Genomic DNA, 230,686 nt, shown 5'->3' with positions numbered 1-230,686 from the left:
AACAAGCCTTATTTCAGAAAAAAATAATGGCATACAAAAAAACCTCTGTATGAATACAGAGGTTTAAATTAGCTGTCATTTATGCTCTTTTAATTAAAAATGGCCAGCAAGATGTATCATCCTAATCCAACAATTATAAAAGTAACAAAGATGCCACGAACACATGATGTATACGTGTTCATATTCTTAAGTCTATAATAACAATTAATGCGATAAAAACCTTGATGTAGCTATAAATGTGCACTCTCTTCAAATAGCATTTCTTACATTTATAGATAAATTAATTGATGGTTCCCATTATATTTTATCGGAGCATTTACTAATTGCTGCATAAAACCAAACCCATATTTATTTAAAAAGTAAAATATATTCCATACCCTTTCTTGAGGTAAATGATTTGGTCGTAAACAGTTCTCTATCCTTTGAAACTTTTTCAATGTTACTTCATGTTTAGTCTCGATAGAACGATTAATTAAAGTTGAAACAAATTCAAACTGAGATTGTATTAATTGAGCATTTTTAACAAGGACAGAATGTAAGTTAGCATCTACTTCTGTTGCTTTTCGCCTAATTTGTTGATGAATTTGTTCAACCTCTTCTTTCGCATTGTTAATGATACTTTCAAAGTCATACTTCAGCTCGGTTTTCACCCAATCATCACGATAAGAAAGCAAATTACCTTGTAAAACATCATCTATTGGTATATTTAACTTCTCTAAATCAGATGTAATTGTTCGGTCAACAATCGTAATATTAGCTCTCGGTATAATTGGTGGCATTTTAAAATCGAACAATGAAAAGGCATTTTTAAGCTCACCCCAATAGGCAAGTTCTCCTGGTCCAGCAATAAATGCTAATGTTGGGAATAAGTATTCTTGCATGAGGGGTCTTGTAACTACATTGTTGCTCAGCAAATGGGGTGATGATTCTGCTATTTGAATAAGTTCATCAAATGATATCTTCACTTCATTATTCTTACCTTTAAAGTATCCTTCAGCCCCATCCCTTTCCAAAAGCACTCGATTTTCATTATATTGATAAAACAAATTTGAAGAATTGATATTCACATCTAGCACTTTGTTATATCCAACTTCTTCTAACACATGTTGTTGCATAGACACCGCTTCTGCTAGTTGTGAATTGTTATAGATAAGATGATGGAAAAATTCAGATTCTATTTCACGTAGATCAGGGGAAGCTGAGTTAACAACGATAAGCCCTTCATCAGCAAATAATGTTATTAAGATTTGAGCAAAAAAGTCAACAACAGTTTCTGTATCATGTAAGCTCTGTTTAAGCATAGATAGAATTTCATGTGTATAATTTGATTCACCGTACGATTGAATGATTTCTTGTATCCATTGCTCACAAAGGTGTTTGTCTATATGTATATCTGATACCATTTGCTTATTAGTATTATGGCGATTGTACGATTTTTTCTTCATGCCGCTTTCTGTCTCTACATATTGATGATTAATTTCATCAAAGTCATGATCTTCACCAGCTATCCAAAACACAGGTAAGACTGGGACATTTAGTTCCTTCTCTTGCTGCTTTGCTGTTTGGATTATTGTCAATATTTTGTGAATAGTATACAAAGGGCCTGTTAATAATCCTGCTTGTTGACCACCGATTACAACAAGGCTATTTTGATCTAGAAGCTTTTCAATATGCTGTTTAGATTTGTCATTATGTTGAAATTTAGAGTGATAACGTAGTAGATGCTTTACGAGCCTCTCACGCTGAAACCGTCTTGATGCAAGCTCATCTTTTCTTTGTTCATACACTGTTGCATCATGAATATTGTAATGAAAAAACTGATGACACTCTTTGGAATTCCCCATGTAATCAGTTGCAAATTTATTTAATGAAGGGAGAAAAAGATCATTAACCTCCATGAATTTAACTTCCTTTCTAGCTGCTTTTATATCTACTCCCCGTAGTATAGCATTGATTTTTAAAAAATGGAAAGAACTTGCTCGTAAACTATTAAGTGTTAACAAATGCCAATACACGATCAATTAAGCCGTAAACAAACAAAATGATGTAGGCAGAAAAGAAAAACAAAAAACTAAACCGCCACGATCCTTTTAATACTTTGCGCATATCGATATCTTGTTTAATTTTCCACTGTAAAATAACAACAACCATCGCAATTAACACGATTATAAGTAGGATAAGCCAAAACATAGATTGTCCCCAAATAACCTCTGTCAAATAATATACTGACAAGATAAATAAGGCTGTTGAAATGTCGATAGCCATTAACAGAGAATTCCTTTTACGACGGGTGATCTTACATAAGATGAAATACACAAGAAACAAACCAATTATTGGAATAGTGACAACTGTTGCAAAAACACCTGCTACTAACTGTGACATGACGAATCACCTCTCTGCAATTCTTTACCTTTTATAGAATCATACAAAAATGTACTAACTGGTACACTTTTCCCCATCTTATCAGCCTCTGCTATGATATATCCTAATATTGCATCGATTTCTGTCTGTCGCCCACTCTCAATATCTCTTAGCATAGATGAGCGATTATTCTGAGTTTGTATACAAATATGTTCTAGACGTTCCCACATATTAGTTGTATTAACATTCATAACTGATGTCACTTCTATAAATAGATTCTTCATTCTCGAAAGAAAAAAACGATTGGAAAGTAAGTCTCCATTTTCCACACAATATAAGGCGGTTAATGGGTTGATTACAGCATTAACAATTAACTTTTCAGAAAGCACCTTATACCAATCTTCAGCAACTAAAACCCCAAAGTCGGAGTGTTGACCTTTTTGAAACGACTGTATTACGCCTTCTCCATTTCTAAATGAACAAATTTTCGTTATTCCAACACCAGTATGATTTACTGTATAGTCATTAATTTTTAACGCGCCATGCTCAACGACCCCAACAAGTATTACTTCATTGTTTAGTTTCTCAAATAGTGAAATATGCTTCATACCATTTTGCAAAAATAACAGTGCATTAACATTTCGAAATTGATTCGTCGTATTCAGAACACGGTCTAAGTGATACTCTTTAACCGTAACAATAATCAAATCCTCGTGATCTAACCCATCGTCTAATACTTTTGCAGTAACCTTATACGTGGATTGAACACCGCTCTTGATCAATTGAATACCTTTGGAATTTATTTGCCTAGCTTGATCTTTGCGTCGAGTATAAATCGTAACTTGATGATATATTGAAAGGTAACACGCATATAATAGTCCAATTGAACCAGCACCAATAACCCCTATTTGCATATAAACCTCCTTTTATATCAGGTTCTATGTATTATGAAACTATTTTAACAAAAATAGCGGAAGCAGTGTTACATAATCTCGTAAAAACTGCCTAATGTTGTTACTTTAACTAACAGCAAGTGCCAAAGTTCCTCATAATTTGGACCTAAGCAAAATTAGTACAGGCGTATTTTAACAACATTGATTCTGTAAATAAATAAACAGAGGATAACACTATAATGATCGTCATCCTCTGTTTGTTTATTTACTTTAGTACTTATATAACATTTTTGACCTCACTTTATAGCATCGTTTAAACTGGATAAACAGGATGCTTACGTTGGACATCTGCTATCTCTTTAGTTTCATAAATTGTAAACCTATCAATTAACTCTTTTCGTAAATCATTTGGTGATACAATTGTATCTATAATCATTTCAGATCCTAATTTATATATATCTATATGCTGTTTATACTCCTCTTGCTTTTGCTGAATATATGCTATTCTTTCTTTTGGGTCTTCTATGTTACTTATTTTGTTAGAATAAACTGCATTTACTGCCGCTTCAGGACCCATTACAGCTATTTGCGCAGTTGGAAGTGCTATACAGCAATCAGGCTCAAAAGCTGGTCCCGCCATTGCATATAGCCCGGCCCCATAAGCTTTTCGAACAATAACAGAGATTTTTGGCACAGTAGCTGAACTCATTGCAGCTATAAACTTAGCACCGTGTCTAATTATTCCAGCCTGTTCAACCTTTGTTCCTATCATAAAACCTGGTACATCAGCTAAGAATAATAAAGGAATATGAAAAGCATCACACAGCTGAATAAATTTAGCCCCTTTATCTGCGGAATCAACGAATAAAACTCCGCCTTTCACTTTCGGTTGATTGGCTATAATTCCAACACAGCGACCATCTATTCTAGCTAAACCAGTAATAAGTTCGGCAGCAAATAATTTCTTAATCTCAAAAAAACTATCTTTATCTACAAGTGCGTTAATACAATCATACATATCAAAAGGAGCATTTTGATGCACAGGGATGATATCAGCCAAACTCTTACTATGACTCGACTCTCGTGCCTCAATATGGCTTGGTTTAGACTGGGAATTAGCAGGGAAATACGTTAAATACGTTTGAGCTAAGCGAATTGCCTCTTCTTCATTTCCAGCAAGTACATCACCACATCCACTTATTGTACAATGCATGCGAGCTCCACCCATTTCTTCAAGCGTTACTTTTTCACCGATGACCTTCTCAGCCATTCGAGGGGAGCCTAAATACATTGATGCATTCTTATCGACCATTATTACAATATCACAAAAAGCTGGTATATATGCTCCTCCAGCAGCGGACGGCCCGAACAAAATACAAATTTGAGGAATGACCCCAGATAGGCGTACTTGATTATGAAATATACGACCTGCTCCACGGCGATTTGGAAACATCTCTAACTGATCAGTAATGCGTGCACCAGCCGAATCGACTAAATATAACAACGGCACCTTTTGTTTCTCTGCTGACTCTTGGATGCGAATAATTTTTTCGACTGTTCTTGCTCCCCATGAACCAGCCTTCACAGTCGAATCATTAGCCATCACACATACTGTTTGCCCATTGATTGTTCCAGTAGCTGTAACTACTCCGTCAGCGGGTAAATCCCCAGCTTGATCGTTTGCGAACATTCCATCTTCTATATATACCCCTCGATCAAAGAGCAGTTTCAATCTATCTCTAACAAATAATTTGTTCTGCTCTTTTTGTTTTTGATGATACTTTTCTGCTCCTCCACGTTCAATATTTTCTAGTTTTTCTGATAAAACTTTATCTAAATCGCTTACTTGAACCATTGTTTAAATTCTCCTTCCCTTTATCCTAATACGATGAGAACATCTCCTTCATTTACGAAATCTCCTATCTCCACTTTTATTTCATTTACAGCCCCTTCTATTGAACTCTCAATTGGTATTTCCATTTTCATTGATTCTAGAATAATAACCTGTTGGCCTTTAGTAATCTGTTCTTCCTTCTCAACTAATAAATTTAGTACAGTACCTGCCATCGATGCATATATTTCTTTCATACCATATATCCTCCCAATTCAGGTGTTTTTTTCTATTAAGCGGTCATTTCACAAACTTTTACTATTGATATAAGTTAAAACAACTAGATGAAGTTCTATGAGAGAACATCAGCGTGAATACTGCCTTGATAAAAAAGAGGTAGTATAACACCCTTCTCGAAACATCTCATTTTGAATAACCTTTTCAAGTAAAGGTAAGTTGTTTTTTATCCCTTCAACTTTCATTTCTTCAAGCAATTTTTCAGCCTTATGTAATACATCATTTCGATCAAGACCATGTATGACTAGCTTTGCGATCATCGGATCATAAAATGGGGTGACTTGGCAACCTTCATCATACCCTTTATCTATTCTGACACCCTCTGTTGATGGATAAGTTAATACATTAAGAGTACCTGGCGAGGGCAAATATGTAACTGGATCTTCTGCATATAATCGAAATTCTAGCGCGTGCCCGTTACTATTTATCTCATGCTGTAATAATGGCATATTTTCCCCACATGACAACCTTATTTGCCATTCAACTAGATCAATCCCTGTAACCATTTCAGTGATCGGATGTTCAACTTGTAACCTCGTATTCATTTCTAAAAAATAGAAATTCTCATCGTTATCTACTACAAATTCAACTGTTCCTACATTGGTATACCCTACATGTGCAGCGACTTTTAATGCACAATCAATCATTGCTCTTCTCGATTCCTCTGATAGGAACGGTGAAGGTGTTTCCTCAATCACCTTTTGATTTCTACGTTGAATTGAACAATCTCTCTCAAACAAATGAACAATATTCCCAGCTGTATCAGCACATATTTGAATTTCAATATGCCTCGCATCGGCAACATATTTCTCAATAAATATTTCATCATTCCCAAAATATGCTTTAGCACGGTTTTTAATTGACACAACCACCTTCTTTAATTCTTGCTCGTCATTACAACGTTGCATCCCAACTCCGCCACCGCCACTACTTGCTTTTATCATTACCGGGTATCCAATTTTATCAGCTATAACGCATGCCTCTTCAACTGAACTAACAGACTCATGACTCCCTGGCACAATAGGTACTCCAGCCTTTTGCATTTCCTTTCGTGCTTGGATTTTTTCTCCCATTAAAGCAATAACGTCATGTTGTGGGCCAATAAAAGTTATACCATTATCATTAACTAACTTTGCAAACATTGCATTTTCGGATAAAAAACCATACCCTGGGTGAATACCATCTACATTTTCCTCTAAAGCTAATTTTACGATAGCATCCATAGCCATATATGATTTTTGAACAGGAGATTCCCCGATACGGATCGCTTTAGTAGCTTCATTTACGTATGGTAAATTCTTATCAGCATCAGAATAAATCGCTATTGTCTCAATCCCCATATTGTTACATGTTCGAATTACCCTAGAGGCAATCTCCCCTCTGTTCGCAATTAGTATTTTCTTCATTTGCACACTCCTGTTCTATATCTTATTTGTATATATTTCTACAAAATTTTTAATATTCCTTCTATTTATGAAAACGCTTTCTAATTATTTTCTACAGAATTTTGTGTCACTTTGTTATATAATAAAAATATAAGGTTATGTGGGAGGAAGATTATGATGGAAACTTATAAAATAGAACGATTACTCGTAAACTATAAAACAATAGAAGAATTTAAAAAATTTAAAGAATACGGGCTACAAGAATTATCTATGCTTGATGATCTTCAAACAAATATCATCGAAAACAATAGTGATTCTCCATTTTATGGAATATACTACGGTGGTAAGTTAGTCGCTCGAATGAGTTTATATAAAGTTGATGCAAAATATGATAAATACTTTGACCCACCACAAACATACCTAGAGCTATGGAAACTTGAGGTATTACCTGCATTTCAAAGGAAAAATTTTGGAACCGCTTTAGTCAATTTCGCGAAGAGTTTTAACCTACCTATCAAAACTAACCCCCGTGTAAAATCAGCAGAGTTTTGGACTAAAATGGGGTTTTCTGCTGCTACTTATGATGTAGAAAGAGACTTTGGTGAAAATCCGTTATTATGGCATCCTAATGGTGTTAAAGAACAGACTCGATAATATATACCATTTCAACACATTCAATACATGGACATAAAAAAGAAACAGTTTCTTTTAAACTAACTGTTTCTTTTTTTTATTTTTTGTAAATTACATAGGTGCTATTGATTATTTTTCAACCCTCTCTAAATTTCCATTTCTGTCCATTTGGAATTTTACTTTACTTTGCTTTTCCTCTTCTTGCAGCACAACCATCTTCCTTGCACGTTCCATAATTTCTATTAACGCTTTGTAATCATCTTCAACTTGTCGTAGATTGGTTAACAGCGATTGATTCTCCTCATCGACCTTATCCATTTTGTTTTCTAAATGCGCCACACGTTTTTTTAATTGTTTATTTTCTATAACTAATTCATCGTATTCATTTTGAGATGAGTCGATAATTTGCAAATAAGTTATTACTTTTTTCAATGATAAATCATCAACTAAAGGTTCAGATGACTGAAAATCATTTTCTTTATGTTCAACTGTGGTAAGTGTTGATTCTTGCCCATTTTTTAATTGCTTTCTTTGTTTCTTAGCAAGCTCAATACCAGACTTATATTGTTTACGAACATACGAATTCCACCTGAAACCACAGGCGGCTGCAGTTCGTGATAACCGTCTGCCGACTTCCTCAAAAGCTGCCAATTGCGTTCCACCTTCACGAATATTCCTCAACACAACCTCAGCTAACAGTAAATCCTCATCGTTTGTCCATGCATCCTGCCGAGTCGTTGACATTACCCTACCTCCCAGTAGCTTTTTTTTAATACATATGCTGCTACTAGAAAAGATAGACTATATATAAACTATCACAATACAAATAATTCATGTTTTATCCATATATAACACATAAATCATTAAAAAATATCTTAATTGTTATTCAAAAAAGCCTCGACTGCATGGTGATGCTCATCTCTTGCCCATAAAGATGCACATTGTTCAATTTCTGCAAACATTCTTTCTTTTAAATGATGGGCTTTCCATTTATTAATTAATACCTGTTTATATGAGGATAGTACATGTACATCTGCTTCAAGTATTGGTTTCAGAAATTCTTTACACTGTTTCACTAAGTCTTGGTTATCTAACACTTCATTAACAAAACCAATTTCATAAGCCTTCTCTGCAGAAATCATTTTTGCTGTCATTAGCAATTGAAGTGCCTTATCATATGGAATTTTTTCATTTAATAAGGTTGCTCCACCCCAACCTGTTGTTATCGCTAATTTACTTTGTATAAATCCTAGTTTACTGCCTTGCTTAACTAAACGAAAATCACATGCTGTTGCTAGTTCACAACCACCTCCTATTGCAAATCCATTTAATAGTGCCACAGTTGGCTTAGGAAGTGTCTGTAGCGAGTATAGTATTTCACCCATTTTTGAAAGCATTTCATATGCCTCTCTTTTTGTTTTTAATTGATGAAATACACTTAAATCACCTCCGGAACAAAATGCTTTGTCACCAGCTCCAGTAATGACGATTGCTTTAATATCAACCGTCTCTCTCACATCGTTTATAAGCGTTTCCAATTTATTCATAACATCATAATCGATCGCATTTCTTTTAGCCAAACGGTTAATTGTAGCCCATACTACACCATTATCGTCTTTATTAATAATCAATTTCTCCACTCTTGTACCTTCCCCCCACTTATATAATGATATAGAAAAAAACACAAAGAATTTACTCTTTGTGTTTTTTAACGTCAGTAATCAACATCATTTAGTTGCTAACTACTTCTTTTCCTTTATAAGTACCACATTCTTTACAAACGCGGTGAGCAAGCTTCATTTCACCACAATTTGGGCATTTTACCATACCAGGGGCTTGTAATTTGAAATGCGTACGACGCTTTCTTTTTTTAGTTTTAGATGTTCTTCTAAAAGGTACAGCCATTATTCCCACCTCCTTAAAGAGAATTAAAATCATATGAAGGCCGGATAATGCCGGTTCTTCGTTTTGTTAATTTTCTTTATTTTTGTCAAAATATTTTGCTAATCCAGCTAAACGTGGATCTATCTGATTTTTCACATCTTCCTCAGTAATAACAGACCAATCTTTTCCAGATTGTAATACTTTAGCTTCATGTACACTTTCTGAATATATCTGCATTGGAATTTCTAGAAGAATATTTTCCTTTATGATCGGAAGAATGTCAACGACATCTCCTTCAACATTATGAACCTCATCTTCATTATCAAAATCAGATTGTTTAAATAAAAAGGTTTCCGTCGTTTTAATAGTAAACGGAAATTGTACATCAACCAATGTTCTCGAGCAAGGTAAAACCATTGAACCAGTAATTGTTAAGTGAAAAATAGCTTTAGCATGACTTACATCTGCTACACCTGTAACTTTAACAGGTGAAATATTACGAATTGACTTCTCAATATGTTTAATGTCACTTACATCTACAGTTTCGTCAATTATTATATCCTTGTTCTGTAATTGGTATAGTTGATGAATTGTCCATTTCAATTATATCACCTCAAGGCAACAAAGGTAATTATAGCTTTGTAAAACACATTTGTCAATATTTTTTCTTTACATCTACATTCTTAAATAGGAAGTTCCTTTAACACTATTATTCATCTAAAGCAGCTTCCTTACCCTTCTATTTTCATTAATTTAATTGAGTAAATAAATACTGTGAATTTGAGAGATGGAACTTCATTTTCATATACATTATAATAAAAGAAATCATTGTATACATTTTTCCAATATTAAACTAGAACTGAGGTGTGTAAGTGAAGGCTGCAGGTGTTATCGTTGAGTACAATCCATTTCATAATGGACATTACGTTCATTTACAAGAAACAAAAAAACAAACAGGCACGCATTGTGTTATAGCAGTTATGAGTGGAAATTTTCTGCAACGCGGTGAACCCGCACTAGTATCTAAATGGTCGAGGACTAAGATGGCCTTAGAAGCTGGTGTAGATATCGTTGTCGAATTACCTTACGCCTATGCATCACAAAATGCTGAAATGTTTGCAAATGGAGCGATTTCAATTTTATCTGCTTTATTATGTGAGGAAGTTTGTTTTGGAAGTGAGCATGGAGAAATAAAAGATTTTCAACATGCTGCCCAATTTTTGAAACAAGCTGCACCAACATATAATGAAAAGGTGAAGAATGCAATAGATAAAGGATATAGTTATCCGAAAGCATCATCAATTGCTTTTAATGAAGTAAAAACTACGAATGTGAAGCTTGATTTATCTAAGCCAAATAACATTCTAGGCTATCACTATGTGAAAGCAATTCATGATCAGCACAGTAGCCTAACTCCATTAACAATCACCCGAACAGGGGCTCAATATCATGATGAGGAATTTACATCTCCTTCTATCGCTAGTGCAACCAGTATCCGTCAAACTTTATTCTCAAAGAGCGGTAATATAAATGACATAGATAACTACATCCCTGTATCTACAAAGAACCACTTAATTAATTATTATAATCAGTACAATCGATTTCATAGCTGGGAAGCTTATTTTCCATTATTAAAATATAAGCTATTAACTTCTAGTCTAGCAGAGCTGGAATCAATATATGAATGTGAGGAAGGGTTAGAATATCGACTTATGAAGTACATAAAAGAATCGACTTCATTTATAACTTTTATGGGAAAAATTAAGACAAAGCGTTATACTTGGACTCGACTTCAGCGACTATGTCTACATATTTTAACGAATACTAAAAAGGACGACTTACTACAATTATCTACCCTATCTCCATATATACGTTTATTAGGTATGAATACGAGAGGGCAACAGTATTTGAATGAAGTTAAGAAAAAAATACAACTACCTATCATTTCGAAAGCAGCTTCCTTTGAAGACCCATTATTCATGTTAGATATTACTGCTGCACATGTATATGCTAGTATTTTACCAGAACCTTTATGTTCAACAGCAATTAAACAAGAGTACTCAACTCCACCGATTAGGTTTGATGAAGATGCTAGGAAGTTTAAATAACTCTCTTTACATATACTTTGGTGCTTTTATTACTAAATTAGCACCGTTAGAGAAGATTAGCTAGGGTTTTCAGCGTTATGAAAATGAAATAAAGGCTGCCACGAACTATAATGAATACATGGTAAATCTAATTGTACGTAAAACAGCTATACAAATAAAGAAGGCAACCTCTATATTTAATGTAAGAGATCTGCCTTCAGTTGCAATTAATAGTCAGCATAAGTATGTAATACTACTCTGGCTGTATAGATTGTAAATACAATAAAGCATCTTCAAATGTATCTACAGGTACAATTTCCATTGAAGTTCCAATATCTTGAGCTGTTTTTACAGCTTCATTATAGTTTGAGTCACTAGCTCCGTTCTGATTTGGCGCGAAAAAGATTTCAGCCCCTGCCTTATCCGCCGCTACAATTTTTTGAGAGATCCCTCCTATAGGTCCGACAGTACCATCATTAAAAATTTGACCAGTACCAGCGATGTCATAGCCCTTTGTAAGGTCTTCTTCAACTAATTGATTATAGATTTCTAATGTGAACATTAATCCTGCAGATGGACCACCTATTTTCTCAGAATTAATTTCCACGCTTGGGTTTACGTTAAGTTCCACATCTTCTATAAGTTGTACACCTAAACCTACTTGCTCTTTATTTTCCAATGTAATCAGCTCAATATCTTGAACAACCGTCTCACCATCCCTCTCAACAACAACCTCAATTACATCGCCCTCTTGTTTTGTTGATAGATAATGAGTAAGGTCTTCATAACTTTTCACATCTTTATCGTCTACTCGTATAATACGATCAGCTGTTTTTAAAAAATCTTTAGCTGGTACATTATCTAGCACCGTAAAGACAAATAATCCATTATATTTATACTCTATACTTTTATCTGCTTGATTATATGCAACTGTTATAGCACTGTTTTTTGAGTTCTCCATATTATGTAATTGAATGTATGAATATTCCTCATCGCTTCTATCTTGGAGAATATCTTGCTCAGGGTAAATCATTTGGTATTCACTCAATTTCGCCCAAATATATGAGACAACATTTGCTTTTCCCATTCTAACTGTTGTTAGCATTAATGACCCTTCTTCTTCATATCCACCATCAACTTGAACAATAGGAGCAAGCTCTTGTGCTGTTCCAGGTTTCGTAATGTAAAATGGTAGCTGTACAAAAGTAATTAGCATAGCAAGTATAATACCAATAAATAACGATCGAATATAACTTTTAGTCTTCACCTTGCTGTGACTCCTTCCACGTAGAAATAACCGTAATAATATTTTCGAGCTGTTTTCTCGTTTCCTCCTCGCCTATCTCAATAATCTCCTTTATATTGGAAAATGCTTTTGAACTAATATGTTCCACATGTGGTCGAATCATTATATCAGAAGCAATTTCCCTATGGCTAACTAGCTCTTCTTGCATGATGTCTATACTTTGCATAATCACGTCAAAAATGGATGAGATACTTTCATTTTTTTTAACATGTGATACATCAACTCCAATCACGATATCAGCACCCATTTCTTTCACGACTGATACAGGTATGCGGTCAACAACGCCTCCATCGACTAGCACTCGATTGTTTATTTTTTCTGGCACAAAAATTCCTGGAATTGCAATACTCGCACGGACAGCATCAGCAACTGGTCCCGTTCTAAAAACTACCTTTTCTCCCTTTATTAAATCGGTTGCTACAATAGCTACCGGAATATCTAAGTCTTCAATCATTTTCCCATGGGTAAATATACGAATGAGCTCTTTAACTCTATTCCCTGCCAAAAAACCCATCCTTGGAACAGTAAAATCCAAGTAATATTTTCTTTTAAATGCATAAGCCACTTTATATAGACGATTAATGTCTAGCCCAGCTCCATAAAAGGCTGCAACAACGGCACCCATGCTACTTCCAGCAATCAGGTCTATTCCAATATTCTCCTCTGTCAATACTTTAATAACCCCTAAGTGGGCAAAGCCTCTTGCACTTCCAGAACCAAGAGCTAGACCAATGATAGGATCTCGCATGAGAAATACCTCCAAAAAAATGATCTATATTCAATCTTATGGTCTAAAGAAAGGTGCTATACACGTATATTGAAATATAAGTTTGTACAACTTTTTACCATGATTTATTCGTTCTTTCATTCTAACACCTACTACATCCATTGTATAGAAAGAAGATAAAACGGGAGGCAATACTCTTGAATATAACAAAAGTAAATTCATTAATATTAGCAACAACTGCCTTATTGCTAGCTATAGCCCTTATTTCTTTTCCACAAGCATCATTTGAAGCTTCACAAAGAGGGTTACAGATTTGGTGGGGAGTCGTGTTCCCGTCGTTACTTCCCTTTTTTATTATATCTGAGTTGCTCATAGGGTTTGGAGTTGTTCGATTTATCGGTTTTTTATTGGAGCCTCTTATGAGACCATTATTCAAAGTACCCGGTGTAGGCGGATTTGTATGGGCAATGGGAATGGCATCTGGTTATCCTGCAGGTGCTAAATTTACAGCAAGATTACGCCAAGAAAATCAGTTAACTGCAATAGAAGCGGAGCGCCTAGTATCATTTACTAACTCTTCTAATCCATTGTTTATTTTTGGTGCGGTAGCTATTGGTTTTTTTCAAAATGCCAGTTTAGGTATCATCCTAGCCATATCACATTATTTAGGTAATATTTGTGTAGGATTAATAATGAGATTTCACGGCAAAGAAAATGTCATTAGCAAGCCTTCTAATAACAGAAAGAAAAGAATTATACATGAGGCACTACGTTCTGCACATGAATCTAGGCTGCAAGATAATAGGCCACTAGGAAAATTACTCGGGGATGCGATCACATCCTCAGTACATACATTATTAATGATCGGTGGTTTCATTATTTTATTTTCTGTTTTAAACAAATTGCTATCTATCGTCCATATAACAGCTGTGGTAGCTTATCTTTTGGAATATGTGTTAGCGGTTTTTGATCTTCCCGAAGAATTAGGAATACCTTTATTTTCCGGTTTATTTGAAATAACATTAGGAAGTCAATTAACTAGTGAAACACCTAATATTAGCTTGATTTACCAAGCAGTGATTACAAGCTTTATTCTTGCTTTCAGTGGCTTATCAGTTCAGGCCCAAGTTGCAAGTATTCTAGCTGAGACCGATATACGCTTTAGGCCCTTTTTTGTCGCTCGTATCTTTCACGGATTTTTTGCTGCGCTTTTTGCATATATACTTTGGAAGCCTCTATACATTAATACGATAGTAAAACCCGAGCACGGACCAAACGTCATACCTTCTTTTTCATTAAATACTAATTTCAGTATGTTTTATGATTTTTTATATATCATGTGGACTTACGGACCAATTATTACCTTGACAACACTTTGTTGCTATGTGTTACTTTATATAAAAAAAATAAGGCTCTTTTCGTAAGGCTTTGTTGCAAACATTGTTTAAATAAGCACAAGTAATTTCTTTTAATCAAGAAAGGCGCATGAATGCTAATCTTATTTTTTAGTACGGAGAACAACAATAATTAAAACGACCATCAAAGTGATGGTCGTTTGTTATGTAAGCGCAAACATTATCAAGTTATTCAATAAAAGGTATCTGTTCGCTCAGTAGGCTATATATATGTAATCAGTTAAATTTCTGACGTAACACTTTTTCTACTACATCAGGAACTAGCTCTGATACATCACCATTGTACTTGGCTACTTCCTTTACAATACTCGAACTTAAAAAGGAATATTGATTATTAGTCATCATAAAAAAAGTTTCAATATTTTCTTCTAACACTCTATTCATAGAAGTTATTTGCATTTCATACTCAAAGTCTGAAACAGCTCGTAAACCACGTAAAATCGCTTGTGCATTCTTACTTCTTGCATAGTCAACTAATAGTCCTTGAAATGAATCAACATAAACATTATCAAAATCTTTCGTAACCTCTTCTATCAGTTCCAACCTTTCTTCTACAGTAAATAATGGTTGTTTGGATGAGTTGTTTAAAACAACAACATAGATTTTGTCAAAAACCTTTCTACCCCGTTTTATAATATCTAAATGCCCATAAGTAATGGGATCAAAACTTCCAGGACAAACAGCAATATTCGCCATATTCTTCACCTCCATATTTCTAGCAATACTGATAAATCGTTATGGCAGTGATTCCGTATACCTCATGTTTTATTTGTGAAACACCACCGATTGTATTAGGTAGCTTAACATCTGTTGAATGTTCAACGACAATATGCCCACCTTCATATAATAAACGATTATTTTCTATCAATTCAATAATATTCTTGATCTTCTGATGCTTATATGGGGGGTCTAAAAAGATTTTGGAAAATCGTAAATTTCGTTTAGTAATCGCTTTTAGCGCACGTTCTGCATCATTTCGATATATTTCTACATGATCAGTAAATTTGCAATATTCAACATTTGTTTTAATCGTTTGTATAGCCTTCGCATCCCGATCAACAAATATGCAATGTTCCATCCCCCTACTTAAAGCCTCAAGCCCTAAGCCACCACTACCTCCAAACAAATCTAGAGCATAGCCACCATCAAAATATGGACCAATCATATTAAATATAGCTTCTTTTACCTTATCTGTTGTTGGACGTGTAGATTTACCCGGCACTGCCTTTAAAGGCATACCTTTACAGCTTCCTGAAACTACTCTCATTAACATCACCATTCTTACAAAATTGTAAATAAATTAAGCCTTATTTATTATAGATGATAAAAAAATATTTTGAAAGTGTATACAGTCACTTCAAATGGTCATAATTAGTAGTAACAACATCAAATTATTGATGTTGTTGCCAACCGCGGAGAAGACTTACGTTTCCCCATAAGTTCTTCCTCCGGTTTCTCCTCTCCCTTTGCCTTCTTATCTATGGGTGATATTTCGAAAATTATCCCTATGATATAGAAGGACCCTGTAGGTATCTGCAGGGTTTTTTTAATTTATAGACTTTATTCGTAAACTATGTTGCTGTAGTTCCTAAGCTAGAAAATAAAAATGTCGTTTTACTCAACATTCATCGTTCAATAGAAGAACAGATGCCACGAAATTAAGTTGTTTACGTGTATATATTTCTACATGAAAACAGCCAATTATTGACCATTATGCTCACTTGCTTTGTTATTAATATGTAAGATCAATTGTTTGTTCATCCTTTTCAACCAATACTGCGAATAAATCAGTTAGCCACGTTTCATAAATGTAAACAGAATGATCAATCTGTTCCATTGGTTTAGATAATAATCCCCATTCTTCTTCATTATATATAAAATAGTTTTTATTTAAGTAAAATCTCCAAATATCTTGCCCTTTTTCAATATAAATGGTTTCTTGATCTAAAAAAAATGAAACCTTATACCCAGCTTGACGTAATACATCCTCTAATGGGAACAAGAGCTGACCATTTCTGAAAATAACTGGTCGATTAACAATTTCTTTACTATTAATGAAGAAGTTTCGTTCATCAACAAAATAGAGGGAAGAAGTCTGATTCCTTTGATTAGTGTTTGCTGAAAAGAATGTTGTTTTACCTAAATCAATAGCTGATAACGACCTATCTAATAGTTCGGATGAAAGCTTCTTATTTTCATAAGTAAATATTATTTCAATAAATTCATCAAGAGCTTGTCCAGATAGCTGAGTGAACATTTCTTCAGAAAGTCTATTAGAAAATTCATCACCAACACTTCTGTTAAGAAGAATTGATTTCAGGACTTGCAAAATCCATTCATCATTTTCATCATAAGAAAAAGACTCAAATAAAACCTTATCTATATAACCTTCTTCAATAAAATTACCATCATCTTTATCATGAATGATTAAAGACGGTGTAATAACCAAATCCTCACCTGGAATATTTACTATCGTTAATGGAGATGAAGATGGCACACGTGCTAGCGATGGGGCATTTATTTTTTCAACTTGATTCCCTTCATTAACATAATATGTAATTTCTTCAACCTCTTCACTATCCAATTGTTTGTTTGTCCAAAAAATTGGTGGTGAATCCATATAGGAATATTCCCATGCATAAAAGTCAATATTCTCTTTAGAAATATATTTCTGCAGCGAGGCACCTGTCACCCAAGTCCCTCGAGGTGAATGATCTTCAATAATTTCTAAACGAGTATTTTTCAATTGTTGAGAGTGAAGGTTTATTGACCAATTTTCCATCAAGAAAGAATGTAGGGAACTATCAATTGATATTTGATATGTGAAAATGATATGTTGCTCATTACCATTCATTAAGGTAATATCATTGTCATTATAAATAATCTCGCATTGCTTTCCATTTTCTGTTTCACAAAAAATTTGCTCTTGCTCAATAACTGATGGAATCGATAATTCATACGTTGGTTGTACTAAACCATTATACGATTGTGTTACAACCAATGCGTTATCTTTCCGCACAAGCTGAATTGATTCATTTAACTGTGTATTATTATCCACCATTACTTTTTGTTCTGTATTTCCAGTATAAGAAAACCATTGCAATATGATGAGTGCCAAACTTAAAGTTATTAAAAGAAAAAGAATTGCATACAATGAACGTCTCATAACTATCTCCTAACTCATAAAAACAACTAGAATATGATTAGTTTATCATAATCACACTCTTTGTTAATAATAAAATATAGATAACCCCTTCCATGTTGGGAGGGGCTATAGTCCTAATTTATAGTCATATTCTTTAGCTTCATCAGGTTTAGAATTTTCAAATTCTATCTTCAAAAATGGCTTATGAGATACCTCGACCTTTTTCACAAATGAAAGACCATTTAATTTATTGCACATATGGTCTACTTCAGACATATCACAATACAGGACTACATACTTTAAACGTTTTGATACATAATGTACATTCCCATACTTTCTTAATAATTTAGCTTGTTTTAATGAAAAAAGCCATACTATAATCCCTTGTCTTTTGGAAAACATTACAATACTCCCCCGCTTGATTATTGATCTAGTGACAACCGCAGCTCCCACCTACACCACAACCACCTCCACAGCTAGAAGCAGCATCAAAGAATGGATTACCTGTAGGAACTTTAATTGAATCAGAGACGGTCTTTCCAATGATAATGCTTATTTCATCCAATAACACTTGAATGGAGTTTTCAGCTTTTTTAAACTCAGAAATGATTTCGTTTAAATCTACCTCACGTTTTATCTCTCTTACTTCTCGAGAGATCTTTTTGAAATCAGGATGATATTTTCCAAAACGCTGAACATCTTCGTACTGTTCCTTTATATTAACAAATTTATCTATTAACGATTGAGCATTCTCGTTCTTCTTCAATTTATTTAAACAATCATTATAGTTTTCAAAAACTTCTGAATCAAGAATCATCTTCGATAATTCTTCAGCTCCATCAATAATTTCGACTGTTTCTAAAGTTGCAAGCATGATCACACCTCCATTCATTATCATAACATATTCTCATAACACATGTATCTTTCCTTTTATTTTTTACGAGGCTGTTTTTAAATTAATTACATTTTCACGTACTAAGAAATAAACACATATATAACTATAGCTTCGTGGCAACCTATCTGTTATTAACCGAAGACAATGCAAGGAAGTTTAATTTCTCTGTGATCATTTTATATAATTAGCAATAAGGTTTTCGAATAGAGCCTTACTAATCTCTCTTTTCGCGTCAAATGTTCCTTTTCGTAAATGAACTAAACACGAATATAGCGAACGTTTGGTGCATCTTTTCTTCTCTATTGACAATATCATACATATCACTTGCTCTTATTTAAGTGAAAAAAAGCTAATAGTTTACGACATGAGCCTTACTAAATTGTTCTTTTAGTATCAAATGTTGCTTTTCGTACTTGAGGCCAAACACGAATTTAACTATCGTTCGGGGCAGCTTTTCTTCTCTATAGACAACAACATTCATATCATACATATCATTTGTTCTTATTTAAGTGAAAAAAAAGCTAATAGTTTACGAAATGAGCCTTACTCATCGTTCTGTTCGCTTCAAATGTTGTTTTTCGTAAATGAGCTAATCACGAAAATAACCAACTTTCGGGGCAGCTTTTCTTCTCTCCCAAGATTATAAAAAAATCATAAAATACATATTAATTACGAAAAGGTTTAAAAAACAACATAGTTTAACAAATAAAATTTTTTACAAGCTGTATAATTATTTTATCGTAACTTGAAATTCCTTTGTTTGTTGGTAGCTAGTAGAATCATTATGAACAAGATCTATTTTTATATTGTGTGTTCCTTTAGGTAAACCTTTAATAACAAATGCTGCTGTAGAAATTGTTTCCACTTTTTTATTATTGACAAAGACTTCAATATGTCCTTCACCATTTTTATTTGCCTTTTTTTCCTTTTGGAAAACAAAATTAGGTACATAACACTCAACGTACACATCTTGTCCTTTCACAAGGTGTGTGATAGATATCTTAGGCATTATTTGTTGTGTAGTGGCCTGAATCGCTACCTTATCTAAGCTGTTATCACGTACACTTATTACTGTAACATTCGTTTCTGGAGTAGGCTTTTCATTTCCACATGCTTGAATAATCGACATGGCTAACAATAAATATATTATTGTGAACATTTTCATGTTGTAATCACTCCTTTACAACATTATTGTTAGCTATGATTAGAGAAATTCATTCATTTTTTTGCAAAAAAAAAAACTAAGACGGAGATTAGCTACTTTGATCTGTTTGAAAAAAATTAGCTAACATAGAAAACATTTGAAAAGAGTTAGAAAATGAATCAAGTCTATGTTGAAAAGTCTTTCCATAATATGATCTAGCTTCATTTTCAAAAACTTTAATCGATTCTGGATTCCTCGAAAGTTTGCGGTACCAAATCGGTTGAGCTCGTATAAAATGCTGTAGCTCTTTGTTCGATTGTATATATTCATAAATTGTTGGTCTCATAACTTTTTCCAACTCACTTTTTTAATCTTTTCGAAACGAGAAAGGAGTAAGGTCATTCGTTACCTGCTGTTGCTTTAGCTCTGGCTGAAATTGTTGTAACACACTTTGAAGGGTAGTAATCGCCTCTCCAAATGTATTTAAATGTTGCTCAACTTGATTTAAGTCCATATTCTTTATGGAAGATAAAAAAGTTCCTAAAATCTCAGGTTTAGCTTCATTATTGTCTTCACTACTGTCATTACTATTGCTTCCTTTAAATTCATCCCACATTTCATCATCATCACCAAATAAATACCAGTCTTCAAAAAATTCCTGCCATGTCTTCTCACCACGGCGTACTTCACTGATGAGTTTAGGGTGTTGTTTAACAAATTCTTTAAACTTCTTAACATCAGGGTGGGCTCGTTTTTCCATCTTATTCACCTCATATACACTAGTACCTAATATAATGTATCAGTTTACCTATTCTGTTGTTCGCCCATTTTCCCTTAATCGTAAGTCTTTCTCTATTCCCACGATTCAATAAAATTTTGTGTATAATATTTTTTGTACACTCCAACTCCTAAATTTGTAAAATTCTCATTTAATAACGTCTCTCTGTGACTTTTGCTATTCAGCCAGCCAACCATAACGGCTATCCCATCAATATACTTTGCAGCTATATTTTCTCCAGCAGAAAAGTAATAAACATTTCCTTCTTTTAAACGTTCTGGTAATCCCCCACTTAATGGAGAAGTGTGAGAAAAATAATTTTCATCATACATTTCTTTACTATGTTTATGTGCAACGATGGCCGCTTCTTCATTCCACTGTACGGCAGGTAAATTATGCTGATTTCTAATTATATTTGTAAGGTCCAATATTTGTTTTGCGACGCCTTGTTCAACTAATGCTAATTCCTCTATCGATAGCTCCTCAGAAGATAATAGATCTCCCCTATATACTAGTTCATATGGTCTTTGTTTTATTAACGTATTTGCATCCATGTATCTAATACTCGATAATTTATTTGAATATCTATCAAAATATAATTGGATATAAACATCGTTTACTTTAACTAATGGACGAATTTCTAAGTCCTGTTCTGATAGTTCAAATCGATAATTATTGTTATTAGCTGTGAATGATATTAATTGCTCCAAAGAGAATGTATTTATGATCTCATCGATAGGTTGTCCAATGATAAATGGTTCTGTGTTTAATTCCTCTCCAATTGCATATATCGTTGTCACTATATTGTTTTCAACGCCAATTTGAATATATTGTGATGGATCTTGATTATAAATCCACCAATCGTAATCATAAATGGACTTATCAACTCTTATTGGTTTCCCAAATTCTCTTTCAATAACTTCACTAGGTTTCCCTATAAACGAATCTAATCCGTTTAACGTAATTTCACGTTTTTCCACTTCAACACTACTATTCAATTGTTGATTAACTTGAATGATTTCTTCTTGATTGCTGATTTCATTTGAAGGTGAATCATTCATAAAAGTTATGATTCCAATAATTAGATAACTAGTAAATATTGCAAACCCTATTTTTCTTTTCATAGATCTACCTCCTTTCAGTTTCTATAATTCTAGTAAAGTATATTGTATTTTTTTCTAGATAGACCAATAAATTTTTATAGGACGATGTAATCAAATGAGAGTTTTCTACACTATGTTGTATTATTTCAAAATTAGATCAGTTCTGTAGTTTTTTTACGATTGTTACAGTCTATAGCTAAGAAACATATGAACATGAACAAGCTATCATCGTATTTACCTCTTAGTATGCAAAGACTGTTTTATGAAAACTCTTTTCACAAACTTATTGCTTTATTTCTCTTTCATTTGAGTAACTGAATGTACAATATATTAATGTTATTTTTAGAGAAGAAAAGATGCCAAGAACGTTAATTATAATTACGTTTAACATTTTTTACCGAAAAAATATTTAATGTGAAAATAACAGAGAATAAAATTCATTCTATTAACCAGGCTATTCCCGTAACCTTTTTGCTATTTTTACAAAAAATGGACAGTATGATGGACTTTTTAAGAACAACGCTAAATGTGTATATGCTGATATCTTAAAACGAAAACGAACAATCAATGTGAAAACAGCCATTAACAAAGACACTGATTAACAGTGCCTTTGTTAGTGGTGTAGTTCATCCGTTTCCGAAATCTCAGTTAGCGCATGTCCCGCACTTTCATCAGACATGTTATTAATAGCTAAATCTCCTAAAGATACAATACCTACCATATTACCATGCTCTACAACAGGTAAACGCCTAATTTGGTGTTCCGCCATGAGATTCGCTGCCTCTTCTACAGTAGTCTTAGGGTTACATGTGATCAATTGTTCAGTCATTACATTAATGACTGAATTTGAACCAGAGCGCTTCTCTGCATATCCTCTAATGACTAGATCTCTATCTGTAATCATACCAATTAGTTCATCTTTATTCACTACAGGAATGGCTCCTACATCATATTCCTTCATCTTAACTGCAGCTTCATATACATTATCTAATGGCGTACAGCATTCGACTGACGTTGACATCACATCGCCTACATAATTCATTGTTGGTTCACTCCTTCTATATGGATATTACAAAATTGTTAATAACACTGAACGTTCAAATGATTAGTTATTTTTGTACTAAAATTTGTGTCCAATAATGTCCGTGACTGCCACCAATCGTATAACCAACTCCTATATGTGTCATATCATGGTTGAGCACATTAGCTCTATGTCCTGCATTATTCATCCAAAATTTCACAACTTCTTCAGCTGAGCTATGCCCTACAGCAATATTTTCTGCCCCTGTATGAAAATGAACACCAAAAGCTCTCAACATATTAAATGTCGAACCATATGTTGGGGATATATGAGAAAAGTAATTATTATCTCGCATGTCTGCCGACTTAGTTCTAGCGATACTACTGAGAGTTGGATCTACTTTTAATGGCTGTAAACCGTTTATCGAGCGCTCAGCGTTAGTTAATTGAATTATTTTATCCTCTAAATTGGTCTTAACATCGTTTGTTGGTATATACACAACTTGCCCAGGAAATATCATGTTTGGATTCGGAAATTGTGGGTTTTCTTTAATTAATAATGACAGTTTTACTTTATATAATACTGCAATTTCCCATAATGAATCACCTGGTTGTACTTTGTACATCATAGTTCTTCCATCAGCAGCTCTAGGCATAGATGTAACGAGCAAGATCATACAGGAAATCACAGAAATTCATACTTTCTTCACTTTCATTCCTCCTTTCTAGAATAGTTTTACCAATACAGTAAAAAAATCTCTTGTATCTAAATTTTTTTATGTACTTTGTTTAATTTGTCATTTTGATAATAAATTTATTCTACTAATAAAAAAGTAAAAATCATCATATATCAAAAGGTTCATTTTCCATTAATTGTTATTTTTAGCACAAAGCAATAAACAACGCAGCAAACTAGAGTACGTTGTATATTTTCTTCATTAAAACGATGGTTGTTGAGTCTTTACATGTTACTCTCCTAATTTAGGAACAATAGCTACAACGTATATGATAGTGCTTTTTTTATAACAAAAATCAAAACACGTTAAATAGGTAATGTAATAACTTCGCATTGCAACTTGCTCAATTTCGTACTATTATTAACAAGAGTAAACTTATCTTTTTCAAAGATAATGGAGGGAAATACATAATGAAACTTGAAGCAGTTGGAATTCAAGAAAAATCAGTGGAGTTAGCACGGTTAAATGATGTTATGAAGGAAAATGGACTTGTTTTAGCAGGTCAATGGGATTATGAACGAGTTACATATGACCGTAAATTTGAGTTTAAAAATGAAGTTTATTATTTAAGAGTGCAAGGCTATGCAGTAGAGGGTGACGTCGGTAGTCGTCATGCAATGATAAAGCTGTTAACACCAGTACTAGGAAAGCATTATTATCCTCATGGTGTTGAATATGGTGAAGGTGAAAAATTTCCAAAATCCTTAATTGAACAGTGTGAAAACTTATTGAATAATGTGAAGAAGAAAATTGATTCGCTTTAATAAAACCGCTGTCAAAAGGATTTAGCAAGTTAAAAACGCATGAAAAATTCATGCGTTTTTAACTTGAATTTCATCAACCATCACGTTAATAGCAGTTGGTCTAATTCCAGTCAATGCTCCTATCTCCGTAACCACTAATGCTTGTAACTTTTTACATACTTGAGCTATATTTACACCATATTTCACACATACATGAATATCAATGATAATGTCATTTTTTTCATTTTTGATTAAAATTCCTTTTTGTCTTTGACCATTGTTTAAAAAAAGATATAGTTGTTCTTTTACATCATAAACAGTACCATCGATTTCTTCAATATCATTGATACAAATTGAGGTAATCACTGCAAACACATTTTCTGTAATGCTAAGGGAGCCTTTTGACAAAAATTGAGTGATCATATGTTATTACTCCTTTCAAATTCCCTTTTCTTTTAGTATATGTATACAAAATATGTTGTTGAAGTAATACTTTTCATAATATAATTTTATATATAAACAAAGTCTGACTTCATTTTGATTATCTATATCTCACTTAGAAATAAACACCTATTTAATTGGTTTTGTGAGCCTTGTTAACGATGGCAGTCGTTAAGATCCTCATCCAGCTTTTCAACTTTATTTATATGTGCAGCAGTGCTTCGAAGAGGCACATAAAGAAATGAAAAGATGACAATAAGAAAGGAGTTAAGTCTTGTTAAATAAACAGGTTAGACGTAATTTAGTGATTGCCTTGATTCTTATCACAGTATTTATTATCGGATACTTAATATTGCCAGTATCCATTCCATTAATAATAGCGCTTGTCACTGCACTATTATTAGAACCTATTATTAAGTTATTACAAAATAAAACAAACATTTCACGTAATTTATCTGTATTTTTTGTTTTTACTTTATTTTTAGTCTTTATTGGAGTTAGTGGATACTTTGTAACGACAAAGGTAGTAACTGAAGTGATAAAAATCGTCGAAAATGCTCCAACTTATATAAATGAGATTAGTCGTGCTTGGGAAAAGTTTGAAAAGAATTTATACAACACTGCACAGGATTTACCGCAGGAGTTTGTAGACGTAGTAACTATTGAAGTTGAATCATTTTTTTCTAACCTTAAGGAAGATGTAACTTCATCATTAACGATTGATAATGTTAAAAATATTTTTACCAATATTCCGAACTTTTTAGTTAGTCTTATCGTATACTTAATTGCACTTTTTCTTTTTCTATTAGACCTCCCACGTTTACGGGGTAGAGTAAACGCGCATTTAACCGAGAAAACAGCTGATAAAGTTAATTTTATGTCATCTCGGCTATCCTATGTTATTTTTGGTTTTTTTAAAGCTCAGTTTCTTGTAAGCATTATTATATTTTTAGTATCACTTGTAGGTTTATTATTTATTACTCCAAATATTGCATTAGTGATGGCGCTAATTATTTGGGCGATTGATTTCATTCCAATTATTGGGTCAATCGTTATTTTAGGACCGTGGGCGCTATTCCATTTGTTTGCTGGCGATGTTGTATTAGGAACTAAATTAGCTATTTTAGCAATTGCTCTTCTTATTATACGTCGTACTGTTGAGCCTAAGGTAATGGGTAGCCATATTGGATTATCACCACTATCAACACTCATTGCAATGTATTTAGGCTTAAAGCTACTAGGGATTTTAGGGTTCATTTTAGGACCGCTACTCTTAATAGCTTTTAATTCAGCACGCGAAGCAGGCATAATTAAGCTAAATTTTAAACTATAGGATGTATACTAAATTTAACGACATAAAAAAATGGAGCATCGTCATATAGACGGATACTCCATTTTTTTATGATCATCGTTACCTAATTTGCTTGTATTTCTCAATCTTCCAACTAGGATTTAGGGGGTGTCTCCCCTGCTTTAAACCATTATCTATAACACTTCTAGCCAGTACAAACTAAATAACAATCATGACAACAAGATACTTTAAAACTTTTTAGCTGTAAGCCATTCTAATAACCTAGAATTGCTCTTATGACTGATGTAGTATCTCCACCTGGATAAAGCACGTATAAAAGGACATATACAGCTACACCTGTAATAGCAGTAAAAAACCATATTATACTTGTAACTGGTCCGATCTTCTTATGTTTTGCGATTCGATTATTAAATCCTAGGTATAATGTAATTAAACCAAAAACCCCGCCAGTAGTAGCAAGAATAATATGGAATATTAAAAACAATGTATAATATATTTTTATATCCTCTGGCCCGCCAAAACTCGTGTTACCTATAAATATTGTTCTAGATACGTAAATGATGAAGAAAGTTAAAGCAAATATAGCAGCCCATATCATAACTTTTTTATGTGCTTCAATCTTTCGCTGTTTTATGAGATACCAACCAATCGCAACAAAAATCGCACTTAGAACAATAAAGCTTGTACTAATCGTAGGTAGAATTTTTATCGTTTGTTCCATATGTCTCCCTCTCTGTATCAATTTTTATGTAAATACATAACTATTTTAGTAAAAATGTTTTACATAATCAATGGATATACTAGTCGCATATTAAAAAATAACGGGTCTAATCTACATACAGAATGAATGGTGTAGAATAAGACCCACTTAGTATTCCCCTATTTTATCGTTTGAGGTGTCATATATTTTTCAAGCTCTTTTTCCTCTTGCTCACGGTCTTTTTTAGCCCACTGGAAGAATATATGAGCTAAAATCGCTCCGTAGACAATTTCTTGGATAATTTTCATTAATACCCCACCTAGCTGTTGGTCTTCTAGCAATGGTAAAGTATTAAACAACTCAGGTCCAGTTAGCTGTATAGAATTTAGCATATCAGCGGGAACACATAATTTTAATGCATTTACCCAAGCGGTTGGATCACTATAAGTTATATATAAAGGTTCCTGGGCAAATATGATAAGTGCACAGGCAGGTGTTAACAATATCCCATCAGCAAAAATGTAACCGATCTTTTTAATTCCAGATAAGGATTGACTTTCTTCAAGTGTATTTATTAATGGCCACCACATCAACATTGCAGCAATAAATATCCCAATTGTAACAGCGGCATGTAACAAGCTATTTGTTTTCACTATATCAAAAATAACTGGTATATGGTAAAAGGAAAAAGCACCGTTAAACAAAATAAGTGCAATAAGCGGTTTCGAGAATAACGAAAAGACCGGCTTGACATATCGAACATTTAATAACCATCTGTAAAACCAATTCGGGAATGCCAAAATTAGTAATGGTGGAATAATTAAATATAATGTCGCCATTTGAACCATATGAACACTTAACATTAGATGTCCTAGTAGATCAACTGGTGATCCTTTTATAACATACAATAAAACCATTGCTGTTACAAAATAGCTTATTTGCTTTTTGGAAGCTGGGCTATCTGCTGATAACTTCTTTCGCAACGGACCCATTAATAAAAAATAACATGTAACTAATATACAAATCCAAATGAAGAAGTAGGGGCTCCACAATGCTCGAAATCCAAATACCGATAAATCCATATATTCTTCACCTCTTATTGTTCGCAAGTTTTTCTAGATTTTAATGCAATAAGAAAATCGGCAAAATGCCGATTTTCTTATTTACCACCAAACAATTGTCATGAAAGCTAAAACAGTAATTAATCCAACTAATAACCCAGAGTATAAAAATAAAGCAGGTGCTTCATGACCTTTATGATTCATGTGCATAAAATAATACAATTGAAAAATAACTTGTATTACTGCTAGTAATATAATGAACGGAACTGTAAACCAACGTGAAAACTCATAGCCAACAGCTATAAAAGCAGCAATCGTTAAAAATATCATTAAAACAAATGATATGACATGATGCTTCATCTCTTCAGCACTTTTTTTCCTCCGATAAGCTATATCGACTCTCGGGTTACTGGAATTTGAATGATTTGTCGTCATAAATTTATCCCACCACTCCCATTAAGTATACTACAGTAAAAATAAACACCCATACTACATCAATAAAGTGCCAATAAAGGCTCGCAACATAAAATTTAGGTGCATTATACAAGTCTAAACCACGTTTGCTATTACGAATCATTAACGTTAATATCCATACTAAACCAAAAGCAACGTGAGCTCCATGCGTCCCAACTAGAAAATAGAAAGCAGAACCAAATGCACTACTTGTAAACGTATGACCTTCATGCACATATTCCATAAACTCATAAATTTCTAAGCCAAGGAAAGCTGCACCAAGGAACAATGTAATACCTAGCCATAGTTGCATCTTTTTGAAATCGAAATTCTTCATGTGATACATTGCGTACACACTCGTTAAACTACTTGTCAGTAACAGCATAGTAGCGACAAAAGCTATTGGTAATTGGAATAATTCTTCTGACGAAGGTCCACCATTCGTACTATTTTTTAAAGCTAAATAAGTAGCGAACAATGTAGAGAATGTAACTGTTTCAGCACCTAAGAAAAACCAAAATCCTAAAAATTTATTCTTTCCTTCGAGGGTAGCTTTTTCCGGTGAAGCAGGAAATGTTTCGGCTGTTAATTTTTCTTCAACATGCATTATGCCTTTACCCCCTTATTATCATCTTCAACTAATTCTTCTTTATGAATGTGGAATCCATGATCGTCAATTACAGAGCGTAGGAACATCGCGCCAAACGTAATTAAACCACCTAAAATTCCAACGAATAATCCCCAACTATAATCATTTATAAATAAGATTCCGATACCAGAAATAAATAAACCTAGTGACATAACGAATGGTAAAATAGATGAATTAGGCATATGAATATCACCTAATGGCTCAGCAGGTGTCATTTCTTTTTTACCTTCCATCTTTTCAATCCAAAATGCATCTAATCCACGTACTAATGGCGTTTGTTTAAAGTTATAGAATGGTGGAGGTGAAGCTATTGCCCACTCTAAAGTTCGCCCAGTACCCCAAGGGTCATTGCCAACTTTTTCATTTTTAATACTAGTAATAATGACATTCACTAATAAAATGACAGTTGCTACGGCCATGAAGATAGCACCTATACTACTGATTAGATTCCCGGTTTCAAATCCTTTGCCTTCTGCAAATGTGTATACTCGTCGAGGCATACCCATTAAACCTAAGAAATGTTGAATAAAGAAAGTCAAGTGGAAACCAATTAAGAATAGCCAAAAAGTTATTTTTCCAAGTGTCTCATTTAGCATAGTACCAAACATTTTTGGCCACCAATAATGTGCCCCTCCAAATAATGCAAGAACTACACCACCGACAATTACGTAATGGAAATGTGCAACGACGAAATAACTATCATGATATTGATAATCGGCCGCAGCACCAGCAAGCATAATACCAGTTACTCCACCCATTACAAATGATGGTATAAATGCTACTGCATAAAGCATCGGAGTAGTGAAGCGAATACTTCCTCCCCACATTGTAAATAACCAGTTAAAGATTTTAATACCTGTTGGTACCGCAATTGCCATCGTAGCTACAGAGAATATTGCATTGGCAATTGGTCCTAAACCAACTGTAAACATATGGTGAGCCCAAACCATGAAGCCTAAAAAGCCAATTAATACTGTTGCAAAAACCATTGATGAATAACCAAATAGTCTTTTCTTCGAAAATGTTGCAAAAATCTCTGAAAAAATACCGAATGCCGGCAGTACGAGAATATACACTTCTGGGTGTCCAAAAATCCAGAATAAATGCTCCCAAATAATTGTATTACCACCCATAGCTGGATCGAAGAAATTTGCACCGAACAAACGATCAAATATCATTAAGAAAAATCCAACTGTTAATGGTGGAAACGCAAACAAAATAAGTGCTGAAGTGACAAATGTTGACCATGTAAACAACGGCATACGCATATATGTCATTCCAGGAGCACGCATAGTAATAATCGTTACAAGAAAGTTAATACCACCAATTAACGTACCAAATCCAGAAATTTGTAATCCGATGGTATAAAAGTCAATTCCATGTGTGGAGGATTCTAATGCTAGTGAAGCATATGAAGTCCAACCCGCATCTGGTGCGCCACCTAAAAACCAACTAAGGTTTAAAAAGATTCCACCAAAGAAAAACAACCAAAATCCTAGTGCATTTAAAAATGGAAATGCTACGTCACGAGCACCAATTTGGATTGGCATTACTGCGTTCATCATCGCAAAAACGAGCGGCATCGCAGCTAAGAATATCATAGTAGTTCCGTGCATCGTCAATATTTGGTTGTATAGTTCACCAACAAAAAATCCTTGATCCGGGGCCCATAACTGTATGCGGATAAATAGTGCTTCTAGTCCGCCGACAACAAAGAAAAATCCTCCGGCAATTAAGTATAGGATCGCTATCTTTTTATGGTCAACCGTCGTTAAATAATCCCATACTGTAGCACCAAACCCCTTTTTTTGAGTTAACGTACTCACAAATGTTACCTCCCTTTAATATATAAAGATCAATCCCCTAGTATTTACTCTACTTTCAGTCCCATTAAATATTCGACTAAAGCATCCATATCATTAGGTTGTAAATCCCCATATGTACCAGACATTTTATTTCCTGGTTTGAATTGTTCTGGATCCTCTAACCAAGCTCTTAAATTTTCTTCATTATGATCTATGACACCTGCAATTGTTTCACGTTCACCGAACGTAGCCAAGTTAGGTGCGATACGAGCTCCAAAAGGTCTTGTGTCTTCTGGTGAAACTGCATGACATGCAAGACAGCTGTTATTAAATATTTCCTCACCTTGGACTGCTAAATCAGTTGAAGCCACAGGGGTAGTAGCATTTTGCATTTTGCTAATCCAACTATCGAAATCATCCCTCGATAACGGCTTCACTTTGAAGTCCATTTTCGCATGTGACGGTCCGCATAATTCAGCACATTCACCCCAGAAAACGCCGCCAGCTTCTTCTGTTTTGGCAGAATCAAACTCTAAGAAAAATTGGTTTGTGTTATCCGTGTTTGTATCCATTTTCCCACCAACAGCAGGTACCCAAAATGAATGTTTAACATCTGAAGCGATTAAATTAAAATATACTCGCTCATCTGTTGGAACGATTAAATCTTGACTTGTGATAATGCCGTAATCTGGATACTCAAATTCCCACCAATATAAATTAGCAGTTACATTAACTACTACAGCATTTTCATCGCGTGTTTCCTCTAGCATTGGAGTCACGTCAGCTAGTTCAAATGTCGCTTTAACAACTGGAACAGCTAAAATTAACAATAAAATAATCGGGATAACAGTCCAGATCACTTCTAGTTTATGACTTCCTTCTACTTGCTTAGGAATTTTGTTTTCTTCCCCTTTACGTTCCTTGAAACGCAATAAGACAAAAATGAAAATAACTGTGACAACAACAATAACAAGGACCATTATTACTGCTGACAAAATCATTAGGTCATATTGCATTTCTGCTACTTCTCCCGCTGGCTGTAGTGTGGATAAAAATGGTTTTCCACAGCCTGATAAAAATAACGCTATGACTGATATTACAGAAATCAAGCGCCAATTATGTAGCCACTTTTTCATAGCTTCTTCATACCCCTCTTTCATTTAATGTTTCTAAAATATAATAAAATAAATTCCTTCTAACAGCTATATGTTATTAGAGAAAGAACTTCTACAATTAAGAAGACAACTATACATTGACTTTAACAATTATATAATTGTCACGACAACCATTGCTACAAACAGAATGGTCAAATAGTTAAGTGAGTATACAAACATTAAGCGTGCCCATTTCACATCGTCTTTCATCTTAAAACCAGCTAACCCTAAAGCCAACCATCCTACATTGAGAACAGTAGCTAAAATTAAAAACGGGATTCCCAGTGCAAATAAATAAAATGGTAATGGTAGGAGACATGCAACCCAAACAACCATTTGTCGCTTGGTGATCGCAAATCCATGAACAACAGGGAGCATTGGAATTCCTGCAGCTCTATACTCTTCCACACGTTTCATTGCAAGCGCCAGAAAATGTGGCGGCTGCCATACAAACATGATGATAAATAAAATCCAAGCAACACTATGTAAATTAGCATCTATTGCAGCCCAGCCAATTAATGGCGGTACTGCTCCGGATATACTTCCAATTACTGTATTTAAAGTGTAAAGTCTTTTTGACCACATCGTATATAAAATAACGTATGAGATAATACCGATCAACCCAATAACAGCAGCAGTTATAGTTGTAAACGCTAATATCCCTGTGCCAATTACTGTCAACAATAGACCTAAAGCTAACACTTGTGATGGTTGAACTTTGCCTGTCACAGTAGGTCTTTGTTTTGTTCTATCCATTAAGTGATCTATATCTCGGTCAATAAAATTATTTAGACTACAAGAACCTGCAATAATTAATGCTGAGCCTATTAAAGTTAATAGAACAACATCTATATTTTCGAAAAAACCTACACCTGAAAAATACATGGCGAGCCATAATCCGGTAAATGTCGTAATTAAATTAGAATTAACAATCCCTATTTTAATTAGAGCAAGAAAGTCCTTCCAAACGCTTGTCTCGTGTAAATGATGTTGAGTGCTTTGCTCCAACATATTTGTTTCGTCTAGCGTCCTCGTATTAGACATTCAAATTCCCCCCTTCAGTTAATTTCTAATAGTATTACTTTTCACTTCAGTATAATAATATGATGCTCAATTCTAGTAAAAACAAAGCATTTAAACTGTTATGTAGTATTACTTAGAACAGATTTAACTAAGTAGTGTGACTTTATTAACTATTAAAGCACAATTTTGAGTTAGCCAAATAGTATCACTGTATATTAAATCACATTTCGAGATGGTTTTGTGAATTTTTTTTGAATAAATTTTGTTTTTTTTTTGTCTATAATAAATCAAGTAAAAAAAATTAGTAAAACGTTCACAAATTTGTGTTATTTTATCCATATTATTTACATAAAAGGTATTATAAACACTATGTGTGTAGGGTTTAACAAACTTTAAATGTTGCTATTCCATTGACAATTACCTTTTCTCTGAAACAATAAGATCAAACAATCTTTTTATGAAAGAATATGAGCAAAAACTTTTTTAATATATGAATTAACTATTTTCATTATTATATATCCCACATGTCAGAAATATTACTATGCATTTTTCCTTTGCTATTTATACATAATTTCGCTATCATAAAGTTTGGTTATTTGCTTAAGTGACCGTTATTTCATTTCTTACATATGAAGGTGATGTAGTGAACAAAAGATTAAAATTATTTGCGGTCTTAACGACCATCGGTATGCTCTTTATATTAATAGGGGGTGCCCTTGTAACAAAAACAGATTCGGGGATGGGGTGTGGAAAATCATGGCCTTTATGTGAGGGCGAACTAATCCCTAGTAATATTTCACCTGAAAAAGTCATCGAACTAAGTCATCGTGTCGTCTCAGGCACAGTAGGAATAATGGTTCTTATCCTCTCTATTTGGTCATGGAGATCGATTGGGCATATAAGAGAAACGAAGCCTTTAGCTATTATTTCATTTGTATTCTTATTAATGCAAGCTTTAATTGGTGCAGCTGCTGTCATGTGGGGACAATCATCATTTGTACTAGCCTTACATTTCGGTATATCATTAATTTCTTTTGCTTCGGTTCTATTATTAACATTGCTCATCTTTGAGGTTGATAAAAAATTTGATGCTGAAAAAATAGTCATCGCATCTAAAATGAAATGGCATATATATGCAGTAACGATTTATAGTTATTTAGTAGTATATTCTGGTGCATTAGTAAGACATAAAAGCGCAAGCCTAGTCTGTAAAGATTGGCCGATGTGTAATAATAATAATGCCTGGGGGTTGCCTACTACGAGCCATGAATGGATACAAATGGGTCACAGGTTTGCAGCAGGAATAATCTTCATTTGGATTATCTTTATTACAATGAGGGCATTAAAACACCATAAACACCAAAGAGTTATTACATGGGGATGGGTTATCGCGTGCACACTCGTAATATTACAAGTTATCACTGGTGCCATCATCATATTTAGTAAATTAAATCTGATAGTTGCATTATTACATGCATTATTTATCTCATGTTTATTCGGTGTATTAAGTTATTTAGTTTTATTAGCATCCAGAAGTACCAGGAATGAAAAGCTGCAAGATTAAATATTACTTAGAGTTTCAAAAAGGTCTGACTACACACCTACATTTCTGTATATAAGACAAGGAGAAGTCTTATATACAGAACGATAGCGTAAAGTCAGACCTTTTTTTATGTTAATATTACATAACTATTGTGATAGTTCAATTAATAAATCTTCTGTTTGAATTGCTTCACCCGATGAAACATGTATAGCCGTTACTGTACCAGCAAACGGCGCTTGTACAGTTGTTTCCATCTTCATAGCTTCAGTAATCAATAAATGGTCTCCTTTATTGACTTTCTCCCCTTTTTCAACTAACACTTTTAAAACAGTACCAGGCATAGAGGCTCCGAGGTGATTCGGATTGTTTTTATCCATTTTTGATTTAGTAACCACCGTAGATTTTACATTTTCATCTTTGATAATTACCTCACGTGGTTGACCATTTAACTCGAAATAAACGACACGAGTTCCGTCAGCTTGTGGCTGTCCGATGGAAACTAATTTGACAATTAAAGTTTTACCTTGTTCTATCTCTACTTCAATTTCTTCTCCAAGTCGCATACCATATAAAAATGTCGGAGTATCTAGTTTTGAGACATTGCCAAACTGTTCGCCTGTTTTAATGTAATCCATAAACACTTTTGGATATAATGCATATGCGATGGCATCAAAATCAGTTACTTGCCTATTTAATGTATGAAACAGCTGTTCTTTTATCGCAAAAAAATCAACTGACTCAATATGTTCACCCGGTCTATCAGTTATTGGTTCACGTCCTTTTAGAATTAAGCGTTGTAATTCTTTCGGAAATCCACCATAAGGCTGACCTAATGACCCAGAAAACAACTCAACTACAGAATCAGGGAAATCTAACGTTTCTCCTCGTTCATAAACATCCTCTTCAGATAAGTTATTTTGCACCATATACAGCGCCATATCACCAACAACTTTAGATGATGGGGTAACTTTAACAATATCACCAAACATATCATTTACTCTTCGATACATACGTTTGACTTCTTCCCATCTTTCTCCAAGTCCCACAGCTTTAGCTTGTTGTTGTAAATTACTATATTGACCACCTGGCATTTCATGAATATATACTTCTGAATGTGGGGCTTTCATTCCGCTTTCAAAATCTTGGTAATAACTTCGGACACCTTCCCAATATTGAGATAACTGCTCTAAACCATTGATGTCTGCTGTTGGCATTCTGTCAGACCCTTCTAATGCATAACATAGCGTACTTGCACTAGGTTGACTCGTTAACCCTGCCATTGAGCCCATAGCTACATCTACAATGTCAACCCCTGCATCTATTGCTTTTGAATACATCAAAATTCCATTACCACTCGTATCATGCGTATGTAAATGGATAGGAATATCAATTGTTTCTTTCAGGGATGAAATTAGTTCATAGGCTGCCTGAGGTTTTAACAAACCTGCCATATCTTTAATGCCTAATATATGTGCACCTGATTGCTCTAACTCTTTAGCAAGGTTTTTGTAATATGTTAAATCATACTTCGTACGAGTTGGATCAGTAATATCACCTGTATAGCAAATTGCTGCTTCAGCGATCTTCCCATTTTGACGAACTGAGTCTATCGCAAGCCTCATTCCTTCTACCCAGTTTAGACTATCAAATATTCTAAAAACATCAATTCCTGCATGAGATGATTTCTCTACGAATTCACGAATTACATTATCTGGATAATTTTTATAACCAACTGCATTTGATGCTCGGAGTAGCATCTGAAATAATACATTCGGTACTTTTTCTCTTAATGTTAATAAACGTTCCCACGGATCTTCTTTCAAGAACCGATACGCAACATCGAATGTCGCTCCTCCCCACATCTCCATTGAAAATAAATCAGGAATTAAGCGAGCTGTTGGTTCGGCAATTTGCTTTAAATCATTTGTACGGAATCTTGTTGCTAATAAAGATTGATGAGCATCACGGAAAGTGGTATCTGTGAGCAACACTTGCTTTTGCTCTTGAATCCAATGAACAAGTCCGTCAGCACCAAAATCATTAAGAATTTGCTTTGTACCTGATGGCATTTGTTCTGAGCTCTTTAATTTAGGAATTAGAGGTTTATCAAATACTGGCTTCTTTCTTTTTTCTACTCCTGGGAAACCATTGACAGTCACCGTTCCGATATATGAAAGCATTTTAGTTCCTCTATCTTTTCGCTTCGGAAATACAAATAATTCTGGTGACGTATCTATAAATGAAGTGTCATATTCACCTGTCAGGAATTTTTGGTGTTTAACTACGTTTTCCAAAAACGGTATATTTGTTTTAATACCACGTATTCGAAATTCTCTTAAATTTCGAACCATTTTTGCAGCAGCTTGTTCAAAAGTTAAAGCCCACGTTGATAGCTTGACTAAGAGTGAATCGTAATGGGGCGTAATAACCGCTCCTTGAAATCCATTACCCGCATCTAAGCGTACTCCAAAGCCTCCGCCAGATCGATATGCCATAATCTTACCTGTGTCTGGCATGAAGTTATTCAATGGATCTTCCGTCGTAACACGAGATTGAATTGCAAAGCCATGAGTAATAATTTGCTCTTGACTAGGAATCCCTACTTTATCACTATGAAGCCCTTGTCCCTCAGCTATAAGAATTTGAGATTGTACAATATCAATACCTGTAATCATCTCAGTTATTGTATGCTCCACCTGCACTCTAGGATTGACTTCAATAAAATAGAACTCTCCTCCCGATACTAGAAATTCAACTGTACCAGCATTTATATAATCAACATTCTTCATTAGTTTTACAGCGGCCTGACAAATATCATCTCTTAGCTTTTCTGACAAACTAATACTAGGTGCAATTTCTACAACCTTTTGATGACGACGCTGTACAGAACAATCTCGTTCGAACAAATGAACAATATTACCCTCATGATCCCCTAGTATTTGTACTTCAATATGCTTTGGAAGTTCTATCAATTTTTCTACGTATACTTCATCATTACCAAAGGCAGCCTTCGCTTCAGATTTCGCACGGTCGTAAGATTCTTTGACTCCTGCTTCACTGCGAACAATTCTCATCCCACGTCCACCACCACCTAAGGAAGCCTTAATGATAATTGGATAACCATGGGTTTTACCAAATAACTCCACATCTTCAACACTATTAACTGGACCATCACTACCTGGGATAACAGGAATATCAGCTAAAACAGCTTGATCTCTTGCTTTTACCTTGTCTCCAAACATATCTAAGTGCTTCGATTGAGGCCCGACAAATATAATCCCTTCTTCCTCACATCGCCTAGCAAAATTAATGTTCTCAGACAAAAATCCATATCCAGGGTGAATTGCGTCAATATTGTTAGTTTTTGCAATTTCAATAATGTTTTCGATATCCAGATATGCGTCAATTGGTTTTTTTCCTTCACCTACAAGATAAGCTTCATCTGCTTTATATCGATGAAAAGATCCAGTATCTTCCTTTGAATAAATCGCTACAGTACGAATGTTTAGTTCTGTACAAGCTCTAAATACTCGGATCGCAATTTCTCCACGATTTGCTACTAGTAGTTTCTTGATGCGACGATTTGTTTTCATTGTTTTCCCCCTTGACTGTGTAAGTATAATAAGTTATGAAAAAATAGTGCAACAGTGTTAGCACATATTGTGACATACGATGGATTTAATATGAAATTGGTTTTCGGAAAGTTTGTTGGTGCTTAATTGGTTGCTCATTCATTTCTTGTGGTTTATCCAATTGACGATTAACAAACATCGATATATTAACTAGAATTCCCATTGAAATCATTAATAATAAAAATGATGACCCACCGTAACTAATAAAAGGTAGTGGAACACCTGTAATCGGGATTAAGCCGGTTACCCCGCCTAAGTTAATGAAGGTTTGAATACCTATCATTGACGAAATGCCAATAGCAAGTAAACTGCCAAATGGATCGTTGCTTTTTCGAGCAATAAGAAACCCCTTTAGGATAATAAACAATAATAAAAATAACACAAAGGTAACTCCAAACAATCCTAACTCTTCTGCGATAATAGCCATAATAAAGTCTGTATGAGATTCCGGTAAATAACCAAACTTCTGAATACTTTCTCCAAGTCCTAAACCGTTTAAACCTCCTAACCCTATAGCTATGTACGAATTAACTAGCTGGTAACCACCACCAACTATATCCTCATTTGCAAACGGATCTAAATAACCATAAAGTCGCCCCAGCCTTTTTTCTGTAAAAATCTGATTCGAGAAAATAACGAATATAGGTGTAATTAAAATTAAGCCAGCAAGAGCTAACATACCTAGTTTAATTAAATTTTTTATCCCCATACCAGATGACATAATTATTGTGGTCGCAATCATTGCAATGATAGTAGCTGTCCCAATATCAGGCTGTAGAACAACCAAAATACAAATAAATCCCACAAAAATTATTGGTGGCAAAACTGCCCTATCAAATTGATTTATGTATGATTGCTTTTTTGAATATGCAGCAGCTAGATATATAATGACAGCCATCTTAGCAAACTCTGATGGTTGTAATCGAATAATACCTAACTTTAACCAACTTTGGGCATTACCAGCTGTGTGACCTAAAAAGAATACAAATATTAACAAGGCAATAATACCTAACACAATGCCTTGAAGAATCTTTTTTGATGCATACGCTTTATACGGAAAGATCATGGTCGATAGAAATGCTATAAAACCAATTATTAGCCATTTTTTTTGTTGCTGAAAAAAAAAGTCACTTTGCCCACCTGTATATTCATCATACCTTGTTACCGATATAACAGTACTGGAACTATATATCATCAATAATCCAAAGACACTCAATAGCAATACAGCAACTACAATTGAATAATCATATGATTTGAACATTTTTTTTATCATATATCCTCTTCCTAACTACATATTAATACAAAAACTTTTATAAATATTATTCTCCATTAAACTACGAAAAACCTTTGACGTTTTGTTAAAAACTGAATATTCTAAGATATGTAATGTTTATAAAAAAACTCAAACCATCTTCATAGTTTGAGTTAATGCATATTATTTTTTCGTCGATGCTTCATGTAGGGAAGAAAGCTCCTTCTCTAATTGATCCAGTAACTCTTTACCCTGTTGTTCTTCTATAAGCCTTAACCTTACTGCAAAATCTATTTCTCTAGATAAGCCAAACATTTGCGTATCTAGTACTTCTTCATATAATGGACACTGCGGCATCGTTAAGTTATCCATTTGAACTTTTATTAACTTCAGTATTTTTGCAGCATCAGCTTTTAAGAGACTGTATGCTTTTTCACGTTCATTTGTTGCAATTTCAGCCGTCAAAATTAATCCCTCCGTTCACGAGCGACTACCCCAATCCTATCTATAAATATTACCGTGAAAAAAGGAAAAAAGCAAGAAAAAAGCGATTTTTCAATACTAAAATATACTTAACTTGAATGTTGTGGAAAGTATTTCAAGCATCTTTAGTCCAGCAATGCTATTACCTTTATCATCTAAAGATGGTCCATAGATACCAATTCCAAATTTATTAGGTAACACTGCAAGAATCCCTCCAGAAACGCCACTCTTTGCAGGTAAGCCGATTTTAATTGCAAACTCTCCAGATGCATTATACATTCCACATGTAACCATAAAAGTTTTACATATTCTCGCTATTTGTGCAGGAATGATTCTCTCTCCTGTGTAAGGATTGGTACCATCAAACGCAAAAACTAATGCTATTTTCGCTAATTCAATACAATTAATATTTATTGCACATTGTTTCGTGTATACATCCAATAGCCGTTCTATATCTCCATTTATAATCCCATGTTCTTTCATATAGTAACCTAAAGACCGATTTAGATATGCTGTATGAAACTCTGAATCCGCAACCTCAGACGAATATGAGATATGATCACCACCTGTAAGTTTACGGACAAATGATGTAAAATTATTAATTTGTTCACTTGCTGTGTTACCGCTTATCATGTTTGTTACGGCTAAAGCACCTGCATTAATCATTGGGTTTAAAGGCTTGGAAGGAACTGTTGTTTCTAGCTTAGCAATTGAATGAAAGGGGTCACCAGTTGGCTCCATCCCCACTTTAGAAAAAACATATTTTTCTCCATGCTCCATTAAAGCTAATGCTAAACTAATTACCTTTGATATACTTTGCAAAGTAAACCTTTTATTCACATCTCCAGCAGAATTGCACGTACCATCAGGATAATATAGAGCTATAGCTAAATCTTCTTTATTAGCTTTAGCTAATGCGGGTATGTATGCTGCCACATTACCATACTGTATACATTCTCTAGCTGCATTAACAGTTCGCTCTAATTCACTAGCGGATTTACAAGCCATAATATCTCTCCTTAGTTTCTCACTGTTAGTGTATATTTATCTTGTCCAGGTCTGAAAGTTTCATGATGTACTGATGACAATTATTTAAAAACACGCTATACTTTTGCTAATGAAATAAGTAGAAAGGTTGATTCTAGTGACATCAATTGTAATGATCGAAGGCAATGTAGCATTTAAAATCACACTTGATCCCGCAGTTTGGATATTTGATGACAGACGAATTAATTTAAAATCATTCTTTTCTTCAAATAAAGAGGCAGATAAGTCTGATGGTAATGTAACTAATGTCTCAAAGCAATGGGAACGTGAAATCAGCGAAGGGGCGATTTCACCACCTACATTACGAACGGAAAAAAAATTTGAGAAGGAAAAAGCTTTAACTGGTTCATTCGGTATTTTACTTAAACATTTTTTAGAAAATGCACAGCCGCTACAAAATGCTACAGCATTAGATATAGTTACTCACACAGAAACCATTACAATCTCACTCTCACAAGCTGCAGATACTATTTTAGCTTTTTCCAACAACGGAGAGCCTTTAAAAGATAATGGGCCAATACATATATATTTTGCTGATGGGTCTAACAAGGAAAGGCCGATCACACATATAAGAAAGTTCATTGTTAAATAAGACTGTTTCCTACATTTAATGAGAAGCGCAAGGTCTTACATTGAGTCCGTAGCATTTTTCCTGTTGTGCAACGATGACAATCATATATATCTTCAACAAGGTAGCATGTAAAAATGCACCTAACACAAAAGAAAAAGTGGTTAAATGATCGCTAAAAACAACTGGAGCACCACCTTAATAAGATGGTGCTCCTTCATAATATATCAGCTGCTAATTGCGCTATTTTGGAACGTTCTCCTTTTATGAGTTTCACATGCCCTGCAATTCTTTCATTTTTAAACTTTTCTACGACATAAGTTAAGCCATTATTGTATTCATCCAAATAAGGATGATCTATTTGCTCAGGATCACCCATGAGCACTATCTTACTTCCTTCTCCTACTCTTGTTAAAATTGTTTTAATTTCATGCTTCGTTAAATTTTGAGCTTCATCAATAATGATGAACTGTTCTGGTATACTTCTTCCACGTATATAAGTTAGTGCTTCCACTTCAATTGATCCTAGCCCAGCAAGGATCGCATCTAATTCACCTGGTTTCTTTGTATTAAATAAGTATTCCAAATTATCAAAGATGGGTTGCATCCACGGTCGCAGTTTTTCTTGCTTTTCCCCAGGTAGAAAACCAATATCTTTACCAACAGGTACAATGGGCCTTGCAACTAATAATTTTTTATATATACATAAATCCTCTGTTTGTAAAAGTCCCGCTGCTAACGTAAGTAACGTCTTACCTGTCCCCGCTTTACCAATTAATGTAACGAGTGATATATCTTCTCTTAGCAATAACTCTAAAGCCATCATCTGCTGGACGTTACGAGGCTTAATCCCCCATACATGTTCTTGTAAAAAGACCAATTTACTAATTTTTTGCTCTTTCTCATTGATCATCCCAACTGCAGATGCTGAACCACCAGATGAGTCCTTCATAATAATAAATTGGTTTGGGTATAATTGGTTACTACTATTTTCAGCTAATGTTAGATCGCCTTTATTATAAAACTGTTGAAAATCCTCGGTACTTGCAAATAAATCAGTAAAACCTGAGTAAATATGACCAATATCAACTACTCTATCACTTAAAAAGTCTTCCGCATTTAATCCCAACACATCCGCTTTTACTCTAACTAAAGCATCTTTGCTAACTAGGATGACTGACCTGCCATTTTCTTTGTTTTGTTCCTCGATTGATAAATTTTTGGCAACTGCCAATATACGATTATCATTTGTTTTTTCTACGAAAATATCTTGTAGTTGCTGAAAAGAACGGTGATTCAATTCAATTCTAAGAACACCACCATTCTCTAATGAAATCTTTTCATGAAGTTTTCCACTTAACCGAAAGCTATCCACTAACTTAGATACTTGTCTTGCATTTCTCCCAACTTCATCCATATAGCGTTTTTTTGAATCAACTTCTTCTAAAACAACAGCTGGGATGACAACTTCATTATTTCCAAATGTAAAAATTGAATGTGGGTCTTGAAGTAAAACATTTGTATCTAACACGTAGATCTTATCCAACCCTCCGCCTCCCTGTATGGATATAATTCAGTTCTATCAGATACATCAGAACCTCTTATCGTCTGTGTTCAAAGAGTACCTTCAATATCGTGTTAAACTATTAGACGGCTTGATAAAATATATGTCTGGACGTATAAAGATAGAAGGTTAAATAAACAATAAAATCAAATTGTTTATCACAAAGAATATAAGCTATTCAAATTCAAAACTAAGGAGTGATAACGATGACAAGAAAATTACTCATAACTATTGTTATCGCATTATTCACATTAATAGGCTGTACCATGAATCAACAAACAAATGATCATAAGAATTCACCTGAAATGATAAATGTTAAAAATACAACAAACGAAACGAAGGAAATAAAAAACGGGCAGGAAGCGGCTAAACATTTAGTGGATTTAGCTAGTAGCATACCTAATGTTAATGATGCAACAGCTATTGTATTAGGTGACTTTGCTGTCGTAGGAATCGATGTCAATTCACAATTGGATAGGTCCAAGGTTAGTACGATTAAGTATTCAGTCGCTGAAAGCTTAAAAAAAGACCCTTACGGTGCAAATGCCATCGTGATAGCGGATCCAGATACGAATGTTAGGTTAAAACAAATGGCAACAGATATAAGGAATGGTCACCCTATTAAAGGAATTATGGATGAACTATCTGCAATCGTTAATAGAGTCATGCCTGAAGTTCCCAACGACCTTATCGAAACAAATAGAAAAATAGATCCAACAAAAAAACCAAATAGAGAACTTAACGACAAAGACAAACAGGAGCTAGAAAAGGAACAAATAGAGGAGTCTGAAGAACAACAAGGCTAAACAAATTAAGCAAAAAAGCAGGGGGCGGCCGAGTGTTCCCTCCCCTGTCTACTTCGCTTCCGTACATTGCATTCTAAGTTAAGTCCAACTCAGAACGGTATATATAATTAGTCCTACTTTTTCAAAGCATCCATTACTTGTTTATCTAGTTTAGCAGCTGCTTTTTCATCATAGGTTTTTTCATACTTAGGTTCCTTAATAATTTTTGAACCATAGAACATAACATCCCGAACTTCAGAAATTTGTATTTCTACTCGTGCAAGCTTTAGTGGTATACCTTCTATTTTATTTTCCTTAACAGAAGCATGCCCTGTAATAGCATACGTTGATTCATTGGCAATAACATTCATAACAACGAGTGAATTTTGGCTCATATTTTCCAACATTCTTGACCTATTATCTACCGCAAAATAAATGCGTTGTTCATCTGGAGCAAAAACCCATGAAATAGCGCTTACAATAGGGCCTCCATTTTCATGATCTACTGTCGCAATAGTCACGAAACGTTCCTTCTGTAATGCCAAAAACAAAGGTTCAATTAGCTTTGGTTCAACTTGATTTGCCATAAAACACCTCCAAAGTTATATATACAATAATCTTACCTTTTTTTGTGGTAAGATAAAACTATAATAAATTATTATTATTTAATGAGGTGCTTTAATGAAAGTAAAATGTGTACTTTGTGACCAGATAAATACAATTGATGATGATTCGATGCAGGCAAAGCGCCTGAGAAACAGACCCATTCATACATATATGTGTGACCCATGTTATGTACGCATAGAAGAAAAAACAAACATGAGGCTTGCTACTGGAAATTTTCACCTATACCGTGACAAAAAAACAGAGGACGAGTGGTAGACAAAAAAGCTTGAAAAAGTAGAACTGAATAGGGAGTCAATTCAATAAAGAGTGAAACGACCTAAAACTGATCATCCTTTGCTATACAAAAGGAGCAGCATTCAGCTCTAAATAAAGCAAAGGTGACTCATAAGTAATGAGCCACCTTTGCTTTATTCATTAGGATAATTAATATACTTCTCAGGTTCTAGTTCAATTTGATCTAACATGACGTGAATTAACTCTATAGGAAATCGATTTTTGAAATCACTTCCATTTTGTGAGTAACTTATATAGTACATGATTTCATCTTTAGTAACAGAAATATTTGACAGTCCATGTTCATCCACTAATATATTTGTAAAAAGTGCGTATGTATCTTGAGCAGCAGAATCATTTTTTCTCGAATCTGCAACTACTTTTATACTTAACCAATTATACAAGGCATCTTGTAATGATTTCATGATTGCACATCCTAGGAATTAGTATTTGCTTTGTGCTTTTTTGCTTGATTTAATCTAATTTTATATATAATTAAAATAACCGCTGCAAAAAACAATCCTTCTGCCATTGGTAAAAATGCCCCGAAAAAAGTTAACACTGTACAACCTAATGCTAAAAAAGCATAAATCACAATATTTTTTAACAAAGGAAGTTTTTTAGCAAAGCCCAGCTTATATACAACAATACTTAATGCAAAAATCGTTATGTATAATAGCCACATGCCCAATTCTGGATTGTCGTCTACTTGATATAATGAGGCAAAAAATGACAGCCTTGAAGAAACATCAATTTCCATTTCAAATCCCTCCTTACATTAAGAAAGCAATATCGCCACCCTCCCCATCAAGAATAGAATCACTTAGTTTAAACATACGTTTTCTCTTTAGACTAAGGAGGCAATTACTTTGTGGGTCAAGGAATTAAGCCAAACTATAAAATTGCATAACATAAGCCAAGTGACTGATACAATTTATAATGCAATTATACCAGCCACAAGACCAATTTCATACTATATTGAAAAACGAATAACATGTTAAATATTTAGCTGTTCATTTCAGCATATTTCTTTTTCTTCGCTATTTTCTCTCGCTCATTTTTATTTAAAAGCTTCTTACGCAAACGAATAGATTCAGGTGTGATTTCACAATACTCATCATCATTTAAATACTCTAAAGATTGTTCAAGTGACATGATACGTGGTTTTTTCATCGTTGTTGTTTGATCCTTTGTTGCTGAACGTACGTTAGTCATCTGTTTTTGTTTACATATATTTACAACAAGGTCATTCTCACGGTTATGCTCACCAACAATCATACCTTCATATACTTCTGTACCTGGCTCTACGAAGATTGTGCCGCGATCTTCTACCCCCATTATACCGTATGATGATGCTTTGCCTTTTTCCATTGAAACGAGAACACCTTGGCGTCTTCCACCGACTTGTCCTTGCTGCATTGGTTGATAGCTATCAAATGAATGGTTAAGAATCCCAAATCCTCTAGTAAGAGAAAGAAACTCAGTAGTATAACCTATTAAACCTCTAGCTGGTACCATGAAAACTAACCTTACTTGACCATTCCCATTATTAATCATATCGAGCATTTCACCTTTACGAGCGCCAATTGACTCGATAATCGATCCGGTATGTTCATCTGGGACATCAATTTGTACACGCTCTACTGGTTCACATCTTACACCGTCGATTTCCCTTACGATAACTTCTGGTTTCGACACTTGTATTTCATATCCCTCTCGACGCATATTTTCAATTAAAATTGATAAGTGTAGCTCACCTCTACCAGAAATAATCCATGCATCTGGTGATTCAGTATTTTCTACACGGAGACTTACATCTGTTTGCAACTCAGCAAGCAATCGTTCTTCTATTTTCCTAGCTGTTACAAACTTACCTTCTCTTCCTGCAAAAGGGCTATTGTTCACAAGAAATGTCATCTGTAATGTCGGCTCATCAATTCGTAACACCGGTAACGCCTCTTCATGATCAAACGGACAAACTGTTTCACCTACATTGATGTCCTCCATTCCAGACACTGCAACAAGGTCTCCAGCTTTTGCTTCATTAATCTCAATGCGCTTCAACCCCGAAAAACCGAACATCTTTGTCACACGAAACTGCTTCACAGATCCATCAAGTTTCATAAGAGATACTTGTTGACCAACTTGCATAGTACCTCTAAATACTCTACCGATACCTATACGTCCTACATAGTCATTATAGTCTAATAATGCCACTTGAAATTGAAGTGGTTCATCACTATTATCAATTGGGGCAGGAATGTATTTAAGAATTCCTTCGAATAATGCCTTCATATCTTCATCTTGTTTTTCAGGGTTTGTACTTGCAGTACCATTAATCGCTGAAGCATATACCACTGGAAAATCAAGCTGTTCTTCATTTGCTCCAAGCTCAATGAATAAATCAATCACTTCGTCAACAACCTCTTCTGGTCGTGCGAAATCTCTATCTATTTTATTAACAACAACAATTGGTGTTAAATTCTGCTCAAGTGCTTTTTTCAAAACGAATCGAGTCTGTGGCATACACCCTTCGTAAGCATCTACAACGAGTAACACACCGTCAACCATTTTCATAATACGTTCAACTTCTCCACCAAAATCAGCGTGACCTGGTGTATCTAATATATTTATTCGACAATCATTATAATTAATCGCAGTATTTTTAGCTAAAATAGTTATACCACGCTCGCGCTCCAAATCATTTGAATCCATGGCACGGTCTTCAACTTGTTCATTTACTCGGAAAGTACCTGCTTGTTGTAATAATTTATCAACGAGCGTCGTTTTTCCATGATCAACATGGGCAATAATCGCTATATTTCGTATATCTTGACGAATAGTCAACGTCTTCAACTCCTAAATTTGATGTTCATATTTTACCTTGACAAAAAACCAACTAGGCTATTATATCACATTCATAGTAGAAAAGATGGATATTTTTCTGTACACTAAAGGTGTAAGTATTATTTAAGCTCAATTTGAGACTTTTAATTGGGGGTTTTTTAACGAATATGAAAAAACTCAACCTCACTATGTTATTATTCGCTATTCTCGCAACTATTTGCATCATGTCTGTCGGAATATTTATTGCTGAACAAAATATCATTGGTATTATTACAGCAAGTATTAGTTTTGTTATAGCAATGGGGTTTGGATTCGTGACAAAGAAGAAAATGCGTGAGCAAGGAAGGTTATAACGGAAGACTTATGCTCCTACTATCGGTTTTGACAAGCTTTAAACAAACCGAAATTAGAGTCCATTCCACCCAAACGACTAGTAACGGAACGGGTGGAATGGAGTTGAGGCTATATGATTGAATATGTGAACGTTCAATTAACAACTAATTATTTGCAATCGTATTAATAAGACCATTGGACAGGCCTCATTCACGTAATGTAGATTTAACCCTCATTCAGTTTATACTTTTGCAAAATTCTGTTATGTAAGTTGATACTACTTGCAAATATACTATTCTCTTCTAGAAATGAAATTTCTTCTCCTTTTACTGTTGTTACAACTCCACCTACCTCACTTAATATTACAACACCTGCAGCGAAGTCCCAAGGTGACAACCTCATTGTAATGTATCCATCTAACCTTCCAGCAGCAACATACGCCATTTCTAGCGCAGCAGAGCCATAAGAACGCGTCCCTCTTGCGTCTTTTACGATCGGAGATAGAATAGCATGATCAATGCGCCAATTTTCTGTTACCCAAGTAGCATTGATTCCAATGATTGCTTCATGGATTGGCGTGTCTTTCAACGGTGATAACAAGATGTTATTTATATATGCACCATGACCTTTTCTTGCATGAAAAAGCTCATCACTAACAACATCATAAATAAGACCGATCATACCTACGCCATTTTCATAAATGCCTATTGAGATGCAAAAATTTCTTTGCTGATGCACGAAATTAATCGTCCCGTCAATAGGATCAATAATCCAAACAGTACCATTCAATGTTTTAACTTCATTACCAAATCCTTCTTCACCTAACACATAATGAGTAGCGTATTTACTGTTAATTTTTTTAATAAAAAATTGCTCTATTTCTCGATCAATATCAGTCACTAAATCATTAGGATTTGATTTTGTATGTATACCTACTTGTTTCGTAAACGAATTGCGTATAACAATACCAGCTTCTTTGATCCACTTCTTCGCGGTTTGATCTATCTCGTCCCAATTGTTACTCATTAAGAGCTGCCTCCCTATTTCATTAGTATAACTTTTACAATTCAGCATACAGAAAACACAAGCTTCATTCAAGCTTTACTTAAACTGTACAAGAAAAACACCAACAGTTATACTAATTGGTGTTTTTCTATGGCTGTTTTTTACTTGATTGTAGCTACTCCAGCTAAGAATGAACTCGGCTAAAGCGAGTAAACTAAGCCCCCATTATTCTTTAAACAAGGAAAGCCGTTTAACATTCTACTTATTTGGTCAAAAGATAACAACTGAATTTAACAACAGAGCCTTTATTTAAACCATCCTAATGACAATAATTCTTCTCGTATTTGTTCTAATCGCTTTAAACACTCATTTTTTTTAGGTACATTTTTTTCCACAATGGCTTCATAAAGTGTCGACAACTCATAATCTAATTCCAACCGTAAAACCGCTAATCGCTCTTCACTATCACTACGCTTCAAAGATTTCATTACTTGTTTCAAGTAAATGCACCCCCTCGGTTTATACTGTTAGTACCCACTTCAGAATGACTATATTTGAATTTGTTGTTATATCTTTATGTTGAGCTAGATGTCTATGGAACAAAAATGTGTGTAGACCCATTATGTTAGATAGAATTTGTATACAAGATTTATGGTAAAATAAGATTTGTTATAAATTCTCGAATGAAGATATTTTTTAAGGAGTGTAATTATGAATTTTCAAGGCTTTTCAGCAGATGATTTTGATACTTTTATGATTCCTGAATTAGATGATCGAATGACAGCGATAAAGCAATTAATTAGACCAAAATTTGAATTTATTGGCACCCATTTTGTCCCTTCTCTTACAACGCTAACTGGGAATGAGATGTTTTTTCATGTGGCCAAACATGCTCGTCGAACTAAAAACCCACCTAATGATACTTGGGTAGCTTTTTCAAGTAATGCAAGAGGATATAAAATGCTACCACACTTCCAGGTTGGCCTGTGGGGGAGTCATTTATTTATCATATTTGCAGTTATCTATGAGTACCCATACAAGGAGAACTTAGGAATAATACTTGAAGAACAATATCGTGAGCTTAAAAAGCAAATTCCTAACAACTTTGTCTGGTCAACAGATCATACAAAACCTACTGCCATAGCTCAAGCAAATTTAACTGATGAGCAAATACTACATATGTTTAACAGGCTACAAACGATCAAAAAGGCAGAAATATTATGCGGAGTTCATATTGACAAAGATGATGTGATAAATATGAATGACAAACAGTTACTTAACATCATTGATACCACTTTTAAAACGCTTATGCCGTTGTATGAATTAGCAACGTCATCATCCACCGTTCTTTCAAAATAATGAAGATATAATAAGAGTTTGAAGTGTGCTTGTGAACTTTTAGCTTCGGCTTTTTGCCAAACACAACTGTAGATGCTTGGCCCCATAGCAAAATATTTATAGGGCCAGGCAATATTTACAGAAAAGGTGATAATTTTTTATAACTTTCCTAGTTGTTCCAATAAACAAAAATATTAACAACAAGAGAGAGCCTTACATTTTAATAATGGCATCATTTGTAATAGCTTCTTTCGCCTTTTTAACGGTATGGTATGAGGAGTACCCACTGATTTCTTCAAATTCTTTACATAATTTTTTTTCTTCAGCTTTACTCGGTACAACTTTTTTAAATACTCGATACGCTTCCATAAGCGTTTCTTTTGCAATGCCTTTTTCATAGGCATGTTCGATTGTCTCGAAAAACCTTACTACATCAACAATTTCATTCGTGTTCCAATCATAAGATATTGGATATTGATAATCCAATGGTATTCCCCCTTAATGTTAATCAAGTTAGCCTATATTAGTTTCCCCATGTTTTTCGAATTTGTTCTGCTTCATTAATAATACGATCAAAAAGTTCACTTACTGTGGGAGAATCGTTTATTAGACCCATCACTTGACCAGCCCATGCAAAACCTTCTTCGGTGTTCCCTTCATATATATAACGTTTATTTGCGGACCCACTAATGAAATCCTTTAATTGATTATAGTCACCATTTGCCCGCTCAAGCTCAACAATTTTTTTTGTCCAATTGTTTGAAATAGCTCGTGCTGGCGCCCCTATGGATCGTTTTATCACTGTTGTCCCATCCTCTGTTCCTTCTATGAGAGCCTGCTTATATACTTGATTAGCATGAATACATTCTTGCGTAGCAATAAATCTTGTACCCATCTCTATTCCTTCTGCACCTAAACTAAGTGCAGCCATTAATCCCCGACCATCTCCTATTCCACCCGAGGCAATAACTGGTATAGACACAGCGTTAACTACTTGTGGAATTAAAACGATCGTTCCTGTATCATTTTTCCCTAAATGCCCTCCACCCTCTTGTCCAACTACCATAACGGCATCTGCACCTAATTGCTCCGCTTTAATTGCCTGCCTTCGAGCTGCTACAAGAACAAGTTTTTTGACATCTACACCTTTTAGTTGTTCAAATATTGGTGTTGGATTTGCACCAGTCATTGAAATAACAGGTACTTTTTCGTTTATTGCCACATCAAGCATATGTGAATAACTTCTTCCGTGTTGACCAATGGCAAAATTAACTCCGAATGGTTTATCTGTTCGTTCTCTAACCTTATCTATCTCTTTCTTTAACTCTTCAGGAGTTTGTAATGACATCGCTGTAATCTGTCCTAACCCACCAGCATTACTTACAGCAGCTGCTAAGTCAGCATAAGCTAAATAAGCTAACCCCCCTTGAATAATGGGATATTTAATTCCTAATAGTTTTGTTATCTTTGTATCCCAATTCAAATGAACACCTCCTATAAATCCCTGTACCATAATTATTTCGCTTTTTATAAGGCAAAATCCTTTAACATAGCATAACTACGCAATAATATTATATTAGAAAAGTGAATTCATTAAAAACAAAGTTAGGGCTCTTTTCGTACACTTTGTTGTTTTGTTATCAAATTAGCATCATAAAAAGTGGCTTTACATTGCTAGTCATCGTTATACAGAAGAAAAGATGCCACGAACGTTAGTAATTTTCGTGTTGAATTGCTATTACGAAAAGCAACATTTGATGCGAAAACAGCCTTGAGTAGGGCTCTTTTCGTGCACTTTGTTATATTGTTATCAAATTAGCATCATAAAAAGTGGCTTTACATTGCTAGTCACCGTTACACAGCAGAAAAGATGCCACGAACGTTAGTAATTTCGTGTTGAATTGCTATTACGAAAAGCAACATTTGATACGAAAAAGCCTTAAGTAGGGCTCTTTTCGTACACTTTGTTATATTGTTATCAAATTAGCATCATAAAAAGTGGCTTTACATTGCTAGTCACCGTTACACAGCAGAAAAGATGCCACGAACGTTAGTAATTTTCATGTTGAGTTGCTATTACGAAAAGCAACATTTGATACGAAAGCAGCCTATTTAATAACAAACAAGCCTAAGCACTTTTTATGCTTTGTGTCCTATCAAGAAAAATAACACTGTATGTTTACTATACCATTACTAAAACAGGGCTATTAACATTAAATTTTTTGTTCAGATGGTTAACAAGTACCTTTAAATTTCTAATGACTGATAGTACTATGCAACCCTTTCATAAAGTGATATAATTCTTGTGTTTTATGTAAAAACTAATAACTTATCATTAAAAGCTCTTTTCGTAAACTTGTTGCTAATCTTTCTATAAAACAGAACAACTCAATTCATAATAGTCTATAAGAGTGCCACGACCTGTAGTTGTACATGTTTATATATATTAGTACGAACAACAACATTCCATGCGAAAATAGCTTATTAAAAGAGGTGCCATATAAAGTTGTCCCAAAATAAAACACCATTATTTACTGGTTTAGTAGATCATTCTAAAAAAAATCCTCATCAATTTCATATTCCTGGACACAAAAAAGGAAAAGGTATTGAACCAGAGTTTCGCTCATTTATAGGTGATAATGCGTTTTCCATTGACTTAATTAATATTGAACCACTTGACGATTTGCATCAGCCAAGTGGAATGATTAAGCAGGCTCAACAATTGGCTGCTGAAGCTTTTCACGCAGATTACACATTTTTTTCTGTTCAAGGTACAAGTGGAGCAATTATGGCTATGATAATGTCGGTATGTGGACCAGGAGACAAAATCATCGTGCCACGTAATGTTCATAAATCAGTTATGTCAGCAATTGTGTTTTCAGGAGCTATACCGATATTTATACACCCTGAAATTGATAAGAATTTGGGTATCTCTCACGGTATAACCGTAGATGCTGTGTCAAAAGCATTGGAACAGCACCCAGATGCTAAAGGTGTCTTTGTAATTAATCCCACATATTTTGGAGTGGCTGCAGATTTACAAGGTATCGTTGAAGTGGCTCATGAACACAAAGTGCCAGTATTAGTTGATGAAGCTCATGGAGTTCATATTCATTTTCATGAAAAGTTACCCTTATCCGCAATGCAAGCTGGAGCAGATATGGCAGCAACGAGTGTTCATAAGCTTGGGGGATCAATGACTCAAAGTTCTATACTGAATATAAAATCCGGACTCGTTTCGGTGAACCGTGTTCAAGCTATTTTAAGCATGCTTACAACTACGTCAACATCTTATTTATTGCTAGCTTCTTTGGATGTCGCTAGGAAACAGTTGGCTACTGAAGGACATGGATTAATAGAAAAGTCCATCGCACTTGCAGAAAAAACCAGAGCGTCCATTAATAAGATACAGCATTTATATTGTGTCGGAAATGAAATTGTCGGTACAAAAGCGACATTTGACTATGACCCTACCAAATTGATAATTTCTGTAAAAAATTTAGGGATTACTGGACATGACGTTGAAGTTTGGCTAAGAAAACATTACAATATCGAGGTTGAATTATCTGACCTATACAATATTTTATGTATTATCACTCCTGGGGATACTGAAGATGATACAGAAATATTGTTGCGAGCATTACGCCATTTAGCAGATGAATTTTACCATCAAGCAAAATCAACAATGCCAACTACGGTGTTGTTACCCGATATACCATTATTAGCGCTATCCCCTCGAGATGCTTTTTATGCAGAAACTGAAATTGTTCCTTTTGAGGAGTCTGCTGGAAGAATTAGCGCTGAATTTATTATGGTGTATCCTCCAGGAATTCCAATTTTCATTCCTGGGGAAATAATAACAAACGATAACCTTAAGTACGTAATAAAAAACCTAGAGGCAGGCTTACCTGTTCAAGGGCCTGAAGATAATCATCTACATTCACTAAGAGTCATAAAAGAGCATAAAGCTATACGCTAAACTGAGGCAAGAAATACTAGCAAATGCACTATACAAACAAGCATATACAAAATAATGGGTTCGGTTGATAGGGAGAAAAATACTAAAACGAATCCATATTACAACCTAACTATCAATTTTTTTAAAGTAAATTAACCATATGAAATAGCAAATAAAAACGCTTAGTAAACACTGAGCGTTTTTTAATGTATTATTTTTCCATTCTGATTGAACTAAAACTCACGTTAGCACAACAAACATTTGTTACTTTATTGTTATAGTACCTTGTGGCAAAGCATCTTCCTGTATCCACTTTTCAATCATTTGATTAAAGAATTTAGGATTCCACAAGGATATTCCGTGACCGACGTTAGGTATAATGATCCCTTTACAATTTGTATTATTTGAAACTATATCTGCTGCTGATTTTTTCATTATTGTTTTTTCCTTTTCACCGACAGAAACTAATATTTTTCCCGTTGCTTTATAAAAATTATTAGGAATTTCAAATGACATATTTTCTTCTAGTATTCTAATAAGTGTATCTAATTTCATTTCAGAACTTTCCTTGTAATATGTTTCAAAGTATTCTTTACCAACGTACAATGTTTTCGCTTGAAGTTTTGAAAAAGATTTATTTTTAACTAATGGAAAAGTTAATTTTATAGACGGTCTAATCATTTTTCTAACAAATGAATTAGGTCTTACTAATGCGCTATTTATGACCGCATAATTTATCAAATTCGGATTCATGCTCAACATTTGTATAGTTACTTGTGCACCTAATGAGAAACCAATAACAATTACTTTTTTTCCGTTTGCTAATTTTTCTATTAAGTCATTTATTTTTTCCGCACTTAATTGAATTGAAAAGCTTTCTGTATAATTACTTTCCCCTTGTTCTGGTAAATCTATTGTAATGCAATGATAATGACTGAAGTATTGAATTTGTTTTTCCCACATCCAACTGCTTACTCCACCACCGTGCAAAAATACCATTAATGAAGCATTCATATCCCCATACTCTTGATAATGTAAATCCAGAAAATCCACCTCTCTTTATGCTAGTTTCTCCTACTGTTTTTTGTGATTAAAAAAACAAGCTGCCCATAGTATAAGCAAATCATTTCACAATTTATAAATTTATATTAACATAAAAATTCTAGTTCCTTTCAAAAAGTAAGTTCGCTTAGCATTAAGCGAACTACCTTAGAAAATGATATCACTTTAATAGAAGTTTATATTTAGTAATCTAACTTATGTAGAGATCGTATCATAATTCTGCATACCTATTATATAACAATAAAAAGGAGACACCAATTCATATGTGAATTATGTCCCCAATAACGCTGTTTTTTTAATGTTTTCTATCCAAAAACCGAACATGCTTGTTTTTTATTTCTCTTTGTGATCTTCGCAACAACACTCAGTACTTTTTCCATACAGTATCGTAACTTTTTCATCCTCATAATGGTCAATTGTACTGTTACACGACTGACATACGATTGTTCCCATTCATCAAACCCCTTTCGTTTTATGACCACTCAAACGACCTCGACAACTGCACAAAATTGAATTTTTGAAAGCGTTATCTTTTATTTAACTTAATAATAATATGTCACATATATTTAGTCAAGCACAATTAGTATGTCACATAAAAATAATTATAACTTTTAATATCTGTTATATAATATGGACCCTTATCGTAAATTAGGGGCTATTTTGACTAATATTGGACTAAGATAAGGGTTTATATAAGAGATTTTAATAAAGTAGAAAAGATGCAAAGAACGCTACATGCTTACGATCTTACATGATAGAACGTAAAGCAACTATCAATGCGAAAACAGCCATAACATTAAGAAAAAAAGATGACATTAAAGTCATCTTTTAAATGAGCACTATTCATATTGGGATTGGAATGGAGATACAGGTAAGTTTACTTTGAAGAATTCAGCGAGGTCTGCTGCTTCATCTTTAGAGTCTAGGCGGAAGACATGGTGTAAATGATCATGATCCTCAACATCTTTAGGATCTAGAAGGGTTGAACGCCCAGTTTGCATACATACGACTAACGGTTTTCCAAAAAACATACTTGTATAAATGATGCCAAAATCATATCTCGTTTCTGTTGTTGTAAAACCCACAAAACGTACCTTAACCGTCTCTTGCTCATCGTATAATTTTTCAAATAGGTTCATAAACAACCTCCTTCAGTAAAATAATATTCAGAATATTATTATAAATCAATTCTAAACCTTTGACAAGTTCATGGATTAATTGTTCAAGAAGTTGTCAACATCTCAATGAGAATGCTAGAATGTAATCGAACGTGCATATTCAGAATTGGGAGTGAAGAGAATGGCAAACAACGCATACATAAAACTAGTGCCAAAATCTAAGAAACATGATATTACATTAGATGATGTAGAAGACCTGTTTGAATATTATAAAGTGATCACTAACAAAACAGGTAAGCAGCTTGACTGGAAATATGATGATTCAGCGTTTCCTTACAGGATAACAAAGATTAATGATGGCAACAATGATTTATTCCACTTACAGTCTGAACATAAACAATATAAATCAATCATTGTTGGTATAGGTAACGAAAGCATTGAAGACATGGATTCTAAAGAGGTACGCCAACAACAATATATACAAGTAAGTTTGTTAAAGCAATCCACACATGGAGACAAGGGGAAAGCTAATGAATTTTGTAAATTTTTAGCTAAAAAGGTTTCTGGTGAATTGCACCTATTTAACGGCAGAACGATCTATTATTATTAATATATCTACAATGCTCATTTACATCTAAATGTAAATGAATTTATTAGGTAAGCTAGATTTATAGGTAATCAGGTGGATCCACCCACCTAATTACCTATAGAGTTAAGTTTATCAAAATACGAGCTTAGCCACAACCGAAAGAACATTATGTCAATAATGATTAATTAAGATGACTTAACAGTCAACTTAATCTGCATGTGGATTGATTTTGATTAACGCTGGATCAACCATGTCATAACCGTTCTTTTGTAGCTGAATAACAATTTCCTTTAACGCATCGTTTGTCCATTCACGATCATGCATCAATAAATTCGCACCGTTACGAAGGAGTGGCGTATTTACCATAATATCTAAAATTGACTCTTCAGTCATGTACTTTTTGTCAAAGTCGTATCCATATGACCAGTTCATTAACACCATATTTTCTTCAGCAACTAGTTGTTTTGAGTATTCAGTATTTACCCCGTATGGAGCTCGAAAAAATTGTGGCCTCTTTCCAGTTATTTCTTCTATTGCATCATTTAATTTTATAATTTCTTCATATTGTTCAACTTCAGATAATTCACTTAAATTATTATGAGACCATGTATGATTGCCTATCGGAAAGCCGAGATCATATATTTGCTTCAATACCTCTTGTTCTTCTTCACTATCAATAAAATGTCCATTCACAAAAAAGATCGCTTTTACATTCAAGGACTGTAAAGTATGAGCCATCTGCAAACTGAATTTATTTGGGGCATCATCAATTGTTAATAATAATACATTTTCATTAGCGTCACCAATTGGTTCAACTCCCCAATGATTCGGGTTTATTATATATTGGGGCTCTAATTCTACTATCTCCAATTCCTCAGTGTTATTAAATTGCTCTTCCACACTAGATTTCGTTGTTGTGTTTATGTTTGTTGAATTACTACCTTCTACTTCCGTCATCTCCTCGATGTTTACTTCTTCATTGTCGATTGCGACAGTTTCCTTAGTAACATCACCTTGGCTACAGCCAGTTATGTAAGCAGCTAGGATCGATAAAATTGCAATTGTGATGATTTTCATTCGTATAATCCTCCATTTATTAAAAATACTCATTAATTATAATATAGTTATATTTTTTTTTCTAAAAAAATAAAAATGATTACCTTATTTCTTACCATTGATATTATAATATTAATGATAACATCCAGTGAGGTCTTTCAAGTAAACTTGAAAAGTATCTCATCGATTTATCCCAACTGTAATGATGACATAAAAAAGGCTCTTTTGGTAAAATATTTTGCTTTTTTTCACATATAGTTGTGTAACTGATATGAATGAAATGATGTTTATAGCCTTTAGAGAAAAAAGTGACCCCAAACGTTAGTCATAAACGTATTTAGCCCTTATTACAAAAATAACAAATTATGTAAAAAATACATAGCTATTTCTACTACATAAATACAACAAGAAAGGTTTTATTAGAAGTAGCAAACATGCTATGAAACTAGTTATATTCGCGTATAAACTTAGTGGTGACAACAGCAAAAATTTAACAAAACAAGGTAAACTATGAGACGGAGTCTGAAGAAATGAAAAGATTTGTAAATAAATTTAAAATATTTGGGGGACGTGTCTTTAAGACGGGACTCGCTGTTTTTATTACCGCTTATATATGCGAGTTACTTAGCCTTCCAGCAATTTTCGCCGTTATAACAGCTATTGTTACAATTGAGCCAACAGCTGCAGAATCCATTAAAAAAGGTGTTGTTCGCTTCCCAGCTTCAGCTATTGGAGCAGCATTTTCATTAACTTTTACGGCTTTTATTGGTGAAGATCCTCTTTCCTATGCCCTTGCAGCAACAAGTACGATTTTATTATGCCATCGATTAAAACTGGATGATGGCATCTTAGTAGCAACCTTAACAGCTGTTGCAATGATCCCAGTGACAGGTGATAATTTTATACTTGCTTTTTTTACAAGACTACTAACAACATCCATTGGATTGTTCGTATCTACGTTAGTAAACTTGATCATATTACCGCCAAAATTCTCTCCTATTATACATAAATCAATTGATAAGCTGTTTATAGAGACAGCTCAAACAATTGAAGTAATTGGTCATGATATTTTGGGCCTTACAAACACCAAAAAGACACAAACTGTTCAACAATTTCAAGCTATAACTAAAAGCTACGAAAAAACTTTACAACTATGTCACTATCAACGTGCTGAGTGGAAGTTCCATAGGCATACTACGAAAGAAATGAGAGATTTTCAAATTGAACATAAAAAATTAACATTGCTGCAACAAATACTATTTCACATCGGAAATTTACAACATTTGTCAAATTATAGTATTATAACTAATATAGATAAAGAAAAACTTCACCAAGCATTTATATCTATAAATACTATATTGAAGGATCCTAAGCACTGTATTTCTGATGATCATTACGACTTAATTAAAGATCTTGATGAAAATTTCAGAAAATGTAAAGAACAAATAGGGGAAACACACACAAAATACTATCATCATTTTCCAAAAGAAACAGTGTTGTTGTTTGAACTATTGTCTATACATGATGTGTTAGAAGAAGTTGAGCACCTGACTAGAAATCAATCAAAGCGAGATAAAGAATATACGTCAATAAATAGCAACAAAAGCCCAGAATAGCTCACGACATAAAAAATATAGAGGGAGGCTAATGATCGTAATTATTACACCTCTCTTTTTAGACTGCATTGCTTTTTGTGCGATTATATATGCAAAATAAATTAATATTGCTAGTAATATTGACTTTGACACGCGACCATCATGCTGAGACAACCATTCTATAATACTGTATGCACTCCATATTATAAATTGGACCATAAAAACAGTTAAAGTCTTCATATATTATTCCCCTTCTCTTAACCTCTTTTTAATACTTATGCAAGACAAGCAACATCTATTTTTCATTTTTGTAACAAATAGATGACATAGTCTATTCCCAGACTCTCACATGCTAAAATAGTACTACATGTTATAAGTATTTCGATTCAAATCACAAAAGAGACATTCACTCATTTTGACTGAAAGAAGTGAACAAATAATGAAGCGTCTTTCTACATTTTTTTTACTGTCATTCATTTTCATTGCATCTTGCCAACAGAATGACACTTCTAGCATCCCAAAAAATAAAGATGATCTACAGTTGATGTTTTTCTCAGATGAAAACAATGTGCAAAATGAAATAAATTACTACGATGCTTTACTCGAATTGAAAAAAGAATTTCCACATGAAATTTCAAATATGGTCATTATTTCATCACAAACAGAAGAACTTAATATAAATATTAATATTAACCAATATCCAGCACTAGTGATGATGTACGATAACGAAATTATTGCACAAGTAGAAGGTCATATAAGTAAGGATGAGATTATGAATCCGATAAAAGAGGCTTTAGAAGGCAATAAAGAATAAAAAAAGACTGTCATTATATATTCATGACAGCCTTTTTTTATTACATATATTTACGTTACCTAGGTTATACAGTGACATCTTTTTTAGTTATATCACTAACATGTTTATCAGTAACGTAAGCATTCTTAAATTTATTTCAAAATGTGAATTGGACTTCCGATGGCAACCTCTGCAGCTTCCATCGTAATTTCTCCTAATGTTGGATGTGCATGGATTGTCATAGCAATATCTTCAGCAGTCATTCCTGCTTCAATTGCTAAACCAAGCTCGGCAATCATATCAGATGCATTTGGACCAGCAATTTGAGCACCAATCACTAAGCCATCTTCTTTTCTCGTAATGAGCTTTAGGAAACCTTCAGCTGCATTAAGCGCCTGCGCTCTTCCGTTTGCACCAAAAGGAAATTTAGCAGCTACAATATCTAGCCCATTCTCTTTCGCCTCTTTTTCTGAGTAACCAACTGATGCTAGCTCAGGGTCTGAAAATACAACTGCTGGAATTCCATGATAGTCTATTTCAGACGGATGGTTTGAAATGACCTCAGCAGCTATTTTCCCTTCATAGGAAGCCTTATGTGCAAGCGGTGGTCCTTCGACGATATCACCGATGGCGAAGATATTGTCGACAGATGTACGACATTGCTTATCAATTTTAATTACACCACGGTCAGTTATTTCAACACCAACTTGTTCAAGACCTAACTCCTCGGTATTTGGACGGCGACCTACTGTTACTAACACGTAATCAGCATCAATGGTTTTTGTTTCACCTTTTGCTTCAAAAGTAACGGTAACCCCATCTTCACGTTCTTCTACACCTTGTGCTAAAGCATTTGTAAAGATTTCAACGCCTTTTTTCTTAAGTTTACGCTTTACAATGCTGCTCATTTGCTTTTCAAAGCCAGATAAAATCTCATCCGCACCTTCTAATATTGTTACATCCGTACCAAAGTTAGCATAAGCTGTACCAAGCTCTGTACCGATGTATCCTCCACCGATAACGACTAATGACTTTGGAATTTCTTCCAATGCTAAAGCTCCAGTAGAATCAATAACACGTTTACTATATTTAAAAGTCGGTAATTCAATTGGACGTGAACCCGTAGCAATGATTGCATGTTTAAACTTATACGTTTGTGCAGAATTTTCATCCATCACACGGACTGTATTTGCATCAACAAAATAAGCTTCTCCACTAACGATGTCGACTTTGTTACTTTTTAATAAAGTCCCTACTCCACCGATTTGTTTTTTAACTATTCCAGCTTTCCAAGCCTGTACTTTTGAGAAGTCAACAGTAACATTCTCAGCTTTAATTCCCATATCTTCAGAATGTAATGCAGTTTCATAACGATGCCCTGCACTTATTAAAGCTTTAGATGGAATACAACCAACGTTTAAACATACTCCACCTAGATTAGATTTCTCAACAATCGTTACTTTTTGCCCTAGTTGTGCTGCTCTAATTGCTGCTACATAACCACCAGGGCCAGCTCCTACGACAAGAGTGTCTGTTTCAATTGGAAAATCTCCTACTACCATCGATTACCCCTCCATTAATAATAATTCAGGATCGTTTAATAAACGTTTGATATGATTTAAAGCATATTGAGCAGTAGCTCCATCTATCATCCGATGATCAAAGCTTAATGATAATGCTAAGACAGGTGCTACTACAATTTCGCCATCTTGAACAACTGGTTTTTCTTGAATACGGCCAATGCCCAGAATGGCAACCTCAGGGTGATTAATAACTGGTGTGAACCATTGACCACCTGCAGACCCGATATTCGTTATCGTACATGAAGCATCTTTCATTTCTTGAGGTGCAAGTTTACCATCACGAGCTTTTGTTGCCAACTCATTAATTTCATTAGAAATTGTAAACACAGATTTACTATCAGCATTTTTAACTACTGGGACAAGTAAGCCCTTTTCTGTGTCAGCTGCAATACCGATATTGTAATAATGCTTATGAATAATTTCATCAGTTGCATCATCCATAGATGTGTTTAGAGCAGGATACTCACGTAAAGCTGATGTTAAAGCTTTTACGACATAAGGTAAAAATGTTAGTTTAATACCTTTATCAGCTGCAACACTCTTGAACTTTTTACGATGTGCTACAAGCTTAGTTACATCAATTTCATCCATTAATGTTACATGAGGTGCAGTATGTTTAGAATTCACCATCGCTTTTGCAATTGCTTTACGGATTCCGCTAATTTTTTCTCTTGTTTCAGGGTATTCACCAGCTGGGATTGGTTGCTTAACAGGCTTTTCTTCCTTAACAGGTGTTTGTACAGCTGAGATTTCTTCAACGATCTCTACTGTTTCCGTTTCTTGTACAGCTCCACCAGCTACAAACGTATCGATATCTTGTTTAAGTACACGCCCGTTATTTCCAGTACCAGCTACTTGACGAATGTCTATGCCTTTTTCTCGTGCATATTTACGAACTGACGGCATTGCAATTACGCGACGATTTTCATCTACTTCAGGGATATCCGCTTGAACTGCTGCAGTTACCTCTTCCACACTCTCTACTTGCTCAGGTTCTTTTTCTTCCTCTTCTTGACCTTTAAATGTTAAGCCTTCATATCCTGGTGCATCAAATTTAATGAGAGTGTCACCTACAACAGCAACCGTTCCTTCTTCAACAAGAACTTCTAACACTTTTCCTTTAACAGGTGAAGGAATTTCAACTACAGCTTTATCGTTTTGTACTTCACACAGTACGTCATCTTCATTGACTTCATCGCCTGTATTTACAAACCATTTAACAATTTCACCTTCGTGAATACCTTCTCCGATATCAGGCAGTTTAAATTCAAATGCCATGTTGTCGACCTCCTAGTCCTTTTGCATAAAGTCATTATCTTGGGAACTTTAAATTAAAAGTTCATTACTTTTTTCGCAGTTTCAATAACGTCCTTAAAGTTAGGTAACCAAATAGGTTCAGCTGCAGAGAACGAATATACTGTATCTGGAGCTGCTACACGTAATACTGGTGCTTCTAGGCTTAATATAGCACGATCATTAATTTCCGCTACTACATTCGCTGCTATACCAGCTTGTTTTTGTGCTTCTTGTACAACAATTGCACGCCCAGTTTTTTCAACAGATGAAATAATTGTAGGAATATCTAATGGACTTACTGTACGTAAATCAATTACTTCTGCTGAAATTCCTTCTTTCTCAAGTTCTGTTGCAGCTTTTAAAGATTCATGAACCATTGCACCATATGTGATAATCGATAGGTCGCTGCCTTCACGCTTTACATCCGCTTTACCGATTTCAATTGTGTATTCTTCTTCAGGTACTTCTTCTCTAAATGAACGATATAATTTCATATGCTCTAAAAAGATAACTGGATCATTATCACGGATAGCTGAAATCAATAAACCTTTCGCGTCATATGGAGTTGAAGGGATGACTACCTTTAATCCTGGTTGCTGAGCCATTAATCCTTCTAAGCTGTCTGCATGTAACTCAGGTGTATGCACTCCTCCACCAAATGGTGAGCGTATTGTAATTGGCGAATGATAACGTCCTCCAGAACGATATCTCATTCTAGCCATTTGTCCAGATATCGCATCCATAACCTCATATACAAAACCGAAGAATTGTATTTCAGGAACAGGTCTGAAACCTTGTAAACCTAGACCTACTGCAAGGCCACCAATACCCGATTCAGCTAAAGGTGTATCAAATACACGATCTTCACCAAATTCTGCTTGTAATCCTTCAGTAGCACGGAAAACCCCACCGTTTAATCCTACGTCTTCTCCAAATAGCAATACATTAGGGTCATTACGCAACTCTGTACGTAACGCATCGGTGATTGCTTGAATCAATGTCATTTGGGCCATCGCTTATTTCGACTCCTTCTCTTGATAAATTTCCAATTGCTCTTGTAAGTTGTATGGTAATTCCTCGAACATATTATTAATAAAATCTGATACTTGTTGTTTAGGTGCTTCGTCAGCTTTTTTAATTGCTTCTTTTATATCTTCTTTTGCTTTTTCAATTACATTATTTTCTTGTTCTTCAGACCATAAGCCTTTGCTTTCTAGGAACTTACGGAAGCGTACAAGTGGATCTTTCTTTTCCCACTCATCATCAAGTTCTGTAGAACGATAACGAGTTGGATCGTCTCCAGCCATTGTGTGAGGGCCATAGCGATATGTTAAGGTTTCGATCAACGTTGGTCCTTCACCGTTTACCGCACGCTCACGAGCTTCATTTACTGCAGCATAAACAGCTAAAGGGTCCATCCCATCAACTTGAATACCAGGTATTCCAGCCGCGACACCCTTCTGAGCAACAGTACCTGCTGCAGATTGTTTTTCCACTGGCGTAGAAATTGCAAATCGATTATTTTGAACAATGAAAATAGCTGGTGCTTTGTATGCTCCTGCAAAATTCATACCTTCATAAAAATCTCCTTGGCTCGCACCACCGTCACCTGTATAAGTAACTGCTACTGCTTTTTCACCACGTTTTTTCATCCCAAGCGCTACACCAGCACATTGAGTAATTTGTGCACCGATAATAATTTGCGGTGAAATCACATTTACTCCTTCAGGCATTTGATTTCCATGAAAATGTCCTCTTGAAAATAAAAATGCTTGATATAATGGTAAACCATGCCATACAATTTGTGGCACATCACGATATCCAGGTAAAATAAAATCTTCTTTTTCTAAAGCAAACTGACTAGCCAACTGGGAAGCTTCTTGACCTGCAGTCGGAGCATAAAATCCTAGACGACCTTGACGATTTAAACTAATACAACGTTGATCTAAGATACGTGTATAAACCATTCTTGTCATTAACTCTTTTAGTTGGTCATCTGATAGCTTAGGCATAGCGTCTTCATTTACAACTTCGCCTTCTTCATTCAAAATTTGAAGTGTTTGAAAATGCTCTTCTACTTTTGAAAGTTGTTCTTTAGTGTCAGTTTGGGTTGTTTTTCCCATCTGCTTCACCTCTTCCTTTCTTCTCCAATTAGTTATTTTCAGGGTAATTACACAATAAGTGATAACTTGGAACCCTTTGGCTTACTTATTAGATTATCCAATTTTGACTTTAACAAGCCATATTAAGGGTAGATAATAAGATAAGTTTCTTATGGTTATATGGATAATAGAATCTGTATCATTCATATCAAAGTAATTGATTAATACAATTTTTATTACATAAAAATATTACACCATCAAAACAGGAGTCGTCAATCTCTATGCTCATAGTTTTTTCAAGTTAATTGTATTGTTAACCGTATTTATATTTCTCTTCAAAAAAACAGTCTGTTATATTACAAATCCCCCATCTGTTATAATATATTTCATTTTCCCTATGGGCTGTTTTTGGATTGATTGTTGTTTTTTGTACTTAAGTTAAAAACATATATATAGCTAGCGGTTGTGGCATCTTTTCTTTTCAATAAGCTTTTGTGTTGATTGTTGCTTTTCATACTTAGAAATAAGCACGTTTACAACTAGCTTTCGTGGGATCTTTTCTACTTTAAAGCCTATGAACCTTCGTACAACGCATTATCTTGTTATTCTTCGCAAAAAAAGTAGCAATTTTCACAAAAAAATCTTCCCATAATAAAAAAGCGAGGTATAATATCCTCACTTTTTGTAGTTAAATTTATTCTTTTATTCACTCACATTAGAGTCATCTGAATGTTCAATCTCAAATCCTGCATTGTTATAGAAAGACAATTTTGATTCATTAAACTCGTTAGTCAATTGATTAAATTTTTCATTTGTATCCATGACGTTAGTATAGCTTTCATTTATTTTCGTGATATGAGATTCCAATTGTTCTAATGGTAAATCCTCAATTTGAAGCATTTCATATAGTTCTTTATCTAATGACAGTGATTGAACATACCGTTGGTGAAGATCTTCATATACAGTATAACGTTCGTTCATTAACTCAAATAAAGCTGTTGCTGATTTTTTTAAGTCTTCATCCTTCATGCTATCAGTAATTGACAGAATTGTTTCGAAATGCTTCTTCCCTGCTTCTATGCTCTCATATTCATTCTTCAGATGTTCTTCTCTCTTCGCAACAACATTAAGAGCTTCGTTAGAAAGGGTTACGATCTGATCAAAATCATCCATACTTAATGAAATAATTTGATCAAATAATTCTTTATCCTTTAGCTCTAACTCCGTCAAAGGTTCTTGTTGTTCTTCAAAATCAGTTTCAAGCGAAACGACCTCTTCCAGAGTATTGTAAATTTTTTCTTCAGGACTAGTACCACTACAAGCGGCTGTTCCAAGCAGTAACGCCACTAGCATACTGAGTACCCCTAATATTTTCTGTTGTTTATACACAATAATCCCCCTCACAACCTAACACTTTCTACTATAATGATATCTATGATATTTGACAATATGTACAAGAAAAATAATGATCGATTAGTACAATACATATTTATGAGCTTGTCTACTTGAAAATGACTGAATAATTTACATATATAGAGCTTTCTTAAAAGTTTTTTATAAACAAAGAAAATAAACATGAGCACATCTGTTCAAAGTAGTCTATTAACATGAATAGATACCTCGAATACGTGCATATTTGTTACTAGGCATATTTATAGTTCAAAATAATAATTGATTTTGTTAACAATTTCATAGGTATTTGATAGACTATAATAAAATAGGGCTCTTTTCTTAAACATTGTTGCTAATATTATAATTAAGGCTATTAGATGAAAATTATCCGAAACCTAAAATGCTAAAAGTCGAAAAGTTGCCTCGAGCACTAATTGTTTATATCTTAGTACAGAAAGCAACAATCTATGCGAAACCAGCCTAAAATAACTAGAAGATTTAAATAGGAGTGAAAATTCTTGATTAAAATGGAAGACATTATTAGAGAAGGCCATCCTGCACTTCGGAAAGTCGCTGAAGAAGTAGCAATGCCTCCATCAAAGGAAGATATAAATATTTTACAAAGCATGATTGAATATGTCCAGATGAGTCAAGATGAAGAATTGGCAGAAAAATATGACTTACGACCTGGTATAGGTTTAGCTGCACCTCAAATAAATGTATCTAAAAAAATGATTGCAATTCATGTTCATGACGCCAATGACACATTATTTAGCTACGCATTATTCAATCCAAAGATTGTTAGTCATTCTGTAGAAAAAACGTATTTAACAACAGGTGAGGGCTGCCTTTCAGTTGACCGAGAAGTTCCTGGGTACGTTCCACGATATGCTCGAATCACAGTAAAAGGAACCACATTAGAAGGTGAAAATATTTCTATACGCCTGAAAGGACTTCCATCCATCGTCTTCCAGCACGAAATAGACCATTTAAACGGCATCATGTTTTATGACCATATCAATGAAAAAGAGCCGTTTACATTGTTAGAAGAAGCCACACCTCTTGATAGATAACTAAAAGGATCAGACCCTAATTAAATTGGATCTGATCCTTTGCTATTCTCACCTACTTGTTTCATTTGTATTACTTGTGATCGTTTTCGTTTTAAAGTGCTTCGGAATATCTTACTGTTCTAATATAATCCTTTATCTTTGTTCATCATAACCATACCAGACCTCCCCCACTCTTGAATTACAAATATCACTTCATTTCTAAACATCTGGGACTTTTCAATTTTAATAGTAGAAGAAATTTAGTTATGTATAACTATTATATAATCCACCTATTTTTTAAAAAAAATATTATTGTTTGACTCAGCGATCGTTTATATCACTGCTGAAAAAAATCTTTACCGTGTATAGAGCAAAATTTTTGTTCCATTTTTACCCATGAGAACTTTAATCTTGAACACATATACTAGTAATAAAGATTGTAAATACCCTTTAACAATTACTAAAGTTCGTTTACAATAAATATATAAGGAGTTGACATAGCTATGCTAAAAAAACTCAGAAAAAAATTGTTGAAACAGTGGCGGGATCTTGTTGGAAAAAAATCTATTGCATAATAATATAAATGCATTTATGCCCTTCTACTGAAGGGCTCATTATTTAATTAGCACCATGGACCATTTTATTGTAAAATAAGTGAATGTAACTACTATAAATATATACTTTCATATACTTCAGCAAAAAAATGAAATATATGTTATTTTATTTATAATAAAACAAGTGAATTGTAATTTCGGAGGTTAAGGAGAGAGATAGGAATGATTTTTAAAGTTTATTTTCAGGAAGATGTACTTGAAGTACCAGTGAGAGAAAAGACGCAAACTGTGTACATAAACGCTGATTCAGAACAGGATGTAAGAGAAAAATTAAAAGATCGAAATCTAAATATTGAGTTTGTTCAGCTAGTAAGTGGTGAATATTTAGAATTCGAACAAAGAAATGAAGATTTTAAAGTATTGGAGAATTGATAACTAATGAAATTTGTAAAAAATGATCAAGTAGCGGTTTTCGCTCTAGGCGGATTAGGTGAAATCGGAAAGAACACGTATGGTGTTCAATATCAAGATGAAATAATCTTAATTGATGCTGGAATTAAATTTCCTGAAGATGAACTTTTAGGTATCGACTACGTAATACCAGATTATAGCTATTTAGTCAAAAATGCTAATAAAATAAAAGGTTTATTTATAACACATGGACACGAAGATCACATAGGAGGAATTCCGTATTTATTACGTGAGCTTAATATTCCTATATACGGTGGTAAATTAGCATTAGGCCTTATTAGAAATAAATTAGAAGAGCATGGACTATTACGAAGAACAACTTTTCATGAAATTAAAGAAGACGATATTATAAAATTTAGAAAAACAGCAATTACATTTTTCAGGACTACTCATAGTATCCCTGATTCTTATGGTATTGTTGTAAAAACTCCTGCAGGACAAATTGTACATACCGGTGACTTCAAATTCGACTTTACTCCTGTTGGAGAGCCAGCAAACTTAACAAAGATGGCAGAAATAGGGAAAGAGGGAGTGTTATGCTTACTTTCGGATAGCACAAACAGTGAAAATCCTGATTTCACTATGTCTGAAAGGCGTGTAGGTGATAGCATTCACGATATTTTTAGGAAAGTTGATGGTCGAATTATCTTTGCAACTTTTGCATCAAATATTCATCGATTGCAGCAAGTTACTGAAGCAGCGGTTGCTAATAATCGTAAAATCGCTGTATTTGGGAGAAGTATGGAAGGTGCTATCGAAATAGGCCAAGAGCTTGGATACATTCAATGTCCGAAAGATACATTTATAGATACGGCTCAACTCAACAGACTGCCAGCTAATCAAACTACAATTCTATGTACAGGTAGTCAAGGGGAACCAATGGCAGCTTTATCCAGGATTGCAAATGGCACACATAGACAAATTCAAATTATCCCTGGTGATACAGTTGTATTTTCATCTTCACCTATTCCTGGAAATACAATTAGCGTTAGCCGTACAATAGATAGGCTCTCAAGAGCAGGCGCTGAAGTTATTCATGGTCAATTAAATGACATTCATACTTCTGGGCATGGTGGACAAGAAGAACAAAAACTAATGCTACGATTAATTAAGCCTAAGTACTTTATGCCGATTCATGGTGAATATCGCATGCAAAAAATGCACACCAAGCTTGCTATTGATTGTGGTGTAGAGGAAGAAGATTGTTTTATTATGGACAATGGAGAAGTGCTTGCTTTAAGCAAAAAGGAAGCATCTGTTGCAGGAAAAATCCCTTCAGGATCAGTTTATATTGACGGTAATGGTATAGGGGATATTGGTAATATCGTTTTGCGCGATCGTCGTATCTTGTCAGAAGAAGGGCTGGTTATTGTTGTAGTTAGCATTAACATGAAAGACTTTAAAATTGCAGCTGGACCTGACATTATATCTAGAGGTTTCGTTTATATGAGAGAATCTGGAGACTTAATAAATGATGCTCAGAATTTAATAACAAAGCATTTAAATAAAGTCATGGAACGTCGCACAAGTCAATGGTCTGAAATTAAAAATGAAATTACAGATACTTTATCACCATTTTTATATGAAAAGACAAAACGCCGTCCAATGATTTTACCAATCATCATGGAAGTATAACTTAAGCAAAAAGGGCTTTCCGCTTGTTAAATGTATTTTCTATAAATAGAAAATACATAACAGCGAGGTAAGCCCTTTTTCTTTCTTATATCACATGTTTTTCAAATCTATTGATATCTGTATCTGCCCCGATAACAATTAAAATATCCCCTTCATGTATGTTTTCTGTTGCTTGAGGTGAAACAATGATCTCCTTACCTCGTTTAATTGCAACAATGTTTATTCCATATTGAGCCCGAATGTCTAAATCAATTAATGAATTACCATCAATTTTTTCACTTGCAACAATTTCGACAATGCTATGCTCATCTGATAATTCTAAGTAGTCTAATACGTTATTTGAAATAATATTATGCGCTATTCTTCTTCCCATATCTCGTTCGGGATGGACAATTTGATCAGCACCTATTTTAGAAAGTACTTTCTCATGATAATCATTCTGTGCTTTGACTGTTATATTTTCAACTCCGAGCTCCTTTAAAATGAGTGTAGTTAAAATGCTAGCTTGAATGTTATCACCAATTGCGATAATAACATGATCAAAATTTCTAATCCCTAAATTTTTTAATATTGACTCATCTGTAGAGTCTCCTATTACTGCATGGGAAGCGATATTAGCATACTCATTTACTTTATCTTCATCAATATCAAAAGCTAATACTTCCATACCTTGTTCACTTAAAGATTTACAAATACTTCCTCCGAATCTTCCTAGTCCAATTACTGCAAATTCTTTTTTCACGTTAACTCCTCCAATATAGTGAAGAAAATGGTTCAAATTGATTTTACCATAAAATATAGGCTGTTTTCGCATTGATTGATGCTTTTCGTTCTTAGATATAAGTGCACTTATATAGCTAACGTTCTAGGCTTCTTTATTTCTCTATAGACCATAACAATCATAATAAACATATTTGCTACTCAAATAAAAGTGAAAAACAACAAAGTTTACGAAATGAGCCAAAACAAAAAAAAGATAAGCAATCAAGCTTATCTCAGCATGTATTACTTATCTAACCATTTTCACTTAGTTAACTAACGTACTTATCTCATTAAGGCATAGTAAGCATTAACTAAACCTTGTCCATAGAATTCATCATGCCCATTTTTACCTAAATCTTCAGCTGATTTTTGTAAATGCAGTTTTACCTTTTTCGGTGTAATATCATCGTTTGTGGCATAAATAAGTGCCGCTACTGCCGATACTTTTGGAGCAGCCATGGATGTACCTACTTGCCAAGAGTATGAAGGGCCGATATAACTATAGTCAACAATTACACCATCGGCATCGTATTCATAAGATACATCCGGTACTGAACTAAGATTAAACTCGCCCTCAAATAAACGATTAGCGATATATTCGTCAAAAATTCCTGCATTTAAATATTCCATATACAATTCATAATTTCCACCAGGTGCTGCAACGTCAACAAACCCATTTCCGTAATTAGAGTAAAGAGCTAATTCATCAAAAGGACCTGTTGCTGATACCGACACTACGTTTGGAATACTCGCTGGAGCATAAAAGCTAGCACCTATAAATTCATACCCATCTGGACCATATTTTATATTTGCGAGTTCTGTAACTTCTTTATGATTTGATGCATTTATACCATCATTTCCTGCAGAGGTCACAACTAAAGCTCCTTTTTTCTCTGCATATTTCATCGCCCTAGAATATGCTACAAATTCAGCAACATCATCACCTAGTTTTGTTCTCTCACCAGTTTCAGGATCAGTGAAGTACACTTGCCCTTTAGCCATGATCCCCCCTAAGCTCATGTTAATTACATCAACACCATCATTGGCAGCGGCAATAATTGCTTCTACAATCCAAGCGTCATGAGCTCCGCCTTCAGCTGCGAATACACGATATGAACGGAAGCCTACATTCGGAGCAACACCTAAAATTTCGCCGTTTCCAGCGATTGTTCCAGCAACGTGCGTACCATGTCCGTTACGGTCTTGAATATCGTATAAATCACCCGTTTCGGACTTATCTACACCAGTGAATCCTCCAGCAGGTACAAAGTTTTTAGAACCTGGCAACAAGTTCTCTATAACATCAGGATGATTGACATCTATCCCAGAGTCTATAATACCTACGACAACATCATGATTTCCAGTGTTAATATCATAGCTAGCACCATCGTTTGTCACCCTTTTTATGTCCCATTGTAAATCATATAAGGAAGCATTATTTACATCAATTGATGTATCTTCTATATCGATTGAATGTAAATCAGGTGCATTTACGACTAACGAAGGGTTTGCAGCTGAGATGTCAGCGTGTTTTATTGCTTCCTTAGCAAAATCTGTAGGAGCTTTGACCTGAAGGACACCAATCTCCGGTATGGATTTAACTATTGTACCACCTAGCTCCTCAACGATTGAAGAGACATCATCTGGTAGTTGTTCTTTCTTAAAAACAATCGTATAAGAGATGCTTTCTTCTGATTTCGTTGAAGCAGACGTAGGTAGCGTCACACCTACTATTAGTAATGCTGTAAATAACAAACTTATAAATTTTTTCATCTTTTTTCCTCCCTTATATTTTGTACAATTATAAATATTCTATAATTTTAGATAAAATCCTTGCTACTTATCGACTATATCCTTATATTAATAATATAGGTAAAAAGCACTATATTAATCTTCTCATATAAGCTATGTAAGAATTGACTATAAATATTGTCAATAACGCTCAGGGCTTCTTTTCTTCTTTAGAGACTATAAAATCATATAATACATTTCATTTACTAAAATCTTGATAGTAATAAATACAAAGTAAGAAAAGAACCTTACTAATGCTTGTTTCCGCATTATTTCTTGCTTTTCGTAATACCAACTACACACGAATCTCAATAACGCTCAGGGCTTCTTTTCTTCTTAAGAGACTATAAGATCATATAATACATTTCATTTACTAAAATCTTGATAATAATAAATACTAAGCCTCAAAAAGAACCTTACTAATCCTTGTTTTCGGATCAATTGTTGCTTTTTGTAATATGAAGTAAACTCGAAAAATTTCAAACTTTCGGGGTTATTTTTCTTCTGTAAAACGATGACTAATATATAAAACCATTTTTCATGGATATAGTTTGAAACAATAACACAAAGCAAGAAAAGAACCTTACTAATGCTTGTTTCCGCATTATTTCTTGCTTTTCGTAATACCAACAACACACGAATCTTAATAACGCTCGGGGTATCTTTTCTTCTTTAGAGACTATAAAATCATATAATACATTTCATTTACTAAAATCTTGATAGTAATAAATACAAAGTAAGAAAAGAATCTTACAAAAAAACAAACCACCTTTTCGGTGGTTTGTTACTATCCTACTTCAAGCATTTTAAATTGTGCTTCAACCAACTTATAGTACTCTCCATGATGTTCCATCAACTGTTCATGTGTTCCATCTTCAATAATTTTACCTTGTTCAAGGACAAAAATATGATCAGCATCTCTAATCGTGGATAATCTATGGGCTATAATGATTGCAGTTCGACCATATAATAGTTCTTTTAGAGCCTGTTGGATTTTCACTTCTGTTTCTGTATCTATACTTGCTGTTGCTTCGTCAAGTATTAATATTTTTGGGTCAGCAAGCAATGCTCTTGCAAAAGATAATAGTTGTCTCTCTCCGACAGATAAGACATTGCCTCTTTCCTCTACTTCTGTCTCGTAGCCGTTAGCTAGTTTTTCAATAAAATCATGTGCACCAACGGCTTTTGCTGCTTCAATAATCTCATCTTCAGTTGCATCAGGTCTTCCAAAACGAATATTATCCATAATTGAACCTGAAAATATAAATGTATCTTGTAGAACTACACTAATTTGTGATCTAACACTGTCCAATAACAGATCTTTTATGTTATAACCATCTATTATTACTTCTCCACTTGTAGCATCATAGTTTCTACCTATTAAATTTGCAATCGTAGTTTTACCTGACCCAGTATGCCCAACTAGGGCAACAGTTTGACCTTGTTTAATTGATAATGAAACTTTGTCAAGTGCTGTTCTCTTGTCGTCATATGAAAAAGTCACATCACGAAAATCAATATCACCTTTCATATTTGGCAGTGGATTTGCATCTATTTTGTTTGAAACGAGTGGCTTCTCATCTAAAAATTCAAAAATCCTTTCACTAGATGCCATACCCATTAATAATTGATTGTAAACTTGGCCTAATCTTGAAATAGGTTCCCAAAACATACCTAAGTAAAAGGCGAACATAACAAACTCCCCGACGCTCAAGCTTTGACCTGTAATTAAAATTGATCCATACCAAATTAAGATCGCTGTACCAATCGCATTAGACATTTCAACAAATGGTCTAAAAAGAGCGTTCTTTTTTGTTGCATCTTTCCATGAAAGATAGGACTCAGTGTTTATACCATCAAAAAAAGTAATATTTTCAGGCTCTTGTGTATATGCCTGCGTCACACGAATCCCTTGAATACTTTCATTTAAGTGTGAATTCATTTTCGACTGCTTCATCCGCACATTTTGCCATGAACGTCGTATATTTTTACGTAAGCTTGTCGATATGATAAACATAATTGGTAAAATGACCATGATGGCAATCGTTAATGATGGACTATTTGAGAATAAAATAACAACAATACCTACTAAAATAATTAAGTCCATTAATAAATTAATGACACCATTTGTAAACAATTCCTGTAATGAATTAATATCGTTCATGATCCTAACTAATATTGAACCCGCTGATCGTTGATCAAAAAACTTGTGTGACAACCTTTGAACATGGGTAAATAGATGTTTACGTAGATCATAAATAATATTTTGACCAAGTAAATTCATCCAGCGAATACGCAACATATTTGCTACATACGAGACCGTATATAAAACAGCGATAATGATAACCAGTTTAATCAATAAGTCTGTATCCTTATATTTCACTGCTTGGTCTAGCGTGTAGATTCCTATTAAGATCGGAATAATGAGACGTACAGCTGTAGTTATAATAACTGTCAGGATCGCTAACGGTAAATATGATTTAACATATGGTTTCATGTAACTAAGCAATCGAACCATTTGATTCCAATTGAATGGTTTATCGATAGCTTGATCTGTGGAATAGTGAAATCTCTCTTTTACTAACTCATTCAGTTTTTCTTTTTTCATGTTCACCCCACCTTATCCGATCTGAGTAGCAAGAATACGTTTTTGATCTTTATATTGAATATCGTATATCCTTTTATACATCCCATTGTTCTTCAATAGCTCATTATGAAGTCCTCGTTCTACAATTCTACCTTCTTCTAATACTAATATTTCATCTGCATGTTTTAATGAAGAAATACGATGAGCGATAATAATCGTAGTTCTGTCCTTCATTACTTCCTGAAGTGCATGCTGAATTTTAAATTCAGTTTCCATATCAACAGCACTTGTCGCATCATCTAAAATGAGAATACTAGGATTAATACAAATTGCTCGAGCAATGGCAATACGCTGCTTTTGACCACCAGACAAGCCCATACCTCTTTCACCTAACAACGTATCATATCCATCAGGCAGATCCATTATAAACTCATGTGCATTCGCACGTTTCGCAGCATCAATGATTTCATCCATGGTCGCCCCAGGCTTTCCATAGGCAATATTCGCTTTTATTGTAGATGAGAATAAAAATGATTCTTGTAATACAACACCAATGTTTTTTCTCAAAGTATGGAGAGCGTAATCTTTTACATCCCTACCATCGATTTTAACAAAACCAGCTGCAGGGTCGTAAAATCTTGTTAATAATTGCGTAACACTCGTCTTTCCTGAACCAGTTGACCCAATGAGACCAATAACTCTCCCCTTTTCTGCATGAAAAGAAATATTCTTTATTGCAGCTGTATCCTCATCACTATATTCTAATGTAACTTGCTCAAACTCTATATTACCTTCAAGCTTTGCTGTAGTAATAGGTGTTTCAGCATTTTTAATTTCTTCTTCTGCCTCAAGAACTTCCAACAGTCTTTCACCAGAGGCTTTTGACTGTGAAAACAAATTGATTACAAACCCTAAGTTTGCTATCGGCCAAATAATGTACCAAACAAGGCTGAAAAAAGCTACTAATTCTCCAGGGTTTAGCTCTCCATTAATAACCAAGTTCCCACCATATGCTAATAACGCTACTACACATAGATTACCTATAAACTCCATTAACGGGAAAAATTTAGCCCATACATTGGCTGTATGCAAATATTTATCCTTATAATCATCATTCGTTGTATTAAATTTTGATATTTCAAATCCTTCTCTAGACAAGGATTTCACTGTATTAATTCCACTAATATTTTCTTGAACTTTAGTATTTAAGCGGCCAAATGATTTACGGATTCCCCTAAAGGCTGGATGAACTTGCTTATCAAACTTATAAACAACAATTGCTAAAAACGGTAAAGCAGCAATCGTTATCATTGCTAGTTCAATAGAATAATAAAACATAACAGATAAGCTTACTGTAATTAAAAGTATGAGACGAATAAATTCTGAAATACCGAATGATAAGAAAAATCTAAAACCTTCAACATCTGCAGTTAATCTTGACATTAAATCTCCTGTTTTGGCGTTGTCGTAATAACGAAAAGGCAAATATTGCAGTTTTTCATACAGTGTATTTCGAAGATGATACACAGATTTTATGCCAAACATATCACCTAAGTACTGTTGAAAAAAAGTTGCAATACCTTTTATAATCATAATTCCAACAAAGCCTAAAGCCAAATACGGAACAGCTGAGTGTTTACCACCAATAAAAACTTCATCAATTGTATATTGTAAAATGATTGGATACACTACAATAATTCCCGTTACAAACAATGAAAAAAATAATGACCATAAGAACAGATGTTTGTATGGCCAGTAAAAGCTTTTAAGTTTACGAAAAGTTTCCATCTTATGACCTCCTAACTAACTATTGGTTTTTTTAGACGTATAAATAAATATACCGTGTTTCATCATATTTTTCTACTATTTTCTATTTTTAAAATTCTATTCCCAATAATGACAATAAAACCAATTAATAAAACTGGAAGCTATTCAAAACAAAAAGCCCAAAATATACTTCACTTTGGGCTTCTTACATGGTTATTATTATTCAGCTTTTTCCGACTCTTCTAAAACACGATTTACACGCTTTGTCAACATTTTCATACCACTTCCACCTGCTTGAAAATGTCTCAATTTTCCTTCTTTATCAAACACATAATATGCTGGAACATATTGATTTTCAAATGCATCCGTTAACTTATGATCGTTATCTACGAAAAGGGGCTGCGATATATCATGTTCTTGAGCAACTTCTTTTACCTTCTCAATATCTAAATCCTTTTCTGATCGTGGCATATGGACTGCTACAACATTCAATTTATCTTTGTATTCGTCACGGAATTCATTTATTTGAGGCATCGCTTCTTTACATAACCCACAACTAACTGACCAATAATGAATTAACGTTGGCTTATCACCTACAAGTTGCTCTTTTGTTACTTCACCATTTAGCCAAGTTGTTGCTCCAGTTAACTCTGGCATTTGTTCTCTTAATTTCATTAAATTCACTCCTATAAGAGCATGTTCAAAAAGGAAGATAAAAGGCGTAGTGCTGAGATAAGTGTTTTGATTTCTCCGAGTAACTTGTAGTCTCACATACTACAAATTAATATTTACGAGTACCAAGTCCAGGAAGTACTATTCAAAATGTCACTTACCGTGAAATATTACATCCTTCATCCAGACTTTTTGAACAGCCTATATTAATATAATTACAACGATGATGCTAAGGAAGGGTCTAACATATTCGTTAGACCCTTTCTTCTATATGTTGCAGTTGTAAGCACATGTCTATTTGCATTTAAAGTGTTGTTTATACTTAGTGAATTAAAGTGTCTTTTGACCTGGTTTCCAGTTAGCTGGACAAAGACCTCCAGTTTGAAGAGCTTGTAGTACACGAAGTACCTCTTCAACCTCACGTCCAATATTATTATGGTGTACTACTTGGTACATTAATTCCCCTTCAGGGCTAATAATAAATAATCCACGAAGAGCAATTCCTTCTTCTTCAATTAAAACACCATAATCTCTTGATACAGCGTGATTTAAATCTGCAGCTAATGGATAGTTTAATTGTCCTAAGCCGTTGCTGTCTCTTGGTGTGTTAATCCAAGCCTTATGTGAATGAATTGAATCAGTTGAAACACCAATTACTTCAGCATCTAGATCTTCAAGTTCCTCATAACGATCTGAAATAGCAGTAATTTCAGTTGGACATACGAAAGTAAAATCCATTGGGTAGAAGAAAAGCACAGTCCATTTATCATTTTTCATGTTTTCCTCTAAACTTACTTTACCAAATTCTCCATTTGTTAAAACCGCGTCCATTTCAAAACGTGGTGCTTGTTTACCTACTAGACGTTCTGCCATATGTATTACCTCCAATATTATTGTAATTGAGAATTAATATGTTGAATTCTCACTAATGAATATCTTAACAAAAAAAATTATAATATACAATGTGTTTTTAGTCAATATTAAATTATAATTAATTTAAATAGATAGTTATTATATTTTTTTGGTGCATCATTTATTTTCTACACATAATAGTTTATCAAACAAACTAACGGATGAAAAATATTACGCCCTGATAATAGTACTATCATGACAAATGAGTTGTTTTTTCTAACATAAATGGTCTTTATTCCATACAAAGAAAACTAGGAATAGTTTGATTTCCTAGTCCTCTTTTTATTTCTTTAATCACCTTAGCCTAATTTATCTTCCACCTTCTGACACACTTCATTTGCAGATAACCCACTCGCTTCGATAACCGGGCCAGCTGTTGCTACATTATTCATTCCCATAAAGTTGGAGTCTTGCCCAGTTACAACACAACAATCACATCCTTGAGCGTCACTTTCCTGTTGTAACTGAACTACTTGATGTCCCTTCTCTTCAAGTGCCTGTTGTACTTGGGTTAACGATTGCTCAACTCCTACTTTTGCCATCAAAAACCACCTCCTCACATTTAATTTGGCTAACATCCAATAAAATATTCATTATAAAAGGGTCTAACCCCCTACCACTTAACTCGGTAATATAGTGGGGGTCAAACCCTGCTTGTAGTTAATATATTGTGTGATTAAGTTTATGGCTACTGGTATGGCTTGTTCGTTTGGCATGAGCTTTGCGTGATGTAAGCCATAGGGAGAGTCGACTCCTAACCAAAACATGAAGCCAGGAATATCCTTAATTAAATAACCAAAATCTTCACCTGTCATAGCCTCGGTGCATTCAATCATCTTTACGTCTGTCTGGTCGTTAACAAATTGCATGAACTCACGAGTTTTATCGCTATGGTTATTCACTTGGTAATAGTTCGATCCAAAGTCGATTTCTACTTCACATTGATACCCTATTTCAATCCCATTCAAGATAGATGTTATTCGACCTTTTACATCGTTCATTGCTTCTTCAGACAAAGTTCTAATCGTTCCTTCTAACCTTGCATTTTCTGCAATAATATTTTGTACTGTTCCTCCGGTAATTTTGCCAATGGTAACAACCGCACTATCAAGTGGATTGACATTTCTCGAAACGATAGATTGTAATTGAGAAACAAGTGCACAAGCTGCTACAACCATGTCATTTGTAAGATGCGGATAAGCAGCATGGCCACCTTTCCCCTTCAAATTAATAAATAATTCTGACGTATTAGCAAAAAGCAACCCTTCTTTTGTTGCAATCGTTCCAACAGGATATTCTGGCGCTATATGTAGAGCAAATATTTCATCTGGCTTCCACGCTTTCATTATCTCACTATTAAGCATTTCTAACGCTCCTCCAGGGCCTTCTTCAGCAGGCTGAAATAAAAAAAGAACGTCATCACGTATAGGGTGATTTACAATGTGAGTTAGCACGCCTAACGCAATACTCATGTGAAAATCATGTCCACACGCATGCATAATGCCTTTATGTTTACTTGAAAATTCATACCCAGTTTCTTCAGTAATTGGAAGCCCATCAATGTCAGCCCGATAACCTATGGTTTGTTGCGGATTAGTTCCTGCAACTTTAACGAATAAACCAGTTTTCCATTTCTTCATAACAAAGCGTTCAGCATTTAGAGTAGATAAGTAGTTAATTAAGTATTGTTGGGTTTTATTTTCTTTATAACCCAATTCAGGAATTTGATGTAAATCTCTTCGGATTTTTATAAAACGGTCCATTTCATTCAAATTTATACCTCCTTAAAACATAAGCGTGGACTTATTTGTCCACGCTTAGCATTATTTTTATAATTGTTTCTTTTCGTACTTAGATTAAGCACGTATACAGCGGCGTCTTTTCTACTTTTAACATTGTTGAGTTCTTACAAAACTCTTCATGCTGTCCATTCTTTGAGAATACGGCAAAAAAGATACGAAAAAGGCCTTTCTGTTATCACATTTACAGTTTTCTTAACTCTTGCATAATTTCAGTTTTTGATTTTGTTTTGTCGTCAATCTCTTTTATTACACGAGCTGGGGTGCCTGCTACTACCGTATTTGGACGCACATCATCAATAACAATAGCTCCAGCGGCTACTACTGCTCCTTGTCCAACAGTAACTCCTTCAAGAACGACCGCATTTGCTCCGATGACAACACCATCTTCAATTACAACCGGTTTTGCTGAAGGTGGTTCAATCACACCAGCAAGTACTGCACCTGCTCCGATATGACAGTTTTTCCCTACTGTTGCTCGTCCTCCTAGAACAGCATTCATATCGATCATCGTTCCCTCACCTATAACTGCACCAATATTAATAGAAGCTCCCATCATAATTACAGCATTGTCTCCTATTTCCACTTGGTCTCTAATAATCGCACCTGGTTCAACTCGTGCTTTTATATTTTTAAGGTTCAGCATTGGAATAGCAGAGTTTCTACGGTCATTTTCAATTACATAATCAGAGATCTTTTCTTTATTACTCTCTAGAGCAGATTGAATGTCTTCCCATTCTCCAAAAACTACTCCTGTATCTCCAGTTATAAATGTTTGAGAATTAGCACCAAACTCAAGACCTTCCAACTCACCTTTTATGTATACTTTTACAGGGGTTGATTTTTTACTATTTGAAATAAAAGATATGATCTCGTTAGCATCCATCATTTTCATAGCTTATACCTCCACAACTTTACTTGTTTAATTAGTTATTCTGTTATACTTTAACAGACAAAAGAATATGTGACAACTGTTTTAGAACTCTACAAAGTTACTGTTTTGAGTTCTTTATTATATCAATAAATGCTTGTACTTGTTTTAGCTGAAATGCAGATTCATAACCAAGTAACCATGTATCTCTAGTAATTGGACGGTCATTTTCATCTAATAATGGAATTCGATACATGTTAGAATCCCCATCTAGAGTAACAGATGGCAGGATGGCATAGCCAATTCCATGTAAAACCATTTGTTTACAAGTTTCAATTTGATCTACAACGATTGTCCTTTTAGGAGTTGTCTGAAATTGACGATGCCACCAATTTTGTATTTCTTGATAATAAGTAGAGTCACTTTTAAATTGGATAAAAGGCCTTTCAGTTTCTAAAACTTGTTCAATTTTATTAATTTCTGTATCAACTAAATATAAAGTATCCGACAGTAGATGCTTTTTTACACCCTTCCACTCTGGATTACCTCGGATAATACCAATATGCACTGAATCCTCATACAAGCTTTTTAAAATATCACTACTCCACCCTGTTATTAACGATATTTTTGCATGTGGATAAGTATTGACAAACTGTTTTAACACACTCGGTAACCAGTGCTGTCCGATAATCGTTGCAACTGCTATTTTTAAAGTTCCGTGTATTTCTTGGTCTAACTTGTTGATCTCTTCTCGAACCTTTTCTTCATTTCTCACTACTTCCATTGCATAGTTTACAATTTTTTCACCAGCCGGTGTTAATGTTAATCCTTTTTGGGAACGAAGAAAGATTTGAGTATCCCATGTTTTTTCTATAGAATGAAGCCTTTGTGACAGCGCAGGTTGAGATACAAATAACTTTTCTGAAGCTTTACGCATATTTAATTCTTGAGCTAACACAACTAATAATTGAAACTCTGAAAATTGCATGTTCATACCTCTAACTCAGTTTTTCTTATCGCTTCAATAGATGAAATATCAGCGAACAATGCTATTTATTTAATTTGTGAACGTGGCGATTTAATTGTTTTAAAATAGCTCTTCGGGTAAATATTCCTTCCAACGTCTCATCATCATTTTGTACGCACACAAACGGATGATTAACGACCAAATTTAAACCTTTTGTTAAGGAATCACTTACATATAATCTTGGAATATCACTATTCATGACGTCTTCAACTTTCATATTTTCAAGTTGCTCAAATTCAATTCTTTCTAAGCCTAAAATAGCATCAAATATCATCGTAGAACTTATTAAGCCATGTAAACGATACATTGGGTCCAATACAGGTACTGCTGTATATCCAGACTTTGTTAATACTAACAAGGCATGCTCTAAACTATTCCCTATTTGTACATGGGCCACTTTATCAGCTGGAATAAGTAAATCCTTAATGTTTGTTTCTAAGAATTCACTACTGTGTAAGCTTATCATTGCTGATCTTCCCCTTTAACTATTCATTTTCCTTTTTATTGTATCACACTATTAGCAATAATACTTTATGTAAGGGCTGTTGCTTAACTACTTTGTATAGCGGTTTGCATAACAAAAAGCAGCGTAAGAATCTGGTTTAATTTTTGCTTCTATTCCCATTGCAGTAATTCTCCCTGTCATTTCATGTATCAATTCCTTTGTCATCCCTTTTTTACCGATATCTAAATGAACTTCTAATCGAAAATCAGCCCCTTTATCAATATAAGGTAAAATAACCTCCGATAACTCTGTTACATACTTTGTCGTAAAATCATAAGCAATTTCTTGGCTTAAACTAGTTTCTAAAGATATTTTTTCCCGCAAACTTCGAACCGGGCGAGATAAATTGTAGTTTTTCAAACATCCCCAAGCACCTTTACCCACCCTATGTAAGTGAATAGCGGTAATAAAACGAGTAATTTCTTTATGAATATGTGAATCTGTGCCTATCGATAAAACATAAAGCGAATGGGGGTCACTTTTCATGAATTCAGTGATTCTACAGATAACTGTTTCAAATGACATATTCGTTTCCGATATATTATAAAACATGAGCTTATCATTCATTTGTTATCCCACCCCTGGCATTATTTACTATAATATACGTAGTCTTGGATGAAATAGTTCTATAAATTAATGCTTATAAATAGAATGGTTTATTTCGTAAAACTCTTTTCGTAGCATTGCTGCAATTTCTCTTGAAAACTACCAGTAAAATAAAGTTTTAATCGATTGTTACGTATATTTAAGTAAATGATGTCTAGGAATATTTCTATTGTCTATAAAGTAGAAAAGATGACTCGAACGTTTGCTGTATTCGTGTTTAGACTCTTATTACGAAAAGCAACAATGAATGCGACTAGAGCCAAAAAAAGAACCCTCTTTAAAAGAGGGCTCATCCTTTACTTGTTTCAATATTGCGTGCAACAAAATTACATTTAGGGCATGTATAAATAACATTTTGATTTGATTGGGCTGTTAAAACAGAAGCTATCGTTGATGTTGATTTACATTGTGGGCAAACGACAAAAATATCTGGAAACAATCAACCACCTCCCTGAATATATATTACCGATAATTTTTTACAATTACTGAATTAAGTCAAATATCTCTATTGCAATCATGTCAATATTATCAAATTGGTATCGCTTAGACTGTTCTCCTTTTTCATAAACCTCCAGCTCAAAAGCATTATTATTTTGAAAGAATTTAACACTGCATTTTTTTTCTCCTTCCACTTCAAAAAATCGCTGGGATAAATCTCCCTGCAACGTATTTTCGCGCAAACTATTGAGACGATTTATGATTGCTTGTAATTGTGACATCATATCGCTCTCCTTTACTACATGGGTTATTATATATGTTTTACTATCAATGAAATTTTCATCACTATTTTTCATGATTTATCTTTCTGAATTTTCTGTTCATTACTTTACTTATATAAATAAAGCACATACAATAAAAGGTATTAAATACTCTTTTTGCAAAGGGGAGATATATAATTGAGTATGCCTGTTCAAATTTTTGATGACATTTTTTTAACTGACGATTTTGATTTAGGAATGCAGGAAAGGACTGGAACTTTTGTAATTAAAACCGATAAGCCAACGATAATAGAAACTTGTGCTAGTCCATCGATACCATACATATTGAAGGGTTTGGCTGATATAGGCGTTGAACCTGAAGAGATTGTTTATATAATCGTTACCCATATACATCTTGATCATGCAGGAGGAGCTGGATTATTATTATCACATTGTCCAAATGCTAAAGTTATCGTACACCCTAAAGGCGCAAGACATTTAGTTGATCCATCCAAATTAATAGCGGGCGCTAAAGCAGTCTACGGTATGAATTTCAATACATTATTTGACCCAATTGTTCCCATCGAAGAAAACAAAATTGTAATTATGAAAGATAAAGAACAACTTCAAATTGGCAAAGATCGAATGTTAACTTTTTACGATACACCTGGCCATGCAAATCATCATTTCAGCATTTATGACCCAATCAGTAAGGGAATATTTACAGGTGATACTCTAGGCATTTATTACAAACAATTAAGTGAGCTAAATATCTTGCTGTTCTTACCTTCAACATCTCCAAATCAATTTGACCCAAAAAAAATGTTACATTCTGCAAAAGTGATTAAGCAACTAGATATAAAAGCCATTTATTTTGGACATTATGGCATGACAACAAATGTGGAGGAAGTATTCAATCAACTTCATTATTGGATACCGAAATTTATTGATGCAGGAACTAAAGGTATTAACAAAAATAATGAACATAAAGTTCAAGCAGTAACTGAGGAACTATTTTCAATGATTTCTGCTTATCTTCACGAGCAAGGAGTTCCCGAAAGCCATCCGATTTACAATATTATACCTATGGATATGTCAGTCTGTGCAATGGGAATTGTAGATTATTTAGGTAAGAATGATTTGATTGAAGATATGTCCCATGAAGGATGAGCTACATGTGTACATATGTTACAATAGAGGTCGACAAAGCTGTTTACATACTTTAGACTATTTCTAAACAATTAGAATAGTTTTATCATCATTGCTATAGTATAAGAAACCAAGATCCCTATATCTTAACCTGAGCACAGCTTATAACAATACGTCAGGAGGCCTTTGATTTGTTATGAGAAGCATCACTGTATATAGCCAACCAGACTGCCCACCTTGTGAGGTTGTTAAAAAATTTTTGGCACACCACAAGATAACATATCAAGAGATCGATATTACAAAAAATAAACGTGAAAGAGAACGTTTAATTAATGAATATAAAGCCTATTCTACACCAACAATTATTATTGATGATGAAATTGTAAAAGGTTTTGATCTCACAAAATTAGCTAATATACTTAATATAGAAGAATAGTCGTGAGTCTGTTGTAACGTGGGTTATACAAAACAAACAAGGTGGAGAGTCTACTCCACCTTGTTTGTTCTTTCAATTTCGCTAATTCGATACGGTTTACTCTCGCTACTTTCAATCTCCGCAATTTTCCATTCACCTTCTACCTTGCTAAGTGTAACAATTTCATAATGGTCAGGACTTGTAAATAAGATGTTATTTTCTTCTAAAAAATATTCATAAATATATATTTGCTGCAATTGTATGTCGTATATTACTACTGTTTGATCTGTATACGAAAAGAATGGAATGTAATAACGTGCAATATCGGTTCCAAGAGTTATGTAACCATCTTCTTCTTGAACAACTTTCTCACTAATAAACTTATTCATAAATTCATCATTAAAATACGGTGAGAGTAACTCAGTGATTTCTTCATGTGTACGATAATCTTCACTTAAGGAGACTTGTGTGTTAAAGGCATCTTGGAGATGATTAATTATGTTTTCCTTAGAGGGGAGTGTATATAATTGCGTATCTTCAACAGAACAGTACAACAAGGCGATAGACAGCAACAGTTGGGTGAAGTAATTGACCAAATAATTCTCCTTTCTTAACTAGATTTTATAGTTAATATCATTGTATCAACAAATATGACTTGATTTAGCATAAATCGTTCGTAAATATCCATAATATTTTGACATTTTTCTCTGCACTAATGTTGTTTTTTTCTACATAAACTATAGTGGTGCACACAAAAACACCCTATTCTTGAAAACCTTATTAAGAATAGGGGTTAATAGAAGACTTAGCTTGGTTACCAATTTGTGTTTACAACTAAATAATTCAAATTGGCTTGGCTGACCAATTTGTGTTTACAATTAAATAACTCAAATTGGATTGGCTGACCAATTTGTGTTTACAACTAAATAACTCAAATTGGCTTGGCTACCAATTTGAGTTAACAGCTAAATAAATCATATAGGCAACAACCAATCCAAGTGCTATTAAATATGCAATAAAAATAGGATTTCTCATAACTGGGTGATCTTGGACCTTTTCATTTAATTCCGGGTCATACTCATCTTGTTGCAATTTTAATGCCCTTCCTAACCTGTAGGTATAGATTAGACCGATCGTTAATATAAGGATCGAAATAATCATCAGTATAAATGTTAAATTATTCACTGAATCACCACCTTCACACATCCTTTTTTTACTTTCTCACAAATAAGTTATCTATATTCAGACGTATTTTTTATGGTGATATTTACTAAATAAAACTAGGGATATACCAAAGAAATTATTCGGTATATCCCTTATATTCACATCTATTTTGTTATTTTTTTCTTAAAATGGAATTTGATTTAAATACTGGCCACCATCCATTGTCACACATTCACCATTAATATATGCAGCATCTTCTGATAATAAATAGTATGCCAAGCTAGCTATCTCTTCAGGTGTTCCTAATCGACCTAATGGAACACTTTGGAGTGTACGCTTTGCTGCTTCTTCAGAAATAAACAATTTCTCAGCTCCACCTGTTCTTTCTATCGGACCAGGTGCGATAGCATTCACTCTAATCCCGTATTTTCTTCCCCATTCAACTGCTAAAGTTCTTGTCATTGTCAAAACTCCAGCTTTTGCACATGCAGAATGAATAACTCCAGGACCTGCATCCCAGGCATATGTGGCTACCATATTTAGGATACTTCCTTTTATCCCTTTATCTATAAAATACTTTCCAACCTCTGAACTACAATAGAATGTACCGTTTAACACAATATCAATGACTGCATTCCAACCATTTACAGATAAATTTTCTGCTGGAACTAGAAAATTACCTGCCGCATTATTTACTAGTGAATCAATTCTACCGAATTTTTCATCAGTTTCTTTTACCATTCGTGAAACATCTTCAATATTCCTGACATCCATCTGTACTGTCAACACTTGTCCGTCAAAGGTTTCTATTTCTTTTTTAACTTCATTAAGTTTTTCCACATTTCGCCCTGTAATGACAACATTCGCACCTTCTTGAGCAAATTTCATTGCCATGTATTTACCCATTCCACTAGAACCGCCAGTTACTATAACTACCTTATCTTTCATCATGTGAACCCCCTTTTAAAATGAATGAATGTCCATTCATTTTAATCATACCATGTCTTTTCTAAATTTTCTAATCTTTTAATTAAGTTTTTAGAAAATAATGTATGTTACTATTCTATCTTTTTATTCTCCCTGCTAACAAGTATAATAAACATAAGATTTATATAGATTTTATTTGTATTTATAGGTAGGTTGAGAAATAAAATGACACAGAAGCAAACGAGAAGAACATTTTTAAAACGCTCATTTTCTATCACTGTTGGTAGTTTGTTAGCAACCTCATTAGGTTATTATTATGCAAGGTATATTGAGCCGAAACAACTGTCTATAGTCCATCAAAATATATCCCATCAACTCATTCCAAACAATTTTGAAGGTCTAAAAATTGTTCAATTTAGTGATTTACATATTGGATATAACTATAATTTGAAGCAACTTCAAAGTGCAGTGAATAAAATTAACGAAGAAAAACCAGATATAGTATTATTTACAGGTGACTTAATTGATAGTCCTATGACGTTTAAAGATGCTGATAAAATACCAGCAATTTTAAAAAGTATTAAAGCTCCACTAGGTAAATTTTCTATATACGGCAATCACGACCATGGTGGATATGGATCAAATCTTTATCTTGAAATTATGAACAAAGCAGAGTTTACATTGCTAGTAAATGAATCAACTATTATTAGTTTACCTGATGGTAGTCAAATATGTTTAGTAGGAGTTGATGATTTATTACTAGGACATCCTGACTACGATAAAGCTTTGAAAAATGTTCCACAAGAGCTCTTCACGATATTATTAGCACATGAACCAGATGCTGCTCAAGTGACATCAAAATACCCAATTCATCTTCAACTATCTGGCCATAGCCATGGAGGGCAAGTACAGCTACCTTTTTTTGGTCCACTAATTACCCCTCCACTAGCAACAACATATGTTGAGGGTTTTTATGAAGTAGAAGAAAGCAATTTGAGTGTCTATGTAAATCGCGGTATTGGGACAACACGACTCCCATTCCGTTTTTTATCAAAGCCCGAAATAACTGTTTTCCATCTTAATGCTTAATAATAGACTAGAGCCTGTTGTTAGCATTGTATTCTAATATGAGTACTAATGTTTTACCGTTATAGATAAAACTCCTATCCTGACGTGTTCTCACTAATTGATAGGAGTGATAACATTCTAAAACCAGTTGACCCCTAAAGAATATAAACCAATACTCCCTATAAACGTTAGTAGTATATATAATAAGCTACTTACATACTTTTTCTCTAAGATTAATTCTACTGCCTCCACGCTGAAAGTTGAATACGTAGTAAGTGCTCCAAAAAAACCTATTGTTATGAAAGATTGAGCATAAGGATATAAGCCCGTTATAAAATGAACACTGATACCTAGACCGAAAGAGCCAATCCAATTAACAATGATCATTGCAACGGGGAACCCTAAATGTTTCTTTTTTTTTGAAATGAGTAAACCAATACTATATCGGCTCATTGCTCCTATCGCTCCACCAAGCATGATTGACAAAATAGTCAACACTACTTCACCTTCCTATCACTTATCTTTTTACTCCTCGTCCAATTACTATCCCGATAAAAGATAATATTAAGCCTAGCAATAACGTTAAACTTATATAAACAAACATTACACTTGAATATTGCTGAGTATTTAAAATATATATATCTGCTGCGAAAGCAGACATTGTTGTAAAACCTCCACAAAAACCTGTTCCAAGACATAGTTTGATATTGCTTTTCATTTCATATCTTGCCGTTAGTCCTGATAACAAGCCTAATAAGAAGGAGCCTACCATATTTGCAATAAAAGTGGCAATTGGAAAAAAGTCATTTCCAAGACCAACTTGCAATAAATAACGTACACTTGCACCCAATGCCCCTCCAATTCCGACAGACAATATTTGTGTTAAATAGACGAACATCTAATCACTCCTATATTATAAAAACTTGTAGATAGATAAAATATAGGCTTAATCCTCCTCCACAGCTTGTAAGTAATCAAGCTCAACTTCCGCTTTTTTCCCATATGATGAAAAGAATGAACGATAGGAGGCGGATGAAATATGTATCCACATCATTTTCAACGTTATCAAAGATTCCCATTTCTCCCCTTTTTAGCTGGACTTGCGATAAGCCCTTATGTTTTTAGACCACCATATTATCCTCCTTATTACGGCGGCTATCCCTATGGCGGAGGATATTATTATGGGGGAGGTTACGGAAACCCTTACAGTTTTGGTTATAATTATCCTTATTCGTATAGAAAGCACCCTTTAAATTAGGATGTTTTCGCATTAAATGTTGCTTTTCGTTAAAGACTATAAAAATCACATCGTACACATCAGTTAATCATAATCATAAAACTAAAAGAGATTAATTAAGTTTACGAAAAGAGCCTTTAATTAACACTCTCAAACAATTGCTGCCTATTTACCAATATCCAAGAGGACTTAAGTGTCCTCTGGACTTGTTCAGCCACACTTCCCAATCGATAAGCAGAAAGATAAATTCCTATAAATAGTGTACAATGTGAGTAATTTATTTTACCATTAAGCATAAACAACTTTCTCGATATATCTTTTTTTTTGCAAATTCATACACAAAATGTATAATGGTATATATATACAAGCTAATTAATTTTAAATGCTCTTTTCGTAAACTAGAAGACAAATATGTCGTTTTACGAAACAGTCTTCGTTTTTAAAGAAGAAATGACGACAAATTCTAGCCGTATTGAATATTCAACAATCTATGCTAAAACAGCTATTTTTAAAAGATAAATGAAAGGTGATGACCATGAATAACTCAAATGAAATTCCTCCACTGAAACCTACTATTAATAACCTCACTAAGGCTATCTTCATTGTAAACCGTCATGCTAAAACAGCTACAAACCCTAAATTTTTGTATCTGCTAAAGCGGAAGGCTCTGCAAAAACTGGTAGCTGAAAAAAAGGCGGAAAAGATTGGCCTTCACTTCTCTAGAAATCCTCGTAACAGCATTCAGCAATCAGATGTACTCGTGTCTGCTGGTGAATATTTTTTCCATATGCCCCCTACAAAAGATGATTTTTCAAAACTTCCACATCTTGGGGATTTAAATCAATCATATCGTAACCCTAAAACGCATATGCCATTGTCCCAGGCAAAAATGCTACTTCAGGCCTACGTCGGTGTTAAAGAAGATCATACAGATAAAGCACCTCCATCTTCTCAACGACGGAATAAACCAATTTTTAAAAAACTTGGACAAAGTTATTTTTAAACAGCTCTTTCAGTAAACTTTGTTACTATTTGTACGATTGTAGAACACAGTTGAAGAGGTGTTATACAAGTTTTATCTATTTTAACAAAGGCTTTTATCGCAAACTCTGTTGCTATTGTTATTAAATTAGTATCTTAATATGTGGTTTTATACGTTAGTCATCGAAACAAAAGATGCCACTAGCGCTAGATGTATACGTGTTTATATCTAAAAACAAATAGTAGCAATCAAATGCAAAAACATTCTTAATAAAAAAAAGCTGACATTTAGTCAGCTTTTTTTTAAGGCTTCAAGCTTTCGATAAACTCTGCAACCTTTTGAAGTTCTTCATCAGTTCCATTAAAAATGCCTGGAGGCATTGCCCCTTGTCCGTTAATCACAATATTTGTAATTTCATCAACAGTTAAGCCTGTATCAATAAGTGCTGGTGCTGCAGATCCACCTAACAAGTCATTACCGTGACAAGATAAACAAGTATTTGCCTCTAATAATTTATAACCTTCAGCATCAGTATCTACCTCAACATCAGGTACAATAACAATTTCTCCTTGCTTTTTAGCTAATTCCCAATCATGCTGATCTACAGATTCCCAAGTTAAGAAAGTAATTGCCGCGATTGATAATAGCATGAATCCTGTAGCTAAAGGTCTTTTAAGAGGACGGCGCTCTGGTCCTCGGTCTAAAAATGGCGCGAGCAATAATGCACCAAATGCTAATCCTGGCATAATAAATGCACCTAATACTGTATACTGACTAGACGCATAAGTATATTTAAGTAATTGATATAAGAATAAGAAATACCAGTCAGGCAGTGGAGTATACCCAGTATCAGTCGGATCCGCCATACGCTCTAAAGGCGATGGATGGGCTACTGTTAAGATTAGGTATGCGGTAAGAAAGACTGCTCCTACCATCCATTCTTTCAATAAGAAGTTTGGCCAAAATGCCTCGGTTTTCCCTGGGTATTCCGAATAATCTTTCGGGATATTCGGTTTACGCATTTCTACCGCTTTCACGCGGGAATCACCTACAAATTTCATCCCTTTTCCACGATGCATATTCAATTCTCCCTCCTTTGTTTAAGGTATATACAATTATTCATATATTTTATAGTGGACCTGAAATTCCTTGCTTACGGATCATTAAGAAGTGGGCTCCCATCAATCCAAGTAAAGCTCCTGGTAAGAAGAATACATGAATAGCAAAGAAACGGGTTAATGTTTGTGCCCCTACAATTTCACTGTGTCCAGCTAATAGTGTTTTTAATTGTTCACCTATTAACGGTGTTTGTACTGCTATTTCTAGTCCTACTTTAGTAGCGAAGAGCGCTTTCATATCCCAAGGTAATAAATAGCCTGTGAATCCTAATCCTAACATTACAAAGAATATTAAAACTCCAACAACCCAGTTAAGTTCACGTGGCTTTTTATATGCCCCTTGGAAAAATACTCGTAGCGTATGTAAAAACATCATAACAATAACTAAGCTAGCACCCCAATGATGCATTCCGCGAACAATTTGCCCAAAGGCTACTTCGTTTTGTAAGTAATAAACCGATTTCCATGCATTTTCAATATCTGGAACATAATACATCGTTAAGAACATACCAGATAGAATTTGAATGACAGTAACAAAAAATGTCAAGCCACCAAAGCAATACACAAATGCTGAGAAATGATGAGCTGGGTTAACATGCTCAGGTACTTCATGGTCAGCTATATCTCGCCACAAAGGCGTAATGTCTAATCGCTCATCAATCCAATCATAAATCTTGTTTAACATTAATTACGCCTCCTTTCGTGGTTTTGCTTTTCCTAGATATAACGTCCCGTCCTCTACTTTAAAATCATACACATCTAGCGGTGCCAAAGGTGGTGTACCAGGTACATTGGTTCCATCCTTCGTATATAGACCAAGATGACATGGACAGAAGAAGTGGTTAGGATTGCTATCATCTGTATTCCAGTCTACAACACAGCCTAAATGCTTACATATAGGTGATAATGCGACGATTTCATCCTTTTCATCTTTATACACCCAAGCTGTATAAGGAACCTCTGACTCATACCATGCATCAACTTGATCGACTTTAAAAGAATACGATTTCGGCTCGTTTGTTAAATCTGTAACTTGTGCAACAGGAAGCATTTCTTGTTCTTCCGATGGTCTAAGTACAGGGTCAACTGCGAAGCGAACCATCGGCATTAGCATCCCTGCCGCCATAAATCCACCGACACCAGTAAGAGTGTAGTTCAAAAATTGTCGTCTAGAAACTCGGTGATTTTTCTCGCTCATATTTTTCCCCCCTCTAAACATTGCTAGGTCCTTCCCGGACATACATTATACACATATAAAACTAGGACATACTCATGATATATCAATATGCCAATGAGGTCAATATTATCATTCTCTTAAAACATGTCAACTATGTGTCCTACTATAGAGATTTATTTGTTTTTTTCTCTCCACGTATTAATAAAAAGTGGAATTAATTGATTTACTTGTTCTTTCATCATTGTATTGTAGGCTTCGTCATCTAAATGTTCAAGTGGTAAGGCGGGCAACCAGATTAACATATCTTCCATTATAGATTCAATTTGCTTCCATTCACTATCACTTGTCAAAATAAAGATATGCTTTATGCCATTAGCTTTTAATTCATTACACCACGTAAACAACTTATTTTTCTTCGTTTCTATCGCCTCATCTTGCATGTATGTAAACTGTGGTAATAGCAATAACCTTCCTTTAAACTGGCGCTCCAACTCATAAGTAATCATTCCTATGAATTCTCCCATAGTTACAGTTGACTTGATATTTGAACCTAAACCGAATGGTATTAGTGGAATGATAGCAGAATCAACATAGTCTGCCGATTTCAAATACATGTCAATATCATTGATTGTCCATCTCAAAATTATCCCTCCATCATTCAGTCTGAAAAACTAAATTTCCTTACTAGCAAAAAACATATCATAATTACATTCATAAGAAAACTACAAATAAAAAAAAACCTTGCTAAATTATAACGCAAGGTTACATACAATAAAAAAAGTTCATAAAATGTTCATATTTTCTTTAAGATTTCAGTTAATCGGTTAAATTCATCTTTATCATCACAGTCAAGCGCCTCATCAATCAGCTTTAACAGTTTGTCTTTTTGAAACGATTGTATAGAATCCTCTAAAAACCTTTCAGCTAAAATTCGGTCTTTCTCATTGATATGCATCTGTTTTGGAATATATGGATTTTCCTCTAAAACAGCAGCATAATTGGGAGAATGTATGGATGCTCGAAAGTTTAGCTGTATATAAATCTCCTCTTCCCGGTTTAACCTTATGTCATGAAAGGATTTTTCAGCATCTGTTGTCATCACATTTTCTTTATAAAAACGAAAGGGAACATCATCAACACAATGTGTTGACATAATAATTCCTCGAGGGCAATATTGCGATTGTTCTACAAAATGAACGTGTTTCATTAGTTGATCATGACTCATTAAGTAGTTTAAAATCCAAACACACTCTCTTCTTTTTAATTGATAGTTACTTAAGAACCAACGAATAAAATCTTTTTTTTCATTAACAGAAACAGGAATCGCCATACTCTTCCTTCCCTCCTTTTCAACTATAAAAGGAAAACAAAACAATTAACAGCTATACAAGTTAGACAACATGATTCAACTAATCATTAATAATCCATTTGTAATAACATATCAGCAATTTCCGTATTGACAGGGTCTAGTTCAAGTAACTGTAAAAAAACTGTTTTCGCCTCATCCCTCAAGCCTTCTTCAACTAAGAAATAACCGTACTCTTCAAGAAATGCAATATCATTGTTAAAGAAAGTATATGCGCGACGATAATGTTTTAATGCATCTGAAAACTTTTCAAGTTTGCTTTTAGCTTTTGCTATTTGCCAAGCAAACTGGAGATCATCTAATCCATATCTTTTTGCTTCTTCAATTGTATTTACAACCTCGTCATAGTTCTCTTCAATCATGAAAAGCTCAATTAACGTATGGATTACTTCGACGTATTCTGGATCTAATGCTAAGGCTTCATATAGATATTGAATGGCATCCGTATTCTCACCTGCAGAAATCGCTAATTTCCCTGCATAATAATATAATTCTTTATTATATTCGTCCACTGCAAGTCCTTCTTTTACTACTTCCAAGCTTTTAGTCGTAGCACCCTCATGCTCATAAGACTTTGCTAAATATAAATATAATGAAGTATATTCAGGATCCATCTCTTTAAGATCAGTAAGTTTCTTTATTGCGGTTTGATAGTTTTCAGCTTGATAAGCAGTAAATCCGTAACCAAACAATAAATTAATATCTACATTTTCTTCTAGTGCTGCTTGATAATATTGAAGTGACTTTTCAAATTCACCGCTTGAACTGTATGCTTCTGCAATACGTTGATTAAGATTTACTCCTGAAATTGCTTCACTATTTTCTACGAGTCGAATGAAGTACGCTAGACTTTTATTAAAATATCCATGGCTTAGATAAAATTCTCCAAGGGCAAAGTCAATAAGTGGTTCATTAGGTAGAATACTTTTTGCTTCCAGTAATTTTTGTTCACAAACTTCCTCTAAACCTTGCATTTCATATAAATCTGCAAGCAGCAATAACGCTTGAGGAAATGCTGGATCTTCTTTGGATACGGTATTTAATACCTCAATAGCTTCATCTTCATGATTTAAGTCGATTAGCACGTCAGCCAAGAAAGTTAATAACTCTCCTTCATTAGGATAAAGTAGTAACAATTCTTCAAGCACAACTTTGGCGTCATCTGCGAACCCTAAATCGAAATATATCTCCGCAATCCGGTACTTTTCGTCATCTGTACAGTTTAGCTTTAAACTATTTAGAAGATCAATACCTCTCTCTACATCTCCATTATCTATATAACTTAACGCTTTATCGATAGTACTCATATAACAGTAATCCTCTCTATTTAAACTCATTCTTACTGGCTGTTTCCGCATTAATTGTTGCATTTCGTTATAAGAAATAAAATACGTATAAAACAAGCTTTCATGGAAACTTTTCTCATTTTAAATGTGGTCAATTTATTTGTTGCTTTCCTATATAAATCTCTAGAACAACAAAGTTTGCGAAAAGAGCCTTCTTATTTTATTATCACATCAAGTTTTAATTATGTTCTGTTTATGTAGGTGCAGAAAAATACCCAGGGATTTTAACACTACATTCATTTCCAAAACCTGGTCGGAAATCGATTTTGTCACCTGATTTAATAACTACACCCTTATGCACCGTTATAGCGGGGTTATGATTATGATAATCGACAAATGCTTTTTGAGCAACTTTCTTTACTTGATCTTCTTGGTTATACAAATTATAATCAACTTCCCCTCCAACTCGAATATCCCCTTTAGCCGGATAGATTCCTATCTTTGTTAATACTTCCTTTGATAACGGCCTTCCCTCTTGTGGACATTCTACAATAGTTGGAATTTTATGTGTTGATGTATGATGATTCCAAATCTTTGTAAGCTTTTTTTGCTCTTGCTTTGGTCGAATTTGATTTTGCCAAACAGGGATAAATACAATTGGATATAAAAATAATGCTTCCCTAATCCATCCCCACTGTACATCAAATAAATCATCTTCATGTTCAATTTCAACTAATATTACTGGTATTTTATTTCGTTTACAAGCTCGTACAAAAGAAGGGGTTAATGTTTTCAAAGAAATTTGCACTCCGATGTAATAATCAATCGGACTGTTAACTAAATTTCCCCGAACTTTATTGAGTTCATTTATTAGCTGATTTTCATAAGGAATTTTACAAATAACAAGTATTGTTGTACAGCCCTTCATGAGGAAATGAGTCCGAAGGTGTTGTTTAAATAATTGAAAGGGGAGGGATGTCGATAGTGATAGATCAAGCATCACATGACCAGGCGTAACGATAAAACTATTGACGTTCATCTTAAGCGAACGAAACCTGTTGGCGTTTTCTCTTATAAAGTCAATCTTATTATTTTTTACAAATATCGAACATGCTTCGACTCCATTACCTTTTAACACTTTGGCTTCATCAATAATATATGCCATAATATCCCCCTTGAAATGATAAAAAGGTCTTATGACAAGCTATGTACGAAGCATGGTAACTATGACACAAATTATGAAATCAATAACGTCTCTCTTCCTCTCAATCAATATATCTTACGATAGTAATTTATGACGAAGTACGATTAAACATATTCCGCTCTTTTATAATGCTCTGTCGATTAGCATTGTTACTATTTTTACAAAATCTAGCTATAAGCTTTCATATCATTAACATCGTTAGTTAGCATATAGACACTTTAATGTTCAATCTGGTAATAAAAAACAAAGGCACTTATGTTAACCTTGTTACTTTGTTACTAATAATGGACAGTAAGGTAATCTTTCTCAAGTAAAAAGGTACCACGAACGGTAGATATTTCACTTTTATATGTAAGAACGACTAGGAACAACCAATGAGAAAACGGCCAAAAACATATGACTTGTTGTAATCCTCCTACTTACTTCTAAATAAACATTAACCTAGTTATTAATTACACAACAAATAACTAAACCCTCCCGGAAAAGTAAAAATGAACGTCTAAATGCCAGCTCTACTCCGATAAAAAACCCCACCTCTTTAGGTGGGGAATTCTTACAAAAAACTACCGTACTTTAATTGATAAGACTATTTAAATGATGAAAGAAGTTTGGATAGGATACCGATATAGCCTCATCATTTTGCAAAGTCATCTCTCCTTCACAAATACATCCTGCAATTGCAAGCATCATACCTATCCTATGATCATGATAGCTATCGACACGATCTCCTGTCAGCTTAGTCGTGCCATTAATAATCATCCCGTCATCAGTTGCAGTAATATCTGCGCCTAGCTTTATTAATTGTGAAACGACTGTATCAATACGATTCGTTTCCTTAACTTTTAATTCTGCTGCATCTTTAATTACTGTTACACCTTTAGCTTGCGTAGCCATCAGGGCTATGATCGGTATTTCATCTATTAACCTTGGAATGAGGTCCCCACCGATTTCTATACCTTTTAACTCAGAAGTTGTTATGTTAATATCAGCTATAGGTTCAAAATTTTCCAAACGCTCATTTGTTATATTAATATTTGCCCCCATCATGTGTAGCACATCTAAAATCCCAGTTCGTGTCGGATTAACCCCAACGTTTTTTAACGTGATGTTGCTGTTAGGAACAATAGCTCCAGCTACTAGAAAAAAAGCGGCTGATGATATATCTCCTGGAACTTCAATATTCGTACCCGTTAAAGGCTGTTTACCCTCAATAGATACAGTTAGTCCATCTTCCTTTACGTCAGCTCCAAATGCTCGTAACATTCGCTCAGAGTGATCTCTTGACTTATGTGGTTCTGTAACAGATGTCACACCATCAGCATGTAATCCCGCTAGAAGAATGGCAGATTTCACTTGTGCGCTAGCAACTTTAGAAATATAGTGTGTAGGTTTGACATTCCCTCCACGAATTGATAACGGGGTTAATGTTCCATTTGAGCGCCCATCTATTTGAATTCCCATGTCTTTTAATGGAATAGTAACCCTTCCCATCGGCCTTTTAGCTATGGAATCATCGCCAATTAAACATGCATGAAAATCACAGCCTGCTAAAAGGCCAAGTATTAACCTTGTGGTCGTACCTGAGTTTCCTACATTTAATATATCTGAAGGCTCTTTTAACTTTTCGATACCCTGTCCTTCTATTTCTACATGATCGTCATTTTGTTTAATGGCAACACCCATTTTGCGAAAACAATCGATTGTACTTAAACAATCATCTCCCGCTAAAAAATTGTTGATTGTCGTTTTACCATTAGCAATTGCACCAAACATCACTGCACGATGAGAGATTGATTTATCCCCTGGAATATGTAAGGTCCCTAATAAGCTAGGTACCTTCGTTTTTATCATTTTCAATAGGTTCACTCCTTGTTCTATCCGTAATACGTATCGTAGCTGGTATGCTTCGCAAGACAGGAAACTGCTTTATTTCGATCTCCCTCCGATTGAAAGCTAAGGCGAAGAACTCCATATATATCCTCTCGTATTTCGATAATACGTATGTTCGTAATACTTATTTTCTCCAATGCCAAATACCCTGTTACCTCAGAGATAATCCCAGGGTAATCGGGTACATCTACATATAAATCATAAAATGACGGAATGGCACCTTTGGCCTTTGCTGGTAATGATTCACGAAAACGTTTTGCTGAGGAAAAGTAAGAGAAGATTCCTTCACCATCCTCATTATCAATCATTTTTCGAATTGTTTCCATTTCACTAGTCCAGTGGTTGAATAGATGTAACAACTCATCCTTATTATGGAGTAAAATGTCACGCCACATCTCCGGATTACTTGATGCGATTCTTGTAATATCTTTAAAGCCTCCAGCTGCTAGTCTACTTATAAATTCATGTTCGTTTTGAAACGTTTCCGCCTGATGTACAAGGCTTGCTGCAATAATATGTGGAAAATGACTAATGACCCCTGTAATTCTATCATGCTCCTGTGGAGATAAATGAATAAATTTAGCATTTGTACCTTTTAACCATTCCTTCAAATCGTTTACATGTTCAATACCAACATCTTCAGGTGTAGTTAAAATGTAAAATGCATTTTCAAACAAATGTGCTTTCGCTGCCACTACTCCACTCTTATGAGATCCTGCCATCGGATGCCCACCAATAAAAGTAACACCTTTTTCGCGGAATATTTTCGCTTTTGACACTATAAACTGTTTAGTACTCCCTACATCAGTTACGATAGCTGATTTCTTAAACTTATACTGTGCCATTTGTTCAATTAATATTTCTGTTTGTCTAACAGGGGTCGCAAGAATAATCAAGTCTGCACTATTTACTTCTTGCTCTAAAGATATACCAATTTCATCTATGATTCCTAAAGTTTTAGCAAGTTTTAAGTTATGAGTATTAATATCATACCCAATGATTGTTGTTTGTTTATGTGCTTTACTAATTGCTAATCCTATTGACCCACCTATAAGACCTAAACCTATAATTAATACTCTTTTATTCATATTTAATCACCTATAGCTATTTCATGTTAGCAGTCTTATTACTTAACATTTCACTTAATATATTTATAATTTCTTCATTCTGTTCTTTTGACCCTATCGTTATACGAACACTCGTAGGAAATCCTAGGGCATTTCCAGACCGAACGATAAATCCCCTTTCAAGTAAATATTGAAATATTTCATTACCTTCAGTCTCAAAATCAATTAAAATAAAGTTTCCTTCAGATGGATAATAGCTTAATTGATACTGCTCACAAAATGTATAGAACTGTTGAAGACCTTCCTTATTTTTTTGAACACACTGATCAATAAAAGCCTGGTCATCTAAGGATGCTAACGCGGCTGCTTGAGACAATCTATTCGTATTAAATGGTTCTCTTCCAGGCTCTATTTTTTGTAATAGTTCTTGATGAGATATACCATATCCAATTCTAAGCGCGGCTAAACCATGTGCTTTTGAAAAGGTTCTTAAAATTATTAAATTATCGAATGAATCAAGTAATGGAACCGTCTCAGGATAATCCGTTGCGGTTACATATTCGTAATAAGCTTCATCAATGACTACTAGAACATTATTTGGAACGTTATTTAAAAATGTCAATAGCTTTTCTGAATTGATATATGTTCCTGTAGGATTATTTGGGCTACAAAGCCAAACAATTTGCGTATGATCATCAATAGCATTAAGCATCTCATCTAAATTATGATGGCCTTCAATTAATGGGACTTCCTTTATTTCAGCACCTTCTATAATAGCATTATGGCGATATTGTGGAAATGTAGGTGTTGCCATTACCGTATTTGTACCAGGGCCGAGAAATGCTCTACTTATCACTTGAATCACTTCATCAGAGCCATTGCCAAATATGAGTTGGGACTCCGCAACACCTAAATGAGTGGCTAATTTTCCCCGTAAGTTCGCAGCGTATCCGTCTGGATATATGGCAAGCGAAGTTAAGTTATCATGAATGGCACTCTTTACTTTATTTGAACTACCAAATGGGTTTTCATTTGATGCAAGTTTTACAATTTTGTCTAGCCCATACTCTTTCTGTACCTCTTCTGTCGGTTTACCTGGTTGATATGGCTTTAAAGTAAGAAATTGTTTCTTAATATCCATCTTTTTACACACCTCTTATTGTAAAATTTAATATTAAAAGCACAATTGACCTGCTTAATAATGACAAATATGCGCAAACAATAAACCACCTAAAACAGTTTGGTCTATGCCCCCACCTCAAATTGTCAGAAATTCGGCAGATCAAAAACAAACAGAAGAAAAAGTACAATTATTTTCTGTCAAATAAATCAGGTCTTAATGCAGTAGCTTTCTCTAAATAAACATGATTTACTTCCTCTTGCTCCAAACTAGTATTAATAGTCATCATCACGCGAATACAATGTGATAAAGCATTCGGCACAGTAATTTCCTGCATACACATAACAGGTACATACATCCAACCGTCAATATTCCGTAATGCTTTTGCTGGGAAGCTTGCTGTTAAGTCTTCTGTTACTGATATCATAACAGATGCTACATCTGTTGGTATAATTTTATTAGATTCAATCATTTCCAATAATAACTTTTCTGTCGCTTTAATGATGTCATTTGCATTATTCTTTTCGACAGTCGTTGCTCCTCTTACCCCACGAATCATATCTACTCTCCTTTCATAAATTTTGATAATAATGCACGTAAAGTTTCGTCCTCAATTGGCTCTATTGCTGGTGTGCCTATCTCTTTTAATAAAACAAATCGAACCATCCCAGTGACCGATTTCTTATCATTCTTCATTCGTTTAATTAGACCATCTAATGAAAGTTTACTCGGTATTTCAGTAGGAAATCCGATAGACGTCATCAAACTTGTTATTTTAGGAATTTGTAAGTCAATATCATACCGTTCCTCACTTACATATAAAGCAAATAACATTCCAATTGCGACTGCATCACCATGCGTAATATTCCCATAGCCTAGTTCAGCTTCAATGGCATGTCCTAGCGTATGGCCAAAATTCAAAAAGGCACGTACACTACTTTCCTTCTCGTCAGAGGATACAATTTCTGATTTTACTTTTATACCAGATGTAATGGCATAAATAAGCTTTTCATCTTTCAATTCCCCAATCGTATCTACATTTAATACTAACCATTCAAAAAATGTTGCATCATGTATAAGTGCGTGCTTTATGACTTCAGCATAGCCAGATCTTTTTTCTATCTCCGGTAATGAAGATAAAAAATCTATATCATATAATACAGCTTCAGGTTGGTAAAAAGAACCAATCATATTTTTTCCTAAAGGATGATTGATTGCGACTTTCCCTCCTACAGCACTATCATGAGCTAATAAAGTTGTTGGAATTTGTATAAAAGGGATACCTCTCATAAATGTAGCAGCTACGAAACCTGCTAGATCACCAACAACCCCACCACCAAGAGCTATTAAGAGTGATGACCTATCAAGTCCAAATGTTAATAACTCTGTATGACAATCGAAATAATTATCAAATGATTTTGCAGCCTCTCCACTTGGAATAACTTTATGACCCACTTCATATTTTTGCCCGATGATGTTTAAAATTTGTCGCAAATATAACTTAGCTACTGTATCATCAGTAATGATAAATAATTTATTTGGTTTAACATTTGTTTCATCAATACATGATAATAAACGGGTTATAATTCCTTGTCCAACATGTACAGGGTATGATTTTGACTCAGTTGTTACTTTAAGAGTTTCCATATTAAAACTCCTTAGCATACTTCCGCATATTCTCTACATATTCTTTAATAATGTCTATTCGGTCTTGACCAAATTGTTCAATGATTGCATTTGCAAGTTCCCACGCAACAACAGCCTCTGCAACTACACTAGCAGCTGGAACGGCGCAGCTATCGGATCGTTCAATGCTTGCTGCAAATGTTTCTTTCGTTTCTATATCCACGCTTTGAAGAGGCTTATATAATGTAGGTATAGGCTTCATTACACCACGAACGACAATTGGCATACCTGTTGTCATTCCACCTTCAAATCCTCCTAAATTGTTCGTTTTACGTGTATAACCTTCCTGTTGATCCCAATTTATTTCATCATGAACTTTGCTTCCTGGCATTCTGGCAGCTTCAAACCCAATTCCAAACTCCACACCTTTGAATGCATTGATACTTACAATAGCAGCAGCTATTTTTGCATCTAATTTTCGATCATAATGAACATAACTACCTACTCCCTCAGGCATTCCTTCAACAATCACTTCGACAATACCACCGATGGAGTCACCGTTTTCTTTAGCAGTATCAATTGCATTCATCATTTTCTTCTCTGCTTCCTTATCTACACAACGAACGGGTGAGTCTTCTGTTATCTGTTGTAATTCTTCAAGCGAATCATACTTCACATTAGAAGCTTTTACACCGCCTATTTCTAATACGTGACCTGCTACCTTTATACCTAATGCTTCAAGCAATTTTTTAGCTACAGCACCAGCAGCTACACGAACAGTCGTTTCCCTTGCTGAAGATCGTTCCAACACATTTCTCATATCTCTATGGCCATATTTCATCGCACCTACTAAATCTGCATGACCTGGCCGGGGCTTTGTAATTTTTCGCTTTACATCTTCTTCTTTTATATCTACAAGAGGTTCAGCTCCCATAATATGTGTCCAATGTTTCCAATCACGATTTTCAACAACTAAGGCTATTGGAGATCCGAGTGTTTTACCATGTCGTACACCTGAGACAATTTGAACTTGGTCTTTTTCAATTTGCATTCTTCTTCCACGACCATGTCCTTTCTGTCTTCTTGCTAGTTCAATATTAATATCATCTACTAACAGCTCTAAACCAGACGGAACGCCTTCTAATATCGTCGTTAATTGTGGGCCATGCGATTCTCCTGCTGTTAAATACCTCATCTTTCTATCTCCCTTCAATCCTTTAAAGCTTTTATGTGTAACAATATATCATATACAGTAGTTAAAAGGTAGCTTTTTTATCTGTTAAGCTCATTTCGTAGCCTTTGTTGTCATTATTACAACATTATAATAAGGAAGATGAGGTTATTTCTGAACCCCATCTGCGAAAAGATGCCACAAATCTAGTTGTAACAGTTTATAGCTTTTGTTCGGACAGTAATTAATGCACAAACAGCCATCTTTTAAAAAAGAATTCATCAAATTGACGAACCCTTTTCTAGTAATTCTTTATTATCTTGCTTATCTGTTTTCAAACTTAAACCTTACGGTAAAAAAAGGTATTTTCAGAATCGAATCCGTATTTATTCGGAGTGAAAATTTGTTCAGTACTGCCTACAAAGAAAATACCATCAGTTTGAAGTGAATTAGAAAATTTTTGATACAAGTGATCTTTTGCTTCCTCAGTAAAATATATAAGCACATTTCGGCAAACAATTAAATCAAAATTGTTTTCAAACTGATCAGATAGTAAATTATGCTTTTTAAAATGGACTGCACTTTTTATTTCATCTGATAACTTATAATATGCTCTATCTTTACTAAAGTATTTCCTTTTTATTTCTTCTGGTACCTCCATCAAAGATCGCTCAGGATACAAACCAATTTTAGCTTTTCGAATAACATTTTCATCTAAATCAGTTGCTAATATGGAAAATCTGGAAAGGGGTAAATATTTTGATAGAATCATAGCTATTGTATAAGGCTCTTCTCCTGTAGAACAAGCAGCACTCCATATTTTTAATCGTGAGCGACCATTCAATATTTTAGGCAACACTTTTTCTTCAAATATACTCCACCTGTTAGCATTTCGATAAAATTCTGAAACATTAATTGTAATTCTATCTAAAAATTCGTCATATAATTTTTCATCGCTTCCAAAGGCGCGAAAGAAATCCTGAAAATTTGTAAACCCTCTTTTTTCATACAGAGATGTTAACCTTCTTTTCATTTGTGCTTCTTTATATAGAGATAAATCAATTCCAGTTTTCCTTTTAATATTTTCTATAAATTGTATGTAATCTCGTGACATACTTATTACTCCTCTAACATGAACTCTATGGATAGTACTATTAATTTCGATGTAAATCATAGTAAAGAAATTTCGAGGGGAATCAGCGGCTGGACATTAAAAAGTGAATATTGCAAATCGATTAACGGTAAATGATATAAAAACCAGCCCTATGTGAGCTGGCAATCAATTAGTATATCCATTCATTTATTAACTTACTATAATCTACTAACTCATCTTCTGTAAAAAACAAATTGATTTCACGTTCAGCACTCTCAGGTGCATCAGAACCATGAATGATATTCTTACCTACTGTCAAACCGAAATCTCCACGAATTGTTCCTGAAACAGCATCTTTAGGGTTAGTTGATCCCATCATTTGCCTAGCAGTTGCAATAACATTATCCCCTTGCCACACCATTGCGAACACAGGACCTGAAGTGATAAAATCTACTAATTCTCCAAAAAAAGGACGCTCCTTATGTTCAGCGTAATGCTGTTCTGCGAGCTCGGTTGGTATTGCCATTAATTTTGCACCTACAAGTTGAAAGCCCTTTCTTTCAAATCGTGAAATAATTTCCCCAATTACATTGCGTTGTACTCCGTCTGGTTTTACCATTAAAAATGTTCTTTCCATGACTTTCTTCCACCCCTACAATATTGTCAAATAGGTTGTCAAATATAGTTCAACCAATCAAAATATTACCACTGTTTCTATAGTTTAGCAACAGTTCTGGGCCTAGATTTTTCGTTTTCCTATGTACTTTGCTATATTATAAAGGGCTGTTTTTGCTTTACCAGACGGTAAACTATCAAGAACAACAAGAGCTTTTTGTAAGTATTTATCACTTATTTCAATCGATCGTTCAATTGCTCCTGATTGCTTTATAAGAGATATAATATGATTCATTTCTTCTTTTGTCGTTTTTGGATTTATGTTTATTATTTCGTTGTAAATTTCTTTGTTTTCCATTGCAAACAATGCTGGCAGTGTCACATTTCCTTGTTGTAAATCACTACCTGAAGGCTTACCAAGCTGAGCCTCTGTTTCAGTGAAGTCTAATACATCATCTGTAATTTGATATGACATTCCAACATAATAACCAAACCAAAATAATGATTCACATATGTCATCATCCGAATTTGCAGCAACTGCTCCTAACTGGCAGCTAACTGCAATTAACAACGCTGTTTTTCTTTTAATACGTCTCAAATATGTGCGAAGGTCTTGATGAAAATTATATTTATCCTTAATTTGTTCAATTTCTCCAACACATACCTCAACTATCGCTTTCGATAAAATCTGTTGAGCAGATATATTTTCAACATTAGACATCAATTCTAATGACCTGGCAAAAATATAATCTCCAGTGTACATAGCAATACGGTTATCCCATTTTGCTTTGATCGTTTGTTTTCCTCTTCGTAAGGTAGAATCGTCAATTACATCATCATGAACGAGCGATGCCATATGAATTAACTCTAATGACATTGCAACGTATTTAATTTGATCTATTTGGTAATCGCCAAATTTACCCCCAAGTAAGACAAAAACTGGGCGAATCCGCTTACCCCCAGCCTGTAATAAGTGCAATGATGCCTGACTCAACAGAGGATGTTCAGACTTAATCGACTTTTCTAATTCTTTTTCAACAATATTTATATCAGTATTTAAAAATGAATACATCATTTTTAATTTCATGCTCTTCACCTTATTCATAGAAAAAATCTAAAATGTATGTCATATGATATATCTTTTGGCTAACTTTTTCACTTGTACCCTAAGTGCATCGCAGCAACGCCGCCAGTAAATGCTTTATATTCAACTTTGTTAAATCCTGTCTTTTCAAACATTTTCGCTAATTCTTTCATTCCTGGAAATTCACGTGCAGATTCCTGCAACCAAGAATATTCTTTGAAGCTTTCTGCAAACAACTTACCAAATATCGGCATAACGAATCGGAAATATAAATAATACCCTTGACGAAACACAGGTAGTGTCGGTTGAGACGTCTCTAAACAGACAACATTCCCTCCTGGCTTAACCACGCGATACATTTCATGAAGAACTTGCATATAATCAGGTACATTCCTTAGTCCAAAACCAATTGTAACATAGTCAAACGAATTATCATCAAAAGGTAATTCCATCGCATTGCCATGGATAAGGTCAATATTAGTTAAGCCTAAAGAATCAACTTTGTCCTGCCCAATTTTTAACATGTTTTTACTGAAATCTAAGCCAGTTACTTGACCAGTTTTCCCAACTGCTTCGGCAAGTGCAATCGTCCAATCCCCTGTACCACAACATACATCGAGCGCTTTTGCACCTTCTTGAACATTCATTTTTTTCATCGTTGCTACTCGCCATTTAATATGCTTCTTAAAGCTAATAATCGAATTCATCTTATCATAATTATCATGGATTTTCTCAAAAACACGGTGTACACGTTCTTCTTTAGATTGTTGCATAATCCTACCCTTCTTCCACTATCTTTTTTACCGTAAAAAAGTTTTCATACATTAGCTGCTCAATTCGATTAGCCATAATATGTTTAATGATAGGATTTCCTTCTAACCCTTTGTCTATTAAATTCTTAGTTTGTATGATTTGAGTTTCACACATATGTATTAACTGTGACTTTATACCATCTCTTTTATCATGTATATCTTTGTGATTTAATTGAAAGATAACTCTTTTACATGAGTCAAAGAAAAGAGAGTGTTCGTTGTTAAGGAATTTTTTTCTTTCTATCAGAAGCCTTTTAAATAACAGAAAGTGAGCAGAAATTTCTTTCCAAAATGGTTTGCCAAATAATTCTGATACGTTTTGAAACAATGATGACTCAACAACCTTTAAACTATTCATCAGCTCTTCTAAAGAATCTAGCTTATTTTCATATAGCTTAATTTTATGCTCGTTAATCATTTTTATAGCGCTTGCTATCGTTGAAATCAATGAAATATCCCCAGCTTGTGATAAAATCTTGTAATATAATCCACTATAATAATCACCAGCCAAAATTGTTAGCTGTCGTTCAGTAAGATGGTCACTATGTTTTTCTTCTACATTTGTAACCGTATCATGGGTATCAAGGGAAATTTGTACAAGCATGATTGCTATCATATATTCAGAAACTGTTTTATTAGATAATTCTAATTCTTGAAGTACTGAATATAGAAGCAACATTTTATCCTCGTCAACTATAGGTGCATTAATATGCTTAAATAGAAAAGGATAGTGTATCATATCTGTAATTTCTTCTTTAAATAATGCAACTTTTCCCCAGATGTCTTCCAATTAAATCACCCTTGTTTCCCATATATTTACACCGTGCTAATTACTAAATTCCAGTGACCATTATAACATAACTTTTAAAGAAATAACTATTTTCTTCGAAACAGTTATACATAGACTTTATTGACAATCGCTTCGCCTTTTTCCCAAAAAGAGATCGTTCTTTCTAGGAAGCAGCGAAGCGACATGTTTTGTAATATGTACTTGGTAACAGCTTAATTTAGTTATTTCGTTATTGATTGTGTTCTTCTAACTATGAAAAAAACATTTATCATTAGTCCGAAGCACCTTTCTCTTTATAACGATGACACTCATAATTAAGCTAATCTAGTTGAGCTAATTTGTTAACATAAGTAACAAAAATGAGCCTTATCAAAAAAACTAGCAAGAAGGATAATGTAATATAATAATTTCCTACATACATTTATTATTCTTGTCTGTTTTTGCGTGTTGGCTCTGATTTCATTTCGCCATGTTGTGTTTGAACAATAGCATTTCCTCTAATTTTAATTGCAGATGTATGTTCGGTAAATTGAGCAATCATAACTTCTCCATTATCCAGCTTCTCTGAATGATGAAAACGCGTGTCAGTACCACGGGTAAGTCCGATCACATTCACACCATCTTCAATGGCTTTAATCACAATATAATCACCATTGTTATTTTTATTCACAATACAACCTCCTGAACTTTCTATATGTCATATAACATAAAACTACTCGTTTGAATGGTTAGTAATTTTTAGAAAGTCATCATTTCTTATTATGATTTAATAAGTGATAACACTTCATTTCTAGCAATATGATCGTTTTCGTATCTGCCTCTTGCAGCAGTTGTTATTGTTTGAGATCCTGGCTTTTTTACCCCACGCATGGTCATACACATATGTTCCGCTTCAACTACAACCATTGCACCGTATGGTTCTAAGGTTTCCATGATTGCATCTGCTATTGTGGAAGTAATTCTCTCTTGAAGTTGTGGTCTTTTAGCAACAGCTTCAACCGCTCGAGCTAATTTACTTAACCCAGTTACCTTCCCTCCCCTAGGTAGGTACGCAACATGAGCCTTTCCGAAAAAAGGTACAAAATGATGCTCACACATTGAATAAAACGGTATATCTTTGACAAGTACTAGCTCTTCATGATCCTCACTAAAAATTGTTTGAAAATGCTCTTTTGGATCTTCATTTAAGCCAGCAAAAACCTCTGCATACATTTTCGCTACACGCTTTGGAGTATCGAGTAATCCCTCTCTATTTGGGTCTTCTCCAACAGCTTCTATAATTAATTTCATTGCATGTTCTAGTTGTTCATAATTAATATTTGCCATTCAATAAATCCTCCTACGATTGTATACTATCGTCGTAATCAGATTCTAGCATAACGACAACATTAAAGTAAAGGATTGCGCAACCAGCGCAAAAAAATAAGTGCTTACTCTAACGACTGTTTAAGATGCTAACATTCATTATCAAATCTACTTGGCATCCTTAGAGCAGATTCTTATCTTACGACATACGAAAAGAGGAACTACATAACAGTCGTTCCTCTTTGTGTGTGCTATATTGATTCTACCAACTATGTAAATATTATTTTACAGCGTCTTTAAGTGCTTTCCCTGGTTTGAATGCAGGTACTTTACTTGCTGGGATTTCGATTTCCTCACCAGTTTGAGGATTACGTCCTTTACGAGCAGCACGCTCACGTACTTCAAAGTTACCAAAACCAATTAGTTGTACTTTGTCACCAGTTTTAAGTGTCTCTAAGATTGTATCAAAAACAGCATCTACAGCTTTTGTTGCATCCTTCTTTGAAAGTTCACTTGATTCAGCTACAGTATTAATTAATTCTGCTTTATTCATGACATTCACCTCCTCCCAAAGATGTATGTTATATAAAAAGCTATCTTGTCAACATTTTTTCACATTTTAAACTAATTCTATACATCTTAATAATAGCATTTTCTTACCATGCATAATGTTATATGAAAAATTGACAGAATTCAATATGTTTGACTAATAATCTTTAGATAGACAATCACTATGAAAATGCGCCTTTACTGTTAAAAGATTATCACACTGGAACAGTCATAGCAAGCATATTTTAGCTTAAAGACCACCTATTTCAGTCATTCCCAATAATTAGGTTATTTCATTTTTTCAAATAGCAACAATAAAAAAGACCCCTTATGGAGTCTTTGAATTATAGAATAATGGCTATTAATCCACCTGATCCTTCATTAATGATTCTTTCTAATGTTTCTTGTAATTTATATCTTGCATTCTCAGGCATTAAAGAAAGCTTCGCTTGAATCCCTTCTCTCACTAATGAACTTAACGACCTACCGAATATATCAGAATTCCAAATTGATAATGGATCTTCTTCAAAATCCTGCATTAGATATCGAACAAGCTCTTCACTTTGTTTTTCAGTACCTATGATTGGAGCAAATTCAGATTCGACATCTACTTTAATCATATGGATCGAAGGAGCTACAGCTTTCAATCTTACTCCAAATCTCGACCCTTGTCTAATGATTTCTGGCTCATCCAAGCTCATATCTGATAGAGCTGGTGCAGCAATCCCATAGCCAGTTTGTTTTACCATTTTAAGTGCATCAGCTACTTGGTCATATTCTGATTTTGCATAAGCAAAATCTTGCATCAATTGTAGTAAGTGATCTTTCCCTCGAATCTCAACTCCAACAACTTCTTTCAAAATTTGATCATATAGATCATCTGGCGCAAATAAATCAATTTCCGCAACACCTTGCCCCATTTCGATCCCAGCTAAACTTGCCTTATCAATAAAATCATATTCACTAAATTGACCTACAACGCGGTCAACATCTCTTAGCCTCTTTATATCCTTTACAGTATCTTTTACTGATTCCTGATAGCTTTCTCTTAACCAATGCTCATCTCTTAAAACCATTACCCAGCTCGGTAAATTTACATTCACTTCAAGCACAGGAAATTCGTAAAGAGCTTCCCTCAATACATTATATACATCCGTATCTCTCATACTTTCTACGCTCATTGCTAATACAGGGATATCGTACTTCTCTGTTAGTTTTCTTCTAAGCTCTTCAGTTTCTGGATGATGCGGCCTAACCGTATTAATTACCATAATAAAAGGTTTACCTACCTCTTTTAACTCTTCCATAACCCTTTCTTCAGCTTCGATATAGTCCATTCTAGGAATCTCACCAATGGAACCATCGGTTGTTATGACGACGCCAATTGTAGAGTGCTCTTGAATAACTTTTCTAGTCCCTATTTCAGCCGCTTCATGGAATGGAATAGGTTCTTCATACCATGGCGTATTAATCATTCTTGGTCCATTCTCATCCTCATACCCTTTGGCTCCTGGTACAGTATAACCAACACAATCTACTAATCTAACATTTACATCAAGGCCTTCTTCGACATGTACTGATACCGCCTGATTTGGTACAAACTTCGGTTCAGTAGTCATAATTGTTTTCCCGGCTGCACTTTGTGGTAATTCGTCTTGTGCACGCGCTTTATCAGCTTCATTACCAATATTAGGTAATACAACGAGTTCCATAAACTTTTTAATAAAAGTAGATTTTCCCGTCCTAACAGCACCTACCACACCTAAATAAATATCTCCACCAGTGCGTTCTGCGATATCTTTAAAAATATCTACCTTTTCCAAATGATTCCCTCCCGGTCTTAGAGTTCTTGGAATATATTTAATCCAGTTATTTGATAATAGGGGACATTATATGTTTATGATGTTGTCCTATTTATTTATGACTATTATGAACAATTTTTTTAATGGCATACAATGACCTAAACAAAGGATTACTAAAAAACCCTTCACTTAGATTGTATTCCTAAGTAAAGGGTTCATGACTTATTTATATAAAAAAATTGGTTCGCCATTTTTAGGATCAATTGTATAAGGCATCGAATACGCTGGCACAAATATTGACTGATCCACTAATATATGCCTAATATCTTCATCTTGGTTAAAAGAGTAGTCTTCCTCTTGTAATACTTTAAATAAATCTATTTTATAATCAACATAAACTTCTGTATCAGACGCTATGATTAATGGAAGATTGAGTCCTGAAAATGGACTGACTACAAACGGTGGCTCTTCATATCCTAATTTCGCATAATCCAGAGTAAAGACACCCTCATCAACTACTTCTTTATATGGAGGGTAACCATTTGATTGTCTATAGAACATTAAACGTGTATTTAATTCTCTAATTTGCTCCGCTATCCTTAAATCTAGAAGTTTTACCATAGGGTTTGTTTCAACATCTACAAGAACATATGAAAACAGTCCACCGCTTTCATACGCTGTTCCTGGCGTTTCTGATAAATAACGTGGGACTAGCTTGTTAAAGTCGATTGGATACTTTTGATATATAGGAGTAGATGCCTCTCTCGTTTTTATCGGCAACAATCCTTGCTGGTCCTTTTGATAATTAACCACTGCTTCCTGAACATCTGATACTTGATTTTCGAGTGGGATTTGATTATTTTCCAAGTTAGCTTCAGGGTATAAACATCCCGATAGTAACATAAGAAGTAATAGTGTAACCCCACTGTTAATGAATAATTTCATTGTAAATCATTCCTTAATTTTATGTATATCTATTCACTTACAGGACCACTAAAAACAACAAAAAAGATAATAATACCTGCTAACACCATGAAACAATACGCAAAAAGTGCAACAATACCTTTCAACACACCTTTTAACTTAAATCTACTAAAATATATCGCTATAATAGCAAGAAACATAAAGCCCATAGCTGCAAGCGATATCCACATTTTAAACATCCCTGGTGACATTCTTAACTATCTCTCCTTTTTAAAACCATATTATATCTTACCACATGAAAATGTTATCAACAATGAGAAATCAGTAAGTTCTTTGGATATTAAGCACTCCTGTTGAAACCCATTAACTAAACGGCTCCTTTGCTTTGCGGAAAGGGTTGAGTGGCTGTGGTCGAAGTTGCAAAAATTATACAATTAGCCACTTCGAGTCGTTGGATGACCACGATTAACGCCTCTACATATCTTAAATACAAGCTTTAGTTAAATTACAATCACAGCTTATCCTATTTCATCATCAGAAAATGCTGAAGTAAAGAGGGGCAGCTCTACTCCAGCATATGACAATGTAACCCACTTCGCTTAGCTCAAGCTCATATGGTCGTACGTTCCATTTTATGCGAAAATGAACTATGTTGTATCATCAACTGCCCATTTTTTATTACATTTAGCAATAAATATGTACCCTTTAGCTAATTATTATTAATACTTATGATATTTAAAAGCTCCTCCATCTCACCAGTTCTTGTTCGTTGCATGAGTGAATCAAGAGCTTCTTTTGCAGTTTTATCTTCAAACAGAACATCGTACAGCGCGTTTGTAATCGGCATTGTCACATCCATTTTGTTCGCAAGTTGATAGGCTGCTTTGGTCGTACGGACACCTTCAACGACCATACCTAAATTGTCTAATACCTCTGAAAGGCTTTCTCCCTTTCCAAGCATATGACCAGCTTTCCAATTTCTTGAATGAACACTTGTACAAGTTACAATTAAATCTCCAATCCCAGTTAAACCAGCAAATGTTAATGGATTTGCACCCATCGCACTACCTAAGCGAGTGATTTCAGCTAATCCTCGAGTAATTAGGGCAGCTTTCGCATTATCCCCATAGCCTAAACCATCAGTAATCCCGGCAGCAAGCGCAATGATATTCTTTAGTGCCCCACCAATTTCAACACCTAATAAATCTGGATTCGTGTAAACTCTAAAGTGTTGATTAATAAATATATCTTGAATATTTTCAGCTATATCCATATTTTTAGAAGTTACTGTTACAGTAGTTGGGTGACGTAAACTTACTTCCTCTGCGTGGCTTGGTCCAGAAAGAACTACAACGTCTGTCAAAAGACTTTCAGGGAGTTCTTGCTCTATTATTTCTGAAATTCTTAATAAAGTATCTGGTTCTATACCTTTACTTACTGAGACAATTGTAATCGGCTCAGAAATAATTTGTTTAACCTTTTTCAGCGTATCTCTTATCGCTTTCGTTGGAACCGCTAATACAACAGTCCTCACATTTTGTAAAGCGTCTGTTAAAGAGCTATATCCAATAATTTTTGGTGATAATTCAATCTCTGGTAAATACTGTGTATTCATATGAGCGGTATTTATTTCATCAATTTGCTTCTTATTTCTCCCCCATATCCGTACATCATGACCATTATCAGCTAGTACCATTGCTAGAGCTGTTCCCCAACTTCCTGAACCTATTACTGCAATACTATCCATTTTTCCACACCCTTCTTGATTATCTCATAACTTTATGGATGTTTTACACTTTAATTGTTGCTATTCATACTAAGAAATATCTACGTATAAACCAAGTGTTCGTGGCATATTTGCTTATTCAAAAAATGATGTTAACTAAATAAATTCAATATTTTTTTAATTTAATACAATTTAAGTGATTAAGGGTAATCGGTGGATGATTTAAGGACTCGTAATATCCAATATTACCCTCTCCTTACGATCAAATGCTATAAACACTTACATTTCATACCCTATTTACGGGAACGTGCAAATATTTTTATAGGTGTCCCTTCAAAACCAAAAGCATCACGAATACGATTTTCTAAAAAACGTTCATACGAAAAATGCATTAACTCAGGGTCATTTACGAATATAGCAAAAGCAGGAGGCTTAACTGCTACTTGTGTAGCGTAGTAAATCTTCAAACGGCTGCCGTTACTAGTTGGTGTTGGATTCATCGCTACAGCATCCATTATTACATCATTTAAGATATTCGTTTGAACTCGTAGCGAGTGATTTTCGCTTGCCAAACCGATCATCGGAAGAAGCGTATGCATACGTTTCTTCGTTTTTGCAGATAAAAATACAATTGGTGCATAATCCAAGAATAAAAAGTGATCCCGAATTTTCTGTTCAAATTCACGCATCGTTTTTTCATCCTTATGAATTGTATCCCACTTATTCACTACTATCACAATGGCTCTTCCTGCATCGTGGGCATAGCCAGCGATTTTTTTATCCTGTTCTATGATTCCTTCTTCAGCATTGAGTACGACTAATACAACATCAGATCTGTCTATCGCTTTTAACGCTCGAAGCACACTATACTTTTCAGTGCTTTCATATACTTTCCCCTTTTTTCTCATCCCTGCTGTATCAATAATAACATAGTCTTGCCCATTGAACTGATATTCAGTATCAATTGCATCTCTTGTCGTTCCAGCTATATCACTTACAATTACACGATCTTCTCCTAAAATAGCGTTAACTAATGAAGATTTTCCAACATTCGGTCTACCTATAAGTGAAAACCTAATAATTTCATCATCATATTCTTCAACTAAATCTTTTGGGAAGTGAGCTGCGACAGCATCTAACATATCTCCTAACCCTAAGCCATGAGTACCTGAAATAGGAAATGGTTCACCGAAACCTAGTCCATAAAAATCATAAATTTGATCTCTCATTTCAGGATTATCTACTTTATTAACAGCTAAAACTACTGGTTTTTTAGATCGATATAATATTTTTGCTACTTCTTCATCTGATGCCGTGATGCCATCTCTACCATTTGTCATAAAAATGATAACATCTGCCTCTTCAATCGCAATTTCTGCTTGGTGACGGATTTGCTCTATAAAAGGCTCATCACCTATATCAATCCCACCTGTATCAATAATATTAAAATCAAAATTCAACCATTCAGCTGAGCTGTATATTCTATCTCGTGTTACTCCAGGTATATCTTCGACAATAGAAATCCGCTCGCCTGCTAATCGGTTAAAAATTGTTGATTTCCCTACATTTGGTCTACCTACAATTGCAACAACTGGTTTAGTCATAATTTTGTCAACCTCTCTCTGTTATCTATATTAAAAATATGAATGTCGTATTTGAATCAAAGTGCTTTTATATCAATCATATATATAATAAAGAAGTAATGCTAATAAATAAACCCTTCAATAATGAAGGGTTTAACTTTTATATATTATCAGAAAACCAACAACAGGACAAACCCCTTAGTGAACTTGAACAAGTTAAAAAGTACATTCTTCAAGATTGAAATCTCTCTCGATAATAAATACCATCTGTATAATTAGAACACATACAAAGGTAAGGGCGAATACAGCATCTTATTTTAATGTTTTACAATGATATATAAATCATCGCTCAAACCATGTGCAATTCCGTCTAAAATTGCTTCCAAATTTGCCGCAACCTTTTCCATTTCTGCTGTACTATCACAAGTAAACGTAGGGGCTCCTCCTGCTACCTTATTACTTTTTGTAGTAATTACTGCAAGAATATACTTTTCGAGATTCATTTAAGCTCACGCCCCTTTTCATTAGCTTTAGATTCTGTAGGCATACGAATTGCACTTTCTAATGTAGGTACTTCACCGATGATCTCCCTTGCTTTTACTACGTCTTTTTCCTGTGGTAAAATAAAAATGCCAACCCTACCATCATCTAAATCTCGTTTTGCTAAAGGAATGAGCGCAGGTGTACCAGAATCTCTATATACACCCAATGCGGTAGATATATCATGGAGAATCGCTTGGCGTTGTCCTAAATTCGCGATCGTTGAACGGGCATCGAAATTTTTGGGAGATAAAATAAAACCCATTCCGTATTGTAGTACCTCTTCTTGTCTCTTTGGTAACCCGATATTCATAATATAGATATCATCTACATACAATCCACTTCCATCAAATCGAGGCTCAACATATTCCACACTTACTATTTCCTTTAATTTTCCACCAGTCATCAACTTTCTTGATAACCCAATTGCGATAAACCCAACTATTGTTCCAGCCAACATCCCAAACGCTAAATAGGTTAATGTTGCAATGAGCGAAGTAAAAATAACTAAATAATTGCGACCTTCAAAAGCAATTGCTATTCCTTCAATATAAGTACTACCTCTTGGAACTAGTTCATATTGATCTAGTTCATTTAATGTATTTCTTTCCATATTCCTTACTTCCCGAAATTGTGATGCAGCTAATGCTAAAAAAGTAATTGCAGAAAAATCTTCTTCCATAATGGCAGGTACAGCAATTGTTCCTAAACCTGCAGCGATAAACCCAAGAGCTATATGAATAATCTTGCCATGAAGGTATGTCGGATATTGCCTATAATCTGTACGAAGCATATATAAACGTGCAATAGTACCAAAAATGACACCAAATAAAATAGGATACGTATATTCATTCATCTTAGCCTTGTTTCTCCTTTATGTTTTTATGAATTAACAGATCAAAATATTTTGTAAAATATTCAAACGCAGCCCAACTCATAATTAAAAATAACCCTATGGAGACTACATCTAGAAAATTAAGTGAACCAATCTCATAATAAAAGTTAAATCTCTGTAAAATGATAAAGTATAATAACTCACCGTGACATAATCCGGTTACAAATAAAACCACTCTATCTTTTGCATTTTTAGCAAGCATAAAAGTGACATATACTAATGGGATAGTTAGCATCCACTTCCGATCAAATAAAACCCAAACGGGATCAAACAACTCAAATAAATGAAAGCTAACATAAGCAAATGTAATGGTAATCATTGAAATAAACGTATATATTTGTTGGTTCCAGCGCTTTTTAGATATGACTGCATAACATACGACTAGTAACATTACATAACTATATGACACAGACATGCTGTCATTTTTTAACGTACTTACCGAAAGTATGATTGTTAATAATGCAACTATCGCTATCATTAATCTCTTCGTACTCTTATTTAGACAAAAAGTTGCTATAACCCACAAAGACCAAAAGAACCAATAAAAAAATTGTCCCTCCACGACCAATTCTCCCTTCATAACCATTATTGCTACAAAACAAAAAATTTAATCCAATTAAATGAAAAACATCATGAATAGATAGCTTTATTAAAACGAATATTAGAATTATCTTGTTAACAACTTGTGTTATTTAAAAACAAACAACTTGGAGGTTATTGAATGGGAAAAGATCGACAGGAAAAAAAACTGCAAAAAAAGAAGCAAACTGAATCTGATAGAGATCAAGCTCTACACTACCGTGGTGCAACAGAACTTGAGAGTCCTAGTCAAGCTAGAGTACGCAATGGGCAAGAACAGTAACACCTGAGTTTTTGTTGTTTTCTAAAGGTAGCTACAGAAAGACCATTGCATAAAACTCATTTAGCCGTTGTAATTTAATCGAACAAAATAAAACATCCTTATAAAAAGGATGTTTTCGCAAGGATTGTTATTTTCGTATTAAGAAATAAATACGTACGTAACTAGATTTCGGGGCGCCTTTTCTAAAAACGATGACATACGCATTAAACCAGTTGTTGCGATAAAAAAGAACCTGACACTATTGAGTAGATAGTGTCAGGTTCTTATCTTTTACTATATTGACTTATATTAATTCCTCTTTGACATAGCCATTGATACGTATCCCCATTAATGACTAAAGGGCTATGTTGAAGTTCTGGAATCGTTCTCGTACCTAAAGCTGTCATAATTATCTTTAAATGATCTTTAAGCTTCTTAATCTCATCGATTAAGCCGTGTAAACCATGGTTAGTTAATATTGATAAAAAGTAACCAGCAAAAGCAGTTACATTTCCTCCGAGCGCAATTGCCTTGGCCACATCTAAAGCATTTTGTATGCCACCAGACGCTACGATTGAAAGTTCAGATTGGCTAGCTCGCACCTCACAAATAGAAGCAGCTGTTGGAATCCCCCAATTATCAAAGTAACTTAATGTGTCTATGCGCCTCTTATTTTCAATCTTAGAAAAGTTAGTTCCTCCGTATCCACCTACGTCAATGATTTTTACACCAATATCAAACAACTGTTGAGCTGTTTCTTTACTTATACCAAAGCCAACTTCTTTAACTAAAACAGGAACCTCTAATCCATGTACGATTTTTTCAATTCTATGTAACGCACTTGTAAAGTCACGATCACCTTCAGGCATAATTAGCTCTTGGATTACATTTAAGTGTATTTGTAAGCCATTAGCCTCGATCATTTCAACTACTCGCTGTGCATCCTGCACCGTAGCTTCACTACCGATATTTGCGAAGACAATCCCATTTGGATTTACCTTTCTAATGATTTGAAACGATTCTTTTTCAGCTGGATCTTTAAGTGCTGACATTCCTGAGCCAACACCCATGGCAACATTACATTCATTAGCAGCTATAGCAAGGCTTTTATTTATCTTTGTCGTTTCCTCTCCACCACCACCAGTCATTCCATTGATAAAAATAGGCGAACTTAACTTAAGTTCGCCTAATTCTGTACTAACATCAATATTGTCTGATGCTATATTTGGTAAGCTCTGGTGGACAAACTGGACATCATCGAAACCATTATTTCGCTTCTGCCCTGTTTCAAGTGCAAACAATATATGCTCTTGCTTCCTTTTTGCTCTACTCAAATCCATCACCATTATTTAAATTCGTTTAGTTTATCACCAATGACTTCGCCTAACTGAAACCCTGTATTTTCCTCTAAAGCTTGATAATTACTTTCTACTTCTTCTTTCACATTTTCCTCAAGTTCTTTAATACTTAACGAAATTCGTTTTTCAGCTTCGTTAACATCTAATACCTTCACTTTAACGCTTTGATCTTCCTTCAACACTTCATGAGGTGTTCCTATATGAGAGTTTGATATTTGAGAAATATGAACGAGCCCCTCTACTCCTGGTAATACCTCTACAAATGCACCAAATGATACTAGTCTCTTAACCGTTCCTTCAAGAATATCACCAGCTTTTAACTTATCAGAAATGTTTGACCATGGACCAGGCAAAGTTTCTTTTATTGACAGGGATATACGTTCATTATCTCGATCAACAGCCAATATTTTCACATTAACCTCTTGACCTACTTCAACAACCTCTGCCGGCTGTTCTACTCTATTGTGTGAGAGTTGTGAAATATGTACAAGACCATCAACTCCACCAATATCAACAAAAACCCCAAAGTTCGTTAATCTTTGGACTGTTCCCTCTAACACTTGACCTTCGGTTAAAGTATTTAGTAGTTGTTGTTTTTTCGTTTCTATTTCTTCTTCAACGACAGCTCTGTGTGACAAAATAACTCTATTTTTATCTCTATCTAACTCGACTACTTTAAATGTTAATTGCTTACCCTTATATTCCGTGAAATCATCTACATAAAATTTTTCCACAAGAGATGCTGGAATAAACCCTCTTACGCCAATATCTACAACTAGTCCACCTTTTACAACGTCTTTTACTTCTGCCTCAATAATTTCACCAGATTCAAATTTTTGTTGTAAATCATCCCATGCTTGATCAGCATCAATTTCTTTTTTAGACAAAATTAATGCATCTTCTTCTACTTTCTTAACCTTTACAGTTAACATATCATCAACTGAAACTACATCACTTGCTTTTTCTACATGTAAACTAGATAGTTCACTTATTGGAATGATACCACTTAGTTTACTACCTTCTACATCAATATATACTTGCTTTTCTTCTACCTTTGTGATTTGTCCTTTTACTACATCGCCAACTTCAAAGGTTGTTACTTCCACTTGATTCAAATCCTCAGTCATCTCTATTTACCTCCTTAATTCCCCAACAACAGCTTTAAAAGTTCTTTTTAATAACTTCTTACAAATAAAACCTTTTGTCAAGTGTTAACTTGCTTTGACATCGTAATTTTCAAGAATTTCACCAATTGCATTCATAATTACATCGGTCACTTCACTTGCTGATGCTTTTTGTTTACGCATCTCAGTAATATCAACAGGCCGCCCATAAACCACATAAAGCTTACGAAACGGTTTATAAGGTCCAATGATCGCACATGGTACTACAAGTGCATTTGATCGGAGTGCAAAGAACCCAACTCCAGCTAAACCTTTACCGAGATTTCCTTCTTTATTTCGAGTGCCTTCAGGAAATATTCCTAATGCTTTATTATCATTTAATATTGCTAAGCCATTCCTAATAGCGCTCCTGTCACCCATGCCACGCTTTACTGGAAAAGCATTTAAATTGCTAATCGCTGTTTTTAATATTGGCACTCGAAAAAGTTCTTCTTTTGCCATAAAATGAATAGGTCTAGTTGAAGTAATGCCAACAACGGGTGGATCTAATACAGATATGTGGTTTGAACAAATTAATACTGATCCTTCTTTCGGGATATTTTCTGATCCGATAATTTTTATGCGAAATAACGGCTTTAATACCCCCCAAACAATATTTTTTGCTATTGTATAAAAAGCCAACCCTATCAAATCCTCTCTTTAACGATATCCATAATCATATTAACAACCTCAAGGATCGAATACGATGTTGTGTCTATCTCTATCGCATCAGGAGCTTTTTTCAAAGGTGCAATCTCACGCTCGGAATCAAGTTTATCCCTTAATTCTATATCATTCATTATTTGTTCGATGTTTGAATCATAACCTTTATTAATATTTTCTTCATGGCGTCTTTTCGCTCTTTCTTCAACAGATGCTAATAAAAATACTTTTACCTCAGCATCAGGAAGTACATGAGTACCGATGTCCCTTCCATCCATAACCACGCCGCCGTTTTGAGCAAATCGTTGTTGCCTAAGTACCATTTCTTCTCGAACGAGTTTATGTTTAGCTACTATTGATACTTGATTTGAAATATCATCTGTGCGAATTTCTTCTGTAACATTTTTTCCATTCATAAAAACAATTTGTCCGTCTATTGATGGCTTTAATTGAATATCCGTATCTTTTAATAAATGAATTAATACTTTTTCATCCTCAAGATTAAGTTTGTTCAGCAACGCATTATACGTAATAGTTCTATACATTGCACCTGTATCAATATAAATATAGGATAATTGCTCTGCTATAATTTTTGCAACTGTACTTTTTCCTGCGGCTGCTGGACCGTCAATCGCTATTGAAATCAGTTTTTTCATGATGCCTCCTACAACTAATTACAAAGATAAATAAAAAGCGCTCATTAATACAAGAAAATTAACATGCTACAGATCAAAAAAAAACATGAAAATCTCCTTTTCACACATAAGCGCAGAGTATATCTTTAATAAAATTCCCTCTATATTGTAACATACACTGACCTACTGGTCGAACGTTTCAAGCACAATTGTAAAGTTATTTTTTTGCACTCCCTCATAGTCAACCAATTTGGATATATATGGCTTTACATCATTGTGAGCTAATAAACTTTGAGCTATGATTAAAAAAATAACTTGAATGATGACTAGCTTCATGATAATACCTTCAAATCTTTTCAATTTAAACACTCCGTTTTTAATTATTGTGCTAAAAAACAGAGTAAATTATGCAATCAACATTTTTATATGGCTGTTTTTGTATTAATTGTTACTTTTCGTAATTAGAAATAGTTCCGTATAAACCAAGCATTCGTTGTATTTTTTCTCTTCTAAAATAATATAAACTGGTTCTAGATTCTCAATAACAACAAATTTCCTACAAGAGCCTTTATATAAACGCTCAAATCAAAAGAAAATAACTAAAATTATCTTTTCCTCATGGCTACTTGCTGTTCAAAGCAGTATTTAATCAGCATTTGGCGTTCGGTTTCTTTCATGTCAAGAAAATTAATTGTCGCTTTTTTTCTGTCATTATCATCCTCTCCAACTACCCGAATGACATTACAAGGAATTTTCAAATATTTATACTCTCCTGACTGGTAAGGAAGAACAAACCATACTGACATTTCTGTATCAGGTGCAACCTCTACACCTTGAGGCATAATCAAGGCTGCTCCACCTGCACTTAAATCACTCGTAACAGTTAAAAAAGGAGGAAAGTCATCATACTTAGGATGTACCGCAACATCGACAGAAGTCTCAATTCTAACAAATTGTCTTCTTTGTATCTTTACAAACTTGTCCTTTGCTGGCTTTTCTAACGTAATCATAGGAATTTGTTGTTTAGTTTTGCCAGTAATATGTGTTTTAAATGTATAAACTTGCTGATCTTTTCTTATGTATTTAGCATTAAAGTGAGTACCGATCGTAAAAAATGCTGATTTTCCTGTTGACGTATTAATCGGATAATCAATATAGATGTTTTTTTTATTCAACTCAACAATTCTACATTTATATGTATCTGTCTGTTCATCACTTGTTTGAGAAAGTATAATCGTATCCCCTACTTTCAACATCTAAACCACTCCTATGTAATTAATCAAACCAAAAATTCACTAAAATATGTTAATATATTAATACTATTAAATCATGAAACCACGAAAAAGAACAGCCTTAAAGCTGTTCGTAGATTGGCTCTGTATTTTTTAGTTTTTCAACTTTTTCTTCGAAACCATTTTCTGCGTTTATGAAGATTCGATAAGTATCTGAGTCGATCGTACCTATAAACTCAAAGCACAAAACTTCCTCTCCTAAGTTATTTACAATGATCGCCTGTCTCTCTTCCATTATTGTTACATCAGGGTTTATATTTTCTTTTGCCTTTTCTACTGTTAATGTTGCTTGTGGGATGTCCCTGTCCCTCTTAGCCGTTAAATAATCCCGAGCAGAGAATCCAATAATATTCCCTTTATCTAGGGCTACTTTCATATTTATTGAATCAGGATAAATTCTTACACCATCCCTCTCGGTAACAAACGTAAACACTCCTATATTTGCATATTGAGCACTCTCAAAAAGCTGCTGGTTTTCAAACTTATTCTCTTTTAAAAATGTAGCTGCTTTATTAGCTGCATCATTTAAACTTACTTGTTGTTCTTTAACCTCTCGGTCCTGAATCACCCAAATAGGGTAGCCCCCTTTTTTAGTTATGTCCATATACGTATTAGCTTTATTTTTGTTATCCTGGATTGTTAAGCTATAAAAATCATAGTTTGAACCGTCAGCATTTTCACTAATCTTTATTTTCTCATCTCCCTTTAAACCAAGAAAGTCAATCGCAATTTTTTGAGCTTTGGCTTCATCAATCTTTTCACCTTTTATTTGCTCTAAGCCTTCATTTTTCATATTTAAACTCGTAAATGTTGGTCCCATATTTGTTTCCGAATAGCCTTCGACGTTTTTTTCTACTGTCTTAAACCCATCTATAATCGTATTATCCATTTGCTCGTCGCCGGTAGACAATGCTAATTCAACATCCATCCACCGTAAGTTATTTTCTAACACAAGGTATTGTACTTTTCTTAGCTCATTTTGAATCTCAGCAGCATTTCCATAAAGCACTTTTAATGTCTCATATTCGTCCTTTGATAATGGCTGATTATTTAAATCTCTAATCGCAGTTCGATAGCTAAATTCACCAATCTTTGATAAAAATTCTTCCGTTTTATTAAAAGGTAATAACGTCAAAGGTAATTGCCCTACATCAGAATGTGCTTCTGATGTAATTCTCCATACTTCCGCTAGTGCAGGAGAAAGCGATAAAGGAGAATTCATAGCTAATGTTGTTCCTATCTTATCTTGTAGCAAATCAAGTTGAAAAGTTAAGTCATGAAATGCACGTTGATAATTATTTTCTGCCTGAATTAAAATTGCGTTTTTTTCTCTATGTTCCTGATACCCCCAGTACGATACACTCGCTACACCTAATGTTAATATTCCTATTATTATTCCTCTAATCAAAATATCCCGCCTCTCTACTTACAAAACATATGTTTACCAATTTTTTTGATTTGTGGACGGGTCCAAATCCATTCACTTGTTGCTGTATCTGGGTTAAAATAATAAAGTGCATTTTCTGAAGGATCCCATCCATTTATTGCGTCTAAAACAGCTTCTTTCGCTTTTTCATTAGGTGTTAACCATATTTGACCGTCAGCAACTGCTGTAAATGCTCTAGGTTCAAATATGACACCTGAGACTGTATTTGGAAAGGAACTGCTTTCTACTCGATTTAAAATGACTGCGGCCACTGCTACTTGCCCGATATATTCCTCTCCTCGAGATTCTCCATATACTGCATTCGCCATGAGTTGAATATCATTTTGCGAGTAACCGCTTGGAATATTCATTGCAGTTGACTTTTTAGGTGCCGTTCCTTTTTGCGATTTCTTCGCTGGTTTAGACTCTTTTTGCTGCTTTTTTTGTTTTACTTGCTTTTCTAAATCAACGTTTCCATAATGAGTAAAATGATTTCCTTTATTAATTTGTTCATAAACAAAATCTTTATTAAATTTTGAGGCATTAGCTAGCTTATCTTTTGTACTAGGTCCTGCTATACCATCGACTGGTAATCCAAACTCAGATTGAAATTCACGTACAGCCCAATATGTGCCCCATCCAAATACTCCATCTATTTTCCCCTTAAAAAAACCTATGAATTGTAAGCGAGATTGCAATTCTATAACGTCGTCACCGACAGCACCTTTTTGTATGACTTGATTACTAAAAGCATTTGTGACGATCGGTGAAGTGTTTGTAAGCATGAGACAAGTAAATGTTAGGGCAAGTAAAAATACTTTATTACATAATTTTTTGTCCATTCTGTTAACCTCCAACTCTTTTCACATACTACAATTTCAACTATTAGATTTCCGTAGACATAGACTTTTTATTCAGAGATTGTTTTTGCTTAGATTGTCGTCATATGCAGATTTAATAAAAAGAACTAGCTTTCATGGCATCTATTCTTCTTTAAAACAGTGCAATGAGGTTGTTCTTGCAAAGAAAAATATTAAAATACTTTTAAAGTGAGTTCACGATGAAAAATTTATCTTGTTAACATTCGTTTTCACTTTATTGGGTAAAAGGTATTATGTAGGAATACCTCAGCACGAGATGCATGGCAGCTACTGATGTTCTTGGATTTCCATAATAACGTTGAACACTAGCTTGTCATGCTGTGAATGAAAGGATTTTCATTGCATAAATTGTCGATTTACAAGCTTTTCTAATATCTCAAAATAGCTAAATGACACCTTCTTTTACGAGCCGCTGATTGTTGTATAGTCAGTCATAAGAAAAAGGTTCTTCTTCGTCAACTTTATGACTTTTTTCACTTTTATTGCAGGAACTGATGTGTAATAGATCATTTTTAAAGTATTTAGAGAAGAAACGTTGAATTTCTGTATTTAGGTCTCATGACGAAAAGCTACAAATCATTCGAAAATGCAAAATAAAAAGATCGCCTCTATTGCAAGAGACAATCTTAAAGGAACTCGCACAAGTAAGTTTTGAACATAGTGAAATAACTATCCGCAGTATAAATATCATTTATACCCTGTATCTAATATATATGTTTGATAGCACGTGCTTTTTTCACCTTGCGTAAACCTAACCACCATAGGAATATCATAAAAGGGATGATAAATAAAATCCACTTTTCTTGTACTAATTGTTGTGCTATTAAAATGATATAATCGTATAATCCATGTAGCATAAACGGGGTCAACAGAGACAGGATTAACCATTTATTTTTGCTCGTTTCCTCGGAAAAACGTGCCTTACCTAAATAATACCCCATCACAACCCCTAGCAATGCATGACTTGAGACAGGTAACATCGCTCTCATAATTGCTGTCTCTACCCCCTGCGCAAATAAATATAATATATTTTCGACAGTTGCAAACCCTAATGAAACACTTACACCGTAAACAATTCCATCATAAACCTCATCGAATTCTATATGTTGATATACTGTATAAAATAATATGAACCATTTAATAAATTCCTCAAGTAAGCCTGTTACGAGAAATGAATCAATAAAATTTGAGCTGATATTATATTCTTCATGAATTACATATTGAATAAACATAATAGGAAAAACTAAGATTGCGCCAAAAATAAAAGATCGTACAACCATAGATATAGGCTCAACCTCATAATCATCTTTTAAATAAAAATAACATAACAAAGCTAGGCCAGGAGCAATACCTGCGGAAACAACCGCTATCATCATCTGTCCTCTTTTCTTTTTAAATGTTAAATGTATCGTACCATGATAAACTATATTTGAAAATAACATCCATATACATTTTCAGGTGTTAATTGGAAAAAAGATGAAGCATTTAATTTTTCACTTGGGATGATTTAATTACAGGATAGTAAAGGTTAGACTTATAGAAAATTGAAATATTTTTATTCTTAAAAGGGAGTGTATTAAGTGAAAAAGATATTAATTATTCATACTGGTGGTACCATTTCTATGAAAGAGGATGAAAAAACAGGCAATGTTGCACCTGATGAAATAAACCCATTGCATGATAGTACACCATCTTTATCTGATATCGCACAGGTCCAGGTAATAGAACTATTTCATCTTCCTTCACCTCATATCACGCCTATTGAAATGCTACAGCTTAAAAAACAAATTGAAGAGAAAGTAGTTAGTGACTGTATTGAAGGCGTAGTTGTCACACATGGAACGGATACATTAGAAGAAACCGCGTATTTTCTTGATTTAACTATACAAGTTGACGTGCCAATTGTCATTACAGGTGCGATGAGGTCAAGTAACGAAATTGGTGCAGATGGTTTATATAATTTAATTTCATCAGTTAAAGTTGCATCAAGTGAAGATGCTAGAGGGAAAGGTGTGTTAGTTGTTCTGAATGATGAAATTCATACTGCCAAAAATGTTACAAAGACACATACTAGCAATATTGCGACCTTCCAAAGTCCACAATATGGTCCAATTGGCATCGTTACGAAAAGAGGGGTGTTTTTCCACCACATTCCTTCTAGCCGAGATAAATTTTCTATCAAAAGCATTCAGAAGAACGTTGTATTATTAAAAGCTTATGCAGGTATGGATGATTCAATATTTAACGCGATTAAATCAATTCAACTTGATGGCTTAGTTATTGAAGCATTAGGTCAAGGTAACCTTCCCCCTAACACTGTAGGTAGACTACAAGATCTTATTGAAGATAACATACCAATCGTGTTAGTTTCTCGCTGTTTCAATGGGATTGTACAAGATATTTATGGATATAAAGGTGGTGGGAAAGAATTAAAGAATCTTGGTATTATCTTTTCTAATGGACTAAATGGTCAAAAGGCAAGAATTAAATTGATGATCGCTTTAGAAGTTACTAACAATCATGAACAAATTAACAACTTTTTTTCATAAATTAAATCGCCTATGCCATTAAAGCTAAATCATTTTTAATAATGCAATTAATCGATAGTCTACAAGAGAGCCTTTAACACGTATAACCACGCAGATCGTTTCTTCTATAAAACGGTGGCTTTCGTAAAAAGATAAACATACATAAGAAAATCAGGTGGAATAGACTCTCCACCTGATTAAAGATACTACATAAACTAAATACATTTAACCCTGTCTATTTTTTTTAAGATATGATGCAATTTGTTCTCCATGAAAACGTCCATTTTCTATAAATATTTCATTTGCGTTATTTCCAGCTGCTATGACACCTGCCACAAAAACACTTGACACGTTTGTTTCCATCGTGTCTGGGTGAAAAACAGGTCGTCCAGTTTTCACATCTATATCTATTCCGATATTTTTCAAAAATGTATGATCTGGATGATAGCCTGTCATCGCAAATACAAAATCATTTTTTACACATTTTTCCTCATTATTAACATGATAAAATACTTTATCTTCAGTAATTTGTGTAACGTGAGCTCCAAATTCCATCTTAATAACACCATCTCGAATTAAGCCATCGAATTCTGGCAATATCCATGGTTTAATACTATTTGAGTATTCATTACCTCTATACAACACTGTCACTCTTGCACCAGCTTTAACAAGCTCAAGCGAAGCATCCACCGCAGAATTCTTGCCTCCAATAACTACAACATCCGTGTCAAAGTAGGGGTGAGCCTCCTTAAAATAATGATGTACTTTTTCTAGTTCTTCGCCTGGTACGTTCATGAAATTTGGATGGTCATAATATCCTGTTGCAATGATCACATTTGTTGTCTCATATATTTGATTAGAAGTAACTACTTCTATAACTCCACGGTTACTTTTTGAAATTTCAGCTACTTTTTCAAATGTATTCACTCGTAAATTTTTTCTAATGACTACTTCTCGATAATAAGCTAATGCTTGGTTTCTAACTGGCTTACGGTTTTCTGTTATAAAAGGTACATCTCCTATCTCCAACCTTTCACTAGAACTAAAAAAGGTTTGGTGTGTAGGATAATGATAAATTGCATTAACAATATTACCTTTTTCAATAATAAGTGGAGAAAAACCCTTAGATTGTAGCGATATAGCTGCCGCCAAACCACATGGTCCACCACCTACAATTATTACGTCTTCCTTTTGCATGATATTTCACTCCTTGCTGAATATATACGAATACTCACCTCCCTGCCCATTAGCTCTGGAGGTACAGTTTATGAAGTACGTTATTCAGTTGATATGTCGTTAATTCTTAAAGGGATAGATGGTTTAACTAGACAACTCGTGATGCTTTGGATCTGCGTACAGAATCACAGATTCCAAAAGCAAATCCCCTATCAAAATGATAGGGGATTTTATAATTACATGCAACGATATTTACACTAACGTTATTAATTATACATATTTTTAAATTTTGGTTGACCTTAAATCCAGCCACGAAAGCGTGAGGCTTCCGCCATTTTACGAACGCCAACCATATATGCAGCTAGCCTCATATCGACTCTGCGCGTTTTTGATGTTTCATATATATTATTAAATGATTTCACAATTACTTTCTCAAGCTTTTCTTCTACTTCCTCTTCTGTCCAATAATAACCTTGATTATTTTGTACCCATTCAAAATACGATACTGTAACACCACCTGCACTTGCCAATACGTCAGGAACAAGTAGTATATCACGTTTTGATAATATTTCAGTCGCCTCAATTGTCGTAGGACCATTAGCAGCTTCTACAACAATACTAGCTTTAATATTATGAGCGTTTTGCTCAGTAATCTGATTTTCAATTGCAGCTGGTACCAATATATCACAATCAAGTTCCAATAATTCTTTATTCGTAATTGTATTATTAAATAGCTTCGTTACTGTTCCGAAGCTGTCTCTTCTGTCAAGTAAGTAATCAATATCTAAACCATCTGGATCATAAAGAGCGCCATATGCATCTGAAATACCTACAATTTTTGCGCCTGCATCATTCATGAACTTTGATAAATAGCTCCCTGCATTACCAAACCCTTGAACTACTACTCGGGCACCCTCAATATCAATACCCTTTTTGTTAGCGGCTTCACGTATACAGATTGTAACCCCTTTAGCTGTTGCAGATTCACGACCGTGTGAGCCACCTAAAACTAAAGGCTTTCCAGTAATAAATCCTGGTGAATTAAATTCATCTATGCGGCTATATTCATCCATCATCCAAGCCATGATTTGTGAATTGGTAAATACATCAGGTGCTGGAATATCTTTTGTAGGTCCGACAATTTGACTAATGGCACGTACATACCCTCTACTTAACCGCTCTAATTCTCGAAAAGACATATCTCGAGGATCACAAACGATGCCTCCCTTTCCTCCACCATAAGGTAAATCAACAATACCACACTTCAAACTCATCCAAATTGACAGCGCTTTAACTTCTTTTTCAGTTACATTTGGATGAAATCGAATACCCCCTTTTGTTGGTCCGACTGCATCATTATGTTGTGCTCGATAACCAGTAAAAATTTTAACTGACCCATCATCCATTCTTACCGGAATTTTCACTGTCATCATACGAATTGGTTCTTTTAATAGCTCATAAACTTCTTCAGGATATCCTAACTTATCTAAAGCTTTATGTATTACAGTCTGTGTTGATTTTAGGACATCTAGTTTGTCTTCTTTACCATGCTCACCAGCGGTGTTATTATCGGCTACCATTGATAAACCTCCTAGAAAAAAATCACTTATAGAGGATGTCAAAAAACCGGAAAAAGGCTTTTCAAATATACTTCATAGTATACTGATTCAACGGTTGTCAATGACATGGCAATTATTATGTGCCTACCTCAGTTTCATTTCCGTTCTTTTTATCCCTTATTTGTAACAACACTTTTTAAAGGTTAGTGTCCACCTTTCATGACATAGTATACACCTTCTTACATAGAATGCAAGATGAAAAAAACAAGTTTCTTAATTTTTATACCCAAAAATGTAATCGGTTTCATTTTTGTTTTTTCCACAAGAAAAAGCCTCTTTATTTAAAAAATAAAAAGGACTTTTACTTTTTGATAAAATACTCATAAAGTTGATGTATGGCATTTTCATCCATTAGTAACTTACCGTATTCATGAACACGATGTGTAGTAATCGTTGCAGGATTTCCAAACTCAGCTACAACTGCGATAAAATGCTCTTTATACAAGTCAATTTTTTCATCAAAGTGAATATAAAAACGATTATTATACGAATATAATTTTCCGTCGGTAATGTTTAACAAAAATAGTCGTCCTGCTAACTGAATAACATCTTCAATTGATGAAAACTCATAAAATAAATCATCGCTTTCATCTAAAGTAACCTTCATTTCGATATAGTCATCTAAAAATTCATCATCTACATCCACATCTGCATGGTCTTTCGTTACAATAACGACCATTCCTTGAGCTGGTATGGAGAATATTTCAACTGCTATTGATCCATTTGCTTCAAAACCCAGCTCTTCACTTGCTTCATCAATCATGTCACGGAATAATTGCTGGACTTTTATAGAATCCTGCCATAGATCATCTTTTGTCAAACCACGATCGACTAAATCATCAAATGTTAGGAAAATTTTAATCTTATTGTAGTTCAAACGCTCGAGTCTCATAATCAGCTCTCCCCACCTACACATCCTCAAGTTTCTTATAGTTTATGTTCAATCGAACAAAAGGTTCTTAGATTTAATTATCAGTTTACAATGTTTTGTATAATAAATACAAGCATTTTGTCATTAATTAAGCAAGTTTCTTCCTCATGTATGAATAATACCTACCGGTCATTCATCACATTTTTTTAACGTTATAAGATGTGTTTCAGAAGGAGCTCCTAGCCTTAGTGGTAAACCTGTCGTTCCATAGCCGTTACTAACGAGTATATTGGTTGAATCGACCTTTCTTAATTTGCCTTTTTCATAAAGTCCCCATTTAAGAAAACGTATTTGCCCCCCATGAGTATGTCCACTCAAAATCAGTTTAATGTCATCTTCCATCGTTATTTTTTGGATAATCTTTGGATTATGACTTATCAAAATTTTAAACCCATCTTGCTCAGCGTCTAATAGTGCTAGATCAACTCGATCGCGCATATATGTCATGTCATCGACACCAATCATAATAACCTTCTCACCTTGTGCCGATTCTAAGGTCTCCGCTGTATTGTCTAATATTTTCACTCCGTAATCAAGGAGTAAGGCATCTAAATGGTGATAATCAACTTCATAATCATTATTTCCCCATACGAAATAAATCGGTCCGACTTCCTTTAATTTCTGAAGGTTAGCCTTTACTCTAGAAAAGGGGACACCTTTCTCCATTAAATCCCCACCTATGACTACACAATCAACTTCCCCTTTAACTTTGTTAATAATCTCGTCAGCAATATTTCTACGATGAATATCTGAAATAAAAAACATCTTAAATGAATCTATGCTAGCAGGAAAGGTGTTGAATTCAAGAGTAATTTCTCTCACATTGTTTTGAAACGCCTCATAAAACATATAGCTAATTAAAAATCCTAATAAAATTATTGTGATAACAAAAAAAATCATGTTTCCTCCCTAACGATTTAGCTCAATAACTGAGTTCCTCTTCAAGTCTATTGAGATCATACCATAAATCACAGCAAAGCATAAATAAATTAATGATTGCCAGTACCCCATATTAAATAACAAGTAAAAGCTAGGTAAAACCGCGTAGGATAAAGCAATATCAAGAAAAGAAACTTTATTTTTTTTGAAGATTAAATAAGTTTGTTCAATAGCACTTCTTATTAAAAAGGCATTACAAATAAAACCTACAAAAAAGCAGATCATTGCAGCAATGAACTTTAACGGATCAAATATAAGGTTGTTTAAAAGTCCTGACAAAGTCACTGGAGATTCAATTGGAATCCAACGAATAAAGACATAGCCACATAAAAAACCGGTAATTAAACTCATTATTTTCATTAACATAAAAAAAACCCCCATACTACATTTATGTATGGAAGGATTAAATCATGAACATAGAAAGGCTTAGTCTTCGTATATATCTAGAACGCGGAAACCAGATTGCTCTAACTTCGCAACAAATTTATCAATATTGTCCTTTTTTTCAATTTTCATGACAATTCTTCGAACTAACTTATCTGTCTCGTCAAAAGTGACCAATGAAATAATGTGCTCATGGAAACTCCTTGCTATTTCTGCTAACCTAGCTATTCTTCCTTCAGTTTCTACAGATGAAAACGCAATTCTAACACCAGGTTTTTGCATGCCAAATGCACTTTGGAACTGTTTCAATACATCATAACGAGTGACAATCCCTAAAAATGTTTTATCTTCGTCTACAACTGCTAGCAAAGGAAAATCTTTTAATTGGACTAACGTCTTTTCAAAAACCTCTTCACCTTCTAGGTATGTATCCTGATGAGTAGCTAATTCACTTGCTGTCGTTTTCGATAAAAACTCTTCTTTGCTATACGTTGATTGAAAGTAACTTTCATATATTTGATATCGGGTTAAGGTACCAACATAACTTTCGTTCATTACGATAGGTAGTGCATCAATCTGATGATCATTTAATTTCTTCAAAGCTGTTTGGATAGACTCATCATGAGCTACCGATATACATTTACTTTTTGGGATAAGTAGGCTCTTTACAAACATAAAAAACACCTCTATTCTATAATATCTCTATAATATATTATACTACAAAGAAAATAGTTTTCCTCCTATAAGTATATGTTTTTTTATTCTGTGGGCATGAAACCTTAAAATAAAACATAAAAATGGAATGATACTTTGAAAAAGAATTTAAACAGGGAGGTTATCAATGGTTACTTTTAGAAAATCATATCATCCGTATATTAGCCCACATGATCCGTGTAACCCCATATACGAAAAATATTTCGTTACCCCACCTAATCTATATATAACATTTCAACCAAACCGGCTACCACAATATTCAGCAAAAGAAGCATTAAGAAAAGGAACATTATGGCCTATCTTTTATGATCCATACTATGGTCCAAATGAGGTAGAAGAGCGGGGAGAATCACAATGAATAAACAATTACCCGAACAATTTTATTCACTGATGGAGGAACTGCAGTCGATAGATTTTGTGCTCCTTGAATTATCTTTGTACTTAGATACACACCCTGGAGACTATGAAGCAATTCAACAATTCAATCATTATGTAACAAAAAAACACCAAGTAACAAAACAACTTGAGCCTATTTACGGTCCTTTGCAACAATATGGTAATAGCTATGCTGGCTACCCATGGAATTGGAACGAATCTCCTTGGCCATGGCAAATATAACAAATGACATAAGTTAAAAGGAGTGTGTTCTTACGATATGTGGATATATGAAAAAAAACTACAATACCCAGTAAAGGTTAGTACATGTAATCCAGTACTTGCAAAGTACCTCATTGAACAATACGGTGGTGCAGATGGAGAACTCGCTGCTGCACTAAGGTACCTCAATCAAAGGTATACGATTCCTGATAAAGTTATCGGTTTATTAACCGATATTGGTACTGAAGAATTTGCCCATCTAGAAATGATTGCAACGATGGTTTATAAACTTACAAAAGACGCTACTGTTGAACAATTGAAAGCAGCTGGTTTAGGTTCACATTATGCAAACCATGAAAAAGCTTTGTTTTACGAAAACTCAAGTGGTGATGCATTTACGACATCCTATATTGCAGCAAAAGGTGATCCGATTGCTGATCTATATGAAGATATTGCAGCTGAGGAAAAAGCTAGGGCAACTTATCAATGGATTATCAATTTAAGTGACGATCCTGATTTGAATGATGGATTACGTTTTTTGAGAGAAAGAGAAATTATTCATGCGCAACGTTTTCGAGAGGCTGTAGAAATATTAAAAGAGGAAAAAGATCAAAAGAGGTTCTTTTAGCTAATGACTTTAACTCATTAGCTATTTACTTTCATGGTATAAATTTATATCGTATTCTGTCTGCATTAAATCAAAAACTCGCTCCCTTTCATGCCATTTAATAGGTTGTGGCCATAGTTCAATACTCTTTCTTATCACTTCACAACGTAAATCATGAAATTCCTTCTCAGCTTTGTCAACCTTCTTTTTATAATAAAGAATTGTACCATACACGGAAAATATGGTGAGCAATACGAATAAATGAATTTCATCTCCTAAGAAGGTAGACATGATCCTACTCGTAGAATAATAAAATGGCTGTACAATGAAAAATAAAATATATAGAAAGAATATGATGCACAGAAATAGTAAAGTATACTGTAGTAGCTTCACTCTTTGTTTCAGAAGTTCAAATTTACGTTTTCTATCAACGAGATGCTGAAGCAATTGTTTTGTAACTTGATCTGTATTTGTATGTAATTGCTTTATTTTCTCCTCAATCATAACCACCCCCAGCTTACTATACTCCTATTCTATTAACTTGGACAACGTATTATGCCATTACTATATTAACATGCTGGAGTTTCAAATCATAAAGGCGCTTTATCCTTTATGGTTTGAAACGAGCTACTTAAAAGGCTCAGAATAGCTAGACAAACCAAAGAGGCAATAAACCTTACCTTCCTGACTAGTAAGCGTGTTAATATGCACTTTCTTCTGTAAGTAGCTATGCTTACATGAGCCCAAAGAGAAATATTCAATGGAACTAAACATTATTTACCGTTTCACTCAGTTAAAAAGTGAAAAAAACAACAATTGCGAAAAGCGCGTCAAAGAAAAACGAAAGCACACTTATTTGCTTTCGTTCTGTCTCGTAGGTATAAGAAGTTTCTGCCCTGTAAATATACTATTTCCTTGTATATTATTTGCTAGTTTAATGATCTCAATTCCAGATTGACTATTAAAATATTTCATTGAAATGCTAAATAACGTTTCGTCATTTTTTACATAATGTATGATGTAAGAATTACTATCTATTATTTCGGTCTCTTGTTCGACCCCATTTTCTATATTCGTTTCGCTAGATGCATGATTAGTGTTGGTGTCTTCTTCAACACTTTCACTTTCTATTGGATCAGGTTGCTGAAAGGTTTCTTCGTCTTCCACATTCTCTCTGTTAGGGGATTGGATATTCACTTTCACAGGACCCTTACTATTTGTATCTATAGTATTATTAGCGTTTCGGTATGCAATACTAAGGATTACAATGGGCAATAAGATAAAAAACAGAGCTAATAAACGAATAATCGGGTATTTAATTCGAAATTTCGTTTTCTTTTTTGTTCCTTTATGTACCTGACTTCTCGGAGGCAACACTGATTTTTCTAAACTTTCCTCTTCAGCATTTGCAATCCTGTCCCTTAATTCTTCAGCTTGATCATGCAACTTTTCATTCTGATTAGACATACCAGTCACCTCTTACTATGTCTTTTGCTACTTATATAATTTAGTCGCAATCTAACGGCTAATATAAAATCTATTAAAAAATGTGCAAAGGTTGTAACAAATAAGTTATTTGTCTTTAAAAACATATATCCTAATAAAAAGCTTAAAAATATAACTGAAGTGAATAGAACCCACTTTTGAAGATACCGAAAGTGTAAAAGCGCAAATATTACACTAGCAACTACAATGCCAAAATGAGTTTGTATAACACCTCTAAATAATAGCTCTTCTGAGAAGGCAATGACGATAGTTAAAAAGAATATATGCGGTATACTTCGATGCTGAAAAATTTTTTCATTTAGTCCACCATCATCAATTAGCTCATTTGGTAAATATTTCATAAATAGCAAGTCAGTTATAATTACAAATAACGCTATTCCACCACCATATAAAATGATTCGGAAATCGAATAAGTTCCATAGTTCTTTGAATGATTTGAAATCTGGAAATAGAAAAAAACCAAAAATAATTGCGGCCACAATCATTAATGTTTGTGTTGCATACAAATGAAATAAAATTTCACGATCGTCCATATTTTGTAATAAACGTTGTTGCCTATTATTTATCATTTATTTTCACTCACTTTAAACATTCGATTTAGCTCATTCCTCCAATGAAATGGTTTAGGCTTTGTAACCTCAGATTTTTGATAAAAATTGTTTATATGAAATGAGCAATTATCACAGCAACTAGGGGGTTTCTTTTCTAGCTTCTCGCAAAAATATGCCAGTAAATGTTCTCTTCGGCAATCGTTACATTCAATCCATTCCAGCATTTTATGTAACTTCGAGTATTTCTCTTCAATTCTTCTTTGTACTTCTTCATAAATTACACGGACGATTTCACCCTTATCGACATGACTATTCATCAACTTTGGAAGCTGCATGATTAGATGCTTTAATAATCGCCACTGTACTTCTGTCAAATGATATTTGTCTATGATGTTTATATCATGTTGTTTATTAAAAGTGGCAACGATGCTTATCTTCCCTGTCTGATCTAAGTAATCAACTACTTTGCCAACCTGCTTAACTGTCGGAAACTCATGTTCGATAATGTTTCTTTGTAAATTGTCATCACCAACGGTATGAAGTAGAATTGCAATACTATTTTTACCATCACGCCCCGCACGACCTATTTCTTGAACATAAGATTCAAATTGGCTTGGAAAATGGAAGTGAATCACAAACCTGATATTAGGTTTGTTAACACCCATACCAAATGCACTCGTACAACAAATAACATGTAATTGATCGTGGAGAAACTGTTGTTGTATTAACATACGCTGTTCTTGGTCCATACCACCATGATAATAAGCGACTTCAGTTATTCCTTCGTTTAATAATCTTTCTGCTATTATTTCAGTCCAATTTCTACTAGAAAAATAAATGATTCCTGGTCCCTTCAGAGAACGAATGAAATGTAGGAGCTTGTCTATTTTTTCTTCAATGGTATTAACTTTTTCAACTAATAAAGAGATGTTTGGGCGGTCTACAGAATAAATATGCATCTTCGCATCATGTAAGTTTAAAGATCTTTTAATATCTGTAATTACCTCGTTTGTTGCTGTTGCAGTTAATGCCATGCAAGTTGGATTACCTAACAATTCTTTTATTTCACCTAGCTTAGAATAATCTGGACGAAAATCATGTCCCCATTGTGATATACAATGGGCTTCATCTACAACAAATAGTGAAATATTGATGTTCTTTAGCGCTGAAATTATATGAGGTAATTGCAGCATTTCCGGAGAAATATAAATAAAGCGAAAACTAGCTATATCTCTAATAGCAAGGCGTTTAGCACCCGTTCGTAAAAAACTATTTAGTGCGATTACTTTTTTTTCACCATTCATCCTAAGCTGTTGAACTTGGTCTTCCATTAGAGATACTAATGGTGAGATGATTATAATACTGCCACTCAACATATAACCTGGTAATTGGTAACAGATTGATTTCCCCCCACCCGTTGGCAGCATCCCTACAACATCATTTCCAGCTAATATATCCTCAATGATTTCCCTTTGACCTGTTCGAAATGTTTGATATCCAAATCGGTTATTTAATTGTGTTTCCAACTTCATTTACTCCACCACTTTTAGCTAAAACAAGACGAATTTCAAAATATGAAAAGGTTGAATTTAATGCCTGTTTAATAAGCTTTAATTGATTCGTTTGCAACTCCCTTATTTGGGCTTGAATGAGTGCTACCTTATTTGTATTAATAAACGGTTCTATACTAAAATTTTCAATGTTATGGGCAATCTCAACAATATGATCCTCAATTGTGCTCTCTTTTAAATCCCTTATTTTAGAAATTTGATCTATTGATTTCCCGTTGTTAATTAAAGCTAGCGTTTTCCGAGCAGAAACTGTTAGTGGATATGGAAAGTTAATATCAACAATCATCTTAGCTAAAATAGGCACTTGAGTTTTGTTTTGTTCAACTAAATTAACCATTTCATGTAATATAGCTTGAAAAGTAAGAACAATATACGTTTCATCTTCACGATACATTGTTGATAATTGTTTATATGTCAGACCTATGCGGTCAAAACTTGATAGCCTAAGAACAAAAAGGTTCGCTTCTTTTTCTGACAACATGGAAAGTAATAGCTCTAATTCATTAACTATATTATTTATCAGCACTAATTTGTTTCCTTGAAAGTGGTTGAAAAAATCCTTGACCCATTTTTGAACACTTTCGTTCGTCTGAATAGGTGTATATTGCTGATTTTTATAAGAAATATTTGAGAGCACCTGAACAATTAAGGTTAGTCTTTTCCAAAAATGACTAGCCACATTGTTATACTTCCAACCGTCAAGCTTTTCTGGAAATGGACTTTCCAATAAATATTGTGCAACTATTTTTTCACCAGCTATTGTTACGACAAAATGATCGTTCTCAATTTCTCTAATGTAATTTTGTTCTTTTAATAAATGAACAGCTTTTGTAACTTCGTGTATGGAATGATCCGGTAAGACTGAAAACAAATTTGATAATTGGTATAGCTTACCATCATGAATTGTTTGTGACGATTTTTTGCCTTTTAATAGATGGTGCACGGCAGCAACAGATCGCTCACCTTTCAATTTCTTAAGACAGTATAAAACTACTACAGAAAAATAATTGAGAGTTTTCATATGATCACCTAAGATAAATAAACTCAAAATGAATAGATATATTTATTTTAGCAAATATTGAAGAAGTAATGTGAACTATTCTCGTCAAACCTCTATAAAAAACGTCTTCATTACTGATTATGACTTTTATTTAACAAGCTAGAAAGCCTTATATGATAAGTATTCTCAATGACTTTTCTATTGAAAAGTTTTTAAAACAGTTTTACAATAGGAATGAGCAACTCATTTCCATTTTATGAGGAACTAATTTATTAATAGATAACTTTGGGAGGTATTTTGATGGCAAAGTACACAATTGTTGACAAAGAAACATGTATCGCATGTGGTGCATGTGGAGCAGCTGCACCTGATATTTATGATTATGATGATGAAGGTATTGCATTCGTAACATTAGACGATAATCAAGGAATTGTTGAAATTCCTGATGTTCTATTAGATGATATGATGGATGCACTTGAAGGATGCCCTACAGATTCAATCAAAGTTGCAGACGAAGCATTTGATGGCGATGCATTAAAATTTGAATAGCATAATAAAAAAGCCCTCTGACAAGTCAGAGGGCTTTTTACTTATGCATTATGCAATGCTCTTTGCTGTTGTTCTAACCAAGTACGCATTCTTGTGAAAAGGAGTAAAAATACGATCGTTATAACTCCTCCTTTAATCAAGTTAAACGGCATGAATGCAACAGCAATTAATTTCATTGTTTCTAAATTGGACATGGCAGGGTAACCTAAAAACATCGTATATGCTGGTAAAATAATAAACATATTTAAAACCGCCATCATTAACGTCATTACAATCGTTCCTACAATTAATCCAAATGTTAAACCAGTTTTTGAGTTATATTTTCGGTATATATATGAAACGGGTAAAATGAACAATAATCCCGCAATAAAATTAGCTGCTTGCCCTACAGGTACACCTACTGCACTACTCATAAAGAAATAATGTAAAATATTTTTAATTGCCTCTACAGTAATTCCTGCTGCTGGCCCAAAAACGATGGCTGCAATTAAAGCTGGCACTTCACTAAAATCGATTTTCAAATACGGTGGTATTCCTGGCAGTGGAAAATCAAGCATCATTAAAATAAATGATATACTGCTTAACACCCCTACTGTAACTAATTTTCTAACGTTGTTCTGTCTTCCCATGTTCCTCTCTCCTTTTCGTCTTTCAGTCCACCCCACGAAAAGCGGAAAGGTTCTTTTCGATACCAACAATAAACCCCCATGCAAGAGGCATGAGGGTTTTGAATGAAAGGTATACTTAATAAGCTGCACTTAAGGGTATTCTTGATACTTGCCAGTTCCTTTTTGATCACATAACAAATAAAGCTTACAAAAAGGTATGGACAACCTTAAGACGTAGCTAGAACCTCCATCTTCTCCCATCCAGACTATACTGTCGGCTCTGGAATCACACCAGATCCTGCTATTATGAATAGCTCGCGGGCTTAGAGCTTGAATATGTTAAAAAAATCACTCATCACCGCCGGTCGGGAATTTCACCCAGCCCCGAAGATAGACCTATTAAATTTTTTATACACCAATTATTATACCTCATATGACCTTATTTGTGAATCATAAAATCTTTAATTCAAACATTTCAGTTTAGTAATAAATCTACGTATTATAAAAAGCTCTATGTGTACTCTATATTAGTTCCTTGCATGTGAAAATAAAGCTTTGTTTAATAAAACGCTTTCAATTTTTTGACTATTTCTTATTCCATTGACATGGGTACTTTATTATGGTAAATTATCAGAAATTTATACACATTCCAGAACTTTAGGAGGATTCTTACATGTATCGCATTCTTGTTTCTGACAAAATGAGTGAAGAGGGGTTAGCCCCATTATTGCAGTCAAATGATGTGGAGATTGTTCAAAAGAAAGCTAGTGAAGTTGAAAATGAATTACATGAATTTGATGGATTGTTAGTTCGAAGTGGTACACAGGTTACGAACGACCTATTAGCAAAAATGGACAACTTAAAAATCGTTGCCCGTGCAGGTGTTGGAGTAGACAATATTGATATAGATGCTGCGACAAAACATGGTGTCGTTGTTATTAATGCTCCAGATGGTAATACTATTTCTACTGCTGAGCATACATTTGCTATGATGGCATCATTAATGAGACATATCCCTCAAGCAAATGCAACAGTCAAATCTGGGGAGTGGAATCGATCCTCTTATGTTGGAACAGAATTGTACGGTAAAAATCTAGGAATCGTTGGTTTAGGTCGAATAGGGAGTGAACTCGCTAAACGAGCGAAAGCTTTTGGAATGACAGTTCAAGTATTTGATCCGTTTTTAACGAAGGCACGTGCCGAAAAAATGGGTGTTATATCATCTTCTCTCGACGAATTATTACGAACAGCTGATATTATAACAGTGCATACGCCTCTAACAAAGGAAACCAAGGATCTCCTTAATACAGAAAATTTGTCTAAAACAAAGAAAGGTGTGTACCTTATTAATTGTGCGAGAGGCGGAATCATTAATGAAAACGACCTTGTACAATTTATAAAAGATGGCCATGTAGCAGGTGCTGCACTTGATGTTTATGAGGTCGAACCACCGACCAACCCTCAGCTAATACAACTAGAGCAAGTAATAACAACTCCACACTTAGGTGCTTCAACGAAAGAGGCACAATTGAACGTAGCAGCTCAAGTTGCAAAAGAAGTTGTTCAATATTTACAAGGACAACCTGTATCATCTTCTATTAATCTACCAACACTTTCAAAAGACGTATTTGACAAAATTAAACCTTTTTATGAATTGGCGAAAAAAATGGGAACGATATTATCGCAATGTATGCATGAGCCTGTAAAAGAAATTTCAGTTGCCTATTCAGGTAGTGTTGCAGACTTAGAAACAGATTTTATTACTAAAAGTTTATTATCTGGATTTTTCAAACCAAGAGTTGATTCCACTGTTAACGAAGTTAATGCGTCAATGATTGCTAAAGAACGGAGTATTACTGTTGGTGAAAAGCTGATTTCTGATACAAATGGTTACTCAAATAGTATAACTGTAACCGTTCATGGTGAAGATAAGTCATTTGAAATTAAAGGTACGAATATAAAAGATTACGGTCCAAGGATCGTTAGCTTAAATCGTTTTGTAATCGATTTTCATCCTGTTGGAAATCTAGTATATATACAACACACAGACAAACCAGGTGTCATTGGTAGAGTTGGTAAAATATTAGGTGACCTTGAAATCAATATTGCAACTATGCAAGTTGGTAGAAAAGAGGTTGGTGGAGAAGCGATAATGATGCTATCATTTGATAAACCGCTTGATGAAGAAATGATAGCTACACTAGCTACTCTTGATGATATCGTTTCTATAAGAAAAATAGATCTGTAATGTTATAGATGATAGAAGGAGCATACGCTCCTTCTTTTTTTGAGGACCTGATCTCACTCGTGAAACACGTTATCGCAACAACGATTAATCGCCTAGTGGTACTTCTTTTCGCTGACCTTTTTGAAAGGTTGTAAGTGTTTTATATCCAACATCTCTTGCTAATTTGATAGCCTGATCAAAATCTCGCCCAACATCTTCAGGTACATGAGCGTCCGATGAAAGTACAATTGGAATTTTTTTATCAAAACACATAGTTAATAAGCGTGGGTCAGGATATAATTCCCCAACAGGCTTACGAAGACCCGCTGTACTAATTTCCACACATGTTTTAGAATTGGCTAAAGCCGATGTAGCACGATCATATTGTTCAAGTAGAAACTCTTCATCAGTAGGTACGTATTTGAAAATTTTTACTAAGTCTAAATGACCGACGATATCAAATAAATTTGACTGTGCTAACGTCACAACTTGATCAAAGTATTTACGGTATGTATCATATAAATCTCTTCTGTCCCATTCTTTGCGATATTCAGCCAAATCAATACCGAAATCACCTACCCAATGAATCGAACCAATTACGTAGTCAAAATCATAGCTTTGTATAAAAGCTTCCATTTCTTTATGCTTGTTAGGTGTATAATCCATTTCAATAGACATTTTCACATCAATTCCATCATTCCACGCATCATGAAATAGCTTAACATAATCATCCATATCATAGTAACGGCGCTCATCAACCCAAGGATTACTCAAAATATCTTTTGTTTGATAGAAGTGATAAGCGTGCTCTGAAATACCAAAATGTTCAATCTTTTTCTTAGCTGCTTCATCCGTAAATTGCTTTAAATAATCGATCGTTAATGTACCTTTTTCTAAATGATTATGATAATCTGTAAGCATGTGACTGTTCCTCCCGCATGTTTTTTCTCATTATATCCTGTCAATGAGCGCGGGACAACAATAACATTATTAGTATAAACGCATTGCGAAAACTTTGTTGCTGTTGTCAATATATTTTAACGACTTTGAGAGATATAATGCACCATTAACTTAACGAGGAAAAAAGATTCCTGTTTATTTTTCCATACTAAAACAGTCTTAGGATATAAACCGTTATCTTCCTGAAACGACTAACACTTGTGATGGATAAATGACATCCTTCGTAAGTTGATTTGACTTCTTAATTTCGTCAACTGTCACATTTAACTTAGCTGCTATTGCTGGTAAGGAATCGCCCTCTTTTACAACATACACTTCTTCACTATTAGGATATAGTACGATCTCTTGGCCAACATGAATGATATCCGATTGTAAATTATTCCATTGTTTAATAGAATTAATCGCAACTTCATGTTCTAAAGCAATTTTCCAAAGAGAATCATTTTCTTCAACTTTCACAGTAATCTTCTTATCAGGTTTAGGCACATCTTCATAATTTAGTAGCTGGTTTCCAATAATTATTTCAGAAGACAGCTCACCATTTTCAACATCAATTGTTTGCCATTCAATGATTTCATTATTAAATTCCATTTCGGTTATTAACCGCTTATAATTACTAGCTATTGCTTCATTAGACAGCCTTTTATTTTGCTGTTGAGGAGATTTTAATACAGATAAGGGGTCAATTGCATTTGTCTTAGCATAATTCCATTCTCCGACGTGTATTTCAAAATGTAAATGTGGGCCTGTTGAACGACCTGTACTTCCAAGTTCGCCTATCTGTTGCCCAGTTTTCACTTCTTCTCCTTCAACAACATAACGATTTTTCATATGTGCATAAACGGTCTCAATACCGTTATTATGTTTGATAAACACAACATTTCCATATGTATTAGAATAATATGATTTCAGAACAGTACCACTAGCAGCAGCCATAATAGGACTCCCACTTTGGCCAGATATATCTAAACCTTTATGTCTGCCATTCCGAGCAGTAAAATTATCTGTTAGCTCACCTTCAGCAGGCCAAACCCAATTTTTTGTAAGTTCTTCTATTGACAACCCTTCAGCTTTTGCAATTCTCCCTCCTACAAATAATAACCCTATACAGAAAGCTATCATTAAGACAACGAATAAGCGTCTAAAAAAATCTAACATTTTTGTTAGCCTCCCCATTAATATATCGTTATCTTATATATGAGGACTTGGACAAAAATAGAACAAAAAGAGAGATGAAAAAACATCCCTCAATCTTCTAAATCCATTAAATTAGGTGCCACTGGTACTCGATTTTTTGCTAACAATTCTACATTACCTATTGAAGAAATATTTGCTCCAGGAAATGAAACAGTTTGAATATCAAATTCACGTGCAGTTAACATCATTGCATCAATCATTATTCTATACTGCTCGGAATCACTTAGTGCCGTTGTTTTTGAAAATTCAATATTAACATGAGTTCCATCACCACTAGACTCAACAGCTACAATTTCTACACCTTCAGGTATAGAAGGTTTAAGATTATACTGCTTATTCACTACAGTCATACTTATCAATGCTTCTTTTAAGCTACTAAACGATTCTTCAGTAGGAGTTAAAAATGTCGGGTATTGTTCATTTGCTTGGTATAGAAGATATGCTTTCTTGTTTACCTTCTTAATCTCGCTGACAGCTCCCATATCTGTATGACCAAATTCAACATCTTGCCCCTCTGACATGAATTTGGCGGATTCGATACCCATCCATCTAAATGTTTCAGAGACACTTTTGCTTAATATAGTTTCTTCAGACGTTCCCGTATCTTGTACTTGATCTAGTTGTGGAATATCAACAATAATCGTTTTTCCTACTTCATTATCATCATTCACTTCAATTATAGAGTAGTCGTTAAGAGCAAACTCTGATAACCCCCACTCTTCAACTGGTAATTGTAATTTCATACTTTCCATTAATTCAATACTTGATTGATTCGTATTATCACTTAAATAACTAATTGGAATAACATTTTGCATATTCTTATCAGGAATGGCAAAGGTAACGAGTGTTTTATCATTTAATTGCTCTTCAGTCACTACAAAACGACTATTTTCAATCTTTGGTGAAATGATATTAGTTTCATTCGCTATCGATTTTTCACTTGCCTCTTCAACACTTTTTACTTCTCCTGATTTCTTCGCCTCAGACACGCTATCTCGAAGTTCTCCAGTAGTAGCTTCTTGTATTTGTTCATTTGCTATAGATTTATCAGTGCTCTCCTCGGTAGCCTGATTATTAAAGTCATTCATTATTGGTTGCAGCAGTATAAAAACAATAATCATAGCAGCAGCTGTTGCAAAGCTAGGTAAAATCCACATTACCTTCCTTTTGTTATTTACAGATGAGGATACTTGGTTATATATGGATAACGGATCACGATCGTCCTTAATTGAAGGCATCTTCCTAAGTATTTCTTCAATCCGTTCTTCATTCAACTGTGATTTTTTCATGTATGTTACCCTCCTTATCTGCATACTCCAACATATATCGTTTTAACACTTTTAGCGCACGATGTTGAGTTGTTTTCACTTTACTCTCTGTCCAATTTAACGCCCCTGCGGTTTCGGAGATAGATAACGACTGCAAGTACCTCATGACAATCACAAGTCGCTGATCGACAGTACATTTGTCAAGGCACTTGTACATCAGCTGAATCTCCTCATTTTGAACTGCAATTTCTTCCGGAAGAGGTGTTTGATCTCTTACTGGTTGTTTATGCCAATCAAAAGAGTCTATAATCTTTTGCTTCCAGCCCTTTTGTTTACGAAAATAATCGATCGCAACATGTCTTGCAATTGAAAACAACCAAGTTTTTTCACTACTGTTTCCTTCAAATTGGTCCGATGATTTCAACACTTTTATATAAACCTCTTGAACAAGATCTTCAGCTTGTTCCTTGTTGCGCACCATATAAAACAAAAATTGAAAAATATCTTGATGATATTTCTCATAGAAGTTCTGGAAAACGGTGTTCATCTCTTTCCCCCCGTTTCAATGTATTTGACGTAACTTTCACTTAAAAAGTTACAACCAAATTATATTACAATTATTAAAAATACCTGTCTTTGATAACTACACTAATCATTTTAACAAAAAGGAAGAATTTTTGAAGTAAATTCTTCCTTTAATGGTATTTGCTATTTATCTTCTTTCTTTACATCTCTTATCTTTCTTTCTTTAAAAACAATCGCGCTTCGTTCATACTCTACATCTTTCACTCCGTCACGAGCATTAATTACACGTGCAATTGCAAAAAAATAATCAGAGAGTCGATTAATATATTTTAAAACATTATCATTGATTTCATCTTGCTTTTGTAACGTCACAATCTTTCTTTCAGCTCTCCGGGCAACTGTTCTAGCAATATGAATGGCTGCAGATGGTGCTGACCCTCCTGGTAATATGAACCTTTCTAGTGTAGGGGCCTCCTTAATATATTCATCAATTCGAGTCTCCAAAAATTCAACAATGTCATACTGTACCTTATAAGCCCGCTTATTGTTAACTACAGCTAAATCTCCACCACAATCAAACAGTTCGTGCTGAATTTTCTCTAATTCACTATATATATCAGCGAATGTTTCTTCCTTAAGTAAAGTCATAGCTTGTCCGACAAAGGAATTCAACTCATCTACTGTTCCGTATGCATCTACTCTAATATGATCTTTATCCACTCTACCACCAATTATACTTGTTTGTCCTTTATCACCTGATCGTGTATATAGCTTCAAAGTAATCTACTCCTCTTTATTTTATTCTTTCACTTATACCACACCAAATTCTATCAACTCTAATAGATTGTTGCACAATATCTTGATAACACCAACCTACAATATCTCGCCATAGACGTTCTGTTTTTTCAATTGGCACAAGACCTTGAGTAATATCTGTACCGATAAGGATAACTAGATTTTCTTCAGACTCATTCTCCCAATCTAACCATTGAGTAATTTTCTCCTGCCAGAAACTACGCAGCTGATGATCTACACAATGATCGATGGATTTTTTTATTAGCGCTTCTACTCCTTCGATAACTACGATCGAAAAACCTTTTTTTATTTCACTTGTCTCGTCATCATATCCACATATCCAGTAACAGCTTTCTTTATTTAGTAACTGATATGTTTCCACTACCCATTTCCGTTTTCCTTGGAAGGCACCTCCACATACAAAATGCATTGTACTTCCCCCTCATTCGATTATAATATGTAGTAAGAAGCATAAAGCCAACAAATGAGCCATAACACCGTTTCTGTCCCTTCAACAAAGGCACCTAATGTATCTCCTGTCATGCCCCCAAAATGCTTCACAATAAAAGCTCTTCCTCTAAAAAAAAGAAAGAAAGATGCGAGCATTAATATTACTGTAAATAGCAATGAGGTTAAATGAGTGAAGAAGTATAGTAGTACTAAAACCAAGATAACAGTAGCATAAACATAATACTTATCAGCTGATGTTAGATGCTTTTTAAATGCAGCCGCCATTCCTTCGTGTTTTGCAAGTGGTGTTGTAACAAGCAAATACACCATAAACGTTCTAGATAAGATGGGTATAACTAGTAAAGCGATAGTTATGATAGAGGAACCCATAGATTCAAAGATGAATAAATAACGAAAGCCAAATAAGAATAACAATGAGATCACAGCAAAAGCACCAACTCTAGCGTCACTCATGATCTCTAGTCTACGATCTTTATCTTTATACGAAAAAAATGCATCACTACAATCCATCCATCCATCAACATGTAGTCCACCAGAAAATAAAACTGAGAAAAACATAAGAAATAATGCCATCATCGCGTTTGATATCGGAAAGTAATTAAGGAATAACGTATGTATACTTGCTAGTAAAATACCTAAAATAAGACCAATAAGGGGAATAAATCGGACACACCATCTTCCACTTTTTGAATCCCATTGTATGTTTTTTTGAAAAGGAATAGTCGTAAAAAATTGAATTGCTAATAAAAAGCCATTGATGATTCTCAACGTAATTCCCTCATCTCATTTTTACTCTTCATTAATTGAGGAATGCCAAATTGAACAAAATAAGCTTCGTCACACGCTTGAACGATTGCTTGGTGAAGGTTACCAAGCACATACATATACATATAGGACCCCTTATCTGAAGCTACCCCACTTGAAAATAATTCATTGGATACAATGACAATATGTTTACATTTTTCATTTAACATATAGAACGTGCTTAAAAGCTGTTGTATTAATTTCTTACCATATTCTTCACTCGTCCAATTATACCCTTCTCTAAACAATTCATTTGCTACTAAAATCGTCAAACAGTCAATTAAAATAAGATTGCTACTTGAAAAATTAGAAATAAGCTTTTTTATATCGTATGGTTGTTCCCAAAGTATCCAATCGCGGTTTAAAGCTATTCGATCTTGTTTATGTCTGCTAATTCGTTCAATCATTTCTGCATCCACAGCTTTTGACGTAGCAATATAATGAACTTGTTCTGAATCATCAGCTAATCCTTCAACTACTTTCTCAGCAAAACTGCTTTTACCGCTTCTCACACCCCCAGAGACAAATATCATCATTTGTTCTTCCACCTCTTTAAAACTTCAAGCAGAAAGTCGTTCTCTTCTGTTGTCCGTATAGCTAATCTTATATACATACCATCAAGCCCTGAAAAGTTGTACGTGTGTCTAGGTACAATCCCTTGCCTCAATAAATAGATTAGCAGATCTTGTTGATTATTATATACGGGGTCTTTCAGCAAATAATAATTTACAGTGGAAGGAGAAACATAATAATGAAGCTGTGCTAGGTGTTGGAATACTCTCCTTCTCTCTTCATCAACCAATTGTTTTGTCTTAGTAACATGAGCTTTATCACTTATGCATAACACACCTAAATGTTGAGCGACCCCGTTTACACTCCATGGTGGCTGTAGCGTCTTTAAACGTTCTATTATATTTTCACATGCAACCACATAGCCTAATCGGATCCCTGCTAGATGGTACATTTTAGTCAGTGAGCGTAAAATAATAATATGACTGTATTCGTTGATATACTTGATCATTGAAATTGAAGTTTCACAAAAATCGTAAAACGCCTCATCGAAAATGACTGTTGTATGATGTATCCTTGCATAATCAATAATGTCGAGTAGTATAGCCTCATCTATTATAGTACCTGTAGGATTATTCGGATTGCAAAGAAACATCACATCAACTTCTCTTATGAGAGCTTTAAGACGCTTAATTTGAGGTTGCCAGTTATTAAATTCATTTAATAGAATCGATTGAATTTGACATGAATAAGCGGTACAAGCAGTTCGATATTCTGAAAAAGTTGGCTCTAGTAATCCTACCTTCTTCCCAGCAAACAGTTGGGATAATAAATAAATACATTGGGATCCACCGTTCCCGACAAATAGTTTTGAAGCTGGAATATTCTCACTGTGGGAAATAGCCGAATATAGTTCACTTGACTCAATATCTGGGTATTCAGTGACAAAGTGGAAGCTCTTGTTGAATTCATTTTTTAAGGCGATAGGAGCTCCTAAAGGATTAGTGTTAACACTAAAATCTATTATGCTTTTTGGAGGTACGATATTAAATGCCTCGTACAGTTTGTTAGGGTTAGCGCCATGTGATGGTACTCTCAATGAACATCCCTCCTAGAACATAGAAAATAGTACACGCAATAACAGTTCTGATCATCACTTGATTTGCCTTATCTATATGCTTTACAGTCAGTGTAACGATGGGGTCACCCATTGTCGCTCTATTTGATGCCACACCCTTATAATAGTTAATTCCTCCTAACTGAACACTTAATATCGAAGCCATCGCCGCTTCTAGCCAACCACTGTTAGGACTGGGATGTTTGCTAGCATCACGAAATAAGAGTTTCATACATTCCTTTAATGATTGCTTTGCCAATGCTACATTAGCAACAACCATTAATATTCCAGAAATTCGACTAGGCACAAAATTTAATAAATCATCAAATTTCGCTGCCGCCCAACCAAATTCTCGATAGGTTTCATTTTTATAGCCAAGCATTGAGTCACACGTATTTGCTGCTCGATACATTACAGCTAAAGGGCCACCTCCAAGTATTGCGAAAAATAAAGGGGCTGTAATTCCATCACTCGTATTTTCAGCTACAGTCTCTACGACCCCACGAACAATTTCTGATTCTTCAAGATGAATCGTATCTCTTCCAACAATCCAGCTTAATTTCTCTCGAGCTAAACCTAGATTTTTATCAACTAAAGGTAGCTTAACTTCAACGGCGGCTTCCTTTAAACTTTTCGTTGCAATTGTTGTGAAGATAAAAAGTGCCTCAACAAGCATGCCAATGACCCAATGTAACGAATATAGGTAAAATATAACTGCCGCAGAAATGACTGTTGCAAAACCACAAACAACTATGACTGTTATTACCCCTTTGCTTTTTCTAAATTTACCTTCATTAAGCGCATGATCACACTTCCTAATCATCCAGCCAAAACCTCTAACTGGATGGGGAAGCCACTTTGGATCTCCTATTACAAAATCTAAACCGAGAGCAATAATAATTGCACAGATATGCTCTATCATTCATGACCACTTCTTCTTGTTTTATTATTTTGAATAGCTTTCCTTGTCGCTTCATACACAGTATGCCCTATCGCTTTACCCACTTGAGTAATAGATCCTGCATATTCTATAAGCTCTTTCGTCTGAGATGCTGCAATGACAATACTATCTGTCGAGGTTCCACTTGCTATAGTTGCTGACAATGGGTCTATTATATGTTCATCATGGAGCGCTTTTGTCTTTGCTTCAGTAGCTATCATTATTGCTTGTACAAACGCGGCTTCCGTAAGTCTTCCATCAACAAAAATCATCATATTAATCGTCCCTGGATAAACCACTTCTTCTTCCCTATACATTGCTCTACTCACATCAACTGCATTTGAGGTACCTGCGGTTATGACTGTAAATATGCTAAGATTGTTAACATTAAGCACTTCCGTAGCTACATCTTCTAATGTTGCTGCAGTCATCATACCGATACAATCAGGACTATTCATACTATGGCTTTGAAGAAATGACGTCATATCTTGTCTTGGACTATTACAATTATAATTTTTGTGGACGTGACGGTTTACAAAGGTGCTTTTCCAACCGATTCCATCACCAATTATTGAAGAAGAGAGTGTTTTAAATGGTTGTTTAGTCTGAATAACAATCATTTCTTTAGTTAAGTGCATTGATATTTGTGACATTAACCCATTTTCTTGCGGTAAAGTAGGTAATTTAGGGACGAGTGATATTAGTGTTTTCGGTACTGTAGAGTGCTCACCTACTGTTAATTGTGTTCGGTATACGTTCGTTAAATCTTTTTCATTCAATACTTTATTAGGTGCGTCCATTGCAATCATTTTTCCATTATTAAGCAGCAGAATTTTATCACAATAAAAACTTGCTAGATTCAGGTCGTGAAAAATAGCAATGACAGTTAAGTCTGATGTCTCAGACCATTGTGATAAAGAATCTAGCAAATGTATTTGATACGATATATCTAGATGATTAGTCGGCTCATCCAACATGAGTATTTCAGGCTCTTGTGCTAATGCACGGGACAAGAACACTCTTTGACGCTCTCCACCACTTAGAGTCGCTAAGCTCATTTCCTCCATCCCTGTTAAACCAGTTAGTTGAATTGACTTTTTTACAACGTTCTCATCTTCATCGGTCCACTGAGGAAATAACCCTGTTTGGTGAGCATATCGGCCTAATTTAACTGTTTCCTGAACGGAATAATTAAATGAAGCTTCAATTGTTTGAGGTAAAACAGCAATGATTTTCGCTAGTTTTTTTTGCTCATATTTTGTTATCGACTGGCCTTTTATCCTTATATCACCTGTATTAGCATGTAACATTCCACTAATTAATTTTAATAATGTTGTTTTACCACTGCCATTAGGCCCAACTATACCTATAATTTCTCCTTTTTTAACAGTGAAGTTAATATCATCCAGCACCTTTTTTTGATTATAATGATAACTAGCTTCCGTTACATTAATCATGACAATATCATCCTCTTCGATTCGATATAAAAATATAAGCAAACACAGGTGCACCAATTAAGGCAGTAATGACTCCTATTGGTAGTTCACGTGGAGTAATAATTGTTCTAGCGATTAAATCAGCAATAACTAAAAATGCCCCCCCATTAAGCATTGATAATGGTAATAGACGAACATGGTTGGGGCCCCATAAAAGCCTTGTTATGTGAGGAATAACTAAACCTACAAAACCGATTGTTCCTGACACAGCAACAGCTGCACCTGTTAATAATGAAGAAGCTGCCAAAATGGTCATTTTTCGTTTTGCCACATTAACCCCTAAAACTTTAGCTGACTCTTCACCAAATGAAAATGCATTTAACTCTCTTCCATTACCGAGTAGTAATACAATGCCTACCATGTAAAAAGGTAGAATAATTTTAATATAATCCCAACCCCTCATCGCTACACTACCTAATAACCAGTTAATGATCTGTCTTAATTCTTCACCCGTAAGTGCAATCATTAAAGAAATAATAGACCCTAAAAATGAGCTAAATATAATCCCAGTTAAAATAATCGTTTCCACAGACATGGATTTCTCAACTGCTCTGGCAAACACTAATACGAGTATGAGGGACAGAAACGCAAAAGAAATACTAAATATAGGTAAAGTAAATTTCCCTATAAAAGGGATATGTATACCAAAAAAAAGCACAATTACTGCTCCAACTGATGCTCCAGAAGATACTCCAAGTGTATAAGGGTCTGCTAATGGGTTTTTTAACAACCCTTGAAATGCAGCCCCTGCAATCGCTAGAGAAGATCCGACAATAAAAGCTAGAATCACTCGGGGTAAGCGAATCGCCATTATAATATTTACTACTGTTGTATCAATCGTCTCTATTGATCCTAAATGAAAAACTCTATAAAAGATCACGTTTAAAATAGTAGAAAAGGGGATCGATAACGTCCCTATCGAAACCCCTAACAAAATTGAAAATATAACAAAACATACAGTAATAATATATGGTAGAGAACGGTTTTTATTGATAAATGTCAGGATAGACAGCTTTTGCAAGTTCTTCTACTCCTTCAATTAAACGTGGACCAGAACGTGTTACTAAATTAGAGTTAATATCAAAAACCAGTTTGTTTTTTACAGCTGGTACTTCTTGCCATGCATCACGCGCTAATACTTGATCAACTGCATTATCGACATAATACCCATATGTAATAACAATAACATCTGGCTTAAGCAATACCGCATCTTCCTCTGTAAATTGTGGCCAACCTTCTTGATCGCCTGCTGCATTTTTTGCTCCAATCGCTTCAAGCATTTCATGCATGAAGGTACCTTTTCCCGTCGTAAATAGATCTGGAGCTTGGGATATTTCTATCCAAACTACCTTTTGATCAGCTTCTTTAATTTCTGCTGACTTCTCTTTAATCAGATTCAATTTTTCTGTCATATCACTTATGATCTTGTCTGCATTTTCTTCTGTTCCAGTGACAACACCAATCATTTTAATAGAGTCATAAACTGCTTTAAATGATGTTGCATTGTTAACAACGACCACGTTTATACCAGCATCTCGTAGTTGTTGAAGACCTTCAGTAGAGCTATGCGCACTTGAGGCATGGGCAAGAACGACGTCTGGGTTTAATGAAATCACCTTTTCAACATTAAATTCTGTTCCACCAACCCTTGCTATATCGGCTACTTCTGGTGGATAATCAGCCCAATCACCTACACCAACCATTTTATCACCTAAACCTAACGCAAAAGCTATTTCTGTATTACTTGGTATTAACGACACTATTGCTTGTGGCTCTTCTTCTATTGTCACGTCATTACCTAATCCATCCGTAATTGTTACTGGAAAGCTAGACTCTGCTTTATCATCAACTTTAGTTTCCTGTTCTACATTTGTAGAAGCTTCATTATTTTTAACCTCTGTTTGACCACAACCTACTAATAAAATGAATGATAAAATAACGATAAAGACAGTAGGGAAGTACTTTTTAATGTTTAACATCTTTTTTCTCCTTCTTTTTTAATATGGCAGTTTTCGTATTCATTGTTGTTTTTCGTATTAGGACAACTAGAGTTACGTGTTGTCTTTTCTTCAATACAACGATGAGAATGATTATAAACCTCTGTTGTTCAGGTAACAACAATGTTAACGAAATCAGCCTAAATAGAAATAAGCCCATCCGAATTGGATGAGCTGTTAGACGGCATCATAAATGTATTGTTACTAAAAAATACACTACTCGACCGTCTCAATACTCAATCCCCGAAGAATTGAAAACGTATATAGTGCTTGGCAGGTCTACTGACTCATGCTTCATCCTACTTTGATCCTTCCCATATGGCTAACAATAAATATGTATAATATTATTATTCCATACAGTGGTAATATCATTTCGTCCACAAATACAGTTGCGGGGGCAGTCCTAGATTCACACTAGAATTCCCTTTTAAGTCTTTATGGAATGTTTTAACATTCCCTTTATTTCCTATGTAGTATAATAGAAAAGACACCTAGCACTATTCATTTTTAGGCTGTTTACGCATTGATTATTGTTATTCATGCAAAGACGTTTAGGATAAAACTAATTGCCATAAATCCATTTCTAGCATATTTACTAACAATAGTAACACCATATACGAAATGAGCCCTTTTAAAAATTCTTTTTCATAATACCCGATTATTAATATATTGACAAGAATAATTTGACTGCTTATCAAATACTTAACATGGCACAATCGTGCATTTTATTATTGTGGTATAAAGAATGAAAATGTAGTTCCTTCATCAATTTTACTATGAACGAAGATATTTCCATTGTGCGCCTCTATCAAATTCTTAGCAATTGCTAAGCCCAGTCCAGTACCTGAACGTCCACGCGTTCGAGCTTTATCTGCTTTATAGAAGCGTTCAAAGACAAATGGTAAGTCCTCCTCAGGAATTCCTGAACCAGAGTCTTTGACGTCAATTTTCAAACCATCTTTTATAGAATCAACTTTTACAACAACAGTTCCCTGTTCATCAGTATAACGTATTGCATTATCAATCAGATTAGTTAATACTTGTTCAATCCTATCAGGATCAAACATAATTGTTTTATGTACTACGTTAATTTGCACGTCCAAGGTAATTAACTTATCCTGTGCCAACCCATGAAATTTGCGAATTATTCTTTGAATGTAAGGTTGAATATCTATCTCTTCTAAATGCAAATTTAAGTGACCAGCTTCCATTCTAGCTAAATCCAATAGCTCATTCACTAGCCTACCCATACGTAAAGATTCATCATATATTACTTTTGCGATATCTTTCTTTTCTTGATCGCTACTAGCAATATCATCAATGATCGCTTCACTATATCCTTGTAACATAGAAATTGGTGTTCTTAATTCATGGGACACATTCGCAATAAAATCTTCTCGTAGCTTGTCTAACCTTCGTTCTTCAGTCATATCTCGAAGTACTGCGACAGCTCCTCTGACAAATTTATTATCATATAACGGGCTCATAACGATAACCCAATTCCTACCTTGTAATGTGATTTCTATCGTCTGTTCTTTCTCAAAAGAAACAACTTGTTTAAACAATTCTCGAACCTCTGATGGTAGCTCTTCTGTTGGCTTCTCTAAATTGCCTTGTTCGTAATACCATGCTTGCAAAAATTGCTCAGAAGGTGGGTTTGAAACTAAGATCGAGCCATCTTTATTAAAAGTAATTACACCATCAACCATACTGCTTAAAATACTAGATAACTGCTCTTTTTCTTGACTTAACGCGTTCATATTATACTTTAATTGTCGCTCCATTTGATTAAAAGCAGTAGCTAAATCACCAATTTCATCATTTGTCAAAATCGGTACCTTCGTATCAAATTTCCCCTTTGCCACTTCGAACGCTGCTTCTCTCATTTTAAGCAGTGGAGAAGTTATTCTAGTTGACAAGAAAAAAGCAAATATGGTCGTTAATACAATTGCGACTCCCGCAGCTAAAAGTATTAGTTTAGTTGTTTGATGTGATGTCTCTTCAACAGCCCTTAATGACTGATATATAATTACTGCGCCATTTTCTTCGTTAGAAACTTTTAAAGGTGCAGCAACTAAAAACAATTGGCTGTTTTTATCAACTGGAGCTGTGATTTCATGTAAGTATTTCTTTTCGCTTATTACTTCCCTGTTCGTAAACACCCTGGCTAGTTGTTTATCATTAAAGATCGATGATATTGGTAGGTTTTCTAGTACATTACTATCAGGTGAATACCAATAATTATCTTTATCATATACAATAATGACTTTCGTCATCTCATCAATTAATTCCCATGAAATATTCCGTGCTAATTGTTTATCATCATATTCTTCCATGATCGAGGCTATTTTGGTCGCTGTTTTTGTTAAATCATTCTTTGCCTCATTGACATGATAATTTTCAAAAAACTGGAGTAAAAGGACGGTTAGAATTGATAATACGAATGAAACTAATAGCAAAATAGTAAACCATAATTTCCCTACTACACTTCGCCAAAGTTTCATTCATTGGTTACCTCAAACTTGTAACCCACACCCCAAACAGTTACGATCATTTTTGCTGCTTCTTCAGAAACACGATTCAGTTTTTCACGTAGACGTTTTACGTGTGTATCAACAGTACGTAAGTCACCAAAAAACTCATAGTGCCAAACTTCTTTTAATAATTGCTCTCTATCAAACACTTTATCAGGAGCCTTGGCAAGAAAATAAAGAAGCTCATACTCCTTAGGTGTAAGACTGACCTCTTTCCCATCCGCAGATACACGATGTGCATCATTATCAATTGATAAATGAGGGAATACAATTACATCTTTTGTAGTTGTTTCAGTTTGTAAATAAGAAGTCGGTGAAGACCTTCTTAACAATGCTTTGACTCTAAGTACAACCTCTCTCGGGCTAAATGGTTTAACGATATAATCATCTGTCCCAACTTCAAACCCTTGGACACGATTCACTTCTTCACCTTTTGCAGTTAGCATAATTGTAGGTGTCGCCTTTTTTTCTCTAAGCTCTCTACATACTTCAATGCCATCCTTACCAGGCATCATTAAATCTAAAAGAATGAGGTCATAGTCATTTTCAAGAGCTTTAAGTAAACCATCATTACCGTTGTCTGCTTCTTCAATTACGTAATCTTCACGCTCCAAATACATCCTTAATAGTCGTCGAATTCGTTCTTCATCATCAACAACTAATATCTTAATTTCTCTTTCCATATGTCTCGTCCTCCTCAGACAATGTTAATAGTTGAAATTGTTAACGTATAGGTTTATGCGTATCTGTCTTTATGATTATGCGTATGAATGTAATCCTGCAATGACTAGGTTAACAGCAACTAGATTAAACATAATAATGGCAAAACCAATTACCGCTAACCATGCTGATTTTTCACCGTGCCATCCTTTAGAAAGTCTTAAATGTAAAAAGGCTGCATAAAAGAGCCAAGTAATAAGCGCCCATACCTCTTTTGGATCCCATCCCCAAAAACGATTCCATGCTATTTGCGCCCAAATCATCGCAAAGATTAGCCCGCCTAATGTGAATATTGGAAACCCAATCGTTACTGCACGGTAACCTATCTCATCCACTAGATCTAAATTAACATTTTTCACAATAGGCTGCAATGCAGCTCCAATTCTTTTCCTGAGTATTAACCTCAGCATGCCGTATATAATTAATCCTGTAATTAATGATAATAGTAAAGTATTTAATTTTTGTGCATCGATAACGGCAGGCATACTTATTAGTGGCTCAAAGCGTCCAGCTGTAAGAAGCTCCCCTTGATATGGTCCAACTAAAGCTGGAAGTTGATAAGTAACTTCAAGTGGCTGTTCACTCTTGTCAACATATGAGAATGTCGCTTCATAATCTAAAACCTTAAACCCACTAGTAATGGTAATAAAACCTATTGTGCTTACTAAACTATACAATATTAATTCAAGCCAAAACGTCCGTTTACTTTTCTTCGATTGATCTACTGATCTAACTAAATAAATTAACCCAGCAGCAAAACTTACTGCAAGAATTGCTTGACCTGCTGATACAGTAATAACATGTATGTATAACCAGTCACTTTGTAACGCAGGTATTAAAGGAGAAATGTCAGTTGGAAACATACTAGCATATGCAATAACTAGCATAGCTATTGGGAGTGTAAACAAACCGAGTACACTAGTTTTATAAATAATATATATAAAAATGAATGCACCGACTAACATCATTCCAAAAAACGTAGTAAATTCAAATAAGTTACTGACTGGCGCATGTCCAGCTACAATCCACCTCAAAATAAAATAGCCAAGCTGTGACACAAACCCTAAGATCGTAATAATAATCCCAATTTGTGCCCAAAGGTTTTTTTTATTATCACTGCGTTTGTTGCCTATCGTCCCTCCAAAAAAAACTGTTGCAATTAAATATAGTAAAAAAGCAATATATAGTAAATTACTACTTAATTCTGCCATATTAATCCCCCTTTGCCTGCTTCTTACGATCTTCAACTTGATCAACTGGCATCACGAGCTGAGTACCCTCGATAATTGATGTAATGTCCTTTTTCAAACTAAACCAATTTTTATTCGTATGTCCTGCAATATAAATCAAATCCCCTTCACGCTTGAACCAAATCCGACGATGATTCCAGTACATCCCTTGGATAACACCGATCATAAATATTGCTCCACCTATGGCTATAATAGCTAATGAAAAATCACGCCTTACAGTTAACCCTGAGACATTCACCGTTTCAATTCCTGAAAAAGCCATCTTATATTGATTATCCCCATTAGGCTCAATATTTTGCCTTATCGCAACAAAGCTTCTTTCACCTTCTGGAGTATCAGGTGTATACATTTCAAATACAAAAGCAGGATTATTAGGTATTTTTAATTTTGTATCAGGTTCACCATTACTATTTAAATAGTAATCAGGAAAGTATTTCAATAACTTTACTTGATAACCTTCACCTAAATCATACTCTTCCTGGGGGTTGTGAAGGTCTATCGTTAATTCACCCAGGCTTACATCCTCATTTTCTTTTTCTATTAATTTAAAGGACATTTCACGAAATTCATTTAATTTAAAGTCTGCCTGGTATAACGCATAATGGTCATATTTTAAAGGTTCGTTCACACGGATAGCAAAATCCTTGATTTTTTTTAGCTCCGGTTCCGCACCTGGAATAAAATCACCGACACGCTCATATAACGTAACATCAGTTTGATAGTTTTTTGCTAACACCCCATCGCCAATTTTCGCTAACGCATCTTCAAAAACATCTTTTTCAGAGTCTTTTTCATAGACATCTAACTTAAAGCCATGACTTTGTAAATAATATTTTCCATTCGTACCTGGGATTTCATTAGTCTCTCCATCACGCATCCATAATGACTTATCAATATACACCCCTGGTACCGATCGAACGAGTACACCTATTAAAAAAATGATGAGTCCAACATGATTTACATAAGGCCCCCACCGTGAGAACCTGCCCTTTTCAGCAAGAATATTACCATTTTCTTCACGGACATTATACCTTTTCTTTAATAGCTTCTCTCTCACGGTAGCTAACGAATTTTCACTACCTTTTAGTTGAGATTCACTATAAAGCCTTTGTCTTTTTAAAAAACTATGATGTCTTGAAATACCTTGTTTTTTTAATGCACGATATAATGGAATCACTCGATCTAAACTACAAATAACGAGAGAAATACCGATACTCCCTATTAAGATTAAATACCACCATGAGCCGTATAACTCATGAAAGCCTAATTCGTAATATAATTTTCCTGTCACCCCATACTGAGATTCATAGTATGCTGCTGGATCAGCCTTAGCTGTATTCGGTATATACATTAATTGCGGATAAATCGTTCCAAATGCTGAAGCTATTAAAGTAATAACTATTAACCAAACACCAACTTTTACAGAAGAAAAGAAATTCCATATTTTATCAATTACCGTTTTGTTATATGTTTGTGAACGCCTTGCGCTACCATCATAGCGCATATCAACTTGCTTTTGCTCTTCATTATTAACATTATCAATCTGCCTTCCACAGGACTCACATAAAACCGTTCCATGCGGATTTACGTGTCCACATTCACACTTAACGTTTTCCATTTCTCTAACTCCCTATGGCATGATGCTTTCCATGTATTGTTTAACATCACTTTCACTCATGGTTTTGTTTACAATATCAACAACTTTTCCATCTTTGTCTATTAAAAAAGTTGTTGGCAAATTCCCAACGTCATATGCATTCATCACTTGGCTGTCTTCATCAATAACAACTGGAAATGTTAATCCGTGTTTGTCGACGAATTTCTTCACGCTAAATTCAGACTCATCAATATCAACTGCAATGATTTCTACGCCTTTATCTTTAAAATATTGATATTGATTATTCATGTAGGGCATTTCAAGTTCACACGGTTTACACCATGTCCCCCAAAAATTCAAAAATACCCCTTGGCCTTTGTAATCGGACAATCGATGTGTGTTGCCTTCCAAATCTGTTAACACAAAGTCTGGCGCTTGATCTCCCTTTGCAACCGCTTCCTTTGTCATAAATATATTTGAGTATAGGGCATATCCGAGGGCCGCCAACAATACAACTAAAATGACGGTTCGCATAATTAACCGTTGCTGTTTTTTCATGATCCCAATCCCCCTCCTAGGGACGATATAAAATCCCCCTGTATCTTGCTCATTCACTTGCCTAGTATAATCCACTCCACATTATATCACTAAATAAGTTTTTCACAGTGTTTACATTTTGAATGTTGTGTGACAGATTCATAAACTTAATAAATATTTTTTTTATTACCAGTCTTCGCTACCGAGCGTAGCTGTTTTACCTCATGAGGAGAAAGCTCACGTGCATCCCCCGTATTTAACCCTTTCAAGTCTAAAAAGGCATATTTTTCACGTTTTAACTTCATTACATCATGACCGATCGCCGTTAGCATTCTCCGAACTTGTCTATTTCGACCTTCCCTAATAATAATTTGCACGATTGAAGTATTTTTCTTCTTATCAATTGACTTAACTTTCACTTTTGCCGGTAAAGTTACTCCGTCATCTAGACGAATCCCCTTCTCAAGCTTTTTCACATTTTCACGAGTAGGAATACCCTTTATTTTTGCAACATACTCTTTCTCGATCTCGTATTTAGGATGCATTAATATATTTGCAAAGTCACCATCATTTGTTAGCAACAATAACCCTGATGTATCATAATCCAAGCGTCCAATTGGATATATACGTTGTTTTAGATGAGGAAAAAAGTCTGTGACAACTTTTCTTTGTTTTTCATCTGATACACTGGAAATAACACCTCTTGGTTTATATAGTAAATAATAAACAGGTTCTTCACGCTCAATCGGAATCCCATTCACTTCAACTTTATCATGTGAGCTAACTTTCGTTCCAAGCTCCTTAACTGTGCTATTATTTACACGTACTTTTCCATCTAAAATTAATTGCTCTGCTTTTCGCCTAGAAGCAACTCCTGCTTGTGCAATTACTTTTTGTAGTCGTTCCATATTAAAATTCACCTCGATAACATCTTACTTGTTTGAACATCTTTTCACAAGTTTTCAGAATAAAAAAAATAAGGCGCTACTCTATTGAGATGCGCCTTAATTAGCAAAAATGATTGTTACAACGATGATTGCCGCGATGATGCCACATAAATCAGCAAGCAGACCAACCTTTAATGCATCGCCCATTTTCTTAATTCCTACTGCTCCAAAATATACTGTGAGCACGTATAGAGTTGTATCGGTACTTCCTTGTAACGTCGAAGCTAATCTTCCAATAAAAGAGTCTGGTCCATACGTGCCAATTAAGTCTGTGGTCATTCCTAATGCTGCAGTTCCAGAAATCGGCCTCATTATTGCGAGGGGAATAATTTCAGCTGGTACACCTATCCCTTCTAATAATGGCCTCATCATCCCTATAAAATAATCCAACGCTCCTGATGCCCGAAAAATCGATATTGATACAAGCATCCCTACTAAAAATGGAATGATTGAAAATGCAATTTTGATCCCTTCCTTACCACCTTCAACAAAAACTTCATACGTTGGGACTTTTTTTACCGTAGCAACTATTAATATAAAACAAATAAGAAAAGGGATGAACCATAAAGATACTAATGTAAGTGTGGCCATATCATTTCCCACCCCTTCTTAACCTTCTATAATAAAAATAGCGGTCAATTAAAATTGCACAAATAGTTGAAAAGAAGGTGGCAATTAAGGTTGTCCCGACAATTTCAGTTGGTTTTGAAGATTCATAAGTGATTCGTATAGCAATAATGGTAGTTGGAATTAGCGTAAGGCTAGATGTATTAATTGCTAAAAAAGTTATCATTGAACGGCTAGCTACATCTTTATCACCGTTTAGCTTTTTTAACTGTTCCATTGCTTTTATCCCCATCGGGGTGGCGGCATTGCCTAGACCAAACATATTTGCCATCATATTTGATAATATGTAACCCATAGCGGGGTGATCAGCAGGCACTTCAGGAAAAAGCCTACTTACAAGTGGTTTGAATATTTTCCCCAGTTTGTCTAACATCCCTGCTTCTTGGGCAATTTTCATTAACCCTAACCAGAACACGAGAATGCTAATTAGTCCAATACAAATCGTCACCGCTTCTCTAGCACCTTTAAATATTGCTTCATTGACCTGTTCAATCGTTCCATTTAGCAATGAAAAAAGGATGCCAACGACTGTCATTAGAACCCAAATAATATTAACCATCTGAGTTTACTCCAATAATCATAGCAAACACTTGTGAAAATATTGGCCACCATGACTTTTTCGATTTTCTATTCCCATGATCATAAAAAACAGGAATTTCTTCGATCGTATCATCACTAAGGCTAATGACTACTTTACCTATAATCGTTGGAACGTCTTTATTTTTTTTCCAAGATTTTTGAGGCTTTATAAGCTGAACAGCAACATTTACTTCATTTTCTTCTTCTTTATTTAAAGGATAAAGAACATCTCTTTCCACAAATATTTTATTTTTATAAAACTCATCCTTTACCATTTCCAAATTATCCTGACCAAATATATTAATAAGATTATATTGGTCGAATCCCGTTTCAAACATACTAATATGGTCGTTCCAGTCATTCGAGTTTGAATCTAAAGTAACTGCTATAAGTTCTAAGCCATTCTTTTCAGCTGTCGTCACTAAAGTACGATTGGCTCTTTTTGTATATCCGGTTTTACCACCAGTTGTATAAGAATACATTCCGGTCACTAGCTTATGCTTGTTCTTCCATGCTTTACTTTTATATGTTGGATGGTAGAGCTTAGTCTCGAACAGTTCACGAAATGCTGTATTTTCCATTGCATATTTTGTTAATAATGCCATATCATACGCAGTTGAATAGTGATTTTCGTGATCGTCCAAGCCATGAGGGTTCGAGAACTCACTGTTTGTCATACCAATCATTGCAGCTTTTTCATTCATTAAGAAATTAAAGCCTTCCACACTACCACCAACATGTTCGGCTATTGCGACGGCTGCATCGTTTCCAGAACGAAGCATTAAGCCGTATACTAAATCTTTTAATGTTATCTGATCACCTAGCTCGAGATGTATGGACGACCCCTCAGTGTATATTGCTCTTTCACTAATATCCACTATGTCCTCAAGTTTTCCAGACTCAATAGCAATTATAGCAGTCATTATCTTTGTTATACTTGCTATTCTCATCTTTGTATGCTCATTTTTCCCATATAAGATTCTACCTGTTTCTTGTTCAATAAGAATAGCACTTTTGGCACTTACGTTATTATTCGCAACTGCAGCTTGTTGATTAACTGATAATAATAAAACAATGATTAATAGAAATGTCATACATTTTCTCATGCATACCATTAAATCCCCGTCCCTTTTTCCCGAGATTTTTCTATGAGAGGATAAAAAAAAGCCGATCCTCGTATTGAACCCGGACTAATACAAGTGTATGCAAGACAGGCTTCTATATGATTAAAAATTCGGAAAAACGCTAGTGACTCAATCCATCAATAAACGCTTAGTAATAGGTTCGAAGATGTTTTACTTTGTAATTTTTAGCTACTTACAATTAATACGGATCCCACCGTAAGGTTCTCGCATGTTCAAAACGTTCATCAATATCATGCCAATTCACTACTTTCCACCAATTATCCACATAAGTCCCACGGTCATTATGATATTGCAAATAATAAGCGTGTTCCCAAACATCTAAGACCATAATTGGTATCGTATCCCATTGAGTAAATAACTGATGTTTTTCAGTTTGTAGAATCGCTAACCTTCTCGAACGAGGTGACCATACAACGATAGCCCACCCTACACCTTCCACAGCTTTGGCTGCCGCTGTGAAATTCTGAACAAATTGTTCAAGACTACCAAAATCTAAAATAAGCTGTTTTAATAACGACCCTCGAGGACTTCCGCTACTATTCGGTGTCATATTATTCCAAAATATCGTGTGTAAATAATGTCCAGATCCATGAAAAGCCGCTTCCCTCTCCCAATGTAAAATAAGAGAGTAATCATTTGACTCCCTTGCCTTAAGAAGCATTTTTTCTGCTTTATTAAGTCCATCTACATAGCTTTGGTGATGCTTATCATGGTGTAAACGCATAATTTCTTCGGAAATATAAGGCTCTAAGGAATTATAGTCATATGGCAACGGTGGAAGCTTATGCTCTCCGATAGGAACACGATCATTAAACGATTGCCTACTATATTCACTTTGCGGTATGTTTGCTACTTCGCGATGTAAGACCAGCACTTGATCATGTATCTGTGTTGCTTCCTCTTTTAAAATTATTCTATCTCTATTTAGATTTTCTTGGACCTCTGAGATTACATTTTGAATCCTTTCTTGTAGACTAACATTATGAACATTACTCTTATTTAAATGGGCTAAAACATCCTTTCCCCATTGTGTAACATCACTCATATATCTTCTATAGTTATTAGTATCGTTCACACATTCACCCCTTCCTACTCCAACATATCGTATTCAAAAATAGGCTTAATGTGAAAAGTTAAATATAAAAAAGAGGTGGCAATTGCCACCTCAAGCTTATTTTGATTGAATTATTTTTGTATGATAATCAGTTTCATAATATTCTAGTTCTTCTCGAATCGTTTGAAAACCTTTTTCCAAAGATGCTAACAGTTCTTTAATAGAAGATGGGGGAACTTCTCGAAATCTAATTGAGTTATTCCCTGTGTAAGCTGAACGACTATCTTCATACCATAAATCTTTTTTAGGTGAAAAGAACTCTTCAATACATTGATGATATATTTTATAAAGTGTTTTCTCAGCCGCAGCTTTTCGAAATGGAACATTTGATAATACAATTCTACAAGCTTCAAGCCCTTCTTCACAATACACAACTAATCTTCTAATTTCTGATAAAATATCTTCAAAATAAACTTGATTTTCCGGAGTTTCTTTAAGTAGTGTATGAATAGTTATGCCATTCAAATACGTTGATAATGTGTTGACTGTTTTACTTAAAAATTCTTCAACTTCTACTGTTTGTGTTTGTACGATACTGTTCCCCATCATAGCCCTCCAAATTATTATTAGTATATTTCTTAACTAAACAATAACGTTGAATCGACCTTATATCCTTCATTATATTCAATCGACTGAAATATTTCTGGAAGTTTTTCAAATTGTACATCCTTAAAATATTCTACAAATTCATTAATATTATTTATATATACGCGTTTACGTGAAAGATATTGTGGTTTTTTTAGTAAACAAATTAATCCTACAATATCTTTGAAATGGATGTCTTTTTCTCCTATTGTAAAAACAGGATCACTGTTGTAAGGTGTAAATTCACTCAAGCGTTCATCAAAATAACGGATATATAGCAAATGAAATGTTCTTTCTTCACCATCTTCAACAAATGTTACCTCAGATCGATTAAAAAAGTCTTCTGAGGTGTTTGGTTTCTCCTTTTCAAGCTCATAACCAATACAATTTTTTATTAGCATACAGCCCACCGTCCCATTTGTGCAATCGTCAACATCTTGTAAAAAAATAGTTATTTTACTTCCATCTTAACATACAAAAAAAAGAGTGTATATTATGACACTTGAATTTATGACTAACTTATTTACTCAATTTCTTGAAATTTTTCAAAAAACAAATCGGCTTCTTCTTGAACGGATTCCTCTTGAACTTGCTCTGGTAATGGCGGGAGCTCTTCAAGAGTTCTTAAACCAAAATACTCAAGAAACTCTTTTGTTGTGCCATAAAGAATAGCTCTCCCAGTGCCTTCAACACGACCTACTTCCTTAATTAACGCTTTTGCCATTAATGTTTGTAGTGGTCTTTCTGTTTTCACACCACGAATTTCCTCTACCTCTGTTCTTGTAATCGGCTGACGGTAAGCTACAATGGCTAATGTTTCTAATGCAGCTTGTGAAAGAGATGTTGAGGCAGGAGACTCTACTAACCTTTTTATGAAGGCTGCATGTTCTTTCTTTGTCGTCAGTTGGTATGTATTTGCAACTTCTGAAACAAGCAATCCGCGTTTGTTATTTTTATATTCTTCCTGTAATTCAATAATAATGTCATGAGCAATATTTTCGTCAATTTCAAGAACTAGCGCTATTTGCTTTAACGACAGTCCATCATCACCGGCGACAAATAACAGCCCTTCTACTACAGCTTTCCACTCGACAATGTTCATTGCCAAATCACCTTACCTTACTAGCTAAAAAAATTTCATCAAAGTTCTTTTCTTGTTCAATATTAATCGCATTTTCTCTCATCAATTCTAAAATGGCTAAAAAAGTAACAACGATGTGCCCTTTATCTTCATAGGGAAATAAATCAAAAAAACTTTTTCTCCCTTTAATTGACGATAACTCTTCTATAATTTCTTCCATTCTCTTTTCAATTGGAATTTCTTGACGAGTTATTTTCGTATGGAGTGGCTTTTGGAGCTTTTTCCTACGTAATAGCTTTTGAAATGCTGCGAGCATATCGTATAAGTTCACATCAAGTGGCTGGCTTTTTACCTTAGTATCTTTTACAAATTCATTTACATCACTTGGTGCTTTAGTAAAGACTTTGCTACGTTCAGCTTCTAATTCCTTTAAGTCTGTCGCAGCTTCCTTATATTTCCTATATTCAATTAAGCGATTGATTAACTCCTCTCGAGGATCTTCGGTAATATCGATATCAACATCCTCATCGAACAATTCCTCTTCATGTTTAGGAAGCAGCATCTTACTCTTGATTGCCAATAGAGTAGCAGCCATAACTAAATACTCACTAGCCACATCTAGCTGTAACTCTTGCATTGTATGAATATAGAACATATATTGTTCTGTGATTTTTGCTACTGGTATATCATAAATATCTATTTCTAATCGATTAATCAAATGCAATAAAAGATCAAGCGGTCCTTCAAAAGCATCAATTTTCACATTATATTGCACTTTCATCCCACCAACATATCATACTTCATTCAGTATTTATATAGCTTAACACTAACGTATAGTATAGAACAAACTAAAATTTTATCCAATACTCTTTTATACAGTGCTTTTGCTACATTCTATGATACACTATTAACAAAAAAATGGTGAGATACTTTTATAAATAGGGAGTGATAAATTCTTGTATCCAAAAGCTTATATAGAATATTTAGTGTATTTCCATGGGGATCGTGATTATTTTGAATGCCATGAAGTTCTCGAAGAGTATTGGAAACAAACAGACAATGATATAGTTTGGGTTGGGTTCATTCAAATTGCTGTCGGATTATATCATCATCGAAGAGGTAATTTCAAAGGTGCTCAAAAAATGATAGCAAACGCTATTGCTATCTTAGAAGCTCACAAAGATACTGTCGAAAAGCTAGGTATAAACCAAAAAACACTACTGACAACTTTACAGACGCAACTGAATGCTATTATAGCTAATGAGCCTTATATAAGTATTAATTTACCAATTCAAGATGAATCATTGTTAACTACATGTAAAAATGCATGTAATGAAAAAGACTTGACATGGAAAAAAAACAGCGATTTAACTAATAATTTCCTTATTAATAAACATACTTTACGTGATCGTACCGAAGTTATTAAAGAAAGAGCTAATCAATTAGCCAAAAGAAAGAAAAAGAAATAGAGGCTCTTTTTGAATAATAAATAAATGCATATGTGTTAAAGCTTTTACTTCAAAAACAGCCTATATAAAAAAAGAAAGCACTATATTAGTGCGTTTCTTTAAATTAGGCTGTTTTCTCACTTTATGCATTGAATTAAGTTTCATAGCCAACATAACAATTTGTATTAACAAAGGTTGTTTTAGCACTGATTGTTGTTTTTTGTAATAAGAGCTAAACACGAAAATCATTAACACTCGGGGTATCTTTTCTTTTATCAAACGATGACTTTTGCGTAAAACGACAAGTTTACGAATAGAGCCTTTCAAAGAGACAACAAAGGTTGTATGGCTGTATTTAATGATCGATATTACATTTTTCTATAAATGAAGCAGTTTCAGAGGTAGGCTGCAATTGATCATTTGGAAATAGTTTTGCTAAATCTTCAACCATTCTTTTCCCAAGCCCTTGATAGCGATGGGATGGATTAACACTAATATGCTGCACAACTATTCCTTTTTCTGGAGATTGAATCACACCGATCAATCCTATAATATCTTCTTCCTTCCAAAGGAATAATTGTTTATCCTTATCTTCTTCATATTGTTTAATGGTTTGCTGCAACTTTTTTAAGTCTTTTTCATTTGGCATAAATGAAAGAAGTCCCATTGCAATTTTTTCATAATTCTTTTTGTATCGAATTAACATATAATATCCCTCATTATTATTGAACACTCACTTAAAGAAGGAGTTCAAAACTTTTGGAAATTAGGCTGTCAAATAACCTCGTAGACCCTTATTTCAGCCTCATGAACATTACAAACATACAAGTCACTATTACTCTAGGCTATATATACCAGTTTTTCACAGTCCTTTTTCCTAATTTGAACACTTCTTAATAAAGTAAAGTTCGATTGTAATTATGAATCTTTTCTTTTTATAAGAGAGTAAATATACATTCTAACAAACCATTATATACATTTTGTATAGGTTTTTAAACCTATTCGTCAAAGTTTTTAACAATTTCTCGAGATAAATTTGCAGATTCAATAGCAGACAATGCTGCTTCCCACCCTTTATTACCAGCTTTTGTTCCGGCTCTTTCGATTGCTTGTTCAATATTTTCTGTCGTAATCACACCAAATATAATCGGTAAACCTGTCGAAATTCCTGCAGCCGAAATTCCTTTTGCTACTTCATTACAAACATAATCATAATGAGTGGTCGCTCCCCTTATGACAGCCCCTAAAGTAATGACTGCATCATATTTATTCGTTTCAGCCATTTTTCTTGCGAATAAAGGAATTTCAAAGGCACCTGGCACCCACGCAACATCTATTTGTTCTTCATTTACGCCGTGACGCTTTAGTCCATCAAGTGCCCCACCAAGAAGTTTACTTGTAATAAATTCATTAAACCTCGCAACGACAATACCTATTTTTAAGTTAGTTCCTATCAAATTCCCTTCATAAATCATAGAACATACCTCCCGTGTATTTATAATAATGTAGTTTTTTTGATTATTTTTTCTTATTTATACAGGTGGAAAAATATTATTTAATTTCAAAACTCTCATTTTTTTATGGTAACAACATTTACTTAATGGTCTTTCGTTACATATTTAGTAGATGTCCTAGCTTGTTATTTTTAGTCTTTAAATAAGCCTCGTTTTGCTTTTTAGTAGGCATTTGGATAGGGATACGTTCAATTACTTCCAAATCATACCCTTCCAAACCCGCAATTTTCCGTGGATTATTTGTAAGTAATTTCATTTTACGTACTCCTAAATCCTTTAAAATTTGTGCACCAATTCCATACTCTCTTAGGTCCGGGGCAAAACCTAACTCTTCATTCGCCTCCACAGTATCATACCCTGCCTCTTGAAGCTTGTAGGCTCGAAGCTTATTAAGTAAACCGATGCCTCTTCCTTCTTGACGCATGTATAATAAAACGCCATTACCTTCTTTTTCTATTTGTGTTAGTGCTGCATGTAATTGTGGACCACAATCGCAACGGAATGAGCCAAAAACATCACCTGTTAAACATTCGGAATGCACTCTAACGAGAGTCGGTTGATCTGGAGAAATATTACCTTTCACTAATGCAATATGGTCTTTGCTATCGATTTCATTGGTGTATCCAATTGTTTTAAATTCACCAAATTCAGTTGGTAGTAGAACCTCTACCTCTCTATTAACTAACTTTTCTTTTTGATTACGATATTTAATTAAATCTTTAATTGTTATCATCTTTAAATTGAACTGATCAGCAACAATAGCTAGGTCAGGTACTCGCGCCATTGAGCCATCTTCCTTCATTATTTCACATATAACCGCTGCCGGGGCAGCCCCAGCTAAGTTAGCTAAATCTACAGCTGCTTCAGTATGCCCCGCCCTCCTAAGCACACCGCCCTTTTTAGCGATAAGAGGGAAGATATGCCCAGGTCTTTTGAAATCACTCGCTATAGAATGTTCATTTAAAAGCTGCTTAATTGTTTCCGCTCTTTCATATGCACTTATCCCTGTTGTTGATGTCTTATAATCTACACTAATAGTAAAAGCTGTCCCATGTGGATCTGTATTATTTAATACCATTGGATTTAATTGAAGCTTATTAGCTATTTCTTCTGATATTGGTGAACATACTAGCCCACGTCCATGTTTTATCATAAAATTGATTGTATCAGGGGTTACTCTTTCAGCTAAAGCAACAAAATCTCCTTCATTTTCACGGTCTTCGTCGTCACAAACTATGATTATTTTTCCATCAGCTAAATCTTTTATCGCATCTTCAATAGTATGGAACATGTTTACACACCCTTCTTGAAATTGTTATTCCTTGGTCTAGGCTGTGATCTTTGCCATTATCTCTAAATTTTCATGGTGGCAGCCCAAGGGCTTTATCTAAATGTATATATAAACGTTAGCAGTAGTAACAGAGAGTGTATTGGTGAACTCGTTCAAGTGAACTTGAATATCGGTGAAATAGCTAGAGGCTCTTCACCACCTAATTGAAAGATCTCACCTATAGAGATGAAGGTCAAAAACCCTTAAAACAAACTTAGCTAACATTTTATAGAAATCCATTTTCAACTAACATAGATTTTGTTATCTTACTATGGCTATCTTTCAAGCTAATTTGCGACCCTTGTAAAAGGAAATGTTCAATATATTTACCAATGATGTCGCATTCCAAATTGACGATATCACCGACATCTTTTGAACCTATAATCGTTTCAGCTAATGTATGCGGAATAATTGATATAGTAAAAGACTTATCGGCAACGTCAAATATCGTTAAGCTTGTCCCATCCACTGCTACAGACCCTTTGTGTAATACATATTTAGCCAATTTCTCATCTATCGCAATTACGTAATAGATTGCATTGCCCTTTCGAGTCTTACTAATGATTTCGCCTACTCCATCAACATGCCCTGATACAAAGTGTCCTCCAAACCTTCCATCCGCTAACATGGCTCGTTCTAAATTAACTGAAGATCCATTTTTCAACAATTTTAATGAAGTAGCTTTTATAGTTTCTGGCATAACGTCTACTGCAAAACCAAATTCATTAAATGAAGTAACGGTTAAACATACCCCATTCACCGCTACACTATCTCCTAACTGGATATCAGATAATATTTTTCTAGCACCAATCTGTAGTTCAATTGCATCAATTGAATGGGTTAATCGATTTACTTTTCCAACTTCCTCAACAATACCAGTAAACAAAGTCATCACCACTTTCTATTTATTTTTTGGAATAGCAATCAGTTTAATATCTTCTCCCAGCTGCTCAATTGACTTGATTTGTAGTTTCGGTACATCGTACAAACGATCAAAACCTTCTCCATTAAAAGAGGTAGGTGCACACTCTCCCCCAATAAGCTTCGGAGCAATATATGTAATATATTGCTGAACAACATCAGCTTTTAAAAAGCTCGTGTTTATTTTCCCTCCGCCTTCAACGAAAAGGCTTGTTATCCCTTCACCTCCTAATACTCGTAATAAATCCTTTATATTAATACGTTTATCCCTCATTTTAATAATTCGAACATTTTTTTGAGAAGTATAACAAGCTATCTCGTCATCAGCGCAGTCCTCTCCTACAACAATCCATGTTGGTGCTAAACCATCAGTAATCACTTTTGAGTCGAGAGGTGTTCGTAAATTTGTATCTAATATAATACGTATAGGATTCTTCGTTTCATACGGAAGCCTTGCCGTTAATGAAGGATTATCAGCAACTACCGTGTTCACCCCAACTAGAATTGCATCATATCGATGACGATATTTGTGTACATCTTGACGTGCTACCTCTCCAGTAATCCACTTGCTCTCGCCTGATTGTGTAGCAATTTTCCCATCCATGCTAATAGCAGTTTTTAACGTCACAAAAGGGGTGTTGTTTTTAATATAACGAAAGAATACCTTATTTAATTTCTCAGCTTCATCCTGCAGGACTCCAACATCAACTTTTAAACCAGCTTCTTCTAACTTTCTTATACCTCTACCTGCTACACTCGGATTTGGGTCTTCACAAGCAATTACTACACGGTTAACACCGCTACTAATCAATAAATCTACACACGGTGGTGTTTGACCAAAATGGCTGCATGGTTCTAAGGTCACATAAATCGTTCCGTCTTTTGCTTTATTACCTGCCATGTTTATAGCATGTACTTCTGCATGTGCTTCACCAGCCTTCAAATGTGCCCCAAGACCAACAATTTGTCCTCTATTAACTACAACAGCCCCCACTACTGGGTTCGGGCTTGTTTGGCCAATGGTACTTCTAGCCATGTCTAGCGCAACTCTCATATAATCATGGTCATTCAAAATGGGATACCTCCAACAATGTAGGTTACAAGAAAATCTTAAGGGGTAAGGGAAAATAGATGGGGAATTAAACCGAATATAGTCATAATTCGAAATATTATGAACGTAACTCCGTAGCAAATAAGCCATACGTTTTCATAGCCCATAATATATGTTTAACAAACAGACCCTAGGTATAATTACCTAGGGTCAGAGTTATCGATATATTTTGTGAGTTTATCCATTGTTCTAAAACAGGACAAAATCAGCATATGATTACAGCAAATCATATACTTCACGCCATATCCTTCTCCCATCCAGACTATACTGTCGGCTCTGGTTTTTCACCAGATCAGCCATATATAACCAATTATATATACAGCTCACGGGCTTAGAAACAACAATTGCTTCATCACCGCCGGTTGGGAATTTCACCCGACCCCGAAGGATTATCTTATTCAATTTTATAGTTTTAAATATTATAACACACATTTTCTAGTATTGCATATTGAAACGTGCTTAAGCTATAAATAACCAGTAGATCAATCCCCAAATCATGCTCATTATTAGTATGATAATAAACACAATCCATTTGTTACGTTTCATCAATTACTCCGCATCAAAAACTTCTACAGTTTTCATTACATCCCCATTTTTCATATTTAGAACTGTATCTAAGCCACTTGTAACTTGACCAAATACTGTATGAACGCCATCTAAATGAGGTTGAGCTTCGTGAACGATAAAGAATTGACTTCCTCCTGTATCTCTTCCAGCATGAGCCATTGAAAATGCACCTGGCACATGTTTGTGAGGATTACCTTCAGTTTCACATTTAATCGTATAACCCGGACCACCTGTTCCAGTTCCTTGCGGACAACCACCTTGTGAAACAAATCCTGGGATTACACGATGGAATGTAAGACCATTATAAAAGCCTTCATTAGCCAATTTTTCAAAATTTTCAACTGTATTAGGAGCTTCATTAGGATAAAGCTCAAATTCAATCTTTTCTCCGCTATTCATTAATATGTAACCTTTTTTACTCATAATCAAAGCACTCCTTCAAATGTAAAATCATTATCTATCTTATCACATTCAGCAAATGAAAAACAAAGGCTGTTTTCGTATTGATTGTTGTTTTTCGTACTAAGCAATAAACACGTACAAAACTAAAATTCGTGGCATCTTTTCTTGTGTACAATAATGACTAACAATATAAAACCATTTTTAGGTTGCTAATTTGATCGCATTAGCAACAAAGGACATCTAGAAATAGTTTCAAATAATTGTTATGGGATTATAGAAGATAAGGTGTCACGATCTCACTAAGCGTTTGGAATATTACTTATGATGAGCAACAATCAACCGTTGAGAAAACAAGCTAGGAAAAAAAGATCAACTTTCTTATTGTTCTATAGTTTTCGTGAAAACAAATTAATAAATCTATAAAGAATGTTAATTGTTGTAGACTCATACCTATACACTGCCATTTAAGATACATATATTAAACCGAGACAAATATCTATACTAAGAGAAAGGATCGAGACATATGTACTTTAATACTTTTCACCCACATTATAGGTACCAACCTAGTGGAGGTCAATTGTCCTATCCCCCTATGGATACAACTCGATACCAATGGCCACCTGGCATTGGTCAAATATTAGATGATTGGATTACTGGTGGTGGTATGCCGGGTGGCGGTATGCCGGGCGGCGGTATGCCGGGCGGTGGTATGCCGGGCGGTGGTATGCCTGGTGGCGGTATGCCGGGCGGCGGTATGCCGGGTGGCGGTATGCCGGGCGGTGGTATGCCTGGTAGTGGTATGCCGGGCGGTGGTATGCCTGGTAGTGGTATGCCGGGCGGCGGTATGCCGGGCGGTGGTATGCCGGGTGGCGGTATGCCGGGTGGCGGTATGCCGGGTGGCGGTATGCCGGGCGGCGGTATGCCTGGTGGCGGTATGCCGGGCGGTGGTATGCCGGGTGGCGGTATGCCGGGCGGCGGTATGCCTGGTGGCGGTATGCCGGGCGGTGGTATGCCGGGTGGCGGTATGCCGGGTAGTGGTTGGAGATATGCGTAGACGCTCTAATCCCATAGTAATACCTTACCTACAGATAAATAAATCATATTAACTCCATAATAAAGGAGGTATGGCAAAAAGTTATTTGCCATACCTCCTTTTGTTGTTATTTATTTACCCTCATTTTCATCGGAATATCTAATTTAACCATATCTTCATAGCTTTCCCTTTTAATAACTAATTGTGCTTCACCATTCTCTACAAAAACAACCGCCGGGCGAGGTAGACGATTGTAATTATTCGCCATCGAATACCCGTATGCACCTGTACAAAAAACTGCTAAATAATCTTCGTTTTGAATAGTTGGAAGATCAATATCCCAAATGAGCATATCTCCACTTTCACAACATTTTCCAGAAATAGATACGACCTCTTCATTTTCAGCTAATATTCTATTAGCTATAGCTGCTTCATATTTTGCTTGATATAATGCCGGACGAAGGTTATCACTCATCCCACCATCAATTGCTACATAATTACGAACATTTGGCACAGTTTTTTGAGAGCCAATAGAGTAAATTGTTGTCCCAGCATCACCAACTAGAGATCTACCTGGTTCGATCCATATTTCTGGTACAGACATATTAAACTGCAAAGCCAATTTTTTAACTTCTTTAACAATTTCTTTTACATATTGATCAGCCGGAATAGGATCATCTTCGTCTGTGTACCTAATTCCAAAGCCACCGCCTAAATTTAACACTTGAGCAGTATAATTATACTCGTTATACCAATCATGTAATTTTTGAAATAACTTCTTAGCTGCTAGTAAAAAGCCAGTCGTTTCAAAAATTTGTGAACCTATATGACAATGCACACCTAACATCGTAAGCATATCTGATTGTGTTACCTGTTTTAGTGCCTCATCTGCTTGGCCGCTTAGTAAATCAAAGCCAAATTTTGAATCCTCTTGCCCAGTTAAGATATAATCATGTGTATGTGCTTCAATTCCTGGTGTTACTCGCAAAAGAACGTTTATTTTCGTTGATTTGGCTAGACAAATTTCCTGTAACATCGTTAATTCATGAAAATTATCGATGACAATACACCCTATGTTATGTTGTACTGCCATTTCAAGCTCATGTAAGCTTTTATTATTTCCATGAAAATGAATACGATCAACAGGAAATCCTGCTTGAAGAGCTGTATATAATTCTCCACCTGAAACAACATCTAATGATAACCCTTCTTCTTCTGCTAACTGTATCATAGCTATCGAAGAAAATGCTTTACTGGCGTATGCAACTTGACCTTCGACTTCTAAAGTTGTGAATGTATCTTTAAATGCTGATGCTCTTTTGCGTATTAAATCAACATCATAAATATACAGGGGGGTACCATACTGCTTAGCCAATTCAATTGAATCGACTCCACCAATTTCTAGATGCCCCTCATTATTAACTCGACTAGTACCGTGAAAAAACATTGCACTCCCTCATTTTCTCTACTTCATTCTAAAAATAATTAAAACTACATTATCACAAGTTCCACTAGCACGCAATAGATGATTACAAGAAAAGCATATAGACACAGAATAATCTAAACCAAGCGGTGGGTTCTTATCACAAGAAGGTGCTTATATTCATCTTATCTTCATCACTGTTTTATCCACTATTTCTGCTGTTTTATTCTATTTTGTGGATGCACAATACTTGGTCTAACACGTGAACCGGGGACAGATCTCCGAATTAAGATTTGAAGAAAAGCACCTGGGTTAAACGGGATAAACGGCCATAAATAAGGTGTATTTAAGGAACGCATTTGGATAAGAAATAATAAATAGACGGTCGAACCAATCAATAGACCGGGCAAATGAAATATTGCTACAACGACAATGAGAACTAGTCTAGATAATTTATTGGCAATACTTAATTCATAGCTCGGGGTTACGAAAGATCCAATTGTTGCTATTGCAACATAAAAAATAACCTCTGGAACGAACAAGCCTACATCTATAGCAATTTGACCAATTAAAACCGCTGCAATTAGAGCCATAGCAGTTGATAGAGCAGTAGGCGTATGTATGGAAGCTAGCCTTAAGAATTCGATTCCGAGATCAGCGATAATGATTTGAATAATAATTGGTATGTTCGATTTTTCCTCAGGGCCGATATAGGATATTTTTTCAGGAATTAACGATGGTTCAAGTACAAAAAGCAACCATAATGGTAATAGAAAAATAGATGCAGCGATCCCTAAAAAACGCACCCACCTGATGAACGTACCTATTGCTGGTGATTGACGATATTCTTCTACGTGTTGAACATGATGGAAAAATGTCGTAGGTGTAATGATCACACTAGGTGAAGTATCTACCAATACAAGGACATGCCCTTCAAGTAAGTGAGTAGCTGCTATATCTGGCCTTTCTGTATAACGTACACGTGGATAAGGATTAAATCCTTGTGCGACTAAAAACTCTTCGATTGTTTTATCTGCCATTGTTAATCCATCTATTTCGATCTCATTAATCTCTTTTTTAATAACTTCTATTAAGCCAGGTTCAGCAATGTCTTTAATATACGCAATACATATATCCGTCTTGGAACGTTCGCCCACTTGTATAACTTCAAAGCGAATCCTCTCATCACGTATACGTCTTCTTATTAAAGCAGTATTTACGACCATCATCTCTACAAAGCCATCTCGTGCACCACGAACAACCTTTTCTGTATCAGGCTCTTCTGGGGTTCTGCCTGGATAACCTCTAACATCAACGATAAACCCACTTGTTTCGCCTTCAATGACAACAAAGATTAAGCCAGCTAACAATTGATCTACTGCTTCATCTAGATTGTCCACCTCTTTTACCTGTTGGTGAACTAGACGATTCTCAATGATTTGTTTTATTTTTGAGGATTGCCTTTCTCTATCATTAATTTCAATAAGCACAGTTAAGAGCTGCATAATCGTAGCAGTTTCACATATTGCAGCTACGAAATAAATATGGACATCCTTGTTTAATATTTTGATCTTTTTAACACCTATATCATAGGTTGTTTCTAGTCCCAAATGTGTTTTGAAAAATTCCTCATTTTCTGATGGTGAAGCTGATATAGGAATTTTATTCTTTTTTGAAGTTGTCATAAAATCCACTCCTTTCTAAAATAAGGGCGACTGCTTTACGTGTAATAGGTGATCCATATTTAATATGATCTTGCATCGCCATTTTCCCTATATCTCCTATTCCCACAACGATTGGGACTTTCAAGTGATCTAAACAGTACACTGTGTCACCATTGATTCGTCCAACCTCCCACTCTTTCACTCCATATTTGTCGACTCCGAATTGTGTAAGTTCTCCTGTATTATCGATGCACACATCAACTTTCGTCCATTCAGTAAAGTTGGTTTTAGCAGCAACTGCGATAATTCCCAATACATTAATTTTTTTATGATTAACAACATATTGTAACGCCGTTTCCCCACTACCTTCACCAATGTATCCACTGTCATCAAACATGACAAAGACAGGGTCATGTTTAGCATGTAAAATATATTGAACAATTTCAGGACCAGATAACTTGGTTGGATTACCGAAGGATTTCGAAATACACCTACCACCTATTTCCGTTGCAATGTATTCTATTGTTCTCAAAGCGTATTCGTCTCCATCAGTGATAATAATTACATGACGACTCCCGTTCATCCAACTCTTTCCTTTCGTCATTCATAGTAAAGCTATAACAATTTTATAAATGTAGTGTTATTGCACTTGGTGGTTGTTTTCGCACTAGAAATCGTAGCACCTTTGAACTTTGAAATAATAGGATACAGACTAAACATTACTATTTTCGAAAAGACCTTAAAAATTAATCCATAACATCATTCAGACAATGCTCTATTACCAGTAGTCAACAAAATAAAGCCAATGAAATAAGGAACCAACTACCTTTCCAAGTGCAATCGCCATTAATAATACAACGATTTGATCAACAACTCCCACACGTTTTGCTAATATCGGTAACACGTTTAGTACCTCAGTAAGTGCTGCCGCTAAGAGCCCCACAAAAACACCATTTAATAAGCCAATTAGAATGATAAAAAAAATTGGTAGGAGAAACGTATTATCATGAAGACTAATCCAACCTCCCATAACAGCACCTAATATCACACCCCACTCATACACTCGAACATACTTCTCTGTTTTTGAAAGTTGCATTAATCTTGGAATTACACCTAATACTGTAAGAAATGCAACGAACCCTGATCCAACTGCAAGTCCAGCTGCAAAGCCAGTAAATATCATGATAAACATTTCATTCAACATCAGTTTTTTTCAAGCTCTCTTTGTTTTCATTTATAATGACATAATGATCTAAATCTAATTGATATTTAAACATTTCAACCTCTAGTGGACTTGGTTCTTCATTTATACGTTTTTTAAATAAATGATTAAAAAAGAGTATCATTCCTAGACCCAATCCAATTGAATAAGGAACTTGTAACAATAATGGTTTAAGCACTTCTTCCCCAGTTATAATTAGGTAAAGGCGTTGATGAACTTTTTGCATACTTACATCTTCATGAAAGTTCATAATAGCTATTGCAGCTCCAACAAACAACAACAGCCATATAAATAGAAAGAAGACAGGATGATATTTACGTTGGTTTAAATTCACCTCAATGATCGTTTGGGATGGACCGATAGTTTGCACTTCAACTTTTGGATGATGACATAAGATGATCTCGATTAATTGTGTGACATCAACAACAAGGAAATTTTTGTCGTGCAAACTGATTCTATGAACATTAATTTCCCTGACCTTTTCTGCAAGGTGTTCATCAGCAATCACCTTTGCTATATCACCAACTGTAATAACTGCATTTAGTTTTGCCTGAACTTTATTGTACATACGAACATAAATTACCTGTGTCACAAACCTCACATCCTATATATACATCTCCTACTTCAGCCAATAGCTTATAGTTATAGTATGTATTTCCACACAATGAGCAATTCTATTGAACAATGTTCACCATCAATTACCAACAAACTAGTAATAGGAATTTTGATAATTCTAAATAGAAGGTATATTCACACACATAGAGAATATGTTAATGAATACGCTTACAAGATGAGGAGGTTATGAAATGGATAATCATCCAGTATGGATTCCAAATGAAGAAAGCATAAAAAAAACAAATTTATATTTATGGATGAATAAACTTGGCTACAGCGATTATGATTCTTTCTATAAAGACTCGATTACAAACATTGAATGGTTTTGGCACGAAGCAGAAAAAGAAATGAACGTTGAATGGTATGAGCCATATTCAAAAGTCCTTGATGTAACAAGGGGTGTTCAATGGCCTTCATGGTATATTGAAGGAAAATTAAATGTAACTAGCAATGCAATCGACAAATGGTTACACGATGAGCATAGCGCAAACAAAGAAGCAATCATATGGGAAGGAGAAGACGGTGTAGTTCAGAAAATAACATACGAACAATTAGGACAGCAAGTCAACTCTTTCGCTGCTGGACTAAAGCAATTAGGAGTAAAAAAAGGTGACTGCATTACACTATATTTACCCATGCTTATCGAAACAGTTATTGCCATGTTGGCGATAAGTAAAATAGGTGCAATTTTCACCCCTGCATTTTCTGGGTATGCAGCAAATGCTGTGGCAAAAAGGATTGTAGGTTGTGATGCAAAAATTATTATTACAGCTGATGGATTCCTTCGCAGAGGGAAAGTGATTCAAATGAAAGAAGAGGCAGATAAAGCCATTAAACAAGCGGAATCAATTGAAAAAATGATCGTCGTGAATCGAATTGGAAGAGAAATTCCATGGAATAAAGAAGTTGATTTACGATGGGAAGATGTAATAGATAACGATCAACTTATTGATAGCGAAGAAATGGATAGCTCTGACCCATTCATGCTCATATATTCCTCTGGTACAACTGGTCAACCAAAAGGAATCGTACATACTCATAGCGGATTCCCATTAAAGGCTGCATTTGATGCACGATTTGGAATGGATTTAAATGCTCATGAAAGAATGATGTGGGTTACAGACATGGGATGGATGATGGGACCTTTCTTAGTATTTGGCACACTGTTAAACAACAGTACAATGGTGTTGTATGAAGGTTCACCTGATTATCCAGAAGTAAATAGGCTATGGAAATTGGTTGAAAAACACCAAATAACACATTTAGGTATTTCTCCAACTCTTATTCGTGTATTGATGAAACAAGGAGAACAATGGTTGAATAATATTAAGTTAACATCTCTAAAGGTATTCGGTTCAACAGGAGAGCCTTGGAATGTAGAACCTTGGCTCTGGTTGTTTCATAAAGTCGGCAAAAGTAAAATACCCATTATGAATTATTCAGGTGGCACAGAAATATCAGGAGGAATCCTAGGGAATATATTGCTTAAACCGATCGCACCTGTTAGTTTTAATGCACCATTACCAGGAATGGCAGCAGACGTCTATAACCTCAAAGGAGAAACGGTTCATTCAGAGGTTGGCGAATTAGTGCTAACAAAACCTTGGGTCGGTATGGCCAATGGTTTTTGGAAAGAATCTGACAGATATATTGAATCATATTGGAATCGCTGGGAAAATATTTGGGTACATGGTGATTGGGTTAGTTTAGATGAAAATCATTTCTGGACAATAACCGGTCGATCTGATGATACATTAAATATTGCTGGAAAAAGAGTTGGCCCTGCTGAGCTGGAGTCTATTTTAGTTGAACATCCTCAAGTGGTAGAAGCAGCAACTATTGGAGTTCCTAATAATATAAAAGGTGAGGTCGCTGTTTGCTTTATTGTCATAAAAGATAAGGTGAAAAACAAGGAAAAACTAATTTCTGAACTATATCAATTAGTTGAACAGAATCTTGGTAAATCTTTAAAGCCTCATGACATCTATACTGTCTCTGAGTTGCCAAAGACGAGAAACGCCAAAGTTATGCGGCGAGTCATCAAGTCCATTTATCTCGGTCAAGATCCAGGTGATCTATCAGCATTAGAAAACCAATCTGCCATCTCATCAATAAGCAATATGAGTAGTTAGAAGGAAGAAAAGGTGGAAGTCGTCATATTGACTCAAATTGATGAAGTGGTTAAAAGGGCTAAAGACTCTATGTAGCTGAAAAGACAAATAACGTTCCTAGTGTGAGTACTTATTTAACAAAGGCTCTTGTCGTAAACTTGATTGTTTATTTATACAAAATTACCATTGTAAAAAAGAAGCCTATTGTAATTATGAATCATAATATAGAAGAAAAGATGCCACGAAACTATAGTTGTATCGGTGTTGATATATTATTACGAAAAACAACAATAAAAACGAAGAAATCCTTAGCAAGAAAGGATGGGCTAACTGCCCATCCTTTCTTTCATTTGTTTTAATATCTTCTTTTCTAACCTTGATACTTGTACTTGAGAAATGCCTAATCTAGATGCTACTTCAGTTTGAGTTTGGTCTTTATAATAACGTAAATAAACAATTAACCTTTCACGTTCATCTAACTCATGTATTGCTTCTTTTAGTGCAATTTTTTCAAACCATTTTGCCTCAGCATGATCTGCAATTTGATCAATCAAAGTGATTGGATCTCCATCATTTTCGTACACAGTTTCATGTATTGATGTAGGTGTACGACTAGCCTCTTGAGCCATAACAACTTCTTCTGGAGATATTGATAAGAACTCTGCAATTTCATTCACTGTTGGAGCCCTACCAAATTGCTTTGCAAGTTCATCCTTAGCTTTTCGAATTTTATTCCCAATCTCTTTTAAGGATCTACTTACTTTTACAGTTCCATCGTCACGAATAAATCGCTGAATCTCTCCAATAATCATCGGAACAGCATAGGTAGAAAACTTAACATCATAAGTTAAATCAAATTTATCAACTGATTTCAAGAGACCGATACATCCGATTTGAAATAAATCATCAGGCTCATAACCCCGATTTAAAAAACGTTGCACAACTGACCAAACTAGTCTCATGTTTTTCTCAATAATCAAATCACGAGCTTCTTGCTCTCCATTTTGACTGCGTTTGATTAAGTCTTTTACTTCATGATCCTTTAAATATGTTTGACCTTTTTCTTTCTTGACCTCCACATCCATAGGCAAGTCTCCCTTAATTGCTTAAAGCTTTACTTTTTGATAAATGCTTCGATAATTTAACAACCGTACCACTTGAGACGGTAGAATCAATCGTTACTTCATCCATGAAGTTCTCCATAATGGTAAATCCCATTCCTGATCGTTCTAACTCAGGTTTAGTTGTAAAAAGGGGTTGTCTAGCTTCATCAATATCTTTAATACCTTTTCCTTCATCACGAATGGTTATATGAACAAAGCCATCCTCAAGTATTACAGAAATGTACACTACGCCATTTGGATCATTTTCATAACCATGAATGATCGAATTTGTTACGGCCTCAGAAACAACGGTTTTTATTTCAGTTAACTCATCTAACGTTGGATCTAACTGAGCAATAAATGATGCAACTGTGACTCTGGCAAATGATTCATTTTGACTGAGCGCAGAAAATTGGAGGTGCATGACATTTTTCATTATGCCACCCCCAACGTTTGAAGTGCATATTGTTCATTCATTTCTAAACGTACTATTTTGAATAACCCAGACATATCAAACAATCTTTTTACAGGTTGAGAAATATTACATACTACCATTTCCCCACCTAAATTCTTAATTTGTTTGTAACGACCTAAGATGACCCCTAATCCCGAGCTGTCCATAAAGGTAAGTTGCTCTAAATTTAAGACGATGTGATGAATATTTTTACTACTAATCGCTTTATTCACTTGTTCTCTCAGCTCTTCAGCTGTATGATGATCGAGTTCCCCATGTAGACGAATAAGTAAAACGTCCTTCATTACTTCAAGAGTAATAGATAGACTCACTATGTTATCCTCCTTTATGTTTTCTACTTTTACTTAGTGAGTCATTTCGCTATATTCACCTGATAATCCTTCATCATGACAAAACTAGTGAAGATTCGGCAAAACTATTCTGTTTTAGTCAACATTTCTACAGATCGCTTCATCAGTTGCCACAAATTAGCAGCCTTAACATCTTCATTAGCAATTAGATCACTTTTTATAAGAACTTCATTATCCTTTTTCAAAATTATAGTTCCGAGCTGATCACCTTTTTTTACTGGTGCAATAATTTTGTCTTTTAATATGACTTCTTCAGTAACGTTATCTTGCGATTCTCCTTTTTTCATAAGAAGTGAAATGGGTTCTGTTGTCACTACATCAACTTCTTCTTTCATCCCTTTATTTATCTTTGCTGTCGATACGAGTTCATTACGTTTATATTTAGGCATCGTTTGATAATGAGCAAATGCATAATCTAACATCTTAGATACTTGGGCATTTCTGGACTTTGATGTCGGCGCTCCAAAGACTACTGCTATCACCCTCATATCATTTTTTTTCGCTGTTGCTGTTAAGCAATACTTTGCTTCATTTGTATAACCTGTCTTCACACCATCTACGCCTTCATAAAACTTAACAAGTCTATTTGTGTTAACTAACCAAAATTTTTTATCAGTGTTTTCCCTTAAATAGTCGTCATATTTCCCTGTATATTTCGTTATTTCTTCATATTTCAATAATTCTTTCGCAATAATTGCCATATCATAAGATGTACTAAAATGTTCATTGGCAGGTAAACCCGTTGAATTTTGGAATACTGTATTTTCTAACTTTAACTGCTTCGCTTTATTATTCATCATGGCTACAAATGCCTCTTCAGACCCTGCAATACGTTCAGCCATAGCAACTGATGCATCATTCCCTGAACCGATTGCAATCCCTTTTAGCATCTCTTGGACAGTCATCTCTTCTCCCGGAGAAAGAAAAATTTGTGACCCCCCCATTGAAGCCGCATATTCACTAGTTCGAATTTTTTCATCTAATGTAACTGTTCCCTTGTCTATCGCTTCCATAATGAGTAACATAGTCATAATTTTAGTCATACTTGCAGGTGGCAGTCTTTCATGTGCATTCTTTTCATATAGTATATTACCTGTGTCTCTTTCAATTAAAATACCTGACTTAGCATCTTCAACTAACTGTACTGTTGTTTCTTCTGCTGAAGCATATGATGATATCGACAGCATAAAAAAAATGATTGTTGTCATAGAGCAGAAAATTTTAGACAAATTCAAGTCCTCCATTCTTATCTAGTTTTTACGCCATTATTTCGATATTAAGAGAATTTTAAAGGTAGAATATTTTTGTATTGAAATATTATACAATACATATCATTTTTTCCATGTGCTATTTTTTTATACATTAAAAATGTTATTAAACGATAAATTCACAAAAAAAGGAGGCTGGGACAAAACCCACCTTTGAGATGAAAAAGCCGGTGAAATTTTTACAAGAAGTAAAATTTCACCGGCTTTGTTTATTTTGGAATTAAAATAAGGACCACTTCTGATAAAATAAAGTTACCACACCAAATTTCATCGGAAAGAAGGGTCCTTATGTTTAAAAATTATATCATGAATCAATTAATTTTGCCTTTAGATCTAGAAGTAAAATTACAAAAGAACGATATTGCCTTCCATGTCCATCATTTAGTTGAAAGTATCCCTCAGGAAGCGTTTGAACCATTTCTCCGAAATGAAGGCTGTCCTGCCTATCATCCACGCATGATGCTTAAAATAATTCTATGTGCCTACACGCAATCTGTCTTTTCTGGACGCAAAATTGAAGCCCTATTAAAAGACAGTATTCGTATGATGTGGCTAGCTCAAGGATATGAACCAAGCTACCGCACAATCAACCGATTCCGTGTTCAACCAGAAGTGAAAGAATTAATTCGTGAATGTTTCGTCCAATTCCGTTGCCAATTGATCGAAGAGAAACTTATTGATCAAGAAGCGATTTTTATTGATGGTACAAAAATCGAAGCAAATGCGAATAAATTTACGTTCGTCTGGAAGAAATCCATAGAGAACTATCATGAGAGTTTAATTGAAAAGTCAAACCAGCTGTACAATGAGTTACTTAAGAATGAAATCATACCTGAAATTCAACGTGAAACGGCTGAACAGTTATCATTGGATGAGCTCGCTCAATTGGTTCAAAAAGTAGACGATGTCGTAACCAAGTATGATAAACAAATTGAAGATACGTCAGACGTTTCAGAACGAAAAGCCTTAAGAAGTGAACGTAAGTATCCAAAACAAATTCGAAAGCAATTGATTGATTTCGTCTCACGTAAACAGAAATATCAACAAGACTTAGAAACCTTTGGCTCACGTAATAGTTATTCTAAAACAGATCCCGATGCGACATTTATGCGAATGAAAGATGATTATATGAAAAACGGACAATTGAAAGCTGGTTACAATGTACAAATCGCAACGGAAGGTCAATACACACTTGCCTATAGTTTGTTTTCAAACCCAACAGATACACGTACATTAATTCCATTTTTAGATGAAATTGAGCAACATTATTTCGAGTTACCGAACCACATTGTTGCAGATGCAGGTTATGGTAGTGAACAGAACTATAATGATATCCTTTCTAATAGAAAACGAGAAGCGCTTATTACGTATAACTTATATTTAAAGGAACAAAAGAAAAAGTACCGACAAAACACATTTAATCCCGAAAATTGGGAGTATGACGAGGAAACAGATACATATACATGTCCTAATCAAAAGCGCCTTCAATTTCAATATCATTCTATTCGCAATGACCGTACAGGATTTGAACGGAAGTTCAAAGTCTACGAGTGTGAAGACTGTTCCGCATGCCCATTCCGTTCATTATGTACAAAAGCAAAAGAAGGCAACAATCGAAAACTAATGGTGAATGAAAAATGGGAACAGCAAAAAGAATATGTAAGAGCGAAGCTTTCAGAAGAGACAACGAGTGCCATCTATCGAAAACGAAAAATCGATGTGGAACCAGTTTTTGGATTTTTGAAGGCGAATTTGTGTTTCTCTCGATTTTCTGTACGTGGAAAATCGAAGGTGGAAAACGAAATGGGCCTTGCGTTAATGGCTGTGAATTTAAACAAAATCACTGCCAACAAATAAGGTAATAGAGGCCCTACCACTCTAAATAGAAAAAAGGTGAATTTGAGCTCACTCAAATTCACCTTTTTCATTTTTTGAGGCTAGTTATGTCCCAGCCTCATTTAATGTTCATCTTAAGCAATAACATGATGAATGTATGTTGTCTTTTTAGGAACTTGTTCTTGTATAATTGTGTATGCAGATAATAATGTATTTTCTGCTTCTGTTACATCTTGTATGTTGCTGTGGAATACACACAATGTGTCACCTTCGTTAATCTGATCTCCTACTTTTTTCTTTAACGAAATACCAGCGGAGTGATCAATTACATCGTCTTTTTTCTTTCTACCTGCTCCAAGCATCATTGCTGAAACTCCAACAAGTTCAGCATTGATTTCACTTACGTATCCACTTGAAGTAGCCTTAATTTCTTTATGATATTTCGCTTGTGGCAATTTAGATGTATCATCAACAACTGCCGAATTTCCACCTTGAGATTCGATAAATCGTTTAAGAGTTTCAATTGCTTTGCCTGAGCTTATCACTTCTTCCAAACTTTTAAACGCTTCCTCAAAATCTTGATAAATTCCACCTAATACTGTCATATGTGAAGATATCGTTAAGGCAATTTCTCTTAAGTCATCCACTCTACTACCTTGTAATACTTCGATAGCCTCTCTAATCTCGTTTGCATTTCCTACTTCATAACCGAGCGGTTGGTTCATATCACTAATAACAGCAACTGTTTTTCTACCTGTATTCTTACCGATATCAACCATTGTTTGAGCTAACGATTTAGCATCTTCAGTTGATTTCATAAACGCACCAGAGCCTGTCTTTACATCAAGAACGATACTCTCAGCACCAGAGGCAATTTTCTTACTCATCACTGAGCTTGCAATCATTGGAATACTATCTACAGTTGCAGTCACATCTCTTAGCGCGTACAATTTTTTATCAACTGGCGCAAGGTTGGCACTTTGACCTACAATAGCTATCTTATTATTATTTACATTTTCGATAAACTGTTCACTAGTTAACTCTATTTGGAAGCCTTCAATCGATTCTAATTTGTCAAGAGTTCCGCCTGTATGTCCAAGTCCTCTTCCAGACATTTTTGCTACAGGAACGCCTACAGCCGCTACTAGAGGAGCAACTATTAAACTAATTTTATCACCAACTCCACCGGTTGAATGCTTGTCCACCTTGACTCCTTCAATTGCAGATAAATCGACTACATCACCAGAATTAACCATCGCCATTGTTAAATCTGAAATTTCTTGTTCGTTCATACCTTTAAAGTATATTGCCATACATAGAGAAGAGATTTGGTAATCAGGAATGTCACCGTTTCCATAACCTTCAACAATAAATTTTATTTCCTCTGTTGTTAATACTTCACCATGTTTTTTCTTTTGAATCAAGTCCACCATTCTCATAATCAAACATCTCCGTTCTCCAATAGGTGTTGTTATTTTTCATTTATCAAGCTGCTCTTAATGTGCCATAAACCCTACAGTAGTTGTTAAATTCACTTCTATAGGGTTTTTACACACATTTACACGTTGTTGTTATATAAGATTATTCAAAAGGCTAATGATGTAATAAGTTCTCTGTCCACTTAACGAGACATTTCTTTCACGATCGTTTTAACAAAAGCTAGAAAGTTCGCTTTTACCATTTCAGTTGTTTCAATTACTTCATCATGTGTTAAAGGCTGATCTAATATTCCTGACGCCATATTGGATATACATGAGATTCCGATTACATCCATACCTGAATGACGTGCAACGATGACTTCAGGAACTGTGGACATTCCTACTGCATCTCCTCCAAGAGTTCTGAACATCCGTATCTCTGCAGGTGTTTCATAAGAAGGTCCTGTAGCACCTACATAAACTCCTTCTTGTATATTAATAGAAAGTTTATTTGCAATCCCTTTTGCTAGCTGCTGTAATTCTTTATTATAAGGTTCAGACATATCCGGGAACCTTACTCCTAACTCTGCATCATTTGGGCCAATTAAAGGATTTGTCCCCATGAAATTAATATGATCAGTAATGAGCATTAAATCTCCTGGCTTAAATGATTCGTTTACACCACCTGCGGCATTTGTTACTATCATCTTTTTTATACCGAGTTGGTTTAAAACTCTTATTGGAAATGTCACTTTATCAAAGGAATAGCCCTCGTAAAAGTGAAATCTCCCTTGCATTGCTACAACTGTTTTCCCTTGCAATTGTCCAAAAACTAATTGCCCAGCATGACCTTCTACAGTTGAAACAGGAAATTCAGGTATGTCTTCATATGGAATTTTCACAGCTGATTCAATTTCATCAGCTAATACACCTAGGCCTGAGCCTAACACAAGACCTATTTCAGGGGTTGCAGGAAATTTTTCCTTTAAATAGTTAGCCGCTTTGTTAATAGCTTCCAAATTCATTCAATTCTCCTCCTCTATTTCATTTCTGATAAAAAGCTTTTCCCGTATTTTGGCATATTAATATCGAAATTATGAGCAATTGTTGCACCAATATCAGCAAACGTCTCTCTTATTGATAATTGATTTCCTTCTTTCATGCTAGGACTATAGGCTAATAAAGGTACATATTCTCTCGTATGGTCAGTACCATAATGTATCGGATCATTCCCATGGTCGGCAGTAATAATGAGTAAATCATCTTCTTTAAGATTCTCTAATACTTTAGGGAGTCGAGCGTCAAATTCTTCCAACGCATCACCATAACCTTGTGGATCTCGGCGATGACCAAATAATGCATCAAAATCAACTAAATTTACGAAGCTGATTCCTGTAAAATCCATCTTTAATGAATCAACTAACTTATCCATTCCATCCATATTTGATTTCGTTCTTAGTGATTTTGTAACCCCTTCTCCATCATAAATGTCAGAAATTTTGCCAATTGCAATGACATCAAAGTTATTATCCTTTAATTCATTCATTACCGTTCTTCCGAATGGCTTTAACGCATAATCATGACGATTAGCAGTTCTTTCGAAATTGCCTGGTTCACCAATAAACGGACGAGCAATAACACGACCTACCATATATTTTTCATCGAGTGTTAGTTCACGAGCAATTTTACATATCTTATATTGTTCCTCGATTGGAATGATCTCTTCATGCGCAGCGATTTGTAACACAGAGTCTGCTGATGTATAAACTATTAAAGCACCCGTTTCCATGTGCTCTTGCCCTAATTCATCTAAAATACCTGTCCCACTTGCAGGTTTATTACCAATTACTTTACGTCCCGTTCTACTCTCTAGCTCATCTATAAGCTCTTTCGGAAACCCATCAGGAAATACTTGGAATGGCGTTTCAATATTCAAACCCATTATTTCCCAATGTCCAGTCATTGTATCTTTTCCATTTGATGACTCTTGCATTTTTGTATAGTAAGCTAAAGGCGACTTCGCTTTGTCAATTCCTTTTATAACCTCAATATTACTTAACCCTAGCTTTGCCATATGAGGCATATTTAAGCCTCCACGATGCTCTGCAATATGTCCTAAAGTGTTAGCACCTTTATCTCCAAATTTCTCCGCATCTGGAGCTTCACCAATTCCAACTGAATCCATTACAACTAAAAAAATTCGCTTATATGAATGCGCTGACATAAAATAACCTCCTAAATCTATCTTTTTCAATAAAAGATATCATTCCCATTAACCTTCATATTAACCAATAAAAACCTTTAACAAGCTACACTTGTCTGAGGTCTGACAACCATAGTATAAGCCTTTTCATACTCATATTGCAAACAATAAAAAATGAACATTTCATGAATAAAATAATAATACGAAAACAACCATTTATCCAACAAGGTCTTAGGTACTTGATCTAACGTATTACGAGAAAAAGAAAAAGCCACCATAAAGTCTTTTCTCTTTATAGCGGCTTTGCTGTATTGTCTGAGTTATATCTTCTAGCCTCTCGTGTTGAAGGCATGTTCTATCCCTCAAAGTCTACTTGTGAACGAGCTCTTATTAAACATAGCTAGTTGAGACACTTCTTCTCTTCTGTTTATGCTCTTGGATGGTACATATTATAAACATCTTTTAATCTTGCTTTCGTTACATGTGTATATATTTGAGTAGTTGAAATATCTGCATGACCCAACATTTCTTGCACTGCACGTAAGTCAGCACCGTTCTCAAGTAAATGTGTTGCAAACGAATGGCGCAATGTATGAGGAGTTAATTCTTTTTCTATATTAGCTTTCTTAGCTAAATTTTTAAGAATCTTCCAAAATCCCTGACGTGTTAAGCGATTTCCATGATGATTTAAGAAAAGTGCTTCTGTTGTTCTCTTCTTGCTTGCCAATTCTCCTCTACCTTGATTAATATAGTTATGTATCGCATCTGTAGCTAATTTTCCTAAAGGAATAATTCTTTCTTTATTTCCTTTTCCAACACAGCGAATAAAGCCCATCGTTAAATGAACATCAGACATGTTAAGATGAGTAAGCTCACTCACTCTTATACCCGTAGCATATAGTAATTCGAGCATTGCTTTATCCCTTAATCCAAATGAAGTAGTTACACTTGGAATAGCCAATAATGCTTCAATCTCACCAGCAGTAAGCACTTTCGGTAGTTTTCTCTCAGTTTGAGGTGATTCAATATGAACTGATGGGTCATGGTTTGCAATTTTTTCACGAAGGCAAAATTGATGATATGATCTGATAGATGCAACATGTCGAGCAAGTGTTTTCGGAGACTTCCCTTGGTTCTTCAATTGGCTTAAAAAGTGAATGATGTGAACCCTAGTAATATCATTACAGTTCGTTACTCGTTCCACTTTTGCTAAATATTTATGATATTCCTTAAGATCACGTTCATAAGACTTGATTGTATTTTCAGCTAACCCCCGCTCAACTACTAAATAATGTATAAAGTCTTTTAAATGATCTTCCACATTTTTCTACTCCCCATTAAGATAAAAAAACTTTAATCGTTCTAACCAGCTTTCATCTTTATTTTCTATCATTTTCACTACTTTGACCGCATTCCCTTCTGGTTGATCATAGCGGTGATATTCTTGGTATTCTTGATTTATCCACAATATACAAAAATAAAACAAAATTGTACAGCCTGTAAAAAGAATAAATACTTTTAAAATATCATAAAAAACCATAAACCATTTCATCGTTTATCCTCCATTACAATCATCATATTAGAAGATATGACAAAAAGGACAAACTTTATACGTAAAAGCACTAAATATTTCATTAGTAAGTTCATTTTAAACTACTTAATATAAAGGTGCAGAACAATGTATAGCTTTCTATTCTATAATCAAAGGGTCAAATCAAACAGTCTCTATAAATTGTCTTAAGATATACAGAGTGTTTGGTTAGACCCTTTAGTCATTTTATTATTTAGACTTTTTAAAGCTTGTTTTACAAAATTTAAAATTATTGTTAACAGTTCCCTGTTGTGCAATAGACCCTATAACCATTTGATATCGTTAAATTATATAAATTGAATTTTCCCTAACTAGTAAGAATGAATTACTCGCTTTCCTTATTTTGACATTTTCTGCATATGCCATGAAAAGTCAGTCTATGATCCATAATTTTAAAATTCCAGTCCGCTTCAACTATTTTCTCAACATCTTCTAAAAGATCTTCTTCTATTTCTTCTACAGATCCACATTCCATACAAACTAGATGATGATGAAAATGAGCCGCCCCTTCCTTACGAAGATCGTAGCGTGACACACCATCACCAAAATTAATTTTATCAACTATTTTAAGTTCAGTTAGTAATTCTAATGTACGATAAACAGTAGCTAAACCAATTTCGGGGGACTTCTCCTTAACGAGGAGGTATACATCTTCAGCACTTAAATGATCCTCTTCATTCTCAAGTAGCACCCGGACAGTCGCCTCTCTCTGAGGGGTTAGTTTATAGCTTGAGGAGTGCAATTGTTTTTTTATCCGTTCTATCCGATTTTCCATTAATATTCCCTCCCTCGCCGTTCATTACATAATTATAGCAAAGATATGGGAACTGTCAAAATAAAATGATTATAAATAAATAATTTAACCCTATATTATTTAATAATTATTATTTTGTAATAACCTCTAATACATTTTTCATTAAAACTGGAGAAATAAATGCCTCAAATGCTGAAGCTACTAATAATACTATCATTATAACTACCATAACAAGTGAGTACCGCATAAATAGCGGAAAAATTTGCTGATTAAATCTTTTAATAAATTGCTGTCGGATCATTTTCAAAGAAAATGTGACTGCAAGCGTACTTATAATAATAAAGGACGGAATGACTAACAAGTTTTGCGGGAAAATTGATATGAAGGACAACAACAACCCTTTAGCCTCCATTTGATTTACTAGGAACCCAACAGTAAAGCTCACAACAACTCCTTTTAAAAAAAGTAAAACGAGTATAAGCGGCAACCCAATAATCGACACACCTAGTAACCATATTAATCCTATATATTTTATGTTTTGAAGATAACTTTCAATAAACTTATCTTTTGAGGATGCAAATTTACCTTCGGAAACTTGTTCGAAGAATCTACTTAAATAGTAGAAAAGATCTTGTTTTTGACTAAAGCTCAGACTGTTGACAACGATGGATCCAAAAATTACTCCCATAAAAAAGAGCACAGTAATAAATAAATAGATTGAAGAATGCTCTTGAATGTGTAATTGTAATATTTTCTGATACGATTGTTTTTTCATCATTCTCCTCCTTAACGGAACAGTATTAATAGATTGTATGATTTTAATTTAAAACTATGACAAACTATTAACTAGAAAAGAATGATAGTATAAGATTAGCTAATCATATTACAAATACTTATGTTCAAGGCTTAAAATAATAGTACGGTCATTTTTGCAAAATTAAGTGATATGTTCGATCCAGCATAGGGCTCAAAAACCCACCTGTATAGGTGGGTTTACAACACCAAAATTAAGAATAGAGCGATTGCTGCCACTGGTTTAATTGAGAAATACCTTTACCCTCATTTAGTTGCTCTGTCGCTTTTTCAATCCCTTCTTCAATTGTAGCTGTTATATTAAATAAGAAATACCTAACCGCGGTGTTGTAAATAACTTTTGCTCGAAACGGTAATAACTCTGGAGCTTGTTCACCGGTTAATATTCTTTTCATGATCGTTGCCTGCTCTTGTTTTGTAAGAACCTCATCATCTTTCTCATACTTTAACCCATACTGCTCTGGGTTTAATAAAAATGATTCTGCATGACTATTCGTTACCTTGTAAACAAAACTATTACGATGGGTAGGTAAGTCCTCAGATCCGTCTTCACCTTGGACAACATAGCCAACATCATAACTAGATTGTTGGATAATAGGAATGAGCTTATCTACTGCCGTTTTATGAAATACACCTACCATCATTTTTTTGGCATTTCCAAGATTAAGCATTTTCTCAACTGTATTAATAATTGAACGAACGCCAATACCTTCTCGAATATGTCTTATTTTTCCCAATGGCTCACATAGATTTTCTGTCCAAACAAAGCCGATTTGATTGCTCATAATTGAGTCCTCAATTTGTTTTGGCGTTGCATTTGTCTTAACCGATAATTCTGAGAGGATATCTTTGATTGTCATACCATGTTTAGGAGGTAAGGTGTCACTACTATGTAATAAAACTGGCACACCAGCTTCCGCTAATAATAATGAAGTAGGAACAGTTGTAACAAAACCTTTCCTACCATCATACGGACCAGCAAAATCGATTAAGTTATCTGAAATGGTAGATGGAAGGTTTAGCTTCTTTGAACACCTCTTAAGTTCATCGATAAAGCCAAGTACTTCATTGTATGTTTCTCCCTTCATTCGCTCTGCTATTAAAAAAGCACTAATCTGTGAGTCGGTCGCCTTACCACTTGAAATTAAGCGTGCAGCCTCACGCATTTCCTCATAAGTTAAATCTTTTGAACCCTTCTTTCCTCTACCAACTTCTTTAATCCACTGTTGCACATAAATCCCCCTTTTCAGTAATTAGCTAAGTGTGATTGTCAATACTATATCGCTTTTTTTTATCTATGAAAAGGAGAATGTATTATTAAACAATCAATTTCCTTAATAGTAGATGTTCAATTATCTTTGAGAAAACTCTTTTTTGCTGTCATTATTACCAAACCGAAATATGTGGTTTTATACGTTGGTCATCGTTATAGAAAAGAGAGGATGCTATGAACTCTAGTTGTGTATATATTTAAATCTAAGTACAAAAACAAACAACCAACGAGAAAACACTTGACTACATCTGCTTGATATATTTTGAAAACATGCTAAAACGGACTTATCTTTACAGCGCAAAGCTTAAAGCTTGGCATTTTACATGATGGGTCAAAGGAGGGATCGGTAAGTCGATTAATATTTTGTATGTCTCCCCAGTGAAATGGTACAAAGACTGTGTCACGTCGAATTTTCGGCGTTATTTTGCATCGTACGACGACACTTCCTCTTTTGGACTCCAGCTTCACAAAGCTTTTATCTTTAACTCCAAACTTCTTTGCGGCTAGCGGGTGAATTTCAATACGTGATTCAGGATAACGCGAGTTGAGTGTTGAACTACGTCTAGTTTGCGTTCCTGATAAATAATGCGCTAATACTCTACCTGTCGTCAAGTATAGAGGGTAATCTTCTGAGATTGCTTCACGGTTAGGTGTATTTGCTATGACTTTAATTACTGCTCGCCCGTCAGGATGTGCAAATTGATCGCTAAAAAGCCTCTCTGTTCCTGGATGGTCACTATTTGGACAAGGCCAAAACAACTTTTCTTTATTTAACCTTTCATAAGTAACACCAGCATAATCAGCCCTTCCTCCTTGACTTGCTACTCTAAGCTCATTAAATATGTCTTCAGAGCTATCGTATTTAAAATATTCTCCTTCTCCAAGTATCGTCGCAATCTCACGAAGAATTTCCCAATCATGTTTAACTTCACCCGGTTTTTTTCTTTCGCCATTTCTTAACGTTATTCTACCTTCTAAATTCGTCATCGTTCCTGCATTTTCTAAATAAGAAGAAGACGGTAAGAGTAAGTCCGCTAGTTGGGCAGTTTCTGAAATGAACATATCTACAACGACAAGAAATTTTAATTTTTTTAATGATTTTTCTACAAAAATCGCATTTGGATTAGACACAGCAGGATTTGACCCTACTACTAATAACCCTGTAATCTCCTTTCTATCAATTTTCTCTATCATTTCATAAGCGGAAACCCCTTTGGAAGGAAGATCGAATTCATTCACACCCCAGACAGAAGCAATATGCTTTCGATGTTCCATATTATCTATAGATCGGTAGCCCGGTAATTGATCCGCTTTTTGACCATGCTCTCTACCACCCTGACCATTCCCCTGTCCAGTGATTGCACCATAGCCACAACCTTCTCTACCAATTTTCCCAGTAATTAAACATAGATTAATAAAGTTTCTAACAGTTTCATTACCATTTACATGTTGTTCGACACCTCTAGCAGTGAAAACCATCGCTGAATTTGCTTTACCATACATTTTTGCTGCTAGGCGTATTTGTTGTTCAGGAATACCCGTTTGCTCAACTATATCTGTTAATTGTATATTACGAAGAAATTGTTGTAGATCGTTATAGCCATGTGTTCTATTTTCAATAAAATCCTCGTTGTCATATCCTTCTTCAACCAACACCTTTAACATCCCATTGACTAAACTCCAATCAGTCCCTGGCTTTAATTGTAAATGTATATCTGCTATTTTGGTTGTAGCCGTTTCCCTTGGGTCAATAGCAATAATAAACGCACCATTCTTTTTGGCTTTTAGAAAATATGGCATGATCGTAGGTTGACATTCAGCGATATTTGTTCCCGCTAAAATGATGCATTTAGTCATTGGAATATCTGACAAGGGGTTCGTCATACCACGATCGATACCAAAAGCATCGTTAGCAGCAGTTGCTGCCGAAGACATGCAATACCTTCCGTTATAGTCTATATGTCTAGTTTTCAAGGCCACTCTAGCAAATTTTCCTAACATATATGCTTCTTCATTCGTTAATGACCCTCCGCCATACACAGATAGAGCATCGAACCCATCTTCTTCTTGAATACTCTTGAATTTTTCCTTAATAATTTCTAAAGCCATGTCCCATGTGATTTTTACAAATTCACCATCTATCTTTAGCATTGGAGACGTAATTCGCTTATCATTAATCACATGTTGATGTGCATTTAATCCTTTTATACATAGCTTTCCTTGTGAAGTAGGATCCATTTTATTAGGAACAACCTTGTATTTCATTCGTTCAATGATACGTTCCTCAATCAATTGCATACTACACTGCATACTGCAATACGGACATTGGGTATTCATTATTTTTTCATTATTTAGTTGTTTTTGTTTTTCACGAAAATGTTTCAGTAAATCGTTCATTTATTCTCCCTACACAGTAAGTAAAATTTTGTCATTCTTCACTTCAACATCATAAACTTTTACGCAACCTGTATCTGGTTGCTGTACTTTTCCATCTTCCAAACATATTTTCCACTCATGCAAAGGACAGTAGACAACATTACCACTCACTATTCCTTCTGCTAATGTGCCACCGTTATGGGGACATTTATTTTCAACAGCATAAACTTCTCCATTAGATAAACGAAACAATGCGATTTCTGTATTATTTAGCTTTACTGATTTTCCTACCCTTTGAGGCAACTCACTATATTTTGCGATCTCTAATTTATTCATTTATATCACCCCTAAACTGTTGTTAACGAATAACTGTTATATAATTTATGTTGTTTATCTTCATCATTAACGACATCTTTCCATGGATCTTTTAGTGTAGCTAAAGCTACCTCAATTCGTTCATTTAATGACGAACGCACTTCCTCACTTGCCAATACATCACCAATCGCTGTCAAACCCACTCTCTCAACCCAAGCAGAAGTTCTCTCCCCATACTCCCCTGTTTCACGATAGTATTGAAGTATAGCTCCACTCCATTGTATAACCTCATCGGCTGTTTTCACTTTACATAACAGGTCACCTGCACGCAAGTTAGTACCTCCATTACCACCGATATATAACTCCCAACCATCACTTACTCCAACAATCCCAATATCTTTTATCGCACTCTCTGCACAATTCCTCGGACAAGCTGAGACGCTCATCTTCACTTTGGCAGGTGTATTTAATCTTTCAAATTTTTTCTCAAGATCTATACCCATCTGCGTTGAGTTCTGTGTTCCAAATCTACAAAACTCTGAACCTACACAAGTTTTAACAGTACGGATCGCTTTCCCATATGCATAACCAGAAGGCATATCCAACTCTTCCCATACCTTTGGCAAGTCTTCTTTCTTAATCCCAAGTAAATCAATTCGTTGACCACCTGTTAACTTCACCATCGGAACTTCATATTTCTCTGCAACGTCTGCAATACGCCTTAACTCTTCTGCATTAGTTACACCACCATACATTCGCGGAACGACAGAATATGTTCCATCTTTTTGAATGTTTGCATGCATTCTTTCGTTTACAAATCTAGATTCTAGTTCGTCTACATACTCCGTTGGATGCACCATCCCTAAATAATAGTTTATAGCTGGTCGACACTTCGAACACCCTTCATCGGATTGCCAGCCTAACACGTTCATTACTTCACGGATATGAGTTAAGCCCATCATCCGTATATTTTCAACAATCTCATCTCTACTTAATGATGTACATTCACAAATTGACTGTATTTGTTCAGTTTCCTCAAAGCTTTCTCCTAACGTTTCCTTCACTAACTCACTAACAAGAGGTGAACAACCTCCACACGAAGTTCCAGCTTTCGTACATGATTTAACTTCTGAAACAGAACTTAAACCATTTGACTTTATTGCTTCAACAATCATTCCTTTTGTTATACCATTACACCCACAAACTTGATCATCCATCTCCATAGATGCAACGATTGACTGTTCTCCACTTCCATTACTTTGTCCTTGTACAAATGATAAAGGAGCCATTTCACTTATCAATGTTTGTTTTTGCATCATCTGAAGGAGCTTAGTTCCATCATTAATATCACCATATAATACCGCGCCAACTACTTTGCTATCACGTATAACGACCTTTTTATAAATATTGTTATACTCATCGTAAATTTGCATACTCTTGTCATTTACATCTTCTTGGAACTCTCCGGCAGAAAAAACATCTACACCTGATACTTTTAGTTTTGTTGAGACGACAGAACCTTCATATTTTTTATCATCAAGCTCATGCAATTTATTAGCTAATACTTGGCCTTGTTCATATAGTGGAGCAACTAATCCATATGCAACTTCTCGATGCTCAGCACATTCTCCAACAGCATAGACATGTGGTATTGACGTTTGCATGTAATCATTTACGACAATGCCTCTATTTGTTTCTATACCGCTTATTTTTGCTAGTTCAACATTCGGACGTATCCCCACCGCCATCACAACTAAATCAGCAGTAATTTCTGTCCCGTCAGCAAAGCGCAGCCCTTCTACCCGATCTCCACCAATGATCTCTTTCGTTTGCTTCTCTAATAAAAAATTCATCCCTTGCTTCGTAAGCTCTTCTTCAAGTAGTTTGGATGCTTTTGGATCAAGCTGCCTTTCCATCAAATACTTTTCTATATGAATGACATCAACTTCCATACCTAAATTCAACAAACCTCTTGCAGCCTCTAAGCCTAATAAGCCTCCACCTATTACGGCTGCTTTTTTATAATTTTTTGAAGCATTAATCATTCTTTCACAATCTTTAATATCACGGAATGCAGTTACTCCTTCTTTATCAGCGCCTGGAAGAGGAAGAATAAATGGTACAGACCCTGTAGCAATGATTAATTCATCATAATTAATTTCTATTAACTTATCAGTTATAACCGATTTTGTTGCCGTGTTAATTTCTTGTACTTTTTGACCGGTAAACAATTCTATATTGTTTTCTTTATACCATTGCCAGTCATTAATCGTAATGTCTTCAAGTGATGTATCTCCTGCTAGCACAGTTGAAAGTAAAATTCTATTATAATTAGGGTGTGGTTCTTCACCGATAACCGTAATTTCAAATTGATTAGGGTTCAGCTTAATAACCTCTTCAATACAACGAACACCTGCCATACCATTACCTATAAGAACTAATTTCTTTTTTTTCAGCACAAGTATCCCTCCGATGTTTTTATTTTTTAAGAAAGGCTCTTTTTGTAAACTTTGTTGTTGTTACCAACAAATAGACACCTTATAGAAGTGACTTTATATTTTAGTCATCATTTTATATAAGAAAAAATGTCACAAACTCTAGTTGTGTATGTGTTAATTACAATCAAAGCGAAAACATTAAGAAAAGCGTATGCACCTTTCCGACAAGCGCTGGAGACATTGTACATGAAGTTTTTTTCCTTCATGTGTAATGTCTAAGCGACCACGATTCGTAGGCACCTGGAGCTAAGCAAACTGTACAGCAATAGAAATATTAACTTATCCAACGAGCTCCTCTTGTTTCGGTTCCATCGCTCCAACAACTGCTTCATTTTCCAATTTAGGTTCAACAAGAAAGAAAGCTGCGATAAAACAAGCGAAGGCACCTATGCCGATAATCATAAAAAATAATGATGGGTTGAGAAAGCTTAAAACTGTCAAGAAGATAACCGAACCGACATTTCCATATGCGCCAACCATCCCAGCTACTTGACCTGTGATTCGCTTTTTTACTAATGGCACCATTGAGAATACAGATCCTTCTCCAGCTTGAACGAAGAATGAGCATACCATCGTTAAGAGAACAGCTGCTACAAGTGACCAACTTGAAGAAATTTGCGACATAGCAATATAAGCTACTCCAAGACATAGAAGCAAGACCATTAATGTTTTTTTTCGGCCAAATTTATCGCTAAGCCACCCTCCACCCGGACGTGCAACTAAATTCATGAAAGCAAAGCTCCCACCAATCATCCCAGCCTGTGCAACTGTTAAATTAAATGTTTCTTCAAAGAACATCGGGAGCATCGAAACGACAGCTAATTCAGAACCAAATGTAATTAAGTAAGCAAAATCCAATATGGCTACCTGTTTAAAAGAATACTGTTCTTCTTTAGGTACCCCATTTTTTAAATGGTGTTTGTTTACACTCCATATTTTATAGACGTTAAATAAATATAAAACAGCTAAAACGATATATATTACTAAGGCAATATTTGCACCTATAAAATTCACATTTTTGAGTTTCCACGTTAACAAACCAAGTACTCCATACAATGGTAAAGTCATCACTATGAGTCCAACCATACTCTTATAGCTAGTTATTTCCATCGCACCAGACCTCTTTGGAATCTGGTATACCTTTTTTGCAGGTGTATCTTGCACCGATCGATAATAGATAAATCCGTATATTAAACTAAGTAACCCAGTTAACCCAATCGCATATCTCCAGCCGTCATCTCCACCAATCCATAAAGCAATGATCGGTAAACTAAATGCTGCAGCTGCTGAACCAAAATTTCCCCATCCTCCGTATATCCCTTCAACTAAACCAAGTTGTTTTTGGGGGAACCATTCAGAAACCATTCTTATTCCTATAACAAAGCCTGCTCCGATAATTCCTAAAAAGGCTCGAGCTATAAATAACTGCCAAAAAGAAGTACCAAAGGCAAACACAAAACACGGTATACTCATAACAATTAGTAGAGAAGAGTATACTTTCCTTGGTCCGAAACGATCGACTAACATGCCAATAATGATTCTTGCTGGAATAGTTAATGCTACATTAATTGTCATCAAAACCGTAATCTGTTCTTTTGTTAACTGTAGCACCTTCATCAAGGTCGTATTAAAAGGGGCCATATTAAACCAAACAACAAATGATAAGAAAAAGGCAAAGGTAGTCATAAATAAAATCTTTTTGTTTCCTTCGTAAATATTTTCGTTCATTTTATCACTCCTTGATTTAATATCTATTTGCACACTGTAAATGCATGTTATATTTCATAACATTTATAACATGTAATTTTCAGTGTTTTTTTAATAATTGTAATTATGCCATAATTTATGATCGTTGTCACTATTTTTATGTTATATTTTATAACATATATTAAAGTTACACATTTTATCAAGCAATAAAATTACATCATATGTAATGTTTTATAACATCATTTACAAATAAAAAAAACAATCCTTTCTCACAAAAAGGATTGTTTCTTTTATTTGTTCATTAACATTCATACTAACTTGGATACTCTACCTTGATCCCGTTACGATCAAGTATCTTTCTAATAAGAATACCATTTTTATAGTACTTTCTTGCATCGATCTCAAATTCTAATTCATTTTCATATGCTAGGTGTAATACCCTTACGCCATCATTATTGTATATTAATTGTGCTTTCGTTACTTCATCCCACTTGTATTCTTTTTCTTTCATTGACAGTGGTGCATTAAATTTTATAGTATCGTGTGTCATATATGTGTAATCATTCATACCAAATAAAAAACAAGCAATTGAAATAAGTACAATAAGTGATGATACTATTTTTATTTTAATTGTATCCCCAAATTTTCTCTCTAAAGTGATATATAAGATAAGACCGAGACCTAAGAAGATTGTTGCTATAAATATCCATAAATAAGCGGTTATATTTGCTGAGTAATACCAATACCCTTGATCGTAATTAATCATTAACGGTTGGATCATCCCAACAATTAATATAGGGATTATAAAGCTCGAGAATATTATTATTAATGAAAAAACGAGTAGAGTATTAGATGTTTTTGTGCTTATGTGATTCATAGATATGTGCCTCCTTGAAAATCTAGCATAATATAAACATACGTGGCACTATCTACTATGATTCACATTTCTGACATTTTAGCTAACGTCAATCTCTCCTTATTTTACTCTGCCGTATTTTCCTCCACCGCCTGTTTCTACACAAAGAGTACCGTTCCGTGCATTCATAATCGAATTAACAATTGATCGATTGACAACACGAAGCAATGACTTCTCTGGAACTTGATGTATAATCGCCATTTCAGTTTGAAAATGATCAAGTAAATTTTGCAATGTCTTCTTGCCAATGCCAGGTATAAACTCAAGTGGAACTTGGTGGATATAGCTAGGTCTATTTTCTCGCTTTGAATTTGTATTTTTTAGTTCCTTTAAACGATAATAAACACCCTTTATTATCTTCTTATGTCCGCATTTTACACAACATCCCTCTCCAAGTCTCATAGTTGCGAAGCACCTTTCACATACTGCGTGATAATATTTTCCTAGCTTAGGGTCAAGCCCATAATTAGCAACAACCTCACGATTACTTTCATTGTGCAAGGCTTTTTTCAACTCTTGAAAAGAAGGTGTTTTCATTTGAATCACTTGGTATTCTCGAGCAATTTTCCCTACTGAATGGGCGTCTGAATTTGATAAATACGTATAGTTATGTAACTCCATTATTTGATCTGCCATGTACGAATCTGCACTCAAACCAAGCTCTACAGCATCTATTAATTGGGGATCAAAAATTTCCGTTAGAGAAGAAGCTACACCTTTTCCGTACAAGCTTTTATAGGGAGTAAAAATATGTGCTGGAATAAATAATCCCGACATTGATTTTACTTTTTGTTGTAATTCAACAGCCGTTCCATACATTCTTTGTGTACTTAGCGTTATATTTTTCAATCTACTTTCTAACCAATGTGTAAATTCTTTCATCTTTGCTAATGTTGGAAAATACACTAAAACATGAACTGGTCCTTTACAATGTTCATCAAACACTTCGATTTCACACCCAAGTATTACTGTAAGATTTCTATAGCAAAGCCCCCCTTCTACATGTTCAGTCATTTCTCCTTCACTTAAAAGGTCCTCAAGCTCATTTTGTACTTCTGGAACGTGGCAATCAATGATACCAACCATTTCAAGTCCTTTACGGTTTAAGGCTTCATGTAATATAGTTGGTAACGTCATTGTTTTTGATGCAGTGATCTTTACAGGCTTACCTGAGTTTGTCCTTCCGAGATGAATATGTAAATCGACATAATATTGTTGCATCGTATAGGAGTCACAATCCTTCCATCAGTTGTTACTATTTTCAGCTAATTGCTTCATTTGTAGATGTTGAACAGCATAGGCTGTTTTCGCATCATATATTCGTTTTTCCGACATATAAGCTAATGCTTCATCTAACGTTAACTCAATTACATCAACGAATTCATCTTCATCTAATTGTGCTTTTATCTCTAATTTTATTAAACCTTCTGCAACATAAAGGTGAACAAGTTCATCTGCAAAACCCGGTGAAGTGTAAAATGATGTTAAATGAGTTAACTTGTGAGCAGTATAACCTGTCTCTTCTTCTAATTCTCTTTTTGCTGTTTCAATTGGTTCTTCCCCTTGTTCCAATTTGCCTGCCGGTATTTCTACAAGAACACGTTCTAATGGTTTCCGATATTGCTGTACCATGACAATCTTATTTTCACTCGTTACAGCAATTACAGCAACAGCTCCAGGGTGTTTTACTATTTCTCTCTTACTCGTTTTACCGTTCGGTAATTCTACATCCTCTACATATAAATCAATAATTTTCCCAGTAAACAGTTTATTTTTTTTAATTGTTTTTTCCTTTAAATGATTCATGATTTCTCCCTTTACCTTATTTCAGTCTTAAACACTGTTTCCATATGTGTTACAAACGTATCTTCATTCTCTGTAAAAGTTGCCATTTTATCACGATGTGCAACCGTTTGGTATCCTCGTGCATATGCACCGTAAGCAGTTAAAAAATTACAAATATCTGTACAGACACCTGTGACGTGCACTTTTTTTACATTTCTGTTTTGCAACTCTTCATGCAGTGCTGTGTCATAAAATGCATCATATTCAGGCTTCGGGATGTATACAACATTTGGATGGTTTTTATTCTCCTCAAACCATTCGGCTAAATCACCAAATAGTTCCTGCCCCCACGTACCCTTCACGTTATGCGCTGGCCACAATTCAAAATGCGGATCATTTTCTTCATGTGCATCCATACAAATTGCAACTACTTGATCATTCGCAATAAAATCCTCAGCCGCCTTAATAATATTTGCAACGATTTGTTGTGCAGGCTTCCCAACTGTTAAATTTCCTTTATCTGATACAAAATCATTACTCATATCAATAATGAGTAGTGCTTCTCGATTCATTTTTATTCCCCCTTCAAGATGTTGTTCAAAAGTTCTGAATTATATTGAACAAACTCATTAAATATATATAGTTTCAACATATTTGAGCTTACCCATTCTGTCAAGTTACAATATTGTTAGACTGTTTAAAAGGGCTAAATTCTTGGACGTGGTATGAAAAGTTCAATAAGAAGTAGTACGTCACGTAACATTCAGTCGATTAAGCATATAGTTCAAGGGGGAAAAGCAATTGAACAAAAGACAAGTAGGTTCTTCAGATTTATTCGTTAGTGAAATTGGCCTAGGTTGTATGTCATTGGGCACAGATGAAAAGCACGCAAAATCAATTGTTGATCATGCACTCGATCTTGGTATCAATTTTTTTGACACAGCTGATTTATATGATTTTGGAGTAAATGAAGAAATAGTCGGTAAAGCATTAAAAAATAGGCGGCATGATATTATTCTCGCAACGAAAGTTGGAAACCGTTGGTCTGATAACAAAGATGGCTGGTACTGGGATGCTTCTAAACAATATATTATAGAGACTGTGAAAGACAGCTTACGTAGACTTCAAACAGATTATATTGATTTATATCAGTTACATGGTGGGACGATAGAAGATCATATTGATGATACAATCGACGCCTTCGAACAGTTGAAGCGGGAAGGAGTCATTCGTCAATATGGGATATCCTCGATCCGACCAAATGTTATTCGAGAATTCGTCAATAAGTCATCAATCGTTAGTGTAATGATGCAATACAGCGTACTAGACCGCCGTCCTGAAGAATTATTCCCAATGTTGCAGAAAAACAATATTCATGTCATTGCACGCGGTCCACTTGCAAAAGGAATCTTAACTGAAAAACTGCTTATGAACGCAGGGAAAAAAGTTTTAGAAAAAGGATACCTTCATTATACGTATGAAGAACTAAGTCATGTTCGAAGTGAAGTAACGGCTATTTGTAACAACCGCAGCTTAACTGAAATTGCGCTTCAATATTGTTTACATAGCTCTGAAGTAGCAACTGTTATACCAGGCGCGAGTAAAAATGAACAACTTATTGAAAATGTTGAAGGTGTAGCAACAATAGGTTTAACAAATTCACAGTATTCAAAAATACAAGAGGTTACTAAAACTAACAAATATGAGCTGCATCGATAAGTTGGTACAATTTTCTTACACAAATTAACATGCGAAAAGCAGGCAAAGAAATACGTATAAACCATCTTTGCCTGCTTTACTGTAAACATCTATATTAGATAATCCCTTATCGATTATTGCTGTACCATTTTGCTGCTTTACGATCAATTTCTTTAATAAAGGCATCCTTCCCAGCAATATAACTAGCAATATCGTTTGCGTATTGTGTTGCTAGTCGCTCCTTTAAAGTTGCGTATTCCATTGCCTCATCGGAGTGGTTAATAAGATAATCTCGAAAGATAATATGACGTAAAACTTGTGGGTGGCCAGTTGGAAATACATGTACGTGGTGTGTTCGATGGTTACCGCCTTTTTGGAAGTAACGACGGTCCTCAACGCCATTTTCTCCTCTTGCTTCATAGCCAATGTTTTCCATTAAACCATTTAAACTATCTACTAATCCTAGGTCGTCGACTTCAATCATTATATCGATAATTGGCTTAGCCGACATATTTGGAATTGATGTACTGCCGATATGATGATAACTAGCAGCTAGGGTTTGATAAATATGCATTAATGCTTGTTTCTCCAAGTCAAATTGCCGACTCCAGTCTGAATTATAGCGATGTACTTCAACCTTTCTCATCTTAGCCTCCTATAAATTTGGTAGATTATGAGTAAAGAAACGTCTACCAATTCATCTATTTATAGTCATCCCAATTTAAATTACTTTCATTTAATAGTTCTTCAAAGGATTTGTTCTTTTCACGTTGACGACGTTCTTCTCGTTTTCTGTTTTCTTCATCTTCTTGTCTTTTTTTCTCTTCCATCGCTAATTCATTCTTTTTTTCTTGTAATTGTTGAAAAAGTGAAGAATTAAGTCGGTCTTTTACACTTAATGCATCATCATGACTCTTTTGTTTATGCTGTTTTTTATGTTTATTTTTCTTCATTTTGATCACTCCCGTTCTTCATTGTGTGTCAATATTATAGCATATGGACATTCGCAATCTTACTAGAAATTAGTTTAATTGTTGCCGAAATATTCAAATATTTAATAGAATATAGGTAAGCGTTTTCTTCTATTAAAGTAAGGAGGATATGATTATGCAATTACCTGATCAAGTCACAATTATTGAGGTCGGTCCACGTGATGGGCTACAAAATGAAAATGCCCTCATTCCTACTGAAAAAAAAATTCAGTTTATTCATAGCTTAATGGAGGCTGGTATTCATGAAATGGAACTAACTTCGTTCGTCTCACCAAAATGGGTACCACAAATGAAAGATGCCGAGGACATAATTTCATCTTGCTTAGATACAACGAAACGGCACTTTGTGTTAGCCCCAAATAAAAAAGGGGTTGACCGGCTTTACAAAACTTCTTGTAAACATGTTGCCGTTTTTGTCGGGGTCAGTAACACGTTTAACAAAAAAAATATTAATAAAGCGACAGCTGAAAGCATCACAGAATTAATCCCACTTATTCATGAGTTAAAAGAAAAAGGCTATTTTGTACGTGCATGTATATCCACTTCATTTTATTGCCCTTATGAAGGGAAAATTTCTGAGGCGGATGTCATGTCATTATGTGGTCATTTTGTCAATGCTGGAGTAGATGAATTAAGTGTTGCCGATACGATTGGAATGGCTAATCCACAACAAGTTTTTTCATTGTTTACCAAATTGAAAGCAAGATTTCCTCACGTACTACTCACCGGTCATTTTCATGACACACGCGGAATGGCGATAGCAAATATTTATGCAGCACTCCAAGCTGGTACTATACGTTTCGATACATCTGTAGGTGGGTTAGGAGGATGTCCGTTTGCTAAGGGGGCAACTGGCAATGTAGCTACAGAAGATGTCGTATTTATGATGCATCAAATGGGCATTAATACGAACATTGAGCTAACTAAACTAACTGAATCCCTCAATGTTATTCGCCCATTTTTAACGAAATCCTTAAACAGCAACTATGACGATATTGTACAAAAAACACTGCTATAATTTTTTTACTACTATATTGGTATAAGATCTTGATATTTTTCTCACCATACTATTTGAATAATAAATTTAGTAAAGGAGACTTTTCTATCTATGCCAAAACAACAAAAAACACGTGGCCAAAAAGGTAAGCAAAGTTCTGACACAACGAATGCTGTGATGTCTGTCGAAGAGATGGAAAAAGCAACACACCCTACGAACCGCCAAAATTCTAAATCATAAGACTGACAACTTAAAATCCACCGTAGTCAACGCCCCATAAGCTAAGCTACGGTGAGGTTTCTTCATCAATATGCCAATAAGTTCTTGAATCACCCTATACTAAAGAGACCCGCTGAAATGGTGAAGTGACCTAAATTCAATTAACACATACTCCCCGACCATCTTTCCATCCAGATGTTTATGACCTAATGGTATAATGAAAATAAATAACTCTTTAAGGGGAAAGCACTTTATGATAACACTATTCATTTTTATTGTAGCGTTATTTACCATTATCGTAATTACTGGATTTATACTAACAAATCAAATTATATATATTAAAAAGAAAGATGATGATGAGCTATATAACCGAGAAGTAAATGAAGGTCGCTTTAAACCTGAAGCTTTTACACAACTGCCTTGTCAAAAGATTGAGATACAATCAAAATACAACTACAAAATCCACGGTTGGCTTATTGCACCACACCAGGCAAATAAATATATGATATTTTGTCACGGAGTAACCGTGAATAAAGTGAATTCTATTAAATATATGGATGTATTTTTAGAGAGAGGTTGGAATGTTCTTGCATATGATCATCGCCGTCACGGTGAATCCGGTGGAAAAACAACAAGCTACGGGTATTACGAAAAGCATGACCTCGCTGAAGTTGTTAACTGGTTAAAACAGCGTGTCGACCCAAATAGTATGATTGGTATACATGGAGAATCAATGGGCGCAGTAACGGTACTATTATATGCTGACATGGTTAAGGATGGAGCTGATTTCTATATAGCAGATTGTCCTTTCTCTGATTTCGAGGAACAGTTAGTCTACCGCGTAAAAAAGTCGGTTAACCTTCCTAAACAGTTGTTTATACCTTTGACAAACCTATTTTTACAATGGCGAGAGGGGTACTCCTTAAAGAACATATCCCCCATTTCTATCGTAGAAAATATTACACAACCAATTCTGTTTATTCATAGTCAAAAGGATGACTATATTTTACCTGAAATGACTAAAAATCTATACAAACAAAAAAAAGGACCCAAAAAGCTATTTCTAGCTCAAAATGGATCACATGCATTGTCTTTAGCAGAGAATAAAACAGCTTACGAACAAGTTCTTGACGAATTCTTAGCGCAGTATAAACTCGATAATTAAAAAGCGCCATGAATCATTATAGCTTTGCTATTCACCCATCTCTACTAAGCTCATCCGTGGATTTAAGATTTGGCTTGGACTTTTGAGCATGAAACAGTTTGCACTCTCTGTAAAATCAATCGTCATCTCTTCATCAAAAAACACTGTTTTTGATTGATCAATTAGCAATGGTATAAAATTCGTATCGACTTTTATCTCATCATCATTTGCTTTATCAACAATCCACAATGCCGAAACACCACTAACTACACAGCCACACCCTTCTGTGTCGTAAGCAAGCTTTAACAATTTACTTTGTTCCATATTAGTTTCTATATGATCTATAGCTTTTTTTGTAAATGTAATTTTCAAATTGATCCTTCTCCCTATAAGTTTTCCTCTCATTTTAGCATATTACCATACGATATACTCATATTTTGTATACAAGCTCATTTATTTGCATATTCTCATAGTAATGAAGTTGAGTTTTGTTGATCATTATAAAAAATACCCAATTAAAGGAGAGAAAGACATGTCTGATGTTCGAATTAAAGTGTTAGATAATGGACCATTACGAGTAACTGGTAACATTGAATTAGTTGATGGAGATGGTAACAGTTTTGAAACGAAGCAAGCTTATTCTTTATGCCGGTGTGGCTTATCGAGTAAAGCACCATATTGTGACGGATCTCATAAAGATAAGTTCGAATCTTCTGTTCGAGCTGAGTAAACTCACAACAGTAAAGGCTATTTTCATAAACATTGTTTACTACAACTGGGCAGAATGATGAGTTTTATGAAAGCATAATACTTGTAAAAGTAGAAAAGTGCCACGAACGCTAGATTTCGTGGCATCATTTCTTCTATTTAACGATGACTTATGAGTAAAACGACATGATAACCAAATTACGAAAGGCTCTTTTCGTAAACTTTGTTGCTATTTTTATTTAAAAAATGGATAATATGATGAGTTTTTTTAGAGCTTAATAATGTAAAAGTAGTAAAGCTACCACGATACTAGATGTATACGTGCTTACACCTTAGAACGTATAGCAACAATCAATGCGAAAACAACCTTACGAAAAGGGACTTAAATAACATAGTTGAACCTCAAAAGAGATGGAAAGTTAATTCCCAGTCATGTTATCTTTCCATTACTCCTTTACGACCACACATAAAATGTGTATACTACAACCATTCCAAAAGAAAGAAGGAAAAATAATGAACAAAACCATACATGTTGGTCTCGTTGGTTTTGGGTTTTCTGGACAAGTATTTCATGCCCCATTTGTTCATTCTCATCCAAACCTGCAATTAACAAAAGTCGTCGAACGAACGAAAAGTCATTCAAAGGAACTATACCCATACACAGAAGTTGTTCGTGACTTCGATGAACTGCTTGAAGACGAAGCAATTGATCTTGTTATCATTACTACAGCTAATGAGCTCCACTATCCTATGGTAAAGAAAGCATTACTGAAAAATAAACACGTGGTTGTCGAAAAACCTTTTACGATTTCCTCTGAAGAAGCAACACAATTAGCTAAACTAGCAAACAAACAAAATCGAGTGTTAAGTGTATATCACAATCGCCGCTTTGATGGTGATTTTTTAACTATAAACCAAATCATTCAACAAAATCTACTTGGTCATGTTGTCGAATTTGAGTCACACTACGATCGTTACCGAAATTTTTTAAAAGGCTCCTGGCGAGAAGACAATAGACCAGGATCAGGTATTTTGTATGATTTAGGCTCTCACTTAATCGACCAAGCAATCACATTATTCGGGTATCCTCATACTGTGACCGCTGATGTGCGAATTCAACGACCTATTTCTCAAACAATTGATTCTTTTGATCTCAAATTAGATTACGATAACCTCAAGATTTTACTAAAAGCTGGCATGTTAGTAAGAGAACCAGGACCTCGTTTTATCATTCACGGCACAAACGGTTCTTTTGTTAAATATGAGATGGACCCACAAGAGGAACAATTAAAAAATGGCATGATGCCTACAAATATGATGTATGGAATAGAAAAGGAAGATCATTGGGGCACCCTAAACACTGATCTTAATGACCTGCATTACAAAGGAAAAATTGAAACAATAAAGGGAAATTACATGAATTTCTACAACAATATTTATGATGCAATTGTAAATGACTTGCCACTAATCGTAACCGGTGAGCAAGCATGTAATACTATCCGCATTATTGAGTTAGCGATGCAAAGCTCCGAAGAGGGTAGAAGTATACCTTTTACACCTCAATTAGTTTAGTTCCATATCCCTTATAGAACTATTTTTCGTTTATCCTCGAAGATTTTTTCTATACGTTCTTTTTTAGTATTTTTCATTTACAAAGGCTGAATGTCTACAATATTAACAAACTGTACATCATGGATTTTTTCAACCCTATCCATGATGCGTACGGTTTTATTAATGTGGTCTATAAAATGAATATTACCTTCAACAGTATTTATCGCATGATTTTGATAATAGGAAAAAGATAATGTTTGATTTCCAGCTATACCGATATGAATCATTTCATTCAACTCTTCTAGTCGTTGCTCATCTAACAACGGCTTTGAAGCTCTCTGCTGTTTTTTTTCTAACTCCCTTAACAGCTTTGTATGTTCAGGGAGCATCATTGATACCCATTTAATTGTTCCACGGTCTCGAATCACTTTTATCACTCTCCTTTTTTTCATTCCTAAATTCTTTATGAGCTAATCCGTTATTGAAGGCATTATTCCACCGTTTTCCACATGGCGAATTGCAGGCACTTCCGCTTTTCTTTTTGGCTAGCTACAGTGCCTATCTCCTCGAGTCACTTCACCATTACACCCAAAGGCAAAGAACGCCTTCATTTGTAATGCTTCCAGGGCTTGTCGGAGATGACCAAGACACTTCCGCTTTTCCTATTGTCCAGCTGCGCCTCCTAGTCCCTCGAGTCACTTCACCATTACACCTAAAGGCAAAGAACGCCTTCATTTGCAATGCTTCTAGGGCTTGTCGGAGATGACCAAGGCACTTCCGCTTTTCCTATTGCTTATGGCCTCCTACTAGTGTGCTGCGGTGACGTGCCGTCCCCGCATCCGTATATGAAACTGCTCGCAAAATTGCATTTGAGCCGTATTTCCTCCTGATTTCATCCATACAGTAGCCGAGTGCTTGCTGCTTCGGTTTATTCATTTCAAACAGCGATAGTTGCATATTTAGATCATCCTCAATATTAGACAGTGCAATAGAGATTTTTCGTACTGTTTTATTTGTATAATGCTTTTGAAATAGCTCAATACAAACATTGTAAATATCCATTGTAATATTTGTTGGTTCTTCCATTGTTTTTGAACGATAAAATCCGCCGCCAAATTCATCTTTACTATATCCAATACCAAGACTAACCGTTCTTCCGACCTTTTTAGCTGTGCGAGTTCTTCTTGCCACCTCCTCACACATTTCTAATATTACTCGCTTTACATCTGTCGGATTTGGATAATCTCGTAATAAAATTTGACTTTTTCCAAAGCTAATTTGTCCTTGCAAAAAGGGTGCACCAAGCTCTGAAAAATCAACACCCCACGCGTGATAATATAGCTGATTTCCCATAATGCCAAACTTTTGTTCAAGTAGTTTGAGGGAATAATTAGCAAGCTGCCCTACTGAGAATATTCCTATCCTGTTTAATCTTTTTTCCATTTTCCCACCAATTCCCCACATTTGACTAAGTGGTGAAAGCGGCCAAAGCTTTGTTTCCACATCATCATACGTCCATCGAGCAATCCCTGTTTTTTTTGCCTCTAAATCCAAGCATAGTTTTGCCATAAGCATATTTGGTCCTATACCAATTGCACACGGAACTTCATATTCTCTCTCTATATCTTCTTTTAGTTTTTGAGCTGTCGTTTCTGCATCACCCCATAGCTTCTCAGTACCATCCACTTGTAAAAAACTCTCATCAACGCTATACGTATGAACTGCTTCTCCCGGCACATAGCGCTGAAATAACTTAGTAAGTTCCATTGATATACGTAAGTATGTGCGCATCTTTGGATTGACGATTACAATTCGCGGGTCCTTAGGGATTTCAAATAAACGTGACCCTGTTCTAATACCAAATTCCTTCTTCAAGCGTGGTGAAGCTGCTAAAACAACACTCCCCTGTCTTTCTGTATCACCAACAACCGCTAAGTAGCATGTCAGTGGATCTAAATTCAGCAGTACTGCTGCACAACTTGCAAAAAAGCTTTTCATATCAATACATAAGATGTTATGGTGAGGCATTTTGCTATAATCGATCAAATATAACACCCCTAAAAGAATATACGTTCGTATTATTATATTCAACATCTTAACCGAATATACGTTCGTTATCAATTACAAATTGTTTCCAATAAGAAATGCTAAGATCCCCAATGTTTGGTGACAAACACTGTAGCCACTCATGAAGGTGTTTTATTGTTCGAAAAGCACTATTGTTAGATATTTCAGAAGACACTTTGTTTAAACTTTGTTACTTTTTTCACTTAATTTGAGTAACTGATGTGTATAGTTTTTAGTGGAGAAAACATGCCACGAAAACTAGTTTTATCCGTTAGTACGAAAAACCACATTCTATACGAAAACAGCCTAATGAAACAATTAATGTGAAAATACCCTTTCATAAAGGGATTTATTCTACATGTTTTTTTACAATTTCTTCTTTTATTACTAAAGTATACATGTTATAATTTTGATTGATTAATCAATCATTGAATGCGAGGTCTAATTATGTCTAAACAAATATCTAAAAAGGAACAACTACGGGAAGAAAAAAGACAAAGAATTTTACATGCAGCTATCACCCTCTTCTCGAAAAATGGCTATTCAGAAACAACAATTGCAGCTGTCGCCAAAGCTTCGGAAGTGAGTTTCGGAACTGTATTTACTTATTTTTCAAATAAGGAGCAACTTTTTGAGGCCGCGGTATTAGAACCGTTAGATGAAATGAAGGCGCTGTTTTTATATCAAACTAACAAAGATCACTCCCCCTTAGAACATCTTAAACAAATGGTTAAAGAGCATGTTATTACCTTTTCTCAAAAGGAAACCCATTTACGCTTAGTTCAGTATGTATTAGGGCAACATGAAAGATTTCCAAAATTATTCGAGCAATTAGATTCTTTTTTCCATGACGTCATCGACGCACTGAAGCCAATCATTATAGAAGGACAAAAACAAGGTGAGCTACATACGTTGAATCCTGAAATCGTAGCAACATCTTATTTCCAATTTTTAAATGGGATTCGTGTAACAATTATCGATCCGCCCGATGGGGTTATATGGAAGGCACTTATTCCACAGGCGTTGCTCCTTTTTGCACCAGTAAATTCCAAGAATATTTACGATAGTACCCTCAATGAATAAAATTAGCAGTGTTATCGAACTTGGAAGTATCATTGGTTCAGTCATCATTAGTCGTTTAGGTAACAGAATTAATGAAAAAGTACTGGTGTGTTCCTCTACTGTGTTGCTAGGTGTGTTAATTACACTAAACGGAGTGGGCGGTATAAGAAGTGGTTTTATAAGATTGTCAGCGTTATAAAGAATAAAAGATAACATGAATTTTAGTTATCTGCATGTAAATTGTTTTAGTAACAATCACCTTTATGAAAAAAATTACATCATATTTAACTGGAGGGATAGTCATGTTTTTCGAGGAAAAAGTAATTACAAGAAGTCCAAATGAGTTTATGGAAGTTCGTCATGTAAAGATAAAAGGTTCAAATTTTGATATTGGAAAGAAGCTAGCTGAGATTGCGTATAATAATCATCGTGCCCTACCTTACCCCGCAACTACCAAATACAAATATCAGCTAGAATATTTTAAAAATAATTATCCTATCTTACTTGACCGAATACAAGGAGCGACTGATTATTTCAGTAATGTAAACGTTGAAGACAATAGCTATGATTTTTCTTCCTTCGTTTATTCGTCTGGATTACCTGGCTGTTCAGTTGTATTTTACCCTCCAACAACTACACAAAATGGAAGTCCAGTCGTAAGTCGTAACTTCGACTTTGCAACTGGAACTATAACTGGGGGAATACCAGCTGATGACGAAAAACCAGCTTTTGCAAATCCTTACATTCTTGAGCTGCATCCAGACGAAGGCTATTCTTCTTTATGTGTGTCGGGATATGAAATGCTTAGTGGAGTACTTGATGGAATAAACTCAGAAGGTCTTGTTGTTACGTTATTAGCTGATGATGATGCGATTACTCATTACCCTATTGAACCAACCTATCAGCCTCAAGTTGGTTTGAATGAACTACAAATACTAAGACTGTTATTAGATACATGTGCCAATATTGAAGAGGCAAAGAAAGCATTGCATATGAATAAACACTATTATACTCTCTATCCCTTGCACTTCCTCATCGCTGATAAACATGGCAACTCATTTGTTTGGGAACAATCTCACGGACGTAATAAAGAATTTACTTTTGATGGTGATAAGAACCATCCCCAAGTAGTAACTAATTTCCCATTGTACAAGTTTCAATCCGAGTCACAATTTCCCGATACTGATGATCGATTATCTATGTATAATCGGTTCTGTAATATAAAAGAAAATATCAAGAGAAATAAAGCTCCTTACTCCATAAATTTTATAAAAAATGTAAATCAACAAGTCTCTTTTCATGACCATTCTCACTTAAGAGAATCACAATGTCCTACACGAACGTTATGGCATAGCATATATGACATTGAAGATCGCACTATATTAATAGATTTTTACTTAGGTGAAGAAAATGAAACGATAAAAAGATCTGGATATATCCAACTTTCCCTATGAAAAAGTCATAATTTTCAAAAGGGTGACTCATGATTGAGTTATCCCTATTTCCTTTGATGGTTTCCATTTCACCACTTATAGTATAATTCTTCACCCTCATTTATTATTGAGGGTGAAGGTACAGTAGTGAATTGTGATTGCCTTGGACTACCAATAATATTAGCACGATGGACAATGCTGAATAGGTAAGTTTAACGATGTAAATATTTTCCTTCATTGGACAGGGCATATGAGCAAATCAGTAATAGACGAAAGCAAATTATACCGCAGTGCTTCATCGTTTAAATTGGTCCCCTTCATCCTTGTTATAAGCAAAATTTCAGAGCAAATCTCACACTCTTATCTTGTATATAAGACAGCATCGCCTTTATACGATAGATAAATTCTCCATAACCGCTTTTTGAGCTACCCTTTTAAAGTAAGCTAAAATATACTCATATTTAGTAACTTCTTTTGTGCTTCTATAAAGCTCTCAACAAGGCTTTCTGCTATGATCTCTAATCTTTTGAACCAGTTAGATTGTACTGTCAGAGCTTTTACTGCACCTTCTACAGTTTGAATATTGCCTAACCGATTTAAATCATCGTAGCCGGTATACATTATCTGTTGAAAAAAATAAACGAACAAATCATTTGAAAAAAACTGCTGAAGATCTATATGGTTGTTATTCAATACTTCTTCAAGCTCATTTAAAGTCGCTCCAGTCTCTTTTTTACATAGGTTTAAAATTTCGTGGCATCTTTTCATTCCTTGTTGAGTCGAATGTAATAAACTCTTTATTCCATGTGTATATTTATCTAGTTCATCAGCTAGATCATGTAATCTAATCATTCTGTCTTTTAAATTGATTGTTTCTTTACTTTCAGAAACAATTGTATAGAGTTTCTTTTTCAACGGCTTTTTACAATATAATTCAATAGCCTCCATTAATGGCATACAAGTCGTACCGTTAATCTTCGCACCACCTTCTGTTGCATTAATGACTGTTATGTGGGGGGTATTCATTATCATTTCTTCAAGGCCCTTTCTAAAGAACGTCCACAAAGGCGTTGAAGCAATTGATTTACCATCATTACTGTCAACATCCACTACCTTATTTTTGTCATAATCGCTCTGGGAACTTCCTTCGTAATAACGTGACTTTTTACTATGGTGAGCTCCATCTGGAGCAAAGGCAAAATCTTGACCTACAAATATTATAGGATTAGAACCCATGTATATAGCAGCCTCGTACGCTAGATGTGATACGTTAGAACCACCGCTTAGACAAGATTCATCTCCAATGAAGCGGTTAACCCATCTATTCATTGCTTCCCTTGAGCGAAATATTGGAATCCTTGGTCCTTGAAAAGTTTGATAATTTCGCTTATCAATTATTGCTAAACCAAGTAAGACTAATTCCTCTGGATATTCTATGCCTCTAAAATGATGTAAAAAAGCTTGCTCGGTTCGTTCTAATATACACATTGCATCAGGCTTAATTTCTTCCTTTAATAAAGGTATTACCGAAGAGCCAGCTGCTATCATAAGACCTTTATCCTTAATCTTTTTTAATATTTCGATATTTTTGTCCAATGATGGTCCATTTGCAACAATAAACGCTGGTTTATTATAAAATTTATTTTTCAAACTACTAACATACGGATTTTCAATAATTTCATTTACATTGTTAATTAAATTATGAAAACCTATTAAATTATCATAAGGATCGTTACCTATATTTATCGTACAAAAAGTAATAAGCTGCATAATTGATTGATGAAGGTGCAAGTATTTCTTTTTAAAATATCTTTTTGCACTATTCGTAAAGACACAAGTAGGCATCGTGCATCTTAGCAACCCACCAGTAAGTAAAAATTGCTGGAATTCTTGTGAAATGTCATGAAAATCTCCCACAAAAAAAATAACTTTCGGATCTTTCAACAATTTTTCAAGGTCAAACAAATATAACATCGCCAAAAAAATATATATATTTTGTTCAAATATAACAACAAACGTATTCGAGTGTCTTTTTGCATCAAGAGTAAACAGTGGATAGCCAACGTCACAGCCATAAATAAATAAAGATGTAGCATCAATTATAGAATTTTCTTTAAATAATACTTCACCTTCATCTAATGGCGTCGTACCATTTAAATAAAAAGACCCTTCTGTTCCAATATACTTACAAGTCGGCATTCCTTTATCATTAACCGACACCTGAATTTTTCTCCATAGATCATCTTTATTCACCTTTCTCACTTGTTTTTTAATACGCTCTGGGAGAAGGTTAAAGTTTTTCTGAAAACCTATTTCTAATAGTGTAGTTTTTAAAATTAACCTTCCTTTCATTTTTTTTAGTAACTGCAACCCCTCACATTCAAGTATACTTCTAAGACCGATGATATCTTTTTCACTTAATATCTTACGTAACGGGTGAAGTAGTAAAATGATAGCTCTCACTTCATCAGAGCTTACCATCATGTTAGAAGAATAATTTGCTATAACAAACTCTAATTTCTCTAGAAAAACGATAAAATACTCGAGAGCATATTTGTCATTCCCTTCTTTTATGCTCTGTACTGTCAAAAGAAGTATTTTTTCCGACTCTACTATATGATTGTACAAATCATCATTTATCATCATCTTCCCTTTCTAATAATTTTTTCCAGTTTCCTCTTTGAAAATCTTCAAGGTTTTTTAGAATTCCTTTCTTGTATTGAAGCGACTCATAATCATGCTTATTCATTCCAGCCTGAACCTCTTTAATATCCTCTTCTGTCCAATAGTTAGACAATGATTGATTGGACATTTCTTTTAATTCAACTAATAATGTTGTTAATTCGGTAACAGCTTTTTTATAGTCACTTTCCTTACTAGCTTCAAGGCTCTTATTATCTTCATTAACATGCATTTTTTCATTGTAAATGTCCATTAAAAACACCTCGCTTTTTTTTCATTTTCAATGAAATATTTCTTATTTGGCAAAGTAAAAAATGACTTTTTGGACTGCTTTTATTACACTTTCAACATCTTCATCAGTCATTTTCGGAAATAATGGTAAGGTAATAGCATCGCCGTAAAACTTTTCTGCTACAGGACAAAGACTTGGTGGGTAACCAAGCTGCTGGTAATAAGGTTGTAAATATACAGGTATATAATGAACATTAACTCCAATATTTTCATTTATTAAAGCCTCATATATTTCCTTACGAGCCCCGTTTAATTTATGCAGGTCCAATTTAATGACATATAAATGATAACTTGAAAGCCTATCATTCTTTTCATAAGGTAGAGTAAGTTGATTTAGCTTATCAAAAGCACTATTATATTTTCTTACTATAGCCTTCCTACGACTTATAAATGAATCAACTTTTTTGAGTTGACTTATTCCTAGTGCAGCCTGGATATCAGTCATACGATAATTAAAGCCTAGAAATTGCATTTCATAATACCACGCCCCTTCGTTCTCCCCCATCTTTTCACAGTTTCTAGTTATTCCATGATTACGGAATTGGATGAGCTTATCATAATAGTCTGGATTGTTTGTTGTAATAACCCCTCCTTCACCAGTAGTAATGTGCTTTACTGGATGGAAGCTAAACATTGTCATATCACTTATTGATCCTATCTGTCTTCCCTTATACTTAGCACCTAGAGCATGAGCTGCATCTTCAATAATGATTAAATCGTGTTTCCTAGCAATACTCATAATGTCATCCAAGTCAACAGGCTGACCTCCAAAATCTACAGGAATTATCGCCTTTGTTCGTGATGTTATTAACGCCTCTATATTCTCAGCTGCAATATTATTCGTATCAAGATTAATATCAGCAAAAATTGGAGAGCCTCTCTGATATAAAACGCAATTCGGAGTTGCTACAAACGTTATTGGTGTTGTTATTACTTCATCCCCCTCAGAAATACCGGCAGCAAAAACAGCAGCATGAAGTGCAGCCGTTCCACTTGAAAATGCAACAGCGTATTTACTATTTACATATGTTGAAATCTCTTTCTCAAATTTTTTAAGAAGAGGTCCAGTAGTTAAATATTTACTTTTCAAAACATCGATAACTATGTTAATATCTTGGTCATCAATCCATTGTTGGCCGTAAGGGAGGAATTCATTTCGAACGGGTTTGCCACCGTGTATAGCCAATTTATTTAACATAACATTCCCCCTCTTCATCGATCAGACCATAAAAAATCTAATAAATTTACCTCTTTCAATATAATGTTTTTGATGTCTTTCACAGCTAACTGGTTACAAGCTAAACAGTCAGCCCGGTAATGAACACTTTTAACCGTCTTACTCGCGTCTTCAACTTTTGTATAATCGCTAGGAATAATAAACATGTTATCTTTCTCATAAACTAACGGGATTTCTTCATTCATTAAAAGTTCTTCAACAACCTTTTCCCCAGGTCGTAAGCCGATTTCTTCAATATAAATTTCATCCTTTAGTATATTAAATTTTTCCTCAACAATTGATATGATTGCTTCAACTAAATCGTTTAGTTGAACTACAGGCATTTTTAATACGAATATTTCTCCACCTTTAGCAATCCGAAGTGCATCTAACATTAACGAGCATGCTTCAGTTTGTGACATCATAAATCTCTTCATTTTTAAATCGGTAACTGTTATTTTTTTTTCTTTCATTATTTTCTTAAAAAATAAAGGAATAACTGACCCTCTTGATCCAATTACATTGCCAAACCTGACTGAAGAAAAAACAGTTTTATGATTTCCTTTATATGAATTGGCAGAAACAAAAAGTTTTTCTGCAATTAACTTGGAAGCTCCCATTGTATTAGTAGGACTAATTGCTTTATCACTGCTTGAAAATAGCACTTTCTTCACTTTGTTTTCAAGAGCTGCTTCAATGACATTTTGTGAACCAATTACGTTTGTTCTGACTGCTTCAAATGGATTATATTCACAAGCAGGGACATGTTTTAACGCTGCTAAATGAAACACGTAATCAATATCTTTCATTGCATAACTAAGACGTTCTTTATCTCTAACGTCACCTAATAAAAAGCGCAGCTCTTTTTGAACTTTTCGCTCTTCTTGCATTTCAAATTGCTTATTTTCATCCCGACTAAGTATACGTACAACGGCAGGGTCAAATGTTAACAAAATATCTACTAGTGCCTTACCGATACTTCCTGTTCCTCCTGTCACCAAAATTTTTTTTCCTTCAAACAAAATAACACCTACTTCCCCTCATAGATTTCACTATTACTTCACACTACACTTGGAATAAAATTAGGTGTTTATGTTAATGTTTAAACTGTTTGAACATGACATTGAAAAGGTGAATAAGTCGAAATTAGTTAAAACATCTTCCATGACACAGGGGTACCTTTCTTAACACTTTCCTTTACACGCTTGCCTAATAAAATGTCATAATATTTCGGCTCAAGACCATTACCTGGTCGAATGATTCTAATATTTTTTTCTGTAATCATTTCTCCTTCATTTAAGTCTTCCGTAATATATATAGATCGACGATGTTGCAACGACGAAACCTCTCCTTCTGTTGGACCATAGCTCACCTTTCCTATCGATCTCCAAGCCTTCCTTACTTCGGTAACAAGCATTTTCATCTCATCTGGTTCCATAGAAAATGGTGAATCTATCCCATCATCAGTTCTAGACATCGTGAAATGTTTTTCAATAACTGTTGCACCTAAAGCAACACTAGCTATTGGAACACCTAACCCCATAGTATGATCTGATAACCCTACCTCACAATTGAACAAATCGGCCAAATGGGGGATTGTCGCAATATTTGAATAGATTTCGGATGAAGGATAGGAACTCGTACATTTTAATAAAATTAGATTATTGCACCCCGCACTTCTCGCTGCTTGAACTGCTTCATCAAGCACAGCAACTGTTGCCATGCCGGTAGATATAAATACAGGCTTCCCTGTCGCAGCTACTTTTCTAATTAACGGAATATCTACATTTTCAAATGAAGCAATTTTATAAGCAGGAACATTTAATGCTTCTAAAAAATCTACAGCAGTCACATCAAAGGGGGAACTAAACCCGACCATGCCAAGCTGCTCACACTTGCTAAATATCGTCTCATGCCATTCCCATGGCGTATACGCCTTCTTATACAGATCATACAATGTCTGACCTTGCCATAAGCTATTAGAATCGTTAATAAAAAATTCCTCTTTATTCATATTTATTGTCATCGTATCTGCTGTATATGTTTGTAGTTTTATAGCGTCGACACCAGCTCTAGCTGCAGCCTCTACAATTGTTAACGCATGATCTAATGATTGATTATGATTCCCGGACATTTCCGCAATAATAAACGGTTGATGACCCTTACCAACGTAGCGGTTAGCTATTTTGCATTCATACACCTATTTTTCTCCTCTCTTCATTTGTAAAATTGTTTTGACAACGCTATGTTGTTGATTATTTATACACCTATTTGTAATAGCTAACGCTCGTTGACTCATGTTAATTAACTTTTGAGGTGAGCTTAAAGCATCGTTAATTTTTGCAGCGTAATTATTTACTTTGACATCCTCATGCCAACCGATTTTCCATACAGCCCCATATTGATGAGCAGCACAAACTGATGGTTGTTGATTTTTTGCAACAATCGCAGTGATAGATGGGACACCTAAATAACATCTTTCCCACATCGATATACCGCCTGCTCCAATTACGAGATCCACCTTTGATAGCAATCTTGCAAAATCGGTGATTTGACTATGATATTGATAACCTTGTTGTTCACACATCATATAAATCACATCTTGTTTCCGATTTGAAGTTCCAACGACGACGTCTACATGATGTAAATCATAATCAATTTTTTTCAAGGCTTTTAGAGCTTTTTCAGTTTCGTCTGTTGGATCACTACCTCCGAAGAAAATCAGTAGTCGATGGACATTCCCGTCTCTTTGTTTTAGTTGTATTCTTTCATGGATAAATTCTTTTCTAATGAGTAGGTGTTTTAGTCCGAGGATTTTTTTACAATGAGGTGGAACGAGTAGGTCATAGCGAGTTTGGTAGTTACTAATAAAATTGTGATCAAGCAATATATCACAATGATGATATCTGTTAGCTAAATCATCAATTACCATCAATTTAGAAACGCGATTCCTCACTATACTCTCCCATTTTTCGCTAATACGATAGTGATCAACGATAAGCCATTCTATTTGGTTAGAAATCACTTGTAGTCCTTGCAAAGTTTCATCCGCATCTTCTTGCTCTGAATGAATTTGCTTATAAAGACGAATCACACGAAATCCCTGTAATTCAATATATGAGTTAAGATTTCCTTCAAGCTCCCTTGATATAAAAAAAACAACATATCCTTCTTCTCTTAATTGTTCAGCAAGCACTAGACAACGCATAACATGACCAGTACCTATTAGCGTAGATGCGTCTACTCTAAAGACAGTGTTCATAGTTATCCTCCAATTGAGCTCAACCTGACTATTTATTCTACAGGTTTTTGAGTGATATGAGCATTCATATTTGCTACATTAGCATGTGTAACTAAATATTCCACCACATCTCGAGAAGGAATTAGAATCTCTCCCTTAAAATAATCAGCTACCACACAACACATCTGATAATCCTCTATTGTATCTAAGGTAATCCTCAGCTCAGGATGATTCAGAAAACTAGGTGCGATTACTTTTGTATGCTTGAACTTCGATGGATGTTCATAAGCGTAGTAAGTAACATGTTCACGGTGACGGGTTTCATAACCATATTTATAAATAAATTCAAGGGCAGCAAATGCAATCATTTCAACAACTAATCCACGAGGTAAATGCCCATGAACAATTACAATATCTGCCGGATTCTTCTCCATACGATTTATGATTTGGTTTGCAAAGTTATAATCTATAAATGGACAATCTGCAGTAACACGAATAACATAATCTGGGTTATACTGTTTTGCACAATGATAGTAACGACTTAGTACATCACTTTCACTTCCACGATAACAAGTAATATCATGTTTTTTACACCATTCTTCAATTTGATCATCTTGTTTGAGGGTAGAAGTTGCCACTATGATACCCAAAGTCTTTTGAATTTGCTTACACCTAGAAACGACATAGTTTATAACCGTACTCGCGCCTAACGGTTTTAATACTTTACCAGGTAATCGTGTCGAGCCCATTCGAGCTTGGATAATTATTAGAATCTCCAAATGCTCACCGCCTAGCTCACAATATTAAATCTTCAGGGTACCGAACAAGCATCATTTCCTTATTAGAGCGAACAAAAGGGTATTTGTGTAAATCATTCCCACTTACTTCTAATATAAACCAGTAAAAGCTATCTAAGCCAGCCGCTATACTTAATGTAGAAGCACCACCAAAACGACTATTACATTCAATAATATGAAAGTGGCCATTCTTATCAACTATTACTTGTAAAACAATATGACCATATAGCTCTAAATCAGTAACCACTTTTGAACAAAGCCTTGCTAATCGTTGATCACGAAATGTAGTAGATATTTGTGATTCACCATTAACTACTAATACACGTTTTCTAGTAACAATACCTTTCACTTCTCCATTTCTCGTTACATATACATCTGCGGTTATCTCTTCCCCTTCAATATATGGTTGAAAAATGGGCGTAATTAGCTTTTCGGCATACTTGATTGACTGATCTTTTGTTAATTTCAAGCCAATATTTTTTGATCCAGCCCCATACCTTTCTTTTACTACATAAAATTGGTTATCGCCTACCAAATCTATAAAACTTGTTTCCGTTTGAACTACAGGGAAGCCATGCTTCGTTCCGAATTTACTAAATAGGTATTTATCTAAACATCTGCCTACAGCTTTTTTTGTGGCAATCATTACGAAGATACCATTTTTATTTAATACATTTTTATGCTTAGCAAAAAATAATAATTCTCCATCACGAGAAGGAATAATGGAGGTAACATTGTTTTCTAAGCAATATTGAAGTAAGTAATCAATTGTAAGCTTATCTAACTTAGGAATTTTCCAAAATTGATCAACAAAATAACGACCGATACAAGCTTCATCACTATCGGCTCCGTACACTTTTATGTTACTATTGATTTTTTTAGCTGCTACTTTCACTGCTTTTAGCATCGGTACTTTTTTTGAAATGCTTGTTACAAGAATATTAATTTTTATTTTTTCCCCCCTAAAAAATACTCTTTTGAATTGTGTTCCAATCTATAAACAATCGAATAATATCTTCTTCAACAAGCTCCTTACCCATTTGTATTTCGATAATTTCAATATCAGTTAACCCTTTTATCGTATGTTTATCACCAATTTGAATATTAACAACATCTCCAGCCTTTACATGAAACTCCTTATTATTTAATATGCATATTCCATTACCTGAAATAATCTTCCACGTTTCATTTCGTTTTTTGTGAAATTGATAACTTAAGTTTCTCCCTTTGTAAATACAGATTCTTTTTGTTAGTACTTCAATACCAGTTGCTAACTTGGTATAATCAAGAACGCGATACCACCCCCAACGACGCTCTTCATACATGGGTCGTTGTTCAAATCCATCTAATAAGTCTTTTAATCGAGGACTAGCTCTTTTGCTGCTTACTAAAATCCCGTCTGGACTTGCTGCAACAACTGCATCCGACACTCCTAATACATATGTAGGAATCTCTAGTTCATTTATTAGATGTATATTCGTTGAATCTTCACTTATCTTCCCATTTCCTACAATATTATTAGACATTTCCTCTGTTAAAGTGTTCCAAGAACCAAGATCCTTCCATTCACCCTCATATGGCAAAACGACTATATTGTTTGCAAATTCGACAACTTCGAAATCAAAACTAATTCTCTTTAATTGTTCGTACTGTCTTAACAACTTGTCATATGTAACCGATATACCTTTTTGTATTAATAAATTTATTAAATATCTTAGTTTAAATGCAAAAATCCCACAATTCCAAAGTGCACCTTCTTTTATTAATTGTTGCGCCTCTTTTTCATTCGGTTTTTCAATAAAGTAACTCCCATGATAGTAAGAACCTTGAACAACAGATTGCTTCGGCACAATATATCCATATTTTTCAGACGGATATACAGGACGTACTCCAATTAAGGCAATATCACATTCTGTTTCATTTACAACCTTCTCTAATTCTAGTACCTTAGTAAAAAAATCATTTTTAACATAAGAATCTACAGGAATGACACAAATCACCTCATCAAGATCATTTCCTAATGATAGTAAGTAAGTTGCAGCTAACGATATAGCTGGAAACGTATCTCTCCTGTTAGGCTCAACAATTAGTGATATAGGTGAAGAAATTTGATTTTGTACTATTTCTACTTGAGATCTAGGTGCAGTAATGTATATTGAATCCCTTACACCAGCCAATTGCAGCTGACGTAAAACTCTCTGAACCATTGACTCTACATTGCCATTGTCATCTTTTAATATCTTCAAAAACTGCTTTGATCTTGAATCATTAGAAATTGGCCACAACCGTTTCCCCGAACCACCTGACAGTAACACGTGGTGCATTTATTCCCCTACTCTCATTATGATTTTCAATATTGAAGAGAGAATACTAATAAAATCATTCAGGTCAACATTCTTTGAATTTAGAATACTAAGTACAATTTATCTCGTAAATTAACGGCAATTTAAGTCACAGATGTTAGAATGTTTTTGTTACAAATGTTTTCCTTCTTAACAAACTGACATGATTAAACATTATTCCGTTACTTACTTTGTATGATTTTCGGTAAATCCGATTGGAACCTTGAACTAATAGTGAAAGCAGCTAACAGTTTTCATAGAATTGAATTGTAGCAATAGTCGTTATTCATATTAAAGAGTGTTAAGAATAGTTATTGGTTATGTCTTCTAATCGTGTTTACATATTTACTGACACAATCGTTAATATCATACTTCTTCTTTACAGTCATTTTTGCGTTTTTTGTTAATTCTAATAATTTATAGTAATTCTCATATGAATAAATTAATGCATCAGCAAGTTCATCTATATTCCCTGGCTTCACCCCTATGCCATTAATATTCGGCCGTAAGTAATCTTGAATACCTTCTGTATAAGAGGCTATTACAGGGACTTGAAGAGCCATCGCCTCTAGCCCAACAATACCTAGGCCTTCACTTAGTGTAGGAAACACAAAAACATTGCAACACTTAACCAATTCGAGAGGGTTTTTCAGCCTACCAGTAAACACAACATGTTCTTGTATACCACTCAGATGTATTTCATTTAGTACTTTCTCATAATAGTCCTGTTCAGCAATTTCACCTATAATGATTAATTTCGCTCTTTTAATTTGAGTTAGCGCTTTTTTAAAAGATTTAACTAAATATAATAGCCCCTTCCTTTCTTCTACACGCCCTAAAGTAACAAAACAAAATTCATCGCTCTGACAATATAATGTTTTTAACTTTTTATTTATCTTAATATTCTCACAATATTCCACATCAATTCCCCAAGGGACAACCTCTAATTTGTTCTTATCAATATTCACATTCACTTCTAGAAATTCTTTCCAATAGTATGACATTGTATATATTTCATCACACATATTAAATGCATAACCATCTGCTATGTTCATCCATGTTGGCCTATTAACATTCCAACTGTGAAACGTTGCTACAATTGGAATGTTTTTACCGCAAAGTTTCTTTGCCATATTTATTAAGAAAGCTGGATATCCGGCATGCACATGAACAAGGTCAAATTGATCTAGAATAGTTGTCAACGATATAATTTCCGTCCACATATTTTTGTAATCACGTTTAAAGGAGTCAACTTTTATAATAGGAACATCATTTTTCTTTAATATTTCTTCATATTCCTCCCAATTCTTTATTTGTTCAACTGGATTTGAAGTTGCCACAGTTACTTCAAAATATTTTCTTAACTCTAAAGATAATGTAGTTACAACTTTTCCAGAACCACTTATTAAAAATGGGGTGATTTCC

Annotated in this window: 240 protein-coding genes and 3 riboswitches (1 of these 243 cut by a window edge); of the genes, 43 read left to right on the top strand and 197 right to left on the bottom strand. The window is 34.7% G+C overall.

Annotated features, from left to right (window positions below):
- Positions 1–269 precede the first annotated feature (269 nt).
- The 6 genes from bshC to V1503_RS17685 form a co-directional block, all read right to left on the bottom strand.
- Positions 270–1,898, bottom strand: a complete 1,629-nt coding sequence (bshC, locus tag V1503_RS17710; RefSeq protein WP_410628546.1) for a bacillithiol biosynthesis cysteine-adding enzyme BshC — start codon at positions 1,896–1,898, stop codon at positions 270–272.
- Between the two features lie 91 nt (positions 1,899–1,989).
- Positions 1,990–2,382 carry a DUF3397 domain-containing protein gene (locus V1503_RS17705; RefSeq protein WP_214483236.1) on the bottom strand — a complete coding sequence of 131 codons (393 nt, stop codon included), beginning with the start codon at positions 2,380–2,382 and terminating at the stop codon, positions 1,990–1,992.
- The gene (locus V1503_RS17700) at positions 2,370–3,275 is read right to left on the bottom strand and encodes a 2-dehydropantoate 2-reductase (protein WP_410628545.1); all 906 of its coding nucleotides are present in this window, start codon (positions 3,273–3,275) and stop codon (positions 2,370–2,372) included. The genes V1503_RS17705 and V1503_RS17700 overlap by 13 nt, the downstream gene beginning before the upstream one ends.
- 292 nt (positions 3,276–3,567) lie before the next feature.
- Complete coding sequence (locus V1503_RS17695) at positions 3,568–5,109, bottom strand: acyl-CoA carboxylase subunit beta (RefSeq protein WP_410628544.1); 1,542 nt, start codon at positions 5,107–5,109, stop codon at positions 3,568–3,570.
- A 20-nt stretch (positions 5,110–5,129) separates the two neighbouring features.
- A complete protein-coding gene (locus V1503_RS17690) occupies positions 5,130–5,342 on the bottom strand; it encodes a biotin/lipoyl-containing protein (RefSeq protein ID WP_214483233.1) in 213 nt (70 codons plus the stop codon).
- Positions 5,343–5,450: 108 nt separating this feature from the next.
- A complete protein-coding gene (locus V1503_RS17685; protein ID WP_214483232.1) occupies positions 5,451–6,788 on the bottom strand; it encodes an acetyl-CoA carboxylase biotin carboxylase subunit in 1,338 nt (445 codons plus the stop codon).
- A 156-nt stretch (positions 6,789–6,944) separates the two neighbouring features.
- Here V1503_RS17685 and V1503_RS17680 point away from each other — a divergent pair, with 156 nt between their 5' ends.
- The gene (locus V1503_RS17680) at positions 6,945–7,421 is read left to right on the top strand and encodes an N-acetyltransferase (RefSeq protein WP_214483231.1); all 477 of its coding nucleotides are present in this window, start codon (positions 6,945–6,947) and stop codon (positions 7,419–7,421) included.
- 108 nt (positions 7,422–7,529) lie between these two features.
- On the opposite strand, the gene V1503_RS17675 is transcribed toward V1503_RS17680, so the two are convergent.
- From V1503_RS17675 to V1503_RS17660, 4 genes are all read right to left on the bottom strand, one after another.
- Complete coding sequence (locus V1503_RS17675) at positions 7,530–8,144, bottom strand: RsfA family transcriptional regulator (protein WP_214483230.1); 615 nt, start codon at positions 8,142–8,144, stop codon at positions 7,530–7,532.
- Positions 8,145–8,275: 131 nt separating this feature from the next.
- Positions 8,276–9,040, bottom strand: coding sequence for an enoyl-CoA hydratase/isomerase family protein (locus V1503_RS17670; RefSeq protein WP_410628543.1), 765 nt, complete (start codon positions 9,038–9,040; stop codon positions 8,276–8,278).
- A 91-nt stretch (positions 9,041–9,131) separates the two neighbouring features.
- Positions 9,132–9,305 (bottom strand): 50S ribosomal protein L32, encoded by a 174-nt coding sequence (gene rpmF, locus V1503_RS17665; RefSeq protein ID WP_410628542.1) that lies wholly within the window; start codon positions 9,303–9,305, stop codon positions 9,132–9,134.
- Between the two features lie 66 nt (positions 9,306–9,371).
- Positions 9,372–9,887 carry a YceD family protein gene (locus V1503_RS17660; RefSeq protein ID WP_410628541.1) on the bottom strand — a complete coding sequence of 172 codons (516 nt, stop codon included), beginning with the start codon at positions 9,885–9,887 and terminating at the stop codon, positions 9,372–9,374.
- 269 nt (positions 9,888–10,156) lie between these two features.
- Here V1503_RS17660 and V1503_RS17655 point away from each other — a divergent pair, with 269 nt between their 5' ends.
- The gene (locus V1503_RS17655; RefSeq protein ID WP_410628540.1) at positions 10,157–11,392 is read left to right on the top strand and encodes a nucleotidyltransferase; all 1,236 of its coding nucleotides are present in this window, start codon (positions 10,157–10,159) and stop codon (positions 11,390–11,392) included.
- Between the two features lie 232 nt (positions 11,393–11,624).
- On the opposite strand, the gene V1503_RS17650 is transcribed toward V1503_RS17655, so the two are convergent.
- Positions 11,625–12,638: a SepM family pheromone-processing serine protease gene (locus V1503_RS17650; RefSeq protein WP_410628539.1), complete on the bottom strand. Its 1,014-nt coding sequence runs from the start codon at positions 12,636–12,638 to the stop codon at positions 11,625–11,627.
- The gene (locus V1503_RS17645) at positions 12,628–13,425 is read right to left on the bottom strand and encodes a patatin-like phospholipase family protein (RefSeq protein ID WP_214483225.1); all 798 of its coding nucleotides are present in this window, start codon (positions 13,423–13,425) and stop codon (positions 12,628–12,630) included. The genes V1503_RS17650 and V1503_RS17645 overlap by 11 nt, the downstream gene beginning before the upstream one ends.
- 176 nt (positions 13,426–13,601) lie before the next feature.
- Here V1503_RS17645 and ylbJ point away from each other — a divergent pair, with 176 nt between their 5' ends.
- Positions 13,602–14,828 carry a sporulation integral membrane protein YlbJ gene (ylbJ, locus tag V1503_RS17640; RefSeq protein WP_410628538.1) on the top strand — a complete coding sequence of 409 codons (1,227 nt, stop codon included), beginning with the start codon at positions 13,602–13,604 and terminating at the stop codon, positions 14,826–14,828.
- A 207-nt stretch (positions 14,829–15,035) separates the two neighbouring features.
- Here the strand turns inward: ylbJ and coaD are convergent, their stop codons facing one another.
- The 11 genes from coaD to V1503_RS17585 all read right to left on the bottom strand — a co-directional run bounded on the left by coaD (position 15,036) and on the right by V1503_RS17585 (position 23,530).
- Complete coding sequence (gene coaD, locus V1503_RS17635; protein WP_214483223.1) at positions 15,036–15,515, bottom strand: pantetheine-phosphate adenylyltransferase; 480 nt, start codon at positions 15,513–15,515, stop codon at positions 15,036–15,038.
- A gap of 19 nt (positions 15,516–15,534) precedes the next feature.
- The gene (gene rsmD, locus V1503_RS17630; protein ID WP_410628537.1) at positions 15,535–16,086 is read right to left on the bottom strand and encodes a 16S rRNA (guanine(966)-N(2))-methyltransferase RsmD; all 552 of its coding nucleotides are present in this window, start codon (positions 16,084–16,086) and stop codon (positions 15,535–15,537) included.
- A gap of 465 nt (positions 16,087–16,551) precedes the next feature.
- Positions 16,552–17,985, bottom strand: a complete 1,434-nt coding sequence (locus V1503_RS17625; RefSeq protein ID WP_410628536.1) for a stalk domain-containing protein — start codon at positions 17,983–17,985, stop codon at positions 16,552–16,554.
- Positions 17,986–18,090: 105 nt separating this feature from the next.
- Positions 18,091–18,366 (bottom strand): YlbG family protein, encoded by a 276-nt coding sequence (locus V1503_RS17620; RefSeq protein WP_214483221.1) that lies wholly within the window; start codon positions 18,364–18,366, stop codon positions 18,091–18,093.
- A 28-nt stretch (positions 18,367–18,394) separates the two neighbouring features.
- The gene (locus tag V1503_RS17615) at positions 18,395–18,838 is read right to left on the bottom strand and encodes a YlbF/YmcA family competence regulator (protein WP_214483220.1); all 444 of its coding nucleotides are present in this window, start codon (positions 18,836–18,838) and stop codon (positions 18,395–18,397) included.
- A gap of 751 nt (positions 18,839–19,589) precedes the next feature.
- Positions 19,590–20,024: a hypothetical protein gene (locus tag V1503_RS17610; protein WP_214483219.1), complete on the bottom strand. Its 435-nt coding sequence runs from the start codon at positions 20,022–20,024 to the stop codon at positions 19,590–19,592.
- A gap of 88 nt (positions 20,025–20,112) precedes the next feature.
- Positions 20,113–20,349 (bottom strand): YlbE-like family protein, encoded by a 237-nt coding sequence (locus V1503_RS17605; RefSeq protein ID WP_410628535.1) that lies wholly within the window; start codon positions 20,347–20,349, stop codon positions 20,113–20,115.
- A gap of 21 nt (positions 20,350–20,370) precedes the next feature.
- Positions 20,371–20,763, bottom strand: a complete 393-nt coding sequence (locus V1503_RS17600; RefSeq protein WP_214483217.1) for a YlbD family protein — start codon at positions 20,761–20,763, stop codon at positions 20,371–20,373.
- Between the two features lie 92 nt (positions 20,764–20,855).
- Positions 20,856–21,905 (bottom strand): CAP domain-containing protein, encoded by a 1,050-nt coding sequence (locus V1503_RS17595; RefSeq protein WP_410628534.1) that lies wholly within the window; start codon positions 21,903–21,905, stop codon positions 20,856–20,858.
- 592 nt (positions 21,906–22,497) lie between these two features.
- Positions 22,498–22,926, bottom strand: coding sequence for a CBS domain-containing protein (locus V1503_RS17590; protein WP_214483216.1), 429 nt, complete (start codon positions 22,924–22,926; stop codon positions 22,498–22,500).
- A gap of 67 nt (positions 22,927–22,993) precedes the next feature.
- The gene (locus V1503_RS17585) at positions 22,994–23,530 is read right to left on the bottom strand and encodes a CAP domain-containing protein (protein ID WP_410628533.1); all 537 of its coding nucleotides are present in this window, start codon (positions 23,528–23,530) and stop codon (positions 22,994–22,996) included.
- Positions 23,531–24,051: 521 nt separating this feature from the next.
- Between V1503_RS17585 and V1503_RS17580 the strand changes: the two genes are divergently transcribed.
- Positions 24,052–24,405: a YugN family protein gene (locus V1503_RS17580; protein WP_410628532.1), complete on the top strand. Its 354-nt coding sequence runs from the start codon at positions 24,052–24,054 to the stop codon at positions 24,403–24,405.
- Positions 24,406–24,453: 48 nt separating this feature from the next.
- Here V1503_RS17580 and V1503_RS17575 read toward each other — a convergent pair whose 3' ends face one another.
- Positions 24,454–24,807: an Asp23/Gls24 family envelope stress response protein gene (locus V1503_RS17575; RefSeq protein WP_410628531.1), complete on the bottom strand. Its 354-nt coding sequence runs from the start codon at positions 24,805–24,807 to the stop codon at positions 24,454–24,456.
- 292 nt (positions 24,808–25,099) lie between these two features.
- On the opposite strand from V1503_RS17575, the gene ytvI reads away from it, so the two are divergent.
- Positions 25,100–26,158, top strand: coding sequence for a sporulation integral membrane protein YtvI (gene ytvI / locus V1503_RS17570; RefSeq protein ID WP_320257087.1), 1,059 nt, complete (start codon positions 25,100–25,102; stop codon positions 26,156–26,158).
- Between the two features lie 232 nt (positions 26,159–26,390).
- On the opposite strand, the gene V1503_RS17565 is transcribed toward ytvI, so the two are convergent.
- The 7 genes from V1503_RS17565 to cyoE form a co-directional block, all read right to left on the bottom strand.
- Positions 26,391–26,858, bottom strand: a complete 468-nt coding sequence (locus V1503_RS17565; protein WP_214483212.1) for a DUF420 domain-containing protein — start codon at positions 26,856–26,858, stop codon at positions 26,391–26,393.
- Positions 26,859–27,016: 158 nt separating this feature from the next.
- Complete coding sequence (ctaG, locus tag V1503_RS17560; RefSeq protein WP_320257086.1) at positions 27,017–27,919, bottom strand: cytochrome c oxidase assembly factor CtaG; 903 nt, start codon at positions 27,917–27,919, stop codon at positions 27,017–27,019.
- Between the two features lie 81 nt (positions 27,920–28,000).
- Entirely contained in the window at positions 28,001–28,333 is a 333-nt protein-coding gene (ctaF, locus tag V1503_RS17555) for a cytochrome c oxidase subunit IVB (protein WP_214483210.1), read from the bottom strand.
- Between the two features lie 4 nt (positions 28,334–28,337).
- Positions 28,338–28,958 (bottom strand): cytochrome (ubi)quinol oxidase subunit III, encoded by a 621-nt coding sequence (locus V1503_RS17550; RefSeq protein ID WP_214483209.1) that lies wholly within the window; start codon positions 28,956–28,958, stop codon positions 28,338–28,340.
- Entirely contained in the window at positions 28,958–30,826 is a 1,869-nt protein-coding gene (gene ctaD, locus V1503_RS17545) for a cytochrome c oxidase subunit I (protein ID WP_214483208.1), read from the bottom strand. Before ctaD ends, V1503_RS17550 begins: the two co-directional genes overlap by 1 nt.
- Positions 30,827–30,870: 44 nt before the next feature.
- On the bottom strand, positions 30,871–31,941 hold the full coding sequence (coxB, locus tag V1503_RS17540) for a cytochrome c oxidase subunit II (RefSeq protein ID WP_410628530.1): 1,071 nt from the start codon (positions 31,939–31,941) through the stop codon (positions 30,871–30,873).
- A gap of 129 nt (positions 31,942–32,070) precedes the next feature.
- Positions 32,071–32,970: a heme o synthase gene (gene cyoE / locus V1503_RS17535; RefSeq protein WP_410629463.1), complete on the bottom strand. Its 900-nt coding sequence runs from the start codon at positions 32,968–32,970 to the stop codon at positions 32,071–32,073.
- A 655-nt stretch (positions 32,971–33,625) separates the two neighbouring features.
- Here cyoE and V1503_RS17530 point away from each other — a divergent pair.
- The gene (locus V1503_RS17530; RefSeq protein ID WP_214483206.1) at positions 33,626–34,546 is read left to right on the top strand and encodes a COX15/CtaA family protein; all 921 of its coding nucleotides are present in this window, start codon (positions 33,626–33,628) and stop codon (positions 34,544–34,546) included.
- A gap of 125 nt (positions 34,547–34,671) precedes the next feature.
- Here V1503_RS17530 and pyc read toward each other — a convergent pair whose 3' ends face one another.
- From pyc to glsA, 4 genes are all read right to left on the bottom strand, one after another.
- The gene (gene pyc, locus V1503_RS17525; RefSeq protein ID WP_410628529.1) at positions 34,672–38,118 is read right to left on the bottom strand and encodes a pyruvate carboxylase; all 3,447 of its coding nucleotides are present in this window, start codon (positions 38,116–38,118) and stop codon (positions 34,672–34,674) included.
- 85 nt (positions 38,119–38,203) lie between these two features.
- Complete coding sequence (locus V1503_RS17520; protein WP_214483204.1) at positions 38,204–39,430, bottom strand: FtsW/RodA/SpoVE family cell cycle protein; 1,227 nt, start codon at positions 39,428–39,430, stop codon at positions 38,204–38,206.
- A gap of 162 nt (positions 39,431–39,592) precedes the next feature.
- Positions 39,593–39,874: an Fpa/YlaN family protein gene (locus V1503_RS17515; protein WP_320208568.1), complete on the bottom strand. Its 282-nt coding sequence runs from the start codon at positions 39,872–39,874 to the stop codon at positions 39,593–39,595.
- A 96-nt stretch (positions 39,875–39,970) separates the two neighbouring features.
- Positions 39,971–40,900, bottom strand: coding sequence for a glutaminase A (gene glsA, locus V1503_RS17510; protein WP_410628528.1), 930 nt, complete (start codon positions 40,898–40,900; stop codon positions 39,971–39,973).
- 136 nt (positions 40,901–41,036) lie between these two features.
- Here glsA and V1503_RS17505 point away from each other — a divergent pair, with 136 nt between their 5' ends.
- Positions 41,037–41,531: a molybdopterin-binding protein gene (locus V1503_RS17505; RefSeq protein WP_410628526.1), complete on the top strand. Its 495-nt coding sequence runs from the start codon at positions 41,037–41,039 to the stop codon at positions 41,529–41,531.
- A 193-nt stretch (positions 41,532–41,724) separates the two neighbouring features.
- On the opposite strand, the gene V1503_RS17500 is transcribed toward V1503_RS17505, so the two are convergent.
- The gene (locus V1503_RS17500) at positions 41,725–43,053 is read right to left on the bottom strand and encodes a PhoH family protein (RefSeq protein WP_214483200.1); all 1,329 of its coding nucleotides are present in this window, start codon (positions 43,051–43,053) and stop codon (positions 41,725–41,727) included.
- A 224-nt stretch (positions 43,054–43,277) separates the two neighbouring features.
- On the opposite strand from V1503_RS17500, the gene V1503_RS17495 reads away from it, so the two are divergent.
- Positions 43,278–43,877, top strand: coding sequence for a YhcN/YlaJ family sporulation lipoprotein (locus V1503_RS17495; protein WP_214483199.1), 600 nt, complete (start codon positions 43,278–43,280; stop codon positions 43,875–43,877).
- 113 nt (positions 43,878–43,990) lie between these two features.
- Here V1503_RS17495 and V1503_RS17490 read toward each other — a convergent pair whose 3' ends face one another.
- Positions 43,991–44,443 carry a pyridoxamine 5'-phosphate oxidase family protein gene (locus tag V1503_RS17490; protein WP_410628523.1) on the bottom strand — a complete coding sequence of 151 codons (453 nt, stop codon included), beginning with the start codon at positions 44,441–44,443 and terminating at the stop codon, positions 43,991–43,993.
- A gap of 94 nt (positions 44,444–44,537) precedes the next feature.
- Here V1503_RS17490 and V1503_RS17485 point away from each other — a divergent pair, with 94 nt between their 5' ends.
- Positions 44,538–44,738, top strand: coding sequence for a YlaI family protein (locus V1503_RS17485; protein WP_214483197.1), 201 nt, complete (start codon positions 44,538–44,540; stop codon positions 44,736–44,738).
- A 152-nt stretch (positions 44,739–44,890) separates the two neighbouring features.
- On the opposite strand, the gene V1503_RS17480 is transcribed toward V1503_RS17485, so the two are convergent.
- From V1503_RS17480 to typA, 3 genes are all read right to left on the bottom strand, one after another.
- Complete coding sequence (locus tag V1503_RS17480; RefSeq protein WP_214483196.1) at positions 44,891–45,181, bottom strand: hypothetical protein; 291 nt, start codon at positions 45,179–45,181, stop codon at positions 44,891–44,893.
- 11 nt (positions 45,182–45,192) lie between these two features.
- Positions 45,193–45,510 (bottom strand): YlaH-like family protein, encoded by a 318-nt coding sequence (locus V1503_RS17475; RefSeq protein ID WP_214483278.1) that lies wholly within the window; start codon positions 45,508–45,510, stop codon positions 45,193–45,195.
- 251 nt (positions 45,511–45,761) lie between these two features.
- Positions 45,762–47,603 carry a translational GTPase TypA gene (gene typA, locus V1503_RS17470; protein ID WP_214483195.1) on the bottom strand — a complete coding sequence of 614 codons (1,842 nt, stop codon included), beginning with the start codon at positions 47,601–47,603 and terminating at the stop codon, positions 45,762–45,764.
- 167 nt (positions 47,604–47,770) lie between these two features.
- On the opposite strand from typA, the gene V1503_RS17465 reads away from it, so the two are divergent.
- Positions 47,771–47,956 carry a YlaF family protein gene (locus tag V1503_RS17465; RefSeq protein WP_214483194.1) on the top strand — a complete coding sequence of 62 codons (186 nt, stop codon included), beginning with the start codon at positions 47,771–47,773 and terminating at the stop codon, positions 47,954–47,956.
- A gap of 205 nt (positions 47,957–48,161) precedes the next feature.
- Here the strand turns inward: V1503_RS17465 and V1503_RS17460 are convergent, their stop codons facing one another.
- Positions 48,162–48,962, bottom strand: a complete 801-nt coding sequence (locus V1503_RS17460; protein WP_214483193.1) for an inositol monophosphatase family protein — start codon at positions 48,960–48,962, stop codon at positions 48,162–48,164.
- 284 nt (positions 48,963–49,246) lie between these two features.
- Positions 49,247–49,441, bottom strand: a complete 195-nt coding sequence (locus V1503_RS17455; RefSeq protein ID WP_410628519.1) for a YkzI domain-containing protein — start codon at positions 49,439–49,441, stop codon at positions 49,247–49,249.
- Positions 49,442–49,652: 211 nt separating this feature from the next.
- Between V1503_RS17455 and V1503_RS17450 the strand changes: the two genes are divergently transcribed.
- Positions 49,653–50,300, top strand: coding sequence for a YktB family protein (locus tag V1503_RS17450; protein ID WP_410628515.1), 648 nt, complete (start codon positions 49,653–49,655; stop codon positions 50,298–50,300).
- 192 nt (positions 50,301–50,492) lie between these two features.
- Here V1503_RS17450 and V1503_RS17445 read toward each other — a convergent pair whose 3' ends face one another.
- Complete coding sequence (locus tag V1503_RS17445; RefSeq protein ID WP_214483190.1) at positions 50,493–50,765, bottom strand: UPF0223 family protein; 273 nt, start codon at positions 50,763–50,765, stop codon at positions 50,493–50,495.
- A 37-nt stretch (positions 50,766–50,802) separates the two neighbouring features.
- Positions 50,803–51,762, bottom strand: coding sequence for an NAD(P)H-dependent flavin oxidoreductase (locus tag V1503_RS17440; RefSeq protein WP_410628512.1), 960 nt, complete (start codon positions 51,760–51,762; stop codon positions 50,803–50,805).
- 1,023 nt (positions 51,763–52,785) lie between these two features.
- Here V1503_RS17440 and V1503_RS17435 point away from each other — a divergent pair.
- Complete coding sequence (locus V1503_RS17435) at positions 52,786–54,258, top strand: aminotransferase class I/II-fold pyridoxal phosphate-dependent enzyme (RefSeq protein WP_410628510.1); 1,473 nt, start codon at positions 52,786–52,788, stop codon at positions 54,256–54,258.
- 243 nt (positions 54,259–54,501) lie between these two features.
- Here V1503_RS17435 and V1503_RS17430 read toward each other — a convergent pair whose 3' ends face one another.
- From V1503_RS17430 to V1503_RS17420, 3 genes are all read right to left on the bottom strand, one after another.
- Positions 54,502–55,281: an alpha/beta fold hydrolase gene (locus V1503_RS17430; RefSeq protein WP_410629462.1), complete on the bottom strand. Its 780-nt coding sequence runs from the start codon at positions 55,279–55,281 to the stop codon at positions 54,502–54,504.
- 351 nt (positions 55,282–55,632) lie between these two features.
- Positions 55,633–55,752, bottom strand: a complete 120-nt coding sequence (locus tag V1503_RS17425) for a GapA-binding peptide SR1P (protein WP_214479993.1) — start codon at positions 55,750–55,752, stop codon at positions 55,633–55,635.
- A 386-nt stretch (positions 55,753–56,138) separates the two neighbouring features.
- Positions 56,139–56,438, bottom strand: coding sequence for a DUF3055 domain-containing protein (locus tag V1503_RS17420; RefSeq protein ID WP_214479994.1), 300 nt, complete (start codon positions 56,436–56,438; stop codon positions 56,139–56,141).
- Between the two features lie 160 nt (positions 56,439–56,598).
- Between V1503_RS17420 and V1503_RS17415 the strand changes: the two genes are divergently transcribed.
- Entirely contained in the window at positions 56,599–57,027 is a 429-nt protein-coding gene (locus tag V1503_RS17415) for a DUF1885 family protein (protein WP_410628507.1), read from the top strand.
- A gap of 186 nt (positions 57,028–57,213) precedes the next feature.
- Here the strand turns inward: V1503_RS17415 and V1503_RS17410 are convergent, their stop codons facing one another.
- Positions 57,214–58,083 (bottom strand): polysaccharide deacetylase family protein, encoded by an 870-nt coding sequence (locus V1503_RS17410; RefSeq protein ID WP_410628505.1) that lies wholly within the window; start codon positions 58,081–58,083, stop codon positions 57,214–57,216.
- Between the two features lie 509 nt (positions 58,084–58,592).
- On the opposite strand from V1503_RS17410, the gene V1503_RS17405 reads away from it, so the two are divergent.
- Entirely contained in the window at positions 58,593–59,678 is a 1,086-nt protein-coding gene (locus tag V1503_RS17405) for an FUSC family protein (protein WP_410628503.1), read from the top strand.
- Here V1503_RS17405 and V1503_RS17400 read toward each other — a convergent pair.
- Positions 59,649–59,897, bottom strand: coding sequence for a hypothetical protein (locus V1503_RS17400; RefSeq protein WP_214479998.1), 249 nt, complete (start codon positions 59,895–59,897; stop codon positions 59,649–59,651). The genes V1503_RS17405 and V1503_RS17400 overlap by 30 nt on opposite strands.
- 175 nt (positions 59,898–60,072) lie before the next feature.
- Here V1503_RS17400 and V1503_RS17395 point away from each other — a divergent pair, with 175 nt between their 5' ends.
- On the top strand, positions 60,073–60,471 hold the full coding sequence (locus V1503_RS17395) for a hypothetical protein (RefSeq protein ID WP_214479999.1): 399 nt from the start codon (positions 60,073–60,075) through the stop codon (positions 60,469–60,471).
- A gap of 131 nt (positions 60,472–60,602) precedes the next feature.
- On the opposite strand, the gene lpdA is transcribed toward V1503_RS17395, so the two are convergent.
- The 5 genes from lpdA to V1503_RS17370 form a co-directional block, all read right to left on the bottom strand.
- Entirely contained in the window at positions 60,603–62,012 is a 1,410-nt protein-coding gene (gene lpdA / locus V1503_RS17390) for a dihydrolipoyl dehydrogenase (RefSeq protein WP_410628500.1), read from the bottom strand.
- A 3-nt stretch (positions 62,013–62,015) separates the two neighbouring features.
- Positions 62,016–63,311: a dihydrolipoamide acetyltransferase family protein gene (locus V1503_RS17385; RefSeq protein WP_410628498.1), complete on the bottom strand. Its 1,296-nt coding sequence runs from the start codon at positions 63,309–63,311 to the stop codon at positions 62,016–62,018.
- Positions 63,312–63,364: 53 nt separating this feature from the next.
- The gene (locus tag V1503_RS17380) at positions 63,365–64,342 is read right to left on the bottom strand and encodes an alpha-ketoacid dehydrogenase subunit beta (protein ID WP_214480002.1); all 978 of its coding nucleotides are present in this window, start codon (positions 64,340–64,342) and stop codon (positions 63,365–63,367) included.
- A 3-nt stretch (positions 64,343–64,345) separates the two neighbouring features.
- Complete coding sequence (gene pdhA, locus V1503_RS17375; RefSeq protein WP_214480003.1) at positions 64,346–65,452, bottom strand: pyruvate dehydrogenase (acetyl-transferring) E1 component subunit alpha; 1,107 nt, start codon at positions 65,450–65,452, stop codon at positions 64,346–64,348.
- Positions 65,453–66,133: 681 nt separating this feature from the next.
- The gene (locus tag V1503_RS17370; RefSeq protein WP_410628495.1) at positions 66,134–66,820 is read right to left on the bottom strand and encodes a YkyA family protein; all 687 of its coding nucleotides are present in this window, start codon (positions 66,818–66,820) and stop codon (positions 66,134–66,136) included.
- A gap of 521 nt (positions 66,821–67,341) precedes the next feature.
- On the opposite strand from V1503_RS17370, the gene def reads away from it, so the two are divergent.
- The 3 genes from def to rnjA all read left to right on the top strand — a co-directional run bounded on the left by def (position 67,342) and on the right by rnjA (position 70,535).
- Positions 67,342–67,896, top strand: coding sequence for a peptide deformylase (def, locus tag V1503_RS17365; protein WP_214480005.1), 555 nt, complete (start codon positions 67,342–67,344; stop codon positions 67,894–67,896).
- A gap of 755 nt (positions 67,897–68,651) precedes the next feature.
- Positions 68,652–68,861, top strand: coding sequence for a DNA-dependent RNA polymerase subunit epsilon (locus tag V1503_RS17360; protein WP_214480006.1), 210 nt, complete (start codon positions 68,652–68,654; stop codon positions 68,859–68,861).
- A gap of 6 nt (positions 68,862–68,867) precedes the next feature.
- Positions 68,868–70,535 carry a ribonuclease J1 gene (gene rnjA / locus V1503_RS17355; RefSeq protein ID WP_214480007.1) on the top strand — a complete coding sequence of 556 codons (1,668 nt, stop codon included), beginning with the start codon at positions 68,868–68,870 and terminating at the stop codon, positions 70,533–70,535.
- Between the two features lie 85 nt (positions 70,536–70,620).
- Here rnjA and V1503_RS17350 read toward each other — a convergent pair whose 3' ends face one another.
- The 14 genes from V1503_RS17350 to V1503_RS17285 all read right to left on the bottom strand — a co-directional run bounded on the left by V1503_RS17350 (position 70,621) and on the right by V1503_RS17285 (position 84,553).
- The gene (locus tag V1503_RS17350; protein WP_214480008.1) at positions 70,621–71,277 is read right to left on the bottom strand and encodes a potassium channel family protein; all 657 of its coding nucleotides are present in this window, start codon (positions 71,275–71,277) and stop codon (positions 70,621–70,623) included.
- Between the two features lie 302 nt (positions 71,278–71,579).
- Complete coding sequence (locus tag V1503_RS17345) at positions 71,580–73,070, bottom strand: S8 family peptidase (RefSeq protein WP_410628490.1); 1,491 nt, start codon at positions 73,068–73,070, stop codon at positions 71,580–71,582.
- Between the two features lie 805 nt (positions 73,071–73,875).
- Positions 73,876–75,696, bottom strand: coding sequence for an ABC transporter ATP-binding protein (locus V1503_RS17340; protein WP_410628488.1), 1,821 nt, complete (start codon positions 75,694–75,696; stop codon positions 73,876–73,878).
- A gap of 12 nt (positions 75,697–75,708) precedes the next feature.
- A complete protein-coding gene (locus V1503_RS17335; RefSeq protein ID WP_410628486.1) occupies positions 75,709–77,463 on the bottom strand; it encodes an ABC transporter ATP-binding protein in 1,755 nt (584 codons plus the stop codon).
- A 198-nt stretch (positions 77,464–77,661) separates the two neighbouring features.
- Positions 77,662–78,117: a TlpA family protein disulfide reductase gene (locus tag V1503_RS17330; RefSeq protein ID WP_214480012.1), complete on the bottom strand. Its 456-nt coding sequence runs from the start codon at positions 78,115–78,117 to the stop codon at positions 77,662–77,664.
- 327 nt (positions 78,118–78,444) lie between these two features.
- Positions 78,445–78,987, bottom strand: a complete 543-nt coding sequence (locus V1503_RS17325) for a peroxiredoxin (RefSeq protein WP_214480013.1) — start codon at positions 78,985–78,987, stop codon at positions 78,445–78,447.
- Positions 78,988–79,325: 338 nt separating this feature from the next.
- Entirely contained in the window at positions 79,326–79,568 is a 243-nt protein-coding gene (locus tag V1503_RS17320) for a YkuS family protein (RefSeq protein ID WP_214480014.1), read from the bottom strand.
- Between the two features lie 78 nt (positions 79,569–79,646).
- Positions 79,647–80,789, bottom strand: a complete 1,143-nt coding sequence (locus V1503_RS17315) for an N-acetyldiaminopimelate deacetylase (protein WP_410629461.1) — start codon at positions 80,787–80,789, stop codon at positions 79,647–79,649.
- A 220-nt stretch (positions 80,790–81,009) separates the two neighbouring features.
- Positions 81,010–81,720 (bottom strand): 2,3,4,5-tetrahydropyridine-2,6-dicarboxylate N-acetyltransferase, encoded by a 711-nt coding sequence (gene dapD, locus V1503_RS17310; RefSeq protein WP_214480016.1) that lies wholly within the window; start codon positions 81,718–81,720, stop codon positions 81,010–81,012.
- A 97-nt stretch (positions 81,721–81,817) separates the two neighbouring features.
- Positions 81,818–82,684, bottom strand: a complete 867-nt coding sequence (gene ccpC, locus V1503_RS17305; protein ID WP_214480017.1) for a transcriptional regulator CcpC — start codon at positions 82,682–82,684, stop codon at positions 81,818–81,820.
- Positions 82,685–82,745: 61 nt separating this feature from the next.
- Positions 82,746–83,189, bottom strand: a complete 444-nt coding sequence (cbpB, locus tag V1503_RS17300; RefSeq protein WP_214480018.1) for a cyclic-di-AMP-binding protein CbpB — start codon at positions 83,187–83,189, stop codon at positions 82,746–82,748.
- A gap of 87 nt (positions 83,190–83,276) precedes the next feature.
- Positions 83,277–83,795 (bottom strand): ribonuclease H-like YkuK family protein, encoded by a 519-nt coding sequence (locus tag V1503_RS17295; protein ID WP_214480019.1) that lies wholly within the window; start codon positions 83,793–83,795, stop codon positions 83,277–83,279.
- Between the two features lie 328 nt (positions 83,796–84,123).
- Positions 84,124–84,273 carry a hypothetical protein gene (locus V1503_RS17290; protein ID WP_320257061.1) on the bottom strand — a complete coding sequence of 50 codons (150 nt, stop codon included), beginning with the start codon at positions 84,271–84,273 and terminating at the stop codon, positions 84,124–84,126.
- A 43-nt stretch (positions 84,274–84,316) separates the two neighbouring features.
- Complete coding sequence (locus V1503_RS17285; RefSeq protein WP_214480021.1) at positions 84,317–84,553, bottom strand: YkuJ family protein; 237 nt, start codon at positions 84,551–84,553, stop codon at positions 84,317–84,319.
- Between the two features lie 177 nt (positions 84,554–84,730).
- On the opposite strand from V1503_RS17285, the gene V1503_RS17280 reads away from it, so the two are divergent.
- Both V1503_RS17280 and V1503_RS17275 read left to right on the top strand, forming a co-directional pair.
- Positions 84,731–85,702: an MBL fold metallo-hydrolase gene (locus V1503_RS17280; RefSeq protein WP_410628479.1), complete on the top strand. Its 972-nt coding sequence runs from the start codon at positions 84,731–84,733 to the stop codon at positions 85,700–85,702.
- A gap of 175 nt (positions 85,703–85,877) precedes the next feature.
- Positions 85,878–86,117 carry a glutaredoxin domain-containing protein gene (locus V1503_RS17275; protein ID WP_410628477.1) on the top strand — a complete coding sequence of 80 codons (240 nt, stop codon included), beginning with the start codon at positions 85,878–85,880 and terminating at the stop codon, positions 86,115–86,117.
- A gap of 50 nt (positions 86,118–86,167) precedes the next feature.
- On the opposite strand, the gene V1503_RS17270 is transcribed toward V1503_RS17275, so the two are convergent.
- The 3 genes from V1503_RS17270 to fadH all read right to left on the bottom strand — a co-directional run bounded on the left by V1503_RS17270 (position 86,168) and on the right by fadH (position 88,208).
- Positions 86,168–86,692 carry a DUF3993 domain-containing protein gene (locus V1503_RS17270; RefSeq protein WP_410628475.1) on the bottom strand — a complete coding sequence of 175 codons (525 nt, stop codon included), beginning with the start codon at positions 86,690–86,692 and terminating at the stop codon, positions 86,168–86,170.
- A 349-nt stretch (positions 86,693–87,041) separates the two neighbouring features.
- The gene (locus V1503_RS17265; protein WP_320257058.1) at positions 87,042–87,281 is read right to left on the bottom strand and encodes a hypothetical protein; all 240 of its coding nucleotides are present in this window, start codon (positions 87,279–87,281) and stop codon (positions 87,042–87,044) included.
- A gap of 162 nt (positions 87,282–87,443) precedes the next feature.
- Positions 87,444–88,208, bottom strand: a complete 765-nt coding sequence (gene fadH, locus V1503_RS17260; RefSeq protein ID WP_214480026.1) for a 2,4-dienoyl-CoA reductase — start codon at positions 88,206–88,208, stop codon at positions 87,444–87,446.
- A gap of 204 nt (positions 88,209–88,412) precedes the next feature.
- On the opposite strand from fadH, the gene V1503_RS17255 reads away from it, so the two are divergent.
- Positions 88,413–89,276, top strand: a complete 864-nt coding sequence (locus V1503_RS17255) for a metallophosphoesterase (RefSeq protein ID WP_320257057.1) — start codon at positions 88,413–88,415, stop codon at positions 89,274–89,276.
- Positions 89,277–89,393: 117 nt separating this feature from the next.
- Here the strand turns inward: V1503_RS17255 and crcB are convergent, their stop codons facing one another.
- Together crcB and V1503_RS17245 are read right to left on the bottom strand one after the other, a co-directional pair.
- On the bottom strand, positions 89,394–89,750 hold the full coding sequence (gene crcB / locus V1503_RS17250; RefSeq protein WP_410628471.1) for a fluoride efflux transporter CrcB: 357 nt from the start codon (positions 89,748–89,750) through the stop codon (positions 89,394–89,396).
- A 22-nt stretch (positions 89,751–89,772) separates the two neighbouring features.
- Positions 89,773–90,153 carry a fluoride efflux transporter FluC gene (locus V1503_RS17245; protein WP_214480028.1) on the bottom strand — a complete coding sequence of 127 codons (381 nt, stop codon included), beginning with the start codon at positions 90,151–90,153 and terminating at the stop codon, positions 89,773–89,775.
- A 141-nt stretch (positions 90,154–90,294) separates the two neighbouring features.
- Between V1503_RS17245 and V1503_RS17240 the strand changes: the two genes are divergently transcribed.
- Both V1503_RS17240 and V1503_RS17235 read left to right on the top strand, forming a co-directional pair.
- The gene (locus V1503_RS17240) at positions 90,295–90,513 is read left to right on the top strand and encodes a hypothetical protein (RefSeq protein WP_214480029.1); all 219 of its coding nucleotides are present in this window, start codon (positions 90,295–90,297) and stop codon (positions 90,511–90,513) included.
- A gap of 514 nt (positions 90,514–91,027) precedes the next feature.
- Positions 91,028–91,495, top strand: a complete 468-nt coding sequence (locus V1503_RS17235) for a YkyB family protein (protein ID WP_214480030.1) — start codon at positions 91,028–91,030, stop codon at positions 91,493–91,495.
- A gap of 281 nt (positions 91,496–91,776) precedes the next feature.
- On the opposite strand, the gene V1503_RS17230 is transcribed toward V1503_RS17235, so the two are convergent.
- From V1503_RS17230 to V1503_RS17090, 29 genes are all read right to left on the bottom strand, one after another.
- Positions 91,777–92,553 carry a menaquinol-cytochrome c reductase cytochrome b/c subunit gene (locus V1503_RS17230; protein ID WP_214480424.1) on the bottom strand — a complete coding sequence of 259 codons (777 nt, stop codon included), beginning with the start codon at positions 92,551–92,553 and terminating at the stop codon, positions 91,777–91,779.
- Positions 92,554–92,602: 49 nt separating this feature from the next.
- Positions 92,603–93,277, bottom strand: a complete 675-nt coding sequence (qcrB, locus tag V1503_RS17225; protein WP_214480031.1) for a menaquinol-cytochrome c reductase cytochrome b subunit — start codon at positions 93,275–93,277, stop codon at positions 92,603–92,605.
- Between the two features lie 3 nt (positions 93,278–93,280).
- A complete protein-coding gene (locus V1503_RS17220; protein ID WP_320257052.1) occupies positions 93,281–93,790 on the bottom strand; it encodes a Rieske (2Fe-2S) protein in 510 nt (169 codons plus the stop codon).
- A 152-nt stretch (positions 93,791–93,942) separates the two neighbouring features.
- A complete protein-coding gene (locus V1503_RS17215) occupies positions 93,943–94,410 on the bottom strand; it encodes a YpiF family protein (RefSeq protein ID WP_410628467.1) in 468 nt (155 codons plus the stop codon).
- Between the two features lie 152 nt (positions 94,411–94,562).
- A complete protein-coding gene (locus tag V1503_RS17210) occupies positions 94,563–95,099 on the bottom strand; it encodes a ReoY family proteolytic degradation factor (protein ID WP_214480034.1) in 537 nt (178 codons plus the stop codon).
- 86 nt (positions 95,100–95,185) lie between these two features.
- Positions 95,186–96,442 (bottom strand): tetratricopeptide repeat protein, encoded by a 1,257-nt coding sequence (locus V1503_RS17205; protein ID WP_410628465.1) that lies wholly within the window; start codon positions 96,440–96,442, stop codon positions 95,186–95,188.
- A gap of 232 nt (positions 96,443–96,674) precedes the next feature.
- A complete protein-coding gene (locus V1503_RS17200) occupies positions 96,675–97,586 on the bottom strand; it encodes a hypothetical protein (RefSeq protein ID WP_410628462.1) in 912 nt (303 codons plus the stop codon).
- 612 nt (positions 97,587–98,198) lie between these two features.
- On the bottom strand, positions 98,199–99,476 hold the full coding sequence (gene aroA / locus V1503_RS17195) for a 3-phosphoshikimate 1-carboxyvinyltransferase (RefSeq protein WP_320257158.1): 1,278 nt from the start codon (positions 99,474–99,476) through the stop codon (positions 98,199–98,201).
- A 23-nt stretch (positions 99,477–99,499) separates the two neighbouring features.
- Entirely contained in the window at positions 99,500–100,603 is a 1,104-nt protein-coding gene (locus V1503_RS17190; protein ID WP_410628460.1) for a prephenate dehydrogenase, read from the bottom strand.
- A 16-nt stretch (positions 100,604–100,619) separates the two neighbouring features.
- Positions 100,620–101,723 carry a histidinol-phosphate transaminase gene (hisC, locus tag V1503_RS17185; RefSeq protein WP_320257048.1) on the bottom strand — a complete coding sequence of 368 codons (1,104 nt, stop codon included), beginning with the start codon at positions 101,721–101,723 and terminating at the stop codon, positions 100,620–100,622.
- 169 nt (positions 101,724–101,892) lie between these two features.
- Positions 101,893–102,261 carry a chorismate mutase gene (gene aroH / locus V1503_RS17180; protein ID WP_214480039.1) on the bottom strand — a complete coding sequence of 123 codons (369 nt, stop codon included), beginning with the start codon at positions 102,259–102,261 and terminating at the stop codon, positions 101,893–101,895.
- 2 nt (positions 102,262–102,263) lie between these two features.
- Positions 102,264–103,349, bottom strand: a complete 1,086-nt coding sequence (aroB, locus tag V1503_RS17175; protein ID WP_320257047.1) for a 3-dehydroquinate synthase — start codon at positions 103,347–103,349, stop codon at positions 102,264–102,266.
- 1 nt (position 103,350) lies between these two features.
- A complete protein-coding gene (gene aroC / locus V1503_RS17170) occupies positions 103,351–104,523 on the bottom strand; it encodes a chorismate synthase (protein ID WP_410628457.1) in 1,173 nt (390 codons plus the stop codon).
- Positions 104,524–104,839: 316 nt separating this feature from the next.
- Entirely contained in the window at positions 104,840–105,613 is a 774-nt protein-coding gene (locus tag V1503_RS17165; protein WP_320257045.1) for a CheR family methyltransferase, read from the bottom strand.
- Between the two features lie 169 nt (positions 105,614–105,782).
- The gene (gene ndk / locus V1503_RS17160; RefSeq protein WP_320257044.1) at positions 105,783–106,229 is read right to left on the bottom strand and encodes a nucleoside-diphosphate kinase; all 447 of its coding nucleotides are present in this window, start codon (positions 106,227–106,229) and stop codon (positions 105,783–105,785) included.
- Between the two features lie 102 nt (positions 106,230–106,331).
- Positions 106,332–107,294: a heptaprenyl diphosphate synthase component II gene (hepT, locus tag V1503_RS17155; RefSeq protein ID WP_410628453.1), complete on the bottom strand. Its 963-nt coding sequence runs from the start codon at positions 107,292–107,294 to the stop codon at positions 106,332–106,334.
- A gap of 68 nt (positions 107,295–107,362) precedes the next feature.
- Positions 107,363–108,064: a demethylmenaquinone methyltransferase gene (locus V1503_RS17150; RefSeq protein WP_410628451.1), complete on the bottom strand. Its 702-nt coding sequence runs from the start codon at positions 108,062–108,064 to the stop codon at positions 107,363–107,365.
- Between the two features lie 4 nt (positions 108,065–108,068).
- A complete protein-coding gene (locus V1503_RS17145; protein ID WP_410628449.1) occupies positions 108,069–108,893 on the bottom strand; it encodes a heptaprenyl diphosphate synthase component 1 in 825 nt (274 codons plus the stop codon).
- 424 nt (positions 108,894–109,317) lie between these two features.
- Positions 109,318–109,563 (bottom strand): trp RNA-binding attenuation protein MtrB, encoded by a 246-nt coding sequence (mtrB, locus tag V1503_RS17140; RefSeq protein WP_214480047.1) that lies wholly within the window; start codon positions 109,561–109,563, stop codon positions 109,318–109,320.
- 89 nt (positions 109,564–109,652) lie between these two features.
- Positions 109,653–110,219: a GTP cyclohydrolase I FolE gene (folE, locus tag V1503_RS17135; RefSeq protein WP_410628446.1), complete on the bottom strand. Its 567-nt coding sequence runs from the start codon at positions 110,217–110,219 to the stop codon at positions 109,653–109,655.
- 259 nt (positions 110,220–110,478) lie between these two features.
- Positions 110,479–110,751 carry an HU family DNA-binding protein gene (locus V1503_RS17130; RefSeq protein WP_214480049.1) on the bottom strand — a complete coding sequence of 91 codons (273 nt, stop codon included), beginning with the start codon at positions 110,749–110,751 and terminating at the stop codon, positions 110,479–110,481.
- A 340-nt stretch (positions 110,752–111,091) separates the two neighbouring features.
- Positions 111,092–112,570, bottom strand: coding sequence for a stage IV sporulation protein A (spoIVA, locus tag V1503_RS17125; RefSeq protein ID WP_214480050.1), 1,479 nt, complete (start codon positions 112,568–112,570; stop codon positions 111,092–111,094).
- A gap of 201 nt (positions 112,571–112,771) precedes the next feature.
- Positions 112,772–113,494, bottom strand: coding sequence for a YphF family lipoprotein (locus V1503_RS17120; protein ID WP_410628443.1), 723 nt, complete (start codon positions 113,492–113,494; stop codon positions 112,772–112,774).
- 29 nt (positions 113,495–113,523) lie between these two features.
- Positions 113,524–113,724 carry a DUF2768 domain-containing protein gene (locus V1503_RS17115; RefSeq protein WP_214480052.1) on the bottom strand — a complete coding sequence of 67 codons (201 nt, stop codon included), beginning with the start codon at positions 113,722–113,724 and terminating at the stop codon, positions 113,524–113,526.
- A 458-nt stretch (positions 113,725–114,182) separates the two neighbouring features.
- Positions 114,183–115,220, bottom strand: coding sequence for an NAD(P)H-dependent glycerol-3-phosphate dehydrogenase (locus tag V1503_RS17110; RefSeq protein WP_410628441.1), 1,038 nt, complete (start codon positions 115,218–115,220; stop codon positions 114,183–114,185).
- 272 nt (positions 115,221–115,492) lie between these two features.
- Entirely contained in the window at positions 115,493–116,803 is a 1,311-nt protein-coding gene (der, locus tag V1503_RS17105) for a ribosome biogenesis GTPase Der (protein ID WP_320257033.1), read from the bottom strand.
- Positions 116,804–117,099: 296 nt separating this feature from the next.
- Positions 117,100–117,285 (bottom strand): capping complex subunit for YIEGIA, encoded by a 186-nt coding sequence (locus V1503_RS17100; RefSeq protein WP_214480055.1) that lies wholly within the window; start codon positions 117,283–117,285, stop codon positions 117,100–117,102.
- Positions 117,282–118,178, bottom strand: coding sequence for a YIEGIA family protein (locus tag V1503_RS17095; protein WP_214480056.1), 897 nt, complete (start codon positions 118,176–118,178; stop codon positions 117,282–117,284). Before V1503_RS17095 ends, V1503_RS17100 begins: the two co-directional genes overlap by 4 nt.
- A 1-nt stretch (position 118,179) precedes the next feature.
- Positions 118,180–118,779: a YphA family membrane protein gene (locus tag V1503_RS17090; RefSeq protein ID WP_410628438.1), complete on the bottom strand. Its 600-nt coding sequence runs from the start codon at positions 118,777–118,779 to the stop codon at positions 118,180–118,182.
- A 159-nt stretch (positions 118,780–118,938) separates the two neighbouring features.
- Between V1503_RS17090 and V1503_RS17085 the strand changes: the two genes are divergently transcribed.
- Positions 118,939–119,079: a YpzI family protein gene (locus V1503_RS17085; RefSeq protein ID WP_410628436.1), complete on the top strand. Its 141-nt coding sequence runs from the start codon at positions 118,939–118,941 to the stop codon at positions 119,077–119,079.
- Between the two features lie 263 nt (positions 119,080–119,342).
- Here the strand turns inward: V1503_RS17085 and fni are convergent, their stop codons facing one another.
- The 9 genes from fni to prsW form a co-directional block, all read right to left on the bottom strand.
- Positions 119,343–120,392 carry a type 2 isopentenyl-diphosphate Delta-isomerase gene (fni, locus tag V1503_RS17080; protein ID WP_410628434.1) on the bottom strand — a complete coding sequence of 350 codons (1,050 nt, stop codon included), beginning with the start codon at positions 120,390–120,392 and terminating at the stop codon, positions 119,343–119,345.
- A gap of 11 nt (positions 120,393–120,403) precedes the next feature.
- Positions 120,404–121,543 (bottom strand): 30S ribosomal protein S1, encoded by a 1,140-nt coding sequence (gene rpsA / locus V1503_RS17075; RefSeq protein WP_320257031.1) that lies wholly within the window; start codon positions 121,541–121,543, stop codon positions 120,404–120,406.
- Between the two features lie 84 nt (positions 121,544–121,627).
- Positions 121,628–122,221, bottom strand: a complete 594-nt coding sequence (locus V1503_RS17070; protein WP_410628431.1) for a lysophospholipid acyltransferase family protein — start codon at positions 122,219–122,221, stop codon at positions 121,628–121,630.
- A 5-nt stretch (positions 122,222–122,226) separates the two neighbouring features.
- Positions 122,227–122,898, bottom strand: a complete 672-nt coding sequence (cmk, locus tag V1503_RS17065) for a (d)CMP kinase (protein WP_320257030.1) — start codon at positions 122,896–122,898, stop codon at positions 122,227–122,229.
- 162 nt (positions 122,899–123,060) lie between these two features.
- Positions 123,061–123,246: a YpfB family protein gene (locus V1503_RS17060; protein WP_320208488.1), complete on the bottom strand. Its 186-nt coding sequence runs from the start codon at positions 123,244–123,246 to the stop codon at positions 123,061–123,063.
- Between the two features lie 236 nt (positions 123,247–123,482).
- Positions 123,483–124,133, bottom strand: coding sequence for a flagellar brake protein (locus tag V1503_RS17055; RefSeq protein ID WP_320257029.1), 651 nt, complete (start codon positions 124,131–124,133; stop codon positions 123,483–123,485).
- A 97-nt stretch (positions 124,134–124,230) separates the two neighbouring features.
- The gene (ypeB, locus tag V1503_RS17050; RefSeq protein WP_410628428.1) at positions 124,231–125,577 is read right to left on the bottom strand and encodes a germination protein YpeB; all 1,347 of its coding nucleotides are present in this window, start codon (positions 125,575–125,577) and stop codon (positions 124,231–124,233) included.
- 14 nt (positions 125,578–125,591) lie between these two features.
- Positions 125,592–126,380 carry a spore cortex-lytic enzyme gene (gene sleB / locus V1503_RS17045; RefSeq protein WP_250886450.1) on the bottom strand — a complete coding sequence of 263 codons (789 nt, stop codon included), beginning with the start codon at positions 126,378–126,380 and terminating at the stop codon, positions 125,592–125,594.
- Between the two features lie 800 nt (positions 126,381–127,180).
- Positions 127,181–127,849 carry a glutamic-type intramembrane protease PrsW gene (prsW, locus tag V1503_RS17040; RefSeq protein WP_320257027.1) on the bottom strand — a complete coding sequence of 223 codons (669 nt, stop codon included), beginning with the start codon at positions 127,847–127,849 and terminating at the stop codon, positions 127,181–127,183.
- A 207-nt stretch (positions 127,850–128,056) separates the two neighbouring features.
- On the opposite strand from prsW, the gene V1503_RS17035 reads away from it, so the two are divergent.
- Positions 128,057–129,025: an asparaginase gene (locus V1503_RS17035; RefSeq protein WP_410628425.1), complete on the top strand. Its 969-nt coding sequence runs from the start codon at positions 128,057–128,059 to the stop codon at positions 129,023–129,025.
- 204 nt (positions 129,026–129,229) lie between these two features.
- On the opposite strand, the gene V1503_RS17030 is transcribed toward V1503_RS17035, so the two are convergent.
- The 6 genes from V1503_RS17030 to V1503_RS17005 form a co-directional block, all read right to left on the bottom strand.
- On the bottom strand, positions 129,230–130,201 hold the full coding sequence (locus V1503_RS17030; RefSeq protein ID WP_410628423.1) for a YpdA family putative bacillithiol disulfide reductase: 972 nt from the start codon (positions 130,199–130,201) through the stop codon (positions 129,230–129,232).
- Between the two features lie 278 nt (positions 130,202–130,479).
- On the bottom strand, positions 130,480–131,760 hold the full coding sequence (locus tag V1503_RS17025; RefSeq protein ID WP_214480069.1) for a Glu/Leu/Phe/Val family dehydrogenase: 1,281 nt from the start codon (positions 131,758–131,760) through the stop codon (positions 130,480–130,482).
- Positions 131,761–132,100: 340 nt separating this feature from the next.
- Positions 132,101–132,691 (bottom strand): genetic competence negative regulator, encoded by a 591-nt coding sequence (locus V1503_RS17020; protein WP_410628420.1) that lies wholly within the window; start codon positions 132,689–132,691, stop codon positions 132,101–132,103.
- Positions 132,692–132,859: 168 nt separating this feature from the next.
- Complete coding sequence (locus tag V1503_RS17015; RefSeq protein WP_410628418.1) at positions 132,860–133,630, bottom strand: metallophosphoesterase; 771 nt, start codon at positions 133,628–133,630, stop codon at positions 132,860–132,862.
- A 9-nt stretch (positions 133,631–133,639) separates the two neighbouring features.
- On the bottom strand, positions 133,640–134,035 hold the full coding sequence (locus V1503_RS17010) for a hypothetical protein (RefSeq protein WP_214480072.1): 396 nt from the start codon (positions 134,033–134,035) through the stop codon (positions 133,640–133,642).
- A 60-nt stretch (positions 134,036–134,095) separates the two neighbouring features.
- Complete coding sequence (locus V1503_RS17005) at positions 134,096–134,728, bottom strand: CBS domain-containing protein (RefSeq protein ID WP_214480073.1); 633 nt, start codon at positions 134,726–134,728, stop codon at positions 134,096–134,098.
- A 166-nt stretch (positions 134,729–134,894) separates the two neighbouring features.
- On the opposite strand from V1503_RS17005, the gene V1503_RS17000 reads away from it, so the two are divergent.
- From V1503_RS17000 to V1503_RS16990, 3 genes are read left to right on the top strand one after another with little or no spacing between them, the layout of a single operon-like run.
- Positions 134,895–135,125, top strand: coding sequence for a spore coat associated protein CotJA (locus V1503_RS17000; protein WP_214480074.1), 231 nt, complete (start codon positions 134,895–134,897; stop codon positions 135,123–135,125).
- Complete coding sequence (locus V1503_RS16995; RefSeq protein ID WP_214480075.1) at positions 135,122–135,385, top strand: spore coat protein CotJB; 264 nt, start codon at positions 135,122–135,124, stop codon at positions 135,383–135,385. Before V1503_RS17000 ends, V1503_RS16995 begins: the two co-directional genes overlap by 4 nt.
- A 37-nt stretch (positions 135,386–135,422) precedes the next feature.
- Entirely contained in the window at positions 135,423–135,992 is a 570-nt protein-coding gene (locus V1503_RS16990; protein ID WP_410628414.1) for a manganese catalase family protein, read from the top strand.
- A gap of 21 nt (positions 135,993–136,013) precedes the next feature.
- Here V1503_RS16990 and V1503_RS16985 read toward each other — a convergent pair whose 3' ends face one another.
- The 5 genes from V1503_RS16985 to V1503_RS16965 all read right to left on the bottom strand — a co-directional run bounded on the left by V1503_RS16985 (position 136,014) and on the right by V1503_RS16965 (position 140,620).
- Positions 136,014–136,475, bottom strand: coding sequence for a YpbF family protein (locus tag V1503_RS16985; RefSeq protein ID WP_214480077.1), 462 nt, complete (start codon positions 136,473–136,475; stop codon positions 136,014–136,016).
- Positions 136,476–136,823: 348 nt separating this feature from the next.
- Positions 136,824–137,438 carry a LysM peptidoglycan-binding domain-containing protein gene (locus tag V1503_RS16980; RefSeq protein WP_410628412.1) on the bottom strand — a complete coding sequence of 205 codons (615 nt, stop codon included), beginning with the start codon at positions 137,436–137,438 and terminating at the stop codon, positions 136,824–136,826.
- 5 nt (positions 137,439–137,443) lie between these two features.
- On the bottom strand, positions 137,444–138,046 hold the full coding sequence (locus V1503_RS16975; RefSeq protein WP_214480079.1) for a CPBP family intramembrane glutamic endopeptidase: 603 nt from the start codon (positions 138,044–138,046) through the stop codon (positions 137,444–137,446).
- Positions 138,043–139,560 (bottom strand): RecQ family ATP-dependent DNA helicase, encoded by a 1,518-nt coding sequence (locus V1503_RS16970; RefSeq protein WP_410628409.1) that lies wholly within the window; start codon positions 139,558–139,560, stop codon positions 138,043–138,045. The genes V1503_RS16975 and V1503_RS16970 overlap by 4 nt, the downstream gene beginning before the upstream one ends.
- Positions 139,535–140,620 (bottom strand): YpbB family protein, encoded by a 1,086-nt coding sequence (locus tag V1503_RS16965; RefSeq protein ID WP_410628407.1) that lies wholly within the window; start codon positions 140,618–140,620, stop codon positions 139,535–139,537. Before V1503_RS16965 ends, V1503_RS16970 begins: the two co-directional genes overlap by 26 nt.
- Before the next feature lie 279 nt (positions 140,621–140,899).
- Here V1503_RS16965 and V1503_RS16960 point away from each other — a divergent pair, with 279 nt between their 5' ends.
- Complete coding sequence (locus V1503_RS16960; RefSeq protein WP_214480082.1) at positions 140,900–141,148, top strand: ferredoxin; 249 nt, start codon at positions 140,900–140,902, stop codon at positions 141,146–141,148.
- 41 nt (positions 141,149–141,189) lie between these two features.
- Here V1503_RS16960 and V1503_RS16955 read toward each other — a convergent pair whose 3' ends face one another.
- Positions 141,190–141,777 carry an ECF transporter S component gene (locus V1503_RS16955; protein ID WP_214480083.1) on the bottom strand — a complete coding sequence of 196 codons (588 nt, stop codon included), beginning with the start codon at positions 141,775–141,777 and terminating at the stop codon, positions 141,190–141,192.
- Positions 141,778–142,001: 224 nt separating this feature from the next.
- A riboswitch (FMN riboswitch) is annotated at positions 142,002–142,152 on the bottom strand.
- Positions 142,153–142,429: 277 nt separating this feature from the next.
- Here V1503_RS16955 and serA point away from each other — a divergent pair.
- Positions 142,430–144,004 carry a phosphoglycerate dehydrogenase gene (gene serA / locus V1503_RS16950; protein WP_214480084.1) on the top strand — a complete coding sequence of 525 codons (1,575 nt, stop codon included), beginning with the start codon at positions 142,430–142,432 and terminating at the stop codon, positions 144,002–144,004.
- An 84-nt stretch (positions 144,005–144,088) separates the two neighbouring features.
- Here the strand turns inward: serA and V1503_RS16945 are convergent, their stop codons facing one another.
- The 27 genes from V1503_RS16945 to V1503_RS16815 all read right to left on the bottom strand — a co-directional run bounded on the left by V1503_RS16945 (position 144,089) and on the right by V1503_RS16815 (position 169,554).
- Positions 144,089–144,904, bottom strand: a complete 816-nt coding sequence (locus V1503_RS16945) for a histidinol-phosphatase (RefSeq protein ID WP_214480085.1) — start codon at positions 144,902–144,904, stop codon at positions 144,089–144,091.
- A gap of 213 nt (positions 144,905–145,117) precedes the next feature.
- Positions 145,118–146,101, bottom strand: a complete 984-nt coding sequence (locus V1503_RS16940) for a M23 family metallopeptidase (RefSeq protein ID WP_410628403.1) — start codon at positions 146,099–146,101, stop codon at positions 145,118–145,120.
- A gap of 89 nt (positions 146,102–146,190) precedes the next feature.
- The gene (locus tag V1503_RS16935) at positions 146,191–147,429 is read right to left on the bottom strand and encodes a GerMN domain-containing protein (protein ID WP_410628401.1); all 1,239 of its coding nucleotides are present in this window, start codon (positions 147,427–147,429) and stop codon (positions 146,191–146,193) included.
- Complete coding sequence (sigX, locus tag V1503_RS16930; RefSeq protein WP_214480088.1) at positions 147,407–147,955, bottom strand: RNA polymerase sigma factor SigX; 549 nt, start codon at positions 147,953–147,955, stop codon at positions 147,407–147,409. Before sigX ends, V1503_RS16935 begins: the two co-directional genes overlap by 23 nt.
- A gap of 161 nt (positions 147,956–148,116) precedes the next feature.
- Entirely contained in the window at positions 148,117–148,710 is a 594-nt protein-coding gene (locus V1503_RS16925) for a cob(I)yrinic acid a,c-diamide adenosyltransferase (RefSeq protein ID WP_410628398.1), read from the bottom strand.
- 16 nt (positions 148,711–148,726) lie between these two features.
- Positions 148,727–149,158, bottom strand: a complete 432-nt coding sequence (locus V1503_RS16920) for a bifunctional adenosylcobinamide kinase/adenosylcobinamide-phosphate guanylyltransferase (RefSeq protein WP_410628396.1) — start codon at positions 149,156–149,158, stop codon at positions 148,727–148,729.
- Positions 149,159–149,178: 20 nt separating this feature from the next.
- Positions 149,179–149,967 carry an adenosylcobinamide-GDP ribazoletransferase gene (gene cobS, locus V1503_RS16915; protein ID WP_410628394.1) on the bottom strand — a complete coding sequence of 263 codons (789 nt, stop codon included), beginning with the start codon at positions 149,965–149,967 and terminating at the stop codon, positions 149,179–149,181.
- Positions 149,964–150,539: a bifunctional adenosylcobinamide kinase/adenosylcobinamide-phosphate guanylyltransferase gene (locus tag V1503_RS16910; protein ID WP_410628392.1), complete on the bottom strand. Its 576-nt coding sequence runs from the start codon at positions 150,537–150,539 to the stop codon at positions 149,964–149,966. Before V1503_RS16910 ends, cobS begins: the two co-directional genes overlap by 4 nt.
- The gene (cobD, locus tag V1503_RS16905) at positions 150,536–151,612 is read right to left on the bottom strand and encodes a threonine-phosphate decarboxylase CobD (RefSeq protein ID WP_410628390.1); all 1,077 of its coding nucleotides are present in this window, start codon (positions 151,610–151,612) and stop codon (positions 150,536–150,538) included. Before cobD ends, V1503_RS16910 begins: the two co-directional genes overlap by 4 nt.
- A complete protein-coding gene (cbiB, locus tag V1503_RS16900) occupies positions 151,587–152,549 on the bottom strand; it encodes an adenosylcobinamide-phosphate synthase CbiB (protein WP_410629460.1) in 963 nt (320 codons plus the stop codon). The genes cobD and cbiB overlap by 26 nt, the downstream gene beginning before the upstream one ends.
- Positions 152,549–154,027, bottom strand: coding sequence for an adenosylcobinamide amidohydrolase (locus tag V1503_RS16895; protein ID WP_410628388.1), 1,479 nt, complete (start codon positions 154,025–154,027; stop codon positions 152,549–152,551). Before V1503_RS16895 ends, cbiB begins: the two co-directional genes overlap by 1 nt.
- A 7-nt stretch (positions 154,028–154,034) precedes the next feature.
- Positions 154,035–155,087 (bottom strand): FecCD family ABC transporter permease, encoded by a 1,053-nt coding sequence (locus V1503_RS16890; RefSeq protein ID WP_410628386.1) that lies wholly within the window; start codon positions 155,085–155,087, stop codon positions 154,035–154,037.
- Positions 155,053–156,036, bottom strand: coding sequence for an ABC transporter substrate-binding protein (locus V1503_RS16885; protein WP_410629459.1), 984 nt, complete (start codon positions 156,034–156,036; stop codon positions 155,053–155,055). The genes V1503_RS16890 and V1503_RS16885 overlap by 35 nt, the downstream gene beginning before the upstream one ends.
- Before the next feature lie 282 nt (positions 156,037–156,318).
- Positions 156,319–156,572: riboswitch (cobalamin riboswitch) on the bottom strand.
- A 219-nt stretch (positions 156,573–156,791) separates the two neighbouring features.
- Complete coding sequence (locus V1503_RS16880; protein WP_214480096.1) at positions 156,792–158,567, bottom strand: ATP-binding protein; 1,776 nt, start codon at positions 158,565–158,567, stop codon at positions 156,792–156,794.
- Positions 158,564–159,280, bottom strand: a complete 717-nt coding sequence (locus V1503_RS16875) for a response regulator (RefSeq protein WP_214480097.1) — start codon at positions 159,278–159,280, stop codon at positions 158,564–158,566. The genes V1503_RS16880 and V1503_RS16875 overlap by 4 nt, the downstream gene beginning before the upstream one ends.
- Positions 159,281–159,355: 75 nt before the next feature.
- The gene (gene ccsB / locus V1503_RS16870) at positions 159,356–160,528 is read right to left on the bottom strand and encodes a c-type cytochrome biogenesis protein CcsB (protein WP_410628383.1); all 1,173 of its coding nucleotides are present in this window, start codon (positions 160,526–160,528) and stop codon (positions 159,356–159,358) included.
- Between the two features lies 1 nt (position 160,529).
- Positions 160,530–162,185: a cytochrome c biogenesis protein ResB gene (gene resB, locus V1503_RS16865; protein ID WP_410628381.1), complete on the bottom strand. Its 1,656-nt coding sequence runs from the start codon at positions 162,183–162,185 to the stop codon at positions 160,530–160,532.
- A 12-nt stretch (positions 162,186–162,197) separates the two neighbouring features.
- A complete protein-coding gene (gene resA / locus V1503_RS16860) occupies positions 162,198–162,722 on the bottom strand; it encodes a thiol-disulfide oxidoreductase ResA (RefSeq protein WP_214480100.1) in 525 nt (174 codons plus the stop codon).
- A 146-nt stretch (positions 162,723–162,868) separates the two neighbouring features.
- Positions 162,869–163,609 carry a pseudouridine synthase gene (locus V1503_RS16855; RefSeq protein ID WP_214480101.1) on the bottom strand — a complete coding sequence of 247 codons (741 nt, stop codon included), beginning with the start codon at positions 163,607–163,609 and terminating at the stop codon, positions 162,869–162,871.
- 96 nt (positions 163,610–163,705) lie between these two features.
- Entirely contained in the window at positions 163,706–164,239 is a 534-nt protein-coding gene (locus V1503_RS16850) for a spore maturation protein (RefSeq protein ID WP_410628378.1), read from the bottom strand.
- A gap of 1 nt (position 164,240) precedes the next feature.
- Complete coding sequence (locus V1503_RS16845) at positions 164,241–164,834, bottom strand: nucleoside recognition domain-containing protein (RefSeq protein WP_410628376.1); 594 nt, start codon at positions 164,832–164,834, stop codon at positions 164,241–164,243.
- The gene (locus tag V1503_RS16840; protein ID WP_410628373.1) at positions 164,827–165,948 is read right to left on the bottom strand and encodes a D-alanyl-D-alanine carboxypeptidase family protein; all 1,122 of its coding nucleotides are present in this window, start codon (positions 165,946–165,948) and stop codon (positions 164,827–164,829) included. Before V1503_RS16840 ends, V1503_RS16845 begins: the two co-directional genes overlap by 8 nt.
- A gap of 229 nt (positions 165,949–166,177) precedes the next feature.
- Positions 166,178–167,074, bottom strand: coding sequence for a superoxide dismutase (locus tag V1503_RS16835; RefSeq protein WP_410628371.1), 897 nt, complete (start codon positions 167,072–167,074; stop codon positions 166,178–166,180).
- Between the two features lie 96 nt (positions 167,075–167,170).
- Positions 167,171–167,659 carry a YpuI family protein gene (locus tag V1503_RS16830; protein WP_214480105.1) on the bottom strand — a complete coding sequence of 163 codons (489 nt, stop codon included), beginning with the start codon at positions 167,657–167,659 and terminating at the stop codon, positions 167,171–167,173.
- Positions 167,660–167,691: 32 nt separating this feature from the next.
- Positions 167,692–168,099, bottom strand: a complete 408-nt coding sequence (locus V1503_RS16825) for a hypothetical protein (protein ID WP_214480106.1) — start codon at positions 168,097–168,099, stop codon at positions 167,692–167,694.
- A gap of 122 nt (positions 168,100–168,221) precedes the next feature.
- Positions 168,222–168,800 carry an SMC-Scp complex subunit ScpB gene (gene scpB, locus V1503_RS16820; protein WP_214480107.1) on the bottom strand — a complete coding sequence of 193 codons (579 nt, stop codon included), beginning with the start codon at positions 168,798–168,800 and terminating at the stop codon, positions 168,222–168,224.
- Positions 168,801–168,807: 7 nt separating this feature from the next.
- A complete protein-coding gene (locus tag V1503_RS16815) occupies positions 168,808–169,554 on the bottom strand; it encodes a segregation/condensation protein A (RefSeq protein WP_496113371.1) in 747 nt (248 codons plus the stop codon).
- Positions 169,555–169,735: 181 nt separating this feature from the next.
- On the opposite strand from V1503_RS16815, the gene V1503_RS16810 reads away from it, so the two are divergent.
- Entirely contained in the window at positions 169,736–170,248 is a 513-nt protein-coding gene (locus V1503_RS16810) for a DUF309 domain-containing protein (RefSeq protein ID WP_410628367.1), read from the top strand.
- A gap of 334 nt (positions 170,249–170,582) precedes the next feature.
- Here V1503_RS16810 and V1503_RS16805 read toward each other — a convergent pair whose 3' ends face one another.
- The 12 genes from V1503_RS16805 to V1503_RS16750 form a co-directional block, all read right to left on the bottom strand.
- A complete protein-coding gene (locus V1503_RS16805) occupies positions 170,583–170,933 on the bottom strand; it encodes a GNAT family N-acetyltransferase (RefSeq protein WP_214480110.1) in 351 nt (116 codons plus the stop codon).
- A gap of 292 nt (positions 170,934–171,225) precedes the next feature.
- Entirely contained in the window at positions 171,226–171,702 is a 477-nt protein-coding gene (gene ribH / locus V1503_RS16800) for a 6,7-dimethyl-8-ribityllumazine synthase (RefSeq protein WP_214480111.1), read from the bottom strand.
- Between the two features lie 136 nt (positions 171,703–171,838).
- Complete coding sequence (locus V1503_RS16795) at positions 171,839–173,032, bottom strand: bifunctional 3,4-dihydroxy-2-butanone-4-phosphate synthase/GTP cyclohydrolase II (protein WP_410628364.1); 1,194 nt, start codon at positions 173,030–173,032, stop codon at positions 171,839–171,841.
- 265 nt (positions 173,033–173,297) lie between these two features.
- The gene (gene ribE / locus V1503_RS16790; RefSeq protein WP_410628362.1) at positions 173,298–173,957 is read right to left on the bottom strand and encodes a riboflavin synthase; all 660 of its coding nucleotides are present in this window, start codon (positions 173,955–173,957) and stop codon (positions 173,298–173,300) included.
- A 15-nt stretch (positions 173,958–173,972) separates the two neighbouring features.
- Positions 173,973–175,064: a bifunctional diaminohydroxyphosphoribosylaminopyrimidine deaminase/5-amino-6-(5-phosphoribosylamino)uracil reductase RibD gene (gene ribD, locus V1503_RS16785; protein WP_320256950.1), complete on the bottom strand. Its 1,092-nt coding sequence runs from the start codon at positions 175,062–175,064 to the stop codon at positions 173,973–173,975.
- A gap of 280 nt (positions 175,065–175,344) precedes the next feature.
- A riboswitch (FMN riboswitch) is annotated at positions 175,345–175,496 on the bottom strand.
- Between the two features lie 156 nt (positions 175,497–175,652).
- Positions 175,653–176,093, bottom strand: a complete 441-nt coding sequence (locus V1503_RS16780; RefSeq protein ID WP_410628360.1) for a peptidylprolyl isomerase — start codon at positions 176,091–176,093, stop codon at positions 175,653–175,655.
- A gap of 616 nt (positions 176,094–176,709) precedes the next feature.
- Positions 176,710–177,141 carry a histone H1-like repetitive region-containing protein gene (locus V1503_RS16775; protein WP_410628358.1) on the bottom strand — a complete coding sequence of 144 codons (432 nt, stop codon included), beginning with the start codon at positions 177,139–177,141 and terminating at the stop codon, positions 176,710–176,712.
- Between the two features lie 91 nt (positions 177,142–177,232).
- The gene (gene lysA / locus V1503_RS16770; protein WP_410628356.1) at positions 177,233–178,552 is read right to left on the bottom strand and encodes a diaminopimelate decarboxylase; all 1,320 of its coding nucleotides are present in this window, start codon (positions 178,550–178,552) and stop codon (positions 177,233–177,235) included.
- Between the two features lie 185 nt (positions 178,553–178,737).
- Positions 178,738–180,213: a spore germination protein gene (locus tag V1503_RS16765; protein WP_214480116.1), complete on the bottom strand. Its 1,476-nt coding sequence runs from the start codon at positions 180,211–180,213 to the stop codon at positions 178,738–178,740.
- Positions 180,191–180,775: a stage V sporulation protein SpoVABEA gene (gene spoVAEA / locus V1503_RS16760; RefSeq protein ID WP_410628353.1), complete on the bottom strand. Its 585-nt coding sequence runs from the start codon at positions 180,773–180,775 to the stop codon at positions 180,191–180,193. Before spoVAEA ends, V1503_RS16765 begins: the two co-directional genes overlap by 23 nt.
- A gap of 195 nt (positions 180,776–180,970) precedes the next feature.
- The gene (locus V1503_RS16755) at positions 180,971–181,396 is read right to left on the bottom strand and encodes a stage V sporulation protein AB (RefSeq protein WP_214480117.1); all 426 of its coding nucleotides are present in this window, start codon (positions 181,394–181,396) and stop codon (positions 180,971–180,973) included.
- Positions 181,386–182,006 (bottom strand): stage V sporulation protein AA, encoded by a 621-nt coding sequence (locus V1503_RS16750; RefSeq protein WP_214480118.1) that lies wholly within the window; start codon positions 182,004–182,006, stop codon positions 181,386–181,388. Before V1503_RS16750 ends, V1503_RS16755 begins: the two co-directional genes overlap by 11 nt.
- 57 nt (positions 182,007–182,063) lie before the next feature.
- On the opposite strand from V1503_RS16750, the gene V1503_RS16745 reads away from it, so the two are divergent.
- Positions 182,064–182,219 (top strand): hypothetical protein, encoded by a 156-nt coding sequence (locus V1503_RS16745; RefSeq protein ID WP_410628350.1) that lies wholly within the window; start codon positions 182,064–182,066, stop codon positions 182,217–182,219.
- Position 182,220: 1 nt separating this feature from the next.
- Positions 182,221–184,161 carry an AMP-binding protein gene (locus V1503_RS16740; RefSeq protein WP_214480119.1) on the top strand — a complete coding sequence of 647 codons (1,941 nt, stop codon included), beginning with the start codon at positions 182,221–182,223 and terminating at the stop codon, positions 184,159–184,161.
- 305 nt (positions 184,162–184,466) lie between these two features.
- Here V1503_RS16740 and sigF read toward each other — a convergent pair whose 3' ends face one another.
- The 4 genes from sigF to V1503_RS16720 all read right to left on the bottom strand — a co-directional run bounded on the left by sigF (position 184,467) and on the right by V1503_RS16720 (position 187,297).
- Complete coding sequence (sigF, locus tag V1503_RS16735) at positions 184,467–185,225, bottom strand: RNA polymerase sporulation sigma factor SigF (protein ID WP_320256945.1); 759 nt, start codon at positions 185,223–185,225, stop codon at positions 184,467–184,469.
- 13 nt (positions 185,226–185,238) lie between these two features.
- Entirely contained in the window at positions 185,239–185,679 is a 441-nt protein-coding gene (gene spoIIAB, locus V1503_RS16730) for an anti-sigma F factor (protein ID WP_214480122.1), read from the bottom strand.
- A complete protein-coding gene (gene spoIIAA, locus V1503_RS16725) occupies positions 185,679–186,029 on the bottom strand; it encodes an anti-sigma F factor antagonist (RefSeq protein ID WP_214480123.1) in 351 nt (116 codons plus the stop codon). Before spoIIAA ends, spoIIAB begins: the two co-directional genes overlap by 1 nt.
- 104 nt (positions 186,030–186,133) lie before the next feature.
- Positions 186,134–187,297 carry a D-alanyl-D-alanine carboxypeptidase family protein gene (locus V1503_RS16720; RefSeq protein WP_496113370.1) on the bottom strand — a complete coding sequence of 388 codons (1,164 nt, stop codon included), beginning with the start codon at positions 187,295–187,297 and terminating at the stop codon, positions 186,134–186,136.
- 327 nt (positions 187,298–187,624) lie between these two features.
- Between V1503_RS16720 and V1503_RS16715 the strand changes: the two genes are divergently transcribed.
- A complete protein-coding gene (locus V1503_RS16715; RefSeq protein ID WP_410626823.1) occupies positions 187,625–189,193 on the top strand; it encodes an IS1182 family transposase in 1,569 nt (522 codons plus the stop codon).
- 113 nt (positions 189,194–189,306) lie between these two features.
- On the opposite strand, the gene V1503_RS16710 is transcribed toward V1503_RS16715, so the two are convergent.
- From V1503_RS16710 to V1503_RS16635, 16 genes are all read right to left on the bottom strand, one after another.
- Positions 189,307–190,611, bottom strand: coding sequence for a pyrimidine-nucleoside phosphorylase (locus V1503_RS16710; protein ID WP_320256943.1), 1,305 nt, complete (start codon positions 190,609–190,611; stop codon positions 189,307–189,309).
- A 182-nt stretch (positions 190,612–190,793) separates the two neighbouring features.
- Positions 190,794–191,615, bottom strand: coding sequence for a purine-nucleoside phosphorylase (locus tag V1503_RS16705; RefSeq protein ID WP_320256942.1), 822 nt, complete (start codon positions 191,613–191,615; stop codon positions 190,794–190,796).
- Positions 191,616–191,629: 14 nt separating this feature from the next.
- Positions 191,630–192,814, bottom strand: a complete 1,185-nt coding sequence (deoB, locus tag V1503_RS16700; protein WP_214480126.1) for a phosphopentomutase — start codon at positions 192,812–192,814, stop codon at positions 191,630–191,632.
- A gap of 406 nt (positions 192,815–193,220) precedes the next feature.
- A complete protein-coding gene (gene xerD, locus V1503_RS16695; RefSeq protein WP_320256940.1) occupies positions 193,221–194,114 on the bottom strand; it encodes a site-specific tyrosine recombinase XerD in 894 nt (297 codons plus the stop codon).
- A 6-nt stretch (positions 194,115–194,120) separates the two neighbouring features.
- Complete coding sequence (locus V1503_RS16690) at positions 194,121–194,345, bottom strand: YqzK family protein (RefSeq protein WP_214480128.1); 225 nt, start codon at positions 194,343–194,345, stop codon at positions 194,121–194,123.
- A gap of 364 nt (positions 194,346–194,709) precedes the next feature.
- Positions 194,710–195,159, bottom strand: coding sequence for a ferric iron uptake transcriptional regulator (gene fur / locus V1503_RS16685; protein ID WP_214480129.1), 450 nt, complete (start codon positions 195,157–195,159; stop codon positions 194,710–194,712).
- 109 nt (positions 195,160–195,268) lie between these two features.
- Entirely contained in the window at positions 195,269–195,913 is a 645-nt protein-coding gene (gene spoIIM / locus V1503_RS16680) for a stage II sporulation protein M (RefSeq protein ID WP_410628343.1), read from the bottom strand.
- Between the two features lie 232 nt (positions 195,914–196,145).
- On the bottom strand, positions 196,146–197,183 hold the full coding sequence (locus V1503_RS16675) for an anthranilate phosphoribosyltransferase (protein ID WP_410628341.1): 1,038 nt from the start codon (positions 197,181–197,183) through the stop codon (positions 196,146–196,148).
- A gap of 314 nt (positions 197,184–197,497) precedes the next feature.
- On the bottom strand, positions 197,498–199,621 hold the full coding sequence (gene nasC, locus V1503_RS16670) for an assimilatory nitrate reductase catalytic subunit NasC (protein WP_410628339.1): 2,124 nt from the start codon (positions 199,619–199,621) through the stop codon (positions 197,498–197,500).
- 9 nt (positions 199,622–199,630) lie between these two features.
- Positions 199,631–199,936 carry a nitrite reductase small subunit NirD gene (gene nirD / locus V1503_RS16665; RefSeq protein ID WP_214480133.1) on the bottom strand — a complete coding sequence of 102 codons (306 nt, stop codon included), beginning with the start codon at positions 199,934–199,936 and terminating at the stop codon, positions 199,631–199,633.
- Positions 199,937–199,947: 11 nt separating this feature from the next.
- Positions 199,948–202,371: a nitrite reductase large subunit NirB gene (gene nirB / locus V1503_RS16660; RefSeq protein WP_410629458.1), complete on the bottom strand. Its 2,424-nt coding sequence runs from the start codon at positions 202,369–202,371 to the stop codon at positions 199,948–199,950.
- 321 nt (positions 202,372–202,692) lie between these two features.
- Complete coding sequence (locus V1503_RS16655) at positions 202,693–204,141, bottom strand: NarK family nitrate/nitrite MFS transporter (RefSeq protein ID WP_410628336.1); 1,449 nt, start codon at positions 204,139–204,141, stop codon at positions 202,693–202,695.
- A 292-nt stretch (positions 204,142–204,433) separates the two neighbouring features.
- Positions 204,434–204,997, bottom strand: coding sequence for a hypothetical protein (locus V1503_RS16650; protein WP_410628334.1), 564 nt, complete (start codon positions 204,995–204,997; stop codon positions 204,434–204,436).
- Between the two features lie 99 nt (positions 204,998–205,096).
- Positions 205,097–206,257, bottom strand: coding sequence for an endonuclease Q family protein (locus V1503_RS16645; protein ID WP_320256935.1), 1,161 nt, complete (start codon positions 206,255–206,257; stop codon positions 205,097–205,099).
- A gap of 24 nt (positions 206,258–206,281) precedes the next feature.
- Positions 206,282–206,842, bottom strand: a complete 561-nt coding sequence (locus tag V1503_RS16640) for an NUDIX hydrolase (protein WP_214480137.1) — start codon at positions 206,840–206,842, stop codon at positions 206,282–206,284.
- Between the two features lie 11 nt (positions 206,843–206,853).
- Complete coding sequence (locus V1503_RS16635) at positions 206,854–207,393, bottom strand: cysteine hydrolase family protein (protein WP_320256934.1); 540 nt, start codon at positions 207,391–207,393, stop codon at positions 206,854–206,856.
- 229 nt (positions 207,394–207,622) lie between these two features.
- On the opposite strand from V1503_RS16635, the gene V1503_RS16630 reads away from it, so the two are divergent.
- On the top strand, positions 207,623–208,540 hold the full coding sequence (locus V1503_RS16630; protein ID WP_410628331.1) for an aldo/keto reductase: 918 nt from the start codon (positions 207,623–207,625) through the stop codon (positions 208,538–208,540).
- A gap of 106 nt (positions 208,541–208,646) precedes the next feature.
- Here the strand turns inward: V1503_RS16630 and V1503_RS16625 are convergent, their stop codons facing one another.
- Positions 208,647–209,165, bottom strand: a complete 519-nt coding sequence (locus V1503_RS16625) for a GrpB family protein (protein ID WP_410628329.1) — start codon at positions 209,163–209,165, stop codon at positions 208,647–208,649.
- Between the two features lie 55 nt (positions 209,166–209,220).
- Positions 209,221–209,478: a YqkE family protein gene (locus tag V1503_RS16620; RefSeq protein WP_214480436.1), complete on the bottom strand. Its 258-nt coding sequence runs from the start codon at positions 209,476–209,478 to the stop codon at positions 209,221–209,223.
- Between the two features lie 148 nt (positions 209,479–209,626).
- Here V1503_RS16620 and V1503_RS16615 point away from each other — a divergent pair, with 148 nt between their 5' ends.
- The 3 genes from V1503_RS16615 to V1503_RS16605 all read left to right on the top strand — a co-directional run bounded on the left by V1503_RS16615 (position 209,627) and on the right by V1503_RS16605 (position 211,892).
- Positions 209,627–210,529: a hydroxymethylglutaryl-CoA lyase gene (locus tag V1503_RS16615; RefSeq protein ID WP_410628327.1), complete on the top strand. Its 903-nt coding sequence runs from the start codon at positions 209,627–209,629 to the stop codon at positions 210,527–210,529.
- 90 nt (positions 210,530–210,619) lie between these two features.
- Positions 210,620–210,748 carry a hypothetical protein gene (locus V1503_RS16610; protein WP_284730418.1) on the top strand — a complete coding sequence of 43 codons (129 nt, stop codon included), beginning with the start codon at positions 210,620–210,622 and terminating at the stop codon, positions 210,746–210,748.
- A 232-nt stretch (positions 210,749–210,980) separates the two neighbouring features.
- The gene (locus tag V1503_RS16605; RefSeq protein WP_410628324.1) at positions 210,981–211,892 is read left to right on the top strand and encodes an alpha/beta hydrolase; all 912 of its coding nucleotides are present in this window, start codon (positions 210,981–210,983) and stop codon (positions 211,890–211,892) included.
- A gap of 27 nt (positions 211,893–211,919) precedes the next feature.
- Here the strand turns inward: V1503_RS16605 and V1503_RS16600 are convergent, their stop codons facing one another.
- Positions 211,920–212,243, bottom strand: coding sequence for an iron-sulfur cluster biosynthesis family protein (locus V1503_RS16600; protein WP_320256930.1), 324 nt, complete (start codon positions 212,241–212,243; stop codon positions 211,920–211,922).
- 160 nt (positions 212,244–212,403) lie between these two features.
- Between V1503_RS16600 and V1503_RS16595 the strand changes: the two genes are divergently transcribed.
- Both V1503_RS16595 and V1503_RS16590 read left to right on the top strand, forming a co-directional pair.
- A complete protein-coding gene (locus V1503_RS16595; RefSeq protein WP_214480144.1) occupies positions 212,404–212,601 on the top strand; it encodes a CDGSH iron-sulfur domain-containing protein in 198 nt (65 codons plus the stop codon).
- 491 nt (positions 212,602–213,092) lie between these two features.
- Complete coding sequence (locus tag V1503_RS16590) at positions 213,093–214,151, top strand: oxidoreductase (RefSeq protein WP_320256928.1); 1,059 nt, start codon at positions 213,093–213,095, stop codon at positions 214,149–214,151.
- Positions 214,152–214,228: 77 nt separating this feature from the next.
- On the opposite strand, the gene V1503_RS16585 is transcribed toward V1503_RS16590, so the two are convergent.
- Both V1503_RS16585 and V1503_RS16580 read right to left on the bottom strand, forming a co-directional pair.
- Positions 214,229–214,558: a YolD-like family protein gene (locus V1503_RS16585; RefSeq protein WP_214480146.1), complete on the bottom strand. Its 330-nt coding sequence runs from the start codon at positions 214,556–214,558 to the stop codon at positions 214,229–214,231.
- Between the two features lie 358 nt (positions 214,559–214,916).
- Complete coding sequence (locus V1503_RS16580) at positions 214,917–216,176, bottom strand: Y-family DNA polymerase (RefSeq protein ID WP_214480147.1); 1,260 nt, start codon at positions 216,174–216,176, stop codon at positions 214,917–214,919.
- Positions 216,177–216,644: 468 nt separating this feature from the next.
- Between V1503_RS16580 and V1503_RS16575 the strand changes: the two genes are divergently transcribed.
- From V1503_RS16575 to V1503_RS16565, 3 genes are all read left to right on the top strand, one after another.
- Entirely contained in the window at positions 216,645–217,280 is a 636-nt protein-coding gene (locus V1503_RS16575) for a TetR/AcrR family transcriptional regulator (RefSeq protein WP_410628319.1), read from the top strand.
- Positions 217,273–217,458 carry a hypothetical protein gene (locus V1503_RS16570; RefSeq protein ID WP_410628317.1) on the top strand — a complete coding sequence of 62 codons (186 nt, stop codon included), beginning with the start codon at positions 217,273–217,275 and terminating at the stop codon, positions 217,456–217,458. Before V1503_RS16575 ends, V1503_RS16570 begins: the two co-directional genes overlap by 8 nt.
- A 103-nt stretch (positions 217,459–217,561) precedes the next feature.
- Positions 217,562–218,713, top strand: coding sequence for a C45 family autoproteolytic acyltransferase/hydrolase (locus tag V1503_RS16565; protein WP_410628315.1), 1,152 nt, complete (start codon positions 217,562–217,564; stop codon positions 218,711–218,713).
- Positions 218,714–219,136: 423 nt separating this feature from the next.
- Here the strand turns inward: V1503_RS16565 and V1503_RS16560 are convergent, their stop codons facing one another.
- The 10 genes from V1503_RS16560 to V1503_RS16515 form a co-directional block, all read right to left on the bottom strand.
- Positions 219,137–221,335 (bottom strand): motility associated factor glycosyltransferase family protein, encoded by a 2,199-nt coding sequence (locus V1503_RS16560; RefSeq protein WP_410628313.1) that lies wholly within the window; start codon positions 221,333–221,335, stop codon positions 219,137–219,139.
- Positions 221,325–221,627 (bottom strand): hypothetical protein, encoded by a 303-nt coding sequence (locus V1503_RS16555; RefSeq protein ID WP_410628311.1) that lies wholly within the window; start codon positions 221,625–221,627, stop codon positions 221,325–221,327. The genes V1503_RS16560 and V1503_RS16555 overlap by 11 nt, the downstream gene beginning before the upstream one ends.
- 42 nt (positions 221,628–221,669) lie before the next feature.
- Positions 221,670–222,863, bottom strand: a complete 1,194-nt coding sequence (pseC, locus tag V1503_RS16550) for a UDP-4-amino-4,6-dideoxy-N-acetyl-beta-L-altrosamine transaminase (protein WP_410628309.1) — start codon at positions 222,861–222,863, stop codon at positions 221,670–221,672.
- Between the two features lie 14 nt (positions 222,864–222,877).
- Complete coding sequence (locus V1503_RS16545) at positions 222,878–223,906, bottom strand: polysaccharide biosynthesis protein (protein WP_320257153.1); 1,029 nt, start codon at positions 223,904–223,906, stop codon at positions 222,878–222,880.
- A gap of 125 nt (positions 223,907–224,031) precedes the next feature.
- On the bottom strand, positions 224,032–225,081 hold the full coding sequence (gene pseI / locus V1503_RS16540) for a pseudaminic acid synthase (RefSeq protein ID WP_410628307.1): 1,050 nt from the start codon (positions 225,079–225,081) through the stop codon (positions 224,032–224,034).
- On the bottom strand, positions 225,082–226,143 hold the full coding sequence (pseG, locus tag V1503_RS16535) for a UDP-2,4-diacetamido-2,4,6-trideoxy-beta-L-altropyranose hydrolase (RefSeq protein WP_410628305.1): 1,062 nt from the start codon (positions 226,141–226,143) through the stop codon (positions 225,082–225,084).
- 32 nt (positions 226,144–226,175) lie between these two features.
- Positions 226,176–226,901, bottom strand: a complete 726-nt coding sequence (locus V1503_RS16530) for a cytidylyltransferase domain-containing protein (RefSeq protein ID WP_410628303.1) — start codon at positions 226,899–226,901, stop codon at positions 226,176–226,178.
- Between the two features lie 16 nt (positions 226,902–226,917).
- A complete protein-coding gene (locus V1503_RS16525; protein WP_410629457.1) occupies positions 226,918–227,859 on the bottom strand; it encodes an ATP-grasp domain-containing protein in 942 nt (313 codons plus the stop codon).
- Positions 227,860–227,881: 22 nt separating this feature from the next.
- A complete protein-coding gene (locus V1503_RS16520) occupies positions 227,882–229,243 on the bottom strand; it encodes a sugar phosphate nucleotidyltransferase (protein WP_410628301.1) in 1,362 nt (453 codons plus the stop codon).
- 329 nt (positions 229,244–229,572) lie between these two features.
- Positions 229,573–230,686: the 3' portion of a glycosyltransferase family 4 protein gene (locus tag V1503_RS16515; protein ID WP_410628299.1), read on the bottom strand. Its footprint extends 14 nt past the window's final position; 1,114 of the gene's 1,128 nt are visible here — the last part of the coding sequence; its start codon lies beyond the right edge, outside the window; its stop codon occupies positions 229,573–229,575.

This window comes from Nanhaiella sioensis (genome assembly GCF_046557775.1).
Taxonomy (GTDB): domain Bacteria; phylum Bacillota; class Bacilli; order Bacillales; family SM2101; genus Nanhaiella; species Nanhaiella sioensis.
The sequence above is the reverse complement of the archived record's forward strand: the minus strand, read 5'-3'. Positions and strand labels throughout refer to the sequence as shown.

Coding starts and splice junctions, on each gene's coding strand:
- bshC (WP_410628546.1), bottom strand. CDS start 1,898: ATGGAGGTTAATGATCTTTTTCTCCCTTCATTAAATAAATTTGCAACT.
- V1503_RS17705 (WP_214483236.1), bottom strand. CDS start 2,382: ATGTCACAGTTAGTAGCAGGTGTTTTTGCAACAGTTGTCACTATTCCA.
- V1503_RS17700 (WP_410628545.1), bottom strand. CDS start 3,275: ATGCAAATAGGGGTTATTGGTGCTGGTTCAATTGGACTATTATATGCG.
- V1503_RS17695 (WP_410628544.1), bottom strand. CDS start 5,109: ATGGTTCAAGTAAGCGATTTAGATAAAGTTTTATCAGAAAAACTAGAA.
- V1503_RS17690 (WP_214483233.1), bottom strand. CDS start 5,342: ATGAAAGAAATATATGCATCGATGGCAGGTACTGTACTAAATTTATTA.
- V1503_RS17685 (WP_214483232.1), bottom strand. CDS start 6,788: ATGAAGAAAATACTAATTGCGAACAGAGGGGAGATTGCCTCTAGGGTA.
- V1503_RS17680 (WP_214483231.1), top strand. CDS start 6,945: ATGGAAACTTATAAAATAGAACGATTACTCGTAAACTATAAAACAATA.
- V1503_RS17675 (WP_214483230.1), bottom strand. CDS start 8,144: ATGTCAACGACTCGGCAGGATGCATGGACAAACGATGAGGATTTACTG.
- rpmF (WP_410628542.1), bottom strand. CDS start 9,305: ATGGCTGTACCTTTTAGAAGAACATCTAAAACTAAAAAAAGAAAGCGT.
- V1503_RS17645 (WP_214483225.1), bottom strand. CDS start 13,425: ATGCGAGATCCTATCATTGGTCTAGCTCTTGGTTCTGGAAGTGCAAGA.
- coaD (WP_214483223.1), bottom strand. CDS start 15,515: ATGGCGAATATTGCTGTTTGTCCTGGAAGTTTTGATCCCATTACTTAT.
- rsmD (WP_410628537.1), bottom strand. CDS start 16,086: ATGAGAGTAGTTTCAGGAAGCTGTAAAGGTATGCCTTTAAAGGCAGTG.
- V1503_RS17625 (WP_410628536.1), bottom strand. CDS start 17,985: ATGAGACGTTCATTGTATGCAATTCTTTTTCTTTTAATAACTTTAAGT.
- V1503_RS17620 (WP_214483221.1), bottom strand. CDS start 18,366: ATGTTTTCCAAAAGACAAGGGATTATAGTATGGCTTTTTTCATTAAAA.
- V1503_RS17615 (WP_214483220.1), bottom strand. CDS start 18,838: ATGCTTGCAACTTTAGAAACAGTCGAAATTATTGATGGAGCTGAAGAA.
- V1503_RS17610 (WP_214483219.1), bottom strand. CDS start 20,024: ATGAAAATGTTCACAATAATATATTTATTGTTAGCCATGTCGATTATT.
- V1503_RS17605 (WP_410628535.1), bottom strand. CDS start 20,349: ATGAGACCAACAATTTATGAATATATACAATCGAACAAAGAGCTACAG.
- V1503_RS17600 (WP_214483217.1), bottom strand. CDS start 20,763: ATGGAAAAACGAGCCCACCCTGATGTTAAGAAGTTTAAAGAATTTGTT.
- V1503_RS17595 (WP_410628534.1), bottom strand. CDS start 21,905: ATGAAAAGAAAAATAGGGTTTGCAATATTTACTAGTTATCTAATTATT.
- V1503_RS17590 (WP_214483216.1), bottom strand. CDS start 22,926: ATGAATTATGTAGGCGATGTGATGTCAACGTCAGTCGAATGCTGTACG.
- V1503_RS17585 (WP_410628533.1), bottom strand. CDS start 23,530: ATGTACAAAGTACAACCAGGTGATTCATTATGGGAAATTGCAGTATTA.
- V1503_RS17580 (WP_410628532.1), top strand. CDS start 24,052: ATGAAACTTGAAGCAGTTGGAATTCAAGAAAAATCAGTGGAGTTAGCA.
- V1503_RS17575 (WP_410628531.1), bottom strand. CDS start 24,807: ATGATCACTCAATTTTTGTCAAAAGGCTCCCTTAGCATTACAGAAAAT.
- V1503_RS17565 (WP_214483212.1), bottom strand. CDS start 26,858: ATGGAACAAACGATAAAAATTCTACCTACGATTAGTACAAGCTTTATT.
- ctaG (WP_320257086.1), bottom strand. CDS start 27,919: ATGGATTTATCGGTATTTGGATTTCGAGCATTGTGGAGCCCCTACTTC.
- ctaF (WP_214483210.1), bottom strand. CDS start 28,333: ATGACGACAAATCATTCAAATTCCAGTAACCCGAGAGTCGATATAGCT.
- V1503_RS17550 (WP_214483209.1), bottom strand. CDS start 28,958: ATGCATGTTGAAGAAAAATTAACAGCCGAAACATTTCCTGCTTCACCG.
- coxB (WP_410628530.1), bottom strand. CDS start 31,941: ATGAAAAAGTGGCTACATAATTGGCGCTTGATTTCTGTAATATCAGTC.
- cyoE (WP_410629463.1), bottom strand. CDS start 32,970: ATGTTGGAGCAAAGCACTCAACATCATTTACACGAGACAAGCGTTTGG.
- pyc (WP_410628529.1), bottom strand. CDS start 38,118: ATGAAAACAAATCGTCGCATCAAGAAACTACTAGTAGCAAATCGTGGA.
- V1503_RS17520 (WP_214483204.1), bottom strand. CDS start 39,430: ATGATAAAAAAAATGTTCAAATCATATGATTATTCAATTGTAGTTGCT.
- glsA (WP_410628528.1), bottom strand. CDS start 40,900: ATGGCTTGTAAATCCGCTAGTGAATTAGAGCGAACTGTTAATGCAGCT.
- V1503_RS17495 (WP_214483199.1), top strand. CDS start 43,278: ATGACAAGAAAATTACTCATAACTATTGTTATCGCATTATTCACATTA.
- V1503_RS17490 (WP_410628523.1), bottom strand. CDS start 44,443: ATGGCAAATCAAGTTGAACCAAAGCTAATTGAACCTTTGTTTTTGGCA.
- V1503_RS17485 (WP_214483197.1), top strand. CDS start 44,538: ATGAAAGTAAAATGTGTACTTTGTGACCAGATAAATACAATTGATGAT.
- V1503_RS17480 (WP_214483196.1), bottom strand. CDS start 45,181: ATGAAATCATTACAAGATGCCTTGTATAATTGGTTAAGTATAAAAGTA.
- V1503_RS17465 (WP_214483194.1), top strand. CDS start 47,771: ATGAAAAAACTCAACCTCACTATGTTATTATTCGCTATTCTCGCAACT.
- V1503_RS17460 (WP_214483193.1), bottom strand. CDS start 48,962: ATGAGTAACAATTGGGACGAGATAGATCAAACCGCGAAGAAGTGGATC.
- V1503_RS17450 (WP_410628515.1), top strand. CDS start 49,653: ATGAATTTTCAAGGCTTTTCAGCAGATGATTTTGATACTTTTATGATT.
- V1503_RS17425 (WP_214479993.1), bottom strand. CDS start 55,752: ATGGGAACAATCGTATGTCAGTCGTGTAACAGTACAATTGACCATTAT.
- V1503_RS17420 (WP_214479994.1), bottom strand. CDS start 56,438: ATGAACCTATTTGAAAAATTATACGATGAGCAAGAGACGGTTAAGGTA.
- V1503_RS17415 (WP_410628507.1), top strand. CDS start 56,599: ATGGCAAACAACGCATACATAAAACTAGTGCCAAAATCTAAGAAACAT.
- V1503_RS17410 (WP_410628505.1), bottom strand. CDS start 58,083: ATGAAAATCATCACAATTGCAATTTTATCGATCCTAGCTGCTTACATA.
- V1503_RS17405 (WP_410628503.1), top strand. CDS start 58,593: ATGAAAAGATTTGTAAATAAATTTAAAATATTTGGGGGACGTGTCTTT.
- V1503_RS17400 (WP_214479998.1), bottom strand. CDS start 59,897: ATGAAGACTTTAACTGTTTTTATGGTCCAATTTATAATATGGAGTGCA.
- lpdA (WP_410628500.1), bottom strand. CDS start 62,012: ATGGTAGTAGGAGATTTTCCAATTGAAACAGACACTCTTGTCGTAGGA.
- V1503_RS17385 (WP_410628498.1), bottom strand. CDS start 63,311: ATGGCATTTGAATTTAAACTGCCTGATATCGGAGAAGGTATTCACGAA.
- V1503_RS17380 (WP_214480002.1), bottom strand. CDS start 64,342: ATGGCCCAAATGACATTGATTCAAGCAATCACCGATGCGTTACGTACA.
- pdhA (WP_214480003.1), bottom strand. CDS start 65,452: ATGGGAAAAACAACCCAAACTGACACTAAAGAACAACTTTCAAAAGTA.
- V1503_RS17360 (WP_214480006.1), top strand. CDS start 68,652: ATGATTTTTAAAGTTTATTTTCAGGAAGATGTACTTGAAGTACCAGTG.
- rnjA (WP_214480007.1), top strand. CDS start 68,868: ATGAAATTTGTAAAAAATGATCAAGTAGCGGTTTTCGCTCTAGGCGGA.
- V1503_RS17345 (WP_410628490.1), bottom strand. CDS start 73,070: ATGAAAAAATTTATAAGTTTGTTATTTACAGCATTACTAATAGTAGGT.
- V1503_RS17340 (WP_410628488.1), bottom strand. CDS start 75,696: ATGAAAAAAGAAAAACTGAATGAGTTAGTAAAAGAGAGATTTCACTAT.
- V1503_RS17335 (WP_410628486.1), bottom strand. CDS start 77,463: ATGGAAACTTTTCGTAAACTTAAAAGCTTTTACTGGCCATACAAACAT.
- V1503_RS17330 (WP_214480012.1), bottom strand. CDS start 78,117: ATGAAATTAAGAGAACAAATGCCAGAGTTAACTGGAGCAACAACTTGG.
- V1503_RS17325 (WP_214480013.1), bottom strand. CDS start 78,987: ATGGCAGAACGTCTAGTAGGTAAACAAGCACCACGTTTTGAAATGGAC.
- V1503_RS17320 (WP_214480014.1), bottom strand. CDS start 79,568: ATGGCAAAAGTAGGAGTTGAGCAATCGTTAACCCAAGTACAACAGGCA.
- V1503_RS17315 (WP_410629461.1), bottom strand. CDS start 80,789: ATGGACCGTTTTATAAAAATCCGAAGAGATTTACATCAAATTCCTGAA.
- dapD (WP_214480016.1), bottom strand. CDS start 81,720: ATGAAAATGATGGATGCTAACGAGATCATATCTTTTATTTCAAATAGT.
- ccpC (WP_214480017.1), bottom strand. CDS start 82,684: ATGCAATTTTCAGAGTTTCAATTATTAGTTGTGTTAGCTCAAGAATTA.
- cbpB (WP_214480018.1), bottom strand. CDS start 83,189: ATGATAAGCTTACACAGTAGTGAATTCTTAGAAACAAACATTAAGGAT.
- V1503_RS17295 (WP_214480019.1), bottom strand. CDS start 83,795: ATGAATGATAAGCTCATGTTTTATAATATATCGGAAACGAATATGTCA.
- V1503_RS17285 (WP_214480021.1), bottom strand. CDS start 84,553: ATGTCACAATTACAAGCAATCATAAATCGTCTCAATAGTTTGCGCGAA.
- V1503_RS17275 (WP_410628477.1), top strand. CDS start 85,878: ATGAGAAGCATCACTGTATATAGCCAACCAGACTGCCCACCTTGTGAG.
- fadH (WP_214480026.1), bottom strand. CDS start 88,208: ATGAAAGATAAGGTAGTTATAGTAACTGGCGGTTCTAGTGGAATGGGT.
- V1503_RS17255 (WP_320257057.1), top strand. CDS start 88,413: ATGACACAGAAGCAAACGAGAAGAACATTTTTAAAACGCTCATTTTCT.
- V1503_RS17245 (WP_214480028.1), bottom strand. CDS start 90,153: ATGTTCGTCTATTTAACACAAATATTGTCTGTCGGAATTGGAGGGGCA.
- V1503_RS17240 (WP_214480029.1), top strand. CDS start 90,295: ATGTATCCACATCATTTTCAACGTTATCAAAGATTCCCATTTCTCCCC.
- V1503_RS17235 (WP_214480030.1), top strand. CDS start 91,028: ATGAATAACTCAAATGAAATTCCTCCACTGAAACCTACTATTAATAAC.
- V1503_RS17230 (WP_214480424.1), bottom strand. CDS start 92,553: ATGCATCGTGGAAAAGGGATGAAATTTGTAGGTGATTCCCGCGTGAAA.
- qcrB (WP_214480031.1), bottom strand. CDS start 93,277: ATGTTAAACAAGATTTATGATTGGATTGATGAGCGATTAGACATTACG.
- V1503_RS17220 (WP_320257052.1), bottom strand. CDS start 93,790: ATGAGCGAGAAAAATCACCGAGTTTCTAGACGACAATTTTTGAACTAC.
- V1503_RS17210 (WP_214480034.1), bottom strand. CDS start 95,099: ATGGCGATTCCTGTTTCTGTTAATGAAAAAAAAGATTTTATTCGTTGG.
- V1503_RS17205 (WP_410628465.1), bottom strand. CDS start 96,442: ATGAGTACTATCGATAAAGCGTTAAGTTATATAGATAATGGAGATGTA.
- V1503_RS17200 (WP_410628462.1), bottom strand. CDS start 97,586: ATGGCATATATTATTGATGAAGCCAAAGTGTTAAAAGGTAATGGAGTC.
- aroA (WP_320257158.1), bottom strand. CDS start 99,476: ATGATAAAAACGAAGGTACCTAGCTTATTAGGGACCTTACATATTCCA.
- V1503_RS17190 (WP_410628460.1), bottom strand. CDS start 100,603: ATGAATAAAAGAGTATTAATTATAGGTTTAGGTCTTATAGGTGGGTCA.
- hisC (WP_320257048.1), bottom strand. CDS start 101,723: ATGGATATTAAGAAACAATTTCTTACTTTAAAGCCATATCAACCAGGT.
- aroH (WP_214480039.1), bottom strand. CDS start 102,261: ATGATTCGTGGGGTAAGAGGAGCAACGACTGTCGAAAAGAATAATGCA.
- aroB (WP_320257047.1), bottom strand. CDS start 103,349: ATGGAAACTCTTAAAGTAACAACTGAGTCAAAATCATACCCTGTACAT.
- aroC (WP_410628457.1), bottom strand. CDS start 104,523: ATGAGGTATTTAACAGCAGGAGAATCGCATGGCCCACAATTAACGACG.
- V1503_RS17165 (WP_320257045.1), bottom strand. CDS start 105,613: ATGTCACGAGATTACATACAATTTATAGAAAATATTAAAAGGAAAACT.
- ndk (WP_320257044.1), bottom strand. CDS start 106,229: ATGGAAAGAACATTTTTAATGGTAAAACCAGACGGAGTACAACGCAAT.
- hepT (WP_410628453.1), bottom strand. CDS start 107,294: ATGAAATTAAAAATGATGTATTCATTTTTAAATACTGATATAAATATT.
- V1503_RS17150 (WP_410628451.1), bottom strand. CDS start 108,064: ATGCAACAATCTAAAGAAGAACGTGTACACCGTGTTTTTGAGAAAATC.
- folE (WP_410628446.1), bottom strand. CDS start 110,219: ATGGCAAATATTAATTATGAACAACTAGAACATGCAATGAAATTAATT.
- V1503_RS17130 (WP_214480049.1), bottom strand. CDS start 110,751: ATGAATAAAGCAGAATTAATTAATACTGTAGCTGAATCAAGTGAACTT.
- V1503_RS17120 (WP_410628443.1), bottom strand. CDS start 113,494: ATGAAATTATTCATTAACAGTGGGGTTACACTATTACTTCTTATGTTA.
- V1503_RS17115 (WP_214480052.1), bottom strand. CDS start 113,724: ATGTCACCAGGGATGTTTAAAATGTGGATATCGCTTGCAGCTATGGGC.
- V1503_RS17110 (WP_410628441.1), bottom strand. CDS start 115,220: ATGGATAGTATTGCAGTAATAGGTTCAGGAAGTTGGGGAACAGCTCTA.
- der (WP_320257033.1), bottom strand. CDS start 116,803: ATGACTAAACCAGTTGTTGCAATTGTAGGTAGACCAAATGTAGGGAAA.
- V1503_RS17100 (WP_214480055.1), bottom strand. CDS start 117,285: ATGAATCTCGAAAAGTATATTCTTGCAGTAATTACTACAAAAAGTAAT.
- V1503_RS17095 (WP_214480056.1), bottom strand. CDS start 118,178: ATGAATGAATATACGTATCCTATTTTATTTGGTGTCATTTTTGGTACT.
- V1503_RS17085 (WP_410628436.1), top strand. CDS start 118,939: ATGGGAAAAGATCGACAGGAAAAAAAACTGCAAAAAAAGAAGCAAACT.
- rpsA (WP_320257031.1), bottom strand. CDS start 121,543: ATGACTGAGGATTTGAATCAAGTGGAAGTAACAACCTTTGAAGTTGGC.
- cmk (WP_320257030.1), bottom strand. CDS start 122,898: ATGAAAAAACTGATTTCAATAGCGATTGACGGTCCAGCAGCCGCAGGA.
- V1503_RS17055 (WP_320257029.1), bottom strand. CDS start 124,133: ATGTTGAAAGTAGGGGATACGATTATACTTTCTCAAACAAGTGATGAA.
- sleB (WP_250886450.1), bottom strand. CDS start 126,380: ATGCTTACAAACACTTCACCGATCGTCACAAATGCTTTTAGTAATCAA.
- prsW (WP_320257027.1), bottom strand. CDS start 127,849: ATGATAGCGGTTGTTTCCGCAGGTATTGCTCCTGGCCTAGCTTTGTTA.
- V1503_RS17030 (WP_410628423.1), bottom strand. CDS start 130,201: ATGCAAAAGGAAGACGTAATAATTGTAGGTGGTGGACCATGTGGTTTG.
- V1503_RS17025 (WP_214480069.1), bottom strand. CDS start 131,760: ATGGTAGCCGATAATAACACCGCTGGTGAGCATGGTAAAGAAGACAAA.
- V1503_RS17020 (WP_410628420.1), bottom strand. CDS start 132,691: ATGAGACTCGAGCGTTTGAACTACAATAAGATTAAAATTTTCCTAACA.
- V1503_RS17015 (WP_410628418.1), bottom strand. CDS start 133,630: ATGATTTTTTTTGTTATCACAATAATTTTATTAGGATTTTTAATTAGC.
- V1503_RS17010 (WP_214480072.1), bottom strand. CDS start 134,035: ATGTTAATGAAAATAATGAGTTTAATTACCGGTTTTTTATGTGGCTAT.
- V1503_RS17005 (WP_214480073.1), bottom strand. CDS start 134,728: ATGTTTGTAAAGAGCCTACTTATCCCAAAAAGTAAATGTATATCGGTA.
- V1503_RS17000 (WP_214480074.1), top strand. CDS start 134,895: ATGGTTACTTTTAGAAAATCATATCATCCGTATATTAGCCCACATGAT.
- V1503_RS16995 (WP_214480075.1), top strand. CDS start 135,122: ATGAATAAACAATTACCCGAACAATTTTATTCACTGATGGAGGAACTG.
- V1503_RS16990 (WP_410628414.1), top strand. CDS start 135,423: ATGTGGATATATGAAAAAAAACTACAATACCCAGTAAAGGTTAGTACA.
- V1503_RS16985 (WP_214480077.1), bottom strand. CDS start 136,475: ATGATTGAGGAGAAAATAAAGCAATTACATACAAATACAGATCAAGTT.
- V1503_RS16980 (WP_410628412.1), bottom strand. CDS start 137,438: ATGTCTAATCAGAATGAAAAGTTGCATGATCAAGCTGAAGAATTAAGG.
- V1503_RS16975 (WP_214480079.1), bottom strand. CDS start 138,046: ATGATAAATAATAGGCAACAACGTTTATTACAAAATATGGACGATCGT.
- V1503_RS16970 (WP_410628409.1), bottom strand. CDS start 139,560: ATGAAGTTGGAAACACAATTAAATAACCGATTTGGATATCAAACATTT.
- V1503_RS16965 (WP_410628407.1), bottom strand. CDS start 140,620: ATGAAAACTCTCAATTATTTTTCTGTAGTAGTTTTATACTGTCTTAAG.
- V1503_RS16960 (WP_214480082.1), top strand. CDS start 140,900: ATGGCAAAGTACACAATTGTTGACAAAGAAACATGTATCGCATGTGGT.
- V1503_RS16955 (WP_214480083.1), bottom strand. CDS start 141,777: ATGGGAAGACAGAACAACGTTAGAAAATTAGTTACAGTAGGGGTGTTA.
- serA (WP_214480084.1), top strand. CDS start 142,430: ATGTATCGCATTCTTGTTTCTGACAAAATGAGTGAAGAGGGGTTAGCC.
- V1503_RS16945 (WP_214480085.1), bottom strand. CDS start 144,904: ATGCTTACAGATTATCATAATCATTTAGAAAAAGGTACATTAACGATC.
- V1503_RS16940 (WP_410628403.1), bottom strand. CDS start 146,101: ATGTTAGATTTTTTTAGACGCTTATTCGTTGTCTTAATGATAGCTTTC.
- V1503_RS16935 (WP_410628401.1), bottom strand. CDS start 147,429: ATGAAAAAATCACAGTTGAATGAAGAACGGATTGAAGAAATACTTAGG.
- sigX (WP_214480088.1), bottom strand. CDS start 147,955: ATGAACACCGTTTTCCAGAACTTCTATGAGAAATATCATCAAGATATT.
- V1503_RS16920 (WP_410628396.1), bottom strand. CDS start 149,158: ATGCATTTTGTATGTGGAGGTGCCTTCCAAGGAAAACGGAAATGGGTA.
- V1503_RS16910 (WP_410628392.1), bottom strand. CDS start 150,539: ATGATGATATTTGTCTCTGGGGGTGTGAGAAGCGGTAAAAGCAGTTTT.
- V1503_RS16895 (WP_410628388.1), bottom strand. CDS start 154,027: ATGATTAATGTAACGGAAGCTAGTTATCATTATAATCAAAAAAAGGTG.
- V1503_RS16880 (WP_214480096.1), bottom strand. CDS start 158,567: ATGAAACTTTGGCGAAGTGTAGTAGGGAAATTATGGTTTACTATTTTG.
- V1503_RS16875 (WP_214480097.1), bottom strand. CDS start 159,280: ATGGAAAGAGAAATTAAGATATTAGTTGTTGATGATGAAGAACGAATT.
- ccsB (WP_410628383.1), bottom strand. CDS start 160,528: ATGGCAGAATTAAGTAGTAATTTACTATATATTGCTTTTTTACTATAT.
- resB (WP_410628381.1), bottom strand. CDS start 162,185: ATGGAAAACGTTAAGTGTGAATGTGGACACGTAAATCCGCATGGAACG.
- resA (WP_214480100.1), bottom strand. CDS start 162,722: ATGAAAAAACAGCAACGGTTAATTATGCGAACCGTCATTTTAGTTGTA.
- V1503_RS16855 (WP_214480101.1), bottom strand. CDS start 163,609: ATGGAACGACTACAAAAAGTAATTGCACAAGCAGGAGTTGCTTCTAGG.
- V1503_RS16850 (WP_410628378.1), bottom strand. CDS start 164,239: ATGGCCACACTTACATTAGTATCTTTATGGTTCATCCCTTTTCTTATT.
- V1503_RS16845 (WP_410628376.1), bottom strand. CDS start 164,834: ATGGTTAATATTATTTGGGTTCTAATGACAGTCGTTGGCATCCTTTTT.
- V1503_RS16840 (WP_410628373.1), bottom strand. CDS start 165,948: ATGACATTTCTATTAATCATTGTTTTATTATTATCAGTTAATCAACAA.
- V1503_RS16830 (WP_214480105.1), bottom strand. CDS start 167,659: ATGGGGAACAGTATCGTACAAACACAAACAGTAGAAGTTGAAGAATTT.
- V1503_RS16825 (WP_214480106.1), bottom strand. CDS start 168,099: ATGCTAATAAAAAATTGTATTGGTTATGAGCTTGAAAAGGAGAAACCA.
- scpB (WP_214480107.1), bottom strand. CDS start 168,800: ATGAACATTGTCGAGTGGAAAGCTGTAGTAGAAGGGCTGTTATTTGTC.
- V1503_RS16805 (WP_214480110.1), bottom strand. CDS start 170,933: ATGTTAATTCGATACAAAAAGAATTATGAAAAAATTGCAATGGGACTT.
- ribH (WP_214480111.1), bottom strand. CDS start 171,702: ATGATTTATGAAGGGAATTTGATAGGAACTAACTTAAAAATAGGTATT.
- V1503_RS16795 (WP_410628364.1), bottom strand. CDS start 173,032: ATGTTCCATACTATTGAAGATGCGATAAAAGATTTAGCTGATGGAAAA.
- V1503_RS16780 (WP_410628360.1), bottom strand. CDS start 176,093: ATGAGTAAAAAAGGTTACATATTAATGAATAGCGGAGAAAAGATTGAA.
- V1503_RS16775 (WP_410628358.1), bottom strand. CDS start 177,141: ATGGGATTAGAGCGTCTACGCATATCTCCAACCACTACCCGGCATACC.
- lysA (WP_410628356.1), bottom strand. CDS start 178,552: ATGTTTTTTCACGGTACTAGTCGAGTTAATAATGAGGGGCATCTAGAA.
- V1503_RS16765 (WP_214480116.1), bottom strand. CDS start 180,213: ATGACAACTTCAAAAAAGAATAAAATTCCTATATCAGCTTCACCATCA.
- spoVAEA (WP_410628353.1), bottom strand. CDS start 180,775: ATGAACGGGAGTCGTCATGTAATTATTATCACTGATGGAGACGAATAC.
- V1503_RS16755 (WP_214480117.1), bottom strand. CDS start 181,396: ATGTTGAATGAAATGTTTATCATGATATTTACTGGCTTTGCAGCTGGA.
- V1503_RS16745 (WP_410628350.1), top strand. CDS start 182,064: ATGTATTTCCACACAATGAGCAATTCTATTGAACAATGTTCACCATCA.
- V1503_RS16740 (WP_214480119.1), top strand. CDS start 182,221: ATGGATAATCATCCAGTATGGATTCCAAATGAAGAAAGCATAAAAAAA.
- sigF (WP_320256945.1), bottom strand. CDS start 185,225: ATGGATGTGGAGGTCAAGAAAGAAAAAGGTCAAACATATTTAAAGGAT.
- spoIIAB (WP_214480122.1), bottom strand. CDS start 185,679: ATGAAAAATGTCATGCACCTCCAATTTTCTGCGCTCAGTCAAAATGAA.
- V1503_RS16715 (WP_410626823.1), top strand. CDS start 187,625: ATGTTTAAAAATTATATCATGAATCAATTAATTTTGCCTTTAGATCTA.
- V1503_RS16710 (WP_320256943.1), bottom strand. CDS start 190,611: ATGAGAATGGTGGACTTGATTCAAAAGAAAAAACATGGTGAAGTATTA.
- V1503_RS16705 (WP_320256942.1), bottom strand. CDS start 191,615: ATGAATTTGGAAGCTATTAACAAAGCGGCTAACTATTTAAAGGAAAAA.
- deoB (WP_214480126.1), bottom strand. CDS start 192,814: ATGTCAGCGCATTCATATAAGCGAATTTTTTTAGTTGTAATGGATTCA.
- V1503_RS16690 (WP_214480128.1), bottom strand. CDS start 194,345: ATGAAATGGTTTATGGTTTTTTATGATATTTTAAAAGTATTTATTCTT.
- fur (WP_214480129.1), bottom strand. CDS start 195,159: ATGGAAAATCGGATAGAACGGATAAAAAAACAATTGCACTCCTCAAGC.
- spoIIM (WP_410628343.1), bottom strand. CDS start 195,913: ATGAAAAAACAATCGTATCAGAAAATATTACAATTACACATTCAAGAG.
- nasC (WP_410628339.1), bottom strand. CDS start 199,621: ATGAACGATTTACTGAAACATTTTCGTGAAAAACAAAAACAACTAAAT.
- nirD (WP_214480133.1), bottom strand. CDS start 199,936: ATGAATAAATTAGAGATCGCAAAATATAGTGAGTTGCCTCAAAGGGTA.
- V1503_RS16655 (WP_410628336.1), bottom strand. CDS start 204,141: ATGAACGAAAATATTTACGAAGGAAACAAAAAGATTTTATTTATGACT.
- V1503_RS16650 (WP_410628334.1), bottom strand. CDS start 204,997: ATGAATCACATAAGCACAAAAACATCTAATACTCTACTCGTTTTTTCA.
- V1503_RS16645 (WP_320256935.1), bottom strand. CDS start 206,257: ATGCAACAATATTATGTCGATTTACATATTCATCTCGGAAGGACAAAC.
- V1503_RS16640 (WP_214480137.1), bottom strand. CDS start 206,842: ATGAATCATTTAAAGGAAAAAACAATTAAAAAAAATAAACTGTTTACT.
- V1503_RS16635 (WP_320256934.1), bottom strand. CDS start 207,393: ATGAATCGAGAAGCACTACTCATTATTGATATGAGTAATGATTTTGTA.
- V1503_RS16625 (WP_410628329.1), bottom strand. CDS start 209,165: ATGAGAAAGGTTGAAGTACATCGCTATAATTCAGACTGGAGTCGGCAA.
- V1503_RS16615 (WP_410628327.1), top strand. CDS start 209,627: ATGCAATTACCTGATCAAGTCACAATTATTGAGGTCGGTCCACGTGAT.
- V1503_RS16610 (WP_284730418.1), top strand. CDS start 210,620: ATGCCAAAACAACAAAAAACACGTGGCCAAAAAGGTAAGCAAAGTTCT.
- V1503_RS16605 (WP_410628324.1), top strand. CDS start 210,981: ATGATAACACTATTCATTTTTATTGTAGCGTTATTTACCATTATCGTA.
- V1503_RS16595 (WP_214480144.1), top strand. CDS start 212,404: ATGTCTGATGTTCGAATTAAAGTGTTAGATAATGGACCATTACGAGTA.
- V1503_RS16590 (WP_320256928.1), top strand. CDS start 213,093: ATGAACAAAACCATACATGTTGGTCTCGTTGGTTTTGGGTTTTCTGGA.
- V1503_RS16575 (WP_410628319.1), top strand. CDS start 216,645: ATGTCTAAACAAATATCTAAAAAGGAACAACTACGGGAAGAAAAAAGA.
- V1503_RS16570 (WP_410628317.1), top strand. CDS start 217,273: ATGAATAAAATTAGCAGTGTTATCGAACTTGGAAGTATCATTGGTTCA.
- V1503_RS16565 (WP_410628315.1), top strand. CDS start 217,562: ATGTTTTTCGAGGAAAAAGTAATTACAAGAAGTCCAAATGAGTTTATG.
- V1503_RS16560 (WP_410628313.1), bottom strand. CDS start 221,335: ATGATAAATGATGATTTGTACAATCATATAGTAGAGTCGGAAAAAATA.
- V1503_RS16555 (WP_410628311.1), bottom strand. CDS start 221,627: ATGGACATTTACAATGAAAAAATGCATGTTAATGAAGATAATAAGAGC.
- pseC (WP_410628309.1), bottom strand. CDS start 222,863: ATGTTAAATAAATTGGCTATACACGGTGGCAAACCCGTTCGAAATGAA.
- pseG (WP_410628305.1), bottom strand. CDS start 226,143: ATGAACACTGTCTTTAGAGTAGACGCATCTACGCTAATAGGTACTGGT.
- V1503_RS16520 (WP_410628301.1), bottom strand. CDS start 229,243: ATGCACCACGTGTTACTGTCAGGTGGTTCGGGGAAACGGTTGTGGCCA.